This window comes from Massilia sp. TS11 (assembly GCF_022012445.1).
GTDB lineage: Bacteria > Pseudomonadota > Gammaproteobacteria > Burkholderiales > Burkholderiaceae_D > Telluria.
The window spans coordinates 111,925-336,211 of sequence record NZ_JAKLTS010000004.1 but is presented as its reverse complement, the minus strand read 5'-3'; the positions used below and the strand labels follow the sequence as shown (position 1 = coordinate 336,211).

The following is a 224,287-nucleotide window of genomic DNA, read 5'->3' as shown; positions in this document are numbered from 1 at the left end:
GCAGGGCAGCCACAGCGTGGTGCTGCACGAATTCGCGCACCAGCTCGACAGCGAATCGGGCAGCAATAATGGCGCCCCCTACCTGGGTCACCCCGATTCCTACCGGCGCTGGGCCGAGGTGCTCTCGCGCGCCTATGCGCACCTGCGCATCGAAGCCATGCATGGCGCCCAGGGGGTGCTCGACCATTATGGCGCGAGCAGCCCGGCCGAATTCTTTGCCGTCGTGACCGAGGCTTTCTTCCAGCATCCGTGGGCGCTGGCCGAGGACTATCCCGACCTGTTCGCCGAATTCCAGCAGTACTACCGCGTCGATCCGCGCGCCTGGAGCGAGGCGCCGCAGCCGGAGCCGGGACCGGTCCTGCATTTCTCGCCGGTCTGGTACGGCCCGCGCTGAGGTCCTTGTGTGCGTGCGCGCACAGAGCCGGCCGCGTCTCCTGGGCCAAGCTGACCTTTTTGCGCGGGAGGCAGCATGGCCAAAATCATCGCCGGGCATTTTGAACTCGCCCAGGAAATCGAAGCCGCCAGGCGCGCGCTGATGGAGGAGGCCGACATTCCGTCGGAGCACATCTGCGGGTTCTATCTGAACCAGCCGGGCCAGCATAATCTGTCGCCGATCGGCGGCGACCACATCGTTTCGCCGGGCGCCAAGCAAACGCCAACTGGCGTGGCCGAAGGCATGACGGCCGGCGGCATGGCCGGCGCCGTGATCGGGGCGGCGACCGCGGCCGTCAGCGGGCCGCTCGGTCCCTTGCTCGGCGCACTGCTCGGCGCCCATGTGGGCTCGCTGTACAGCTTCAGCCGGCTGAAGGACAAGGGCGAGCCGGAACCCGAACCCGGCAATGAGGCCGAGCCGCGCAAGGCCGGCATGATGGTGGCCGTGGCCATCCGCGACGACGAGGACGAAGCCCCGCTGGTCGCGCTGCTGCAGCAGCTCGGTGCCAGCCAGATCGAGCGCGCCCAGGGCCGCATCGAGCACGGCGATTGGAAAGATTTCAACCCGAACATCCCCCCTGATTATGTGGTGTAGACGCAGCACATGAAAATTGCGTGTCATCCGCAAATTTTTGGTTATGATAGGCTGCACTTAGCCAAGACAAAGTCGGTCCAGAACATCTTTTGTGTGGGGGACGCGTCGATGACACAAGCGTGGTTGGTGTTAACTAATCCGGCTGGGCGCGATATTGCCGCGCCCACCGAGAAACAGATGGCCGCCGTCCTCGATGAGATCTATTCCGGCAAGGCCCAGGGGGCCGATGGGGAACCGGCATCCGCGGCCCTGCGTTTTGGCTATGACGATGGCCTCATGTATGTGGCCGAAATCAGCGCGGGCGGCCACGTCCGCTTTGAAGAATGGTCGGACCGCGATTGCGAAATTGCGCTGGCCGATCCGCGCACCATGCAGGCCGGGCGCACCGACGCGATGAAGATCTGGCGCCTGCTGGCCCAGCGCCAGGTGGCCAAGATCCGCGATCTGGCCTGGCAAAATGCCTGAGGTGCCGCCCTAGCGGCGCTGCTCGGCCAGGGTCTGGCAGCGGATGCACAGGCGCGCATCGGGACGCGCCGCCAGGCGCGAAAAGCCGATCGCCTGCCCACATTGTTCACAATCACCGTACTCGCCTTCATCGATGCGCTGCAGGGCCTGACGCAGGCTGCGGATCTGGGCCGTGTGCAGGCCGGCGGCCTCGATGGCGAGGTCGTTCAGCAGGCGCACCGTGGCCTTGTCGGCCGGGGCGGTCTCGACTTCCTCGACCGCCAACTGATGGCCCTGCTGCGACACCTGCAGGCTGCTCTGCCCCTCGAGCGTGGCAAGCTGGGCAAGCAAAGCGGCGCGCAGCTGCGCCAACTGCACGGTGGTCAGGCCGTCCATGGTCCTATCCTTGCACGGAAAACCTGAGCGTAGTCGAGGCAGCGGGCGCCGTCTGTGCGCCAGCGCGCTTTCTATCCGGATTTTTCGACCGCCTGGGTCGCGTGGTAGACGCCTTCGAGGGCCTTGATGATGGTCTGCGGCTTGCCGCTCAGGGCCGCGCCGGCCAGGCCGAGCACGCTGCTGGCGAGGCCGGCGACGGCAGCAATCCGATCGACGGTGCGGATCTTTTCTTCGGCGGCGCGGGTCAAATCCATCAGATGCTGCTGGCTCGTGGCCAGCTGGCTGACGGCCAGCTTGGCGGCCTCGGCGTACAGGGCGTTGGCGCGCTGGCGCAGCAGCACTTCGTCGTCAAACAGGGTCCGGGCCGGGTCCAGGCCCAGCTTGCCTGCATGGATGTCCTGCACGATGCGGTCGTGCAGGGCGTTCGCGCATTGCGAGAGCTGGTCGGCCAGTTGTTCCACTTCTGCGGCGCTGGACAGGCCGGGGGCGGGAGCGGGTGCTTGCATGGTCAGATGGTGTCGCGTTCCAGGCTGTTGTAAATGCGGCGCAGGTCGGCGCCGATCTGGCGCAGTTGCGCGCGCAGTTCCTCGCCATGCACATCATGCAGGTGCTCGCGCAGGCGCTGATGCCCGAGGGCCACCTTGCTCAGGCCCTGGGCCGCCAGGTCGAAGCGCTTTTCCACGAGCTGGTATTCGGTGACCTTGTTCAGGTAATGGACGCGCGCCAGCGTGGCCAGCAGACGGTCTTGCGGCTTGGTAAATGGCAGCTCCACCTCGAACAGGCCGAGCACCGTGCGCTTTTCGTTCGCATGGGTCTTGGCGTAGTAGCGCGTCAGATTGATCATCGCCTCCAGCAGCAGCTGGACGTCGGTGTCGCCGTCGCGCACCATGGTCTCGACCGAGCGGCTCTGGTAGCCCGAGGCGATCACGTGGGTCAGCAGGCGGGTCAGGGAGGAATAGGCGTCCACATGACGCTGGTCGAGGCCGACCTCGGCATTGGCATGCAGGCTGGCGCCCAGGTCGTCGACCTGGGCCGATAGGTCGAAGCGGGCGTCGCCGGCCAGCACGCCCAGGGTCTGCATGTACAGCACCAGGGTCTTTTGCACGCTGATGAATTCGCCATACAGCGCGCGCCGCTTGCTGTCGTTTTCCCTGGCCTGTTTGTCGGCCGTCGGCGGCAGATACGGGTGCTCGCGCTGGTAGGTGTCGCGAAAGCGGGTCGACAGCTCGGCATAGCCGGTCAGCTTGACGGACTGGACGGAAAAGTCGCGCACCTCCTGCAGACTGAGGGGCTGGCTGGCGCAGGCGACCAGCAGCAGACTGCACAGCAGCAGGCACAGGCGGCGGACAAGCATGGACACCCCTTTCTTGCCGCGGGTCAATCGCGGCTGGGGCTATCTTGCCGTGTGGGCGCGCTCGGCTATTGCGTTAGATCAAAGCGCCAACGCAGACCGGACACAGTATCGGCGCGTGGCCGGTATTCACAGCCGATCCAGCCCGTGTAGCCGAGCGCGTCGATGTGCTGGAACAGGAAGCGGTAGGCGATCTCGCCCGTGCCCGGCTCATGCCGCCCGGGCGTGTCGGCCAGCTGCATGTGGCCGATGTGGGGCAGCAGGGCGGCGATCGTATTGGCCAGTTCGCCTTCGCTGCGCTGGGCGTGGTAGATGTCGTACTGCAGGCGCAGATTGGGGGCGCCGACGGCGGCCAGGATGGCCATGGCCTGGGCGCTCGACTGCAGGAAATAGCCGGGCATGTTGAAGCGGTTGATCGGTTCGATCAGCAGGCTGATGCCGTGGGCCGCGCAGGCGCGCGCGGCAAAGCCGAGGTTGTCGATGTAGCAGGCCGCGGCCGCGTCCGGGTGCAGGCCGGGCGGCACGATGCCGGCCATGCAGTGCAGGCGGGTGGCGCCGAGCGCACGCGCATAGTCGAGCGCCAGGCCGACGCTGTCCTGGAAGGCGCCGCGCCGGGCGGGGTCGACCGCCAGGCCGCGGTCGCCGGCCGCCCAGTCGCCGCAGGGCAGATTGAATAGCACCAGCTCGAGCTGCTGCGCGGCCAGACGCGCGCCGATCTCGGCCGCCGGGTAGGCGTAGGGGAACAGGAATTCGACACCGTCGAAGCCCTGGGCGCGCGCCGCGCCGAAGCGCTCGAGAAAGGGCTGCTCATTGAACAGCATGGTCAGATTGGCGGCAAAGCGTGGCATGGCTCAGGGCATCTCGGGATCGGCCAACTGGCGGATCGGGGTGAAAGCGAAGGCCATCAGTGCCAGCCCGAACAGCAGGCCGCCGGCCACCAGGAACAGGAAGGACAGCGAGCTGGCCTGCAGCAGGGCGCCGGTCAGCACCGAGGCCAGCGGCGCCAGGCCCATGAAGATGAACATGAAAATGCTCATCATCCGGCCCAGCATCTCGGGCGGCACGCGGCGCTGGATCCAGGTGAACACGGCCACCTGCATGAAGCCGCCCATCGTGCCCATGATCAGCAGGATCAGCACGCCCTGCCAGGTTTGCTGCACCAGGCCCATGGGCAGAATGAACAGGCCGCCGACCATGTCGATCACCAGCAGGGTGGTGCCGAGATTGCCGATACGAAGGCGGCCCAGCATGCCCGACAGGGCCATGCCGACCAGGGTGCCGATGCCATGCGAGGCCATCAGGATGCCGAAGGCCGAGGCGCCATGCAGGCGGGTATCGGCCAGCACCGGCAGCGCGACCTGGAAGGTGCCGCCGACGGTGCAGGCCATCAGGCCCCAGTACAGGCAGCAGGCGCGCAGCGGGCGGTCGTTCCAGACCATCATCAGACCGGCGCCGACGCTGCGCAGAATGCCCTGCGCCTCTGGGCTCTGGGGCAAGTCGCGCGGCTTGACCTGGGCCAGGGTCCAGGCCGATATGGCGAAGCTGAACGCATCGAAGGCGAAGGCCAGGGCCAGACCGCGCGCGTCGCTGACGGCGCCCGTGTGCGCGCTGTCGCCGGCCAGCGCGATCAGCAGGCCGGCCAGCAGCGGACCGGCCAGCGTGGTCATCTGGCGCATCGCCATCATCAGGCCATTCGCGGCCTGCAGCTGTTCGGGCGGCACGGTGCGCGGCAGCATCGAACTGCCCGAGGGAATGCTGAAGGCCGAGGCCAGGCCGATCGCCAGGGCCAGCGTGTAGAGCATGGGCATGCTCAGCAGATTGGTGTAGACCATCACCGCCAGCAGACCGAGCAGCACCGTGTTCACATGCTTGGTCAGCATCAGCACGGTCTTGGGCGAGTAGCGGTCGACCACGGCGCCGCCGATCAGGATGAACACGGCGCGCGGCAGACTCATCAGGGCAATCACGGAGGCCATGGTCAGCGCATTGCCCGTCAGTTTGAGCACGAGCCAGGGCAGGGCCACCATGCTGAACTGGTCGCCCAGCATGGAAATCAGACCGCCGCTCATGAGCCAGCGGAAATTCGGGGACGCCAGAACGGCGGCTTTATGATCAGTCGACATGGGACCTCAGGACATGACAAGGTGGGTGCCGGCCATCTGTCCGAGGAGGCCGGCCAGCAAACGCAGGTCCTCGGGCCCAAGCGATTTGAGCAAGTCATTGGCCAGCTGGCTGGCCGTGCTTTCGGCGTCGCGCAGCAGGGTCTGGCCGGCCGCGGTCAGGGCCGCGTAGCCGACGCGCGCATCGCGCGGGTCGCTCTGGCGTTCGACCAGGCCGATTTTTTCCAGGCTCAGCAGCGAGCGCGTGACGCCCGAGGCAGTCAGGGCGAGGCGCTCGGCCAGGTCGATGCGGCGCAGGCGCAGGCCGGGCGCGCGTCCCAGATGCTGGAGCAGATGGTAGTCGCCAAAGCTGATGCCGTGCACGCTGCCGAGCGTGGCATCGAAGCGGCGCACGAGGATGGCCTCGGTGCGCGCGAGCTGAAGACAGACATCCAGGGCTTGCATACTCATTGTTATCTCATTGAATGATGTTTGATGATGCAAGTATCTGTCAAAAAAAATCGCCTGTCAAGCGACAGGCGACGAAAGCGGCCGAAGCCGCCTCAGCTAATTAGTCGCGATCGCGGTCGGCGCTGCGGCTGCGGCGCGGGCCACCCGTGCGGGCCCCGCTGCCCAGATGGCCGCTGAAGCCGCCCGGCTTACCGCCGCCTTGTGCCCGGCCGCCACCGCCGCCGCCATGGCCGCCGGCGCCGCCGCCATGCCCGCTCGGGCGCTGGCCCGGACGCGGGTTGCGGTGGCCGCGCTCGCCGCTGCGCAGCTGGATCGGCTGCGGGCGCGCGTTCGGATCGGGCTCGAAGCCATCGATCACTTCGCGCGGAAGCGTCTGTTTGATCAGACGTTCGATGTCGCGCAGCATGATGTGTTCATCGACGCAGACCAGGGACACGGCCTCGCCGGCGGCACCAGCGCGGCCGGTGCGGCCGATCCGGTGCACATAGTCTTCCGGCACATTCGGCAGGTCGTAATTGACCACGTGCGGCAGCTGGTCGATGTCGATCCCGCGTGCGGCGATGTCGGTCGCCACCAGCACCTGCAGTTCGCCGTCCTTGAATTCGTTGAGGGCGCGCGTGCGCGCCGCCTGGCTCTTGTTGCCGTGGATGGCGAGGGCGCCGATGCCTTCCTTGCCGAGCTGCTCGACCAGGCGGTTGGCGCCGTGCTTGGTGCGCGTGAACACCAGCACCTGGCGCCAGTTGCGCGATTTGATCAGGTGCGCCAGCAGCGGATGCTTGCGGTCGCGGTCGACCGGGTGAATCTTCTGCTGAATCACTTCCACCGTGGAATTGCGGCGCGCCACTTCGATCGAGGCCGGATTATTCAGCAGGCTGTCGGCCAGGGCCTTGATTTCGTCCGAGAAGGTGGCCGAGAACAGCAGGTTCTGGCGCTTGGGCGGCAGGGCGTCGAGGACTTTGCGGATGTCGCGGATGAAGCCCATGTCGAGCATGCGGTCGGCTTCGTCGAGCACCAGAATTTCGATATGGCGCAGGTCGACCGTGCCCTGGCCCATGTGGTCGAGCAGGCGGCCCGGCGTGGCCACCAGGATGTCGACACCGTGTTCGAGCTGCTTGATCTGGGGATTGATGCCGACCCCGCCGAAGATCACGGCCGAGTTGAGCTTGGTGTACTTGCCATAGGTGCGCACGCTGTCTTCGACCTGGGCCGCCAGTTCGCGCGTGGGCGTCAGCACCAGGGCGCGGATGCGGCGTTTGGTCTGCTTGTTGCTCAAAGCCAAGCCGGTGGCGTCGGTCGACAGGCGGTGCAGCATGGGGAGGGTGAAACCGGCGGTCTTGCCGGTGCCGGTCTGGGCGCCGGCCAGCAGATCGCCCCCTTGCAGGATGGCGGGAATGGCCTGGGCCTGGATCGGCGTGGGCTGCGAATAGCCCGCTTCAGCAACGGCGCGGACGATGGGTTCGGCCAGGCCGAGTTCGGAAAACTGCATTGTGAGATTCTTCGGGTTGGTGGTGCGGCGGGATGAATTTCGCATCCCAAATGCCGCAATTGTACCCGGTTTGAATCTTGAGGTAAAGCAATAGCGTTGTCGTCGTGGCACTATTTGTTGCCACGACGAATCATTTCGATGAGTATTTACGCGAACGGGCTCAGCAGGGGGATCAGCTGGGCATAGACCTTCGGGCTGGCGGCGATGACCTGGCCCTTGTCCATGAATTCCGACTCGCCCGTGAAGTTGCCGACGATGCCGCCGGCTTCGGCGACGAGCAGGGCGCCTGCGGCCACGTCCCAGACCTTCAGGCCCTTCTCGTAGAAGGCGTCGAGGCGGCCGGCGGCGACATTCGCCAGGTCCAGCGCGGCCGAGCCGTCATTGCGCACGGCGCGGCACTTGGGCGCGACCACGCCATACATCTTGAGGAAAAGCTCGAGGCCGGCAGCGCTCGTGCCCGAGGCCAGCAGGGCATTGGCGAGACGGTCGGTGCGCGTCACGCGGATGCGTTTTTCGTTGAGGAAGGCGCCGCCGCCCTTGGTGGCCGTGAACAGGTCATTGCGCACCGGATCGTAGACGACGGCCTGGGTGACCACGCCTTTTTGTTTGAGCGCGATCGAGACGCAGTAGTTCGGGTAGCCGTGCACGAAGTTGGTGGTGCCGTCGATCGGGTCGATGATCCACACGTTTTCGCTCTCGTCATGCAGGTTCTGCGAGGCGCCCGATTCTTCGCCGAGGATGGCGTGGTCGGGGTAGGCCTTGAGCAGGACTTCGATGATGGCCTGCTCGGCCGCCTGGTCGACGTCGGTCACGAAATCGTTGGGTTGTTTCTCAGAGACATTAACGCGGTCCAGGTCGAAGGACGCACGGTTGATCACGGCGGCGCCGCGGCGAGCGGCTTTCACAGCCGTATTGAGCATCGGATGCATGTTGGCTACCTAAAAAGAAAACGCGACCGCCGGCCGCGCAGCGTGGCGCAGGACCGGGACGGCACAGAACAAGAATGACAAAGAGCGGGGCAGGGGCCGTACAATGCGGTTTTTCCACTGCGCGATCCCGCTATTGTAAATGAAGCCGACCGTTTCCGACACTTCCCTGTTTGCGCGCCTGCGTTTTGTGCTGGTCGAAACCAGCCGGGCCGGAAATATCGGCAGCGTGGCGCGCGCCATGAAAACCATGGGCTTCAGCGATCTTGTGCTGGTGCGGCCGCGCCACGCCGACGCCCTGCGCGATGAGGAAGCGCTGGCCTTTGCCAGCGGCGCGCTCGACGTGCTCGAAGGCGCGCGCGTGGTCGACAGCATGGAAGCGGCCCTGGCCGGCTGCAATTTTGCCGCCGCCGTCTCGGCGCGCCTGCGCGAGTTCTCGCCGCCGGTGCTCAGTCCGCGCCAGCTGGCCACCCAACTGCACAGCCAGCCGGCCCTGCATGCGGCCCTGATCTTCGGCAACGAGCGCTTCGGCCTGCCGAACGAGGTCGTGGCCCAGGCCAATGTGCTGGTCAATATTCCGGCCAATCCCGCCTATTCGTCCTTGAATCTGGCCCAGGCGGCCCAGGTCTGCGCCTACGAATGCCGGATGGCCGCCACCGACGGCGCGGTCGGCGACCCGCTCATCGGTTTTAGCGGCGAGGCGGCCAGCGTGGCCCAGATCGAGGGCATGTACCAGCACCTGGAACAGGCCCTGGTCGAGATCGGCTTTCTCGATGCCAATAACCCGAAGAAGCTGATGCCGCGCCTGCGCCGCCTGTTCGCCCGTACCCAGCTCGAGGTCGAGGAAGTCAATATCCTGCGTGGGGTGGCGGCCCAGATGCAGAAACGCTGCCGCTGAAATAGGCGTCCATCAGCGCGCGCTCGCGCTGCACCACGGTCTGGACGAAGTCGGCCGGGCGGCGCATGGCCCGAAAGCTGCTGAAGCCGCGCTCGAGAAACTGCTGGAGCTGGCCCAAGCCGGCCAGTTCGGCCGGTTTGCGCATCAGTTTCAAGGTGCCGGACAGCAGGGGGATCCGCACCAGCTGGCACAGGGCCTCGCCCAGGGCGGCCACCAGGGCGAGCTGGCGCGCGCGCTCGGCCGGCGTGCACACCTTGCGGTAGGCGGCGATGTAGTCGGCCTCGACGAAGCGCGGCCCGAGCGCGCGCGCCATCGCCGTGTCGAGCTTCTCGGACAGGGCGTCGAGCACGATGGCGTCGGTGATGGCGGCCAGGGCTTCGGTCGGCAGCAGGCGCTGCATGGTCGGAATCACGCGTTCGAGGTCGGCGTCGCGCTGGCACAGGTCGTGCGAGCCATACAGTTCTTCGAGAAAGAACAGGGCGGCGCCCTGGGTGTCGGGATCGGCCAGCAGGTCGGCATGGGTGCGCGCCAGGCGCGCCGCCTGGTAATCCTTGAGGGCGGTGCGCGCAGCCAGCAGGGCCGGGGCCTGGCGCGCGGCCAGGCGTTCGGCCTTGACGGCCTGCAGCTCGCGGGCGAGGGTGGCCAGCAGTTCTTGCTTCTTCATGCAGCAGCTTGTATCAGAAAGCAGTAGACGATTCCCTCTATTTTAGTTTGACGGCGCCCCGGGTGGAGCGCGTAGACTGTGCCCCAAAACATTCCAGAATCCGGAGACATGGGCACTTCTCGCAGATCCTTCCTCAAGCTGGGCCTGGCAGGCGCGGCCGTGCTGGCCATCGGCGGCGGCGTCTATCGCCTGAGCCGCCCGGCCACCCCGGCCGCTCCCTTCGTGCTCGATGCCGAGGCCGTGAGCATTCTCGACGCCATCATTCCAGCCGTACTGGCCGGCGCCTTGCCGACCGATGCCGGCCGTGCCGCGGCCCTGGCCAGCACGCGCGCTGGAGTCCAGCGCGCCATCCTCGGCCTGACCCGCGACGCCCAGCAGGAAGTGCGCGACCTGTTCGGCCTGCTGGCGCTGGGCCCCGTGCGGCGCTTCCTGGCCGGGGTGCCGGCCAGCTGGCCCGAGGCCACGCCGGCCCAGGTCAGCGCCTTTCTGCAAAGCTGGCGCACGCACCGCATCGCGGCCCTGCGCCCGGCCTACGCGGCCCTGCACGACCTGATCATCGGCGCCTGGTACGGCAATCCGGCCAGCTGGGCCGCCATCGGCTATCCGGGCCCGATCAAGGAACTGAGCTGAACCATGAGCGACAACATCTCCATCCGCATGAGCGAGGCGGTGGCGCCGACGCCGACCGTCATTCCCGATCCGATCCAGGCTGGCCTGCAGCGCGGCTGGCAAGTGGTCGACGCCAGCCGGCTCGAGCACGACGCCAGCTATGAGGCCGATGTCGCCATCGTCGGCAGCGGCGCCGGCGGCGGCGTCACCGCCGAGATCCTGGCCCAGGCCGGACTCAAGGTTCTGATCATCGAGGAGGGCATGCTGAAATCCTCGCGCGACTTCAAGATGCGCGAGGCCGAGGCCTATCCGAGCCTGTACCAGGAGTCGGCCGCGCGCAAGACCAAGGACAAGGGCATCAATATCCTCCAGGGCCGCACGGTCGGCGGCTCGACCACGGTCAACTGGACCTCGAGCTTTCGCACGCCCGAGACCACGCTCGCCTTCTGGCAGAAGCAGTATGGGCTGAAGGACTACAGCTCGGCCGCGCTGGCGCCCTGGTTCGAGCTGATGGAGCAGCGCCTGAACGTCTCGACCTGGATGGCGGCGCCGAACGAAAACAATGCCCTGCTCAAGACCGGGGCCGACAAGCTCGGCATCCCGGTCGCGGCGATCCGGCGCAATGTGCGCGGCTGCTGGAACCTCGGCTACTGCGGCATGGGCTGCCCGACCAATGCCAAGCAGTCGATGCTGGTGACCACGATTCCCGCCGCCCTCGATCTCGGCGCCACGCTGTTGACGCGCGCCCGCGCCGAGCAGCTGGTGTTCCGCGGCGACGCCGTCGACCATCTGCAAGTCACGGCCCTGGATGCGGCTGGCCAGGCGCCGAGCGGACGCCGTCTGAGCGTGCGCGCGCGCCACTATGTGCTCGCCGGCGGGGCGATCAACACCCCGGCGCTGCTGCTGCGCTCGAACGCGCCGAATCCGCACGGCCTGCTGGGCACGCGCACCTTCCTGCATCCGACCGTGATTTCGGCCGGCCTGTACGAGCAGGAAGTCAAAGGCTACCAGGGCGCGCCGCAGACCCTGTACTCCGACCACTTCCTCGGCACCCAGGCCATCGACGGCCCGGTCGGCTACAAGCTCGAGGCGCCGCCCTTGCACCCGGTGCTGCTGTCGACCACGATGCAGGGCTTCGGCCAGGGCCACGCCGAGGTCATGCGCCAGTTCCCGCACGCGCACGCGCTGCTGGCCCTGCTGCGCGACGGCTTCCATCCGGATTCCCCGGGCGGCAGCGTCAGTCTGCGCGCCGACGGCTCGCCCGTGCTCGACTATCCGATCACGCCCGCCATCTGGGACGGCGTCAAGCGCGCGCTGCTGACCATGGCCGAAATCCAGTTCGCCTCGGGCGCCCGCACGGTCCAGCCGACCCATGAGACGGCGCCAGCCTACACGAGCTGGGCCCAGGCCAAGGCCGGCATCGCCGCCTTGCCCTATGAAACCGGGCTGTGCCGTGTGGTGTCGGCCCACGTCATGGGCGGCTGCGCGCTGTCCGACGACGAGCGCCTCGGCGTGGTGGCCGCCAACGGCCGCTACCATGGCGTGCGCAATCTGTCGGTGCACGACGGGTCGCTGTTCCCGACATCGATCGGCGCCAACCCGCAGTTGTCGATCTACGGCATCACGGCGCGCCTGGCGACCCAGCTGGCCGCCAGTCTCGGCGCCAAAGCGGCGCCGCTCCCGGCCTGACGATGATTGCACGCCTTCTGCGCTGGCTGCTGCTGGTGCAGCTGGCCGCCGTCGCGCTGGTGGCGGCCGGACTGGTGCTCAGCGGCGTGGTGGCCTCGGTCTGGCTGGCGCTGCTGGCCGCGCTGGCGTTTGCGCTGCTGGTGCGCCTGGCGATCACGACGAATAATTTCGTGCTCAGCCGCTGGTTGGGCAGTCCGACGCCGGATTCGCATCGAATTGGTGTGTGGGAGGCTATTTGCATGGTGGCGCGTGAGTTTTGCGCCACGATGTTCCATTCGTCCTGGACGATGCCCCAGGCGCGCCAGCGCCACCGCCCGCATCCGGGCGCGCATCTGCCGGTGCTGCTCGTGCACGGTTACGCCTGCAATAGCGGCTACTGGCAGGCGCTGACGCGCGCTCTCGATGCGCGCGCGATTGCCCATGCGACCATCGACCTGGAGCCGCCCGGCGCCAGCATCGACGATTATGCCCCCGCCATCGCCGCGGCCCTGGCCGCGCTCGGTCCCGGCCCGGCCATCGTGGTGGCCCACAGCATGGGCGGCCTGGCCATGCGCGCCTACCTGCGCCGCTATGGCCGCGCCCGGGTGGCGCGCCTGATCACGCTGGGCACCCCGCACGGTGGCACCGCGCTGGCCCGCTTCGGCATCGGCATCAACGCCCGCCAGATGCAGGTCGGCAGCGCCTGGCTGCGCGAACTGGCGGCCAGCGAGGACGCTGCCACGCGCGCGCTGATCCTCTCGATGTATTCCTTCCACGACAACATAATTGCTCCCCAGACTTCAAGTGTGCTGGCCGGCGCCGACCACCAGGCCTTTGCCGGCATCGGCCATGTGGCCCTGGGCAGCGATCCCGCGGTGCTCGCGGCCGTGCTCGCCGAAATCAATCGGGTGGGCAAACTTGTCTGATCTGTCCTAGACTAAGGAAATAACAATTCTCCAATGCAAGTGGAAAAGCGTGAGCCTTTCCCTGCTCAATTGCGGTAAGGTGATCCCGGGAAGCTCGGAGGTTAACGCGTGTCTGCAAGGATTTTGATCATTGAAGACAACTCCACCAATATGGAGTTGATGGAATACCTGCTGACCGCCTTTGGCCATACAGCAATTCCGGCCGCCGATGGCGAGGCTGGCCTGGCCGCCGCGCGCGCCTACCAGCCGCAGCTGATCATCTGCGATGTGCACCTGCCCAAGCTCGACGGCTTTGGCGTGGCGCGCGCCTGCAAGGACGATCCGGCCCTGCGCGAGATTCCGATTCTGGCCGTGACCGCGCTGGCCATGGTCGGCGACCGCGAGCGCCTGCTCGACGCCGGCTTCGACGGCTATATCAGCAAGCCGATCGAGCCCGACAGTTTCATCAGCCAGCTGGCCGCCTACTTGCCCGAACTGGTGGCCGCACCGCCGGTCGCGGCCGCCGATCCGGCCGCGGCGCCGGCCGCACCGCCCAGCGAGCACCACAGCGCCACCATCCTGATCGTGGACGACCATGTGCTCAACCGCGACTTCCTGCGCACCCTGCTCAGTTACAGCGGCCACCGCATCCTCGAAGCCGTCGACGGCGAAGCAGCCCTGGCCCTGCTGCAGGACGAGCTGCCCGACCTGATCATCTCCGACATTCTGATGCCGAAGATGGACGGCTACGAATTCGTCATGCACCTGCGCCTCGATGCGCGCCTGGCGAACGTGCCGATCATCTTCTACACGGCCACCTACCGCGAGCGCGAGGCCAAGCTGCTGGCCGATGCCTGCGGCGTGCGCTGGGTGCTGCCCAAGCCGTCCGAGCCGGAACTGCTGCTGCATACGGTGCACGAGGCGCTCGGCATGCGCGATCCGGACCTCAGCCCGGCCGTGGAGGAGGCGCCGGGCGACACCGACAGCGCCGTGCGCAAGGCCATCGACAGCACCGTGGCTGGCTATCTGGGTGCGGCGCGCAGCACGCGCGAGCTGCTCAGCCAGGCCGTGCACGAGGCGCCGCTGCCCGAGGCCGACATGATGACCGAGCAGCTGGCTGAATCCCTGTCCAGCCTGCAGGCCGTCAGCCTGCGCCTGACCGCCCTGATCGAACTGGGCATTCAGCTGGGCAGCGCGCGCGAAGTCGCCGGGCTGCTCGACATCGGCTGCAAGGTGGCGCAGGACGTGTGCGTGGCGCGGCTGGCCGTGGTCGGCGTGTTTTCGGCCGATGGCAGCACGATCGAGCATCTGTCCTCGCGCGGCGAGCGCGGCCGCGTGCAAGGCGTGCGCGACGCGCCCCACGCGGGCGTGCTGCAAAATATCCTGCGCGACGGCCAGCCCGTGCGCGCCAGCGGCCTGGACGGCGACCCACGCGGCCTCGGCTTCGACGCCGAACACCCGCCGATCCATTCCTTCCTGGGTGTGCCGGTCGGCTCGCACGACAAGCGCCATGGCTGGCTCTACCTGGTGGACAAGGTCGGCGCGGCCGAGTTCTCGGAAGTCGATGAGCGCATCGCCGTCACCGTCGCCGCCCAGCTCGCCGTGGCTTACGAAAACCTGCTGCTGCTCGATGAAATCCGCCAGAACCACGAACAGCTGACGGCCGACATGGCGGCCCGCATCCGCCTCGACGAAGACCTGCTGCGCTTTCGCACGGCCATGGACGCGACCGCCGACGCGATCTTCCTGATCGACTTCGGCCAGCAGCGCTTCATCGACGTCAACCAGGCCGCCAGCGCCATGCTCGGCTTTGAGCGTGCCGCCTTCCACAGTGTGCCGCTGGCCGCGCCGCTGGACGACCTGATGCGCAAGCTGCTGACCGGCGACCCGAACGGCGCCGTCACCGAACTCATGCTCACGCGCGCCGATGGCGGCAGCCTCGCCGTCGAGGTGCAGCGGCGCTCGCTGCGCTCGGGCCAGGGCTGGATACTGGTGGCCGTGGCGCGCGACATCACCGAGCGCAAGGAAGCCGAGCAGCGCCTGCTGAAGCTGGCCCATTTCGATACGCTGACCGGCCTGCCCAACCGCAGCCAGTTCTACGAGGCCCTGAACCGCGCGATCGAGCAGGCGCGCGAACACGGCTGGGCGCTGGCCGTGCTGTTCCTCGACATGGACCGCTTCAAGACCGTCAACGATACGCTCGGCCATGCTGTCGGCGACGAGCTGCTGCGCGAGTTCTCCAACCGCCTGGTCGACTGCCTGCGTCTGCGCGACACCATCGGCCGCTTCGGCGGCGACGAGTTCGCCGCCATCCTGATGCTGCCCGACGGCGCCCAGAACGCCATCGCCGTGATCGACAAGATCCGCGAGACGATGCGCGCGCCCTTCGTGCTCAAGGGGCATGAGCTGAACGTCACGGTCAGCATCGGCGTCACCGTCTTCCCCGACGATGCGCACGACGCCGACACCCTGATCCAGTACGCCGACACGGCCATGTACCGCGCCAAGGAAGCCGGGCGCGACGCCTTCCGCTTCTTCACGGCCGAGATGAACGCCCAGTCGCTGGCCCGGCTCGACATGGAAAACGCGCTGCGCCGCGCCATCGAGCACGAGGAATTCGTGCTGTATTACCAGCCCAAGGTCCACATCGGCACGGGCCGCATCAGCGGCGCCGAGGTGCTGCTGCGTTGGCAGCGGCCCGGGCATGGCATGGTCTCGCCGGCCCTGTTCATCCCGATCCTCGAAGAAACGGGCCTGATCGTGAAAGTCGGCACCTGGGTGCTGCACCAGGCCTGCCGCAAGATCGCCGAATGGGGCCAGGGCCCGGTCGGGGACGTCAATCTGTCGGTGAATGTGTCGGGCGTGCAGTTCTTCGTCGGCGGCCTCGAGCAGGAAGTGCGGCGCGCGCTGCAGACCCACGCGATTGCGCCCGAACTGCTCGAGCTCGAACTGACCGAATCCTCGCTGATGTCAAATGCCGAGGAGACGATCTCGGTGCTGAATAATCTGAAGGCCCTCGGCGTCGGCATCTCGGTCGATGATTTCGGCACCGGTTATTCGAGCCTGGCCTATCTGAAGCGCTTCCCGATCGACAAGCTGAAGATCGACATTGCCTTCGTGCGCGAGGTGACCAGCAATCCCGAGGATGCCGCCATCGTGCTGGCCATCATCAATATGGCGCACAGCCTGAAACTCAATGTCGTGGCCGAAGGGGTGGAGAAAGATGCCCAGCTTGCCTATCTGCGGCGCCACCAGTGTGACGAGATGCAGGGCTTCTATTTCAGCCGCCCGGTGCCGGCCGAAGTGTTCGAGCAGATGCTGTGCGAGGGCCGCCGCCTGGAAGCGCCGCAGGACGAGGCTGAACTGGCGCCCCAGCAGACCCTGCTGATCGTCGACGACGACCCCTTCATGCTGCAGAGCCTGTCGGATTTCCTGGCCCAGGACGGCTATCGGATCCTGACGGCCGAGACGGCGGCCGAGGGCTTCGACCTGCTCGCGCGTAACCGCGTCCAGGTGATCCTGTGCGACCAGGTGATGCCGATGATGAGCGGCACCGAGTTCATGGAGCGGGTCAAGAATCTGGCGCCCGACACCTTCCGCATCATGCTGAGCGCCTACGCCGACCTGACCCCGATCATGGCCGCCATCAACCACGGCGCCGTCGACCGCTTCTACACGAAGCCCTGGAAAGGGGCGGTGCTGCGCGAGAACATCCGCGAGGGCTTCCGCTTGCATGAGCAGCTCTACGGCAGACGCGGCGGCTGAGGCGCAGCGGGTCGCATGACCCGCCCGTCAGAAACCGAGAGGCACCGCATGTGGCTCGCCGCTTTCTGCCGGGCGGGTCATGCGACCCGCCGCGTATGTGCGCTGTTTAGAATCCCGTCAGGACCGATTTGCCGATTGTGGTGCCCTGGGCCAGCTTGTCGAGGGCTTGCTCCAGTGTGGCCGCGCTGATCGGTGAGCTCACTTCGGTCGTCACCGGCAGCAGGGTGCCGTCGTCCAGCAGGCGCGCGACCTCGTTCAGAATCCGTCCCTGTTCGGCCAGGTCGGCCGTGGCGCAGGCGCTGCGCGTGAACACCATGGTCCAGGCCAGGCTCACGCTCTTGTCCCAGAAGCGCGCCCAGTCCACGGGCCGGGTCGCCTCGACGAGGGTGCCGATTGTACCTTGCGGCGCGATCACCTGGGCCATCGTCTCCAAATAATCATCGGTCGGCGCGGCCAGCAGCACGTAGTCGACCTCGGGCATGCCAAGTGCCGCCAGCTGGGCCGGGATATCGGCGCGGTGGTCGATCACATGGCGCGCGCCGAGCTGGCGCACCCAGGCGGCCGAGGCCGGGCGCGAGGCGGTGGCGATCACCTCCAGCTGCGCCACTTTGGCCGCCAGCTGCACGGCCATCGAACCGACCCCGCCGGCGGCGCCGACGATCAGGATGCGCCGCCCCGGTCCGGGCCGCACGCGCATGCGCTCGAACAGGGCTTCCCAGGCCGTCAGGCTGGCCAGGGGCAGGGCGGCGGCCTGCTCGAAGCTGGCGCGCGCGCCCATGTGGCCGGCCAGGCGGGCGTCGACCAGCTGGTATTCGGCGAAGGAACCGGGACGCGTGATGTCGCCAGCATAAAACACCCGTTCGCCCGGACGAAAGCCGCGCACGGCCGCGCCGACGGCCGTGACGACGCCGGCCGCATCCCAGCCGAGCACGCGCGGCGTGGCCGGCGGATTGGGACGGGGCCGGCGTGCGCGGTTGTCGACCGGGTTGACGGACACGGCCTTGACGGCGACCAGCAGGTCGTACGGCCCCGGCGTGGGCACGGGCAGGTCAAGGTCGCGCAGATGGGCGGGCTGAAGATAGTCGTGGGTGATGGCGTGCATGGCGGGCTCCTGGATGAAAAGTGGGCCCATTCTGCGCGTCTTGATGCTGTTGAAAAACAGGAGAATAATGCAAAGACTTTCAAAAAATATTTGATAATGTTTGCGACCGCCGATCTCCGCCTGTTCGTTCACACGGCCCACACCGGGAATCTCTCGCGCGCCGCGCGTACGCTCGATCTGCAACCGGCCGCGGCCAGCGCGGCGCTCAAACGCCTGGAGGCCCAGCTCGGTTGCCGCCTGTTTGAACGCTCGACGCGGGCCATGCGCCTGACCGGGGAGGGCGAACAGTTTCTCGATAGCTGCCGGCGCGCGCTGGCCCTGCTCGATGAGGGCGTGGAATTGTTGGCCGCCGGGCGCGGCCAGATCGCGGGCAGCCTGCGTGTGACCACCCCGGCCGATTGCGGCCGCCAGCTGCTGGTGCCGATTTTTCACGACTTCCAGGCCGCCCATCCGCAGCTGCGCCTGCTCGTGCAGTGCCAGGACCGCATGAGCGATCTGTATCACGAGGGCTTCGATCTGGCTTTCCGCAACGGCAAGCTGAGCGCCTCAAGCCTGGTGGCCCAGCTGATCGCGCCGAGCCGCCGCCTGCTGGTGGCGGCGCCGTCCTACCTGCGCGCGCATGGCAGCCCGCGCAGCCTGGACGAACTGGCGGCCCACAACTGCGTGCTCTACAACACGGGCAAGGGCTGGCGCAATATCTGGCGCCTGCGCCAGGGACGCAAGGCCGTGGAGATCGAAGTCAGCGGGGACAGGATGACCGACGACGGCGGTCTGATGCGGGAGTGGGCGGTAGCCGGGGCCGGCATCGCCTACAAATCCGCGCTCGACGTGCGCGCCGATCTGCAGGCGGGACGGCTGGTGCAGCTCTTGCCTGAGCTGACGGGCGAGGATGCCAGCCTGCATGTCGTCTATCCGCACAGGCTGGGCGTGAGCCCGGCGATGCGCGCGCTCGTCGACTACGTGCGCGCGCGCCTGCGCCAGGCTTAGAAGTGCACGCCGCGCAGCAGCTGCTGCATGGCGATCTGCTCGGATGACATCTGCGGGATCTTCTTGCCGTCCGCGCCCTTGGCCGCATCCGAATCGGGGAACATGCGGAAGGTGGTGTTCAGCACGATCTGGGCAACGCGCGGCAGCAGCGCATGCAGCACCTGGCCGAACACGCCGACGCGGGTGGCAATGCGCACCGGTTTGTAGACGATGGCCGTGGCCACCATGTCGGCCGCTTCCTCGGGCGTGAGGGTCGGCACGTTCTGGTAGAGCTTGGTCGGGGCGATCATCGGCGTGCGCACCAGCGGCATATTGATGGTGGTGAACTTGATGCCGACGTCCTGCAGCTCGGAAGCGGCGCAGCGCGTCCAGGCGTCGAGCGCCGCCTTGGAGGACACATAGGCCGAGAAGCGCGGTGCATTGGTCAGCACGCCGATCGAGGAGATGTTGATCACCTGGCCGCGGTGGCGTTCGATCATTTTCGGCAGCAGGCCCATGGTCACGCGCAGGCAGCCGAAATAATTGAGCTGCATGGTGCGCTCGAAATCGTGGAAGCGGTCGAAGCTCGATTCGATCGCGCGCCGGATCGAGCGGCCCGCATTGTTGACCAGGATGTCGACGCCGTCGTGGTTGTCGATCAGGACTTTGACGAAGCGGTCGACGTCGGCCATGTCGGACAGGTCGACCGGATAGGTGATCAGCTCGTAGCCGCGCGCGCGCACGGCGTCGCGCGCTTCGGCCAGCTTGTCGGCGTCGCGCCCGCAGATGATCGTCGTGGCGCCGGCCTCGGCCAGCTTGTGGGCCGTGGCCAGGCCGATGCCCGAAGAGCCGCCCGTCACCAGCACCACCTTGCCGCGCACCTGGCCGGCCAGGGTGCGGTCGATGAACAGGTCGGGGTCGAGATTGCGCTCCCAGTAGTCCCAGATCGGCGCCGCATAGCTGTCCAGCGGCGGGCAGGCGATGCCGCTGCCCTTGAGGGCGGCCAGGGTGTCGCGGCAGTCGAAGCGCGTCGGGTAATTAATGAACTGCATCATGTCGGGCGGCAGGCCCAGGTCCTTCATCACCGCGTCGCGCACGCGCCGCACGGGCGACAGGGCCATGATGCCTTTCTTGACCGACTTCGGAATGAAGCCGAGCAGGGCGGCGTTGATGCGGATGCTCATGGTCGGCGCATGGGCGGCGCGGCAGAACACATTGAGCACCTCGCCCACGCGCATCGGCTCGGGGTCGGTCAGGTGGAAGGCCTTGTTGTCGAGATTGGGCTTGTGGGCGATGTGGTCCATCGCATTGACCACGAAGTCGACCGGGACGATGTTGATGCGCCCGCCTTCGAGGCCGATGGTCGGCATCCACGGCGGCAGCAGCTGGCGGATGCGCTGGATGAGCTTGAAGAAATAGTAGGGGCCGTCGATCTTGTCCATTTCGCCCGTGCGCGAGTCGCCCACGACCAGGCCGGGGCGGTAGACGCGCCAGGGCATCTTGCAGTGTTCGCGCACGATTTTTTCCGAATCGTGCTTGGTGGCGAAGTAGGGGTGGTCGAGGTTTTCCGCTTCCTCGAACATGTCTTCGCGCCAGATGCCTTCGAACAGGCCGGCGGCCGCAATCGAGCTCACGTGCTGGAAGCAGCCGGCCTGAATGGCGTTGGCAAAATCCACGGTATTGCGCGTGCCTTCGGTGTTGACCGCAATCTGGCTCTCGGCATCGGCGCTCAGGTCATACACGGCCGCCAGGTGGAAGAAGTGATCGATCTGCTTGCTGAGCGCCTTGGTGTCTTCCTTGCTGACACCCAGCTTGGCCTGGCGCAGGTCGCCAAACACAGGAATCGCGCGCGTCTTGGTCGTGCCCCAGTACTCGAGCAGGCCCGGCACCTTGTCCTTGCTGCCTTCGCGGATCAGGAAGTAGACCACGCTGCCTTTGCGCGCGAGTAGCTTCTTGACCAGCCGTTTGCCAATGAAGCCCGTGGCCCCCGTGACGAAATAGCGCATAGTGTCTCCTTATTGTGTTGGCTGTTGTCGGACCAGTTCATCATACTGATCGAAGCGATTATGGCAAGACATTCGGGCCGGAATTGTTGTAGATTTTAGATGCGGCGCTCTACCCCATTAGAGGCCGGTTTCTAGTTTTGCTACCTACAATGGCTTCATTAACAAAATCCGAACAGGAGTCCCACGATGGTCAAGAAACTGAAAACCCTGGCGAAAGCCACCGATGACAACCAACTGGCCGCTGCCGTGCGTACCTCGGCCCAGCAGATCTGGCAAGCTGGCCTCGGCGCTTTCGCCAAGGCTCAGGAAGAAGGCGGCCGCGTGTTCGCCAAGCTGGTGAAAGAAGGCACCGACCTGCAGAAGCGCACCCAGAAGCTGGCCGAAGACAAAGTCTCGGAAGTGACGGGCACCGTGAGCAAGGTGGCCGATGGCGTGTCCAAGCAGGCCGCCGGTTCCTGGGACAAGCTCGAGCACGTGTTCGAAGAGCGCGTCGCGCGCGCCCTGTCGACCATCGGCGTGCCGACCCAGAAGGACATCCAGACCCTGACCAAGCGCGTGGACGCCCTGACCAAGGCCGTCGCCGAGCTGACCGGCAAGAAAGTGCCGGCCGCCGCCAAGAAGCCCGCTGCCGCCAAGGCCGCCGTGGCCAAGAAGCCGGCCGCCAAACCGGCCGTGAAGAAAGCTGCGGCCAAACCGGCTGCGAAACCGGCCGCGAAACCGGCTGCCAAAGCCGCCGCCAAGCCCGCTGCCAAGCCGGCCGCCGTGAAAGCCGCCAAACCGGCCGCCGCCAAGAAGCCGGCCGCCAAGAAAGCCGCCCCGGCCGCTGACAGCGCCGCCGTCACCACCGCCTAAGCCCTTTCCCCCAGTCTTCAGCCCGGCGCCTGCGGGCGCCGGGTCTGGGGGAAATCCGCACGGGCCTGTGCCTGCACGGGCCCGCTAAGCACACGGAGCATCCACACCGATGAGCGACCGCCAGCCGTCCGCCACCCCACGCAAGAAACGCCCCAAGATTGGTTTGGCGCTGGCCGGGGGCGGGCCACTGGCGGCGGTCTACGAGATCGGTGCGCTGGCCGCGATTCAGGAAGCCATTCCCGGCCTCGACCTGAACGGGGCCGACATCTACATCGGCATCAGTGCCGGCGGCCTGGTGGCCTCGGGCCTGGCCAATGGCATCACGCCGCACCAGATGTGCCGCCTGTTCATCGAAAGCGATGCGGGCGCCGAAAGCGATCCCGACCTGTTCCGCCCCGAACTGATGATGCGCCCGGCCACGGGCGAAATCTGCGCGCGCATGGCCAGCGTGCCGATGCTGCTGGCCACCGGCCTGTTCGAGTATGCGCGCCAGCGCGGCAGCGTGATGGCGGCCTTCGAGCGCCTCAAGCAGGCGCTGCCGGCCGGGGTCGTGTCCGGCGAAGGCATCCACAAATACCTGTCGGCCGCGTTCTCCCAGCCCGGCCGGACCAATGATTTCCGCGCCTTGCGGAAAAAGCTCGTGATCGTCGCGACCGACCTCGATACCGGCGAGGCCGTGTGCTTCGGCGCCAAGGGTCGCGACGACACGCCCATCTCACGCGCGGTGCAGGCCAGCGCCGCCGTGCCGGGCCTGTTCCCGCCGGTCGAGATCGGCGGGCATTACTACGTCGATGGTGCGCTGCGCAAGACGCTGCATGCCTCGATCGCGCTCGAAGCGGGCGCCGATTTGGTGCTGTGCGTCAATCCGATCGTGCCGTATAACGCGCTCAAGCACCATGCGCCCGGGGCGCTCGCGCGTGCCGGCCTGCTCGGCGTGCTGTCCCAGACCCTGCGCTCGATCCTGCATTCGCGCGTCGAGATCGGCATGCACAATTACCGCAAGACCTATCCCGAGCGCGATATCATCCTGCTGCAGCCGAGCATGGACGACGCCGAGCTGTTCTTCACCAATATTTTCAGCTATGCCACGCGGCGCCGCATGTGCGAGCAGGCCTACCAGAACACCCGCATGATGCTGCTGCAGCGCCGGGCCGAGATCGGCGCCAAGCTGGCGCGCCACGGCCTCGCGCTGAAGGAGTCGGTGCTGCGCGACACCAGCCTGACCTTGGTGAAGCATCCGTCGGCCGGCGGTCCGCTCGACCGTCTGGTGGCCACGCTCGACGACCTCGACCGCTACCTCAAAGTTGCCCATTCCTGAACGCGCGATGTTATGCTTGGCGGAGAACTTATAAGAACGGTCTGCCATGCAACAAAAAGCCCCGCGCCGCACGCGCGAACGCATCCTGGAACTGTCTCTGCGCCTGTTCAACGAATTCGGCGAACCGAATATCACGACCACCGTCATCGCCGAGGAGATGAACATCTCCCCCGGCAATCTGTACTACCACTTCCGCAACAAGGACGACATCGTCAATTCGATCTTTGCCCAGTTCGAGCAGGAGATCGAGCGCATCCTGACGGTGCCGAAAGGGCGGCGCTCGAATATCGAGGACGTCTGGCTGTATCTGCACCTGATGTTCGAGCTGATCTGGCGTTACCGGTTTTTTTACCGCGACCTCAATGATCTGCTGTCGCGCAACCGCAAGCTCGAACTGCACTTCAAGCAGATCCTCGCGCACAAGATCAAGGTGGCGCGCCAGCTGTGCCAGGACATGCGCAGCGAAGAGTCGCTGGCGGCCAATGACGCCGAGATCGACGCGATGGCCACCAACATGGTCGTGGTCGCCACCTACTGGCTGTCCTACGAATACGTGCGCAATCCGCGCAAGTACACCGAGCAGCAGGCCATGAGCGAGGCGCTGGCGCGCGGCTGCTACCAGGTGCTGTCCCAGCTGGGGCCGTATCTGCGCGGTGACACCCGCCTGTTGTTCGAAAAACTGTCGGAAGAGTATTTGAAAACACTGAAACAATAAGGAGACGCACATGGCCTGGACCAAATTCCCGCATCCGAATGCCGCCTTCGTCCACACCGCCGCCAGCCTGAAGAAGGCCTGGGCGCGCCTGCATGCGGGCGATGCCGAAGCCTTCCCCAAGGACGCCGCCCTGGTTGAGGCCTGGATCGCCTTCCATGCGGGCGAGTTCGAAAAGGCGGCCAAGCTCGGTCTCGACATCGGCGTGGACGGCTACAGCGTCGCGCACAAGGCCACCTGCATCTACGCCACCTATCTCGAGAAAAGCGAGAAGAAGAAAATCGCCATGTTCGAGGAAGTGGCCGAGCGCTGCGAGCGCCAGCAAGCCGAGCAGCCGAAGAACGCAGCCGGCTACTACTGGCACGCATATGCGCTGGGCCGCTATTCGCAGGGGATTTCGGTGGTCAAGGCCCTGGCCCAGGGCATGGCGCCCAAGGTGCGCGCGAGCCTGGACACGACGATCAAGCTCGCGCCCAAGCATGCCGACGCCCACATCGCGCTCGGCGCCTTCCACAGCGAGATCATCGACAAAGTCGGCGCCATGATCGGCGGCCTGACCTATGGCGTGAAGAAGGACGAAGGCTACAAGGCCTTCAAGAAGGCGCTCGAACTCAATCCCGACTCGGCGATTGCGCGCATCGAGTATGCGAACGCGCTGGTGATGCTCGACGGCGAAAAGAAAATGAAGGAAGCCGTCGCCCTGTATGAAGAGGCGGCGGCGCTGGAACCGGCCGACGCCATGGAATGTCTGGACGTGGCCCTGGCCAAGGAAGAACTCGAGGACGAATGAAAGCAGTCGCAGTGTACTGCGGCGCCAATGCCGGCGCCGCCCCCGTGTATGCGGAACAAGCGCGCCAGCTCGGGCAGGCGCTGGTGAAGAACGATCTGGCCCTCGTCTACGGCGGCGGCAATGTGGGTCTGATGGGCGTGATCGCCGACGAAGTCCTGCGCCTGGGCGGCGAAGTGACCGGCGTGATTCCGACCACCCTGGTCGAGCGCGAGGTCGGGCATACGGGGCTGACGCGCCAGTTCATCGTCAAGGACATGCACGAGCGCAAAGCCATGATGGCCGCCCATGCCGACGCCTTCATCGCCATGCCGGGGGGGATGGGCACGCTGGAAGAATTGTTCGAGATGCTGACCTGGTCGCAGCTGGGCATCCATAGCAAGCCGATCGGCCTGTTGAATGTGGCCGGCTACTACAACAGCCTGCTGAACTTTCTCGAGCATGGCGAGCGCGAAGGCTTCATCAAGCCCGCCCACCGCGCACTGCTGAAGGTCGACACCGACCCGCAGCGCCTGCTCGCCCAATTCAGAAACTGAACGGTGTCAGGTCCGGCAATCGGACATGGGGGAACTTTTGGCAAGGCCAAAAGTTCCCCCATGTCCGATTGCCGGACCTGACACCGTTCAGTTTTCTTTGCTCAGGCGTTGGCTCAGGCGTTTGCGGGCCTGGGCGACGTAGCTCTTGCAGGCGGTGGGGTCGATGAAGGCATTGGCCTTGCCGGCCTCGCGCTCGGCCAGGTGCTCGAATACGTTCGAAAAATCGGGATGGGTCGAGACGAGGATGTCGCAGGGCTGCTTGTCGAGCGCGGCGAAACTGCGCTCGAAGCCTTTGATCATCTCGGGGTGGGCGCTGAACTTGTAGCTGTCATGCGAGACGGCCGTCAGGCTCTCGGCATACACAATGTGCTTGCAGTCGCCGTCGTGGCAGCTGTTCCAGGTCCAGCTGGCGCCGCCCGGCGTGTGGCCGATGGTCTCGTGCATCGTGACCGATAAGGGCCCCACATGCAGGGTCTCGCCGTCTTTGACCACGCGCACCTGGCGCACGGCCGGGTAGGCCATGTTGTCGCCATACTGGGGGTCGTCGCTGGCCACGTCGCCCTGCTGCATGGCGCGCGCGCCCCAGGCCGGGGCCGCCACCTGGGCGCCGCTCAGGCGCTGCAGTTCGGCGATGCCGCCCGCATGGTCGAAGTGGGCATGGGAATTGACGATCAGTTTGACGTCCTCGATGCGAAAGCCGAGCGTCTTGATGTTGGCGGCGATTACGGCCGCACTCTGGGGCAGGGCGCCATCGACCAGGATATGGCCCTGGTTCGAGGTGATCAAGAGGCTGCTCAGGCCCTTGGGGCCAACATACCAGGTGTTGCCATACACGCGGAAGGGCTTTTGCGGCGCATTCCAGCCCTCGCACATACTGCATTGAATGGCACTGCTGGCGAGGGTGGCGGCAAGGAGGAGGGCGATCATGGCGGGCTCGGTGGATGGAATCGGCCGATTGTAGCCGAGCCCGCCATGTGGCTCAATCGCTTGCCGCGCGCTGCCATCGGATGAGCCCGGCGGGCCCGCCCGATCGACGCGCTCAGCTGTCCTCGTCCTGGCTGTGTTGCTTGCTGCCCTTGCTGCGGCTGCTGCTCGATTCGCCCTGACGGTTGGCGGCCTGGCGGCTTTCGCCCCCTTTGCGGCCGATTTCGGCCATGTGTTCGCGGTCGCGGCTCACGGCCTCGCCGCCTTTCTGGCCGGCGCGGCGCGCTTCTTCGGAATCGAACTCATGGGCCGTGCCTTTCTGGTGGGCGGCCTGGCCGCCCTTGCTGGCGATTTCGCGCTGCAGGTTCTGGTCCATGGCGGCGAAACCGCGTTTGCTGGTGCCGCCGCTTTTGCTGGACTTGTCGTCCTTCTGGCTACTGCCGTGGTCCTTGGTGCTTGCCATGATGGTCTCCTTAGCGTGCATCGGGTTGCCTAGGGATGCCGGCCGCCGCGCGTGTCCTCGCGGGTGACACTGGGGGGCGGGGCCGGAAAATCGTCTTCGAGCTCGGCGCGGCGCTGGGCCATGCGGGCGCCGAGTTCGTTCAGGTCGAGCCGCGCCTGGCGCGCTGCCGGGAAGATGTTCAGTTCCTCGGTCTCGATATGGCGTTCAACTTCCTCGCTCAGCACGGCGACCGTGGCCTCGTAGTGGTCGTCGCCCGGGTACATGACCTCGAGCTGGCTGATCAGGTCTTTTGCGCCCGCATGTTCGACTTCGGCTTCGTCGAGCAGTTCGTCCTGCTCGCTGGCCGCGCGCACGGCGGGGTAAAACAGTTCTTCCTCGAGCTGGGTGTGCAGCTGCAGGACGTAGCAGATTTCGTCGGCGAGTTCGGCCCGGCGCGGGTCGGCGTCGTCGCTGGTTTTCAGGCTGGTGAATTCGCGGAACAGGGCCAGCACGCGCTCGTGGTCGGCGTGCAGCATCTCCAGCGCGTCGGATGGGGTAGGCATAGCGTCCTCCGTAAGACAGGGCCGGGCGCGCCAGGCTGGCGGCGCCCGGCCGGACTCAAGTCAGCTGGGCGCGCGGCCGCTGGCCGTGCTGCTGCTGCTGCGGGTACTGCTGGCGGCGGCGCCGCCGGCGCCCGGTGCGTGGTGGCCGTTGGCCTGGGCCTGGCCCGGCTGGCCGGCGCTGTCGGCATGCTGGGCCGAAGCGCCGGCCGGGTTGGCCGTCGCCTGGCTTTGCATGCGTTCCATTGCCGAGCGCTGACGCTGGGCCGCACGTTCGGTTTCCTCGTTGGCGCGCTTGACCATTTCATCGGCCATGGCGGCCGCGGTGCGGCTGGCCTCGGGGATATGGGATTCGGCCGTGCGCGTGAGCTCGGCCTGGGTGCCCGCCATCACGTTCAGCATTTGCTGGTGGTAGCTGCGCATGCGCTCGGCCAGCGGCTGCATCTGCGACAGCGCGATCGAGGTGATTTCCACCGGATCGTTGGCGTTGAGCATATGGCGCCCGGCATTGAGCGATTCCTCGAACATCTGCTGGCCGAGGTGGACATTCATTTCGCTCAGGCGACAGGCCGAATCGCAGAGCTTATTGGACATTTCTGTCATGAAGTTGAACTGGGTTTCCATGTGCGACTTCATGGCAGGGGTTGCGGCAAGTGACAGCATAGGTTTCCTCATGTCTTGGGTTGATGGACGCCGCCGAAGCAGCGAATGATCAAAAAAGCATGAGGTAGACGGCTGCGCGCGCCCGCGAGTTCCGCGACAGCGGCAAAAAAAGGGAGGGGCGGGCCGGACGGCCCGCCGGAAGGGGGGTCAGAGCGGGGCCACTTGCAGGCAGAGCTTGCCGAAGTTCTTACCCTCGAACAGCATGTTCAGGGCCGCCGGGAAGTTGTCGAGCCCGTCGACGATGTCTTCCTTGCTGCGCATCTGGCCGGCCTGCAGCCAGGCGCCCATGGTGGCGATGGCCTCGTGGTAGCGCTCCGCGTAGTCGAACACGACCATGCCTTCCATGCGCGCGCGCTTGACCAGCAGGGCCAGGTAATTGGCCGGTCCCTTCACGCCAGTGGTCGTGTTGTACTGCGAGATGGCGCCGCAGATCACGATGCGCGCCTTCATGTTGATGCGCGTGAGGACGGTGTCGAGGATGTCGCCGCCGACATTGTCGAAGTAGACGTCGACCCCGTTCGGACAATGCTGCTTGAGGCCCTCGCGCAGCTGGCCGGCCTTGTAGTCGATGCAGGCGTCAAAGCCCAGTTCGCGCACGACGAAATCGCATTTCTCCGGGCCGCCGGCGATGCCGACCACGCGACAGCCGCGCTGGCGCGCCACCTGGCCGACCGTCATCCCGACCGCCCCGGCCGCGCCCGACACCAGCACCGTCTCGCCGGCCTTGGGCTGGCCGACCTCGGTCAGGCCGAAGTAGGCCGTCATGCCCGGCATGCCGAGCACATTCAGCCAGGCCGACAGCGGCGCCAGGCGCAGGTCGATCTTCTGCCAGCCGCCGTACTTGTCGCCGGCCGGGCCGACCCAGTAGCGCTGCACGCCGGGCGCGCCGCTGACGATGTCGCCGACGGCAAAGCGCGGCGAACGCGAGGCGATCACCTTGCCGACCCCGCCTGCGCGCATCACTTCGCCCAGGCCGACCGGCTTGATGTAGGAGGGCGCGTCGTTCATCCAGCCGCGCATGGCCGGATCGAGCGACAGCATCAGGGTCTGGACCACGATCTCGCCGTCCTCGGGCGCGCGCAGCGGCTCTTCGGTGCGCTGCCAGTCACTGTCCTTGGGCAGGCCGACCGGACGGGCGGCCAGGCGGAATTGTTCGTTCATCAGCTCCATGCGGGTCTCCTTGTGTGGAATGCAGGCACTCTAGCAGAAAAATGAAACGAGCGTGCTATTTTAGGAAAGGGGCGCGCCGTGCGAGAATAGACGGCTATGACTCCCGTCCATCCCGAATACATTCTGACCCTGTCCTGTCCGGACCAGCGCGGCATCGTGCAGCGCGTGTCCGGCTTCCTGGCCGAGCATGGCTGCAATATCCTCGACTCGGCCCAGTTCGGCGACAGCGCGGCCCGGCGCTTTTTCATGCGCGTGCACTTCGCGCTCGAAGACGCCGGCCTCAGCGATAGCGCCCTGCGCGCCGATTTTGCCGCCCTGTGCCAGCAGGCCCAATGGGACGCCCAGCTGCACGACGCCGGCCGCAAGCCGCGCGTGCTGCTGATGGTCTCGAAGATCGGCCACTGCCTGAACGACCTGCTGTTCCGCTACAAGAGCGGCCTGCTGCCGGTCGAGATTCCGGCCATCGTCTCGAACCACATGGACTTTTACCAGCTGGCCGCCAGCTACAATATTCCGTTCCACCACCTGCCCTTGGCGGCCGGCGCCAGCGAGGAGGCCAAGGCCGCCCAGGAGGCGCGCCTGCTCGAGCTGATCGACGCCAATGCGGTCGACCTGGTGGTGCTGGCGCGCTACATGCAGATTCTGTCGCCGCGCCTGTGCGCCGCGCTCAAGGGGCGGGCGATCAATATCCACCATTCCTTCCTGCCCAGTTTCAAGGGCGCCAAGCCGTATGCCCAGGCGCACCAGCGCGGCGTCAAGCTGATCGGCGCGACCGCCCATTTCGTCACCGGCGATCTGGACGAAGGCCCGATCATCGAACAGGACGTCGAACGGGTCGACCACGCGATGGACGTGGATGCGCTGAGCGCGATCGGGCGCGATGTCGAATGCGTGGTGCTGGCGCGGGCCGTGAAATGGTTCGTCGAGCACCGCATCCTGCAAAACGGTGACAAGACTGTGGTGTTCAAATAATGGCGCTGAAATCGACGATCTACAAGGCGGAGCTGCAGATCGCAGACATGGACCGCCACTACTACCAGACCCACCAGCTGACCATGGCGCGCCATCCGTCCGAAACCGACGAGCGCCTGATGATCCGCCTGCTGGCCTTTGCCATCCACGCCGACGAGGCCCTGCAGTTCGCCAAGGGCCTGTCCGACGTGGACGAGCCCGACCTGTGGCAGAAGGACCTGACCGGCGCCATCGCGCTCTGGATCGAGGCCGGCCAGCCGGACGACAAGCGCCTGCTCAAGGCCTGCGGCCGGGCCGAGCGCGTGGTCGTCTACAGCTACAGCGCGGCCAGCCACATCTGGTTCAAGCAGCTCGGCAGCCGGCTCGAGCGCGCACGCGGCCTGGAGATCTACAACATCCCGGCCGAGACCAGCCTGGCCCTGTCCAAGATGGCGGCGCGCACCATGCAGCTGCAGTGCACGATCCAGGACGGCCAGATCTGGCTGACCGACGGCAGCGAAACCGTGCAGGTCGAACGCGAGACCTGGCTGGGCTGAGCGATGCGGCGCGCCCTGCTGCTGATGCTGCTGGGCCTGCCTGTCTGGGCCGCCACCCCGGCCCAGGTGGCCGACGGCGCCGCGCGGCTGTACGGCGCCCGCCTGGCCAGCCTGCGCGCGGCCGGCGACCTCGATCGGGATACGGCGCTGCTGGCCCGGGTGCGCGCCATCGTCGCGCGGCTGGCCGCGGTGGCGCCGCGCGCGCTCGACTGGGAAGTGCATGTCGGCGGGCCCGCGCGCGAGGCCGCCTTCGCCATGGCCGGCGGACGGCTGTTGCTCAGCGCCGAGCACGTCCAGACGCTCGATCTGCAGGACGCCGAACTGGCGCTGCTGCTGGCCCACGAAATGGCGCATGCCTATCTGCTCCACCACTGGCAGGAGGCCGAGCAGGCCACGCGCCTCGATCCGCGCTGGACCACGCGCCCGTATGCCGAGCTCGAATGGGCGATCGACCACGACAGCGCGCTGATGGCCGCGCTGGCCCCGAGCAACCGCGCGCAGGAGGACGAGGCCGACGCTGCCGGACTGCAGTTGGTGGCGGCGGCCGGCTACGATGCGCGTGCCGCGCTCGGCTATTTCCGCAAGCTGGCCGAGGCCAGCGGGGCGCTGCAGCACGGCGATGCCGAGCATCGTTCGCCCCAGCAGCGCCTGCAGCGGCTGCGAAAACTTGCCGCCACGATGCGCTAAAATAGCGGCATGAACATTCGAAACTACCTGATCAGTCTGGCATTCCTGGCCGCGCCCGCGCTGGCCGAGGTCAGTGTCAGCGACGCCTGGGTGCGCGCGACCGTACCCGTTCAAAAAGCCACGGGCGCCTTCATGGTGCTGAAAGCCGACAAGGACCTGCGCCTGGTCGGCGTCGAGACCCCGCTGGCCGGCGTGGCCGAAGTCCACGAAATGAAAATGGACGGCAATGTCATGCAGATGCGTGCGATGGCCGGCCTCGACCTCCCGGCCGGCAAGGACGTCAAGCTGGCGCCGGGCGGCTACCACATCATGCTGATGCAGCTGAAGCAGCAGGTGAAGGAAGGCGACAGCGTGCCGCTGACCCTGATCCTCGAAGACAAGGCCAAGAAGCGCGAGAAGCAGACGATCAGCGTGCCCGCCAAGGCCCTGACCCACCACTAATCTTTCCGCAAAAACAAATCGGGGTCAGACCCCATTTCTCCACCGGGCAAGCATGCTTGCCGCGCGGAGAAATGGGGTCTGACCCCGATTTTTCTGGTGATTAACGCGGGGCGGGGCCGAGGCGCTTGGCGCCGCCGGAACCGAGCACGCTCTTGCTCACGCGCGGGTCGCCGTAGTAGTTGACGTCGCCGGAGCCGGCCACCGTCAGGTTCAGGCTGTCGCTGGCCCACACGGTCGCCTGGCCGGACCCGCCGATATTGATGCTGACGTCGCGTGCCTTGAGGTTGCCGGCATTCAGATCGCCGGAGCCGCCGATCGTCACCGACAGCTTGCTGGCCGTGCCGCCGTCAATTTTCACATTGCCGCTGCCGCCGATCACGACGGCCAGGTCCTCGGCCTCGGCCGCGCGCAGATGAATCGCGCCCGAGCCGCCCAGGTCGACCTTGACGCGCGTGCCGCGCACGGCATCGGCGTCCAGATTGCCGGCGCCGCCCAGCGACAGGCGCTCGACTTCCTTGGCATTGACGACGATCTTCATCGAGCGCGTCTCCAGATTCAGGTTCTTCTTGGTCGGGCGGATCTTGAGCACGCCGTTCTCGACCACGGTTTCGATCAGGGGCAGCAGGTTCTCGTCGGTTTCGATCTGGATGCTTTCGCTGGCGCCGATGCGCACATCGACATTGCCGCTCAGGGCGCTGGCCACGCCGGTGAAGTGGGGCGTGTCGCGCTTCTGGGTTTTGATATTGCCATTGCCCTGAACGCGCTCGCCGCCCCAGGACCAGCTGCTGCCGCTGGCCAGCGCGGGGCTGGCGGGCACGAGCAGGGCGAGGGCGGCGGCGCTGAAGGCGAGGGCGCTGAGATGAATACGGATATGCATGCTGGTCTCCTGTGAGCGAATCCTGGAAAGCATGCTAGCGCCGCCCGCGCCGCCGCTGGCCGCGTTTGCGACAAACTGCAGCCGCAGCGGCCTGGAATGCAGTCTCGCCGGATCAGGCGTGGCGCGCGCCGTGCTGGCTGAACCAGGCCAAGGCCTGTTCCCACAGCGGCTGGCAGGCCGCGCGGAAGTAGCCCATGTGGCCGATCGGCCCGCGTCCAAAGGCCTTGGGATCGATGTCGAGCGTCTGTACCGGGCTGTTGCGGTAGCCGGCCATGAAGGCGTCGCGCGAGTTCGGGCGCGCCCACAGGTCGTCCAGGGCATTGCAGGCGAGGATGGGGCGGCGCACCTCGGCAAAGCGTGCCGTTTCGGTCTGCATGGCGGGGTCCTCAAAGAAATAGCGCGGATAGCTGCACCAGTGCTTCCACTGGCGGTAGACGTCGAGCGGCAGGTCTTCGCCCATGCCGAGCCAGCTCCAGGCCAGGTAGCCTTTGAGGCGCACCAGCAGCGGCGCCACCACGGTCCACATGAAGCGTACGCGCCAGCGCTCGGGCGCCGGCATCCAGCCGTGCCAGCCGGCGCCGGTGGCGAACACGCAGGCGGCTGTCACCTTGGCGTGGTTGGGCAGCAGACCGAACGCGTGGCCGCCGTACGAATGGCCGATCAGGTAGAGCGGCAGCGTCGGAGTATGCATGGCGTCGACGGCGGCGGCCAGGTCGAGCCGTGCCCAGTCGAGATAATTCATGCGAAAGCCGCGCAGGCGCGCCGGGCGCGAGCGGCCAATGCCGCGGTAGTCGAGGCTCATCACCTCGTAGCCCTGGCTGGCGGCAAATTCGGCAAAGCGCCGATAGAAGCCTTGCGGCACACCGGTGGCGCCGGCAATCACGATCTTGCCGCGCACGGCGCCGTGGGCCGGGTAGCGGGTGGCGCTCAGGCGGTAGCCGTCGGCGGCGTGCAGGTGCAGGTGTTGGGGGGCGTGCGGCATGCGGGTCCTTGTGTCAGCGCGTCGGGGGCAGGAGGGTGCTGAGGCTGGCGCTGATCAGCCGCATCGGTTCCGGATTCTGGGCCACGCGCGCCTGCAGCAGGCCGCCTTCGTAGGCGGCAATCAGCAGGGCGGCCAGACCATCGGCCTGGGCGGGCGCCACGCCGGCGCGCGTCAGGCCGGCGGCAATGCGTGTGCGCAGCGTGGCAAAGGCGGCGCTCAGGGCGGCGCGCAGGGCGCTGTCGGCCGGCGTCGATTCCAGCGCCACCGTGGCCAGCGGGCAGCCGCTTGCATAGTCGCTGGCGGCCAGGCGCTGCTCGGCCTGGTCCAGCCAGGCGCGCAGCACCGCGGCCGGATCGCCGCCGGCCAGCTGCTGTTCGAGCTGTTCGGCCATGCCCGCGGCGGCCATTTCGATGGCGGCCACGGCCAGCGCCGTCTTGCCGCCGGGAAAGTGGTGGTAGAGCACGCCCTTGGGCGCCCCGGCCTCGGCCAGCAGTTCGTTCAGCCCGGCCCCATGCAGACCCTTGCGTTGGAGCAGGCTCAGCATGGCGCGGATCAGGCGGGTTTTGGTATCGACAGGGTCCATGTGGGGAAGTCTATAGACTGGTCGGTCTAGTGGCAAGAAATTTAGAGGGGAGCCTCTAGCCTGACTTGTATAATCGACGCGTCGATTCGTTTGGACCGTGTATGAGACGCCTGCTTGCCCTCGTCCTGCTGTGTCTGCCATTGCTGAGCGCTCGCGCGGCCGAGCTGGTGATGCTGGTCGACACCGGCACCGACATGCCGCTGGCGCGTATCGAGGGCGGCCGCGTGACGGGCGGCATCCACGCCGATCTGGCGCAGGCGCTGGCGCGCCACCTGGGGCGTCCGCTGCGTTTGCAGGCCCTGCCGCGCAAGCGCATGGCGCTGGCGCTGGAGGAGGGCAGCGGCGACCTGCTGTGTCTGTATCTGCCCGAATGGATGCCGGGTGACTTCCACTGGAGCCAGGCCTTCTTCCCCCAGGCCGAAGTGCTGTTGACGGTCAAGCGCGCAGCGCGTCCGCGTTCGATTTCCGATGTGGCCGGCAAATTCGTCGGCACCGTGCACGGCTACCACTACCCGGAAATGGAATTGGCGCTCGGCGTCGGCTTCAAGCGCTCGGACGGACCGAGCACCGAGATCAACATCAGCAAGCTGGCCGCCGGCCGCATCGACTACGCCCTGACCAGCGAGCTGTGGTTCCGCTGGCGCCAGCGCCAGGGCGGCGGCCTCGGCATCGACTTCCACCCGCCGCTGGTCGTGGCCAATACCGTCACCGCCTGTGCGCTGTCGAAGAAGAGCGCGCTCGGCCTGGCCGAACTCAATGGCGCCTTGCAGGCCATGCAGCGCGATGGCAGCGTGGCCGCGCTACTTCGCCGCTACTGACACGCTTGCGTATAATCGGTCCGTCCCGCAACCGGAGTGTGCCGATGGAACCGCAAGAGTCGTCCCTGATCCCGACCCTGACTTTCGAAGAGAATGAAGACCATCCGGTGTTTGGCACCCTGGTCGAACAGATTCTGCACCTGCTCAATTCGCGCCTGGTGTTCAGCGACATCCTGATCCACCAGAACAGCCCGCTGATGCTGCGCCAGCCGCGCGGCCTGGTGGCCGTGACCGATTCGCCGATCACGCGCGAGGAACTCGAGGAATTTTTCGAAGTCATCGAGCCGAACTGGCAGGAGCGCATTGCCGAGCGCGCCTTCGACCGGGCGATCGACCTGCACACGGCGCGCATCCGCGCCAACTGCTTTTCCTTCCAGGGCAAGAAGCGCCTCGGTTGCGTGATCCGCCGCTTTCCCAAGGAGCCGCTGGCGCTGGACACGCTCGGCCTGCACAAGGACGAGCTGGCCTTTGCCGAGCTGACCAGCGGCCTGGTCCTGATCATCGGCGACACCTGCCAGGGCAAGTCGACCACGATGGCGGCGATTCTCGACGCCATCAACCGCCAGCGCTCGGGCCACATCATCACGATCGAAGACCCGGTCGAGACCCTGATTCCTCAGCGCCGCTGCATCATCACCCAGCGCGAAGTGGGCGAGGATGCCGACGTCGAAAGCTATTACCTGGGCGCGCTCGACGCCCTGCGCGAGCGGCCGGACGTGATCATGATCGGTGAGATCCGCGACAGCCAGACGGCGATGGAGGCCCTGGCCCTGGCCGAGTCCGGCCCGCTGGTGCTGGCCACCCTGCATGCGCGCTCGACCGAACTGGGCCTGCAGAAGATGATGCGCCTGCTTGGCAACAGCGAGCCGCAGATGCAGGCCCTGGCGCATGCGCTGCGCGGCCTGCTGTGCCAGGCCCTGATTCCGGCCGCCGAGGGCAACCGCTATTTCCTGGCCACCGAATGCCTGACGCCGAGCCCGGCGGCCCAGCGCATGATCGAGTCGGCCAATTTCGCGGCCCTGCGTGGCCACCTGAATCTGCAGCGCGACCATGGCTGCCACACGATGAACAGCACGCTCGAGCATCTGCTGGCCGAACACAAGATCACGCTGGAGGCGGCGCGCGCCGCCACCACCGACCGGCTCGGTTTTGACGCGATGGTGTGAGCGGCTTCAGCTGCGCGTGGCCTGCCAGTGGCGGTACACGCGCAGGGCGACGTGGGCGTCGTCGGCGGCGTACAGGATCTGCTTGTCGCTCAGCACCGGCAGCGCCCAGTTGGTGGTGGTGATCTTCTTCGACTTCTGCATGTGCTGGCCGAAAAAGCGCGCCACGGCAACCTTGGCGCCGAGCAGGCTGCGCTTGTCGGGGCGCAGCTTGACGGCCAGGTCGGTCACGTTCTGGCATTCGATGCCGAGCTTGCTGCGCAGGCGTTTGATGTCGTCGTCCAGGCCAAAGCCGACTTTCACGATGTCGGGCGACTCGAGCAGCTGGCGCAGCCAGTCGGGGCTGGGGCCGCTGCCGACCTGGAACAGGTAGCAGGCTTCGTCCGTGGCCAGCTGCACCAGATGCGGGCCGGTCGAGGCCTCGCCCTTGGTGAAGGTCGGTTTCGACTCGGTGTCAAAGCCGATCGCGTCGCGCGCGCCGAGCTCGGCCAGGGCGGCGGCGGCCTGGGCCGGCGTCTTGATCAGGTGGCAGTGCGCCAGGTCCAGGCCCTGGTAGTCGGGCAGGCTATCGAAATCGATATCGATCATGCTCAGCGCTTGCGCGAGAACTTGGTCGCCAGCTGCTCCAGTTTTTCCTGGCGCTTCTGCGCCGCTTCCGCTTCGGCGGCGGCCGCCTTCTCGGCCTTGCGGCGCTCGGCGTCGGCCTTGAAGCGCTCCTTCAGCTGCTCGGCCGCGTGCTGGCGGTGCTCGGCCGGCACTTCGGCCGCCTGGCTGCCATCCAGATTGAAGCGGTGGGTGGCTTTCTCCATCGCGCGCAGATAACGCATCGAGCTGGTGTGGATACCCAGGGCGGCGCGCATCAGCTTGCGGTTCAGGTCCGGCAGCTTGTCGAGTAATTGTTTGTCAATGCCGATGGCCAGCGGCAGGCAGTCTTGAAATGCGGGGAATTGTTCTTGGAGTTGCTTGAGCAGGGCGCGCGCCGACAGGGCGGGCGTGGCGTGCTGCGGGGCCGGGCTGGTGTTGGTCATTGCAAACATGGGTCAAACGGGGAGCCGGAAGCATAGCATGCCGGCCGTGCAGATACCTACCCCCATGTGGCGGGAGCGGCGCTTTTCGTGTATCATCTTGGGCTTTGCTTGCAAAATCTCTGAGCGACATAGTCGCGAATGATATCGGTTATCAAGGATATTGATTATCGCGATATCTCGCGTTATGGCAGTATACCGGCCTGTCTCTCAAGCCCGTCCCAGTCAACGGGCTTTTTTTCGTTCTGACCAAAAAAATAAAGATGCCCTGACTGGGCACGCCCTTTTATTTGCCTTCGATGAAGAACACTCCCAAGACCCTGACCCTCTCCGCCAAGAAACCGCGCAAAAGCGCGTCCCTGGTTGTGCCGACCACGGCCACCACTGTGAAATTGGACGAGTCGGCCGTGCCCGTGACCAAGTCGCGCGCCCGTCTGACGGCCGCCAAGGCGGTCGAGGTGCAGCCGGTTGCCGTGGCCGTGGCCGTCGGCGGTACCGAGGGCGAGGCCGTGACGGTCAGCGCCACCGTGGTGCGCAAGCGTTCGCGCCTGGTGGTGGCCGCGCCGGCCGCGGAAGAAGCGGCCCCGGCCAAGCCGGCCCGTACGCGCAGCGTCAAGGCCAAGGCCGACGAGCCCACGGCCGCCCCGGTCGGCGCCCCGGCCCCGGTCAGCGCCACCACCGACGCCGCCGTGCTGGCCGCGATCGACACCTCGGGCTATGTGCTGCCGGGCGTGAAGGTGCCGGGCCGGCGCGGCCGCAAGCCGAGCGAATTCGTGCCCGAGAATGATGAAGTGGCGGCCCTGAACGCCGTCGAACGGGCCGAACTGAAGGCCGCCTCCAAGGCGCGCGAGCGCAAGGCCAAGGGCCTCGATGGCATGCTGGGCGACACCAATGTGTCCGAAGCCGACCTTGAGCGCCGCCGCCAGCAGATCAAGAACCTGATCAATCTGGGCAAGGAGCGCGGCTACCTGACCTACACCCAGATCAACGACCATCTGCCGGAAAACATCATCGATCCGGAAGCCATCGAAGGCATCATCGCGACCTTCAATGACATGGGCATCGCCGTCTACGAGCGCGCCCCGGACGCCGAAATCCTGCTGCTGTCGGACAATGTGCCGACCGCCACCAGCGACGATGAAGTCGAGGCTGCCGCCGCGACCGCGCTCTCGACCGTCGATTCCGACTTCGGCCGCACCACCGACCCGGTGCGCATGTATATGCGCGAGATGGGCGCCGTGGCCCTGCTGACGCGCGAAGGCGAGATTGAAATCGCCAAGCGCATCGAAGACGGCCTGAAAGACATGGTCCAGGCGATTTCGGCCTGCCCGACCACGATCAATGAAATCCTGATCCTGGCGCGCAAGATCGAAAAAGACGAAATGAAGATCGACGACGTCGTCGACGGCCTGGTCGATGAGGACGAGGTCGTGGCGCAGGCCGTGGTCCACGCCGACGACGACGAGGACGACGAGGACGACGAGGAAGAGGGCGATGCCGCCGGCGGCGCCGCCGGCTTCACGGCCGAACAGCTGGCCGCGCTGAAAGACGGCGCGATGGCCAAGTTCCATCTGATCGAAAAGGAATTCGACAAGATGCGCCGCGCCTTCGAGAAGGACGGCTACGGCTCCAAGGCCTATGTCAAGGCCCAGGAAGTGATTTCGAACGAGCTGCTCGGCATCCGCTTCACGGCCAAGGTCGTCGAAAAGCTGTGCGACACCCTGCGCGGCCAGATGGACGAAGTGCGCCAGATCGAAAAGGCCGTGCTGGCCCTGTGCGTGGACCGCTGCGGCATGCCGCGCGCCCACTTCATCAAGGTCTTCCCGGGCAATGAAACCAATCTGGACTGGGTCGAAGGCGAAGTCGCCGCCCATCTGCCCTACAGTGCCGTGCTGGGCCGCAACGTGCCCGCCATCCACGAGCTGCAGCGCAAGCTGATCGACCTGCAGGCGCGCGTGGCGATGCCCCTGGCCGACCTGCGCAAGATTAACAAGCAGATGGCGGCCGGCGAAAAGCGCGCGCGCGAAGCCAAGCGCGAAATGACCGTGGCCAACCTGCGCCTGGTGATTTCGATCGCCAAGAAATACATCAACCGCGGCCTGCAATTCCTCGACCTGATCCAGGAAGGCAATATCGGTCTGCTCAAGGCCGTCGACAAGTTCGAGTACCGGCGCGGCTATAAGTTCTCGACCTATGCGACCTGGTGGATCCGCCAGGCCATCACGCGGTCGATCGCCGACATGGCGCGCACGATCCGCGTGCCGGTGCACATGATCGAAACCATCAACAAGATGAACCGCATTTCGCGCCAGATCATGCAGGAAACCGGCGCCGAGCCCGACATGGCGACCCTGGCCGTGAAGATGGAAATGCCGGAATCGAAGGTGCGCGAGATCATGAAGATCGCCAAAGAGCCGATCTCGATGGAAACCCCGATGGGCGAGGACGGCGATTCGATGCTGGGCGACTTCATCGAAGACAATGCCACCCTGGCCCCGCTCGACGCGGCCCTGCATGCCTCGATGCGCAATGTGATCAAGGAAGTGCTGGACTCGCTGACCCCGCGCGAAGCCAAGGTGCTGCGCATGCGCTACGGCGTCGAGATGTCGAACGACCACACGCTGGAAGAGGTCGGCAAGCAGTTCGACGTCACCCGCGAACGCATCCGCCAGATCGAGGCCAAGGCCATGAGCAAGCTGCGCCAGCCCTCGCGCGCCGACAAGCTCAAAACCTTCCTGCACAACAACTAATTGCAGATAAGACGGCCCCGACGGGGCCGTTTTTATTTACAAATTGTTGCATATGCATACATATTGATAAAACAGCCATATTGCATTAGAATATGCGGCCCGGTCGAAGCCAAGGGTTTCCGCCTTCATCTGTTTTAATCAAAGGAAAAATAATGTTCAAGAAAATCGCCGTGGCCGCCGCGCTGGCCGTGATCGCATCGAGCACCTATGCCGCCGAGACCACCGGCTTCTACGTCGGCGCCCAAGTCGGCACCAGCAAGCTGGACGGCATCTCCGGCCACAAGTCCGCGTTCGGCGGCCTGGTCGGCTATGACTTCAACGACAACGTGGCGGTGGAACTCGGCTACGGCCGTCTGGCCTCGTTCAAGGTGTCGGGCGTGGACATCGACGCCGACCAGACCATCGTCTCGGTGCTGGGCAAGGCCCCGCTGGGCAATGGCCTGAGCGCCTACGGCCGTCTCGGCTACAACCGCCTGCACGTCGATGGCCGCTACATGGGCTTCTCGGCGGGCGACAGCGAGAACAAAGCCGTGTTCGGTGTCGGCATGGCCTACCAGTTCGCCCCGAATGTCGACGGCCGCATCGAGCTGCAGCGTCCGTCGAGCGACGTCAAGCTGCTGGCCATCGGCCTGAACTTCAAGTTCTAAGCCATTCCTTGCCGCGCAGATAAATCGGGGTCAGACCCCGATTTATCCGGGGCGCAAGTTTGAGGAGAACCGGGGGCAGACCCCGGTTTTTCTTTTTGGACCGTTCGTGTTGACGAACGCGACCGTCGCTTCCTAGACTGGGCGCATGGACCTTCTCGACGACATGCTGCGCATTCAGGCCGCCTATCCGCGCATCTACCACTGGTGCCACCGCGGCCAGCACCATTCCCAAGCCCCGGCCCAGACGCTGACCCAGCGCGACGCTGCCATCCTGGCCCATCTGGACACGGCCCGGCCCGTGGCCCAGGCCGATCTGGCGCGCCATCTGGGCATCGCCAAATCCACCATGTCGGAGGCGCTGCGCCACCTGGTCGCGGCCGGCTTTGTCGCGCAGCAGGAGCAGGCGCGCGCGCATCTGCTCGTGCTGACGGCGCAGGGGCGGGCGGCGATGGGCGCACATTCGGTGCTGGAGGCAGCGCCGCTCGCCCAACTGCTGGGCGCGCTGTCGGCGGAAGAACGGGCGCTGGCCGTGCGCGGACTGGAACTGCTGGCCGACGCCGGCTGGCGCCTGACGCAACAAACCAAGGAGACGCCATGATGCTGCTGTGGATAGCCGGCGGCCTCGCGCTGCTGCTGGCGGGGCTGGTGATCGTGGTCGGCGCGCTCCTGCCGTGCGCGCACACGACGACCCAGGAACGCCTGCTGGCCGCGCCGCCCGAGCGCGTGTGGGCGCTGATCCGTGCGGTCGACGCCTATCCGCGCTGGCGCAGCGGGGTGAAGGCGGTCACGGTCGATGGCCTGCGCTTTGTCGAGGATTCGAGACACGGCCAGATCGCTTATCGCCTGCAGGAGCGGGTCCCGGGCCGGCAGCTGTGCGCCACCATCGACGATCCGAGCCTGCCGTTCTCGGGCAGCTGGACCTATGTGCTGGACAGCGTCGGCGCCCAGACGCGCCTGCGCATCACCGAGCAGGGCGCCGTGCCGAATCCGGTGTTCCGATTTCTGTCGCGCTTCGTGTTCTCGCACGAGAAGACCCTGCGCACCTACCTCGACGACCTGCAACGTGCGCTGGAGAAAAATGGGGTCTGACCCCATTTTTTCTTTGGGCCAAAAAAAACGCATCCAGCGAACTGGATGCGCGAAGTAGGGTTGGGTTGCACCTGACAGGGGGCTGCAATTCCCTGCCCGATGTTCAGACCGGTCGCACCCGGTATAACTTGGGGCGATAGGTTCATTCTAGTGAGAAATTTGGGCGATTTTCTCTCCAAATCTCTCTTTCCCCTACTTATTTAGCCGGTATTGCGCAGGCCGGCGGCCACGCCGTTGATCGACAGGTGGATGCCGCGGTGCACGCGCTCGTCCTGGGCCTCCTGATTGGCCGCCGCCGCCCGGTGCCGGTGAATCAGCTCGACCTGCAGGTGGTTCAGCGGGTCGAGGTAGGCGAAGCGGTTCTGGATCGAACGCGCCAGCAGCGGGTTGGCGGCCAGGCGCTCGGTGTTGCCGGTCACCTGTTCGAGGCAGGCGATGGTCGTGCCATGCTCGGCCGCGATGCGCGCGAAGATGCGCTCGCGCAGGGCGGCGTCGGCCACCAGTTCGGCATAGCGCGAGGCGATCGCCAGGTCGGTCTTGGCCAGCACCATGTCCATGTTCGACAGCAGGGTGGCGAAGAACGGCCATTCGCGCGCCATGGCCTGCAGCGTGGCCAGCGCGCCGCCATCGGCGAGCCAGGACGACACGGCCGAGCCGAAACCGTACCAGCCCGGCAGCAGCAGGCGGCACTGGCCCCACGAGAAGCCCCAGGGAATCGCGCGCAGGTCTTCGATGCGGCGCGTCGACTTGCGCGAGGCCGGGCGCGAACCGAGGTTCAGCTCGGCGATCTCGGCGATCGGGGTGGCGGCAAAGAAGTAGTCGGTGAAGCCCGGGGTCTCGTAGACCAGGTCGCGGTAGGCGCGGTAGGCGCGCTGCGACAGCTCGGCCATCACGCTTTCGAACTGGGCCAGGCGGGCCGCGGCATCGCCTTCGCGCGCATGCGGCATCAGGCTCGCTTCGAGCGTGGCGGCCACCAGCAGCTCGAGATTGCGGCGCCCGATCTCGGGATTGGAGAACTTGGAGGCGATGATTTCACCCTGCTCGGTCAGGCGGATCTGGCCATTGACCGTGCCCTTGGGCTGGGCCAGGATGGCGTCGAACGAGGGGCCGCCGCCACGGCCGACGGTGCCGCCGCGGCCATGGAACAGGCGCAGCTTGATGCCGGTGCGCTCGAACAGCTGCACCAGGTTGATCTCGGCCTTGTACAGCTCCCAGTTCGAGGTCAGGAAGCCGCCGTCCTTGTTCGAGTCCGAATAGCCGAGCATGACTTCCTGCAGCAGCCCCTGCTGGGCGAGCAGGCGCTGCACGAGCGGCAGGGCCATGAAGGCTTCCATGATGGCGGCCGCGCGCTGCAGGTCGGGGATGGTCTCGAACAGGGGGATCACCATCAGGTCGAGCTGTTCGCCGCGCAGCAGACCGGTCTCGCGCTGCAGCAGCAGCACTTCGAGCAGGTCGGACACTTCTTCGGTGTGCGAGATGATGTAGTTGCGGATCGCGCGCGCGCCGTAGCGCTGGCGCACTTCGCGCGCCATGCGCAGGATGCTCAGTTCGCTTTCGGTTTCGGCCGAATAGGCGACATACGGCGACACCAGCAGGCGCGGCTGATTGAGCTCGCGCACCAGCAGGGCGGTCTTGGCCTCCTCGCTCAATTGCTCATAATCGGCTTCGACCCCGGCCTTGGCCAGCAGTTCCCCCAGCACGCGCGCATGCACGTCCGAGGTCTGGCGCATGTCGAGCGAGGCCAGGTGGAAGCCGAAGATGCCGACCGCGCGCCGCAGCGTGGCCAGGCGCGGCGCCACCAGCACGGCGCCATGGTGGCTGGCCAGCGAGGCGATCACAGTGTCGAGATCGGCGCCGAAGCCGGCCGGGTCGGCGTAGGGCTCGGCATGGCCGACTTCCTTGCGCAGAATATTGGTCGCGCCCAGGCTGCGCGCGGTGGCGGCCAGACGCGCGTAGATGCCGATCAGGGCGCGCCGGTAGGGCTCGTCGGCGCGGTGCGGCGACTGGTCGGGCGACTGCTCGGCCAGGGCCTGCAGGGCCGGGCTGCAGGCGACCATCAGGGTCGAGACCGATAGCTCGGCGCCGAGCGCGTGCACTTCGTCGAGGTAGAAATCGAAGATCGTGCTCGACTGGCGCACCAACGCGTGCTGCATGGTGCCGGCGTTGACGTTCGGGTTGCCGTCACGGTCGCCGCCGATCCAGCTGCCCATCTGCATGTAGGCATTGCCGGCGGGGCGCGCCACGCTGTCGCCGTAGTGTTCGCTCAGCTCTTCTTCGATGTCCTGGTACAGGGCCGGCAGCTCGCGCAGGAAGGTGATGCGGTAGTAGGACAGGGCGTTTTCGATCTCGTCGGCCACGGTCAGCTTGGAGTAGCGCAGCATGCGCGTCTGCCACAGCGTGGTGATGCGGGCCAGCAGCAGTTCGGTATTGCGGCGCAGTTCCTTGGGCGTCAGCGGCAGGTCGCGTTCGGCCAGCAGGCGCGCGATATCGTGCTCGGCGTCGAGAATCGACTTGCGCTGCACCTCGGTCGGGTGGGCCGTCAGCACCGGCGAAATCAGGGCTTCCTCGAAGAAGCGGCCGACCGTGGCGCCATCGACGCCGGCCTGTTTCAGGTGGTCGAGCGCATACGCGACCGAGCCGCGCTGCACGCCGGACCCGGCCAGCAGGTGGGCGCGGCGGCGCCGCACATGGTGCTGGTCTTCGGCGATATTGGCCAGATGCGAGAAGTAGGAGAAGGCGCGCACCACGCTGATGGTCTGCTGGCGCGTCAGCGTCGCCAGCATGGCATTGAGTTCTTCGCCCGCCTTGGCGTCGCCGCCGCGGCGAAAGCGCACGGCGGTCTGGCGGATCGTTTCGACGAGTTGGAAGACCAGTTCCCCTTCCTGGGCGCGCAGCACGTCGCCGAGCAGGCGGCCGAGCAGGCGGATGTCTTCTTTGAGCGGCGCGTCCTTATCGGCGCCGGGCGGCACAGCAGCGAGATTTACCATGTTGAACCAAATGTTTTAAGGATTGGTGCAATGGCTTGTGGCCACGGTCTGCAAAGAGGGTCGCGTGATAAAATGGATGGTCTTATCCACGGCCCGGTTAACTGACATTCGCCGGTTAGGGCTTGCGACAGTGAAAGAACTCGTTTTGAAACAGCCAACTCGATTAGTGATTGCTTCGCGGGAGAGCCGCTTGGCCATGTGGCAGGCCGAGCATGTTCGCGCGAAATTGGTGCAATTATATCCGCAGTGCAGCATTGAGATACTTGGAATGACCACGCGCGGCGATCAGATCCTCGACCGCGCCCTTTCCAAGGTCGGTGGTAAGGGCCTGTTTGTCAAGGAACTGGAAGTGGCGATGGCCGAAGGGCGCGCCGACCTGGCCGTGCATTCGCTCAAGGATGTGCCGATGGAATTGCCCGAAGGCTTCACGCTGGCCGCCGTGCTGGAGCGCGAAGATCCGCGCGATGCCTTTGTTTCTAATGACTTTTCCAGCCTCGACGACCTGCCGCCGGGGGCCGTGGTCGGCACCTCGAGCCTGCGCCGTCAGGCATTGATCAGCGCACGCTATCCGCACCTGGTCATTCAGCCGCTGCGCGGCAATCTGGACACCCGCCTGGGCAAGCTCGACCGTGGCGATTACGCGGCCATCATCCTGGCCGCGGCCGGCCTCAAACGGCTCGGTTTGCCGCACCGCATCAAATCGGTTTTAGCGCCCGAACGGAGCCTGCCGGCCGCCGGCCAGGGGGCGATGGCGATCGAGGTGCCGAGCGGGCGTCCCGAACTGCTCGACTGGCTGGCGCCGCTCAATGACGGCCCCACCGCGGCGGCCGTCACGGCCGAGCGCACCGTGTCGCGCGTGTTCGGCGGCAGCTGCCAGATTCCGCTGGCCGCCTTCGCCACCGTCGAGGCCGGCCAGATGCGCCTGCGCGCCATGGTCGCCACGCCCGATGGCCAGCGCGTCGCCAGTGCCGAGATCAGCGGTTCGGCGGACGCCCCCGAGGCCCTCGGCCAGCAGGTGTCGGCCCAGCTGCGCGCCCAGGATGCCGAGGCGATTCTGGCGGTCTGCCACAGCCAGACCGCCGCCGAGCATGGCTGATAGCGGCCTGCGCGCGGTGGTGGTGACCCGCCCGCGCGCCCAGGCCGGGGCACTGGTTGAGCTGCTGACCCAGGCCGGCCGCACGGCGCTTGTCTTCCCGCTGCTCGAGATCACGCCCCTGCCCGACGACAGCGCCCTGCGCGCGGCCCTGGCGCGCCTGGACGACTACGCGCTCGTGGCCTTCGTGTCGCCGAACGCGATCGAGGCCGCTTTTGCCGTCCAGCCCGACTGGCCGGCCAGCCTGCTGCTGGCCGTGGTGGGCGAGGGCAGCCGGCGCGCCCTGGCCGCGCACGGCAAGACGGACGCGAACGCGCGCATCGTCAGCCCGGCCGATCCGGCCCATTCCGATTCCGAACACCTGCTCCAGGCGCTCGACCTGGCGGCCCTGCGTGGCCAGCGCGCGCTGATCGTGCGCGGCGACGGCGGGCGCGAACTGCTGGCCGACAGCCTGCGCGCGGCCGGTCTGCAGGTCGACACCGTGGCCGCCTACCGGCGCGCCGTGCCCGCCATGAGCGCGGCCCTCGGACAGCAATTGCAAGCCCTGCTCGCGGGCGAACACGACTGGGTATTGACGAGCAGCGAGGCCGTGCGCGGTCTGGCTGGCCTGGCCGCCGCCCTCGGCGCGGAAGATGTGGCAAATCTGCAACGCCAGCACTTCATCGTGCCGCATGCCAGAATCGCAGAAACCGCGCAGGCATTGGGTTTGCGCCAAGTTCAGCTGTGCGGCTCAGGCGACGAACGCATACTTGCCGCGTTACAATCACGACCATGAACGAATTGCCCTCCCAAACGACCGAACCCACGCCGCCGCCGGCGGCTGCCGTGCCCCCCACCGAGGCTGCGCCGCCCGCGCCCGCCACCCCTGCGCTGCCGGACGAGGCCGACAAGGACTGGCTGCAGCGGCCGATGACGATCGCCGTCGGGGTGCTGTTCGTGCTGCTGGCCCTGCAGGCCTGGAACAGCCACAGCCGCATCAGCGGCCTGCGCGAAGACATGGCCAAGAGCCTCAAGCAGAATGAAGCCACGTCCGGCAGTACGCGCACACTGGCCAACCAGGTCAGCGAGCAGCTGAAGGAAGTGCAGGCCAAGGTGAATGTGCTCGACAGCCGCCAGACCGAAGCCCAGAGCCAGCAGCTGGCGCTCGAGCAGCTGTATCAGGATCTGTCGAAGAACCGTGACGAATGGGCGCTGGCCGAAATCGAGCAGGTGCTCTCGACCGCCAGCCAGCAGCTGCAACTGGCCGGCAATGTGCAGGGCGCGCTGATCGCGCTGCAGAACGCCGACCGTTCGCTGTCGCGCTCGGACCGGCCGCAGTTCATCACGATCCGGCGCGCCATCGCCAAGGACATGGACCGTCTGAAGGCCCTGCCGGCGGTCGACCTCAATGGTCTGGCCGTGCGCATCGACAATGTGATCGGCCAGATCGACAGCCTGCCCATGCTGGCCGACGACAAGCTGCCGGTGCCGGCCCCGCAGAATCTGGCGGCAGCGCCGCTCAAGCCCGCCGCCAAGGGCAAGCCGGGCACGCCGCCGCCGGCCCCGCCCGAGCCGAGCTGGAGCGACAAGGCCCGCACGATGTGGACCCAGTGGTCGAGCGAGACCTGGGCCGATGTGCGCGAGCTGATCCGCGTGCGTTCGGTGAACACGCCGGACGCGCTGCTGGTGGCGCCCGCGCAGGCCTATTTCGTGCGTGAAAACCTCAAGCTGCGCCTGTTGAACGCGCGCCTGGGCCTGCTGTCGCGCAACGAGGAAGCCTTCCGCGCCGACCTGGCCGCCGCCCAGGACACGCTCAACAAGTTCTTCGACACCAAGGCCAAGGCCACGCAGACGGCGCAAGCCATGCTCAAGCAGCTGCAGGGCAATAATCTGTCGATCGAGATGCCGACCCTGGCCGAGAGCCTGAACGCCGTGCGCAACTACAAAGCGAAGCCCTGAACCATGCGCCTCTTCCTTTGGTGTGTTCTGCTGATGGGCCTCGCCGTGGGCGTGGCCGTGACCATGTACTCGAACCCGGGCAATGTCATCTTTGTCTACCAGGGCAACCGGGTCGACATGTCGCTCAATCTGTTCGTGATGCTGGAGGCGGCCGGCTTCCTGGCCCTGTACATCCTGATCCGCGCGATCCGCAATACGATGAAGATGCCGGCGCGCGTGGCCGCCTACCGCCAGGCCAAGCGCGAGCGTGACAGCAACAAGGGCCTGCGCGACGCCCTCAAGGCCCTGTTCGAAGGCCGCTTCGGACATGCCGAAAAGGCCGCCGCCCGCGCCGCCGAGCTGCCCGAAAACGCCGGCGTGGCCGCCCTGATCGGCGCCCGTGCCGCGCACCGCATGCGCCAGCACGCGCGCCGCGATGGCTGGCTGGCCTCGGTCGCGCACGACAAGGCCCTGAGCACGGCGCGCCTGATGACCACGACCGAGCTGCTGATCGACGAGCACCAGCCCGAGCAGGCGCTGGCCGCCGTGGCCGAACTGAACGCCTCCGGCACGCGCCACATCCACGCGCTGCAGCTGTCGATGAAGGCCCACCAGCAGACCAAGAACTGGCCCGAAGTGCTGCGCCTGGTGCGCATGCTCGACAAGCACAAGGCCCTGCATCCGGCCCTGTCGGCGCGTCTGCGCGAGCTGTCCTACCAGTCGCTGCTGGACGACGCCAGCCACGACGCCCAGGCCATCGCCCGGGTCTGGTCGACGATTCCGACGGCCGACCGCGTCAAGCCCTATGTGGCGGCGCGCGCCGTGCAGGCCCTGGCCGCGCGCGGCCTGTTCGATGAAGCCCGTCTGGCCGCCGAGGAAGCCCTGGCCGCCGAGTGGGACGAGCGCGTCGTCAGCGCCTACCGCGAATGCGCGGCCCCGGCCGGTTCGCCGAGCCTGCTGGCCCAGATCGAGAAATGCGAGCAGTGGATCAAGGAGCGCCCGACCGACGCCGAACTGGCGCTGACCATCGGCGCGCTCTGTCTGCGCCAGAAACTCTGGGGCAAGGCCCAGCAGTATCTGGAGCAGGCCCTGTCGGACGCGAGTTCGGCCGACATGGTGCGCGACACCCATCTCAAGCTGGCCCAGCTGCATGAGGCCCTCAACCACCCGGACGAAGCGGCCCAGCATTACCGCCAGAGCGCGCTCGCCCAGCTGATCTGATCTGTTGCAACGCACAAAAGACGGGCGCTTCCGGCTATAATAGTCGGCATTGAAAAACCGTCAGCTACATTCAAGGAAATCATGAGCCTCAATAAAGTTTCTTCCGGCCGCGACGTGCCGAACGATTTCAACGTGATCATCGAAATCCCGATGAACGCCGACCCGATCAAGTACGAAGTGGACAAGGAATCGGGCGCCATCTTCGTCGACCGCTTCATGGGCACCGCCATGCACTATCCGTGCAACTACGGCTATGTGCCGAACACCATCGCCGATGATGGTGACCCGGTCGACGTGCTGGTGATCACCCCGTTCCCGCTGATCCCGGGTGTGGTGGTGCGCTGCCGCGCCATCGGCGTGCTGAAGATGACGGACGAAGCCGGCGGCGACGCCAAGGTGCTGGCCGTGCCGGTCGATAAGATCCTGCCGATCTACAGCCACTGGCAGAAGCCGGAAGACATGAACGAACTGCGCCTCAAGCAGATCCAGCACTTCTTCGAGCACTACAAGGACCTGGAAAAAGGCAAGTGGGTCAAGGTGGAAGGCTGGGGCGGCCCGGACGACGCCAAGGCCGAGATCCTGGCCGGTGTGGCCAACTTCAACAAGGCCGAGCAAGCCTGAGCGCTGCTGTCGTGCACCTAAAAAAACGGGCTGCCTGGGCAGCCCGTTTTGTTTTTCCGGCCTACCAGCCGATGTCCTTCAACAGCTCCTTGGTCAGGTCATACGGGCGCTTGACCGCGTGCCGCAGGTCGTCGTTGATGAAGGGCTCCATCAGCAGATTGCGGCGCGCCGCGTCCGTGTAGTGCGACACCGACGAGCCCTGGGCGAAGTAGGGCGGGGTGTACATCTGCACGCGTCCGGCGCGGTCGGCCCCGGCCAGGCGCTGCGGGTTGACGTTCAGATTGCCGGTCACCAGGGTGAAGAAGCGCGGACGCTTGGCCAGCAGGGCTTCGAGGCGCAGGCCGTCGTCGCGCGCCATGCGCACCGAGGGGATGGTGATGGCCGGGTCGCTGCCCGACATGCCGACCGCCGGCCCCGGCTGGTTGTCGACGACGATCATGCCGAGCGCCCCGGCCGCCTGCACATTCAGGGCCTTGGTGGTGAACGGACAGGTGCCGCGGTCGACCACGGCGATGCCGCCGCGCACGGCGATCGCGTTCACGTAGTCGAGCCGGGTGCAGGCCAGGCCGCGCCCGTCGGTCTGGTCGATCACGCGCTTGAGCTGGCCCTTGACCCCCTTGGCCGACAGGGGCGGGCCGAAGCTGGCGTCGCCGACTTCGTAGTCGCCGGCCAGATCGCGGTCGACCAGGCCGGAGATCGTCAGCCGCGGACTGGGCAGCAGCACTTCGGGCGCCGCCTGGTAGACCTGCTGGCCGGTCCAGACCAGACGCCCATTGCTGACGGCCGAGGCGACGCGCTCCTGCGCCGTCATGTTCACCCACAGCTTGCCGCAGTTGTTATCCATCAGGAAGTGATCCCAGACCGAGGGCATGCCGGCCAGGAAACTGCCGTCCTCGCCGTCCGTGAAATCCTGAAAGCCGAGGCCGTGGCCGAGTTCGTGCAGCAGCACGCTCACCAGATCGACCTGATTGCCGTGCTGGTTGTCCAGCCCCAGGTAGAAGCCATTGCCCGGCATGCAGTCGGGCCGCAGGCCGAGGTTGGCATTGAACACTGCCTCGATATGCGGGGTGTCGCTGTCGTTCAGGTCCTGGCCGGCCAGCTTGTCGGCCAGGGCCACCGGGTACCAGGTATCGGCTTTCGGCGCGTGGGCGAAATTGGCGTAGACCATGGTCGCCCCGGCCGCGCCCAGCACGGCGCTATTGGCCGTGCAGGCAAGCGGCTCGAAACTGGCGGCCACGCGGATCGGCACCTCGCTCTGCAGCTCGGCGCCCCAGACATTGGCCGCATGCTGGAAGGCGATCAGGCGCTGCTGGCCGAGCGTGGTGCCGGCGTTGCCGCCGACCGGGGCCGCCGGGGTCGGGTCGTTGAAGCCGATGCCGGGCGCATTGGTATTGATCACCTGGATGGTGGCGGCGCTGGCGCTGGCAAAGCTCAGGGCGGCGCCCAGAGCGAGCAGGACTTTAGCGGTCTTCATGGCGGGCCTCCGGCTGCTGGTGCACGGACTGGGTGGCGGCACCCTCGCCCTGCACACAGTGCTCGTGCAGCTGGCCGGCGCCATCGCGCTGGACCACCGAATACGAGAAGCGGCTGCGCCCGAGCGGGACGCGCTGGCTGCCGTCGCGGCGCAGCTCGGCGCGCGGCGGCTGGGGTTTGCTGGCCAGCATGGAGGCCTTGGACGTGGACTGGGCTTGCAGTTCGGCCATTTCAGCCGCGGTGGCAGCGCGCGTCTGGCCCGTGTCGGGGTCGCGCACCATGATCACTTGCTGGGCCGACGCCTGGGCGGCGAGCAAGGCGAGCAGGACGGGAGAGAGGAATTTCATAGCGCAAACTTTCGTCAATGCCAGTGGGATGGGGAACCCGTGCGCTGGCCGCGCGACGGCCATTCTCGCCTTTACGTTATGGCGAGAATGACAACGTCCGTTTGCGAATTGTCAGGGGTGCGGGAGGCTAGCGCGCACGCAGGCGGCCGACGATTCCGGCCGGGAAGAAGTAGACGGCGACGATGAACAGCAGACCCAGCCAGAGCAGCCAGCGGTCCGGCTGCAGGGCATTGGCCAGCAGCGGCAGGCTCGAGGCGGCTTCGGCCGCATGGCCCATCAGTTCCTTCAGATAGTTCTGGGCCAGGATGAACAGGGCGGCGCCGATCACGGCCCCGTACATCGTGCCCATGCCGCCGATGACGACGATCAGCAGGATGTCGGTCATGATCTCGAAGCCGAGCGTGGTCTTCGGCCCCACATAGCGCAGCCACAGGGCCATCAGGGCGCCGGCCAGGCAGGCCGCCAGGGCGCCGATGATATTCGCCCAGACGCGGTAGACCACGGTGCGGTAGCCGAGCGCCTCGGCGCGGAATTCGTTTTCGCGGATCGCCTGCAGCACCCGGCCGAACGGCGAATTGACCAGGCGCAGCAGGGCCAGGAAGATCAGCAAGGCGGCGCCGAACACCAGGTAGTAGGTGAGCAGCTTGCTGTCGCCGAGCGGGGCCGGCACGCTGAAGGTCTTGCCATCCTCGCCGCCGGTCAGGTCCGACAGCTGCGAGGCCAGCACCGCGAAGGTGGAGGCCACGGCCAGCGTGATCATGGCGTAGAAGATGGCGCGCACGCGCAGCGCGAACAGGCCGATGACCAGGGCCAGCAGCAGGCTCAGGACCAGGGCCGCGACCAGGCCGAGCGCCGCCTCGGTCCAGCCGGCGCCCTCGTCGGACAGGGCCAGGCCGACCCCGTAGGCGCCGATCCCGAAGAACATCGTGTGGGCGAAGGAGACGATGCCCGTATAGCCGAGCAGCAGATCGTAGGAGGCCACCAGCACGATGTAGATGCAGATGGTGGCGGCCGTATTCAGCGGGCGCGCGCCGCTGACCAGCCAGGGCGTGGCGGCCAGGCCGAACAGCACGATCAGCAGCAGGGCGCTCAGGGTACGGCTTTTCGGCAGGTCGCCGGAGAGCAGGGTGGTCAGCATCTTATTTCCTCATCAGGCCAGCCGGGCGCCAGAGCAGCACGGCGATCATCAGGATCACGTTCGACAGCAGGGCCAGTTTCGGCGCCAGGAAGCCGGCGTAGTTGGCGGTCAGGGCCATCAGCAGGGCGCCGATGAAGCAGCCGCCGATCGAACCGAGGCCGCCGATGATCACGGCAATGAACACCATCACCATCACTTCGCCGCCCATGCCGGCCGACAGGGTCTCCTTGTACAGGCCCCACATCACGCCACCGAGGCCGGCCAGGGCCGAACCGGCCGCGAACACGGCCACGAACAGGCGGCGGATGCGGTAGCCGAGGGCTTCGACCATCTCGCCGTTTTCGACACCGGCGCGTATCAAGAGGCCAAGGCGGGTGCGGTTCAGGGTCAGGGTCATGCCGAGGAAGACCAGCACGCCGACCACGATCGCCAGCAGCCGGTATTTTTCGATCGCCGCTTCGCCCACGATGAAGGCGCCGCGCAGGGTCGGCGGCAGCGGCAGCGGCAGCTGCTCGGGGCCGAACACGACCAGGATCAGCTGCTCGGCGACGATCATGCCACCCATGGTAATCAGGATCTGGCGCAGGTGCTGGCCATACACGGGGCGCACCAGCACCCGTTCGAAGGCCCAGCCGAGCAGGGCGGTGGCGGCCATGGCGCCGCCCACGGCCAGGCCCAGGGCGGCCAGATTGGCGCCCAGGGATTCGGCCTCCATCCAGCCATGCAGCGGCGCCAGCACCAGGGTGGCGGTGAAGGCGCCGACCGCGACGAAGGCGCCGTGGCCGAAATTGAGCACGTCCATCAGGCCGAACACCAGGGTCAGGCCGCTGGCCATAATGAAGATCATCATCCCCATCGCCAGACCGGCGACGGTGAGCGTGATCCAGGTCGGCAGGCTGCCGACCAGGGGCAGCATGGCCAGCATCAGCGCGGGCGCCAGCAGCAGCGGGGCCAGATCGCGCGGGGCGGCGGGCAGGGCTTGGTCCGTCATGTTTGCATCCTATTGGTGGGCGTCCAGGGCCAGGCCGAGCAGCTGCTCCTGCAGCGCGCGGTCGGCCGCCAGTGCGGCCATCGTGCCGCGGTGGACGATGCGGCCATCGTCCATCACGGCGACGGTGTCGCCGAGCTGGCGCACGAAATTGAAGTTCTGTTCGACCAGCAGGATCGTGGTCTGCTCCTTCAGCTGGCGGAAGGCCTCGAGCAGCTTGAGCACGATGGCCGGGGACAGGCCCTTGGTCGGTTCGTCCACCAGCAGCAGGGCGCGCGGCTCGATGATGGCGCGCGCGATCGCGACCATCTGCTTCTGGCCGCCCGACAGATTGCCGGCCTGCGCATGCCAGAAGGTCTTCAGGGCCGGGAAGAAGCTGAAGATCCAGTCCAGGCGCGCGCTGTCGATGGCGCCGGCACGCGCGGCCAGCACCAGGTTCTCGCGCACGGTCAGCTGGCCGAATACGGCCATCGACTCGGGCACGTAGGCGATGCCCGCCTGGGCGATGGCCGGCGTGTCCAGGCCGCGCAGCGAACGGCCGTCGAAGCGCAGTTCGCCGGCGCTGGCGCGCCACAGGCCCATGATGGTGCGCAGGGTGGTGGTCTTGCCGGCGCCGTTACGGCCCAGCAGCACGGTGATGCCGCCGCGCGGCACCTCCAGGTCCACCCCTTGCAGGATGTGGTAATCGCCGATGTGGGTGTGCACACCGGTCAGCGAAAGCAGGGCGTCAGACATCGGCGGCGACTCCAAGATAGGCTTCCTGCACGATCGGCATGGCCATCACGTCGGCCGGGGCGCCGTCGGCCACCAGGCTGCCGTGGTGCAGGACGATGATGCGGTCGGCCAGGGCGCGCACCACATCCATCTTGTGCTCGACCAGGAGCACGGTTTTCGAGCTGTCGGCCTTGACCTGGTGGATCAGGTCGAGCACGACCGGCACTTCATCGACGCTCATGCCGGCGGTCGGCTCGTCGAACATCAGCACCGCCGGTTCGAGCGCGAGCAGGATCGCCACTTCGAGCTTGCGCTTGTCGCCATGGGGCAGGGCGGCCACGGCCTGGTCGCGCCGGCCGATCAGGGCCACGCGCTCCAGATAGTATTCGGCCTTCTCGATCAGTTCGCGGTGCTGGAACCAGATCGACCACATGTTCAGACCGAGACCGGCGCGCGCCTGCACGGCCAGGCGCACGTTCTCCATTACCGACAGATGCGGGAACAGATTGGTGAGCTGGAAGGCGCGCCCGATGCCGCGCCGGGCGCGTCCGGCCGCCGACAGCGCCGTGATGTCTTCGCCGAACAGCTGGACCTGGCCGGCGCTGGCCGGCAGCTGGCCCGAGATCAGGTTGAAGAAGGTGGTCTTGCCGGCCCCGTTCGGGCCGACGATCACGGTCAGTTCGCCGGGCCGGAACGCGGCGCTCACGCCGTTGACGGCCACATGGCCGCCAAAGCGGATCGTCAGGTCGTGGGTGGCGAGCGAGGGATGGCTCATCGTTTGTTCTTGATCGGCAGCGGCAGTTCGGCGGCGGGAATCTCACGCACCAGTTCCAGCAGGTCCCATTCGTTCTTCTGGTCCTTCTTGATGCGGAAGTGGTACATCGGCTGCAGCGATTGGTGGTCTTCCTTGCGGAACTTGGCCTTGCCCTTGGGCGTGTCGTACTCCATGCCTTCCAGCGTGGCGATCAGCTTTTCGGTGTCGGCGCTGCCGGCCTTGCTCAGGGCCGTGACGACGGCACTGGCGGCGGCGAAGCCACCGGCCGTGAACATGTCGGGCGGGGCCTTGAAGCGCTTGGTGTGCTCGGCCACGAACCAGTCGTTCATCGGGTTCTTGGGGAAGCCGTAGTAGTAAGTGATCGTGCCTTCGGTGCCGGCATAGGCCTTCCAGGTTTTCAGCACCGGCAGGATATTGCCGCCCGGGGCGAGCGTGATGCCATAGCGCTCGGGGCGCATATCGGCGATCTTGTTCATCGGGTTCGGGCCGGCCCAGGCGATCGCCAGCACGCGCGGCTGCGGCTTGTCCTTGAGGGCGTCGAACAGGCGCTGGGCCGAGGCGGTGAAGTCGGTGGCGGCCGGCGCGGCGTACTCTTCGTGCACGACCTTGGCCTTGCTGCCGGTGGCGGCCAGGGCCTCCTTGGCGGCCTTCACGCCGTCTTTGCCGAAGGCGTTATCCTGGGTCAGAAAGCCCACGCTGCCGCTCTTGAAGGTGGAGGCGGCGGCCAGGCCGTCCTGCATCGAGCTGCGCGCCGTGCGGAAGATATAGCGGTTCCATTTTTCGGCCGTGATGGCGTCGGCCACGGCCGGCTCCACGATCAGCACTTTCTTGTGTTCGGCGGCCACCGGCAGCATCGCCAGCGCCGAGCCGGACGAGGAGGTGCCGACTGCGATGTCGACCTTGTCGTCGCCATAGGCTTCGGCCAGCAGGGTGCGGCCCAGGTCGGGCTTGGACTGGTCGTCCTTGACGATGACTTTCAGCTTGTGGCCATTGACTGTCATGGTCCCCTTGGTCAGGTATTCCAGACCGAGCATGAAGCCGGTTTCGGTCTCGCGCGCATACGGTTCCAGCGCGCCGGTCTTGCCGGTGATGAGGGCGATCTTGTAGTCCTGGGCGCTGGCCAGCACAGGGCCGAGCGCGAGCAGCAGGGGCAGCAGTTTTTTCATGAGTGTCTCCGTTAGATCGACAGGCCGCCCGTGACTTCGAGCGTGGCGCCATTAATGTAGCTGGCTTCGGAAGAAAGCAGGAAGACCACGGCCGCGGCGATTTCGCGCGGTTGGCCGAGGCGTTTTTGCGGCACCTGGGCCAGCATCGCATCGATCACCTTGGGCGGCATCGAGGCGAGGATCGGGGTTTCGACAAAGCCCGGGCAGATCGCATTGCTGCGCACGCCCTTGCGGCCCAGTTCACGCGCCCAGGTCTTGTTCATGCCGAGCACACCGGCCTTGGCGGCGGCGTAATTGGTCTGGCCGAAATTGCCGGACAGGCCGACGATCGACGAGATATTGACGATCGCGCCGTGGCTGTCGATCAGTGCGTCGACGCAGGCGCGCGTGCAGTTGAACACGCCCTTGAGGTTGATGTCGATGACGCGGTCCCACTGGGCCTCGCTCATCTTGGTCAGCTGGGCATCGGCCACCACGCCGGCGTTATTGACCAGGCCATCGATGCTGCCGAAGCGCTCCAGCGTGGCCTTGGCCGCGGCCTGCACGGCCGCCAGGTCCGACACGTCGACCACGAAGGACGAGGTTTCGGCGCGCGGCGCGACGGCGGCCAGGCGTTCGATGGCATTGGCCAGGCCGTCGGCCTGATAGTCCCAGAGCGCGACCTTGGCCCCGTTCTCGGCGCAGCGGCTGGCGATGGCCAGACCGATGCCCTGGGCGGCGCCGGTGACGACGATGGTTTTCCCTGCGAGGTTCATGCTTGTCCTTACACTTAATCGACTTTGGCGAGGAAGGCGGCCAGCGCGGCCTGCACTTCCGGTTCATTCAGCATCGGCGCGTGGCCCACCTCGGGCACGTCCACCACTTCCAGCGTGGGCGCCAACTTGCGCATCATGGCGACTTGCGGCGCTTCGATCAAGTCCGACAGCAGACCGCGCACCAGCATGGTCGGGCGTTTATTGGCCAGGCGCTTGAAGGCGTAGCGCGCGATGAAGGAGGTCGGCTTGAGCTTCCCGGTGCGCACCGGCAGGGCGATGTTCGGGTCGTAGCGCATGGCCAGCTCGCCGTTTTCCTTCTGGACGAAGGCGCGCCGGGTCCAGCGCATCCATTCGTCCATGCTGTTGTTGGGGAAGGCGTAGCTGTTGATATTGGCCGTGTACTGGGCCGCTTCCTCCCAGCTGGTGAAGGCCTCGCCGCGCCCGGCGTAACCGGCGATGCGGGTCAGGCCGCGCACCGAGATGGCCGGGCCGACGTCGTTCAGCACGGCCGCGGCGATCAGCTTCGAGTGCTTGAGCGCGACCGTCATCGTGATCAGGCCGCCCATCGAGGTGCCGATAAAGACGGCGCGTTCGATGCCCAGGTCGTGGGCCAGCTTGGCCACGTCGTCGGCGTACACGGGCGGCACGTAGTGGGCCGGATCGGGATCGTAGTCGGAGAAGCCGCGCCCGCGCACGTCGACCGCGATCACGCGCCGGCCCTGGGCCGCAATCCACGGCGCCACGTCTTCGAAGTCGGCCGAATTGCGGGTCAGGCCGTGGATGCAGATCACGGGCAGTTTCGCCTCGCCGCCGTGGCCCGGATAGTCGCGGGCATACAGGCGCAGGCCATCACGGCTGGTATAGCGCAGTTCGTAGAAGTCGGTCACGATCATCGGCCCTTACAGGTGTGTGTTGGCGCGCAGTGTGCGCGATTTGGACAGGGCCCGGAAGACCAGGCCATGCCCGCCCAATGTGCACGGATGCACAGATTCAGATGGCGCGCCCATGGCCCGCCCAAAATGCTTCGCGCAGTTCGCGCTTGAGGATCTTGCCGGCCGCGCTGCGCGGCAGCTGCGCATGGATGGCCAGCCGCGCCAGGCGCTGGTAGCGTGCGCCGACGCGCGCATTGACCCAGGCGCGCAGTTCTTCGGCGTCGGCGCTGGCGCCCGGCTTGAGCTGGACGGCGGCCATCGGCGTCTCGCCCCATTTCTCATCGGGGATGCCGAAGACCACGGCCTCCAGCACGGCCGGATGGTGCGCGATCACTTCCTCGATGTCGCGCGGGTAGACCTTTACGCCGCCCGAGTCGATCATGTCCTTCTTGCGGTCGACCAGATACAGGAAGCCGTCCTGGTCGACATAGCCAAGGTCGCCCGTCATCAGCCAGCCGTCGCGCAGGGTCTGGGCGGTCAGCTCCGGCTTGCCGTAGTAGCCGGCCATCAGAAACGGGCCGCGTCCGGCGATCTCGCCGACCGTGCCGGCCGCCACCGGCTGGCCCGCCTCGTCGACGATGCGCAGTTCGAAGAAGGGCGGCGGCAGGCCGACCGAGCCGCGCTTGCGCACGGCGTCGACCTTGTCGAGGATGGTGACGAAGCCCTCGGTCAGTCCATACAGTTCGTGCAGGCGATCGGGCAGCACCTGCTGCAGCTTCTCCTTGTGCGCCAGCGGCAGCGGCGCGCCGAGCGAGACCAGCACGCGCAGCGAGGCCAGACGGGTCGGATCGAAGCCCGGCTGTTCGAGAATCGCCGCGATCTGCGAGGGCACCAGCATCGTGTGGGTCACGCCTTCGCGTTCGACCGTGTCGATAAAGGCGGCCGGATCAAAGGCCGAATGCAGGATGAAGGCGGCGCCGCACATCAGGGCCGGCAGCAGGGTGACGAAGGCGCCGTTGAATACCAGCGCGCCCGTGTGCAGGGCGACCGACTGGGCGTCCATGCGCCAGGCATTGGCCAGCAGCGTGCAGTAGTGGGCGCGGATGCGGTGGGTCAAGACGATGCCCTTGGGCAGACCGGTGGTGCCGCTGGTGTACATGATGTTGAAGACATCGTCGGGCGCCAGCGCGGCCGGGACCTGCTGGTCTGCGCAGCCGGCCACGAAGGCGGCGTAGTCGTCTTCCACACCGACCAGCACGGCCGCGCTGCCGGCGCAGGCTTCCTGCACGGCGGCCTGGCTGGCCGCGTTGTAGAACACCACGCGCGGGGCGGCGTCCGCCAGCAGGGTGCGCAGGCCGCTGGCCGTTAGCAGCGGCGACAGCGGCACCGCCACCGCGCCCAGGCGCGCGCAGGCCCAGTAGACGTCGACCAGTTCGACGCAGTTGGTCAATACGGTGACCACGCGCGCGCCATGACCGACACCGGCGCGTTCCAGCGCCAGGGCCAGGCGCGCCGTGCGCGCATTGAGGCCGGCCCAGTCGTGCCAGGCGCCGCTGGCCCACAGGGCGCGCGCGCCCGGCCGGTAGCGCGCGTGGTGCGCCACCAGGGCGCCGATGTGCAGACTATCCAAGCCGCCTCTCCCTCAAAACATTGCCAGTGGTGTGTGCGCTGATGCACAATGTTCCGGATGAAGACCCTGCCCGAATGGACCGATCTCCGCTATTTTCTTGAGCTGGCGCGCGCCGGCACCTTGTCCGGCGCCTCGCGCCGGCTGGAGGTGGAGCACACGACCGTGGCGCGCCGTATCGACCGCCTCGAAGCCCAGCTGGGCGCCACCCTGTTCGACCGCTCGCGCGAAGGCTACGAGCTGACCGAGATGGGCCAGGCCCTGCTGCCCCATGCCGAAGCGATGGAGGGCGCCGCCCTGGCCGCCCAGGACGAAGTCTCGAGCAACCAGGTCAGCGTGAAAGGCGTGGTGCGCCTCGGTACGCCCGAAGTGCTGGGCGTGATGGTGATTGCGCCGATGCTGGCGCGCTTTCTCGAATCCCACCCCGATCTGTCGATCGACCTGCTGGTGCAGCCGCGCTTCGTCAACCTGGCCAGCCGCGAGGCCGACCTGTCGATCACGCTGGACGCGCCCAACACCGGCCGCTACATGGTCACGCGGCTGGCGCCGTTCCGTCTTTACCTGTACGGTGCGCCGTCCTACCTGGCGCGCCACCCGCCGATCCGCAGCCGCGCCGATCTGGTCGGCCATGACTTCGTCGACTACGTGCAGGACCGCCTGGCAAGTAACGAACTGCATTTTCTCGATGAACTGGGTTTTACCCCGCGCCGTCGCTTCTGCTGTACCGGGATGTCAGGGCAAGCCGAAGCCGCAGCCGCCGGGATGGGGCTGATGATGGCGCCGCCCTACGTGATTCCGAAGGACGGACGCCTGGTGCCTTTGCTGCAGGATGAACTGTTCGCCGAACGGGCCTATTACATGGTGGCCCCGGTGGACCTGTACCGCCTGCCGCGCGTGCGCGCCGTGTGGAACTTGCTGCGTGCCCTGCCGGACACGCAGCCTGAGCTGTTCCGCCTGCCTTAGAACTTGAAGTCCAGGGTGGCTTTCACGGTGCGCGGGTCGCCGTAGAAGGTGGTGACGGTGTTGAAGAAGCCACCGAAGGCATAGCCGGCCACCTTGTAGCGCTTGTCGAGGATGTTACGGGCGTGCAGGCCGGCCGTGATCTTGCGGTCGCGGCTGGTCCAGACCAGGCTCGCATCCCACAGGCCGTAGCCGTCCTGGGCCAGCATCTGGTTCTGGGCGACCAGGGCATCCTGGGCGGCCACACCGCTGGTGCGCACGATCTCAGCCATATAGGTCTTCGACTTGTACGAGTAGCTGTTGTTCAGCGACAGAGTACCGTTGCGGCCCATCAGGTCTTGCGCCCAGGTGTAGCTGGCCGAGATATTGCCCGAATCCTTGGGCGTATTCTGGAACTCGGCCGAGCTGGCGATGTTGGTCAGGCTGCTGCCATTGGCGACCATCCATTCCTTGTACTTGGCCTCGATGTGGCTGTACATGCCGCTGACGGTGAAGGCGTCGGTCAGGTGGGCGATACCTTCCAGTTCCAGGCCGCTGATCTTGGCCTTGCCGGCATTGGTCAGGGTGCCGGCGAAACCGGTGACGGCGCCAGCCGCGTTATAGGTCGGAATCGAGCCCGGGATCTGCACGTTCTTGTAGTCGGTGTAGAAGATCGCGGCATTGGTCTGGACACGGCCCTTGTCGAACGAGGACTTGACGCCCAGTTCCAGGGTCTTGGCCACTTCCGGCTCGACGCCCTGGCGCTTGGCCAGCGAGGCCGGGGTGGTCGGACCGCCGGTGGCGGCCAGGTCCATGCGCGGATCGAACATGCCGCCCTTGAAGCCTTCCGAGTAGGTCGTGTACAGATTGTGCTCCGGCGCGAACTTCCAGCCAAAGCCGATCTTCGGCGTGAACTTGGTGTCGGTGCGGTGCAGATCGTTCTTGCCCATGTCGGTGTTGGCAGCCAGGCCGACGGCGGCCGGATTGCCCAGCGTCGGCGAACCGCTCAGACCGAGATAGGTGCGCTTGTAGATGCGCGCGCGCCGGTCGTCATTGGTGTAGCGGCCACCGAGGGTGACATTGAAGGTGTCCGATACGCTGTAGTTGGCGTCGGCGAAGGCGGCCCAGGCTTTGGAGTCGATGTCGTCCAGCGTGTACAGCGACAGACCGCCCGAAGCGTTGTACAGCACGTCGAATTCGTTGAAGGCATTGCCCTTCATGTAGAACAGGCCTGCCACACCCTGCCATTTGGCGCCGGTGAAGGTCAGCTGGAATTCCTGGCTGTTCTGCTTGTCGGTGTAGATGGCCGGGGCTTCGAACAGCGGGGTGTTGAGCGAGTCGAAGTCGATCGGCGCATACGAGAAGGACTTGCGGTGGGCCGTGACCGACTTGAACTGCAGGCCCTTGTCGATTTCATACTCGACCACCAGCGACTGGCCTTCGGTCGTGACCTTCTGGTCGTGGCCGAGCACCGTGTACAGATTGGCGCGGGTGTCGTAGTCGCCGGCCAGCGGCGGCAGGTTGGCCGGGGCCGGGCCGGCGGTCAGGCGGTAGCCGGCGCGCGGCAGCGAGTCGTCGACGGTCTTGTCGGCCGAGAAGCGCACGAACAGGTCGGCGTTCGGCGTCCATTCGGCCGTGATGCGGCCGGCCACGACATCCTTGTTGTAGTTGTCCTTGCCGTTGATGACATTGTGGCCGAAACCATTGCGGTTGAAGCTGGCCACGGTGCCGCCGATGCGGAAGGTGTCGCTGATCGGGACGCTGCCCTTGACCAGCAGGTCTTTCTCGCCGTAGTTACCGGCGGTCAGTTTGACTTCGCCCATCGGCTTGTTGGACAGGCGGCGGGTCACGTATTTGACGGCGCCACCGATGGTGTTGCGGCCGTACAGGGTGCCCTGCGGACCACGCAGCACTTCGATGCGCTCGAGGTCATAGATGTCGGTCAGCGCGCCTTGCGGGCGGGCCAGGTAGACGTCGTCGATATAGATGCCGACGCCCTGTTCATAGCCGGCCACCGGATCCTGCTGGCCGATGCCGCGGATGAAGGCGGTCAGCGTGGTGTTGGTGCCGCGCGAGGTTTTCAGGGTGGTGCTCGGGGTGACGTCGGCCACGCCGGTCAGGTCGGGCACGGCCATCTTTTCCAGTTCGCTGGCCGACAGCGCGGTCACGGCGCCGGGCACGTCCTGGATCAGTTCTTCACGGCGGCGCGCCGTCACGATCACCTTGTTTTCGACCGCTTGCGGACCGTCGGCCGGCGCAGGGGTCTGGGCGTAGGCGGCCTGGATGGCCGAAACGAGGGGCAGGGCCATGAAAATGGCCTTCGAGCGGTTCGACAAGCGCATCTGTGTCTCCTTGTGGTTGTTATGTAGTTGCGTGTTCTACGCAATCGCGATGGAGTGTGCGCCGATTGAATTCGGAGCGAAAGCCAAGCGCACGCAAGGCCTGTGTGCAAAATTGCACAAATTCAGGCAAGGCTAGGGGTATGCACGCACAAAGGGCAGGCGTTCGCCCAATTCATCGAGATAGCTCTCGACGCCGGCCCGTTCGCGCTGCAGGAAGCGCTCGACGGCGTCGGCAAAGGCCGGGTGGGCCAGCCAGTGGGCCGAACAGGTCCGTGTTGGTAAAAAACCACGAGCCATCTTGTGTTCACCCTGGGCGCCGCCTTCGAAGCGGGAGATGCCCTGTTCGATGCAGAACTCGAGCGGCTGATAATAGGCGGCCTCGAAATGCAGGCAGGGCACATGCTCGACCTCGCCCCAGTAGCGGCCGAACAGGGTGTCGGCCGTGTAGACGAGCAGGGAAGCGGCGATCGGCCGGCCGGCGCGCTCGGCGATGACGAGCAGCAGATTGTCGGGCAGGGTGGCGCCGATGCGCAGGAAGAAGTCCAGGTTCAGATAGGGCGTCGAGTAGTGGGCCGCATAGGTGTTTTGATAACAGCGGTTGAAGAAGGCCCAGTCGTCCGGCCCCGCCTCGCTGCCGCGCAGGCGGCGCAGACTGACCCCGGCCGCGGCCACCTTGCGCCGCTCGGCGCGGATGTTCTTGCGTTTTTTGTGCTCGAGCGCGGCCAGAAAGGCCTCGAAGTCGGCGTAGCCGGCGTTCTCCCAATGAAATTGCACGCCATGGCGCAGCATGAAGCCCGCCGCCTCCAGCTGGGCCGCCTGGGCCTCGGGCGGAAACAGCACATGGGTCGAGGACACGCCCAGCTTTTGCTGCTCGGCCAGCAGGGCCTGCAGCAGGGCGCTGCGGGCGGCCGCGTCGCGCGCCAGCAGGCGCGGTCCGCTCACCGGGGTGAAGGGCACGGCGCACAGCAGCTTGGGGTAGTAGGGCAGGCCGTGACGCTGATAGGCCTCGGCCCAGGCCCAGTCGAACACATACTCGCCATAGCTGTGCATTTTCAGATAGGCGGGCAGGGCGGCGGCCAGGGTGTCGCCGTCCCACAGGGTCAGGTAGTGCGGGGTCCAGCCGGTGTCGGCGCAGGCGCTGCCCGAGGCATGCAGGGCGTGCAGGAAGGCATAGGACAGAAACGGGTTGGACTCGGCCTGGCAGGCCAGCAGCGCGTCCCAGGCCGCCTGGCCCACCTCGGCCAGAGAGGAAACGGCGCGCATGCGATAATGCGAGACTTCCAAGTTCGTAGACGCTTCCAATGACAGTTAAAGTTGCAATCGTTCAGATGAACAGCACGGTCGGCGACATCGCCGGCAACCGCGCCCGGATCTTCGCGGCCGCCAGCCGCGCCGCCGCCGCCGGCGCCGACATCGTGCTGACGCCCGAACTGGCCCTGGTCGGCTACCCGCCCGAAGACCTGCTGCTGCGTAACGCATTCTACGCAAAAACGCGCGAAGCCCTCGGCGGCCTCGCGCAGGACCTGGCCGCCTTTCCCGGCCTGCACGTGATCGTCGGCCATCCGCTGCAGGACGGCGGGCTGCGCTACAACGCCGCCAGCCTGCTGCGCGACGGCCAGGTGGTTGGCGTCTACCGCAAGCACGACCTGCCGAACGACACCGTGTTCGACGAAAAGCGCTATTTCGTGTCGGCCAGCGACACCCTGGTGTTCGACGTCAAGGGCACGCGCTTCGGCGTCAATATCTGCGAGGACACCTGGTTCCCGAGCGCGCCGCGGCGTGCGCGCCAGGCCGGGGCCGAGGTGCTGCTGGTGCCGAATGGCTCGCCCTACCACATGAACAAGCAGGCCCTGCGCGCGGACGTCATGCGCGAGAACGTGGCGGCCCAGGGCTTGTCGCTCGTGTATGCCAATCTGGTCGGCGGGCAGGACGAGCTGATCTTCGACGGCCACAGCTTCGTGATGGACCAGGCCGGCCAGATCACCACCCAGCTCAAGCATTTTGAAGAAGACTTCGGCATCGTCGAATTCGAAGGCGCGACCCCGGTGGCCCAGCCGCTGCCGGCGCCGCTGTCGCTCGAGGCCCAGGTCTACCAGGCCCTGGTGCTGGGCGTGCGCGACTACATCGGCAAGAACGGCTTCCCGGGCGCCTTGCTCGGCCTGTCGGGTGGTGTCGATTCGGCCCTGGTGCTGGCCGTGGCCGTGGATGCGCTCGGCGCCGACAAAGTACGCGCCGTGATGATGCCGTCCAAATACACGGCCGATATTTCCTGGCTGGACTCGCGCGAGATGGTCAAACGTCTGGGCGTGCGCTACGACGAAATCCCGATCACCCCCTGTTTCGATGCCTTCAAGGCCACGCTGGCGAGTGAGTTCCAGGGCCTGAAGGAGGACACGACCGAGGAAAACATCCAGGCGCGCATCCGCGGCACCCTGCTGATGGCCCTGTCCAACAAATACGGCAGCATCGTGCTCACGACGGGCAACAAGAGCGAGATGGCGGTCGGCTACTGCACCCTGTACGGCGACATGGCCGGCGGTTTCGCCGTCATCAAGGATATCGCCAAGACCCTGGTCTACCGCCTGTGCCACTACCGCAACAGCCTGAGCGAGGTCATCCCCGAGCGCATACTGACGCGCGGCCCCTCGGCCGAATTGCGCGAGAACCAGCTGGATCAAGATTCTCTGCCGCCCTACGAGGTACTGGACGGTATCATGCGCATGTACATGGAAGAAAACCACGCGATTGCCGACATCATCCAGGCCGGTTACAGTCCGGCCGACGTGACGCGCGTGACCAAGCTGATTAAGATTAACGAGTACAAGCGCCGCCAGGCCCCGGTTGGCATCCGCGTGACCCACCGCGGTTTCGGGCGTGACTGGCGCTACCCGATCACCTCGCGATTCTACGACTAAGGAGTTCCCATGAAAGAAATTACCTGCATCATCAAGCCGTTTAAATTGGACGAGGTTCGCGAGGCCCTGGCCGAGTTGAATGTCACGGGTTTGACCGTCACCGAAGTCAAAGGTTTCGGCCGTCAGAAAGGCCATACCGAGCTGTACCGCGGCGCCGAATACGTGGTCGACTTCCTGCCCAAGGTAAAGGTCGAAGTCGTGGTGTCGGACGACATGGCGGACAGCGTGGTGGACGCGATCATCAAGGCCGCGCGCACGGGCAAGATCGGCGACGGCAAGATCTTCGTGCGCAATGTCGAGCAAGTCATCCGCATCCGCACGGGCGAGACCGGCCCCGACGCCGTCTAATCCCCCCCAAAAACTTGCGCCCAAAACAAATCGGGGTCAGACCCCATTTGTTTTGGGCGCAATTTTTTTTCGGCCAGAAAAAATGGGGTCTGACCCCGATTTGTTTGGGGCGCAACTTCTTTCCGGCTGGGGAAATTGGGGTCTGACCCCGATTTTTCTTTAGCGCATGATGCGCAGGTCGAGGGCCCAGGAGGCCAGGCGCATCACGGTGATCGCCATCGCGCTCGACCACAAGGCGAAGTCGGGTGAGGCGCCGTATTTTTTGAGCAGCAGGAACATCCAGCTGCCAATGAAGGCGCATATCGCATACGGTTTGCCGTCGCGGAAAACCATCGGCACTTCATTGCAGACGATGTCGCGCAGCACGCCGCCGAAGATCCCGGTGATCACCCCCATCATCGAGGCGATGAAGATCGGCATGTGGGCGTCCAGGGCCGAGGCCACGCCGGCAATCGAGAACAGGCCGAGGCCAATGGCGTCGGCAATCACGATCATGCGTTCGGATACCACCTGGCGCAGCGTGCGGATCAGCGGCGCTGCCATCAGCGCGAGGAAGAAAATCAGGATCGCGTATTCCTGATGCGTGACCCAGAACAGGGGCCGCTTGTCGAGCAGCAGGTCGCGCATGGTGCCGCCGCCGAAAGCCGTGATGAAGGCCACCGTGAACACGCCCACCAGATCCATGCGCTTGCGGCGCGCCTCGATGAAGCCCGAGAAGGCGCCCACCAGAATTGCCATGATCTCGATAATCTTGATCAGTGACATGGGCGCTCAGTCGCGGAAGGCAGCTTTGAGCAGAACAATCAGGGCGCCGTGGCCGCCCGCTTCGCGCCCCGGCACGCAGAAGGCGACCACGTCGTCTTTCTGGACGAGCCAGGAGTGGACCATCGAGCGCAGCACCGGCTCGCCGCCGGCCGAGCCGTAGCCTTTGCCGTAGATGATGCGCACGCAGCGCAGATTGCGGCGCGTGCTGCGGCCGACGAAATCGGACACCGCCTCGCGCGCGGCGTCGCGCCGCATGCCGTGCAGATCGAGCTCGTCCTGCACCGGCCAGTAGCCCTGGCGCAGGCGCTTCATGGTGCTCTTGGCCACGCCCTCGCGCGAGAAATTCAGGGTCGGATCGTCGTCCAGCAGGCCTTCGACATCGAACTGGTCGGACAGCGAGGCGCGCAGCACGGCCGCGTCATCCTCGGCCTGCTCTTCCTGGCTCAGCGGCCGGGCCGGCAGCGGCTGGGCGCGCTGGACCAGATGCGGATCGAGCTTGCCGCTGTCGGGCAGCTTCTTGACGCCGCCGATCGCGCTGCGGAACAGGTTGGCCTCCTGGCGTTCCTGTTCCTCGCGGCGCTTGCGCTCGGCCTCCTGCTGGAGGCGCACGCGTTCCTGTTCCTTGAGCTGTTCACGCAAGGATTTGAGGTCGGCGAAGTCCTTCAGTCCCGCCATGGGCTCAGCCTTCCAGACTCTCCAGATAGCGCTGGGCGTCGAGCGCGGCCATGCAGCCGGTGCCGGCGCTGGTGATGGCCTGGCGGTAGACGTGGTCCTGCACGTCGCCGGCGGCGAACACGCCCGGAATATTGGTGGCGGTGGCGAAGCCCTCGGTGCCGGAACGGGTCTTGATATAGCCGTTGTGCATGTCGAGCTGGCCTTCGAAGATGCCGGTGTTCGGCTTGTGGCCGATCGCGATGAACAGGCCGTGCACGTCGATCCGGGTCAGGGCGCCGCTCTCCGTGGCCTTGGCCTGGAGGTGGGTGACGCCGGAATCGTCGCCGCAGACTTCGTCGAGCACGTGGTTCCACAGGATCTCGACCTTGCCTTCGGCCTGCTTGGCCAGCAGACGGTCGATCAGGATCGGCTCGGCGCGGAACTTGTCGCGGCGGTGGATCACGGTGACCTTGGAGGCGATGTTCGACAGGTAGAGCGCTTCTTCGACGGCCGTGTTGCCGCCGCCGACCACGGCGACCGGCTTGTTACGGTAGAAGAAACCGTCGCAGGTGGCGCAGGCCGACACGCCGCGCCCCATGAAGGCTTCTTCCGAGGGCAGGCCGAGGTATTGGGCCGAAGCGCCGGTGGCGATGATCAGGGCGTCGCACGTGTACTCGCCGCTGTCGCCGATCAGGCGGATCGGTTTTTCGCTGAGCTTGGTGGTGTGGATGTGGTCGAACACCATCTCGGTATTGAAGCGCTCGGCGTGCTGGAGGAAACGCTGCATCAGCTCCGGACCCTGGACGCCCATCGGATCGGCCGGCCAGTTTTCGACGTCGGTGGTGGTCATCAGCTGACCGCCTTGTTCGACGCCGGTGATCAGGACCGGGTTCAGATTGGCGCGCGCCGCGTAGATGGCGGCGCTGTAACCGGCCGGGCCGGAACCAAGAATGAGGACGCGGGCGTGTTTCGGAGTAGTCATGATCGGGTTCGGATGAGTTTTCGCGTGGCAGAATTATAGACGATCGGGGTTTATGCCGTAGAATGGCCGGATTGTAGTAAGTACCATTTTGCCGCCCAATGGCCAAATCGAGTCCCGCCCAGAATACTGCCAATTCCCGCAACCAGAGCGAACGTCAGCCTCTGCCCAATCGTCTGGTCCGCCTGCTGTCGGAAACCAAGTGGCTGGCGCTGGCTGTGCTGTTCCTGTATTTCGTGATGGTCCTGGCCAGCTACAGCCGTGGCGATCCGGGCTGGTCGCACGATGTCAGCGTCACCAAATTCGCCAACCTCGGCGGCAAATACGGCGCCAAAACGGCCGACTTCATGCTGTATGTGTTCGGCTTCTCGGCCTGGTGGTGGTGCGTCTGCTTCCTGCGCCTGATCTGGCGCGGCTATAAAACCCTGTCCCACAAATACCTGTACGAGTCCGAGCTCGAACCCGAGCACATGGGCGAAGTGATCGCCCGCTGGGTTGGCTTTGCGCTGCTGATGGTGGGCAGCATGGGGATCGAATTTCTGCGCATGTACACGCTGCGCGCCGAATTGCCGCGCGCGCCGGGCGGCGTGCTCGGCCAGCTGATCGGCGAGTCGGCCCATGTGGCTTTCGGTTTTACCGGCGGCACCATGCTGCTGCTGATGCTGTTTGCCCTCGGCTTCTCCCTGTTCTTCCATGTGTCGTGGATGAATGTGGCCGAGCGCATCGGCGGCTGGATCGAGCAGACGATCGAATGGTTCCAGCTGCGCTACCAGACCCACGAAGACCGCCGCCAGGGCGAAGCGGCCTCGGTCAAGCGCGAGGAAGTGGTCGTCCATGAGCGCGCCAAGCAGGTCGAGAAACACGTGGCCGCGCCGACCATCAAGATCGAACCGCAGGTCGTGGCCGTGCCCAAGTCCGAGCGCGTCGAGAAGGAAAAGCAGGCGCCGCTGTTCCAGGACCTGCCGGGCGACTCCAAGCTGCCGCCGATCTCCCTGCTCGATGAGCCGCCGCCCGAGCAGGAAGTGGTGTCGGTCGAGACCATGGAATTCACCAGCCGCCTGATCGAGAAGAAGCTGTCCGACTTCGGCGTCGAAGCCAAGGTCGTGGCCGCCTATCCGGGCCCGGTCGTCACCCGCTACGAGATCGAACCGGCGACCGGCGTGAAGGGCAGCCAGATCGTGAACCTGGCGCGCGACCTGGCGCGCTCGCTGTCGCTGACCTCGATCCGCGTGGTCGAGACCATCCCCGGCAAGAACTACATGGCGCTCGAGCTGCCCAATCCCAAGCGCCAGATCGTGCGCCTGACCGAGATCCTCGGCTCCAAGGTGTACAACGATTCGAACTCGAGCCTGACAATTGCGCTCGGCAAGGACATCGCCGGCAAGCCGGTCACGGCCGATCTGGCCAAGATGCCCCACCTGCTGGTAGCCGGCACCACCGGTTCCGGTAAGTCGGTCGGCATCAATGCGACGATTCTGTCGCTGTTGTACAAGGCCGATCCGGCCGATGTGCGCCTGATCCTGATCGATCCGAAGATGCTCGAGATGTCGGTCTACGAGGGCATTCCGCATCTGCTGGCGCCGGTGGTGACCGATATGCGCCAGGCCGGCCACGCGCTTAACTGGGCCGTCAACGAAATGGAGCGCCGCTACAAGCTGATGTCCAAGCTGGGCGTGCGTAACCTGGCCGGCTACAACGCCAAGATCGCCGAGGCGGCCAAGCGCGAAGAGCATATTCCGAACCCGTTCTCGCTGACCCCGGACGCGCCCGAACCGCTCGAAAAACTGCCGACCATCGTCATCATCATCGACGAACTGGCCGACCTGATGATGGTCGTCGGTAAGAAGATCGAAGAGCTGATCGCCCGGATCGCCCAGAAGGCGCGCGCGGCCGGCATCCACCTGATTCTGGCCACCCAGCGCCCCTCGGTCGACGTGATTACCGGCCTGATCAAGGCGAATATCCCGACCCGCATCGCCTTCCAGGTGTCGTCGAAAATCGACTCGCGCACGATTCTGGACCAGATGGGCGCCGAGACCCTGCTCGGCATGGGCGATATGCTCTACATGCCGCCCGGTACCGGCCTGCCGATGCGCGTGCACGGCGCCTTTGTGTCCGACGATGAAGTCCACCGCGTGGTCAAACACCTGCAGGCGCAGGGCGAGCCGAATTACATCGAGGGCATCCTCGAAGGCGGCGTGGCGGAAGAGGGCGGCGCCGGCGGTGAGCTGGGCGGCGCTGGCGGCGGCGAAGGCACCGAAGCCGACCCGATGTACGATCAGGCCGTGGCCGTGGTGCTCAAGCACCGGCGCGCCTCGATCTCGCTGGTGCAGCGCCACCTGCGCATCGGCTACAACCGCGCGGCCCGCCTGCTCGAACAGATGGAACATAGCGGCGTGGTCTCGGCCATGCAGTCGAACGGCAATCGCGATATTCTGGTGCCGGCGGCTAACGCTGAATAAAGGATGCAGATGATGGTTTCCCGTATCAAGGCCCTGGCCGGCGCAAGCCTGCTCTTGCTGACGCAGCTCGCGGCGGCCTCGGCCCTCGACCAATTCAAGAGCTTTGTCACCTCGACCAAGGCGGCCAAGGGCGAGTTCACGCAAAAGATCGTGAAAAAGGACCCGAACGCCAAGCCCGGCCAGGTGTCGCAGGGCAGTTTTCTGTTTGCCCGTCCGGGCAAGTTCATCTGGACTTACCAGAAGCCGTATGAACAGCTGCTGCAGGCCGATGGCGAGCAGCTCTACATCTACGACAAGGACCTGAACCAGGTCACGGTGAAGAAGCTCGGCAATGCGCTCGGCTCCTCGCCGGCCGCGATCCTGTTCGGCAGTAACGACCTCGACAAGAACTTCACCCTGTCCGACGCGGGCGCCAAGGATGGCCTGGAATGGCTGCTGGCCGTGCCCAAGGCCAAGGACACGAGCTTCGACAGCATCCGCATCGGTCTGAAGGACGGCATGCCGGCCGCGATGGAGCTCAAGGACGCGTTCGGCCAGACCTCGGTGCTGGCCTTCCGCAATGTCGAAAAGAATCCGAACCTGGGCGGCGTGCAGTTCAAGTTCAGCCCGCCGAAAGGGGCCGACGTCATCGCCCAGTAAGCGGAACCTTCGCTGCCGGGCTGTGATCTGAACCACCATGGACGACCTGTTCAAAACCGAACCCACGCCGCCGCTGGCCGAGGCCCTGCGGCCGGCCACCATCGCCGAGGTGATCGGCCAGAGCCATCTGCTGGGCGAGGGCAAGCCGCTGAATCTGGTGTTCCGCTCGGGCCGTCCGCATTCGATGATTCTGTGGGGTCCGCCGGGCGTGGGCAAAACCACGCTGGCGCGGCTGACGGCGCGTGCCTTCGATTGCGAGTTCATTGCCGTCTCGGCCGTGCTGTCGGGCGTGAAGGAGATCCGCGCCGCCATCGAGCAGGCCGAGCATTTCCTCGCGGCCGGCAAGAGCACAATCCTGTTCATCGATGAAATCCACCGCTTCAACAAGTCGCAGCAGGACGCCTTGCTGCCGTTTGTCGAGTCTGGCCTGGTCACGCTGATCGGCGCCACCACCGAGAACCCTTCGTTCGAGGTCAATTCGGCCTTGCTCTCGCGCGCCCAGGTATATGTGCTCAAGGCCCTGACCGACGAGGAAATGCGCCAGCTGCTGGCGCGCGCGCGCGAACGCGTGCTGCGCGGGCTGGAATTCGACGAAGCCGCCGTCGATACCCTGATTGGCTATGCGGACGGCGATGCGCGCCGCTTCCTCAATCTGCTGGAGCAGACCCACACGAGCGCGCAGGCCGCGGGCACGCAGCACATCACCGGCAGCTTTGTCGAAAACGCGCTGACCCTGAACGCGCGGCGGTTCGACAAGGGCGGCGATAATTTCTACGACCAGATTTCAGCCCTGCACAAGTCGGTGCGCGGCTCGCATCCGGACGCGGCCCTGTACTGGCTGTGCCGCATGCTCGACGGCGGCGCCGATCCGCAGTATCTGCTGCGCCGGATCGTGCGCATGGCCTGGGAAGACATCGGCCTGGCCGATCCGCGCGCCGTGCAAATCGCGAATGAGGCCGCGGCCACCTTCGAGCGCCTGGGTTCGCCCGAAGGCGAGCTGGCGCTGGCCCAGGCCGTCATTTATCTGGCCTGCGCGGCCAAGAGCAATGCCGGCTATATGGCCTATAACAATGCCATGGCCTTCGTGAAGAAGGATAAGTCGCGCGAGGTGCCCGTGCATCTGCGTAATGCGCCGACCAAGCTCATGAAAGAGCTCGGCTACGGCCACGCCTACCGCTATGCCCATGATGAGCCGAACGCCTACGCGGCCGGCGAAACCTATCTGCCCGAAGGCATGGCCGAACCGCACTGGTATCAGCCGGTGCCGCGTGGCCTGGAGGGCAAAATCGCCGAAAAGCTGGCCTGGCTGCGCAGCCTGGACGACGAGGCCAAGCGCTAACTCCGGCGAAAAAGCGTTCTACGCCGCGTTTTTTGCAGTTCATCGCAATCCGAGGGCAAAGTGCGGGCCGCTTGGGTAAAGTTTCATCATCGAATGACACTTCACCAAGGAGCCCAACATGAACATCCGTAAAAATGCCGAATCGATCTTCGTCGCCGCCGCCCTGATCGCCATGGTCACCACCTTCGCCACCGCCAAAACGCCGAGCTTCAACGCCGCCAAGCGCGTCGCTGTCGTGGCCGATACCAAACTGCCGACCGTGGTCGTCAGCCACAAACGCCTGACCGCCGCCGAGAAAGCCGCCCTGAACTAAGAGCAGGCGCGTAGAATCGCCGTCCATGAGGCGACTTCTACTCCTGCTGGCAGTGCTGGCCGCACCGGCCGCTTATGCCGACTGCACTTTATTGACGGACGCGCGCACTGGCCGCGTCCTGCTGGAAGAAGGGCAGTGCGATCTGCGCACGCCGCCCATGTCCACCTTCAAGATCGCCATCAGCCTCATGGGCTACGACGCTGGCGTTCTGCAAACGGAACACACCCCACGCTGGCCCTTCCAGGCCGGGTACGTCGCCTGGCGGCCCGAATGGAAGCAGGACACCGACCCGGCCGCGTGGATGAAGCTGTCCGTGGTCTGGTATTCGCAGCAGACCACGGCCCGACTCGGTCTGGCGCGCTTTCGCCAGTACATTAAAGACTTCGACTACGGCAATCAGGACGCTTCGCGCGCCGATGCGCTGGAAAAGAGCTGGCTGTCGACCACGCTGCAGATTTCGGCGCGCGAGCAGAGCGCCTTCCTGATGCGCCTGCTGGCACGGGATCTGCCCGTCAGCGCCCACGCCTACGCCATGACCGCGGCCATCACCCTGGCCGAGGCGCGGCCCAATGGATGGGAGCTGCATGGCAAGACTGGCAGCGGCGACTTTGCCCAGGGCAGTGTCGGCTGGTATGTCGGCTGGGCGCACAAGGACGGCCGCAGCATCGTCTTCGTGCGCCAGGTGATCGAGACGGCCGATATTCCCGGGCCGGCCGGCCTGCGCGCGCGCGATCTGTTCCTCAAACGCCTGCCCGAACTGCTGCCCTAAAATGGTCCCAGAGCGGGGCCGGCTTGGTACAATGCTGGTTTTGACACACTCCAGCTGGCATTGGCCATGATTGACATTCAACTTCTCCGCAAAGACATCGATACCGTCGCCGCCCGTCTGGCGACCCGCAAGTTTCAGCTCGACGTAGCCGGCTTCAACACTCTGGAAGCTGAGCGCAAGGCCATTCAGACCCGTACTGAAGAGCTGCAGAGCAAGCGCAATTCGCTGTCCAAGCAGATCGGCATGTTGAAGGGCAAGGGCGAAGACACCTCGGCCGTGATGGCGGAAGTGGCCGGCATCGGCGACGCGCTCAAGGAAAACGAGCAGGCCCTGTCGGCTGTGCAAGCCAAGCTGGCCGATTTCATGGCCACCATCCCCAATCTGCCGCACGAATCGGTGCCCGTGGGGGCCGACGAAACCGGCAATGTGGAAGTGCGCAAATTCGGCACGCCGCCGCGCTTTGATTTTGAAGTGAAAGACCATGTCGATGTCGGCGCTGCGCTGGGCCTGGACTTCGACACCGCCGCCAAGCTGACCGGTTCGCGCTTTGCCGTGATGAAGGGCGGCATCGCCCGCTTGCACCGCGCCATCGCCCAGTTCATGCTCGACACCCACACGGGCCAGCATGGCTATACCGAGTGCTACACCCCCTACATCGTGAACGCCGATTCGCTCAAGGGCACGGGCCAGCTGCCCAAGTTCGAAGCCGATCTGTTCGCCGCCAAGAAGGGCGGCCAGGAAGGCGAGGGCGAGGCCCTGTATCTGATCCCGACGTCGGAAGTATCGCTGACCAATTTCGTGCGCGATGAAATCGTGCCGGCCGACGCCCTGCCGCTGAAACTGACGGCCCACACGCCGTGCTTCCGTTCGGAGGCCGGCAGCTATGGCCGCGACACGCGCGGCATGATTCGCCAGCACCAGTTCGACAAGGTCGAGATGGTGCAGATCGTGCAGCCCGAGACCTCGTACGCGGCGCTGGAAGAGATGGTCGGCCACGCTGAGACCATTCTGCAGAAGCTCGGCCTGCCGTACCGCGTGATGGCACTGTGCACGGGCGACATGGGCTTTGGCGCTGCCAAGACCTATGACCTGGAAGTCTGGCTGCCGGCGCAGAACACCTACCGCGAGATTTCCTCGCTGTCGAACTGCGAGGCTTTCCAGGCACGCCGCATGCAGGCGCGCTTCCGCAACGCCGCCGGCAAGCCCGAGCTGCTGCACACCCTGAACGGTTCCGGCCTGGCCGTGGGCCGTACGCTGGTGGCCGTGCTCGAGAACTACCAGCAGGCCGACGGCAGCGTGATCATCCCCGAGGCACTGCGCCCCTACATGGGCGGCTTGGAGCGCCTGAGCCCGGCGACATAAAAAAATTCAAGATTCGCAGATTTGCCCCTTCCATTTTCGGACAAGCCTGCTATAATCTTGGTCTTCCGACGGTGACCACCGTTGCTGCAGTACCTGGAGAGGTGGCAGAGTGGTCGAATGTACCTGACTCGAAATCAGGCGTAGGGTGTCCCCCTACCGTGGGTTCGAATCCCACCCTCTCCGCCAGGAAACATTTAAACCCAGCAAGTTCGCAAGAGCTTGCTGGGTTTTTCCTTTGTGGTTCAATGACTTAGCTTGCCTTGCAAGCTCGACTGTCGAGCTCCGATTCGAATCCCGAAACCGTCTTTTCCACTGATGCGCTCACTCTGCGGAGTATCCAAGCGACGCATTTTGGGGGCCTTCTTGGGGGCCTCATATCGGCATTGGTGGCCCGAAGCCCCGAAATAGGAATCCCGGCCATGATTCATGACCACGAAATGTGTACTTTACAATTGCGCCTTGTCTAGACTCCAAGGTGAATTGATGCTCACTAACAGCTTTGTCCGTTTTTTTGAGTCTGAACGCGCTGGCGGCGTGGTACTGATCTTTTGCACGGCCTTGTCGCTTGTCCTCGCCAATTCGGCCGTCGCGCCCACGTACTTGGGTCTTTGGCATGCTCGGATCGCCGGTATGGCGCTTGAGCAATGGATTAATGACGGCTTGATGGCCGTGTTCTTTCTGCTGGTTGGCTTGGAACTCGAGCGTGAACTGTACGTGGGTGAGCTCTCCAAAGTTCGGCAAGCGATGCTGCCCATCGTTGCGGCCCTTGGCGGCATGCTGGTGCCCGCTGCTTTCCATTTCGCCTTAAACCATGGTAGTCCGACGCAAGGTGGTGCTGGCATTCCGATGGCCACTGATATTGCTTTCGCCATGGGTGCGTTGGCCATGCTGGGTTCCCGGATTCCACCTGCACTCAAAGTGTTTCTTGCGGCGCTCGCTGTAATGGACGATCTTGGCGCCATCATCGTTATTGCCGTGTTCTACGCGCACGGGGTGCAAGCCATCTGGCTGTCTTTCGCCTTGGCTTTGTTCATGGTGCTGATTAGCTTGAACCGGCTGGGGCGTGTAATAGCCTTGTGGCCTTATCTCCTCGGCGGCGTGGCGATGTGGTATTGCATGTTGCAGTCCGGCGTGCACGCGACCATAGCCGGCGTGTTGTTGGCGTTTGCCATACCGTTCTCATCGCGCGCCGAAGACGAAGCCTCGCCCTCGCACCGCCTTGAGCATATTTTGCATAAGCCTGTGGCATTTTTTGTCTTGCCTATTTTCGCATTGGCCAATACAGGCATAACGCTGGCGGATGATTGGCAATCTGGCTTGTTGACGCCTAACAGCCTGGGCATTCTCGCCGGACTGGTTTTGGGCAAACCGATCGGAATCGCGCTGGCCAGCTTTCTGGCTGTTGCGGCTGGCTTTTGCGCTTTGCCGTCCGGCGTGAGCTGGCGCCATGTTCTTGGCGCCGGCATGCTCGGCGGGATTGGATTCACCATGTCGATCTTCATCGCCAATCTTGCGTTTGCCGCTGCGCCGGATGTGATCAATGCCTCGAAGTTGATGATTCTTGCGGCGTCATTGGCCGCAGGGATAATTGGCTGGCTCTGGTTGAACCGCATTCGCCCCCTTGTGGCCGATTCCTAGTCGATCATCAAACGGTATCCGACTGCGATTTCCGTTAGCAAATGGCGTGGTTGGGCGGGATCGTCCTCCAGTTTGTGGCGCAGATGAGCCATGTAAATGCGTAAGTAATGGCTGTGGTCCGACTGACCTGGTCCCCAGACGGCGCGTAGCAATTGGCTTGTCGTCATGACGCGACCCGCGTTTCCTACCAAGACCGACAGAAGGCGGTATTCGGTCGGCGTCAAATGCACGCGCTCGCTACTGCGGGTGACCAGGCGTGCGCGCGTGTCTATGCAGACTTTTCCGAAGCGCACGATCCCGCCGGCATCGGCAGCTGGCTGACGCTGTCGGCGCTGGCTTGCGCGTACCCGCGCCAACAATTCCGCGACCCCGAAGGGCTTGGTGAGGTAGTCGTCGGCTCCGGCGTCGAGCGCTCTCACTTTGTCCGTTTCTCCGGCGCGGGCCGATAACACGATGATGGGCACAGGCGACCAATTGCGCACCTCTTGGATCAAGTCCACGCCATCCATGTCCGGCAGGCCCAGATCGACAATCATGAGGTCGGGCTGGCGTGTGCCGGCGTCGATCAGGCCGCGTTTGCCGCCCTCGGATTCGTGCACCTGCCAGCCTTCCGCTTCAAGTGCAATGCGCACAAAGCGGCGGATCTGCGGTTCGTCTTCCACCAGCAAGGCGGTGGGCGCGCTATCAATCATGTTCTATTTCCTGAGTAGGGAGATCGGGCGCCGTGCCGGCCGGTAAGCAGATGACGAAGAGGGCGCCGCCCTCGGGGCGCGCTTGGGCATGGATCTGTCCATCATGGGCCTCAATGATGGCGCGGCAAATCGACAAGCCCAGTCCAACGCCCGGTTTGGCCGATTCGCGTTCGCCGCGCGTGAATTTTTCAAAGATGGCTTGTTCCTGTCCAGCTGGCAGGCCGGGGCCGTTATCCCATACGCGCAGTTCGATCCATTTGCCTCGGACGCCAGCGCCGATGCCGACCGTGGCGCCCGCTGGCGTGTATTTGGCGGCGTTCTCCAGCAAATTGCATAACACCCGCTCGATCAGGACGGCGTCGGCGTGCACCAGCGGCAGATCCGGTGGCATGTCGGTCACCACGTGGTGCTTGGCCAGCAGTGCCGCTTCTTGATGCAGGGCGCAGCCCACCAGTTCTTCCAGGGCCTGCCACTGCAGATTCAGTTTGATCTCGCCGCTTTGCAAACGCGCCATGTCGAGCAAATTGGCGACCATGGCCGCGAGCCGTTGCGCTTCCTGATGGACGGCGACAGCCGAGCGCTGCTGTTCTGCGTTGAGACTGTTTGGCGTGCGCGCCAGTGATTCAGCCAGACCGACGAGCGCCGTCAGCGGCGTGCGCAGGTCATGTGACAGGGCGGCCAGCAGTGAATTGCGGAGACGCTCGGATTCCATACTCACCAGGGCGCCTTGCGCGACCTCGACGTAGTGGACTCGTTCCAGCGCGATCGCGGCCAGGGTGGCGAAGGTGTCCAGCTGTTGCCGTTGTTCCGGGATCAGCAGCCAGCGCTGGGCGCCGGGCGCCACCGCTAGCACGCCACGGGTGCGCATCGGGGCGACCAGAGGCAGGTAGAACAAGGGGCTGGCAGGCAGAGTGTCAGTGCCGAAGCCTGCTGCTTCGGCGCGATCAAAGGCCCATTGTGCGATGCCTGCGTCTGGTGCGGGCAGTGTGCCGGGCGGCGGCGGCTGCAAGCGCCCCGCGTCGTCGGGTAGCAGCAAGACGGCTTGGGCGCCGAAAGCCTGACCGATGAAGCGCTGGGTGATTTCGAACACCTGCTCGGATTGCAGTACACCGGACAATTCGCGCGCAAATTCGTATAGGGCACGCCAGCGGGCTTCGCGGCTGGCGGCAACCTGGGCCTGAAAGCGCAGGCCCGCCGTCAGATGTCCGGTGATAAGGCCGACGATCAGCATGACGCCGAAGGTCACCAGGTATTGCAGGTCGGAGATCGCGAACGTAAAGCGCGGCGGCACGAAGAAAAAGTCGAAGCAGGCGACACTGACGCAGGTGGCGAGCACGGACGGTCCCCGCCCCAAACGTACAGCGACCAGCACCACGACCAGCAGGAACAGCATGGCGATATTGGCCAGGTCCAGCACCGCCAGCATGGGCGTCGCGACCAAAGCCGTGCCCAAGGCAGCCAAGGCGGCGATCAGATAGGCGCTCCAGCGCGCTGGCGGTGCGCCTTCATCCTCGGCCGGCTCGGGCGGCACCGGCCTGGCCAGGCTGGCGCCGACTTCGATCAGGTCCAGTTCTGGCGCGATGCGTGCCAGGCGCCGGTTCAATCCCTCGCTGCGCCAGCGCTGACGGCTCCGTCCCAATGTGATCTTTGACAGGTTGTGGCCACGCGCATAGCGGACGGCAGCGGCGGCGACATCGGCGCCGCTCAAGACGGCCGTCTTTGCGCCCAAGGATTCGGCCAGCTTCAGCTGCTGCAGGAGGGCCTCTCGGCGGCCGCGCGGAAGTTGAGCCAAACGCGGCGTCTCCACGTAAATGGCATGCCAGTCCATGCCCAGTTGCCCGGCCAAGCGGGCAGCACTGCGTACGACGTGCTCGCCTTCGGGTCCGGGGCCGATGCAGGCGAGCAAGGCGGCGCCAGTTTTCCAGATCGTGTCGATCGACTGCTCGACGCGGTAGGCGCGCACGTCGTCTTCGATGCGGTCGGCCGTGCGGCGCAAAGCCAGTTCGCGCAGCGCGATCAAATTGCCCTTGCGGAAGAAATTCTGCGCGGCCCTTTCGGCCTGTGGCGCCTGGTAGACGCGCCCGCTCTTCAAGCGTGCCAGCAGCTCGTCGGCGGGAAGGTCGACGACGATGACTTCTTCGGCCGCGTCGAAAATGCTGTCGGGTACGGTTTCGGCGACGCGAACACCGGTGATGCCGCCGACGACATCGTTCAGGCTCTCCAGGTGCTGAACGTTGACCGTCGTGAATACGTCAATGCCGGCGTTGAGTAACTCTTCGACGTCTTGCCAGCGTTTAGGATGGCGCGAACCCGCCACGTTACTGTGCGCGAGCTCATCGACCAAGACCAGGCGCGGACGGCGTTCCAGAACAGCATCGAGATCGAATTCCTTCAAGACCTTGTCGCGGTAAGGAATCTCGCGTAAGGGCAGAATCGGCAGGCCATCGAGCAAGGCGGCGGTCTCGGTGCGGCCATGGGTTTCGATGACGCCGACCAGCACATCCGTGCCATCTGCCTTGAGCTTGCGGGCGGCGCTGAGCATTGCATAAGTCTTGCCCACCCCGGCCGATGCGCCGAAATAGATGCGCAAGGCGCCGCGTGCAGCACGCTGTTCGGCGGCCTGGACTTGCGCGAGCAAGGCATCCGGATCGGGGCGGGTCGGGTCAGCCATGGCTTAGGGCTTGAGGGCGTCGAGGGCGAGGTTCAATTCGAGCACATTCACGTGCGGCTCGCCAAAGACCCCGGCCACGCGTGTGCTGCGCTGCTGCTCGATCAGGGCCAGCACATCCGCTTCACGCAGGCCGCGCGCGCGTGCGACCCGGCCCGCCTGGTAGCGGGCGCCGGCGACACTGATGTCGGGATCGAGACCGCTGGCCGAGGCTGTCACAAGGTCGACCGGCACTGTTGCGCGATTGTCCGAATCGGCTTCGTGCAGCGCAGCCAAGCGGGCGCGGACAGCGTCCAATTGGGCCGGATTGAGGGGCCCGAGGTTGGAACCGCCCGAGCCCGCCCCATTGTTCGGCATTGGTGTGGTCGCCGACGGGCGGCCCCAGATATAGCGCGGCGAGGTGAAAGCCTGGCCGATCAGGCGCGATCCAATGGGCTGGCCATTGCGTTGGATCAGGCTGCCACCGGCTTGGTCCGGGAAGGCCGCATGCGCGATGCCGGTCACGGCCAGCGGATAGGCGAGGCCAACCAGCATGCTCAAGGTTGCGAACAGCGTCAGGGCGGGACGGAGGAGGGTGGGCATGGTGTTTCCTTTCAGACGAGCCCCAGGGTGGACAGGGCCAGGTCGATCAATTTGATGCCAGCGAAAGGCAGCAGCAGACCGCCGACGCCATAGATCCAGATATTCCGGCGCAGCAGGGCGGCGGCGCCGATCGCGCGATAGCGCACGCCTTTCAGGGCCAGCGGAATCAAGACCACGATGATCAAGGCATTGAAGATCACCGCCGACAGGATTGCCGAGGACGGGCTAGCCAGGTGCATGACATCCAGCGCGCGCAGGCTGGGGTAGGTGGCGACAAAGGCGGCGGGGATGATGGCGAAATATTTGGCGACATCGTTGGCGATGGAGAAGGTCGTCAATGCGCCGCGCGTCATCAGCATTTGCTTGCCGATTTCGACCACTTCAAGCAGCTTCGTCGGATTCGAGTCGAGGTCGACCATGTTCCCCGCTTCTTTCGCCGCCTGGGTGCCGGAATTCATGGCGACGGCCACATCCGCTTGAGCCAGCGCCGGCGCGTCGTTGGTGCCGTCGCCCGTCATCGCCACCAAGCGTCCCTCGGCCTGATAGCCGCGGATCAGCTTCAGCTTGTCTTCTGGCGTGGCTTCGGCGAGGAAGTCATCGACGCCCGCTTCGGCCGCAATGGCCGCTGCCGTCAGCTTGTTGTCACCGGTGATCATGACGGTCTTGATGCCCATGCGGCGCAATTCGGCGAAACGCTCCTTGATGCCGCCTTTGACGATATCCTTGAGCTCCACCACGCCGAGGATGCGGCCATTGTCCGACACGATGAGTGGCGTCGAACCGCGCCGGGCCACGTCGTCCGCCGCCCGGCCCACTTCATCCGGCCAGGCTTGGCCCATTTGTTCGGCGTGGCGGCGCATCGCGTCGATGGCGCCTTTGCGTACGCGCCGCTGGCCCAGATCGATGCCGCTCATGCGGGTATGGGCAGAGAACGGAACGAACACATGGTCGATGCCGGCCAGCTCGCGTTCCCGGATATTGAAGCGCTGCTTGGCCAGCACGGCGATTGAACGGCCTTCGGGCGTGTCGTCCGCCAGCGAAGCCAGCTGCGCCGCGTCAGCCAATTCTTGTTCGCTGACGCCGGGGGCCGGCAGGAAGGCGGCCGCCTGGCGATTGCCAAGCGTGATCGTGCCCGTCTTGTCGAGCAAGAGCACATCAACGTCACCTGCCGCTTCCACCGCGCGGCCGGACGTCGCGATGACATTCGCTTGCATCATGCGGCTCATGCCGGCGACGCCAATGGCTGACAACAGGCCGCCGATGGTGGTCGGAATCAGGCAGACCAGCAGGGCAATCAAGGCCGTGACCGTGATCGGCTTGCCCGCCTGGCTCACTTCCACCGCATATTGCGAGAAGGGCAGCAGCGTCAGGGTGACGATCAGGAAGACGATGCTCAGCGCAACGAGCAAGATGCTCAATGCAATTTCGTTGGGCGTTTTTTGGCGTTTGGCGCCTTCCACCATGGCGATCATGCGGTCGAGGAAGGTCTCGCCCGGGTTGACGGTCACGCGGACAACCAGCCAGTCCGACAGCACGCGCGTGCCGCCGGTGACGGAGGAAAAGTCGCCGCCGGATTCGCGGATCACGGGCGCCGATTCGCCGGTAATCGCGCTCTCGTCGACAGAGGCGACGCCTTCGACCACTTCACCGTCGATGGGGATGATGTCGCCGGCCACGACCAGGAAATGCATGCCGACACGCAGCTCGTTGCCGGTCGTGGGCAGCCAGGTGGTGCCGTGTTTCGGCTCGTGCAGTTTCTTGACCAGTGCTGCCTTCTTCAAGCCGCGCAGCGATGCGGCCTGGGCTTTGCTGCGGCCCTCCGCCAGGGCTTCGGCAAAGTTGGCGAACAGGACCGTGAACCAGAGCCAGAGCGCGACCGTCAAGATGAAGCCGAAGGGCGCTTCGCCATGGCCGTTGGCCGCCTGAATGGCGAGCAGGGTACTGATGATGCTGCCGACATAGACGACAAACATCACTGGGCTGCGCAGCTGGACTGCTGGGTGCAGTTTGTTGAAAGATTCGCCGATTGCCGGACCGATCAGGGCCGGATCGAACAGGCGCAAACCTTGGGAAGATGAGGACATGACAGGCTCCATTAGCGGGCGAACAGCTGCAGGTGCTCGACGATCGGGCCGAGCGCGAGCGCAGGAACGTAGTTGAGGACGCCGACCAGCACGACCACGCCGACCAGCAGGCCAATGAAGATGCCGCCGTGGGTCGGCATGGTGCCGCTGGTGGTGACAAGACGCGGTTTGGCGGCCAGCGATCCGGCCACGGCCAGGATGGGCACGATCATCGCGAAGCGGCCGAACCACATCGCCAGGGCCAGCAGGACGTTGTAGAACGGGGTGTTGACCGACAAGCCGGCGAAGGCGCTCCCGTTGTTGTTGGCGGCCGAACTCAAGGCGTACAGGATTTCGCTGAATCCGTGTGCGCCCGGATTGGCCACGCCCGCCTTGCCCGCATCGCAGAGGACGGCGATTGCCGTTCCGGTCAGGACCAGGATGGGCGTGACGAGGATGGCGATCGAGCTCATCTTCATTTCGTAAGCCTGGATCTTCTTGCCGAGGTATTCAGGCGTGCGGCCGATCATCAGGCCGGCGATGAATACGGCGAGGATGGCGAAAATCAGCATGCCGTACAGGCCCGAGCCCACCCCGCCAAAGATCACTTCGCCAAATTGAATCAGGACCAGAGGAACAGCGCCGCCGAGGGGCAGGAAGCTATCGTGCATGGCGTTGACGGCGCCGCAAGATGCTGCCGTCGTGATGGCGGCGAACAGGGCCGAGGCATGGATGCCGAATCGGGCTTCCTTGCCTTCCATATTGCCGCCCGATTGCCATGCCCCGGGTGCTTGATCGATGCCCAGCGCGCTCAGGGCGGGATGGGCCTGCTGTTCGGCGATCATCACGACGCTGGTCATGAGGACGAAGATCAGGGTCATCGCGCCCAGCACGGCCCAGCCTTGGCGCTGGTCGCCGACCAGGCGGCCGAAGCAAAAACACAGTGCCGCCGGGATCGAAAAGATGGCCAGCATCTGGACGAAATTGCTTAGCGCCGTCGGATTCTCAAACGGGTGGGCCGAGTTGGCATTGAAGAAGCCACCGCCATTGGTGCCGATCATTTTGATCGCTTCTTGCGAGGCGACCGGCCCCATGGCCAAAGCCTGGGTGCGTGCGGTTAGCGTTTCCGTGACGGGCTGTCCTTGCGCATCCTTGAGCGGCTTGCCATCGGAGCCAAGCTTGGGCTGGGTGTACGTGACCGGGTCGATCAGCTGGACGTCTTTGTAGGGCGAGAAATTCTGGATCACGCCTTGGCTCACAAAGAACACGGCCAATACCAAGGACAAAGGCGTCAACACATACAGCGTGATGCGCGTGAGATCGGTCCAGAAGTTGCCGATGTGTTGGGCCGAGCGCGATGCCAGGCCGCGAATCAGCGCGAAGGCCACGGCAATGCCGGTCGCTGCTGAGAAGAAGTTCTGGCCGGTCAATGCGAGCATTTGGCTCAAGTAGCTCATGGCTTGTTCGCCGGCGTAGCCTTGCCAGTTCGTATTGCTGACGAAGGAAATCGCCGTGTTAAAGGCCGAGTCGGGGCTGATGGCGGGCATGCCCTGCGGATTCAAAGGCAGCAGGTGCTGCAGGCGTTGAATGGCGTAGACGAAAACGGCGCCAATCGCGTTGAAGACCAGCAGGGCGAGCGCATACGTCTTCCAGCCCATGCCTTGCTCGGCCTGTACACCGGCGAGGCGGTAGAGCAGGCGTTCGACGGGTGCCAGCCAGCGCAGACCCGGGATGGCGCCGCCTTCGGCCACCCGCGTCAGAAGGATGCTGAGCGGCCAGGCCAGAAGCAGCAGCACAGCCAGGAAAGCGGTCAGCAGTGAAAGTGCCTCGGTCGACATCACAGCTCCTCCGCGTAGATCAGGGCATACAAGAGGTAGAGCAGTAAGCCGCTTGCCGCGATGCCGCTGGCGAGATAGATGAGGTTCATTGTTTGCCTCCTAATTTGGCGCAGGCCGCTGCCATGGCCCAGGTCAGCGCGAGGCAGGCGCCGATGGCGGCGAGGTAGATCAGATCCATGTGGTTCTCCGATGGGGCGATACCTTCAGGCTAATGAGTCCCGGTGATAAAAGCCGTAAACAGTGATGCCTTGCGTGTAAACGCGGCGTAAACGCGGGCTCAGAAAGTCTTGGTTAGATTCAGGACGAGACGGCCGTCGCCCAGGAATTTGCCTCCAGCCACCGAGGTATAGGCGGCCCGGGACGCGTTGGTGTCTATCCAGGCGAGGCTTAGCGTGGGGCCGCTGAGATCCTTGGTGACGCCCACTTTCCAGTCGGCGTAGCTGGCGGCGCCGTTATGCGCGACACGTTGATGGCCCGCGTGCAGGTTGAGGCTCCAGCCCGATCCGAGTTCGGGATTGGCGGATAGGTCAAGATAAGAGCTGCCGCGGCTGTCGGCGAAACCGAACAGGTTGGTGACGGCTTGCGAATACTTGAGGGCGACCGTGCCATAGCCGAGCTGGCCGTAGACTTCGGTCGTATTTGCATTTGCCGAACCTGCTACCTTGGCCAAGCCATTTCCAGCATAAACATAGCTGAGCGCACCGACGTCGTAGGTGAGACCCGCGCTCAGGTTGCCGCGCTTGCCGCCGTATAGGTCGAGTTCTGAATTGCCGCCGCCGCCGGCATCTTTGGTCCAGCGAATGGTCGATGACCACGCTCCGGCGTAAAGACCATTCGCTTTGTTCGTGAAGTCAGCGCCGCCTTGAATTGCCGGTTTCAGACGCGATTGGGAAATGCCGCGATAGCGGTATTCACTCACCAGGCTGAGGTTGAGACTCAATTCGGTTTCGTTTGCGTTGGGTTCGGGCTCGGCGACAAAGGCTGCGAGCAGGGCGGCTGAGAGCAGGAATGACATACTGGATTTCCATTGCAGTGTGAGGACAATGGCGCCAGCTTAGGGAAACACGCATAAAGAAGGCGTAAAGATCGCGGTCAGGCGTGTAAACGGGCTGCAAGTACCTGCGACCGTCGGGTAATGGTAGGATTGGGGAGCAGGTCGAAAACGCGGAAGTTGGCGGAATTTCTTGTTGTGAATGTCTGGGAAGAAGCAGATCAAGCCTATGATGTTGGGGGCCTTTTTGGGGGCCTCCTAACGACGGAAAGGCTGATTTACTAGGGGATGGGACTCCCACCCTCTCCGCCAAAATACAAAACCCAGCAAGATCGAAAGAGCTTGCTGGGTTTTTCGTTTCTGGAACGCGCGCGTTGTTCGAAGGAGTTGCGATCTGACCGTGCCCGCTTTGTCTACCTTCACTGTCAGATCGAATTCGAGTTCAGGCGTTCCCCAAGGTTCTTACCCTTGAAGCATTCGCTTAATTTTTGTGGCCTTTTCAAAATGGTCCAGTTTGTGTTCGCGGATCCACCATTCAGCGGCTTCCATCAGTAATTCGGGGTTGTCATTCTTGTTGCTGAAAAACGCGTAAAAAGATAGGCCGACATCAGCTCCCTTCTTCGCGATTTTTTGGTCACAAACCGCAATGAATTTTTTTCTTAATTCATCTCTCATTTCATACTGTCCGCGTTGAATAAATATACAAGCTTGCCAATAAAGTAATTTCATTTCAGTCTTCGACCTGCGTCGCGGAGGGCCGTCCCTAAACTGGCGTCCCACGGTCATCATTGCTAATGAACTTACTTTCTACATGCTAAAGCACGCTAGCTTAATTGCACTCCTTTCATTCGTTCTTCCCGTCTGGGCGGACCCAATTCCGACAACGAAGCAGGAATGCACCCGTCGCTGCTTGAGTGTCGATCCTGCCAATCCGAAAAAGGCAAAGTCGGACGAACGCTTGAAGAATATCCGCGATCGCCTGAGCAAAGAGTCTGACCCGGACAAACTGAAGCTCATTCAAAAAGAAGAGCAGGATGAGCTTGAAATGCACAAAGAGGAACATGAAAAGATGTGCAAATTCATGTGCCGCAATAATCCCAACGAATAGCGCGGGCGGCTTTGGCGATCAGGCCGCTGCCGGTAGCGGGGCGGCGCCAAGCAACTCGGCATTGGCCGCGCCAATTGCAAAGCCTTGCACTGCCACACTCGTCTCCGCCCCTTCTGCGGCCAGCGCCAATTGATCGAGCGTGGCCAGCGATTCCACCCGTTTTACAATCAATCTGGCCGCATTGCTGCGGCAAGCCAAGATCAGATCCCGCAGCGCCAGCGGGTCGCTCACGATACTGGCGTCCAGCTTGATGGCGGCGGGCCGGATGCGCTCCACCGCGTCGGCGGCACCGGCGATCGACGCTGCCTGCACGGCCAGACGGAAGCCATTTCGCCGATAGTTATCCGCCACGTAATTGAGCAGCCAGGCCTGCGTGGGGCTGGTGGCCGGCAATGCCAGGACGATGCGATGTATCGGCAATTCCAGCGCCTGCAAAATGCGCAGGAATGCGTAACCGTGATTGCTGTCCACGGCCGCCAGCAAGCGGTCATGCACGCGCAGATAGAGCTCGCCCGATTGCTCATCGGCCTGGCGGAAGAAATTGATGGCATGGAGGGTCCGGCACAGGCGGTCGAGGTGAATCGATTCCTCTTCGCTGGCGGCGCCGTCCAATAATTTGAACGGCGACAGACCGGCCGCGCCGTCTGGCCCGCTGCGCACGAGGGCGTCAAATCCCAGCAGCTTACCGCCATCGAAACTGCGGATCGGCTGAAATGCGCTCGTGAGTGTCGCCTTGAAAAAGCGGCCCTGCGTGACGCCATCAGGTGCGCGCCAGAGGCTGGAGTTCGTGCCTGCCGCATTAGCCAGTCTTTCCAGATAGGCCTGCAAAATGGGGTGCTTCATAACCTCGCCCAATGAATAAATCCCCCGCAGATTAAGCCGCCGCTGGCCGGCGATAGAACGAATTTTCTGGCATAAGCAAGCGCAAAAAGATTCGTTTCGTGCCCGCGCTTTGGCTGGCACGATAAGCCCCGGTAGCAAATCCGAGGGGCATATGTGTCAATTGCTGGGAATGAATAGCCTGAAACCGGCGGCGCTGAACTTCAGCTTCAGCGGCTTTTGTGAGCGCGGCGGGCGCACCGGCCATCACGCCGATGGCTGGGGTATCGCGTTTCATACGGCCGAAGGCTGCCGCTTATTTGTCGAGGAGCGGGCCGCGGCCGCATCACCGATCGCCGCGGCCTTGCGCGAGGCGCCGATCCGCGCGCGGAACATCGTGGCACATGTCCGCAAAGCGACGCAGGGTGCAGTCGCCCGCGAAAACTGTCATCCCTTCGTGCGTCGTCTTTGGGGCCGGTCCTGGTCGTTTGCGCACAATGGCGATCTGAAGGGATTTGTGCCGGTGATGCGCGGCCCATTTGCGCCATTCGGCAATACCGATAGCGAGCGCGCCTTCTGCTATCTGTTGAACCACTTGCACGCGCGCTGGGGAGTGCAGCCGCCCGATGTGCAAGCCTTGCATGCCGCTCTGTCGGAACAGGTGGCGGTAATCGCGCGCCACGGCTCTTTCAATTTCCTGCTGTCCGATGGCCTGGTCATGTTCGCCCATGCGACTACGCGACTGTATTGCGTGGAGCGCGCCTATCCATTTCAAAGTGCATGTTCGCGCGATACGGGCTCGGTCGTCATGCTCGGCCATGTCAATCACCTGGACGACCGCATGTCGGTGATCGCCACCGAGGCCCTGACCGACGACGAATCCTGGCTGCCATTGCCATCCGCCGAGCTGCTGCTGTTTCATGGCGGGCGCCTGCGCGATCCCTCGACCTTCAGGCAGCCCGCCTCACTTCTTATCAGCTCATAAAATTTCCATGAAAACGACAACCATCAATGTACGCAATCAGTTCCGTGGCCGGGTCAAAGAGATCATTCTCGGTCCGGTCGTCTCCGAAGTCGATATCGAAACGCCCAGCGGCATCGTCACATCGGTGATCACTACCCGGTCGGTGGAGGATCTGGGGCTGCAAGTCGGCAATGAAGTCATTGCCCTGATTAAGTCGACCGACGTGGCCATCGCCAAGCTCGACGACTAAACACGCTTCGACATAGGGAATGACCGATGTATCGCTTTCTACCGCTAATTCTGATCGGCCTGTTTCTGCATTTGCCTGCACAGGCTGCTGATAAGGTCCTGCTCAACGCCTCGTATGACGTCACGCGCGAGCTTTTCAAAGACATCAATCCCGCCTTTTCCGCGAGCTGGAAGGCCAGTACCGGTGACACTGTCACGGTCAATCAGTCCCATGGCGGATCGAGCAAACAGGCGCGCTCGGTGGCCGATGGGTTGGATGCCTCGGTCGTGACCATGAATCAGGCGCCCGATATCGATATTCTGGTCGAGCGCGGGCTCGTCACGCAGGATTGGCGCCAGCGCTTTCCGCACCATGCCTCGCCGTTTTATTCGACCATGGTTTTCCTCGTCCGCAAGGGCAATCCGAAGCAGCTGGCAAATTGGAGTGATCTGGCGCGGCCCGGTATCAAGGTGATCGTCCCGCACCCCAAGACTTCGGGCAACGGCCGCTATACCTTCCTGGCGGCCTGGGGCGCAACGATCAGAGCCGGCGGCGGTGATGCGCAGGCCCGCGAGACGGTCACGAAGATATTCAAGAACGTGCCCGTGCTCGATGCCGGCGGGCGCGGCGCCACGACCACTTTTACGCAGCGCGGCATAGGCGATGTGCTGGTCACCTTCGAAAACGAAGTGCAGCTGGTGCGACGTGAATTCGGCGATAACTTTGACGTCGTTTATCCGCCGATCTCCATCCTGGCTGAATCGCCGGTCGCTGTTGTCGACAAAGTGGTGGACCGGCTGGACCTGCGCAAACCCGCAGTCGGCTATTTGAATTTCCTGTATTCGGAGGCGGGGCAGGAGATCATCGCGAAGCATTTCTTACGGCCGCGCAGTGAATCAGTCGCGCGAAAGTACGCCGCCAATTTTCCTGCAATTCGGCTGTTCACCGTCGAGGAAGTATTTGGATCATGGAAGCTGGCGCAAAGCCGCTTCTTCGATGACGGCGGCGAGTTCGACCGCATCTACCAATCGAAATAGCGCCTGCGCCTTAAAGCAGGGCGCTGGTCGCCGCTGCCTCGGCCAGAATCCAGTTGCGCACTTCAGCCAGGGCGGGATTGTCCGCGCCGCTGCGCTGGATCAGCCAGTAGCCGTGGTCGGTGGCGGCGGGCGGGCGCCGGGTGGCGACCACCAGCTGGCCGTCGGCCAGCAACGGGGCGACCAGGGCCAGGCGGCCCAGGGCCACGCCTTGGCCGGCGAGAGCGGCTTGCACCACCTGGTCGTACTGGTTGAACAGCAGGCGGCCGCCGTGCGCCGCGCTTGGCTTGTAGCCGGTGCCGCGCAGCCAGGATTGCCATTGCATCCAGGGGCGCGAGGTGTCGTCGTAGTCGATCAGCACCTGGCGCCGCCATTGTTCAGGCTCCTCGATGGCCTCGATGCCCAGCGAGGGATGGGCCACGGGAATTAGCAGCTCGCTGAACATGCGGATCGCGCCTTCCGGTGCGCTGGCGTCGGGGCTGTAGCGCAGCGCCAAATCCATGCCGTCGCGTTCCAGATTGATGACGCGGTTGGTGGCGGCCACGCGCACGTCGATATCGGGCGCGCGCCGTTGGAAGGCGCCGAGCTTCGGCAACAGCCACAGGGATGTGATGCCGATGCTGGCTGTGATCGTGATGCAGGGCCGGGTGGCGGCCGGGCGCAGTGAGGCGATCACGCTGCCCAGCTGCTCGAACATCGGGTCGATCGAGCGGAACAGATTGCGCCCCTCGGGCGTGAATTCCAGGCTACGGTAGGCGCGCACGAACAGGCGGCATTCAAGGACCGATTCCAGCGCCTGAATCTGACGGCTGACGGCCGATTGCACGATGCACAGGTCCTGTGCGCCCAGCGTGATGCTCATGCGCCGGCCCACTGCCACGAAGGTGCGCAGCAGGTCCAGCGGTGGCAAGTCAACAAGCCTGTTCGTCATCTGAGTTTTCCTCTCGCAGAAGGAGGGTAGTGCGGTTCGCATGCCAAATGGGCATGTCAAGCCGGCATTCTAATCGTTTGAGGCGAATCCCGGGCGCGCGTTAAATACGGTCAGATGAACGACGCCGACGAGACTCTCATGCCCTTGAATCCGCCTGAACCTGTGATCAGCACGCTGGAATACCTGTGCAGCGGCAACCCCAAGCCCGTCACGTATATGCTCGCGCCGCCGGGCGGCCATACCTGGCCGACGGCTGACTACGCGGCCATGCCGGTCGCCATTCTGGATGGGCGCGCCCGCGCGCCTTCGCTGTCCGTCGATACGGAGGGTTTCGAACTGCGCAGCTGGCCCAGCAAAATGCGCGACTTCAATGATCGTGAGGCCATCGAGCGCCTCTACTATCCGGAAATGGAAGCGCTGGCGCTCGCCGTCAGCGGCGCCAGGCGTGCGATCGTGTTCGACCATCTGGTGCGGCGGCGCGCGCCCGGCCATCTGTCACCGTTTGGTGCGCGCCCCGGCGAGCGGCCCAGCGCGGCGACACGCGTCCATTGCGACTTTACGCCCGCCTCGGCGCTGCGCCGTCTGCGGCTGGAGACGGAGGCGCACGGCCTGGGCGAAGTGGGCCGCTATGCCATCCTCAACCTGTGGCGCTCGACCGGGCGGCCCGTGCGCGATGCGCCGCTGGCCGTGTGCGACGCGCGCTCGGTGCGGCCCGATGAGCTGGTCGCGGCCGATATCGTGTATCCCACCCGCACCGGCGAAATCTTCGAGCTGCTGCACAATCCAAACCACGTCTGGACTTATTTCAGCGAGATGCAGTTCGAGGAAGTGCTGGTGTTTAAACAATTCGATTCCGATGCCACGCGGGCCAGTTTTACGCCGCATGCCGCCTTTGCACATCCGGCCACGCCGCCCGGCACGCCGCCGCGCGAGAGCATCGAAATCCGCTGTCTGCTGATTTTTGATTGAGACGAGGTGATGATGACGATTCAATTCTGGTTCGACTTTGGCAGCAACTACAGCTACCTGAGCATGCTGCGCATCGCGCCGCTGGCCGCTGCCGCTGGCGTGCAGGTTCAGCTCAAGCCGTTCATGCTCGGCCCCATCTTCAAATCCTTTGGCTGGGACAGTTCGCCCTTTGTGCTGCAGCCCCTGAAGGGGCGCTATGTGTGGAACGACATGCGGCGCCAGTGCGCCAAGTTCGGCCTGCGCTGGCAGCAGCCGTCGCAGTTTCCGCGCAATGGGCTGCTGGCCGCGCGCATTGCCTTGCAGGCTGAGGCGGCGCCGTGGCTGCCGGCCTTCTATGAGCGGGTCATGCTGGCCAATTTTGCCGACGACCTCGACATCAGCGACGAAGCGGTGATCGGTGCGATTCTGGCAGACCTGGGCGTCGACAGCGCACGCACGATTGCTGAGGCCAAGTCGGACAGCGCCAAGGCCAGCCTGCGCGCGCGCACCGAGGAGGCGGCGGCGCTCGGCATCTTCGGCGCGCCGATGTTCCTGGTGGGTGAGGAAATGTTCTGGGGGAACGACCGGCTCGAGGACGCGCTCGCGTATGCGCAGCAGGTATCCGCGCCAGCCGCGCTTGGATGATAATGGCTGGCGACGTGTGAGGATTCCATGAAAACAGGCTTTATCGGACTGGGCCATATGGGGTGGCCGATGGCGCGCAATCTGGCGCGCGCGGGCACGGACTTGATTGTGTGGAACCGCAGCCGGGATAGCATCGACGCTTTGCTGGCGGACGCGCCAGGCGTCGCCGTGGCTGACTCGGTGGCCGAGGTGTTCGCGCAGGCGCCGGTGGTGATCCTGATGCTCGCCAACAGCGCCGCCATCGACGCCGTGCTGGAGCGGGGCAGCGCGCGCTTCGCGTCCCTGGTCCGTGGGCGTACGCTCATCCATATGGGTACGACCTCGCCGGAATTTTCGCTCGGTCTGCAGCGCGATCTCGTGGCCGCGGGCGCGCGGTATGTCGAGGCGCCGGTGTCGGGCTCGCGCGTGCCGGCCGAGCTGGGCCAGCTGGTCGGCATGCTGGCCGGCGACCCGGCCGACGTGGAAGCGGCCTCGGCCTTGCTGGCGCCGATGTGCAGCCAGGTGTTTCGCTGTGGCGCTGTGCCGCAGGCGCTGCGGACCAAGCTGGCCGTCAATCTGTATCTGGTCACGCTGGTCGCCAGCCTGGCCGAGGCGGCCCACCTGGCCGAGCGCAGCGGTGTGGACCTGCAGGTGTTCCGCGCCATTCTCGATGCGGGCCCGATGGCCAGCCGGGTTTCTTCCGGCAAGCTGGAAAAGATGATCACGCAGGACTTCTCGGTGCAGGCGGCGCTGGCCGATGTGTTGATGAATGTGCGCCTGATTCACGACGCGGCCCGCGCGGCCGCTTCCGCTTCGCCGCTACTCGACCAGTGTCTGGCCCTGTATAGTCGTGCCGATCAGATGGGCCTGGGTGGGCAGGATATGGCGGCGGTCATCCGCGCGCTCGACCCGGCGCCTCCCGGGCAAGACCAAGTATGAAGGAGCCAGCCATGCCACCCCACGTTTTCATCACCGGCGCCAGCAAGGGCATCGGTGCATCCATCGCGCGCCTGGCCGCGCAGCGCGGCTATGCGGTCGCCATCGGCTACCACCACGATCATGCGGGGTCGCTGGAAGTCCTGCGCAGCATCGAAGCCGAAGGTGGCACAGCCTGCGTCGTGCAGGGTGATGTGGGCGACATGGCGCAGGCCGAGCGCATGCTGGCCGAGGCGCAGGCGGCGCTCGGTCCGCTGCAGGTGCTGGTCAATAATGCCGCGATCACCGGGCCGATTGGCAAGTTCGTGCAGGCCGATCCGAATGTCATCGAGCAGGTGTTCCGCACCAATGTCCTTGGCACCATGCACTGTTGCCGGGCGGCGGTGCGGGCCTTTCAGAGCGCGGGGCGCGGCGGTGTGATCGTCAATGTGTCGTCGACTGCGGCCACCACCGGCAGTCCCGGTGAATACGTGCATTATGCGGCCAGCAAGGCCGCGGTCGACAGCTTCACGCTGGGCCTGGCGCGCGAGCTGGCGGCGGAGGGGATTCGCGTCTGCGCCGTTGCGCCGGGCTCAACGCTGACCGGCATCCACGCGCGGGCGGGCGAGCCGGACCGTCCGCTGCGCATCGCGCCGCTGGTGCCGATGAAGCGTCTGGCCGAGCCGGATGAAATCGCCGAGGCGGTGCTGTGGATGATGTCCGACGCGGCCTCCTATGTCACCGGAGCGGTGCTGCGTTGCAGTGGCGGTCTCTGAGGTCTTAGCGGTCAAGCGCTGGCCTCTAATGCGCTGAACGACAGGCTCACCGCCAGCCGTTCACGGTCGGCCGTGTTGTCGGCGCGGCGCGCGTAGGCACGCCGCTGGGTCGGCAGCAGGATGCCGCCAACGGCCTCAAGTGCCGAGGTGTACTGGGCAACGGGCTGTGCGCCGATCAGCTCGGCCTCGTAGTCGTGACGGCGCAGCAGGCCATCGGGGCCAAAGTAGAAGGTCTGTTCGCGGCTGTGCGTCGCCAACTCCGCCGGGTAGAGCACGCGCAGGCGGCGCCATTCTTCGCCGTCTTCCACCCAGGGGGCGACTTCTTCGCTGCGCACGCCGGGCAGGGTCAGCGAAAACGGCAGGCTCAGATAATTCCACAGGGCGTAGCCGGCGAAGTAGGCGAGATGCAGGGCGTCCCAGGGCGTGTCGAACCGGTGCCCGTCGAAATGGCGGCGGGGCGCTGCGCGGCTGCTGAGCATGCTGCCGTCGGCCGCGCTGATCCAGACCAGGTCGGGCCGGAAGTGCACCACCTGCCCCTGCGGGCCAGCGGGGGCGTAGCGGGTGGCCTGGGCGCGGGTGTCCACCCAGACGCGCACATTGTCCAGCGCGCCGCTGTGTCCCTTCAGCGCCCAAAGCCCGCCGCCAATCGCGGCATGGGCATGGATGTGGCCGAGCCTGGTCCAGGCAGCCAGACCGCCGTGCGCGTCGAGGGCGGTCGCGAGCAGGTCATTCATGCCGTGTTCCTTTCAACTGTGGCAGACCACGCACAGCTTGTTGCCGTCCGGGTCGCGGAAGTAGGCGCCCCAGTAATTGGCGTGGTATTCGGGCCGCAGGCCGGGCGCGCCTTCGTCCGTGCCGCCATGGGCGAGGGCGATCTGGTAGCAGCGGTTGACCGTCTCGCGGTCGGGGGCGAGCAGGGCGGTCATCGGCCCGTTGCCCGGGTGCGCGGCCTGGCCGTCCCAGGGCGTGCGGATGATGAAGAAGGGGCGCTGGCCGTCGCGCCCGGACCAGGCCGCCCAGGGCACGCTGGCGTCCGTGATCCGCAGCTTGTGCTGCAGCGCGGCCATCAAAGGGGTGTAGAAGTGCAGCGCGCGCTCGAAATCGCGAATACCGAGAACAATGTGGGAAATCATCATGCGTAGGGTGTTCCGTCTTTGTGGAAGAACTGCCAGGCGCCATCGACGAGGACGGCCTTGAGGTCGTCGTCCGGGTAGCTGGCTTCGTCACCGGCGCTGCGGTCGCCGACCTCGAGATAGACGACCTCGGCCTCCGTATCATTGACCAGCCGGTGCGCATTGCCAGTGCCGGCCTTGAAACCGGCGCACATCCCGGGTGCCAGTCTGTGCCTGCCGCCATCGGTTTCCAGCGCCGGCTGCCCCTGCAGGATATAGACGAATTCATCCTGGCGCGAGTGGGCATGGCGCATGGCCGAGCAGGCGCCCGGGGCCAGCACGGTCAGGTTGACGCCAAAGTTACTCAGCCCGAAGACATTGCCAAGGCGGCGTTTGGCCCGCCCGCGCATGCGCGCGGCAAAAGGCTCCGGGTACACCGAGCCCAGCACGGGTTCGATATCGAGCGCGGCAATGGGGCGCGTGTCTGTCATGCGTGGCTCCTTCAAGGGCTGAGATTCGGCTTGCCGCCGGCCGCATTGGACGTGATGTTCAGGCCCACGATCAGGAATTCCGCCATCGGCTGCGCGAGCGGGCAATGCTGGGTTCCGCGTGGCACCACAAAAATATCGCCGGGCCTCAGGTCGACGGACGGCCGGTCCGCCAGCTGGATCAGCAGGCGGCCGCCGTAGAGGATGAACAGCTCGTCCTGATCGTCGTGCTGGTGCCAGCGGGTCGAGCCTTCTCCCTTGGCGACCTTGAACAGCTGCCCGTTGGCCTCGGCGACGGTCTGCTGGGACCAGAATTCCGTCAGCGCAGCCAGCGCCGAGGGGATATGAACTTTGTCATGCATGGAGACTCCTTGTGCGGCGGTCTGTTATTGGGGCGCCGTGTGCAGCAATGAACGGCGGCGCGCATAGCCGAAGTAGACGATCAGGCCGAGCGCCAGCCAGACCAGAAACGCGATCCAGGTCAGCGGCTTCAGAAAGGCCATCAGCGTGCCGCAGAAGGCGATCGACAGCAGCGGCACCCAGGGCACGGCTGGACAGCGGAAGGCGCGCGGCAGATCGGGTCGGGTGCGGCGCAGTACGATCACGGCCACGGAGACCAGGCAGAACGCGGCCAGGGTGCCGATGTTCACCAGCTCGCCCAGAACCTCGAGCGGCACCAGCGCGCCCAGCAGGGCAAAGGTGATGCCGACCAGCCAGGTGGTCAGAAACGGGGTGCGAAAGCGCGGATGCAAGCGCGACAGCCGCTGCGGCAGCAAGCCATCGCGCGACATGGCGAAGATGATGCGCGTCTGGCCAAAGGTCATCACCAGCATCACCGTGGTCATGCCGATGATGGCGCCCAGGTCGATGAAACTGGCGAACCAGTCCTCATGCGCGTACTGCAGGGCCAGCGAGACGGGATGGGCAACGCCCTTGAACTCGGCGTAGGGCACGATGCCGGTCATGATGGCCGTGACCAGCATGTACAGCACGGTGCAGATGCCCAGCGCGCCGATCAGGCCGAGCGGCAGGTTGCGCTCCGGGCTGCGCACTTCCTCGGCGGCCGAGGTCATCGAGTCGAAGCCGATAAAGGCAAAGAACATCAGGGCGGCGGCGCTGATGGTGCCGCCCAGTCCGTGTGGCATGTAGGGATGCCAGTTGCCGGGCTCGACGTGGCGCGCGCCGACCACGATGAACAGCAGCACCACGGCCACCTTGATCGCCACCAGAAAATTATTGGCACGCGCCGACTCGCGCACGCCAAGGGCCAGCATGGCCGTCAGGCTCAGCACGATGAGCAGGGCCGGCAGGTCGATCAGGGTGGGCACGCCGGGACGTGCGCCCGGCGCGGCCGAGAGCGCGACGGGAATGTGCAGATCGAAGCTGCCGATGAGCGACTGGAAATAGCCCGACCATCCGGCCGACACGGCCGAGACGGCCAGGCCGTATTCGAGCATCAGATCCCAGCCGATCATCCAGGCGACCACTTCGCCCAGCGTCAGGTAGCTGTAGGTGTAGATCGATCCGGCGACCGGCACCGTGCTGGAGAACTCGGCATAGCACATGGCCGCGAAGCCGCAGCAGATGGCGGCCAGCACGAAGGACAGGGTCAGCGCGGGCCCGGCCGTCACGGCACCCTGGCCGGTCAGCACGAAGATGCCGGTGCCGATCACGGCGCCAATGCCGAGCAGGATCAGGTCGACGGGGCCGAGCACCTTTTTCAGGCCGCCCGGGCCGCGGCTGAGCGCGAGCGTGCGCTCCAGATCCTTCTTGCGAAACAAGCTCATGCGTTTCTCCATGTGGACGAGGGCAGCCAGCCCCTGTCTGGGTGGTCAAGTTGGAACTATTACACTTGGGTCGCGGTCCGCGCGCAAATGATCAAAATCGCGTGCTGACATGCTCCACCAGCATGCGAAGCGGCTGGGCAAGGCGGCGTCCGAGCCGGCAAAGCAGCAGCGCGTAGGCCAGGATGGAGAGGGCGGCCAGGGCCAGGATCAGGAAGCTCAGGGTCTGCGGCTGACCGCCGAGCGGAACCTGGGCCGTGTGGGCCACCCAGGCAACCAGCAGCATCATGAAGGGGAAATGGCAGGCCAGAATCACGCTGCTGGCGGCCGGGAAGGACAGGCTGAGGCGGCGCGGCCAGCGGCGCCATGCGGCGCGCGGCTGCGGCTTTCGGTCCAGGCTGAGAAAGAAGGCGGCCAGCGCCAGACCCAGTTGCAGATCGAGCAGGCTGCGGCCGATCAGCATCCAGTGGGGCGGCCAGTGGCTGACCGGACCGGCGCCCAGGCGCGACAGGCCTAGTCCGAGCAGCAGCGCGGCGGTCCCGCCCCAGGCAGGCCAGCGTGCGCGCGGATTGTCCGCCTGTTGGCGCACCCAGGCACCGATCATCCACAGCAGCAGATAGCTGAGGAATTCCGGCGCCAGTGCGCTCGCGCTCAGGCCGATGCACGCCGCCAGCACGCCGCCGCGCCGGGCGCCGCGTGCCGACATGCAGGCAAGGTAGGCGAGATAGGCCCAGCATTCGTAGGCCAGCAGGTAGAGCATGGCATTGCTGCCAAAGCCGGGGACGACAAAGCGCTGGATCGGCAGCAGGTTTTCCAGCAAGGCGGTCAGGCTGAGGTCGGGCGAGTACTGGCTGAAAAAAGCGTAAGCCGACTGCAGCGTGGCGGAGCGGCTGCCCGCCACATCGAAGCCCGCGCCAAGTAGCAAGGCCGGCAGCAGCAGGGCGTAGGACCAGATCGCCTTCTGGCGCAAACGCTGGGCCGGTTCAGCGCGGCTGGGCCGATGCAAGCGCGCCAGTGTGAGGCCGCTGGCCAGCATGTAGAGCACGAATCCCTCGTGCCCGAGCCCCGTCAGCAGGTAGAAGGCCTTGAGCAGCCAGCCTTTGTGCTGCACCTGTTCGTACGAGGCGAACAGCAGGAAACGCAGATGGTAAAGCATGACCAGCAGGGCCGCCGTCCAGCGCGACCAGCCGAGGGTGGTGTCGAAGGTGGAGTACATGCGCCAGTCTCTTGTGCAGGGAGCTGGCGCTCACGGTAACAGGGCGTTCCAGAGCGTATTTGATGTGAACGATCTGGAACGCGCCCGGCGCGGTGTGCACGCTCAGAGATTGCGCGCGGCGCGCACCGGATAGCCGGCTCCCTGGACCAATTCGGCAATATTCTCCAGCGCCAGGCTGGACTCGATGTGCAGCGTTTGTCCGGCCAGGTCGATCTCGATATGGGCAGCCGGATCGGCGGCTTTGATGGCGCTGCTGACCTGGCCGGCGCAGCCGCCGCAACGCATGCGTTCAACCTGCAATTCGTACATGGAAGACTCCTGTGAATGATCGGAGTCTTCAATGTGGACCTTCCTACCGTGGCAAAGTCAAGCGGGCCACGCCGCAACGCGGCCCGCGTTCGGCGCGCACTTTATTTGACAAATTCCCGGTGGCGCAAATGCTCAGGCGCAGGTCCCGGTGCGCGAACCGCAAGTGCCTTTGCCGGCAGCCTGCAGGTCAGCGTCCTTGACGCAACAGGCGCTGGCCGGTTCCGGGGCTGGCCCGCCACAGCAGCTGGCAGGGGCGGGACTGGGGCTGCCGCAGCAGCCGCCCGCGGCGGGCGCATCCTCGGTCAGGGGGCGCGTCACGCAGACGCCGGTCTCGGGCAGTTCGAGCTGGACGTCGTCGGCCGCGGCCATGTCGCCCGCCAGGGCGGCGACGACCGAGCGCACTTGCTCGTAGCCAGTTGCCATCAGAAAGTTCGGGGCACGCCCGTAGCTCTTGGCGCCAACCGCGTAATAGCCCGGTTCGGGGTGGGCGAGCTCGCGATGGCCGTGCGGGCGCACGCTGCCGCAGCTGTGCAGATTCGGGTCGATCAGCGGGGCCAGCGCATCGGTGCTTTCCAGCCAGGGATCGAGGCGCAGGCGCAGTTCCTGGGCCATGATCAGATCGGGGCGGGCGCCGGTGGCGACGACGATTTCGTCGATCTCCGTGATCGGATCGACACCGGCCTCGGCTTGCACCTGCAGCTTGCCCGCCAGCGGGCGCACGGCCTGAATGCGGAAATTGCGGTGCACCTCGAGCTTGCCGCTGGCCTGCAAGGCTTGCAGGCGGGTGCCGAGCAGTCCGCGCGCGGGCAGCTGGTCGGCCTCGCCACCGCCGAAGGTGCGCGCCAGGCTGGCGCCGCGCACGGCCCAGACGATGGACGTGCCGGGCGCCTCGTCGGCAAGGGTGGCCAGGGCGATCAGATTGCCGGCCGCCGAGTGGCCGGCGCCGACCACCAGCACCCGCTTGCCGGCATAGCGGGCCCGTGCCGTGCCCTGGATATCGGGCATGCCGTAGGTGATCTGCGCCTGGCAGTCGTCCTCGCCCAGGGCGGGCAGGCCGTTCGCGCCCATGGGATTGGGCTGGGACCAGGTGCCGGTCGCGTCGATCACGGCGGCGGCCTGGAACTCGCGCACGCCCTCGGGCGTGTCCGTGCGGATCACAAACGGCGCCAGTTCGCGGCCGCTGGTCTTGACCTTGTCGATACCGGCGCGCGCAATCGCCAGCACGCGATGGCGCAGACGCAGCTGCGGCGCCAGCGCCGGCAAGGCGGCCAGCGGCGCCAGATAGTCATCGATGAGATCGCCGGCCGTCGGCAGCAGGTCCTCGGCCGGGGCTTCCCAGCCGTGAGCGTCGAGCAGGGCGCGCGCGGCGCGGTCGATGTTGTACTGCCACGGCGAGAACAGGCGCACCTGGCGGTAGCTGGCGAGATTGGCGCCCACACTGGCGCCGGCTTCGAACACCAGCGGGGTCAGCCCGCGCTGAAGCAGATGGGCCGCGGCGGCCAGACCGACCGGGCCGGCGCCGAGGACGGCGATGGGAAGTTGCGCTTGCATAGTTCCTCCTTCGTCATTCGTAAAAATACGAATAATGAGACAAAAAAATTCACAGCTTGCCGATCAGGCTCTGCAGCTGCGCCAGGCGTTCGGGGACGATGCAGTAGCACACGCGTTTGTCGTCGCTCGAACCTTCGATCAGGCCAGCTTCTTTCAGGATGCTCACGTGCTGCGAGGTGGTCGAGGGCGCCAGGCCGACAACCTCGGCCAGGCTGCCGAAAAAGCAGCCGCCGAAATCGGCCAGATGCTTGACCAGCTTCACGCGCGCCGGATGGCCGAGCGCCTTGCACAGGCGCGCCAGTTCCTCCGCATCGAGCGGCTGGCCGGGCGAATGTGACGGGGCAGGGCAGCAGTCCATAGTGAATTCGTTGATCGACGAATGAAGAATAGTTGCGGCCCGTTGACCTGTCAAGCGGTTTATTCGATAATTCAATAAATATTGAAATAAGGCCTGTGTATGGCAATCGAACTCAAAGAAGCGGCCCAGGTGCTGGCCGCCCTGGCGCAGGAGTCGCGCCTGGCCGTGTACCGCCTGCTGGTGCAGGCCGGACCGGCTGGCATGGCCGCCAGTAAAATCGCCGAGGCCTGTGCGATCAGCCCCTCGTCCCTGTCCTTCCATCTGAAGGAGCTCAGCCATGCTGGCCTGCTGCAATCGCGCCAGGCCGGGCGCTTCGTCATCTATTCGGCCGACTTTGCGCGCATGAACGGCCTGATGGCCTTCCTCACTGAAAACTGCTGCGGCGGCAATCCCTGCTCGCCCATTGCCACGCCCGCCTGCGGGCTCACGACGACGCCAACATGAACGTACTTTTCCTTTGCACTGGCAACTCCTGCCGCTCCATCCTCGGCGAGGCGACTTTCAACCATCTGGCGCCCGCCGGCTGGCAGGCCATGAGCGCGGGCAGCAAGCCGACCGGCTATGTCCATCCGCGTTCGCTGGCCCTGCTGGCGCGCGAGGGCATTGCCACCGAGGGCTATCACAGCAAATCCTGGGAGGCGCTGCCGGCCACGCCCGATATCGTGATCACCGTCTGCGGCAGCGCCGCCGGCGAGACCTGCCCGGCCTATCTGGGCCCGGTGCTGCGCACCCATTGGGGGGTGGACGATCCGGCCCACGCGAGCGGCAGCGACGCCGAGATCGACGCCGCCTTCATGCAGGCCTACCGTACGCTGCGCGCGCGCATCGAGGCCTTCCTGGCGCTGCCGCTGGCCGAGCTCCAGCAGGACAAGGCGGCGCTCAAAGCCGCGATGGACAAGATTGCGCTGATTGGCGCGTGAAAGGAGTATGAGCATGCCGACGATACAGATCTATGACCCCGCCATGTGCTGCAGCACCGGCGTGTGCGGCGCCGAGGTCGACCAGGCCCTGGTAACGGTGGCGGCCGATGTGCAGGCGATTCAGGCCCTGGGCGGCCGCATCGAGCGTTTCAATCTGGCGCAGCAGCCGCTCGCCTTTGTGGCCAACCCGGTGGTCAAGCAGTTCCTTGAGCGCTCGGGTGCGGAGGCGCTGCCGCTGGTGCTGGTCGATGGCGATGTGGCGCTGGCCGGCCGCTATCCGCGCCGCGCCGAACTGGCGCGCTGGGCCGGCGTGAGCCTGCTGCCGGTGGCGGCTGCGGCCTCGTGCTGCTCCGGCCCGGGGTGCTGCTGACATGGGCCTGCAATTTCTGGAAGGGGCGCCGGTTCACCTTTTCTTCACCGGCAAAGGCGGCGTGGGCAAAACCTCGGTGGCCTGCGCCAGTGCGGTGCAGCTGGCCGATGCGGGCAAGCGCGTGCTCTTGGTCAGTACCGATCCGGCCTCGAATCTGGGCCAGGTGTTCGGTCAGGCCATCGGCAACCGCGTGACGCCGATTGCCGATGTGGCGCGGCTCGATGCGATCGAGCTCGATCCGCAGCAGGCGGCGCAGCAGTACCGCGACCGCATCGTCGGCCCGGTGCGCGGCGTGCTGCCGGACGATGTGGTGCGCTCGGTCGAGGAGCAGCTGTCGGGCGCCTGCACGACTGAGATTGCGGCCTTCGACGAGTTCACGCGCTTGCTGACCGATGCGGCGCTGATGCGCCAGTACGACCACATCCTGTTCGACACCGCGCCGACCGGCCACACGATCCGCTTGCTGCAGCTGCCCTCGGCCTGGAGTGATTTTCTCGAAACCGGCAAAGGCGACGCCTCCTGCCTTGGCCCGCTGGCAGGGCTGGACCAGCACCGCTCGCAGTACGCGGCCGCCGTGCAGGCCTTGACCGACACCGCGCGCACGCGCCTGGTGCTGGTGGCGCGCGCCCAGAAAAGCAGTCTGCAGGAGCTGGTGCACACCTGCGCCGAACTGCAGGCCGTGGGCATGGGCCACCAGTACCTGGTGCTCAACGGGGTCTTCCCGCAGGAGGCGGCCGCGCAGGACCCGCTGGCGCTGGCCATCGTCGCACGCGAGCAGCAGGCCCTGGCGGCCATGCCCGAGGTGCTGCGGCCGCTGCGCTGCGACCGCTTGGCTCTGCGGCCATTCAATCTGCTTGGGCTGGCGGCGCTGCGCGCCTTTTTCGATGACGCGGCGCCGGCGCCGGTATCGCACGCCGCGCATGATCTGGCGGCCCTGCACGGACCGGATCTGGACAGCCTGGTCGAGCAGATCGCCGCCGACGGCCACGGTCTGATCATGGTGATGGGGAAGGGCGGGGTCGGCAAAACGACGGTGGCGGCGGCGATTGCGCTGGCCCTCGCCGAGCGCGGACATGCCGTCCACCTGACCACTTCCGATCCAGCGGCCCACGTGGCGGCCACCCTGAATGCCGAGGTGGCGAATGTGCAGGTCAGCCGGATCGACCCGCAGGCGGCCACCGAGCGCTATCGCGAAGCCGTCATGAACAGCAAGGGCCGCGATCTGGATGAGTCCGGGCGCGCCATGCTGGCCGAAGACCTGCGTTCGCCCTGTACCGAAGAAATCGCCGTGTTCCAGGCCTTCTCGCGCGTGATCCGCGAAGCCGGCCAGCGCTTCGTGGTGATGGACACCGCGCCGACCGGCCACACGCTGCTGCTGCTCGATGCGACCGGCGCCTACCATCGCGACGTGGTGCGCCAGATGGGCGAGCGCGGTCTGCACTTCCGCACGCCGCTGATGCAGCTGCAGGACCCGCAGCAGACCAAGGTGCTGATCACGACGCTGCCGGAATCGACACCGGTGCTGGAAGCGGCGCAGCTGCAGGCCGATCTGGGCCGCGCCGGCATCCATCCGTGGGCCTGGGTGGTGAATAACAGCGTGGCCTTCGCCAATCCGCAGGCGCCGCTGCTGGCGCAGCGCGCCGCCAACGAGCTGCCGCTGATCCGGCGCGTGGCCGAGGAACTGGCGCCGCGCTGGGCCGCGATTCCGCTGCTGGCGGAGGAACCGGTCGGCCCGGCCGCACTGCGTCTGGTGTGCCGGCACGGCAAAGGGCCGCAGCGTGGATAAGGCGCGCGCCTACAGCGCCGAAGCGCTCGGCAGCGCCTTCCTGCTGGCCATCGTGATCGGTTCCGGCATCATGGGCGAGCGCCTCGCCGGCGGCAATGTGGCGCTGGCGCTGCTGGCCAATGCAATCGCCACCGGCTGCGGCCTGGCCGTCATCATCCCGATGTTTGGCCCGCTCTCGGGCGCGCATTTCAATCCGGTGGTCAGCCTGTCCGAGGCCTGGCAGGGCAATCTGCCCAAGGCCGCACTGCTGCCCTTTGTGCTGCTGCAGTGCGCGGGCGCGCTGGCCGGAGTAGTGGCGGCGCATGCGATGTTTGGCGAGCCGCTGCTGTCGCTGTCGACCCATGTGCGCAGCGGCTGGCCGCAATGGTGGAGTGAGTTTGTCGCCACCTTTGGCCTGATCGGCACGATCATCAGCTGCAGCCGCAGCCGCCCGGCGATCACGCCGTTTGCGGTGGCGCTGTACATCACGGCGGCCTACTGGTTCACCGCGTCGACTTCGTTTGCCAATCCGGCCGTGACCCTGGCGCGCGCCTTCAGCAATACCTTTGCCGGTATCGCGCCGGGCGACGTGCCGGGTTTCGTGCTGGCGCAGCTGGCCGGGGCCATGTGCGCCACGCGCCTGTTTGGCTGGCTGTATCCGCGCGCCGCGGCTTAACGCGGCTGGCTGATCTCGCCCGGGTGTTTGCCCAGGTAGAGCGGGGTGCTCAGGAAGGCCACGCCGGCCACGCAGAACAGGGTGGCGCTGACCACGCCGACAAACTGGGCGACAAAGCTGTGCAGGGTGCGTTTCATGTCTGGCTCCTTGATTGGCTTGAACATGCTGCCATCCTGCGCCGCGATGCTGAAGGTTTTCTTAGCAGGCTAAAGGCGAGGTAAGAATTCCTTAAGGACGGACACGCAGCATGTGTCCATGTCCACTGCAATCAAGGAGTTCACCATGACTACCCCGACCCGTCCCATCCTGGTGTGGGACCTGCCTGTGCGCGTGTTCCACTGGCTGATGGTGCTGTGCTTCGCCGGCGCCTATCTGACGGCCGAAAGCGATGGTCTGCGCCTGGTCCACGTCACGCTTGGCTACACGATGGCGGGTCTGGTTGGCTTTCGCCTCGTGTGGGGCCTGATCGGCACGCGCTACGCCCGCTTCAGCGAGTTTGTGCGCGGTCCGCGCGCCGTCGCCGGCTACCTGCGCGATCTTTTCAGCGGCAAGGCGCGCCACTTCACCGGGCATAATCCGGCCGGTGCGCTGGCGATTCTGGCCCTGCTTGGCCTGACGCTGGCCGTGACCCTGAGCGGCCACGCCACCCTCAATGCACTTGGCGGCGAATGGCTCGAAGATGCGCACGAGGCGGTGGCCAATCTGATGCTCGGGGTGGTGATCGTGCACATCGGCGGTGTGCTGGCCAGCAGCCTGCTGCATCGCGAGAAGCTGGTGCCGGCCATGGTCCACGGCCGCAAGGCCGGCGCCGAGGGCGAGGGTATCCGCAGCGGCTGGAATGTGGTCGGTATCCTGCTGCTGGCCGCCGTGCTGGGCTTCTGGTGGTTACAATGGCAGTCGCCGCCGGCTGCGCTGGCTGACGGTGTGCGCGCCGAGTCGCATGACCGCGGGCACAAACATCACGACGATTGAGGATGGAGCATGAGGATTCTGCTGGCCGAAGATGATCCGCTGCTGGGCGAGGGCCTGCGGGCCGGTCTGCGCCAGCTCGGCTTCCAGGTCGACTGGGTACGCCAGGGCGAGCTGGCCGAGCGCGAGCTGCGCAGCGGCGCCTACGCGGCGGCGGTCCTCGACATCGGCCTGCCGCGCATGGACGGCTTTCAGGTGCTCGCAAGCGTGCGCGCTGCCGGCATCGCCACCCCGATCCTGGTGCTGACGGCGCGCGACCAGGTGCCCGACCGCATCCGCGGCCTGGATCACGGCGCCGACGACTATGTGGTCAAGCCGATTGACCTGAACGAGCTGGCGGCGCGCCTGCGCGCCCTGATCCGGCGCGCGCATGGCCAGACGCGCGAGCAGCTGCGCGTGCAGGACATCGTGCTCGATCCGTCGGCACGCTCAGTGCACAAGGGCGAAGCGGCGGTCAGCCTGTCCGGGCGCGAGTTCGATCTGCTGCACATGCTGATGCTGAATGCCGGTCACGTGATGACGCGCGCCCAGCTCGAACAGAACCTCTACAGCTGGGGGCAGGAGGTCGACAGCAATGCGATCGAAGTCCACATCCATAATCTGCGCCGCAAGCTCGGGTCGGACCTGATCCGCACCGTGCGCGGCGTCGGCTATATCCTGATGCGCGAAGCGGGGCCGGCATGAACGCGCGGCCGGCATCGCTGCGCCGCCGCCTGCTGCTGATCGTGCTGGGGGCGGTGGCCGTTACCGCGCTGGTGGCGGCCATGGCGGCCTGGCGCGATACCCGTCACGAACTCGATGAACTGCTCGATGGCCACCTGGCCCAGACGGCGGCGCTGTTGCTGTCGCAATCCTACGCCGAGACCCAGGAGGACGAGGCCGGACGCGACGCGCCAGTGCTGCATCGCTACGCGCCGCGGGTCGCCTTCCAGGTCTACCACGGCGCTAGCCTGATCCTGCGCTCGGCGAATGCGCCGCGCACGCCGATGCCGGTTGCCGAGGGCTTTGCCACGGTGCGCCTGGGCGACGCCGACTGGCGCGTGTTCAGCGCCAGCGATGCGCGCCGCGGCTTGCGTGTGTACGTGGCCGAGGCCCAGGGCTCGCGCACCGAAATTCTGTGGGGCGTGCTGCACAATATGCTGTGGCCCGTCATGCTGGCCTTGCCGCTGCTGGCACTGGCCCTGTGGTTCGCGATCGGCTGGGGCCTGCGTCCACTGGAACGCCTGCGCGCCAGTCTGGCCGCGCGTCAGCCGGATCTGCTGCAGCCGCTTGATACCAGCGGCCTGCCGGTCGAAATGCTGCCGATGGTGACAGCGCTGAATGCGCTGTTCGCGCGCACCGCCAGCCTGATGGCATCGGAGCGGCGCTTCACGGCCGATGCCGCGCACGAGCTGCGCACCCCGATCGCTGCTATCCGCACCCATGCCCAGGTGGCCCTGCAGGAGCAGGATGCGCCCGAGCGCACGCGCGCCCTGCAGAACACCTTGGCCGGCTGCGACCGCGCCAGCCGTGTGGTCGAACAGCTGCTGACGCTGTCGCGCCTGGAGGCCGACAGCGCGCCGGCGATGAGCGATTGCGATCTGGCCGAGGTGGTGCGCACCGTGCTGGCCGATCTGGCCCTGGTGGCGCTGCACAAAGACCAGCAGCTCGACTACGAAGCGCCCGAACACTGTCCCGTGCATGCGAATGAAACCCTGCTGGCCATCCTGGTGCGTAACCTGGTCGATAACGCCATCCGCTATAGCCCGCAAGGCGCGCGCGTGCAGATCGACGTTGAAGCGCGGCCCGCCCAGGGCTTTGTGCTGCGCGTGCAGGACAGTGGCCCCGGCCTGCCGGAGGAGGCGCGCGCGCGTCTGGGCGAGCGCTTTTTCCGGGTGCTCGGCAACAGCGCCTCGGGCAGTGGCCTTGGCTGGTCGATCGTGCGCCGCATCGCCGCGGTCCATCACTGGCAGGTGGCGCTGGCGCCGTCGGCCGCGCTGGGCGGGCTGGCCGTCGACATCCGCCGCGAAGGCTCACGCCCAGCCGAATGAACCCACTCACCGAAATCTACCGCGACCCCTGGCTGCTGGTGGTGCACAAGCCGGCCGGCTTGCTGGTGCACCGCAGCCCCATCGACCCGCACGAGACTGAGTTTGCGCTCCAGTATGCGCGCGCGATGAACGGGGGCGAGCATGTCTATCCGATGCACCGGCTCGACCGGCCCACGTCGGGCCTGCTGGTATTCGCGCGTGATCCGCAGACGGCCAGCACGCTTGGCCAGGCCCTGATGGCGGGGGAGGTGAGCAAGACCTATCTGGCCATGGTGCGTGGCTGGGCGCCGGAGCAGGGCCTGATCGACCACCCGCTGCGCGAGGAACCGGAAAACCGCCAGCGCAGCGTGGGCGAGCATCCGCTGCGCGAGGCGCGCACGCGCTTTCGTCGTCTGGCGACGACCGAGATTCCGGTAGCGATCGAGGGCCATCCGACCAGCCGCTATAGCCTGGTGGCGCTGTATCCGGAGACGGGCCGCAAGCACCAGCTGCGCCGGCATATGAAGCACATCAGCCATCCGATCATCGGCGACGCCAACCACGGGCGCGGACGCCACAACCGCTATTTCGCCGAGCGCTTTGGTCAGGGGCGGCTGATGCTGGCGGCGATCGGCATCCGCTTCCGCCACCCGGCCAGCGCGCAGATGCTGACGCTGCAGGCGGCCCCGGATGCGAGCTTTCTGCAGGTGCTGTCGATCTTTGCGGAAGGGGGCGAAGCCCTGGCTGCGCTTGGTCTGAAAAATATCGCATAATCCGGCTTTCGATCCCCCTTTTCCTGAGGACGTATGCCGCTCGACTTCGTGCCCGATACCTTGCCCTGGCTGGACCGCGCCAACCCGGACGTCGCCGCCTACGCGCGCGCCCAGGGCGACCCCGCACTGGAAGCCTTGCTTGCGCATTGGGTGAAATTTGGCTTCATCCGCATGCCCGGTCTGATCGACCACGCCCTGATCGACGCCTACCTGGAGGATATGGAGAGCGTGCTGTCTCAGCCGGAGCGCACGCGCGTGCGCATGCTGGTGGAGGGCTATGGTGTGCGCCAGGCCTGCGATCTGCCGCCCGAGGCCTTCGCCCAGCACCACCTGCGCATCATGGACCTGCACAATCTGTCGCAGGCGGGGAAGCAGTTGTCGCTGCATCCGCGCATCGTCGGCTTCCTGCAGCACGTGTTTCAGGATACGGTGGTGGCCATGCAGTCGCTCAGTTTCAAACACAGCACGGAGCAGGGTACACATCAGGATTTCCCCTATGTGCAGTCGCGCATCCCCAGCCATCTGGCCGCCACCTGGATCGCGCTGGAAGACGTGCATCCCGATGCGGGGCCGCTGTTTTATTACCCGGGCTCGCACCGGCTGGAGAAGTTCGATTGGGGCGAGGGCATTCTGATGACGCCCGGCTGCCCGCGTAATGAGCAGGAGTTCGCCCGCTTCCTGGAAGAGAAATGCGCAGCCGCGGGCCTGCAGCGCGAGGTGTTCTATCCGAAGAAGGGCGATGTCTTCTTCTGGCATGCGGCGCTCGTGCATGGCGGCTCGGTGGTCAACAACCCGGCCCTGACGCGCAAAAGCTATGTGACCCATTATTCGAGCCAGACGGCCTATCCGTCCGACCGCCGTGCGCCGCGCCGCGCGCCGTTCGGGTATGCGATCAATGGCGGCCTCGTGTATCAGGATCCGATCTGTCCCGAAGAGGAAGACCGCCTGCCTTATCCGCGTGCGGCCTCGGCGGCGCCGCTGGTGCTCGATAAGATCGACAATGCCATTGTCAAAAAAGTGAAGCGTTTGTTCCGTTAGGAGGAAGCATGCGTAAGACTGTGATCGCCTTTGTCGGCGCCTGTTGGCTGGCGGCCAGCGCTTTGGCGGCTGACTTGCCGCTCAATCAGATTCAGCTGCCGCCGGGTTTCAAGATTGAACTGCTGGCGCGCGTGCCGAATGCACGGGCTATGGCGCTGGGCAAGAATAACGTGCTCTACATCGGATCGATGGGCGAGGGCAAGGTGTATGGGCTGGAGCTCGACGCCCAGTACCGCGCGGGCACCCTGCATGTGCTGGCCAGCGGCTTGAACATGCCGGTCGGCGTGGCCTACCGCGACGGCAATTTGTACGTGTCGGCGGTGGAGCGTCTGCTGCGCCTGGACGTCATCGACACGCAATTGAAGAACCCGCCCAAGCCGACCGTGATCCGCGCCGATCTGCCCAAGGAGAAGCACCACGGCTGGCGCTTCATCCGCTTCGGGCCGGATGGCCTGCTGTATGTGCCGGTCGGCGCGCCCTGCAATATCTGCGAACCCGATCCGGACAAGTACGCCAATATTCTGCGCATGCGGGCCGATGGCTCGAACACGGAAGTGGTGGCGCGCGGCGTGCGCAATACCGTCGGCTTCGACTGGGACCCGGCAAACAATGAGCTGTGGTTCACCGACAACGGGCGCGACATGCTGGGCGACGATCTGCCGCCCGACGAGCTGAACCGCCTGAGCAAGCCGGGCCAGCATTTCGGCTATCCCTACTGCCATGCGGGCACGATTGCCGACCCGGACTTCGGCGCCAAGCGCAGCTGCAAGGAATTTGTGCCGCCGGTGCAGACCCTGGGGGCACATGTGGCCGCGCTCGGGATGCGCTTTTACACGGGCAACCAGTTCCCGGCCGAGTACAAGGGCCAGGTCTTTATCGCCGAGCATGGTTCCTGGAACCGTTCGAAGAAAGTCGGCTACCGGATCAGCCTGGTGAAACTGAACGATGGCAAGGCGGTGTCCTACACCCCGTTTGCCACCGGCTGGCTGCAGGGCGAAGCGCCGTGGGGCCGTCCGGCCGATGTCCAGATGCTGCCCGATGGCTCGCTGCTGGTGGCCGATGACTTCGCCGGCGCCATCTACCGCATCAGCTATTCGGGCGCGGCGCGTTGAGTGAAGGGCGGGACAGCGATTGACACTCCTGCGTAGGAGAAACATACTGCTCCGATTCCTTCACCCGACCGGAGTTCTCATGCGCCTGCCTGTCCTGCTGCTCTCCCTCTTAGTCAGTTTTTCCGCCCAGGCGCAGAGCGCCGCTTATCCGGGCGAAGCGGAATTTCGCAGTCTTTACAAAGAGCTGGTCGAGACGAATACCACCTTGTCGGCCGGCAGCTGCACCCTGGCCGCCGAGCGCATGGCGGCGCGCCTGAAGGCGGCCGGCCTGCCGGAAGCGGACCTGCATCTGTTTGCCGATCCGGCCCATCCGAAAGAGGGTGGACTCGTCGCCGTGCTGCAAGGCAGTGATCCGAAGATCCGGCCGATGCTGCTGCTGGCCCATATCGACGTGGTCGAGGCCAAGCGCGAAGACTGGACGCGCGACCCCTTCGTGCTGGTGGAAGAGAACGGCAACTTCTACGCGCGCGGCGCTAGCGACGACAAGGCCCAGGCCGCCGTATGGGTCGACAGTCTGATCCGCATGAAGCGCGAAGGCATCGTGCCGCGTCGCACGGTGAAGGTGGCGCTGACCTGTGGCGAAGAAACGAATGGCGCCTTCAACGGTGCCAAATGGCTGACCGAAAACCGGCGCGCGCTGATCGACGCGGAGTTCGCCATCAACGAAGGCGCCTGGGGTGAACTCGATGCCAGCGGCAAGCGCGTGTCGATGACGGTGCAGGCCGGCGAAAAGACGACGCAGAACTACCGTCTGGAAGTGACCAATCGCGGCGGCCACAGCTCGCGGCCCCTGCCGGACAATGCAATCTACCATCTGGCGGGCGCGCTGAAGAAGATCGAAGCCTATCGCTTCCCGGTGCAGCTGGCCGACGGCAGCCGCGGCTATCTGGCAGGCATGGCCAAGCTGCAGCGTGCCGCCGGGCATGCGGATGTGGCGAATGCGATGGAAGCGCTGCTGAAGAATCCGGCCGATGCAAAGGCGGCGGAGCTGATCTCGGCGCGCGACCCGAGCTGGGCCGCGATGCTGCGCACCACCTGCGTGGCCACGACGCTGGAGGCCGGCCACGCCACCAATGCGCTGCCGCAGCGCGCCCGTGCCAACATCAATTGCCGCATCTTCCCCGGGGTGGAGCAGGAGGCCGTACGCCAGACTCTGGTGAAGCTGATCGGCGACCCGCAGGTGAAGGTGGAAACCCTGGAAATCCGCGGCAAGAGCTCGCCGCCGCCTGTCCTCAGCAGCAAGATTCTGGGACCGGTGCAGGCACTGATGGCCAAGACCTGGCCCGGCGTGCCGGTGCTGCCCGTGCTGCAATCGGGCGCGACCGACGGCCAGTTCCTGAATGCGGCCGGGATTCCGACCTATGGCATCAGCGGCTTCTTCATTGGGCCCGACCTGGCCAATGCACACGGCCTGAACGAATACATCGGCGTGCAGTCGCTGCTGCAGGGGCGCGAGTTCCTGTATCAGCTGGTGAACACCTACGCCGCGGCGCCCTGAGCATCGGAGCAACTTGGGACGGTCCAGCCTGCTGGCTTGGCCGTTCGTGAGCGGGGTGGCCGAGCACGATTTGAAATTGGTCGCCGAGTTCTCGAATAACCAATAGTGTTCAAGTACGTGTGACGTTCGGCCTATAATTGAGTCTGGAAAATCTTTCTTGTAAGGACATCGCCATGACTCGTCAATCGCTCCTGATGTTGCTGCTGGTGGGCAGCCAAGCTTTCGCCGCCACGACCCCGGTTGCTCCGCAATCGAGCAAGGAAGCTGCGGCGCGCTACGAATCCGACAAGAAGCTGTGCGCCGAGGAAAAGACCTCGAGCACGCGCATGCAATGTCTGCGTGATGCCAAGGCGGAATACGAGTCCGCACTGGCCGCGCTGAAGGCCGCCCCGGCCACGGCCGGCGCCGTCTGCGCCGATTGCGGCAAGGTGCTGTCGGTCCACGTCGAAGAGAAGAAGGGCGAGGCCGGCGCCCTCGGCACGATTGGCGGCGGTGTCGCCGGTGCGCTGCTCGGCAATCAGGTTGGCGGCGGCAACGGCAAGACCCTGGCCACCATCGCCGGTGCCGCTGGCGGCGCCTATGCTGGCCGCAAGGTCGAAGAAAACATGAAAGCCACCAAGATCTGGGTGGTGAAGGTGAAGATGGATGCGGGCGAAGAGCGCAATTTCAGCTTCGACCACGATCCGGGCTTTGCTGCTGGCAACGGCGTCAAACTGTCGGGTAACAGCATCGTCCGTCGCTAAGCGCGGCGACGGCCAGGCATGCGGCTGCGTCGTCCCTCGCTGAAAGCGCTCGCCCTCACGCTGCTGGGCGTGAGCGGTGCGCTGCTGCTCCTGGCCTGGCAGGCCTTGCCAGGATTCATACAATCCCAAGCCGAAAAATATATCGCTGAAAAGTCGGGCCACCATCTGCGGATGGCCCGGCCGCAGATTGACTGGGGCGCGCTGCGCCTGGATCTGCGCGATGTTGTGCTGAGCGAACCGGATGGCAAGCGCCTGCTGTCGGTGCCGCTGCTTAGCATCGATCTGTCTGCTTCCAGCCTGCACCAGCGCGCGCTCGTCTGCGACGCCGTGCGCATCGAAGGCCTGCAGGCGGAACTGGCGCTCGACCGCGCTGGCAAATTCAACTGGGCGCCGCTGATCGCGGCCCTGAGCTCTCCCCCGTCGGCGCCCGATACGCCCCTGCCGCGCCTGGAGATCCAGAGCCTGGTGCTCGCCGGCGGCCGGCTGGCGTTTGCGGATGCGGCCAGCCAGTATGCGCTGAAGATCATGCCGCTCGACCTGGCGCTGTATCAGGTGTCGACCCTGAGCAGCGGCCCCGGGCGCTACCAACTGGCAGCCAGCACGGGCGATGGCGCGCGCCTGCAATGGCGCGGCCAGTTCGGCCTGCAACCGCTGAGCCTGAATGGCCATCTGCAACTCGATCATCTGAACCTTGCGGGACTGCGGCCCTATCTCGATCCGCTGCTGCCGGTCACGCTGGCCAAGGGGCAGCTGAATCTGGCGGGCGATCTGCACCTCGCCCAGCGGGCCAAGGGATTCGCGCTGCGCACCGAGGCTGTGCAGCTGGGCGTACGCGGCCTGCGCATCGAACCGGACCGGCCCGGCATGCCGGTATTCGATATCGCCGAACTGGCGCTCAAGGGCGGACAGTACGACCTGGCCAGCCAGCAGCTCAAGCTCGGGCAGCTGGTGTTGAGCGGCAATCTGGTCGATCTGCCGCAGGCCGGCGGCGCGCCGATGAATTTGCTCGAGCTGGCCGAGGCGCGGCTCGAGGATGCCCAGCTGGCCTTGGGCAAGCAGCGCGTCGACATGGGGCGGCTGCTGCTGCGCGGTGGCAAGCTGCACGGGGTGCGCGATGCGCGCGGCCGTGTCGACGTGGTCGAGGCCCTGCGCAGCACGGCCGGGCCCAAGGGCGGCAAGGCCAGTGCCGGTCCGGCCTGGCAAGTGGCGCTCGACAAGCTGGAACTGGCCGACTTCGTGGCCGACTTCCGTGACGAGACGGTGAGCCCGGCCGCCGCTTTCCAGCTCGACGATATCGATTTCTCGCTGGCGAAACTCAGCACCGATTTAACGCGCGCACTGCCGCTGCAACTGGCCGTGCATGTGCGCTCGGGCGGGACGTTGCAGGCCAAGGGCTCGGTGGCGCCGGCCAGCGGCCTGGCCGACCTCGACCTGAAACTCAGCGATCTGGCCCTGGCCCCGGCCCAGCCTTACCTGAGCAAGGTGGCGCGCCTGCGCTTTGCCGGCGGCGCCATGTCGGGTGAGGGACGCGCGCAGCTGGGGCAGGGCGGGGCCAGCTTCCGCGGCGGCTTTGCGCTGCGCGACCTGAATCTGCAGGATGCCGACAGCGGCGATACGGTGGTGTCCTTCCGCAAGCTGGGTACGCGCAGCCTGGACGCTTCGACCCGGGCGCTGGCCATTCGCGAACTGAGCGTGGAGGGCCTCGATACCTCGCTCGTGATCGCAAAGGACCGCTCGGTCAATGTGAGCCGCATTTTCCGCCACGCGGGGACGGCGGCCCCGGCCCCGGCCGCAGCCACGGCGGCACCGGTGTTTCCGGTGTCGATAGACCGGTTGCGTCTGATCGATGGCGAAATGGATTTCGCCGATCTGTCGCTGGCCTTGCCCTTCGGTACGCGCATTCACAAGCTCAATGGCAGCATCAACGGCCTGTCGACGCGGCGCGGTGTGCCGGGCCAGGTCGAGCTCGATGGCCAGGTCGATGAGTTTGGTCTGGCGCGCGCGGTCGGCCAGCTCGATCTGATGAATCCGGCAGCCTTCATGGATCTGAAGGTGGTGTTCCGCAATGTGGAGATGACGCGCCTGACGCCGTACTCGGCCACTTTTGCCGGCCGCAAGATCGACTCCGGCAAGCTCTCGCTCGACCTCGAATACCGCATCAAGCAGCGTCAGCTCGAAGGCGACAACAAGATCGTGATGGACCGGCTGGTGCTCGGCAGCCGGGTCGACAGTGCCAGCGCCAAGGACCTGCCGCTCGATCTGGCGATCGCTTTGCTGGAAGATGCGGACGGGCGGATCGACCTTGGGCTGCCGGTTTCAGGCAGCCTCGACGATCCGGAATTCAGCTATGGCAGCCTGGTCTGGAAGGCGATCCGGAATGTGGTCGGCAAGCTGGTGACGGCCCCATTCCGCGCCCTGGGCGCCCTGTTCGGCGCGCATGAGACGTTCGAAAAGATCGCCTTCGAGCCGGGCGCAGCCGCGTTGACGCCGCCCGAGCGCGAGAAGCTGCTGCGTCTCGTGGGCATGCTCGACAAGCGGCCGGGACTGGTGCTGACCATGCACGGCGTGTATGCCGAGGCCGACCGCGCGGCCCTGCGCGACAGCCGCCTGCGCCGCGCCATCGCGCTCAAGGCGGGCCTGAGTCTGGCTGGCGACGAAGACCCGGGGCCGCTGTCGACGCAGACGCCGGCGATCCAGGTGGCGATTGAAGCCCTGTATGCCGAGCGGTTCGGCGCGGCCGAGCTGGCCACGCTGAAGGCGGCCTACCGCCAGGCCAATCCGGGCAAGACGGATGAGGGCGTGGCGGGCAAGATGATGTCGCGCCTGGCCGGCCTGTTCACCAAGACGCCGCAGTTCAGCGCGGCGGAACTGGCCTCCTGGCAGGGCGCCGACTTCCATGCGCGCCTGGCCGAGCGCCTGCTGGCGCGCGAGGATGTGGACGACGCGGCCCTGCGCGCCCTGGCCGAGGAAAGGGCGCGCCAGTTGCGCGCTGCCCTCGAGGCGGCGGGCGCGGCTGCGGCGCGCGTGCTGGTCGGCGCGCCCGAACTGAGCACCACCGAGGGACGCGATATTCCGCTCAAACTCGTGCTGGGCGCGGCGCCGCGCCAGTAAGTCTCAGCGCACGACCGACAGCTTGGTCAGCTTCCCTTTGCGGTAGGTGTAGAGCGTCATGGCGCCATCGTTGAGGTCGCCATAAGCATCGAAGCTGATCTGCCCGGTAACGCCCGTGTATTTGATGCGCGCCAGTTCCTTCAGGTAGACGGCCGGGTCGGTCGAGCCGGCCTTCTGCATGGCGTTGGCCAGCAACATCACGCCATCGTAGGAATAGGGCGCATAGGTCTGCAGCGGAATGCCATAGCGCTTTTCGTAGCGCGCCACGAAGCGGTTCATGCCATCTTCCTGGGCGCCGGTGACGCCGCCGGCCACGGCGCAGATGACCTGATCGTCGGCCAGGCCATCAGCCGCCAGGTGCGGCAGTTTTTCGGAACACAGACCGTCGCCGCCCATGAAGGGCAGGCGCAGGCCGAGCGCACGCATCTGCTTGATCATCGGGCCGCCGACGGCGTCCATGCCGCCGAAGAAAATCAGATCGGGCTGCTTGGCGCGGATCTGCGTCAGGATCGCTGAAAAGTCGCTCGCCTTGTCATTGGTGAACTGGCGGCTGACGATCTCGCCGCCGCCGGCCGCCTTCCAGCCTTTGGCAAATTCGTCAGCGAGGCCCTGGCCGAAGGCAGTGCGGTCGTCGATGATGGCGACGCACTTGGCCTTCATGGTCTGGGCTGCGTAACGGCCGAGGATGCTGCCGACCTTGTTGTCGTTCACCACCAGCCGGAAGCTCGTGTTGAAACCCTGGCGCGTGTAAGTCGGGGCCGTGGCCGAGGGCGTGATCTGGGGAATCCCGGCCGCATGGTAGATCTTGGAGGCGGGCAGGGTGGTGCCGGAATTGAGGTGGCCGATGACGCCGGCCACCTTGGCGTCCACCAGCTTCTGCGCGGCGGCCGTGCCTTGCTTGGGCTCGCCGCCATCGTCCTCGGCCAAGAGCACCCATTTGATCTTCTGGCCGCGCACGCTGAAGCCGCTGGCGTTCAAGTCTTCGATGGCGAGCCGGGCGCCGTTTTCCGTATCCTTGCCGAGGTGGGCGCTGGGACCGGAGACGGGGAATACGCTGCCGATCCGCACCTCCTGCTGGGCGAAGGCGGGCAGACTGAGGGCGAGCAGGGCGAGGGCGATGGAGGGACGCATGGACTTCCTTTATTTCTTTTGCAGTTTTTCGTGCAGGCCATTGACCAGCATGAGCGCGGCCGAGCCATAGTATTTGTGGAATTCGGGCAGCATTTCGCCCTTGATCACGACCGGGTCGGTGCTGACCAGGGCCTTGGCTTCATCGATGCTGTTCACCGCGAAGATGAACATGCCGCGCCAGCCATCGACGCCGTCGTAGGGCCCGGCCAGGACCAGCTTGCCTTCCTTGGCGAGGCGATTGATGTTGGCGAAATGGCCTTTGAACATCTCGTCGCGCTCGGGACCGGCCGGCACTTTGTTGGGCCCGGTTTTCAGCACCACGAACACATAGCCGCGCATGCCGCGCTCGTCGGCCCCGGTCTGGCGCGCCAGGACTTCGTCATAGGTGGGCAGGTCCTGCGCCAGCGTGGGCGCGGCGGACAGCAGCAGACTGGCGGTGAGCAAGGCGGACAGCAGGCGCATAGCAGTCTCCGAAAAAGGGGAATGAGGCAGTGTGAACGATGCTCGAATAATGTCAAGTTCACCAGAACTGTGGTGATCTTGCCTAAAAGACGCATTGCGCACGCGGGTTTTCTTGACCCCCAGCATTATATTGCGCAGAATCAACATTAGAGCAAAACTCGGCATCAAAAGCCTTTCGCCCCGATCCTAGGCGGAAGGGCAGGTGGCTTACTCGGCCGGAATGGTGCGATGGATTTTTATCGTTCCCGCTAGACTCGGCGTGGGTGGTCCCAAATACGCTGCTGTCCGTTTGCGGGCGGCCTGAACCGGAGTAGCGACCGGTGATAAGGAGATGGCATGAGCCACTTCGGAGACAGCATGGCGCGCGTGATGCGCCCGGCTTCGCTTTTGATGCATCGCCTACGCCTGCCAGGCAAACTTGCCTTGCTTGCCCTGTTGACCCTTGCGCCGCTCGGCTTCTTCACGCTGCAAACTCTGTGGCAGGAAAAACGCGTGGTCGATGCGGCCCACGCGGAGTTGCGCGGCAGCCGCGCTTTGCCCCCCTTATTTGCCCTGGCCGCCAGCCTGCAGACCCACCGCGGCCAGACCAATGCACTGCTGCATGGCGATAAATCGGCCGAGGCCAAACTGCAGGGGACGCGCGCCGAACTGACGCAAGCGCTCGAAGCAGCCGAGGCCGTGCTGGAGGGCGGCAAGCCCTGGGACCTGAGCACCCGCTGGGACGAGGTGCGCGGCGCCGCGCGCCAGCTGGCGGCCGGACAGGTCGTCAGCGAGGCGGGCGCCGCCTTTGCCCAGCACACGCGGCTGATCGAAGCCGTACAAAGCATGAGTCTGCACATCGGCGAACGCTCGGGCATCCTGCTGGAACCGGAACCGATGCCCCATTTTCTGGCGGTGCTCGCCGTTGAGCGCCTGCTGCCCTGGCAGGAACAGGTCGCGCAGATGCGTGGCGTGGGCAGCGGCGTGCTGGCGGCCGGCGAAGCGACGCTGCAGCAGCGCGCCAGCCTGCGCACCGCCCTCGATGCGGCCGCGGCCGCCGCCCGGGCCAGCGAAACCACGCTCGCCTCGCTGTTGCGCGAAGGCGGAGTGCAGCCTGCCAGTTGGCCGGCCGCGCTCGCCGCAGCCCAGCAGTTTGGGGCGCTCACGCGCAGCCAGGCCCTGGCCGATATGGTCGCCGGTGATGCGGGCGCTTATTTCGCCCAGGGCAGCGATGTCTTGAAGAAGCTGCAAACGCTGCAGAGCGAGACCCTGCAGGCGATGGAGCAGGTGCTGGAGGCGCGCAGCGACGCGGCTGATCGCCATTTCCGCCTGTATGTGCTGCTGGTGCTGGTCTTGATGGTGCTGAGCCTGTATCTGATGGCCGGCTTCTATTTCGACTTCATGCGCGCCCTCGGTCTCGTGCGCCACGAGCTGGGCCGCTTCGCCGCCGGCGACCTGACGCCGGGCGAGGGCGGGGCGCGCAAAACCCAGGATGAGATGGATGAGATTCTCGGCGTGCTCGACAAAATGGGCGGCAGCATCTCGGCCCTGGTCGCCGATATCCGCAATAGCGCGAGCATGGTGTCGCAGGCCGGGCAGAACCTGACGGCCGACACCGGCGACCTGGCGCGCCGCACCGAACAACAGGCCGCCGCCGTCCAGCAGACCACGGCCAGCCTGGCCGACCTGTCGGAAACGGTGGACGCCAACGCGGCCACGGCGCGCCGCGTCGACGGTTTGGCGGGCGAGGCCAAGGCCGTGGTGGCGCGCAGCGCCGAGGTCATGCAGGGTGCCGTGGATGTCATGCATGGCATCGAATCCGATTCGCGCAAGGTGAAAGACATCATCAGCCTGATCGACGGCATCGCGTTCCAGACCAATCTGCTGTCGCTGAATGCTGCGGTCGAGGCCGCACGCGCGGGCGAACAGGGACGTGGCTTTGCCGTGGTGGCGGGCGAGGTGCGCCAGCTGGCCCAGCGCAGCGCCGGGGCGGCGCAGGATATCAAACGCCTCATCGACCAGTCGGCCAGCCAGATCGGCCAGGGCGTGGCCCACATCGGCCAGCTCAAGCATCTGATGGACGATGTGGTGAACAGCATCGGCTCGGTGGCCGAGCACATGGGCGCCATGTCGGAGGCGACCGCATCGCAGAGCACGGCCTTGGCCCAGGTGGCCGCAGCGATGGCCCAGATCGATGAACTGACCCAGCAGAACGGCGCCATGGTCGAACGCGCGCATGCCTCGGCCAGCGGACTTGAGAATCGGGCCGACAAGCTCAGTGAAGCGGTCGAACACTTCCAGCTGCGCCAGGGCGTGGCCGAAGAGGCGCGCCAGCTTGTGCAGCAGGCCGCGGCCCTGGTGCGCGAGCAGGGCCAGGGCGCCTTGCGCGCCATTACCGATGACCCCGGCAAGCGCTTTGCCGACCGCGACATGTATGTGTTCGCGTTCAACCGCCAGGGCGCCTACACGGCCTTTGCCGGCAAGCCGGAGCGGGTCGGCCGCTCGCTGTTCGACGTGCCGGGCCTGAACGCGGCCAAGCTCGTGGACGAGGCGTTTGCCATCGGCGAAGGTCATTCGGGCTGGGTTGACTACGACATCCCGAACCCGGTCACCGGCAAGATCGAGCACAAAACCTCCTTCATCGTGCGCATCCACGCGAGCACGGTGATTGGCTGTGGCGTGTATCGCTCCAGCTAAGCGGCGGGCGGGTGGCGGCAATTATCGCAATGGCCGCAACGCCAGCCCGGCGCCGGCAGTTCCTCATAGTGTTCGAGCAGCACTGACCAGCGGCAGCGCGCGCTGTGGGCGTAGGCGACCATTGCCTCCAGATTGGCGCGGTCGCGCTCCTGCTTGTCGGCATAGGCTTGGGCCAGCTGGACGAAATGCGCCGGCGGCGCGCGCGCGGCGGCCGGCAGATAGGCCAGGTGGCGGTTCTGGCGCAGCAGGCCGGCTTCTTTCAGCAGGCGCAGACTGACGCGCAGATTGGTCTGGCCCAGATCCAGCATGCCGCGCAGGCGATGCGCACTGACGGGACCATCGGGCGCTAGCTGCTGCAATGCCTCGTACACGGCGCGCAGTTCCTGGGCGGCCGGGTAGTGGTGGGCCAGCAGGAACTGCTGGATGCGCTTGTCCGCATGCAGGTAGAGCAGCGTGGCACAGGCCGCTTCGCCATCGCGCCCGGCGCGCCCCGATTCCTGATAGTAGGCGTCGAGACTGGCGGGCACCTGCAGATGCAGCACGAAGCGGATATCGGGCTTATCCACACCCATGCCGAACGCATTGGTGGCGATCATCAGGCGGCGCTGGCCGGCCATGAAGGCGTCCTGGCTCGCATGGCGCTCGGCCGCGCGCAGCTTGCCATGGTAGAGACCGCAATCATGTCCTTCGGCCAGCAATTGCGCGTGCAGCGTAGCGGCGGCCTTGATCGTGGCCGTGTAGATGATGCCGGCGCCCTGATGCTGAGCGAGCAGCGCGCGCACGGCTGCCTGCTTGTCGTCCTCGCTGGTGACCTGGCGCACGCCGTAGTCGAGCCGGGCGCGGTAGACGCCGCTGTGGATCAGCTGCAGGTCCGGACGTTCGAGCTGGTGGCGGATGTCGGCCACCACGGCCTCGGTGGCGGTGGCGGTCAGGGCCAACACGGGCGGGCGGTGCAGGGCGTCGATGGCGGCCGCCAGTTCCAGATAGGCGGGACGGAAGTCATGGCCCCATTGGGCAATGCAATGCGCTTCGTCGATGACGACCAGGGCCACGCGCGCCTGGCGCAAGTGGGCGACGAAGCCGGGCGAGGCCAGGCGCTCGGGCGTGCAGAACAAAATAGCGCGCGCCAGCTGGCCGACGGCGGCCAGGGCCGACTGCGCTTCCTCGGCCGTGAGCTGGCTATGCAGCTGCAGCACGGCCAAGCCGCGCGCCTGCAGATGGTCGACCTGGTCTTTCATCAGCGCGATGAGGGGCGAGACCACGACCGTGAGTCCGGGCAGCAGCAGCGACGGCAGCTGGTAGCACAGGGATTTGCCGGCCCCGGTGGGCATGATGGCCAGCGTGTCCTGGCCGGCCAGCACGGCGTCGATCACCTGCTGCTGGCCGGGCCGCAGATGGGTAATGCCGAACACCTCGCGCAGCAGGCGGCGTTGCTGAAGATGGCGGCGATCGATCGGCATAGCGGTCCAGTGCGGGGCGGCGTTACTCACACTGTAGGCCGCGTCCCGGGCCTTGTCCTTCCAGGTTTGTCGGTCCGGATGTAGGAGCTGTTTGTGTCTTGGTGTGGGTCTGCGCCTACGTTCTAAACAGGCGGAAAACAGCAGGCGTGCGCTTCTCTCTGAGACGGCTGGGCGTGCGCGATGCCGCCGATTTCAGCAGGAAAAATTGCGATGCATAATTGGCAAAATTAGTCAAATCACCATGCTAGGATCGGTTCCCGGTCACGCCGCCGCGTGGCGCTTTACCCGAGGATCGCCCTATGCACAGCCTGGAAATGACCAAGCCCGATGGTCGGCGCCTGACGCTGTATAGCCGCGCGCCGATCACGGCGGCGGGCCCCGCGCCCAGCCCGTTTGCCCAGCCGCTGCAGGCCAATCCGCACCTGCGCTGGCATCCGCTGCGCGCCGAGTGGGTCATCTATTCGCCGGCGCGCCAGGACCGCACCTTTCTGCCGCCGCCGGAATTCAATCCGCTGGCCGTCACGCGCGACCCGGCCTGGCCGACCGAGCTGCCCCAGGGCGACTACGACATCGCCGTGTTCGACAACCGCTTTCCGGCGCTCTCGCTGGCCGCGCATGACCCGCCGCCCTGCGTGGTGCCGAGCGCGCCGGCCCAGGGCCAATGCGAGGTCGTGGTGTTCACCCAGGACCCGGCGTCGGCCCTGTGCCAGCTGCCGCTGTCGCACATCGAGCTGCTGCTGGCCGTCTGGGCCGAGCGCACACGCCGCCTGGCCGAGGGCGGGCAGATCCGCTACGTGCTGCCGTTTGAAAACCGCGGCGCCGAAGTCGGCGTCACGCTCCACCATCCGCATGGGCAGCTGTACGGCTATCCGTTCGTGCCGCCGGTGCCGGCGCGCATGCTCGAGACCGAACGCCAGTTCTATGCCGAGCGTGGCGGCAACCTGTTGCATGAGCTCGCCCTGCGCGAGCGCGCCGAGGGCACGCGCGTGCTGTATGCGGGGCCGCATGCGCTGGCCTTCGTCCCGGCCTGGGCGCGCTATCCGTATGAAGTCTGGATAACGCCGCTGAGCCCGGTGCCTTCGCTCGACGCCCTGCGCGCCGACCAGCGCGCCGATCTGGCGCGCGCCCTCAAAACCGTGCTGCTCAAGTATGAGCGCTTGTGGCAGCGTCCCTTCCCCTATCTGATGGTCTGGTACCAGGCGCCGTGCGACGGCGCGCCCCATCCGGAATCCCAGCTGCATGCCGAGTTCTATCCGCCTTACCGCAGCCGCGAGCGCCTGAAATACCTGGCCGGCACCGAACTGGGCGCCGGCGCCTTCGCGATGGACACCCTGCCCGAAACCACGGCCGCCGAACTGCAGGCCGTGGATGTCACGCTGGAGCTGGCATGATGCGCCCCGAAGCCTTTCTCGGCGGCGCCCCCGCGGTCTGGGCCTCGGCGCCCGGGCGCGTCAATCTGCTGGGCGAGCATACCGACTACAACGAGGGCTTCATGCTGCCGCTGGCCACGCCCCAGCGCACCGAGGTGGCGCTGGCGCCCAGCGAGGACGGGCGCCACCATGCGTATTCCAGCAACCTCGACCACAGCCTGGTGTTCGGTCCGCAGACGGCGCCCGGGCCCGGCTTCGGCCGCTATCTCGATGGCTGCATGCGCGTGCTGGCCGAGGCGGGCGCCAGCGTGCCGCCGCTGCGGATCTATGTGCGCTCGCGCGTGCCGCTCGGGGCCGGCCTGTCGAGCAGCGCGGCGCTGGAAGTGGCCACCCTGCGCGCCCTGTGCAACTGGTGCCAGTTTCCGCTCGATCCGCTGCGCCTGGCCCAGCTGGCGCAGCAGGCCGAGATCCGCTTTGCCGGCGTGCAGTGCGGCATCCTCGACCAGATGGCCGCCAGCCTCGGCGACGACCAGCATCCGCTGCTGATCGATGCGCGCAGCCTGGCCTGGCGCCCGATTCCCCTGCCGCCGGCCAGCAGCGTGATCGTCATCGATTCCGGCGTCGCGCGCAGTCTGGCCGCCAGCCATTACAACCAGCGCCGCGGCGAATGCCAGCAGGCCGCCCGCCTGCTCGGCGTGGACAGCCTGCGCGATGTGGCCGATGCCAGCCTGGTCGACCAGCTGCCCGAACCCTATCGCAGCCGCGCGCGCCATGTCCTCAGCGAAAACGCGCGCGTGCTTGCGGCCGCCGACGGGGTCGATGCGGCCCGCTTCGGCGCCCTGATGAACGCCTCCCATGCCAGTCTGCGCGATGACTTCGCGGTGTCGCACCCGGCCCTCGACGCGCTGACCAGTCTGCTGCGCGCCGAGCCCGGCGTGTACGGCGCGCGCCTGACCGGGGCCGGTTTTGGCGGGGCCTGCGTGGCCCTGTGCGCGGCCGGTCAGGCGGCCCGGACCGGCGCGCAGGTGGTGGCGGCCTTCAATGCCAATGGCGGCGCCGCGCGCGTCCTGATTCCTGAACCACAGCGAGGTGACGATGAGCCAATTTGAGTACCCACGCCCGCAACTGGTGCGCGATCACTGGCAATGCCTGAACGGGCCCTGGCAGTTCGCCTTCGACGAGGCCCTGGCCTACCACCTGCCGACCGATCCGATCGCCTGGACGCACACGATCGAGGTGCCGTTCTGCCCGGAGTCGGCGGCCAGCGGCATCGGCGACCAGGGCTTTCACCGCAGTTGCTGGTACCGGCGCGAATTCGATTGCGTCAAGGAAGAGCAGGGCAGGGTGCTGCTGCATTTTGGCGCGGTCGACTATGCGGCCCGGGTCTGGGTCAATGGCTGGCTGGTGGCCGAGCACGAGGGTGGTCATACGCCGTTCAGCGCCGATATCACGAATGCGCTCGGACCGCGCCCGCAGCAGGTGGTGGTGGTGCAGGTGCTCGACGACCCGCAGGACCTGGGCAAGCCGCGCGGCAAGCAGGACTGGCTGCCCGAGCCGCATGCGATCTGGTATCCGCGCACGACCGGCATCTGGCAGACGGTCTGGATCGAGCGGGTCGCTTCGACCTATATCGCCAGCCTGCGCTGGACCCCGATCTTCGAAGGTTTTGAGATCGGCTGCGAAATCCATGCGGTCGGCGATATCGATACCGAGCTCTCGGTCGAGGTGCGCATCTGGCATGGCGACACCCAGATGGCGGACGACTTGTACATGCTGATGGGCCAGGAGGCCAACCGCAAGATCGCGCTGGCCGACCCGGGCATCGACGACTCGCGCAATGAATTGCTGTGGAGCCCGGAGCGGCCGACGCTGCTGGAGGCCGAGCTGACCCTGCGCCACCGCGAGCGCGTGCTCGATACGGTGCGCTCCTACACGGCGCTGCGCTCGACGGCCATCAACCGCGACCGCTTCATGCTCAATGGCCGGCCTTACCCGATGCGGCTGGTGCTCGACCAGGGTTACTGGCCGGACAGTCTGATGACGGCCCCGTCCGACGCGGCCCTGCGCCGCGATGTCGAGCTGGCCAAGGCGATGGGCTTCAATGGCGTGCGCAAGCACCAGAAGATCGAAGACCCGCGCTACCTGTACTGGGCCGACCGCCTCGGCCTGCTGGTGTGGGAAGAAATGCCCTCGGCCTACCGCTTCAGCGCGCGCGCCATCACGCGCATGGTGCGCGAGTGGACCGAAGCCATCGAGCGCGATTACAGCCATCCCTGCGTCATCGTCTGGGTGCCGTTCAATGAGTCCTGGGGCGTGCCGAATCTGACGGCGATGCAGGCGCACCGCAATGCCGTCGAGGCGCTGTATCACCTGACCAAGACGCTCGACTCGACCCGGCCCGTGATCGGCAACGATGGCTGGGAGGCCTCGGCCACCGACATCCTCGGCATCCACGACTACGACAACGACCCCGAACGCCTGGGCGCGCGCTACGAGGTGACCGACCCGGTGCGCACGCTGTTCGAGCAACGCCGCCCGGGCGGACGCATCCTGACGCTCGACGGTTTCCCGCACCGCGGCCAGCCGGTCGTGCTGACCGAATTCGGCGGCATCGCCTTCGATCCCGAGGCGGCCGACGACGGCGCCACCTGGGGCTATGCGCGCGCGCGTTCGAGCGAGGAATTGCTCGCCCATTACCGCGAGCTGCTGGCCGTCGTCAGCCGCACCCAGATGTTCAGCGGCTTTTGCTACACCCAGTTCGCCGACACCTTCCAGGAATCGAATGGCCTGTTGACGGCCACGCGCGAACCCAAGGTGCCACTCGATTTATTGAATGCGGCCACGCGCAATGCGGTGCTGTTGCCACAGCCACCGGCCGCGTGTCCGGAAAGAGGAGGGGACAGCAGCTAAGCCCGATGCTCGATCACCCCTGCCGTGGCAGCGGCGCCGCCGACTGCCGATCTGTCTGCGCCCGTCTGGGCAAAAGGAGACCCCATGCAAACTCTCGTTGTGTTCTGCCATCTGCGCTGGGACTTTGTCTACCAGCGTCCGCAACATCTGATGACGGCCCTGGCCCGCACCTATCGCGTGCTGTTCGTCGAGGAGCCGGTCTACAGTCCGGGCACCCCCTTTCTCCAGATCGCCACGCCGATCCCCAACCTGACCGTGTGCCAGCCGCATACGCCGGTGCAGGCTGCCGGTTTCCATGATGACCAGATCCCGGTGCTGCAGCAGCTGCTGACCGATTTGGTGCCGCGCGGCGAACATCCGCTGGTCTGTCTGTACACGCCGATGGCCCTGCCGCTGCTGGCGGGCCTCGATCCGGGCCTGGTCGTCTACGATTGCATGGACGAGCTGTCGGCCTTTAAGAACGCGCCCAAGCAGCTGCTGCAGCGCGAGACGGCGCTGCTGAAGGTGGCCGATCTGGTGTTCGCCGGCGGCCCCAGCCTGTACGAGGCCAAGCGCGCGCGCCACCCGCAGGCGCATTGCTTCCCCAGCAGCGTCGACGCGGCCCATTTCGGCCGTGCGCTCAGCCTGCGCGAGCATCCGGACCAGGCTGGCCTGCCGCATCCGCGCCTGGGCTTCTTCGGCGTCATCGACGAGCGCTGCGACCTCGCTCTGCTGGCGGCCCTGGCCGATGCCGACACCAATTGGGAGGTGGTGCTGGTCGGTCCGGTCGTCAAGATCGACCCCGCCAGTCTGCCGCGCCGCCCGAATCTGCACTACCTGGGCCAGCGCGACTACGCCGATCTGCCCGCCTTCCTGGCCGGCTGGGATGTCTGTCTGCTGCCGTTCGCGCTGAACGAGGCGACGCGCTTCATCAGTCCGACCAAGGTGCTCGAGTACATGGCGGCCGAGCGGCCCATCGTCAGTACGGCCATTCGTGATGTGGCCGAACCGTATGGCGAACTGGTGGCGGTGGCGCCGCATCACGCCGCCTTTATCGACGCCTGCCGTGCGGCCCTGGCCTTGCCGGCCGAGGCGCGCGCCGCACTGGTGACGCGCATGCGCGCGCGCGTGGCCGCCACGTCCTGGGAAGCGACGGCCGCGCGCATGGTCCAGCTGATGGCGCATACGACGCCGGGGCGGCGCATCCAGGCCCTGGGCGCTGTCCCCGATGCGGCCGCCAGCGCGCCGGCCGTGCGGCCGGCCCATGCCAAGGGCAGCGAGGTGGCCTGCGCCATCATCGGCGCCGGTCCGACCGGACTGTCGGCCGCCTATCATCTGGGGCCGGACACGCTGTTGCTCGAACGCGAGGCCGAGGTCGGCGGCTGGTGCCGTTCGGTCCAGCAGGCGGGCTTCACCTTCGACCATGCCGGCCACATCATGTTCTCGAACGACCCCTATGTGCTCGAGCTCTACCAGATCCTGCTCGGTGACAACCAGCATTGGCAGGACCGCGAAGCCTGGGTCTACAGCAAGCAGGTGTACACGCGCTACCCCTTCCAGGCCGCCCTGTACGGGCTGCCGCCGGGCGTCATCAAGGAGTGCATCGTCGGCGCCATCGAGGCGCGCTACGGGCGCCGCGGCACCGCGCCGGCCTGTGCGCCGGGCCAGGTCGATGACTGCTGCGCCGATGGGACGGCCGACACCGCCAATGCGGGCAGCAGCGCCCAGCTGCGCACGACCAGCAATTTCGAGCAATTCATCTACGAGGTCTGGGGCGCCGGCATTGCGCGCCATTTCGCCGTGCCCTACAACCAGAAACTGTGGACCGTGCCCCTGGCCGAGATGGAAACCTCGTGGCTCGGCGGGCGTGTGCCCCTGCCCGATCTGGACGCCATCATCGAGGGCGCGCTGTCGCCGGTGCCGCGGCCGATGGGGCCAAATGCGCGCTTCGGCTACCCGCGCCGCGGCGGCTTCCAGGCGCTGGTGTCGGGCTTCCTGCCGCATATCCGCGGCAAGCTCATGACCAAGGCCGAAGTGGCGCGCGTGCTGCCGCGCGAACACTGCCTGGTGCTGGCCGACGGGCGCCGCATCCATTACCGCCAGCTGCTCAGTACGATGCCCTTGCCTGAACTGGTCCGCCGCATCGGCAGCGCCGCGCCGCCGGCCGTGCGCGCCGCCGCCGAGGGCCTGCGCCATATCTCGGTGCGCTGCGTCCACCTCGGCATCGGACGGCCGCACTTGAGCGACAAGCACTGGATTTACTACCCCGAAGACACGATCTTCCATCGCATCTTTTTGCAGGGCAATGCCAGCCCCGACTGCAATGCCCCGGGTGGCTTCGGCCTGACCTGCGAGATTTCGTATTCGCCGACCAAGCCCTTGCCTTGCGAAGGGGCGGAGCTGATCCAGCGGTGCATCGACGATTGCATTCGCGTCGGCATGTTCGGGCGTGATGATCCGGTCTGGGCCAGTGTCGAGCTCGATATGCCGTATGCCTATGTGCTCTACGACCACCAGCGCGCGGCCAATGTGGCCACCATCCGCAGCTGGCTGGCCGACTTCGATATCACGCTGGCCGGGCGCTACAGCGAATGGGAGTATTACAACTCCGACCACGCCTTCCTGGCCGGGCGCCGCGCGGCCCAGCAGGTGCGCAGCGCCTTGCATGCCGCGCCCACGCCGGCCAAGGTGGAGCTATGAGTGCAGACAAGCGCGTGCTGGTGGTCGGTGGCGCCGGCTATATCGGCTCGCACATGGTCAAGTGCCTGCTGCAGGCCGGCTACCAGGTGGTGGTGCTCGATGATCTGGGCGCCGGCCACCGCGACGCCGTGCCGGCCGGCGTGCTGGTGGCCGGGCCGGCCGGCTCGCGCGCCGTGCTCGACACCCTGTTCCAGGCCTGCCCGGTCGCGGCCATCATGCATTTTGCCGGCGATATCCAGGTCGGCGAATCGGTGCAGCGGCCGCTCAAATACTATGCGAACAACCTGGGCGCGACCATCACCCTGCTCGAAGCGGCGCTCGCCCATGGCGTGCAGTCTTTCATCTTTTCCTCGACCGCGGCGATCTTCGGCGCGCCCCAGTACACGCCGATCGACGAGGCGCATCCGGCCGCGCCGATCAATCCCTACGGGCGCAGCAAGTGGATGGTCGAGCAGGTGCTGGCCGATGCCAGCAGCGCGCACGGGCTGCGCAGCGTCTGCCTGCGCTATTTCAATGCGGCCGGGGCCGATCCGGAAGGCCAGCTGGGCGAGCGCCACAGCCCGGAAACCCATCTGATTCCGCTGCTGCTGCAAGTGGCCAGCGGCCGGCGCGCGAGCCTGAGTCTGTTCGGTGACGACTATCCGACGCCGGACGGCACCTGCGTGCGCGACTACATCCATGTGAGCGACCTGTGCGAGGCCCATCTGCTGGCCTTGCGCTATCTGGAAGGCGGCGGCGCCAGTGCCCGTTTCAATCTGGGCAATGGCGCCGGCTATTCGAACCGCGAAGTGCTGGCCGCCGTGCGCCGCGTGACCGGGCGGCCGGTGCCCGTCACGATCGGTCCGCGCCGGCCCGGCGATCCGCCGATCCTGGTGGCCGAGTCGCGTCTGGCGCGCGCCACGCTCGGCTGGGCGCCGCGCTGGCCGGATATCGACGCCATCATTGCCCACGCCTGGGCCTGGGAGCAGAAGCAAGGAGGTCAACCGGGACACTGATCGGCGCATTTGCGCCAGCGCAAACGTAGCAGGGCGGGCGCGCCCTAAGCTTGCCGGGTTGCCGGCCGTGCAATCTCCCCCCATTTTCCTGACGAGGTGACTATGGCCAGACTGTTCGTTGTTGCTGTTTCCGCGCTGTTCCTGCTCACTGCCTGCAGTATGCGCCTGCCCATGGGCGCCGGGCAGCAGACCATGGAGGAACCCGTCCCCATCAATACCAGCCTGGTGGCGCGCCAGCGTGCCGCCTACCAGCATCCGGGCGCCTTGCCCCCCAATCTGACGGCGGCGGCCCAGGCGCCGTATACATTAGGGCCCGGTGATATTCTCGCCATCGCCGTCTGGGACCATCCGGAGCTGCTGCCCCCGAATTCGCAGGACCTGCCCGTGACAGCCCAGGCGGCCGGCATCTCGACCCCGGCGCCGGGCTTTGCCATCGATGGCGAGGGGCGGCTGCAGTTTCCGTATGCAGGCAGCGTGCCCGCGGCTGGCCTGACGGTCGAGCAACTGCGCCAGGAACTCGGCCAGCGCCTGTCGCGCGTGCTGCGCGAGCCGCGCATCACCGTGCGGGTCCAGGCCTACCGCAGCAAGCGCGTGTATGTGGACGGCCAGGTGCGCCAGCCCGGTCTGCAAACCCTCGACGATGTGCCGATGACGGTCCAGGAGGCCGTCCAGCGCGCCGGCGGCCTGCTGCCCGAGGCCGACGCCAGCCGCGTCAGTCTGGAACGCGGCACGCAGCGCTATCCGCTCGATCTGGTGCGCCAGACGGCGGCCGGGCGTCTGCTGCTGTTGCCGAACGACGTCTTGCATGTGCCGCCGCGCGAGGACAACCGGGTGTTCGTGGCCGGCGAGGTGCTGGCGCCGCGTGCACTCAATATGCGCGCCGGCCGCCTGACCCTGAACGAGGCGCTCGGCGAGGTCGGCGGCATCAATCCCCAGACCGGTGACGCCAGCCAGGTGTATGTGGTGCGCCAGGAGGGGGGCAAGGCGCGCGTCTACCGCCTCGATGCGCGCGCGGCCGAGGCCCTGGCCCTGGCCGAGCAGTTCGAACTCGAAGCCCGCGATGTCGTGTATGTGGCCGCCTCGCCGCTGGCCAACTGGCACCGTGCCATCAGCCTGGTGTTCCCGGGCGCCTTGTCCGCGGCCGTCAGCGCCGCCAAACCCTGAGCGAGGCCAGCATGCAATTTCATCCCGCCCCCTATGCCTTGCCCAATGCCGCAGGCGCTGCGCCGGTGGCGCCGCCGCTGCCGCCATCCCCGCATGCCGAGGCCGGCTGGCAGCAGTATGTCGACTGGATCTGGCGCGCGCGCCGCCTCGTGCTCGGTGCCGCCCTGGTCTGCGCGCTCGGCGCTGGTCTCTACTGTCTGGCCGCGCGTCCCGTGTATGAGTCGAACCTGCTGATCCATGTGGAAGAAGAGCGGCCGAATGCGGCGCGCAATATCGTCACCGATGTCTCCTCGCTGTTCGACACCAAGAAGGCCGCAATCGCCGAGATGGAAGTGCTGCGTTCGCGCCTCGTGCTCGGCCCGGCAGTCGACCGTTTGCGTCTCCACATCGCCGCCGAGCCGCGCAGCTTCCCGCTCGGGCGCTTCCTGCTCGGCGAGCGCAGCGCGCGCGATACGCTGGCCGCGCCGCCCCTCGGTCTGCTGGGCCAGTACGCCTGGGGCGGCGAGCAGATCAAGGTGGCCGAATTCGAGGTGCCGGCCGCGCTGCAGGATCAGGTATTTGAGCTGCACGTCGGCGAGCAGGGCCGTTGGGTCCTGAGCATGCCGGGCGCGCCGCGCCTGCTCAGCGGCCGGGTGGGCGAGGAGGCGCGCGCCCAGCTCGACAGCGGTGGCCTGCAATTGCGCGTGGCCAGTCTGCGCGCGCGCCCGGGCACGAGTTTCTACTTGCGCAAGCAGAGCCGTGCGCGTGCCATCGCCGCCTTGCAGCAGGGCCTGGCCATCAGCGAGCAGGGCAAGCAATCGGGCGTGATCGAGGTGAAGCTGCAGGGCTATGATCCGGAACGCGTGACCGCCACGCTCGACCACGTGGCGCGCGAATACCTGCGGCAGCATCTGGCCCGCAAGACCGAGGACGCGGGCAATACGCTGGCCTTTCTCGATCAGCAATTGCCGGCGCTGAAAAGCCAGCTCGAGCGGGCCGAGGCCAGCTATAACCAGTTCCGCAGCAGCCACGGCACCGTCAATGTCGGCGAGGAAGTGCGCCTGAGTCTGGAGCGGGCCAATCAGGCCAAGGCGCGCCGCAGTGAGCTTCAGCTCAAGCGCCTCGAGTTGCTCGGGCGCTTCACCGATGCCCACCCGCAGCTGGCCGCCGTGAATGCGCAATTGCGCGAAGCCCAGAACGAGCTCACCCAGCAGGAGGCCCAGATCCGCGCCCTGCCGATGCTTGAACAGGAAGAGGCCCGGCTGGCGCGCGAGGTCAAGGTCAGCCAGGAGTTGTATACAGCGCTGCTCAACACGGCCCAGCAGCTGCGCCTGCTGTCGGCCGGGCAGGTCAGCAATGTGCGCCTGGTCGACGCCCCGGTCGAGGCGGAAAAACCGGTGCGCCCGAACCGCCCGCTGGTGCTGGCCCTGGCCACCCTGAGCGGGCTCTTCCTGGGCGCCATCCTGGCCCTGTTGCGGCGCGCCGTGCAGGTCCGCATCGACGATCCCGAACAGCTCGACGCCGTGCTCGGCGCCGGCCTCGTGTACGCGAGCATTCCGCACAGCCAGGTTGAACAGCGGCGCACGCGCCAGGGCCGGCCGCGCCTGCCGCTGCTGTCGCAGGCCGCGCCCGACGATCCGGCCGTGGAAAGCCTGCGCGCCCTGCGCACGGCCTTGCGCCACGCCATGCCCCACTGCCGCAACCATGTGGTCTGCATCAGCGGCCTGCATGCGGGCGCCGGCCTGCATTTTGTGCTGGCCAATCTGGCCAGTCTGGCGGCGGCCAGTGGCCAGCGCGTGTTGCTGATCGACGCCGATGTGCGCGGCGGCCGCCTGCATCAGGTGTTCGGCATGGACCCGGTGCCCGGCCTGACCGAAGTCCTCGGCGGCAATCTGCCGCCGGGCCAGGCAGTCTGCCGCCAGGTGCGCGAAGGTCTCGACTTGCTGCCCAGCGGTGCAGCGCTGCCGAGCCTGGCCGACGGACCGCTCGACGCCCGCTTTGGCGAGCTCGTGCGTGAGCTCGACGCCCACTATGATCTGGTGCTCGTGCTGGCCCCGCCGGTGATGACGCGCGCCGATGCCCTGGTGCTGGCGCGCCATGCGGCGGCCGTGTTCCTGCTGGCGCGGGCCGGCCACAGCGCGCCGGGCCAGGTGCGCGCTGCCGTGCAGCGCCTGAACCAGGCGGGCGTGCTGCCGCATGGGATTATTCTGAACGACACGCCGGCGCCGCCGCCGCCGGCCGGTCCGCTGCGCCTGGCCTGGCAAGCGGCCTGAATCCTGAACGTTCCCGGCTGTTAAACAATTCCTGCAGGACTTAAATCCTGCAGGAATTTTTTTTCCAAAAGCATTGAACTTTGGAAGTTTCCTCGAGTCAAACCTTGCTCTGAATCACCAAAGAGCAAGGTACTCTGATGAAACTCCGCAACACTTCGACCCTGTCCCTCTTGATCACCGCCGCCCTGGGCTCCCTGCTCAGTGCATGTGGCGGCGGCGCCGATGGCGCAGCTGGCAGCAGCGCGCAGGCGCCGACCCAATTCGCCAGCATCGGCACCAGCGCCACGCTGACCGACATTTATGTGAGCACGAGCGGCGCCGACACCAATGCCGGTACGTCCAGCGCACCGCTCAAAACCATCAGCCGCGCCGCCCAGCTGGCCGGCCCGGGCAGCACCATCCACGTGGCGGCAGGCACCTATGCGGGTGGCTTCCAGACCACGGTCAGCGGCACCGCCACGGCCCGCATCCGCTTCGTGTCGGACAAGAAGTGGGGCGCGCGCATTGTGCCGCCGGCCAATTCGAGCACGGCCGCCGCCTGGGACAACCGCGGCAGCTATGTGGACATCGACGGCTTCGAGGTCGATGGCAGCGCCGTCCAGAGCGGCACGCCCTGGTCGACCGGCATCTACACGGGAGGCGGCAACGACGTCATCAAGAATAACCACGTGCACCACATCGGCGCCAGCGGCAGCTGTCTGTCGGGCGGCGGCATCGGCGCCGACAGCTATTACAAAGGCACCAATAACGACGTGTATGCGAACCTCGTGCACGATATTGGCGTCGCTGGCTGCCAGACGATGTTCGGCATGTATGTCAGCACCCCGGACAGCGATGTGAAGAACAACCTGATCTATGCAGTCTCTGACGCCGCCGTGCAGCTCTGGCACGACGCCACGCGCGCCAAGGTCGTCAACAATACGATCTTCAATGCCAATATCGGCGTGCTGGTCGGCAGCGGAGATTATTACAGCACCAGCGGACCCAACGACTACTCCACGGTGTCTAACAATATCATCGTCGATAACCGCTATGGTGTCGTCGAGCGTGGGGCCACCGGCACCCACAATGTCTACCGCAACAACCTGATGAACCAGAATGCGATGCTTGATTTCCAGCTCCAAAACGGTCTGACGGCCAGCGCCACGGTCAGCGCGGCGCCCGGCTTCATCAATTATGTGCGCACCGGCGGCGGCGACTATCATCTGGCCACGGGCTCGGCCGCGATCGGCCGCGCCTACAGCGCCGATGCGCCCAGCACCGACCTGGACGGCGTGACCCGTTCCAGCACCACCGTCGATATCGGCGCCTACCAGTATGTGGCCTCGGCCCAGCCGCCGGAACCGGCCTTCAGCGCCGTCACCGCCTATCACCTGTACGTGGCCACCACGGGTTCGGACAGCAACCCCGGCACCGCCAGCGCGCCGCTGAAGACCATTGCCCGCGCCGCCGCCCTGGCCAAGCCGGATACCACGGTCCATGTCGCGCCCGGCACCTATTACGGTGGTTTCAAGACGACCACGAGCGGCACCGCCACGGCCCGCATCTACTATGTGTCGAGCACCAAGTGGGGCGCGCGCATCGTACCGCCGGCCAGCTCGAGCAATGACACGGCCTGGGACAACCGCGGCAACTATGTCGAAATCAATGGCTTTGACATCGACGGCTCCAGCCCGCAGGGCGGCACGCCCTGGCTGCACGGCATCTACACGGGTGGTTCCTACGGCAAGATCAAGGGCAACCACGTGCACCATATCGCCACCAATGTGGCCTGCACGAGCGCCGGCGGTTCGGCCATCGGCATCGACAGCTACTACCATGGGGTCGCCACGGACGTGATCAACAACACCGTGCACGATATCGGCACCGCCGGTTGCGCCTACATTCAGGGTATCTACATGAGCACCACGGGCAGCATCCAGAACAACGTGGTCTACCGTGTCGGCCAGGCGGCCATTCACCTGTGGCACGACGCCTCGGATGTGCTGATCGCGAATAACACCGTGACCAGCTCGACCTTCGGCATCATCGTCGGCGGCGGTGATTTCTACTACGACACCAGCGGCGCCGACAACGTGCGTGTGACCAACAATATCGTTTTCGACAACAAGTACGGTATCTCGGAGCAGGGCACGACGGGCATCCACAATGTCTACACGAATAACCTCGTGTACCAGAACGCCAGCTACAACCTGAGCCTGAGGAACGGTCTGAGCGCGAAGAGCACGGTCAGTGCCGATCCCCAGTTCAGCACCTACAGCCGCACCGGCAGCGCCGACTACCACCTGAAGTCGACCTCGCCCGCGATCGGCACGGGCAGCACCACGCTGGCACCGACGACCGACATCGACGGCTACCAGCGCACCCCGATCGGGCTCGGCGCCTACCAGTACCGCTAAGCCTCGGGCAGCAGACGCCGCTTGAGCCAGGCGCGCACGGCTCCCGTGTGCGCCTCGAAGGCGGCGTAGCAGAGCGATGATCCGAACACGATGGCGGCCAGCCACTGCAGATAATGCAGCAGGCTGGTCGTCGCGTACGGATCGAGTGGCGCCGGCTGCAAGGCCCACAACAGCGGCATGTGCATCACATACAGCGTGAACGAGAAGGCGGCCAGACCGGCCGCACTCTCGGCCAGCCGCGGCGTCAGGCCGCGCCGCGCGCCCCCCGGCAGCAACGCCAGGCACAGACCAAACATAGCGCCATACAGCAGATCCTGCCCAATCGAGCGCAGGTCGAGATCGTCATTCCAGCCGCGCAGGCGCAGATAGGCGGCCAGGGCGGCAAAACCGAGCCAGGCCGGCACGGCCAGACCCGCCGCGGCGGGCAAGCGCAGACGCGAGGCGGCCGCTCCGATCAGCCACACCAGAAAATACAGACTCAGGGCGGCCGGCGCCAGGCCCAGCCACAGCGAGACGAGACCCGCCGCCAGCCAGCGGCGCGCGCTGCTCGTAGCCGTCGCGGCCGCCAGCAGCAGCGGGAACATCGCGTAGTAGGCCGTTTCGTTCACGAGCGACCAGAGCGGGAAATTGCCGCCGAATGCGGGCACGACCAGGGTCTGCCATCCGAACAGATTGCCGAGCAAGACAGGCCAATCGGGCAGCTGTCCGGCCAGCACCGCGCTCAGCAGCAAACATGGCAGCAGCACTGTCCACAGCCGGCTGATGCGGTCGATTGCATAGTGCTCGTAAGCCAGCGGCCGGCGGAACTTCTCCAGCAGACTGCCGCCCACCAGCCAGCCGGACAGCACAAAAAACAGCACAACGGCCTGATGCGCAAAGCCGGTCAGAAAGGCCAGCGCCTGCAGCCACAGTGGCGGATCGCTAATCGAGCGCATGCCCGGAAACACCGCCGCGCGCAGATGGGCAGCCGCCACTTCCAGTGCCGCCAGGCCACGCAGCAGGGCGATGACGCTGGTGCGCCAATCTGCCTGCGCGGGCAGGGCCGGCACCTCGCGCCACAGCAGGGCGCCCACGGTGGCCAGCAGAATCCGCACGTCCTGGCCGAAGCTGCGCGTCCGCACATAGTCGAGGTAATAGCCGAGTTTGACCGGCAGAATCTGGTCGCGGTACACGCGCTCGGGGTCATGCGCGCCATCGAGCAGGCGGCTTTCGTCGCGGTAGCGGATCGCGGCCCAGTCCGTAATGCCGGGCGTGACCGACAGCACAGTCTGGCGCACGGCCTCCGGATACCAGGCCACATAGCGCGCCACCTCGGGCCGCGGACCGACCAGGCTCATCTCGCCGCGCAGCACATTGATCAGCTGCGGCAGCTCGTCCAGCTTGGTCCGGCGCAACAGGGCGCCCGCCCGTGTGATGCGCGGATCGGCACGCACCGACAGCTGACAGGCCTGGGCCGCGTCGGCCCGCATCGTCCGAAATTTCAGTATCGTGAAAGGCACGCCGTGGCGGCCGATACGCGTCTGGCGAAACAGCACCGGCCCCGGGGAATCGAGCCGGATCGACAAGCCAATCAGACCCAGCAGCGGGCTCAACAGAAGCAAACCGAGCATGGCCGCCGCCACGTCGAAGCAGCGCTTGGCTAACATAGCAGCTCCCGCACGGCCTGAATCACCCGGTCCTGGTCGCTATCGCTCATGCGCGTGTACAGTGGCAGACTCAGCATGCGGTGATAGGCCGCCTCCGCGTGCGGAAATTGCTCGGGCCGCAACTGATAGTGGTCGCGCCAGTACGGATGGCGATGCAGGGGAATGAAATGCACGCTGGTGCCGATGCCGCGTTCGGCCAGCTTCTCGATCAGACCATCGCGCGTGATCGCCGCCTCGCGCGTCAGGCGCACCGGGTACAGATGCCAGGCATGCTGGCTGTCGGCCGCCGCATCGAGCGGCAGCTGCAGCGGCAGGCATTGCAGCCCCTCGGCGTAACGGCGCGCCAGGGCTTGGCGGCGGACGAGAAAGCGATCGATCTTGCGCAGCTGCTGCAGGCCGACCGCCGCCGCCAGATCGGGCAGATTGTATTTGTAGCCGGGCGCCACCACCAGATAATGCCAGGACGGCCGCTGCGCGGTATAGCGTTCGAATGCATCCTGGCTGATGCCGTGCAGGCGCATCACCCGTACGCGCTCGGCGATGGCCGGATCGCGCGTGACCACCATGCCGCCTTCACCCGTGGTGATGGTCTTGTTGGCATAGAAGCTAAACACCGTCACGTCGCTGTCCAGCGTGCCCACCAGGCGTCCGCGGTAGCGCGTCGGGAAGGCATGCGCCGCGTCCTCCACCACGCGCAGCCCATGCGCCTCGGCCAGTTCGAACAGCGCGTCCATGGCGCAGGGCAGGCCCGCGTAATGCACGGGGATGATGGCGCGCGTGCGAGGTGTCACGGCGCGTGCCACCGTCAGCGGATCGAGGTTCAGCGTGACCGGGTCGACGTCCACGATGACCGGATCGGCTCCCAGATAGCGCACCACTTCGGCCGTGGCGGTGAAGGTCATGGTCGGCACAATCACCTCGTCGCCCGCGCCGATGCCGAGCGCCTCCAGCGCCAGATGCAGACCCGCCGTGGCGGAATTGACGGCCAGCGCATGCACGCCGCCGCCCAGGTAATCGGCAAAGGCCTGTTCGAAGCGGCGCGCGCGCGGGCCGGTGGTGATCCAGCCCGAGCGCAGGCAGGCAATCACTTCATCGACTTCTTCTTCGCCCAGCTCGGGCAGGGCGAATGGCAGAAAGCTTGGATTCATGGCGATTCCTCCACACAGGCACTGAGAAAGCGGGACGCCAGTACGGCGTAGTCGAGGTGGCGCAGCGCGTGTTCGCGTCCGCGCCGGCCCAGCGCGCGGCGCGCGTCGGGCGCCATCGCAGCCAGCGAGCGCAGGGCGCGCGCCAGGGCGGCCGGGTCTTCGGGCGGCACCGACAGGCCGCAGCCGGCCTCGCGCACCGGGTCGTTGCCGGCATCGACCGCATGCACGATCGGGCATCCAGCCATCATGTAGTCGCCCAGTTTGTTGGGCGCGATGCCGAAGCGGTACAGCGACTGGCGCCGCCAGCCCAGATAGGCGATATCGAATTGGGCCAGCAGGGCCGGCATCTGCGGCTTGGGCAGCGGCGCCAGAAAGTGCACCTGGCGCAGCTGCAGTTCCGAGGCCAGCGCGCGCAGCTGCGCCTTCTCCGGTCCCTGGCCGGCCAGTACGAACACCAGCGGCAGTTCGCGCAGCAGATCGGCCGCCTGCAGCAGGATGTGCAGGGCATTGGCCAGACCGTGGCTGCCCGCATAGCCGACCACCAGCCGGCCCTGGGCGCGCCACTGGGCGAACAGGCTGGCGAGAGCGGGACTGAGACTGGCGCCGCCGGCGCGCCACTCGGCCACCGCCACGCCATTGGGCACGATATGCAGCTTGCTCAGGTCCAGCCCGTGCGCCGCCATATGCGGCCCCACCTTGGGCAGGATCGACACCACCCGGTCCGCATGGCGGTAGGCGTAGTCCTCGGCCGCCTGCATCAGCACGATGAAGGGGTGCCAGCGTGACATCGGCCCCAGTTCCATGGGACTGAGCGGCCACAGGTCATGGACCTCGAACACCAGGCGCGCACCGGCCAGGCGCGCGATGCGGCGCGCCGGCCAGATATCGGCCGGGTAGGTGCTGGAGGCGATCACCACCTCCGGCCGCCACTGGCGCGCCAATGCGGGCGCCAGCCGCCACAGGCTCTGGACGAAGGCCGCCAGATTGCGCGCCCGGCTCAGCCCATTGCCTTGATAGCGCGGCGTCGCCAGCCAGCGGTAGTGGATGCCGTCGATGTCTTCATCGAGCCAGTCGCGCCCGCCGAGGCAGGGCCCGCGCTGGCGCAGGTGCGACTGATCGGCGGCGACGATATGCACCTCGTGCCCGGCCGCGACCCATTCGCGCGCCAGGTAGTAGGGCCGGAACTCCATGCCGTGGCGCGGCGAACCGGCGTAATGATTGATGAGCAGGATACGCATGGTGCCTGGCCTACCACTGCAGGCCTTCCATCACGCGCCCGACGTCCAGGCGCAGGTTTTCCGCCCAGTTCACGCGCCACTGCACCGGATGGGTGAGCAGGCAGATGCGCGCATGGCGGCCCATGGCGGCAAAGGGCGACAGCGGATGGAAGTAGACCGGCGCCGGCTTATCGCTGATATAGCAATCGAAGCGCGCCAGGAAGCTGGCGTCATAGGCCTCGCAGGCAATGCCGCAGCGCTGGCGCAGCGCGGCGTCGGCCAACAGCACCGTGTTGCTGATGCCGAGCTTGCGATTGGCGAAGTCGCCGTGGCTGGCCACCGTATGCACCTTGCAGCCGGCCAGATGCTCGACCTGGCCCAGATGCTGCTCGAACGCCGCGCCCATGCGTTCCAGATTGGCCTGCACCTGCTCCGGCCGGCGCAGCCGTTCGCGCTTGGCGAAGCTGGCCACCTCCTCGTAGTGATAGCCGACTTCGCTGCCATAGTCGGCCAGATCGCGCATCAGCCCGCGGTCGAGCGTCGACAGACGAAAATAATAGGTCGCGCGCACGTCCTGACGCTGCTCTTCGCGGAACCAGGCGCGCGCCGTGTCCAGGTCGGAATCGATGTCGTGCCGCAGCACCATCATCCGCTCGGGCAGGGCATCGGGCTGCAGCGCAGCCGCCGCCTTTACCGTCAGCAGTTGATAGCCGTGTTTGCGGGCCTGGGTCAGCAGCTCGGCATAGAGCGGCAGACGCGAGGGCATCAGGTAATGGCTGTAGAGCCGGTGCACGAGGCTTTTCATGATAGGGAGTAACGCACACGGTAAGGAGTGAAACCGAACATGCTCTTGAAGCGCTGCATGCCGGGCAGGGCGCCAAAATAGGTGTCGTACATCAGGTAGTCGACGCGGCCTTCCTCCAGCAACTGGCAGATCACGTCGATGATGAGCAGATGCATGGCGCCATCGTTATTGCGGTAGCCCATCACCTGCGAGAAGGCGGCGAAATTGCCGTAGAAGCCCATATTGCAGTAGGCAGATAGGCGCCCCCCGCTATCGAGCACGCCCAGATAGCGGAAGTTCGGCTCCACCTCGAAGTGCTGGGTTTTGCGCTGATAGTGTTCGGCCATGGGCCGCCCCTGGCGCTCGTTGAGCGAAGTGTTGATCGCAAAGATGTCCTCGACATAGGCATTGCGGTCGATCGGCTGGGTGACATAGCCCAGCCCCCGCGCCTTGCGCGCGGCCGCCACGCTGTTGTAGCGTTTCTTCAGCCACGACAGATAGCGCGCCGGGTCGCCATGGTCGCGCAGGTCGAGCAGGGCCACGCCGATGGTCTTGTGTGGAATGATCTTGTAGCGCGGATGCGGCGCCATGAAGCGCTGATAGGTCATCGGCACCTCGCGCGGATTGAGCCGGCTGTCGAAATGCAGCTGCGCGACCGGCAAGCGCATGACGGTCTGGGCGGTGTGATACCAATGGGTCAGGCGTGCCAGCATGGCGCCTCCTCGAGCAGGGTGGAATAAAAATCGAGCAATTTGCGCGCCTCGCCGTCCCAGGCATAGTGCTGGCACACGGCGGCGCGGCCGTTCTCGCCCATGCGCCGCGCCACGGCCGGATGCTCGACCAGGTAGTCGATGGCGGCCGCAATCGCGCGCGGGTCGCGCGGGTCGACCAGCAATCCGCACTGGTGGCCCTCGACCAGGCTGCGCCAGCGCGGAAAGTCCGAAGCGATGACAGGAATGCCGGCCGCCATGTACTCGAACAGCTTGATCGGCTGGGCTTCCTGAAAATGCTGATACGGGTGCAGGGTGACCAGGCCCGCGCGCGATTGGCCGAGCAGCCGCGCCACGCCCGCCTGATCGAGCACGCCCAGGGTGCGCAGGCGCGGCGACACCAGCTGCGCCGCCAGCGGCGCTTCCGACAGCGGGCCGGCCAAGACCAGCGTGGCGGCCGAACGCAGGTAGTCGCAGGCGCGCAGCATCTCGCGCGCGCCGCGGATGCTGCTGATGCTGCCCGCGTAGCAGACCTGGGGCGGCTTGTCCGGCCACGGCGTATCGCGCGTGAATTCCTCGGGATCGGGGAAATTATTGACGTCGATCGTGCGCGGCTGCACGGTCAGAAATTTGTCGCGGATAATCGGCGTGGCCGCCACCACGCCCGACAGCCGGCGCGCGATATAACGTTCGGCCACGGCGGCGGCGCGTGCGCCCACGCGCCGCGTCACCGGGCCCAGATACGGTTTGCCCAGCAACTGCAGCGGCAGGTCCTCGTGGGCATCGAAAATCACGGTCCGCCCGGCGCGGCGCAGTTGCAGCGCCACCGGCAGCAGCTCCGGATCGTGCAGGTGATACAGCGCGCCGTCGAGCGCCAGCGCGCGCCGCGCCACCTCCTGTGTGGCGCGCCGCATCCGGTCCCAGCGGCCGCCGGCGGCGCCCGCATCGCGGATCCACACGCCCTCGTGCTCGGCGTCGCCGCGGCCATCGGCCACCACCAGGCTGACCTCATGGCCGGCGCGCGCGAGCGTGCGGCATTGCTTGCCAAAGATCCGACTGTCGAAGCGCGGATGGGCCGAACTCAGGTGCACGATCCTAGCCATGGGTATCCTCCATCAGCGCGCGCGCATAGGCGCCCAGACTGACGCCGATCAGCATGTCGGCGAAGTAGTGACTGGTAAACAGCAGGAGCAGGGTCGAGGCCAGGAAGGCCCAGGCCTGCAGCAGGAAGGGTGACCGCCGCCGTCCGAGATGCAGGGCGGCGCCCGCATGTAGGGCGGGCAGGGCGATCAGCAGCAGCAGGAAGACAAAGCCGAACAGGCCGAGATCGACCCAGGCCGAATAGATGTTGTGGGCGTAATAGCCGACCTGGTAGCTGCCATAGTCGCCCAGCCACGGATGGGCGCGGATGGTCTGCCACGCCTGTTCGGCCAGCTGGTGGCGCAGATTGGCCGAGGTCGACTGGGACAGATCGAGCAGCTCCAGCATGCGGTTCTGCGGCAGCAGGGCCAGCAGATCCTCGCGTTGCGACCACAGCAGCAGCGCGGCTGCGCTCATGCAGGCCAGCAGGGCCAGCTTATGGCGCGCCAGCGCCAGTTCCACCAGCGGCAGCAGCACGATCAGGGCGACGAACTCGCTGCGCGCCGCGTTCAGATACAGACTGGGCAGACCGATCGCATACAGCAGCCAGCGCTCGGGCAGGGAGCGCGCCGCCGCAATCGCCACCGTGATGGCCGCCAGATAGGAGCGCGAAAAGCCCTGATAGGTGGCGACGGCCTCCGGGTCTTTGGCGGCGCCGAGCGCGCCCAGGTAGAACACGCCATCGACAGCAAACGCAAATACCGTGGCCGACATCGCCATCACGGCCAGCAGGTTCCAGCGGCGCAGACTGTCGCTGCGCAGGTCCAGGCACTTGAAGATGATGAAGGTGTCGAGCAGGTAGACGAGGGCAAAGCTGTGGTTGGCCAGCACGCCCGGATTGGCGTCAGCCAGGGTCTGCACGCACACCACCAGGCTGAAGAACAGCTGGAAGGCCCAGAAGCCGGCATCGGCCGTGGTGAAGCGCTCGTCGCCGCGGCGCAGACGGTGCAGGTAGATGGCCAGCAGGCCGGGCGCGAACACAAACGCGATGGGCGCGAAATAGCCGCCCAGGAAGGCGCGGATCTGGCCCAGGCCCAGCAGGCTGTGATAGGCGAAAAAGCCCGGGAACAGCAGGAAGTAGGCCAGCACCGCCCAGCCGGTGCCAGCACCCGTGCGCGCCACGGGCAGGGACAGGGGCAGGCTGTTCATGGCGTCACCGCCTTGCCGCTGCCAAGCGAAAAGCGGTAGGACAAACTCATGTAGATCAGATACATGCAGCAGTAGCCGACGCAATAGGCGAGCACGTTCTGATGCAGGCTGAGCGGGGCGCTGTAGGCGGCGATCGTCATCGTGACCAGACTCATCTGCCAGAACAATTCGATGCGCTGCTTGCCGGCGACGAAGAACACATAGCTGAGCGGCCCGGCGACAAAATTCAGGAAGCACAGCGGCGCCAGGATGCTGGCCAGCGTGCCGGACTCGCGCCAGCGCGCCCCGAACACCCAGGCAAACAGCTCAGGCGCGGCGACGAACAGCACCAGGGCGGGCAGGGCGCCGAGCAGCACCAGCGAACGGAAGGTATGCAGATAGGCGCTGCTGCAATGGCCGAGGCGCTGAAATTCCTGCACCGACTGGCGCTTGAAGACTTCCAGCACCGAGGCCGCCACCAGCGACACCGGCGCCGACACGACGCGCTGGGTGAGCGCATACAGGCCCACGGCCTGGGCGCCGTGCTGCACCCCGATCAGCATCAGCGGCAGCGGCCCGACCGAGGCATTGAGCAGGCCGGCCGGTAGCGAATAGCGCCAGAAATTGCGGTGCCGCGCCAGATAGCGGCGCTGCTCGGGGCCGAACAACAGGCGCGGATGGGGCAGCGGCGGGTGCAGCAGCACGGCCGCCGCCACCAGCCCGACCGCCAGGCCAGCCAGCTGGCCCAGCACCAGGCCCAGGCCGTCGGCGCCCAGCACCAGCAGCACGATCTGGCTGACCGTGACGGCGCCGGCCGTCCAGATCTTGACGCGCGCCGCGCGCGCATAGGCGCCGTGCGAGGTGGCGAAAGCCATCATGCCCTGGGTGCAGGCGATCATCCAGGCCGCCAGGCCGATGCTGGCCGCCGCCGGCCAGCTCAGATGGCCGAACACGGGCCACAACAGCGCCCGTCCGGCCAGGGCCACGGCGGTCACGGCCAGCGCGACTGCGGTGGCGCTGGTCAGAATGACGGACAGGCCGATGCGCTGCTGTTCGCGCTCATGGTCGAGGATCAGGGCCGCTTCCAGCCGCAGCGTGGCGCCGATGGCGCACACGCTGGCCAGGCCGAACCACAGGCCGAACGCGCCCAGCGCCTGCGGCGAGCACAGACGCGTGATCAGCGGTGCGGCCAGCAGGGGCAGCGCCTGCGCGGCCAGCGAACCGCCGAGCACAGTCAGAACCTGGCGCCAGAAGTGCGGCATCGGCACCTCACACCGTCTGGGCGGCGCGCGCCGGACGCGCGGCCACCGCCTGCAGCACCGCATTGGCTACACGGTTGACGTCGGCGCGCGACAGATAGGGGCTCATCGGCAGGCTCAGCACCTGCTCGGCCAGGCGCGCCGCCACCGGACAGTCGTGCCGGTCGAAGTGGGCGTAAGCCGGCTGCTGGTTGATCGGCAGCGGGTAGTGGATGGCGGTCGGGATGCCGGCCGCCGTCAGCGTCGCCTGCACCCGGTCGCGCTCCTCCAGCAGCACCGTGTACTGCGCATAGGTGCTGCTCGCATGGGGCGCCACGCGCGCGGTCCGCACGTGGTTGGCAAACAGGCGGTCGTAGCATTGGGCCAGCTGGCGCCGCTGCGCCAGCTCCCAGTCGAAGGCTTCGAGCTTGGCCAGCACGATCGCGCACTGCAGCGTGTCCATGCGCCCGCCCACGCCCACGCGCGTGTGCACGTAGCGGCGCGCCTGGCCATGGATGCGCAGTTCCTGCATCGCCGTGGCCAGGGCCGTGTCGTCGGTGAAGATGGCGCCGCCGTCGCCGTAACAGCCCAGAGGTTTGCTGGGGAAGAAGCTGGTGCAGCCGATCGTCGACAGATGGCAGCTCTTCTGCCGATGCCATTCGGCGCCGAAGCTCTGTGCGCCGTCCTCGATCACGGCCAGACCGTGGCGCGCCGCGATCGCATTGATGCGGTCCATATCGGCCACCTGGCCATACAGCGACACCGGCAGAATGGCGCGCGTGCGCGGCGTGATGCGCGCCTCGATCTGCTCCGGGTCGATCAGGCCACTATCGGGCAGCACGTCGGCGAACACCGGGCGCCCGCCCAGCAGCACCAGCGCTTCGGCCGTGGCGATGAAGGTGAAGGGCGTGGTGATCACCTCGTCGCCCGGCTGCAGGCCCAGGGCCAGCAGGCTGATGATCAGGGCCTCGGTGCCGGAAGCGACCGTGATGCAGTGGCGCGCGCCCGTGTAGGCCGCCAGCGCGGCCTCGAGTTCGGCCACTTCCGGGCCCAGGATGTACTTGCCATGCTCGAGCACCGTGTCGATGCGGCTGTGGATACGGGTGCGCAGCGCGCGGTACTGGGTTTTCAGATCAATGAATTCCATGCGTTTCTCCGGCAGTGAGTAGGCGCACCAGGCCAGCCTGGATGCGATAGCGTTCGCCCGTGTGGCGGCAGCGCGCCACGCCTTCGCGGTCGAAGCTCAGACGTTCGCCATAGCGGCTGATCCAGCCGATGCGGCGCGCGGGCACGCCCGCCATCAGGGCGAAATCGGGGACGTCGCGCGTGACCACGGCGCCCGCGCCGATGAAGGCGTAGCGGCCGATCGTCACGCCGCACACGATGGTGGCGTTGGCGCCGATACTGGCGCCCTGGCGCACCAGGGTCGGGCGGTACTGGTCCTTGCGCTCCCAGCCCGCGCGCGGGTTGTGCACATTGGTGAACACCATGCTCGGCCCGCAGAACACCTCGTCTTCAAGCGTCACGGCGTCGTACAGCGAGACATTGTTCTGCACCTTGACGCGGTTGCCGATCACGACGGCCTGGCCGACATACACGTTCTGGCCGAGCGAACAGGCCTCGCCGATGCGCGCGCCCGCGCACACATGGCTGAAGTGCCAGATGCGCGTGCCGGTGCCGATCTCGGCGCCGTCGTCGACGATGGCGCTGGGGTGGATGAGGTCGCGCATATCAGTGTTCCAGCGGCAGGGCCACGCGCCGGCCGTCGCGCGCCGACAGGTAGGTGGCAATCAGGATTTCGAGCGACTTCAGGCCTTCGCGCCCGTCGGTCTCGGGTTCGGCCTCGCCGCGCAGCACGCGGATCACGTTGTCGTAATAGAGCGGATGGCCGAAGCCGTACACGGACGTGGTGGCATAGCTGGCCTGGGCCACCTGCGCGTCCTCGGGCTCGGGCTCGGCGAACTCCCAGCGTTCGATGGTGTTGACAGCCACGCCGCCGATGCGCGCCGTGCCTTTCTCGCCCAGCACGGTGATCGAGCCTTCCAGGTTGTGCGGATAGGCGAGCATCGTCACATTCATCGTGCCGAGCGCGCCGTTACGCCAGCGCAGGCTGATCACGCCGGTGTCCTCGACCTCGATATCGCGCGCCAGCGTGGCCGTGTAGGCATGCAGGCTTTCGACCGGGCCGATGATCCAGTCGAGCAGGTCGACGTAGTGGCTGGCCTGGTTCATCAGGGCGCCGCCGTCGAACTCCCAGGTGCCGCGCCAGGGCGCGCTGTCGTAATAGCTTTGCGGCCGGCTCCAGAACACGTTCAGGTTGACCATGTAGATGCGCCCGAAACGCTTGCGCGCCACGGCCTGCTTGAGCAGCTGGAGCGTGGCATTGCGCCGGTTCTGCTTGACCACGAACAGGCGCACCCCGGCCGCGTCGCAGGCCGCCACCATGCGCTTGCCGTCCTCCCAGCGCGTGGCCATCGGCTTTTCGGTGATCACGTGGCGGCCCGCCTGGGCCACTTCGATCACCTGGGACGGGTGCAGGCCGGAGGGCGTGGCGATGATCACGGCGTCGGCCTCGGCGCGCGCCAGCATCGTGCTCAGGTCGCGGTAGGCGCTGGCGCCGCTGGCGGCGGCCGCCCGTTCGCGCGCAGCGGCATCGATGTCGCACACGGCCACCAGCTGGCAGCGGGCGGCGTGCTCGCGCAGGGCGGCGATGTGGTTCTGGGCGATGCGCCCGCAGCCCACCAGGGCAAAGCGCAGCGGACGGTCGCTTATGGGCGCAGGATAGGTACGCATGCGGACACCTCCTCGGAACGGGTTGCGAAAGCGGGGAAATCGCCGACCAGGCCGCGCATCAGCTGGGCGATGCGCCAGGCCTCATTGCTGTCGCAGGCCGCCAGCAGGCGCGCGATGGCCGCCTCCAGCGCGGGTACGGCCGGCTGCGGTTCACGCGCGCGCAGGATGCGCGGGTGCGAACTGGGCACCGCCTCGTTCGCGGTGAGCAGCTCCTCATACAGTTTTTCGCCCGGGGCCAGGCCGATGAAGCGGATCGCGATGTCGCCATCGGGCTGCTCGGGCGTGCGTTCGCGCAGCCCGCACAGGGCGATCATGCGGCGCGCCAGATCGACGATGCGCACCGGCTCGCCCATGTCGAGCACGAACACCTCGCCGCCCTCGGCCATGGCGCCGGCCTGGATCACCAGCTGGGCCGCTTCGGGAATCAGCATGAAGTAGCGCGTGACCTCGGGATCGGTGACGGTCAGGGGGCCGCCGCGCGCCAGCTGCTGGCGAAACAGCGGCACCACCGAGCCCGAGGATTCGAGCACGTTCCCGAAGCGCACGATGCTGAAGGTGGTCTGGCTCTGGTGGGCGGCAGCGAGGAAGATCAGCTCCGAGATGCGCTTGCTGGCGCCCATGACGGAACTGGGTCGCACCGCCTTGTCGCTCGATACCAGCACACAGGTGCGCACGCCGTGGCGGGCGGCCGCGCTGGCCACCACCTGGGCGCCCAGCACATTGTTGCGCAGGCCCTCGGCCGGATTCGACTCGACCAGGGCCACGTGCTTGTAGGCGGCCGCGTGGTAGACCGTGTCGATGCCGGCCTCGGCAAAGATGCGCGCCACCAGCGGGCCTTGGCAGACCGAGCCCAGATGCGCGTGCAGCGTCAGATCGGGAAAGGCGCTGGCCAGCTGCTGGCGCACCGTGTACAGGGCCAGTTCGCTGTGGTCGAGCAGGTGCAGGGCGCGCGGATTGAGCGCCGCGATCTGGCGGCACAATTCGCTGCCGATCGAGCCGCCGGCCCCGGTGACGAGCACCTGGCGCGCACTGACGCAGCGCGCGAACAGGCGCGGATCGGGCGGCACCGGCGCACGGCCCAGCAGGGCCTCGGGCGGAATGCTGTAGGGGTCACGCCGGCGCGTACGCCGGGCCGGCGCACGGGCGGACAGATTCAGCCGGTGCAGCAGTGTAGGGAAGGGGAGAGACGGCATGGCGGTCACGGCGGCGGTAATCGATGAGCCGATTGTCGGCGTCGCCAGCGCCCGCGCGCTTGAGGACCCTCAAGCTGCCCCCCCTCTTTAATGACGGAAACGCTTGACAAACTGGAAGAAATTCCAACGCGAAAAATTGAACGGAGGCAGGCACCAGCGTGGTGCGGGCCGTCCAAAATTGCAGAAAGCCTGTAACGGCGGCAATTTTTCGATTACACTTCGCGCTTGAGTGTGCTAATCTTTGCGCGCTTTACTCAAACACCAAGGAGATTACGGTATGAAAAAAGGGGAACTGGTCGCTGAATTTGCCAAGCGTACTGAGATGTCGGCAACGGCTGCCAACAATGCAGTGAACACCTTCATCGCCATCGTGACCGAGCGTCTGAAGAAGGGTGACACCGTGGGTATCACCGGTTTCGGCACCTTCTCGGTGGCCAAGCGCGCTGCACGTAAAGGCCGTAACCCGGCCACCGGCGCCGCGATCAAGATCGCTGCATCGAAAACGCCGAAATTCACGGCTGGTGCGACGCTGAAAGCAGCTGTCAATCCGAAGAAGAAGTAATGGTCGCGCGGATCTCGCGTCCGCAGCACCGCGCAAAAAGCCCGTCTCCGCACGGGCTTTTTGTCGTTTGAGACGAAAGAAAATGCGCATCGCACTGGCTGAATATGGCTGGGAATTCGTGGCCGCACCGGGCCAGAGCCTGCTCGAAGCGGCCGAGGCGGCCGGCATCGTCCTGCCCAGTTCCTGCCGCAACGGCACCTGCCGCACCTGTCTGGCCCAGGTGCTCAGCGGCAGCGCGCGCCACCGCATCGATTGGCCCGGCCTGTCGCTCGAAGAAAAACGCGCTGGCTGGGTGCTGCCCTGCGTGGCCGACGCCTGTTCCGACCTGGAGTTGGCCGTCAGCCACGCGCGCCGCGCCGCCGCGCCTTAGCGTCCGAGCGCGCGCAGAATCAGGGGCAGGGTGATCGCCCAGGCGGGCGAACGCGCCGCCACCTCGTCATAGTGGCTGGCCTGCGGCAGCAGGTGGACCTCGGCCACGTCGCCGGCCGCGCGCGCCCGCTCGGCATAGGCCGTCGCCAGGCGCGGCGGCGAAATCGTATCGAGTTCCCCGGTCACCAGCAGGGTGCGCGCGCCGTTCGGATGCAGGGCGGCGGCATTCGTATCGGCGAACACATTCGGCCGCGCCGCGCTGGGCGTGCCGGCCAGGTCCGCCGTGCTGCGCCCGCAGCTGCGCGCGATGGTTTCGGCTTCATGTTCGAGGTCGGCCAGGCCGCCCAGGCTGATGACGGTCGGCACGCTCAGCGGCGCCGCCACCTGCAGCGGGCTGCCGGCCGGAATCCGGGCGCGCCCGGCCGCCCATTGCACCAGCTGACCGCCGGCCGAATGGCCCATCGCCACCACCCGTTGCGGGTCCAGGCCCAGGCCCGGTCCCGCCTGGCGCAGCAGGTCGAAGGCGGCGCCGACATCCTGATAGGTGCCCGGGTAGCCGCCGCCGGCCTCATCGATGCGGCGGTATTCGACATTCCACACGGCCACGCCGGCGCGCAGCAGGTCCGGCACCAGATTGCGCATCTGGACGATGCCGCCGAATTTTTCGGTCCAGCAGCCGCCGTGCACGAGCAGCAGCACGGGGAAGGGGCCGGCGCCCTCGGGCTTGAAGACTTCCACGAATTGGGAGGGCGCGCTGCCGTAGCGCAGCGTGGTCTGGGGGGCGGGGCCGCTCAGGGCCAGGTAGTCGGCCAGGCGCAGCGGCGCGGCGCCGGCGGGCAGGCTGAGAGCGAGGGCAAGAAGCAGGGCAGGGCGCATGGTCATCCTCGGAACTGAAAGGCGCCACGATACGCCAATTGGTGCGTTTGCGCACAGCCAGCGCCGGATTTGATATGCCTTAATGGCGGCATCCGCGCGCTCGCTACGATGCTTTTTCCGAGAGGCAAACCATGCAAACAGGAATTTTTGTGCGGGCCCACCAGACGCCCGATCCCGAGATCCCACCGACGCCGGCGCCGACCCCGCCGCGCGAGCCGCTGCCCGGCGATGTGCCGCCGCCCAGCCACGCACCGGTGGAAGAACCGGTTCCGCCGGTGCCGCCCATCCGGGCGCGCCGGTCCACCCCGGCGCTGCGGCGCCATGACTGAGGAGAGCTGCAATGAAGGTGTCGAGCCTGGTGTTGACTTCCCTGCTGGCCATTACGGCCAATGCCTATGCGGTGCCGCCGGCCGCGCCCGACCCGGGCCCGGCCGTCGCCAAGGGCGAACCGGCGCCCAAGGCGCGCCACAAGGCCAAGGCCAAGAAAACGCGGCGCGCGCGCCAGGCCGCCAGCGCCGCTCAGTAAGCTTCGGGCGGGACCGGATCGAGCGCGTCGAGCTGGTCGTCCGGGTCGTCGCGCGCGAGCGAGTCTTCCTGCTCGTGGCGGTGGGTGGCGGCCGCGATGTCTTCGTCGAGTTCGCTGGGCGGAGCAGCGTCTTCGCCCTCGGCCGCGCCGTCGGCCTCGGGCAGGGGCGGGATGCTGCGGATCATGGCGTCGGTGTCGCGCTCGGCCGGGGTTTTTTCGCCGCTGCCGATGTCGGCCTCATGCAGCAGATCGGGCGCATTCTGCGGGTCGGGAAAGGGATTCATCGTGCACTCCCGTGCGGGATCGGAACCGGACCATGCTAGCGCCGCACGCCGCCGCCCGGCGTTCGATTCACCGCGCCAACGCTGTTGCGGCGAGGCCACATCAGCCGGCCTTTGTGTTGGCCGTCACACGTCGCGCCGCGCCGCCTTCCTATAATGAAAGTGCAGTCCGCAAGAGTAGATTCAAGGAGACAATCATGGGCACTTCCCTGCACAATAAAATCCGCCTCGGCCGCCACTCGGTCCTGAGTGACAAGCGCGTGCAGGCACTGCTAGCCCTGGGCGCCCTCGCCGGTGCCGGTCTGGTCTGGATGGCCTTGCGCCTGCTCCACTGAGCGGCGCCGCGCCAGGCGCGCCACCACGGCGCGCGCCAGCCAGCGATTCAGACAGCCGATCCCCAGCCCCTGGCGCCAGCCGAACCAGCGCGTCAGGCGCGCGGCGCGCGTGAGCGCCTGTTTCGGGTCCTGCTTGGGCGCGAACAGAATCACGTTATTGCCGGCCACCTGGCGGAACCAGCACACCCGTCCGAGAAACTGCAGCTGCAGGCGCGCCAGCACCAGCGGGTAGGCGCGGTCGTAGCTGAACACGTTCTTGACCAGCAGGCCGCCATGGCGCAGGGCGCGCGCGCAGTTGGCGTAAAAGCGCGGATGGCACAGCGGCAGCGCCAGCCCATGCTCGTCGAAGCCATCGATCACCAGCACATCCACCTCGTCGACGAACTGGGCCATGAGCGCGGTCGCATCGCCTTCCAGCACCCGCAGGCGGGCGTCGTCGGGCGGGATGCGAAAGCGCGCGCGCAGGGCGATCACGTCGGCGCGCTTTTCCAGCACCGTGATGCGCGCCGCCGGAAAATGGCGGTAGCAGAATTTGACCAGGGAGCCGCCGCCGAGGCCGACGAACAGCAGATGGCGCGGGCGCGGCACGAACAGGGCAAACAGCATGATGGCGCGCGTGTAGGCCAGCACCAGGCGGGTCGGATCGCGCAGGTCCATCGCGCTTTGCACGCCGCCGCGCACGAATTCGAGCACGCGCACGCCGTCGCGGTCGATCACCTGGGGCGCGCTGCCGGAAGCTGGCTTGTTGCTAAGCATAAATATCTGATAAGCTCAGTTCCGAAATGACAAAGGAGGTTTCCATGATCGGCTACGTAACCGTCGGCACCAACGACATCCAGCGCGCTGCGGCATTCTACGATGCCCTGCTTGGCTCCATCAACGCCAAGCGTTTCCTCGAAAGCGAGCGCTTCGTCGCCTGGACGGTCAGCCCGACCCAGCCCTCGTTCGGCGTCATCATTCCCTTCGACGGCCAACCGGCCACCATCGGCAATGGCGACATGACGGCCTTCGTGATGGATTCGCCGGCCAAGGTCGACGCCTTCTATGCCAAGGCGATCGCGCTCGGCGCCACGGACGAGGGCGCACCGGGCCCGCGCGGCGGCGGTTTCTACGCGGCCTATTTCCGCGACCTCGATGGCAACAAACTCAATGCCTTCTGCATGGGATAAGCACGCAAGACATTGCCGGCCACCTGAAATGGCGTTACATTGTCACCAAGCTGGTTTGCATTCCTGCAAGCCAATGGAGAGGCCATGTTTTTAGACCACCCGACCATCACTGCAACCAATAGTCTGACCGAACCGGACCGCATCGAACGTCTGCTGCGCGTCTACGGCTACGTGGCGGCCCTGGCCGATCTGGCGGGCGACATCATGCTGATCGAAAAGGTCACGCAGTTGCACGACCACAAAGGCACGCTGATCGTGTTCTGGCACGAGCCGCCGACCGACGAGGAGAAGCAGTATTTTGTGCGCGCCTGGGCCAGCAAGATCGGCGACGGCACCACCAACGTCGAACACGAGGTCTGAGCCCGCGCGGCCCCGATGGATATCAAAACCCTGTTGTTTGCGCTCGCGCTGGGCAATCTGGCCCTGTGCGCGCTGCTGTTTTTCGGCCCCGCCCCGACCCGTCAGGCTGGACTGCGCGCCGCCTGGCTGCTGGCCAAGCCGCTGCAGGCCGTGGCCTGGCTGCTGCTGGCCCTGCGCGCCGGCGGCCTGCTTGGCGACAGTCTGGCCTTCGTGTTTGGCTATCCGCTGCTGTTCGCCGGCCTGGCCTGCGAGGCCGGCGCCCACTGGGAAGCCGCGGGCCGCACGCGCTGGCGGCGCCCGCTGGCGCTCGCCACCGGCGCCGCGACCGCGCTGTATTACGCCAGCTTCTGGGCCGACGACAGCGCCGTGCGCGCCCTCAGCAGCGCCCTGATCCTCAGCGCCGCGTATGGCCTGTGCGCGGCCGCGCTGGCGCGCCGCTGGCGCGAAGCCAGCCTGCTGCGCCAGTTTCTGGCCGTGGCCATCGGCCTGTGCTGCCTGCTGCTGCTGGCGCGCGGCGCCCAGGCGCTGCTGGCGCCGGAAGGCTTCGGCTGGCTGAGCGCCCCGGCCATGCTCGGCATCTATTTCTGCGCGCTGTATCTGTTGCTGCTGCTGTCAGGCGGGGGCGCCATGCTGCTCGCGCAGGAGCAGCTGCAGGCCGAACTGGCCCGCCTGGCCGTGCTCGATCCGCAGACCGAGGTGCCGAACCGGCGCGGCTTCTTCCAGGCCCTGGGCCCCTGGCTGGCCCTCGCGCGCCGGCCCGGCCTGCCGACCGCCCTGATCGTGCTCGACCTCGACCAGTTCAAACGCATCAATGACGGCTACGGCCTGGCCGCTGGCGACGTCGTGCTGCGCGCCATGGCCGATGTGCTGCGCCGCCAGCTGCGCGACTCCGACCAGCTGGGCCGCCTGACCGGCGTCGAATTCGCGATTCTGCTGCCGCGCACCGGCCTGGCCGAGGCGGTGCTGGTGGCCGAGCGCGTGCGCGCCGCCATCGCCGCCCAGCCGGTCAAGACCGAGCGCGCCCTGATCCAGGTGACGGCTTCGCTCGGCGTGACCACGATCCGCCCCGACGATTCCACCGTCAGCCTGTTCAAGCGCGCCGACGAAGCCCTGCGCACGGCCAAGGCCGCGGGCCGCAATGCCGTGGTGGCGGCCAGCGAACCGGCCCCGATCGGCGCGGCCTGAGTCATCAGCGCGTCACATCGGCGCGCCATCATCGCAGTCCCGGAGATTGAGATGAGATCAGATGTTCGCCGCCATCGACCTGGGCGCCAATAGCCTGCGCCTGCACATTGCCGAATTCGACGGCGCCACCCTGCGCATCGCCCACACCCAGCGCGCGCCGCTGCGCCTGGCCGCCGGCCTCGATGGCCAGGGCCTGCTCGACCCGCACACGCGCGCCGCCGCCCTCGCCATCCTGGGCGGCTTTCGCACCACCCTGGCCGCCTGGCCGCTGCAGGGCGCGCGCGCCGTCGGCGGCGCCAGCCTGCGCGCCCTGCATCCGCGTGAAAGCTTCCTCGACGAGGCCGGCGCCGCGCTCGGCCAGCGCATCGAGGTCCTGCCGGTGCAGGAGGAGGGCCGTCTGATCTATATGGGCGTGGCCCAGATTCTGGCGCGCCCGGGCGAGCGCCGCATGGTGCTCGACATCGGCGGCGGCGCCACCGAGCTGATCGTCGGCCACGGCAGCGCCGTCGAGCGCGCCGAGGCCTACCCGGTCGGCACGGTGCGCCATGCGCTGAGCTTCTTCGGCGATGGCCGCTTCGACCGCGCCGGTTTCGATGCCGCCATCGCCTCCGCCGCCAACCAGTTCGCCGGCGCCGCCGGCGCGCCCGGCGTGGCCGCCTATGGCGCCTCCGGCACCTTGCGTGCGCTGGCGCGCCTGGTGGCGGCCAATGGCATCGGCGACGGCCGCCTCAGCCGCGCCAATCTGTGGGCGCTGAAGGAACGCATCCTGGCGCTGGGCAGCCTGGGCGCCGTGCGCAGCGGCGGCCTGGAACTGGCCGGCATCCGCAGCGACCGGCTGCTGACCTTGGTCGGCGGCCTGGCCATCGCGCTGGCCCTGATGCAGGAGCTGCAGCTCGAACAGATGACCCAGACCGAAGCCGGCCTGCGCATGGGCGTGCTGTGGGATCTGCACCAGCGCCTGGCGGGCCGCCCGCACAATGCCATCCTGCTGCGCAAGCTGGCCGGGCGCTTCTGTCCGGACGCCGCGGAGCACCCGGCCGTGGCCTACTGGCTGCAGGCCGAGCAGGAGTGGTGGGACGAGGCTTAAACCGGTTGTTGCGCCCGCGCCAAGAAAAAACTAGGGTTTTGTTGGCAATTTCCTTACACTAGAGCCTGTTTTTGTGAGGGAGTCGCGGACATGCGGAGAGGCACGGGCTTGGCCCTGGCTTGCATCCTCCTTGCCAGCCCCGTAGCGGCCAAGGAAAGCATCACACTGTGTTATGAACGGGCCGACGTCCTGCCATGGCGCACCGCCAATGGCAGCGGCCTCAATTTCGAGCTGCTCAAGCTCGTCGGCAACAAGCTCGACATCCAGTTCGAGTTCCTGTCGATGCCGTGGAAGCGCTGCCTCGAACAGCTCAAATCGAATGAAGTCGGCGGCGCCTTCGCCGTCAGCTATACGGTCGAACGTTCGGCCATCGGCGTCTATCCGGGCGGCGCCACGCCGGACCCGAACCGGCGCATGCATACGGATAAATACGTCCTGATCCGCAAGAAGGGCAGCCCGGTCCAGTGGGACGGCCACAATTTCAGCCAGTTGCAGGGCGCCGTCGGCGTCCAGCTCGGCTATTCGGTCGGCGCCTTTTTGCGCGGGATGCGCGTGCCCGTCGACGAGGGCAGTCAGCGCGCCACCGAGCTGGCGCAAAAGCTGATCGCCGGCCGCATCGGCGCGGCCGCCGTCGGCGGCAGCGATGCCGTGCTGCTGCTGAACGGACCGATGGCGCCCGAGCTCGAAGCCCTGCCGATGCCCCTGGTCGAAAAGCCTTACTACCTGGTGCTGTCCAAGTCCCTGGCCGCGGCCCAGCCGCAGCTGGCCCAGCGCATCTGGAAGCAGATTGAAGACGTGCGCAACAGCGCCGAATACAAGAAGATGCTGAAGGAAGCGACGGAAGGAGGCACGCATTGAGGGGACTGCTCCGCCAGCTGGCGCAGCACTGGCGCCGTAACATCCTGTTCCGCCTCGCCGCGGGGATCGTGATGGCGGTCGGGCTGACCACCGGCGTCTACACGAGCTATGTCATGTATTCGCTGCGCCAGGAGGCCGGCCAGACCCTGCAGGAACGGGTCGAGCGCCAGGCCCAGGTGCTGTCGCATGCGCTCGCGCGGCCCCTGTTTGACATCAATAGCGCGGCCGTCTCCTCGGTCGTCGACGCGCTCGGCGCCACCCCCGAGGTGCTGATGCTGCGCGTGCTCTCGCCCAACGGCACCGTGATCGCCAGCCTCGGCTCGATCGAGCGCGACCCCGGCAATGCCATCCTCGTCAACCGCCCGATCAGCTATACCGACGGGGCCCGCACCTATCCGGTCGGCTCGCTCGAGCTGGCGTTTTCGCGCCACCAGATCGACCTCGATCTGCAGCGCCAGATCCTGCATACGGCGGCCGCCAATCTGATGCTGACGCTGGCCATCGTGGCCTGTATTTTCCTGGTCGCGCGGCGCGCCACCAAGCCCTTCGCCGATATCCAGAGCGCGCTCGAAAAGCTGGCCCATGGCGAAACCGATATCGAGCTGTCCGGCCTGAATCGCAAGGACCAGATCGGGCGCCTGTCGCTGGCCGTGCGCAGCTTCCGCGACACCCTGACCCGGCTGCGCCAGGCGGAGCAGGTGACCAAGGGCCTGCTGGACGAGAAGAGCCGCATGGTCGACCGCCTCAACGCCATCTTCGAAGGCACCAATGACGCGCTGATGCTGCTGACCGAAGAAGGCTTCTTCGACTGTAACCACCACACGCTCGAGATGTTCGGCCTGCCGAACAAGGAAGCCTTCGTCAAATGCCACCCGTCGACGTTGTCGCCGCCGCTGCAGGCCGACGGGCGCGATTCCTTTGTGGCCTCGAATGAGCGCATCCACCAGGCCATGCAGCTGGGCCAGGCCCGCTTCGAATGGATCCACCGGCGGGCCGACGGCAGCGATTTCCCGGCCGAGGTGCTGCTGTCCGCGTTCGACTACGGCGGCCGCCAGGTGCTGCAGGCCACAGTGCGCGACATCACCCAGCGCAAACAGATCGAACAGCAGCTGCGCGAACTGAACGAAGACCTCGAGCAGCGCATCTCCGAGCGCACCCAGGAGCTGGTCTCCTCGATCAAGATCGCCCAGGACAGCCAGAAAAAGCTGCAGACCATCGTCGACACCGCGCTCGACGCCGTGGTGCGGATGGACCTGAAGGGCCGCATCGTCGGCTGGAATACCCAGGCCGAGCAGATTTTCGGCTGGACGCGCGAGGAGGTGCTTGGCCAATCGCTGGGCGAAACCATCGTGCCGCCGCGCTTTCGCGAGGCCCATGCGGCCGGCATGAAGCGTTATATGGAAAGCGGCAGCGGCGCGGTGCTCAACAAGCGGATCGAGATCTACGCGCTGCGCCGCGACGGCACCGAATTCCCGATCGAGCTGGCGATCACGCGCGTGCGCATGGATAACGAGGCCGAGTACGAGTTCTGCTCCTTCATCCGCGACATCAGCGAGCGGCGCGAGCGCGAGCAGTCGCTGGTGGCGGCCAATGTGCGCGCCGAGGCGGCGAACGTGGCCAAGAGCGAGTTCCTGGCGAATATGAGCCACGAGATCCGCACCCCGATGAGCGCCATCATCGGCATGGCCTATCTGGCCCTGCGCACCGAGCTCACGCCCAAGCAGCAGGACTATGTCGGCAAGATCCACCGCGCCGCCTTGTCGCTGCTGGGGATCATCAACGATATCCTCGACTTCTCGAAGATCGAGGCCGGCAAGCTGGAAGTCGAGAGCATTCCCTTCTTCCTCGATGATGTGCTGTCGAATGTGGCCAGCGTCACCAGCCAGAAGGCGGCCGACAAGCAGCTCGAATACCTGTTCCATGTGCCGCACACGATCCCGCGCCACCTGGTCGGCGACCCGCTGCGTCTGGGCCAGGTGCTGATCAACCTGGTCAACAACGCCGTCAAGTTCACCGAGAAGGGCGAGCTCGAACTGAGCATCGCACGCCTGCCCGACCACAGCGCCGGCAAGGTGGTGCTGCGCTTCCTCGTGCGCGACACCGGCATCGGCATGACCGAAGAGCAGATGGGCAAACTGTTCCGCGCCTTCAGCCAGGCCAATGCCACCACCACGCGCGAATACGGCGGCACCGGCCTCGGGCTGTCGATCTCGCAGCAGCTGGTGCAGCTCATGGGCGGCAAGATCGAGGTCGCCTCGCGTCCCGGCGAAGGCTCGAGCTTCCACTTCGATCTGGAGTTCCCGCTATCCGGCCTGCCCGAGCGCGTGACCGTCATGCCGGCCGCCCTCAACGAGGCGCGCGTGCTGCTGGTCGACGACAGCACGATCGCCCTCGATATCCTGGTCGAAGCCCTGCAGGCGCTGCCGCTGCGGGTCGACACGGCCATCAGCGGCCCCGATGCCTTGGCCATGATCCGCGCGGCCGACATCAAGCGCGACCCCTACAAACTGGTGCTGACCGACTGGCAGATGCCGGGCATGGACGGCATCGAGCTGGCGCGCGCTGTCTGCGCCGACGACGGTCTCGGGGCGCGCCCGGCGATGGTGCTGGTGACGGCCTTCGGGCGCGAGGAAGTCCAGCGCGAGGCCGAAGCGGCCGGCATCACCGGCTTCCTGTTCAAGCCGATCGGCCAGTCGGTGCTGACCGATACCCTGGTGTCGCTGTTTGCGCCGGCGCGCCGCGCCAGCAGCGGCCCGGACGAAGCGGCGCCGCGCCAGTTCGCGGTGAAGGTGCTGCTGGTCGAGGACAATGAAGTGAACCAGCAGATCGCCACCGAGCTGATGGCCGTGCAGGGCATCAGTGTGGACGTGGCCAACAACGGCCGCCAGGCGCTCGACAAGCTGCGCGCGGCCGGCCCCGACGGCTATGGCCTGGTGCTGATGGACCTGGAGATGCCGCAGATGGACGGGCACGAGGCCACGCTGGCGCTGCGGCGCGACCCGCAGTTCAACCACGTGCCGATCATCGCGATGACCGCGCACGCGCTGGCCGAAATCCGCGAGCGCTGCCTGCGCGAGGGCATGCAGGACTACATCACCAAGCCGATCGACCCCGAAAAGCTGTACACCACGCTGGCGCGCTGGCTCGGCCACGCGATGCCGGCGCGGGTGCCGCTGCCGGCGCGCGAGACGGTGGCGCTGCCCAGCATCGCCGGCATCGACACCAGCATGGGCCTGCGCCATGTGGCCGGCAACACGGTGCTGTACATCCAGCTGCTGGACCGCTTCCGCGATTCCCAGCGCACGATGGGTGGCGAGATTCTTGACCTGATGAGCAAGGGCCTGCGCCTGGAAGCCGGCAAGCGCGCCCACACGCTGCGCGGCTTGGCCGGGAACATCGGCGCCAAGGCCCTGCAGCAGAGCGCCCAGCTGCTGGACGAGCAGGTGCGCGCCACCAGTCCCGATCACGAGGCGCTGCTGCAGCAGGCGCGCGCGCTGGAACGCGAGCTGGTGGCCGTGGTGGCGGGCCTGGACCGCTATTTCGACACCACCACCGCCGGCGCCATCACCGCCGCCGCCGCCGAGGACAGCACGGCCGACGTGGGCGAGGCCCTGGCGCGCCTGAACGCGCTGCTGGAGGAGTTCAGCGGCGAAGCCACCGATTATTTCGACAGCGTGCGCAAGCTGCTGGCCGGGCAGATGTCGACCAGTGCGCTCGACCGCCTGTCCGGCCACCTGTCGCGTTACGAATTCGAAGAGGCGCGCCGCCTGCTGGCGACCGAAGTGCGCGCCCCCGCAGCCTAGAAGGACACCATGAGTAAGAAGCAGACCATCCTGATCGTCGATGACACGCCCGACAACATCATGCTGTTGTCGCGCCTGTTGAAGGAGAAGTACAACACCAAGGTCGCCACCAGCGGCACCACGGCCGTGCAGATCGCCCTGAATTCGCCCGACCTCGACCTGATCCTGCTGGACGTGATGATGCCCGGCGTGGACGGCTACGAGACCTGCCGCCAGCTCAAGGCCGATCCGAAGACGGCCCACATCCCGGTGATCTTCCTGACCGCGAAGAGCCAGGTCGAGGACGAAGCCATGGGCCTGACCCTGGGCGCCGTCGACTACCTGACCAAGCCGATTTCGCCGCCGATCCTGTTCGCCCGCGTGGCCACCCAGCTGACCCTGAAGACGGCGCGCGAGCAGCTCGAACGGCAGAACGAGATCCTCGAGCAGAAGGTAGCCGAACGCACGGCCCAGCTGCAGAAAATGCAGGATGCGACCATCCTGGCGATGGCCTCGATGGCCGAGACGCGCGACAACGAGACCGGCAACCATATCCGCCGCACCCAGAACTACGTGCGCACGCTGGCGCGCCATCTGCAGCCCCACCCGCGCTTTGCCGCCGTGCTGACCGACGAGAACATCGAGCTGCTGTACAAATCGGCGCCGCTGCACGACATCGGCAAGGTCGGCATCCCCGACCGCATCCTGCTCAAGCCCGGCCATCTGGACCGCGACGAATTCGAGATCATGAAGCTGCATACCGTGTACGGGCGCGACACCATCAACGTGGTCGAGCGCCACCTCGGCGCCAGCAACAACTTCCTGACCTTCGCGCGCGAGATCGCCTATGCGCACCAGGAGAAGTGGGACGGTTCCGGCTATCCCGAGAACCTGAGCGGCGACGCGATACCCGTGTCCGCGCGCCTGATGGCCGTGGCCGACGTCTACGATGCACTGATCAGCAAGCGCGTGTACAAGGACGCCTTCAGCCACGAGGACGCGGTAGCCATCATGAAGAAGGGCCGCGCCACCCATTTCGACCCCGACGTGCTCGATGCCTTCCTCGAGCTGGAGGGCGAATTCGCCCGCATCGCCAGCCAGTACCAGGATTCGGACGCCGACATCGCCGCCATTCATATCCGCTGAAGATCAGCGCCCCGCTGGCGGGCCGCCAGCCAAGTCATCGAGGACCACCATGAAACGAACACTGATCGCCGCCGCCCTGGCGGCCGCACTGGCGCTGCCCTGCGCCGCCGCCGACAGCGATGCCGCCGCGCCCGCGCGCGCCGCCGCCAGCGCCTTTCTGAGCCTGCTCGACAGCGCCAAATTCGGCGAAGCCTGGGAGAGCAGCGCCAAGCCCGTGCACAGCGCTGTCTCGCGCGACGGCTTCATCGCCGGCCTGCAGCAGCTGAAAGCCCAGATGCCGCCGCTGAAGGCGCGCGTGCCCGAATCGGCCACCCCGGCCAAGAACCTGCCGGGCGCGCCCGAAGGCGACTACCTGGTGCTGGTCAACCGGCTCGACTTCGAAGGCGGCGCCAGCGCGCGCGAACAACTGACCATCATGAAGGAAGCCGATGGCGCCTGGCGCGTGGTCGGCTACTTCGTGCGCTGAGCGATGTACGCCGCCGCCCCCGAGCTGCGCCCCTACCTGGCGGCCAGCCACTACATCGACTACGACGACCCCGACGTGGCCGCCTGCGCCGCCCGCCTGGCCGCAGGGGCCAGCTCGGTGGAAGAGGTGGCCGCGCGCTGCTTCAACTTCGTGCGCGACGAAATCCGCCACAGCTGGGACTATCGTCAGAACCCGGTGACCGTGCGCGCCTCCGACGTGCTGCGCCACGCGACCGGCTACTGCTACGCCAAGAGCCATCTGCTGGCGGCCCTGCTGCGCGCGAACGGCATCCCGGCCGGCCTGTGCTACCAGCGCCTGTCGCAGGGGACCAGCGGCCCGCCGTACTGCCTGCACGGCCTGAACGCCATCTACCTGCCGCAGTACGGCTGGTACCGCGTCGACGCGCGCGGCAACAAGCCCGGCGTCGATGCCCGCTTCACGCCGCCGCAGGAAGCGCTGGCCTTCCCGGTGCTCAGTCCCGACGAGCGCGATCTGCCCGAGATCTGGGCCGAGCCGCTGTCCCAGGTCACGTCCGTGCTCGAACGCGAGCCCGACGTGGCGGCCGTGTGCGCCAATCTGCCCGACGTGATGCTGCTGCCATGATCCACACGCTCGACACCGCGCGCCTGCTGCTGCGTCCCTGGGACGAGGCCTACGCCGCCCCGTTCGCGGCGCTGAATGCCGATCCCGAGGTGATGCGCCACTTCCCGGCCTGCCTGACGCGCGCCGAATCGGACGCCGTGATCGCCCGCTTTCGCGCCCATTTCGCCGAACATGGCTGGGGCAACTGGGCCGTGCTGCGGCGCGAGGATCAGGCCTTTCTCGGTTTCGTCGGCCTCAGCATCCCGCGCTTCACGCTACCGTTTTCGCCCTGCGTGGAAGTCGGCTGGCGCCTGATCCGCGCCGCCTGGGGCCAGGGCTACGCGAGCGAAGCTGCGCGCGCCAGCCTGGCCTTCGGTTTCGATACCCTCGGGCTGCAGGAGATCGTCTCCTTCACCGCCCTGGAAAACCAGCGCTCGCGCGCCGTGATGGAACGCATCGGCATGCGCAACAGCGGGCGCGATTTCGACCACCCCGCGCTGTCCCCGGGCCACCGCCTGCAGCGCCATTGCCTGTACACGATCACCCGACCGGAGCCGACATGAGCGACACCGCCCCCATCCGCCTGTGGAACCCGAACGCCGCCGCCTGCTGGAGCCTGTTTCTGACACCGGCCTTCGGCGCCTACCTACATATGCGCAACTGGGAAGCCATGAACGACCCGAAGGCGGCGATGCTGGCGCGCCGCTGGTTCCAGGCCAGCCTGGCGGTGCTGGCCATGAACCTCCTGCTCGGCATGGTCTTCGAGGAGAGCCGTGCGATCGACGCCTTCCTGCGCCTGTTCGGCCTCGCCTATCTGCTGACCTGGTACTTCAGCCATGGGCGCGTCCAGGTGCGCCACGTGCAGGACGTGTATGGCGACGACTATGTGCGCCAGCCCTGGGGCCGTGTGTTCGGCTATGCGCTGCTGGGCGTGCTCGCGTATTTCGGCGTCGCCTTCATCGTCGGCATGTTGTCCGCCCTCTACGACAGCTTCCGCCAATAAAAATCGGGGTCAGACCCCATTTATCCAGCGAGAAAAATGGGGTCTGACCCCATTTATCCGGCGGGCAAGCGGCGGTTCCGTTTTTCGGGCTAATCGTTTATACTGTTTAGCCTTTTTTGTCTCTGGAACCCGATTTGAAATCTGCCGCGAAAGCCAAGCCGGCCGCCAAGAAGAAGGCGGCGCCTGCCGTCAGGAAGCCGGTGCGTAAGCCGCGTGCCGCTGCCGAGCCGCTGGCGCCGGTGCGTCAGGCCCTGGTGCGCGACAGCTTCACCATGCCGGCCGACGAATATGCGGTGCTCGCGCGCGTCAAGGCGGCTTGCCTGAAGTCGGGCATCGATATCAAGAAGGCGGAGCTGCTGCGCGTGGCCTTCGCCTTGCTGGATAACGCCAGCCAGACCCAGATCCGGCGCTGCTTCGCGGCCCTGCCGCAGCTGAAGACGGGACGCCCGCCCAAGGCCTGACTGTCATCGGACTGCCATCGCGGCGTCACATTCCTGAAAAAATCGGTCCGTAGTCTGCTCCCAATAACACAGGGAGCTTGGACCATGGAACATCTGATCACCAGCGGCGGCCTGCGCGCCGCTTCTCCGAAACTGACGATTTCGCTGGCCAGCACGGAAGACGAAGTGCGCGAGGTCCAGCGTCTGCGCTATCAGGTCTTTATTGAGGACATGGGCCTGTCGGCCCTGGCCAACCCGGAGCGCCTGGACCGCGACGAATTCGACGCCGTCTGCGACCACCTGCTGGTGCGCGAATCCGAATCGCTGCGCGTGGTCGGCACCTACCGCCTGCTCAACCCGGCCGCCGCGCGCCGCCTCGGCCGCCTGTACTCGGAAAATGAATTCGATCTGGGCCGCCTCAATCACATCCGCGCGCGCCTGGTCGAAGCGGGCCGCGCTTGCATCCATCCGGATTTTCGCGGCGGCAGCGTGATCATGCTGCTGTGGTCGGGCCTGGCCGACTACATGCGCCGCCAGCAGTGCGATTTCCTGGTCGGCTGTGCCTCAATCAGCCTGGCCGATGGCGGCCACAATGCGATCGCCGTCTACCAGCAGCTGTGCGGCAGCCATCTGGCGCCGCATGAGTATCGGGTGACGCCGCATCTGCCGTTCCCGGTGGAACAGCTGGCGCCGGCGCCGCGTGCGCAGGTGCCGAGCTTGCTCAAGGGCTATATGCGTTCGGGGGCCTGGGTGGGCGGGGCGCCGGCTTGGGATCCCGATTTTGAAAGCGCCGATCTGTTTGTGATGATGCCAATGGCAAATCTCGACACGCGGGTGTCGCGGCATTACGGAATCTGAGGGGAAGAAGTACGGGGCAGGGTCTGGGCCCCGACGCCTTGCGCCTTAGTAAGGGCGAGGGGCCGGTGTCGGCGGGGTGGCAGCTGCCGCCGCCGTGAGCTCTTTCAGCTCTTTGATGCTGATGTCGGACTTTTCATGCATACGCAACAGGATCGTTGCGCCAACTGCCAACTTGCGATGGCGGATTTTGCTGATGATCGGCGGCTGCACCTCGAGCAGGCGGCAGAGCTCCGCGTCATTTTTCAGCTGCATTTTCTTGATGATGGTGTCCAGAAGGACATTCGGAATAAAGCTAGGGGGCTCGAGGGCGCGCGCTCGATTCATCGCCTCGATCAACTCCTGCTTTTTTTGTCGTGCACTCATACCTTTCTCCATACTAAGGCAGACACAGGGGCGGGTTTCGTCGATCTGTTTTCCCGTGATTATGTGTGAATATTTGTGGCTTCAGATCAACTTGGCTTGATGATACACTGGAAAATGTGTGTTTGGAGCATCATTGTTGATTAAAGCTCCAATCCTGCACTCAAAAAGCCGATTTTTCTGCAATCTGGAGGCCCAAACCGGTCAGAACGAGGGTTTTGTCGGCCATTTCGGCCGCCGCGGGGCTGTGCGTGACCATGATGACGGCGGCGTTTCGACGTTTTGTCTCCGCGCGCAATAGTTGGAGGATGTGGGAGGCGGTGTCGGGATCGAGGTTGCCGGTGGGCTCGTCGGCCAGCACCAGACCGGGCTCATGGACGAGGGCGCGGGCGATCGCCACGCGCTGCAGTTCGCCGCCGGACAGCTGGCGCGGGAAGTCCTGGCCGCGCGTGCCGAGGCCGACGGCCTCCAGCATCTGGGTTTCGCGCCCGAGCGGCAGACCATTGAGCAGCAGCGGCAGGGCCACGTTCTGCGCCAGCGTCAGATGGGGCAGCACATGGAAGGCCTGGAAGATGAAGCCGAGCCGGCGCCGGCGCAGCCGGGTCGAGCTGGCGTCATCCAGGCTGCCGACGGCCTGGCCATCGAGCAGCACCTGGCCGGCGTCGGGCGCATCGAGCCCGGCGATCAGATTCAGCAGCGTCGATTTGCCGACCCCGGAGTCGCCCATGATGGCGACGAATTCGCCCGGCGCGAAGCGGTGCGACAGGCCGCGCAGCACGCTGCGGCCCTGATAGGCTTTGTGCAGATCGACCAGTTCCAGCATCGGTAGTCCTTAACGCGTGAGCCAGCGGCGCAGCAGCACGCTGAGGCCGTCGACGGCCGCCACCAGCACCAGCATGGCCAGAATCACACTGGCCGCCGCCGGCATCTGAAACAGCGACAGGTGATATTTGAGCATCTGCCCGAGACCGCCGGCGCCCACCACGCCCAGCACGGCGGCGGCGCGGATATTGTTCTCCCAGCGGTACAGGGTGTAGGACAGCATCTGCGGCAGCGCCTGCGGCAGCGGCGCGTAGCAGAAGGCGGCGAGGCGGCCGGCGCCATGGATGCGCAGCGCCTGCTCCGGGGCCGGATCGAGATTTTCGAAGGCGTCGGCGAACAGGCGGCCCAGCACCCCGCTCGTGTGGCAGGCCAGGGCCAGGGTGCCGGCCATCGGACCGAGGCCGGCGGCCACCAGCAGCAGGGCGGCCCAGACCAGTTCCGGAATCGAGCGCAGCACGTTCAGCAGCAGGCGCGCCAGTGGCCGCAGGACGGCGCCGAAGCGGCCGGCCGCCGGCAGCGCCAGGAACAGGCCGGCCACGGCGGCCAGGCCGGTGCCCAGGGCCGACATGGCCAGGGTCTCGAGCGCGCCCACGGCCAGCTGGCCGAGGAAGGCGGGACTGTGGTCGGGCGGCGCGAAGCCGGCCAAAAATTCGCTCAGGCTGCGCAGCGCGTCGGGCTGAAACAGGGCGGCCAGCTGCAGATCGAGGCTGGCGAAGCTGGCCACGGCCAGCAGCAGCAGGCCGGCCGTCAGCAGCCAGGCGCCGAGGTCGCGCGGCGGCGCGGGCGGGCGCGTCATCCGAGTCTCCGGCGCAGGGCCTTGGACACCAGATCGGCCCCGGCCACCAGCAGAATAAACACCAGCAGCATGCTGGCCACTTCGCCGCCGGCCATCATGCGCGTCGATTCGTCCATGCGCTGACCAAGACCGCCGGCGCCGACGAAGCCCATCACGGCCGAACCGCGGATCGCGCATTCCCAGCGATACACGGTGTAGGACACCAGCTCGCCGGCCGCTTCGGGCAGGGCGCCGTAGAACAGGGCGCCCAGGCGCGAGGCGCCGTTCTGCAGCAGCGACTGGCAGGCGTGGGCGTTGGCCGCTTCGAAGATTTCGGCATACACCTTGCCCAGCATGCCGCAGTAGGTGAGGGCGATCGCCAGCACCCCGGCCGTCGGCCCGAGCCCGAGCAGGCGCACGAACAGCAGCGCCCAAACCAGCTCCGGCACGGAGCGCAGCAGCACCAGCAGCCAGCGCACGCTCTGGCGCGCCAGCGCGGGCAGGCGGTCCATGCGCGCGCGGCCCAGGCGCGAGACCGACAGCAGTTCGGTCGCCAGCAGCGTGGCCGGAATCGCGCCCAGCAGGGCCAGGGCCAGACCGGCGCTGGCGATCGCCACCGTGATCCAGGTCTCGCGCACCAGCATGGCGAGGAACTCGGCGTCATGGGCCGGGTGCAGGAAGTCGGCCAGGAAGTGGCCGGCCGCACGCAGGCTCTGGACGTCGAACAGCAGCCAGGGCTTGAACTCGCTGAACACCAGCATCGGCCACAGCAGGGCCAGGCCGAACACGGTCGCGCCCAGGCGCGGCCACAGGGCCGGATCGTGACGGGGAAACTCAGTAGCAGCCATCGATGCGGAAGGACGGGGTGGCGGCGCTGGCCGTGGCGGCAGCGTCGGCGGCGGCATTCTGATAGAGGGCGTCGATCATGGCGTCGCTGACGGCGGCGCTGGGGGCATCGAACACGATGCGGCCGGCGCGCAGGCCGACCAGGCGCGGGAAGGCGCGCCGCGCCAGATCGACCTGGTGCAGCGAGCAGACCAGGGCGGCGCCGCGCGCGGCCGCTTCCTGTTGCAGGGTATTCAGGGTCAGGCCGGCCAGGGTCGGGTCGAGCGCCGACAGGGGCTCGTCCACCAGCATCGCCTCGGCCTGCGACAGCAGCAGGCGCGCCAGGCCGCAGCGCTGGCGTTCGCCGCCGGACAGGCGGTCGACACGCGCATACAGTTTGTCGCCCAGGCCAAAGCGCTGCAGCGCCTCCCAGGCGGCCTGCGGATCTTCGGGGACCACCAGGCTTTTCAGCGCGCGCCCCAGCGACCAGTAGGGCAGACGCGCGGCCAGCACCGCCGTCACCACGCGCTGGCGCGGCGGCAGCGGCGGCGTTTGCGGCGCCAGGAACAAGCGCCGGCGCAGGGCCTGGCGCGCGGCCGGGGCCAGCGTCCACGGGTCCCGGCCGAACAGGCGCAGGCTGCCGCCGCTTGGCTCGTGGGCCGCGGCCAGCACGTGCAGCAGCGTGGTCTTGCCGGCGCCCGAGGGGCCGATCAGGGCCAGCTGCTCGCCTGGCGCGATCTCCAGGTCGAGGCCATCGAGCACCAGCGCGCCCTGGCCACGCTGGTGGTGGACGGCGAGCTGGCGCAACGCAAACAAGGACATCGGCTTACTTCAGCAGACCGGCGTTGTGGGCAGCGTCCTCGATGGCCTTGTAGTTCTCGGCCTTGGTGGGGATGAACTTGCTGGCCTTTTGCAGATCGAGGATGGCCTTGCCTTCGGCCGTGTTCGGGTCGAGGGCGAGGAAGGCATCGCTGATCTTCTTCTTCAGGGCCGCATCCATGTCGCTGCGCACGGTCCAGTTGTAGTCGTAGAAGCCGGGCGTGGTGAAGAACACGCGCACGACGGCCGGATCGACCTTCTTGGCTTCGACCAGCTTGTTCCAGACCGAGATATTCAGGGCGCCGGCATCGACCTTGCCGCCTGCAACCGCGGCCACGGTGGCGTCATGCGCGCCCGAGAAGGCGATGCGCTTCAGGTCTTTTTCCGGATTCAGCTTCGCCTGCAGCATGAAGTAGCGCGGCATCAGGTGGCCCGAGGTCGAGGACTCGGAACCGAAGGACAGGGTGCGGCCCTTCAGGTCGTCCAGCTTGTTGATGGTCTTGTCGGTGGTGATGAAGACCGATTTGAAGCTCTCGTCTTCGGCGCGCTGGACCAGGGGCTGTACCTGGCCGTGGCTGCGCAGCTTGGCCTGCACGAAGGTGAAGCCGCCGAACCAGACCATGTCGAGCTTCTTGTTGACCAGGCCTTCGACCGAGGCCGCGTAATCGGTCACGGGCACGAATTCGACCTTCAGGCCGGTGGCCTTGGCCAGGTATTCGCCCAGGGGCTTGAACTTGCGCTGCAGTTCGGTCGGCGCTTCGTCGGGGATGGCGGAGACTTTCAGGACGCCCGGGGTCACTTGGGCGAGGGCGGAACTGGCGGCCAGTGCAAGGCCGGCGGCCAGCACGAGGCGGCGCAGGATGGAAGTGCTCATGGAGTGTCAGGAATGATGGTGTGAAGTCGACAAACGGCGAGCAGCAAACGGGCGCTGCCCCGCCGGGCAAACCCATATCATAGCAAAAATTGTATCGCCAGTCCGGCCGGCGGGCCGCCTTTTTCCTCGTTTCTGGAGAGCGGAAGACCATGCCATTGCCCCACTCTGCGCAGCGCGAACTCGCGGCCGGCCTGCTGGCCGCGGCGCCTGCCATCTCCCCCAAGTATCTGTACGACGCGCTCGGCTCGCGCCTGTTCGAGGCCATCTGCGAACTGCCCGAGTACTACCTGACCCGGACCGAGGCCGCCATCGTGGCGCGCCATGGTCCGGCGCTGGCGGCCGCCATCGACCCCGGCTGCACCCTGATCGACCTGGGCGCCGGCAACTGCGCCAAGGCGGCCAGCCTGTTCCCGTTGCTGCATCCGGCCCAGTATGTGCCGGTCGATATCGCGGCCGATTTCCTCGCTGAGGCCGTGAACGGCCTGCGTCGCCGCTACCCGCATATCGAAATGACGCCGCTGGCACAGGACTTCTCGGCCACGCTGACGCTGCCGCCCACGGTGCGGGCGGCGCGCCGCGTGGTGTTCTATCCGGGTTCCTCGATCGGCAATTTCGATCCCGAGGCGGCGCTGACCCTGCTGCGCCAGGCGCGCGCCGCCCTCGGCGACGACGGCAGCCTGCTGCTCGGCGTCGATCTGGTCAAGCCGGCGCCGCTGCTGCAGGCGGCCTATGACGATGCGCTCGGCATCACGGCAGCCTTCAATCTCAATGTGCTGCGCCACGTGAACACGCTGCTCGGCAGCGACTTCGACCCGCGCCAGTGGCGCCATGTGGCCGCTTTCGATGGCGCCAGCGGCCGCGTCGAAATGCACCTCGAGGCGCGCGCGCCGCTCGACGTGCACTGGCCGGGCGGGGCGCGCCATTTCGAACCGGGCCAGCGCATCCACACCGAAAACAGCTACAAGTACACGCGCGAGCGCGCCGCCGGGCTGCTCGAACAGGCTGGCTTCGCCGTGCAAAGCGTGTGGCAGGATGGGGAGGGCTGGTTTGCCCTGATCCATGCGGCCGCCTTGCCGCAGGTGGGCGCATGGCACTGAGCGCGGCCTATGCCGCCGTGCGCCAGCATTCGCTGGCCCTGGCTGCGCCCTTGTCGGCCGAGGACTGCGCGGCCCAGTCGATGCCCGACGCCAGCCCGGTGAAATGGCATCTGGCCCACACCACCTGGTTTTACGAGACCTTTGTGCTGGGCGGGCGCGCGGCCTTCCATCCGGCCTTCCGCATGCTGTTCAACTCCTACTACCACGGGGTCGGTGCGCGCCACCCGCGCCCGCAGCGCGGCCTGCTCACGCGGCCCGACCTGCCCACCGTGCTGGCCTACCGCGCCGACGTCGACCGGCGCATGCAGGAGCTGATCGCAAGTGGCGCGGCCGACGCCGATCTGCTGACGCTCGGCCTGCAGCACGAGCAGCAGCACCAGGAGCTGATACTGACCGACGTGCTGCACCTGTTCAGCCAAAACCCGCTGGCGCCGGCCTATGGCGCACCACTGGCGCCCGCGGCCGCGCCGCCGGACGGCTGGCTGCAACTGGACGGCGGCCTGCATGCGATCGGCCACGCGGGCGCCGGCTTCTGTTTCGATAACGAGCTGCCGCGCCACCACGTGCATCTGGCGCCGTATGCGCTGGCGCGCCGTCTGGTCACGCAGGGCGAGTTTCTGGCCTTTGTGGAGGCGGGTGGCTACCGCGATCCCGCGCTCTGGCTGTCCGAGGGCTGGGACCGCGTACAGGCCGAGGACTGGCAGCATCCGCTGTACTGGCGGCGTGCCGAGAGCGGCGGCTGGCAGGTGTTTGGGCTGGGCGGCCTGCAGGCGCTCGACCCGGCGGCGCCGCTGCTGCATGTCTCGCTGTACGAGGCCGACGCCTATGCGCGCTGGGCCGGCGCGCGTCTGCCCACCGAGGCCGAATGGGAAGCCGCCAGCGGCCATCCCGGCCTGGCCCAGCTGGCCGACCAGGGCTGGCAATGGACGTCGAGCAGCTACGCGCCGTATCCCGGCTTTGCGCCGGCGCCTGGCGCCGTGGGCGAGTACAACGGCAAATTCATGGTCAACCAGTATGTGCTGCGCGGCGGCTCGCGCTACACGCCGCCGGGCCACGCGCGCCCCAGCTACCGCAACTTCTTTCCGGCCGGGGCGCGCTGGCAGTGCAGCGCCATCCGTCTGGCGCGCTAGGGCCGCTGCGGCGGCCGCACGATGCCCATGGCCAGATCGGGCGCCACGTCGGCCACGCCCGGCACCTGGCGCAACTGCGGCACCGCGCCCTCATCGGCCTCGCCGATGATCACGCCCACCTGTTCCATCACATCGATCACCACCAGGCCGGCGCTGCGCAGGGCCGCCGCCACCTGGGCAGCCGGCAGACGGCCATCGAGGGTAATAATCCAGCGCGCCATCGTCGTCCTCCTTACGGTGCCTGCACCAGGCCCTTGCCCACGCGGGCCGGGGCGAAGGGCAGGGTTTTGGCCGTGGCCATCAGCTTGTTCCACAGGGCCTGGCCGCGCAGGCTGGCATTGGTCTCGGCCCACAGCGCCGCCACCCCGGCCACATGCGGGGCCGCCATGCTGGTGCCGCTGTAGATCGCGTAGCGGCGCGGCAGCGGCACCGAGGAGAACACATCGCGCCCCGGCGCCGCCAGTTCGATCTTGCCGAAATTGGAGAAGGACGAAGGCGACAGGTTGGGGTCGAGCGCGGCGATCGACATGATGGTCGGCGAGTTGGCCGGGGCCCCGGTCTGGGCGCTGGCATTGCCGGCCGCGGCGATCATCAGACAGCCGGCCGCCAGCGCTGCCTGGCCGGCCGCCGTGAAGGCCGCCTGCACCGGCGACTGCGCCCCGAGCGACATCGAAATCACCGCGCAGCGCTGGGCGATGGCCCAGTTCATCCCGGCCAGCACCGTGGCCGTGCTGCCGGAACCGGCATTGGTCAGCACCTTGCCCGCGAAGATCTGCGAGCGGAAGGCGATGCCGTAGCGCGGTGTGGAGCCCGGCGGCGTCTTGGTGCCGGTGGCGGTGCCGGTGGTGTGGGTGCCGTGCGAATTGCCATCCTGGACCGGCTGGCCGACGAAGCTCTTGCCGGTGATACTGCGGCCGGCGAAGTCCGGGTGGTTCAGATCTAGGCCGGTATCGAGGATGGCGACGCGGATGCCGACCCCGCTGCGGCAGCTGTCCGGCACCTTGCAGGCGGCCAGGCCCCAGGTCACGCCCAGCACCTCGGGCTGCAGCTCCTGCTCCTGGCGCTGGCCGCCCAGGTCGCGCGTGATGGTCTCGACGGCGCGCATGAAGCCGCGCAGATAGTCGTTCGCGGTGTCGCCGGCAAAGACGAAGTATTCGGGTTCGATCGCTTCGAACGGGCTCTCGGGCGGGATCTCGTGGTGCGGGGTCAGGCCGTGCTCCAGGCACTTGGCGCCGCAGCCGAGCAGGGCGCCGATCTCCGGGAACACCACGGCATCGGCATCGCCCAGCGCCTCGGTCACGATGGCCTGATGCTCGAAGTCGCGCGCGTCGGCGATGCGAAAGCCCTTCTCGCGCAGGGTCTTCACGCCGTCATCGAGGGCGGCGCCCTTGCAGGTGAGGATCGTGCGGCCGGTCTCGAAACTCTGGTCGGCGCGCTCCTGCGCGGCCTGCAGCAGTTCGTCGACCGAGGCGCTGACGCGCGTCAGGTGGTGGGCAGAATCGGTGGTGGGTTTGCTCGGTTTGGCCATGGCCTTCTCCTTGAGATCGATGGGCGGGGGCGCAGCCGCCTTGGCGCGCCGCCTGCCATTAAAGGCTGCGCGGCCAGGGCGCGCCATCGAAAACGGCAGCGCGCTTGCGCCGTCTCAAGGGACTTATCAACTTGGTATGCGCTGGCTTAGGAAGCCGCGCCCGCGCTTCACGCGCTGCGCGGCGGGTGCAGGATGGCGCTTTCGAGTTCGTCGAAGGCGTCCAGCACATACTGGCCGAGCGACTTCAGATTCGGCAGCACGTCGGTGGCGATCAGGCCGAAATACAGCTCGCCCGCATAGCTGAACAGGGTGATGTTCAGCAGGTTCGATGGCGGCAGCGTCGACATCGGGTGCATCTCCACCATCTTGGCGCCCTTGATGTAGCGGTGCTCCTTCGGTCCCGGCACATTCGACACCAGCGTATTCCCGGTCGGCGGCGCCTGGTCGGACAGCTTGAGCATCTCCGCGATCTGGCCGAACAGGCCCATGACGATGGTGTAGGTCTCGATCGCCGCCGGCACCACGGCGTCGACCATCACGCGCACATTCCGCAGCGAGAAGCCGATATTCCGCAGGCGCACGTAAGGGTCCTCGGTCGGCGGCGACAGCTCGACGAGGATGATGCCGATCTTGTTCCCCTGCGTCTTCTCGCCTTCGCGCCGCAGGTTCACCGGCATCTGGATCACGATCGGCTGGTTCAGGGCGGCGCCCTGTTCCTGCAGATAGCGGTGCAGGGCGCCATCGAGGCAGGTCAGGGCCACATGATTGAGGGTCGAGCGCGTCATCGCCTGGATGCGCTTGACCCGCTCCATGCGCACCCCGACGGCGGTGAACTGGCGGCCCGCCGTCACCTGGCCCGTGAGCGGCGTGTGCGGACTGGCGACAAAGGGCAGGGCGATGGCGTTCTTGGTTAGCTTGACCGTCTCCAGCAGCAGCATGGCCGTCAGGCGCGCCACCCCGAACAGCTGAAAGCCCCAGCCTTTGAGCTTGCCGAGCGCCGCGCCGACGGCTTCGTCCTGCACCTTGCGCAGGCGCGCCTTGCCCGTCCCGTGCTGGCGGATGCTCCAGATCGGGCGCAGCTCGGGGTCATCGGGCGAGTCGGACAGGCTGGTCGAGGTCCAGCGCGACATCGTCATGCCGTCCGCGTAGGCGTGGTGGATGCGCTGGTAGATGGCGAAGTGGCCGTCCCACAGATTGTCGATCACATGCAGCTCCCACAGCGGACGCTCGCGCTCGAGCACCGGCTCGTGCAGGCGGGCGGCAAAGGCATACAGCTCGTCGCGCCCGTTCACGCCTTTTTCAAGCCGGTGGTAGAAGATGTGCTGGTTCAGATCGACCTCCACTTCGCGCCAGCGCGGCATCCCGCTGCTGACGTTAAAGTCGATCACGCGGTTGAAGGGCGCATGCACCTCGGTGTGGGTCAGGTACTCCTCATACAGCTTGCGCGCGAAACTGCTGCGCGCGCGCGGCGGACGCTTGAGAATCAGCAGGCCGGCCACGTGCTTCGGGCTGGCGTGCGATTCGGCGATGAAGAAAGCCAGGTCCAGCAGGGACAGTTTGCTCATGGCGCGCGCACTCACGGAATAGCGGAAGCCCAGTATCGGGGCCGCGCGCGGCGCAGGTCAAGCCGCAGTGCACAAGGGCTGGCGCGTCTGCTCCAGCAGCCAGCGCGTGAACAGCTTGATCTTCTCCTCGTGCAGGCGGCTGCGCGCGCACACGATCCAGAAGGCATACGGGTTCTCGAGTTCCAGCGCCAGCGGTTTCACCAGGCGCCCCTCGGCCAGATCGCGCTCGACCAGCGGGGCCGGCGCCAGCGCCACGCCATGCCCGGCCAGCGCCGCCTCCAGCGCCATGTAGATGGCCGAAAAGTGCGGACCGCGGTCGGCGTCGATGCCGCGCAGGCGCGCCGCCGCCACCCATTCCGCCCAGTGCGGCGGACGCGGATTGCTCAAGGCGCTGTTGTAGTGGATCAGGGTGTGCTGGCGCAGATCGGCCGGTTTTTTCAGCGGCAGGCGGCGCAGCAGCTGCGGGCTGCAGACCGGATGAATCGGCGCCGCCATCCAGAAGCGTGCGTGCTGGCCCTTGTACTTGCCCATCCCGTAGCGCAGCGCGATATCGACCTCGCCGCGGTTCAGATCGACCAGCGCGTCTTCCGACTCCATGCGGATGCGCCACTGCGGATAGCGCGCCTCGAAGTCCGGCAGGCGCGGCGCCAGCCACTTGGCCGCCAGCGAAGGCATGGCGCTGAGGGTGAGGGTGCCGGCATCGCGCTGTCGCTTCGGATCGAGCGCATCCTCCAGCTGCTGGAACAGCGGCTGCAGCGTGGCGGCCAGGCGCGTGCCCGCCTCGGTCAGCGCCACGGCGCGGTTCAGACGCACGAACAGCGGCGTGTCGAGGTATTCCTCGAGGCGCTTGACCTGGTGGCTGATGGCCGTCGGCGTCACGTGCAGCTCCTGCGCGGCCTTCAGGAAGCTCAGATGGCGCGCGGCCGCTTCGAAAGCGCGGGCGGCCACCAGCGGCGGATTGCGGCGTTCACTCATGCGCCCATCTTACATCAGATGACAGAAATTCATCTGAAGCGCAAAAGCTTTCGTTTGTCGCGTCCGCCAGCGCTTTCTAAGATGGCCCCATCACTTCCCGAAGGAGCACACCATGAACACCTGCTGCAATCCCAAGGCCGGCGCCATCCCCACCCAGCGCGGTTTCGACTGGGCCGCCTTCTGGCGCGCCCTCGGCCGCATCGCCTGCCAGATGCTGCAGCGCGGCCGTTAAGCCGCCGCGCGCTGCGGCTGGCGGGCCAGCTCGCGGTTCACGGCCGACAGCACCGCTTTGAACGAGGCCGTCACGATATTGGCATCGATGGCGGCGCCGAAGCGGGTCGGCCCGTCGCCCAGACGCAGCTCCACGTAGCAGGCCGCGCGCGCATTGGCGCCGCTGCCGATCGCATGCTCGTGGTAGTCCATCAGACGGATGTCCAGACCGAGCGCGTTGACGAAGGCATCGATCGGGCCATTGCCGCCACCCTGCAGATGTTCGACCTGCTTGTCGCGCAGGATGCTGATCTCGGCCTGCACCGGCTCATCGCTGTCCGAGTCCTCCACCAGCTTGTGGCTGACGTAGGCATAGGGCGCGCTGGCCTCAAAGTATTCGCGGCTGAAGATGGCGTGGATATCGGCCGCCGAGATTTCGCGGCCGCTCGCATCGGCCACCTGCTGCACGGCGCGGGAGAACTCGATCTGCAGGCGGCGCGGCAGCTGCAGGCCGTATTCCTGTTCGAGCAGGTAGGCCATGCCGCCCTTGCCCGACTGGCTGTTCACGCGGATCACCGCATCGTAGCTGCGGCCCAGGTCCTGCGGATCGATCGGCAGATACGGGATCTCCCACAGCGCGCCCGGCTGCTGCTTGGCGAAGCCCTTCTTGATCGCGTCCTGGTGCGAGCCCGAGAAGGCCGTGAACACCAGGTCGCCCACATACGGATGGCGCGGATGCACGGGCAGCTGGTTGCAGTCCTCGACCACCTGGCGCACCGCGTCGATATCCGAGAAGTCCAGGCCCGGGTGCACACCCTGGGTGTAGAGGTTCAGGGCCAGGGTCACCAGATCGACATTCCCGGTGCGCTCGCCATTCCCGAACAGGCAGCCCTCGACCCGCTCCGCGCCCGCCATCACGGCCAGTTCGGCGGCGGCGACGGCCGTCCCACGGTCATTATGCGGATGGACGCTGATGATGATGCTGTCGCGCCGATCGAGTTTGCGGCTCATCCACTCGATCTGATCGGCGTAGACATTCGGCGTGGCCGCTTCCACCGTCGCCGGCAGATTGATGATCATCTTCTTGTGCGGGGTCGGTTGCCAGATGGCCGAGACGGCGTCGCAGATATGCTTGGCGAAGTCCAGCTCCGTGGTCGAGAAGGACTCCGGCGTGTACTCGAAGCCCCATTCCGTCTGCGGGTGCTGGGCGACCAGGGACTTGACCAGGCGCGTGCCGCTGGTGGCGATATCGACGATGTCCTCGCGCGAGGCGCCGAACACCACCTTGCGGAAGACCGGGGCCGTCGAGTTATACAAGTGGACGATGGCGCGGCGCGCGCCGACGCAGGCGTCGACGGTGCGGCGGATCAGTTCCTCGCGCGACTGGGTCAGCACGATGATGGTCACGTCCTCCGGGATGCGGTTTTCCTCGATCAGCTTGCGCACGAAGTCGAAGTCCGTTTGCGAGGCCGAGGGGAAGCCGACTTCGATCTCCTTCAGGCCGATCTGCAGCAGCATTTCGAACATGCGCAGCTTCTTCTCCACGCTCATCGGTTCGATCAGGGCCTGGTTACCGTCGCGCAGGTCGGTGCTCATCCAGACCGGCGCGGCCGAGATGGTTTGCGAGGGCCAGCGGCGATCCACAAGGTCGACGGCGGGGAAGGGGTGGTATTTGGCGGCAGGGTTCTTCAACATCATTTGGCAACTCCAAAGCAAGGGCGACAGACAGAGGGGGGCTGTGGCGGACGGGCTGCCAGGCGGCCACGGGAACGCAAGGCCTGGCAACCGCGGCTTAGGTGTAGCAGGGACGACGTGAAGGAGCTGAAGAGAGACATTGTGAAGCCACATTCCGTATTCGCAGGGGCCGGACGCTGGTCCGAATCAGGATTGCAAAGTTGCGAGCAATCAGGCGCGTAGCAGGGCTGCTAGCGCTAGCGATAGGAATAGAGAGGCTTTCACAAACGAGAACATAAGCCCAGCTTATCCCGACCCAGCCCCCACTGTCAAGCCGGGGTCAGGTCCGGCAATCGGACACGCGGGGATACCGAACGGTGTCAGGTCCGGCAATCGGACATACGCGAACTTTTTCGCGGGCGAGATGTCACGCGGTGGAGTGGACCACGGCGGGCGAGAAAAGTTCTTAAATGTCCGATTGCCGGACCTGACCCCGTTCCGTTAGCAGCTTTCGTATTTCCAGTTGCGGCGCTTGCCTTCGGCGATCCATTCGATCGCTTGCGTCAGGCGGCGTGTGCGCGTGGCCTCGGTCTTGGCTTCGCTGATCCACTCGGCGTAGTCGCGCTGGGCGCTCGGCGGGAAGGCGGCGAATTGGGCGGCCGCGGCGGGCGTCGCGGCCAGGGCTTGCTGCAGCACGGGGGGCAGCTCGACCGGGCGCGGGCTGGCCGGGCGCGCGCGCGCTGGTACGCTCACGCCTTGCTCGTTGAGCTGCATGGCTTTCTTTAGGTAGGCCTGCAGGAGCTGCTGCGGCGGCAGATCGGCCAGGCTGGTCAGGCGGCCGAATTGGCCCATCGCTGCCTGGCCTTTATCGTCCTCGGGCGCGACCAGCAGCTTGCCCTTCCAGAAGCCGAAACTGCAATGCGCCTTGAACGCGGCCATGCTGCACAGGATGCCGTGGTACTCGAAGCAGGGCATGCTCCATTTGATGGTCTCCTCGACCTCGGGACAGCTGGCGTGCACCAGCGCGCGCAGATGCGTGAGGATCGGCTGCGCGAACGGGGCCGCCTTGGCGATGTAGGCGTCTATCCTGGGGTCGTGGCTGGGCATGCGCGTCTCCTGTTATTGCACCTCGACGGTGGCCGGGCCGGTCTGCATCTGGCCAATCACGCTGGCGTGGCCGAAGCCTTCTTTGGCAAACGTGGTCAGCACGGCGTCGACGCTGGCCGGATCGCAGGCCACCAGCAGGCCGCCTGAGGTCTGGGGATCGGTCAGCAGCGCCTGTTGCGCCGGGCTGATCTGGGCGCCCAGGCGCACCTGCGCGCCGTAGGACTGCCAGTTGCGGCCGGAGGCGCCGGTGAAATAGCCATCCTGGGCCAGCTGTTCGACCCCGGGCAGCAGCGGCACGCGGTGCATGTCGATGTGCGCGCTCAGGCCGGCGCCGCGCGCCAGCTCGAGCGTGTGGCCGAGCAGGCCGAAACCGGTCACGTCGGTCAGCGCGTGCACGCCGCTCAGTTCGGACAGGGCCTTGCCCGGCTTGTTGAGCTTGGTGGTATTGGCGATCATCGCCGCATACCCGGCCTCGCTCAGCGCGCCTTTCTTCAGCGCCGCCGAGAGCACGCCCACGCCCAGCGGTTTACCGAGGATGAGCACGTCGCCAGGGCGGGCATCGGCATTGCGCTTGACCTTGTCCGGATGCACGAGACCGAGCACGACCAGGCCGTAGATGGGCTCGACGGAATCGATGGTGTGGCCGCCGGCAATCGGGATCCCAGCCTCGGCGCAGATGCTTTCGCCGCCTTTCAGAATCTGGCCGATCACCTCGAGCGGCAGCTTATTGATCGGCATGCCGACCAGGGCCAGGGCCATGATCGGGGTGCCGCCCATGGCATACACGTCGGAAATGGCATTGGTGGCGGCGATGCGCCCGAAGTCATACGGATCGTCGACGATCGGCATGAAGAAGTCGGTCGTGGCGATCAGGGCCTGCTCGTCGTTGAGGCGGTAGACGGCGGCGTCGTCGGACGTCTCGATGCCGACCATCAGCTCCTTCGGCATGGGGAAGCCCTGGGTATGCTTCAGAATATCGGACAGCACGCCGGGCGCGATTTTGCAGCCGCAGCCGCCGCCGTGCGAGAAGGAAGTCAGTTTGATGTCGGTGCTCATGGTCACAGGAGTTGGGGCGATCCTGCGATTATAGCCGCGCGGGTGGGGCGATGGCGGGCGCCGGCAGTGCGGCCGGGCGCGCCGGCCCAGTGGGGCGCTGCTGGCGGCGCCGGGCCGCCAGCAGGCAGGGGCTTACTCGCCGAATGCGCGGCGGGTGCCGTCGGCCGAGCGGATGCTGGCGCCGCCCTTGTACGGATGGGGGCTGCGGCTGCGTTCGCCCGGCTTGGCGAAGCTGCGCTGGGCCGGCTTGTTCGGGTTGTTGCCGAACTTGCGGCCGTCGCCCGGCTTCCAGCCCGGACGCTTGTCGCTGCGCGCGGCCGGCGCGGCCTTCTTCGGCTCCAGACCCGGCACCACTTCGACCGGAATCGTCTGCTTGGTCAGGCGTTCGATACGGCGCACGTTCATCGACTCGGCGTGGTTGACCAGGGACACGGCCAGACCATTGCGGCCGGCGCGGCCGGTGCGGCCAATGCGGTGCACATAGTCTTCGGCGAACTTGGGCAGGTCGTAATTGACCACGTGGGTGATGTTCGGCACGTCAATGCCGCGGGCGGCCACGTCGGTGGCGACCAGGATCTTGACGAAGCCCTTGCGCAGGCCGTTGAGGGTGCGGTTGCGCGCGCCCTGGTGCATGTCGCCATGCAGGGCGGCGGCGGCGAAACCGGCGATGTTCAGGCGGTCGGCGATCATGTCGGCATCGCGCTTGGTGGCGGTGAAGACCACGGCCTGTTCCACGGCCACGTCGCGCAGCAGGTGGTCGAGCAGGCGGTTCTTGTGCGACAGGTCGTCGACGAAGTGGACCTTCTGGGTGATGTTCTCGTGGCGCGTACTGGCGCTGGCGATCTGGATCACCTGCGGGTCGCGCGTGATGCGGCGGGCCATATTGCCGACCACGCCGTCGAGCGTGGCCGAGAACAGCATGGTCTGGCGCGTGGCCGGGGTGGCGGCGACGATTTTCTCGATGTCCTCGATAAAGCCCATGTCGAGCATGCGGTCGGCTTCGTCGAGCACCAGCACTTCGAGCTGGGAGAAGTCGATCTTGCCCGACTCCATGTGGTCGATCAGGCGGCCCGGGGTCGCGACCAGGATTTCCGGATTACGCGACAGCAGCTGCAGCTGCTTCGGATAGGGCATGCCGCCCAGGATGGACACCGAGCGGATGCGGCGCATATGGGTGCTGTACTTGTCGGTGGCGGTGGTCACCTGCATGGCCAGTTCGCGGGTCGGGGCCAGCACCAGCATTTTCGGCTGGGCCGGGCGGAAGCGCGGACGCTCGCCGCGCGAGCGGGCCGACTGGGCTTCCTGGTTCGGGGTGCGGTAGGCGGCCGGCGCGGCTTCGGCGCTGGCGAAACGGTGCAGGGCCGGCAGCATGAAGGCCGCCGTCTTGCCCGAGCCGGTCTGGGACGAGACCAGCAGGTCGCGGCCGGCGATCGCAGCGGGCACAGCCTGGGCCTGGACCGGGGTAGGGGCACTGTAGCCGGCTTCGGCCACGGCTTTCACGATCGCGGGGTGCAGGCCAAGGGATTCAAAACTCATCAGTAGAAACTTTCAAAAAAGAGTGGCGGCCCGTACGCCAGCGGCGACGGACACGAATTCGCGTCAACAAAACGGATTGTTTTCGGCACAAGAAAAGCTTTGCGCCGGGACGGTGTCTCAGATGGACACACAGGGCGGGAGGGCTTTTGGCAGGCGCATATTGCAGCGCACAAAGGTCTATGCTACAGCAGTCGGCGCCAAAACACAAGCGCCAAAAACGGCAAGGGGATCAGCCCCTGTTTCTCCGCGCGGAAAAAACAGGGTCTGACCCCGATTTGTTTGGGCGGAAAGCTTACTCGTAGTCGGAGGCGTTCAGGCCCATCACGTGCGAGAAGCCGCCGTCGACGTAGATGATGTCGCCGGTGATGCCCGAGGACAGGTCGGACAGCAGGAAGGCGGCCGTGTTGCCGACTTCTTCGATCGTCACATTGCGGCGCAGCGGCGCGTGCGAGGAGGCGAAGCCGAGCAGCTTGGAGAAGTCCTTGATGCCGGAGGCGGCCAGGGTCTTGATCGGGCCGGCGGAAATGCCGGTCACGCGGATGCCCTTCTGGCCCAGGTTCTCGGCCAGGTAGCGCACCGAGGCTTCGAGCGAGGCCTTGGCCAGGCCCATCGTGTTGTAGTAGGGGATGGCGCGCACGGCGCCCAGGTAGGACAGGGTCAGCAGCGAGGAGCCTTCGCGCAGCATCGGCAGCGCGGCCTTGGCCAGGGCCGGGAAGCTGTAGGCCGAAATATCGTGGGCGATGCGGAAGTTCTCACGCGTCAGGCCGTCGAGGAATTCACCGGCAATCGCTTCGCGCGGGGCAAAACCGATCGCGTGCACGAGGCCGTCCAGATGCTGCCAGTGCTGGCCGAGGTCGGTGAACAACTGGCTGATCTGCTCGTCGCTGCTGACATCGCATTCAAACACCAGCTTGCTGCCGAACTCGGCGGCAAACTCGGTGATGCGGTCCTTGAAGCGCTCGCCGACATAGGTGAAAGCGAGCTCGGCGCCTTCGCGCTGGCAGGCCTTGGCAATGCCGTAGGCGATCGAACGGTTCGACAGCAGACCGGTGATGAGGATTTTTTTCCCTTGCAAGAAGGCCATGGTGACTCCTGAGGCACGCCGGTGGCGCGCCGTGCTTTTGTTGGTTAGTTAAGAACGAGATTGTAGGGTGCTTCGGCGCCGGCCCGCAAGCGCGGGCGCGGTGCCTCAGTTCGCGCGTTTGCGCTTGCCCACCGGTTTGGCCTCGGCCGTCAGCGATTTGACGGCCGTGCGCGCCACCTGGGCCTTGATGTCATCCACCGTGGCGCGGAACTTCTGCGCGCCGCTGAGTTTCTGCTCCTTGCCGGCAGCGCGTTTGGCACCGCCGATGTCGAGCGACATGACGGCGTTCTCGACGATGTCCTGGGCGCTGTCGGCGCTCAGCTGGGCGGCCGTTTTCGGCACCAGAATGGTCGAGCCGGCACGCACATTGGCGCGCGCGGGGATGTTGTTGGCCTGGCGGATCACTTCGGGCGTGGTGCCGAATTTCGAGGCCAGGGCGGTGATGGTTTCCTTGGCGTTCGTGATCTTGTGCGTGGTCCAGGTGGACAGGGCGCGGCCCCAGGAAGCCAGATTGATCTGGAACTTCTCGGCGTTTTCCTTGGGCAGCAGGATCTTGGTTTCGCCGGTGATCACGGGGCGGTTGAACTGCGGGTTCAGGGCCTTGAATTCGTCGACCGACAGTTCGGCCAGCTGGGCGGCGATGGTGACGTCGATGTCGCTGCTCTTGTCGACCGCCGTGAAATAGGGCTGGTTCTCAATGGCCGACAGCGACACGTGGTAGCGCTCCGGATTGGCGACGATATTTTTCACCGCCTGCAGCTTGGGCACGTAGTTGCGCGTCTCGGCCGGCATGTGCTCGGACAGGGACTCGAAATCGATGGGCTTGCCGGCGGCCTGGTTCTTTTGCACGGCCTTCTGGACATTGCCTTCGCCCCAGTTGTAGGCGGCCAGGGCCAGCTGCCAGTCGCCGAACATGTTGTACAGTTTTTGCAGGTAGGCGAGGGCGGCGTCGGTCGAGGTCAGCACGCCGCGCCGTTCATCCTTGAACAGGTTCTGCTGCAGGCCGAAATCCTTGCCGGTGCCGGGCACGAACTGCCACATGCCGCCCGCGTTGGCCGAGGACAGGGCATTCGGATTGAAGGCCGATTCGATCACCGGCAGCAGGGCCAGCTCGGTCGGCATGCCGCGTTTTTCCAGCTCCTGCACCACGTGGTAGAGGTAACGCGAGGCGCGCGCCGTGGTGCGCGCGATGTAGTCGGGCCGGGCCGCATACCAGTCGATGTGCTTGCGCACCAAGGCATTGTCGACATCGGGAATGGCATAACCGGAACGGATGCGGGCCCACAGGTCCGCTTCCTTGAAATCGTCGTGGGCCGCGCTGGCGGCGCTGAGGGCGCTGGGCGCCGTGGCGGTGTCGACGGCCTGGCTCAGGGCCGGCGCCAGCAGCAGGGCGGCGCAAAGCGTGAGGGCGGGTCGGAATCGCTTTTCTTGCATCGGACTTCCATTGTTGCGTCCAAGTAATAGCCGGACGGATGAAGAAGGAAGGGAGCAGTGTACGGAGCTTTCCCTTTAGGCGTCAAGAAATAAAGCCGCTTGCGGGCAATATTGCTCAAATGAATATACCATGTTGAACATGAAAAACATGAATGTTCTGGCCCTGGCTGGCAGTCTGCGCGCGCTATCTTACAACCGCCTTGCGCTGGAGGGCGCCGCCTTGCTCGCGCCGCCTGGCATGCGGGTCGAGGTCTACCCCGGCATCGGCGCGCTGCCCCTGTTTAATCCCGATCTGGACCCGGCCACGCAGGCCCCGGTCCAGCGCCTGCTGGCGGCCGTGGAGGCGGCCGATGCGCTGCTGATCGCCTCGCCCGAATACGCGCACGGTATTTCCGGCGTGATGAAGAACGCGCTCGACTGGCTTGTTGCAATGGAAACTTTTCCCGGCAAGCCCGTGCTCCTGATCAATACCTCGCCGCGCGCCAGCCATGCCCAGGCGGCCCTGCGCGAGGTGCTGCAGACCATGTCGGCGCGCCTGCTGCCCGAGTGCGACATCACGTTGCCGCTGCAGGGCAGCCGCGCCGACCTGGCCGCGCTGCTGGCCACGCCGGCCCTGCGCGCACCGCTCGAACATGGCTTGCAGGCGCTCTTGGTACAATGGCGTTCGTTTCTCGAACAAGGATTGCAGGATGAGTAAGCCCAGCGACGCACAAATCATTGATGCCACCCGCAACTGGCTGGAAAAGGCCGTGATCGGCCTGAATTTGTGCCCCTTCGCCAAGGGCGTGCACGTCAAGGGCCAGATCCGCTATGTGGTGTCGGACGCGCAGACGCCGGAGGAACTGCTGGCCACCCTCATGGACGAGCTGCAGCACCTGGCCGACAGCGACCCCGAGCAGGTCGACACGACCCTGCTGATCCACCCGCAGGTGCTGACCGACTTCCTCGACTTTAACGAATTCCTCGACGTGGCCGATGCCGCCCTCGAGGACATGGGCCTGGTCGGCGAACTGCAGGTGGCCAGCTTCCATCCGGACTTCCAGTTTGCCGACACTGAGCCGGACGAGATCGGCAATTACACCAACCGCTCGCCCTATCCGACCCTGCACCTCCTGCGCGAGGACAGCATCGCGCGCGCGGTCGAGGCCTTCCCGCAGGCGGAAGCGATCTTCGAGAAGAATATCGAGACCCTGGAAGCCCTGGGCCATGCCGGCTGGGACAAGCTCGATGTCGGACCCGTGCGCTGAGGACGCGGCCGAGCTGCCGCTGCGCCCCGACACGCCCTGTGTCGCCGTCTGTTCCACCACCTTCGATGAAATCTGCCGTGGCTGCGGGCGCACCTATATTGAAGTGGCGCATTGGGTGTCGATGAGCGCACATGAGAAGGAAAAAGTCTGGGTGCGCATTCTGGCCCAGGGCTACCCGCGCCGCAATGGCTGAGCCTGGTGCGTATCGGGAAGGGTACACTTGCCGCACGGTCCGTGACTTTCGATAGCGTTGTCGTGCATAATTCCTCTCAGTTAATATTTCTTTCCATAATTCGAAAAGCCACGGATGGCGAGTTCCTCCCTTCATAGTCTGCGCATGCGCCTGCGCCGCCTGTATGGCCTGTCGATCTACGGCGCGCTGCTACTGGTGGTATTTGGCGGCCTGGTGATTCCGGCCGGGATTGGCTCGTATCTGCTGATCGGCGTGCACGAGCAGCGCTCGGCCGCGACGGCGCTCAACGAGTCCTTGCAGCGCAATGCCGATATCCTGGCCCTGGGGATGCAGGAATCGCTGTGGAATATGAATGCCGAGTCGGCCCATTCGCTGGTCGAGTCGGTCATGCGCGACCCCTCGGTGCTGCAGATTCAGGTGATCGGCCAGTCCGACACCCAGTTCATGAATGTGCATTCGCCGAATCGGCCGATCGGCAATGTCTACAAGGCCGAGCGCGACATCCTCGTGCGCGGCGAGCGCATCGGCCGGATTCTGGTCGAGATGGACGACGCGCGCAGCCAGTCGGAACTGCGGCGCAAGCAGCTCAACTATGTGTTCGTGCTGGTGGCGCAGATCTCGATCTCGCTGCTGCTGATCGTGCTGTTCCTGAACAAGCGCCTGATCTCGCCGCTGCGCAAGCTCATGGGCTTTTCCGACCGCCTCTCGCACGGCGACTTCGAAACCAAACTCGACCTGGCCGGTAACGACGAGCTGGGCCGCCTCGGCCTGCAGATGGAGCAGATGCGGGTCGCCATCAAACACCTGTTCGAGGACATCGGCCAGCGCGAGGAGCGCTTCCGCACGATCGTGGAGCAAGTGCCGGGTGCGGTGTTCCGCTTCCGCCCGGATGGTCCCATTGAATTCGTCTCGGACGCCATCGAGGAAATTTCGGGCTATCCGGCGGCCAGCTTCATGCGCTCCTCGATCCAGTCCTGGGAAGCCATCATCTGCGACGAAGACCGGCGCCGCCACCGCCGCACGGTGCTGCAGGCGATCGTCTCGGGCCGTCCGTACGACATCGAATACCGGATCAAGGACGCCGCCGGCGTCGAGCGCTGGGTCAATGAGAACGGCCAGCCGCAGGGTGGCGGGGCCGGCGTCGCGCCCTGGGTCGACGGCATCATCTCCGACATCTCCGAGCGCAAGCACAATGAGATGCGCATCGCGGCCCTGCTGGCCGAACAAAGCGCGATTCTCGATAACGTGATGTTCGGCGTGATGTTCGTGCGCGACCGCATGGTCATCTCCTGCAACCGCCGCGCCGAGGAATTGTTCGGCTATGGTCCGGGTGAGATGACGGGCGCCTCGACCGCGATCGTGTTCCCCTCGGCCCAGGAGTTCGAACAGGCCGGCGCGCGCCAGTACCCCGAGCTGTCGCAGGGGCGCGACTTCAGCGAGGAGCGCCAGTACCGGCGCCGCGACGGCAGCCTGTTCTGGTGTCTGGTGTCGGGCTGCGCGCTCGATCCGCAGCACCCGCACGCGGGCTCGATCTGGGTGTATGCCGACGTCACCGAACGCAAACAGGCCGAGGAAAAACTGCGCCTGGCCGCCACCGTGCTCGAGCACATCGCGGATGGCGTGATGGTGATCGACACGCGCGGCAGCATCGTCACCGTCAACCCGGCCTTCACCCAGATCACCGGCTACACCGAGCACGAGGCGGTTGGCCAGGACAATACACTGACGCGCTCGGGCCGCCACGACGACGCCTTCTACAAGGCGATGTGGGAAGAACTGGTGGCCAGCGGCTTCTGGCGCGGCGAGATCTGGAATCTGCGCAAGAGCGGCGAGCTGTATCTGGAATACCTGACCCTGTCGGCCGTGCGCGACAACGCCGGCACCGTCACCCACTATGTCGGCGTGTTCAGCGACATCACCAAGGTCAAGGAATCGCAGGAAAAGCTCGACCACCTGGCCCACCACGATCCGCTCACGGCCCTGCCGAACCGCCTGCTGTTCCACGACCGTCTGCACCACGCGCTGCATCGCGCTGCGCGCGACAGCGAGCAGCTGGCCGTGCTGTTCATCGACCTCGATCGCTTCAAGAACGTCAACGACACGCTCGGCCACCACATCGGCGACGAGCTGCTGAAAAAAGTGGCCGCGGCCCTGTCCTCGCGCCTGCGCGAGGGCGACACCCTGGCCCGCCTGGGCGGCGACGAGTTCATCGTCCTGCTCGAAAAGATCGACGGCCAGTACGGCGCCGGCCTGGTGGCCGAAAAGCTGATGGCCATGTTCGAGGCGCCCTTCATCGTCAACGACTACGAGCTGTTCGTCACGGCCTCGGTCGGCATCAGCCTGTACCCGGCCGACGCCAGCGATCTGAATATGCTGATCCGGAATGCCGACGTGGCCATGTACCAGGCCAAGGCGCGCGGGCGCAATGGCTACCAGTTCTATGCGCCGTCGATGACGGGCGAGGGCGTCGAGCGCCTGCGTCTGGAGGCGATGCTGCGCCGTTCGATCGACAAGGGCGAGATCTTCCTGCACTACCAGCCGCAGATCGAAATCGATACCGGCAAGCTGATCGGGGTGGAAGCCCTGGTGCGCTGGAATAATCCGGAGCTGGGCATCGTGCCGCCCAACCGCTTCATCCCGCTGGCCGAGGATACCGGCTACATCAACCAGATCGGCCGCTGGGTGCTGACCGAAGCCTGCCGCCAGATGGTGGCCTGGCAGACGGCCGGCCTGTATGTGCCGAAGATGGCGGTCAACCTCTCGGTCAAGCAGTTCGAGCGCGGCAGCATCGCCGGCATGGTGGCCGACACCCTGCGCGAAACCGGGCTCGAAGCGCACCGCCTGCAGCTCGAAGTGACCGAATCGGTGATCATGAATACCGGCGACGCGCTGGTCTTCATCAACGACCTGCATTCGATCGGCGTCGGTCTGGCGATCGACGATTTCGGCACCGGCTATTCCTCGCTCGCCTACCTGAAGCAGCTGCCGGTGCAGACCCTGAAGATCGACCGCTCCTTCATCAAGGACATCTCGACCGACGTCAACGACGAAGCCATCGCGATTGCGATTATCCAGCTCGGCAAGAGCCTGAACCTGTCCGTCATCGCCGAAGGGGTGGAGACGGCCGACCAGGCCGGCTTCCTGCTGCGCCACGGCTGCAACCGCGCCCAGGGCTTCCTGTATTCCAAACCCGTGGGGCCGGACCAGGTGCTGGCCCAGTGGAAGTAAGGAGAACGCATGTCTTCGCCCTCCCGTAGCCGGCGCCGCTTTGTGCTCGGCGGCCTGGGTCTGACTGGCGCCCTGGTGCTCGGCTGGGGCATGCTGCCCGAACGCCAGCGCCTGCAGCCGGGACGCGATCTGCCCATGCGCGACGGCGCCGTCGCCCTCAATGGCTGGATCACGATCGAAGCCGATGGCCATATCGGCCTGGTCATGCCACGCACCGAGATGGGGCAGGGCATCCACACCACGCTGGCCATGCTGGTGGCGGAGGAGCTCGACGTCGCGCCCGACAAGGTGACGCTGCTGCCGCTGGTGATGGACAAGATCTACGCGAACGTGGCCGCCATGCGCGACAACGTGCCCCTGCATCCGGACGACGAGGGCGACATCGCCAATGGCGTGCGCTGGGTGATGGGCAAGGTGGGGCGCGAGCTGGGTGTGATTCTGACCGGCGGTTCGTCTAGCGTGAAGGATGCCTGGACGCCGCTGCGCCATGCGGCCGCGCTGGCGCGCGCGCTGCTGGTGGACGCTGCCGCGCGCCGCTGGCAGGTCGATCCGGCCAGCTGCCGCACCGAAGGCGGCCAGGTGCTGCACGCGCAGGGCCAGAGCGCCAGCTATGGCAGTCTGGCCAAGGAGGCGCTGGCGCTGGCCGCCAGTATCGATCCGGCCCGCGTGCAGCCGAAGGCGCCGGCCCAGTTCCGTCTGATCGGCCAGCCGACCGCGCGTCTGGATGCCGCCGCCAAGGTGCGCGGCGCCGCGCGCTACACGGGCGATGTGGTGCTGACCGGCCAGTTGTACGCGGTGCCGCGCATGGCGCCAGTGTTCGGGGCCCGCCTGCGCCAGTTCGATGACAAGGCCGCGCGCGCCATGCACGGCGTGGTCGGCGTGTTCGATGTGTCGTCCGCGATGCACGAACAATACCCGGTCAGCGCGGTGCTGGTGGCCGTGGCCGACCGCCATTGGACGGCGCGCCGCGCCGCCGAGTCGATCGAGGTGCAGTGGGACGAGGGCAAGCATGCCGAGCTCAATTCGGCCGCCATCCTGCGCGACCTGGGCGCGCGCCTGAGCGATAACCGCGGCAGCGGCTACCATTCGGTCGGCGATATCGACAAGGCCAATCCGGAGCGCGTGATCGACGCCGAATACCACGCCCCCTTCCTGGCCCACGCGACCATGGAGCCGCCCAGCTGCAAGGCTCTGGTCAAGGATGGCCAGGTGTGGCTGTGGAGCGGCACCCAGGCGCCCAGTTTCGCGGTGCGCGCGGCGGCGCGCGTGGCTGGCGTCAGCGAGGACAAGGTCCATCTCGAACTGCAGTACGCGGGCGGCGGCTTCGGGCGCCGTCTGGACGTCGACGAAATCGCGATGGCGGTGGCGACCGCGATGCAGTGTCCGGGCCGGCCGGTGCAGCTGACCTGGTCGCGCGAGGACGATCTGGCGCACGACGTCTACCGCCCGGCCACGCTGGCGCGCCTGCGCGCGGGGCTGGACAAGAGCGGCCTGCCGATCACCTGGGACTGCCGCGCCGCCGGCGCCGCCATCGCCCACCACTACAATCCGCGCAACCTCGGCCTGCCCGGCGTGGGGCCGGACCGTGCGGCGGCCGAGGGTCTGTACGACATGCAGTACGAGATCGCGCATCAGGTGATCAGCCATCTGGCCGTCGACAGCGCCGTGCCGATCGGTTACTGGCGCGGGGTCGGTCACTCGCACAATGCCTTCTTCAAAGAGAGCTTCCTCGACGAGCTGGCCCATGCCGGCGGCCAGGACCCGGTCGAGCTGCGCCGCCGTCTGCTGGCCAAGCACCCGCGCCATCTGGCCGTGCTGGACGCGGCCGTGCAGCGCGCCGGTGTGCCGCCCGAGGGGCGCGCGCATGGCGTGGCCCTGCACCAGTCCTTCGGCAGCATCGTGGCCGAAGTGGCCGAGGTCTCGATCGAGCAGGGCGCGATCCGCGTGCACCGCGTGGTGTGCGCCGTCGATTGCGGGATGGTCATCAATCCGGCCGGGGCCACCCAGCAGGTCGAATCGGCCGTGGTGTTTGGCCTGACGGCCGCATTGAAGGGCGAAGTCACGATCGCCAAGGGGCGCGTCGAACAGACCAATTTCCACGACTATCCGCTGCTGCGCATGAACGAAGTGCCGGAAGTGGAGGTGGTGTTCATGCCGAGCACGCGCGCGCCCGAAGGTCTGGGCGAGCCGCCGCTGGCGCCGGTGGCGCCGGCCGTGGCCAATGCCGTCTTCAAGCTGACCGGCAAACGCCTGCGCAGCCTGCCGCTGAAACTCTGAGTTTTATACGCGCGCGGCGCGGATCAAGTCGCCCAGGCGGGCCTGTTCCTGCCAGGCGCGCTGCTCGGGCGTGCCGGCGGCGATGCGCGCCAGTTCGGCGGCGCTCAGGGCCGTGTGCGAGCGGATCAGGCGTTCGGCCACCTGCGGGTCGGGCAGTACGGTGCCGAGGAAGCTGACGGTGGCGCCCTGCTGTAGCAGCAGGGTGGGGAAGTTCTCGATATCGAGATCGCCCACGACGTCGGCCTGGTCCTCGATATCGATCCACACGAAAGTCAGGTCCGGATGCTTGTCGGCCAGGGCGTCGAAACTGGCGCGGTAGGACGTGCAGGTGCCGCACCAGCCGGCGCACAGGCAGGCGACAGTCCAGGGTGTGGCGGCCATGGCGGCCAGGATGGCCGGGTGGTTATCGTGTTCCAGAATCAGGGCAGGCATGATGCGCGGTATTGTACCTCGGTCCGCCTGCCGGGCGTGCGCGGGGCAGGGTACAATGCCGCCATGCTGACCATTCTTGCCATTGAAACTTCGTCCGAACTGGCCTCCTGCGCGCTGCTGCACGGCGAGCGCGTGCTGGTGCGCGAATCGGCCGGGGTGCGTACCCACAGCCAGGCGGTGCTGCCGCTGGTGCAGGAGCTGCTGGCCGAAGCCGGCATCGGCCTGCATGCCGTGGCGGCCATCGCGTTCGGGGCCGGTCCCGGCTCCTTCACCGGCGTGCGTACCGCCTGCGGCGTGACCCAGGGCCTGGCCTATGGCGCCGGCCTGCCGGTGCTGCCGATGATGACCCTGGAAGCGATGGCCGAAGCCTGCCGCGCGCGCAGCGGCGCGACCGAGGTGCTGACCGTGCTCGATGCGCGCATGGGCGAGGTGTACTGGGCCCAGTACCGCTGGGACGGCGCCTGGCAGACCGTGTGTGCGCCGGCCCTGGCCGCACCGGCGGCCGTGGCCCCGCAGCCGGTGGCCGGCCTGGCCGCCTGCGGCAATGGCCTGAGTGCCTATCCCGAAGCCTTCGCCGGCCAGCCGTTTGCGGCGGGCGCGCTGACCGACATCCTGCCGCATGCGCGCGAGCTGGCCGTGCTGGCCGCGCCGCGCCTGGCCGCCGGCCAGGCCGTGGCAGCCATGGACGCGCAGCCGCTCTACCTGCGCAACAAAGTCGCCTACACGGCCGCCGAACGCGCGGCCATCAATGCCGCCGCATGATGCTCCACCCCGACCAGCTGCAGCTGGCCCCGATGACCGAGGCCGACATCGACGCCGTGCTGGCGGTCGAGCAGGCCGTCTATCCGTTTCCCTGGACGCGCGGGCACTTCGCCGATTCGCTGGCCAGCGGCTACGACGGCTGGACCCTGAGCACGCCTGCGGGTGAACTGGTCGGCTATTTTCTGCTGATGCACGCGGTCGATGAAACCCACCTGCTGAACGTGGCCGTGGCCGCGCCTTTCCAGGGCCAGGGTCTGGGCCGCCATCTGCTGGACGTGATCGCGGCGCGCGCGCGCGGCCACATGATGGAGTCGGTGCTGCTCGAAGTGCGGCCCTCGAACACGCGCGCGCTCCAGGTCTACCAGCAGTACGGCTATCAGGAGATCGGCCGGCGCAAGCAGTACTATCCGGCCGGGCCGGGCCAGCGCGAAGACGCCATCATCATGAGGTACACGCTATGAGCGACCCACGCGCCGCTGCCTTTTTGCGCGAGATGGGCATCGAGACCCTGTGGCTGCTGCGCAGCCCTGCGGCCGCGCCCGCTCTGCCGCCCGAGCTTGTGCCGGTTGCCGAGACGCCCGCGCCGGCCGCGCCGGATCCGGTCGACGACATGGACTGGCCGGCCCTGCGCGCGGCCATCGCCGGCTGCCAGCGCTGCGGCTTGTGCAAAAGCGGGCGGCCGCTGGCCGGCGAGGGCGCCGAGCGCGCGCGCTGGCTGGTGGTGGCCGGTCCCGTCAACAGCGAGATGGAAAGCGCGGCCAGCGTGCTGGCGGGCGACGCCGGCCAGCTGCTGGTGAATATGCTGCATGCGGCCGGACATGGCCTCGAGCGCGACACCTATGTGACACCGCTGGTCAAATGCCGCCCGAGCAGCGGCAAGGGCGCCGACCGCGCGCCCACGCCCGAAGAAATCGCGGCCTGCCGTCCCTACCTGCTGCGCGAGCTGGCCCTGAGCGGGGCCGACACCGTGCTGACCCTGGGCCAGGCCGCCGCCAATGGCGTGCTCGAACGCCCGCTCGATACGCCGCTGGCCAGTGCGCGCGGCCAGACCCACCGCGTCGGCGCCGCCCAACTGGTGGCCACGCTGCGCCCGCAGGACCTGCTGCGCCAGCCGGCCGACAAGGCCGAAGCCTGGGCCGATCTGTGCCGCGCCCGTGGCCGCGATGGCAGCGCCTGAAACCAGCCAGCAGACTTACTTTGCGCGCTGGGGCGCGCTCCAGCATCCGCACGTGCGCGCGCTGGCCTGGCTGCTCGATGCCCCCGATCTGCTCGATCCGCTTTACCCCGCCTGGCAGGGCCGCGTCGCGCCGCTGGCCCCCTTGGACGATGGCGCTGCGGCCTGGCTGCAGGCGCTCGACCAAAACCCCGCCGCACTCGACGCCTTCCTCGGCGCGCGCCAGTTCACCCGCATTGGCCTGTATGCCGAGCAGCTGCTGGCCTTTTATCTGGGCCAGCGCGGCCGTCTGGTCGCGCATGGGCTGCAGGTGCGCGATGCGCGCCAGATCACACTGGGCGAATTCGATTTTCTGCTGGAGGACGGCGCCGGGCTCGAACACTGGGAACTGGCCACCAAGTTCTACCTGTTGAGCGAGACCGGGCCCGGTGCGGGGCTCGACGGCCTGCTCGGGCCGAATCTGGCCGACACCCTGGGCGCCAAGCTGCGCAAAATCTTTAGCCACCAGCTGCATCTGGGCGAACAGGCGGCCGCGCTGGGCGTGCTGGCACGGCCGATGACACGCGCGCGCGCCGTGCTCAAGGGCTGGTTGTTCTATCCGGGGGCTGTCGTGACGCCGCCCGGCATCGCGGCCGATCACTGCCGTGGCTTCTGGTGCGCGCTAGCCGAATGTGCCGCCTTGCCAGACACGGCCTACCAGATCCTGCCGCGCCTGTCCTGGCTGGCGCCGTGGCAGGGCAGCAGCGCGCCGCTCAGCCGCAGCGCATTGCAGGCCGCGCTGGCCGAACGCTTTGCCAGCCACGGCATGCCGGCCCTGATCGCCGAAGTGGCTGAACACGGCGGGCAGTGGCGCGAACAGCGGCGCGGCTTCATCGTGCCGGACGACTGGCGGGCGCGGGCGGCCGGGCGGGCTGCCCCATCGGTAGGCGGGGGCGGGTAGAATACGGACTTTGTTTCGCTCAGCTTTTTGATCATGCCCAGGCCAATCCGCGCGACCATCCATCTCGATGCCATGCAACACAATCTGGAGCGCGCGCGCGCCTGCGTGCCGGGGGCCAAAGCCTGGGCCGTGGTCAAGGCCAATGCCTATGGCCATGGGCTGGAACGGGCCACGCGCGCCTTCGCCAGCGCCGACGGCCTGGCCCTGATCGAGCCCGACTACGCCGTGCACCTGCGCGCGCTCGGCTGGACCAAGCCGATCCTGCTGCTCGAAGGTGTGTTCGATCCGGCCGATGCGCGCCTGCTGGCCAGCCACGGTCTGAACAGCGCCGTGCATTGCGACGAACAGCTGCGCCTGCTGGAGTTGGCCCAGCTCGACCGGCCGGTCGACGTCCACCTGAAACTGAACACCGGGATGAACCGGCTCGGCTTCAGCCCGGCCCGGTTTGCCGCCGCGTATGCACGCCTGCGCGCCATTCCGGCCGTGCGCAAAATTACCCTGATGACCCACTTTGCAAATGCCGATGTGCCCGCGCATCCGCGCCTCGCCATCGGCGAGCAGATCCGCCGCTTCCGCGCCGCTGCCGAGGGCCTGGACGGCGACTGGAGCCTGTCCAATTCGGCCGCCGTGCTGCAGCAGGCCGCCGTCGGCGCCAGCCTGCGCAGCGACTGGATTCGTCCCGGCATCATGCTGTACGGCGGCTCGCCCGGCCACGAAAGCGCGGCCAGCCATGGCCTGCTGCCGGCCATGAGCCTGGAGTCGGAACTGATCGCCGTGCAGCAGGTCGAAGCAGGGGAGTACATTGGCTATGGCAGCCGCTTCCAGGTCGAGCGCCCGATGCGCGTCGGCGTGGTGGCCTGCGGCTATGCGGACGGCTACCCGCGCCACGCCGGTACCGACACGCCGATCCTCGTCGACGGCGTGCGCACGCGCACCGTCGGGCGGGTGTCGATGGACATGCTGGCCGTCGACCTGGGTCCGGTGCCGCAAGCCCAGGTGGGCAGCCGCGTCACGCTGTGGGGCAAGGGTCTGCCGATCGACGAAGTCGCCCATGCGGCCGGCACCATCGGCTATGAGCTGATGTGCGCGCTGGCCGCGCGGGTGCGTGTGGAGGAAGCACCGCATGGCTAAGGCCAGGACCCAGTACAGCTGTACCGAATGCGGCCATGTGGCCAGCCGCTGGACCGGCCAGTGCGGCGGCTGCCAGCAATGGAATACCCTGGTCGAGACCGTGGTCGAGGCGCCCAGCGCCAACCGCTATTCGCAGACGCCGCATCAGGCCCTGGCGCAGACGGCGCCGGTGCTGTCGCTGGCCGAGATCGAAGCGGTCGATGTGCCGCGCTTCGGCACCGGCATCGATGAATTCGACCGCGTGCTCGGCGGCGGTCTGGTGGCCGGCGGCGTGGTGCTGATCGGCGGCGACCCCGGCATCGGCAAATCGACGCTGCTGCTGCAGGCCCTGGCCAATCTCTCGCGCATCAAGCGCGTGCTGTATGTGAGCGGCGAGGAGTCCGGCGCCCAGGTGGCGCTGCGCGCGCGCCGCCTGGCCGTCGACGCGCCCGAGCTCAAGCTGCAGGCCGAAATCCAGCTCGAAAAAATCCTCGGCACGGTGGCCGAGCTGAAACCCGAAGTGGTGGTGGTCGATTCTATTCAGACCGTGTACTCGGACGCGCTGACTTCGGCGCCCGGTTCGGTTGCCCAGGTGCGCGAATGCGCGGCCCAGCTGACCCGCATGGGCAAGCAGAATGGCGTGACCGTCATCCTGGTCGGCCACGTGACGAAGGAGGGCGCGCTGGCCGGGCCGCGCGTGCTCGAGCACATCGTCGACACGGTGCTGTATTTCGAAGGCGACACCCAGTCGAGCTTCCGCCTGGTGCGCGCCTTCAAGAACCGCTTCGGCGCCGTCAATGAGCTGGGCGTGTTCGCGATGACCGACAAGGGCCTCAAGGGTGTGTCCAATCCCTCGGCCCTGTTCCTGTCCCAGCATGGCAATCAGGTGGCCGGTTCCTGCGTGATGGTGACGCAGGAGGGCACGCGCCCGCTGCTGGTCGAGGTCCAGGCCCTGGTCGACAACAGCCCCTTGCCGAATGCGCGCCGGCTGTCGGTCGGCCTCGAGCAGAACCGCCTGGCCATGCTGCTGGCCGTCGCGCACCGGCATGCCGGCATCGCCTGTTTCGATCAGGATGTCTTTATCAATGCCGTCGGCGGCGTCAAGATCACCGAGCCGGCGGCCGACCTGGCCGTGCTGCTGGCCATCCATTCCTCGATGCGCAATAAGCCGCTGCCGCGCGGCCTGGTGGTGTTCGGCGAAGTCGGTCTGGCTGGTGAAATCCGTCCGGCCCCGCGCGGGCAGGAGCGCCTGCGCGAGGCGGCCAAACTCGGCTTTTCGCTGGCCATGATCCCCAAGGCCAATGCGCCCAAGCAGGCCATCGAAGGCATGCGCGTGGTGCCGGTGGAGCGGATCGAACAGGCCTTTGCGGCCTTGCGTGAAATCAACGACTGAAGCCCGCGTTGCGGGTAGGGTGACAAAGCGATATAATTGCCACCGAGGAACTATGTTGTTGAAGTTTTAAATATGCAAGCTGAGCAAAGACTGTCCGACCGCCGTGTGCTGAAAACCCGCTGTGTATTTGCGCCCAATGGAGCGCAGGCCGGCGCGCCGGGGCGCACCTGCGATATCAATGCGGCCGGGATTTCGATCCTGCTCGGCGGCCCCTTGAAACCGGGTCTCGAAGGCCGGCTCAGCTTCGAGATGTTCCACGACGGCAAAAGCAACATCATCCACGCCAACTGCAAAGTCATCCACTGTATTCTCAGTGGCAGCGAATTCCGCATCGGCCTGAATTTCCAGCAACTGGACCTGGCCACCTCCGCGCTGATCAGCAAGTACCTGCGCTAAGCACGACAATTTGAGACAGTTTCCGGCGCCGGAGACTGCTACACTGCGTCCCTTTTTTTTACAGCGAAAGGGGCCAGCATGCACGCATTCGAAGGAAAAACCGCACTCGTCACCGGGGCCAGCCGTGGCATTGGCCGCGGCGTGGCGCTGGTGTTGGCCCAGGCCGGCGTCAAGGTGTTTGCCACCGGCCGCAGCGCGCCTGCCGCCCTGGGCGGCCTGCATCCGAACCTGCACCCGATGGCCTGCGACCACCGCGATGACGCCGCCGTGCGCGCCGTGCTGGCCGACTGCGGCCCGCTCGATCTGCTGGTCAACAACGTCTGGGGCGGTTCCGAGGCCATGATGGACAATGGGGAATTCACCTGGGGCCTGCCGTTCTGGCAGCAAAAGCCAAATCGTTGGGACGCCATGTTCGACGTCGGTCCGCGCGCCCATTTCGTGGCCAGTGGCCTGGCCGCGGGGCCGATGGTCGCGCGCGGCAGCGGTCTGATCGTCAATCTGTCCTACTGGGCTGCCCAGAAATACAAGGGCGATGTGGCGTATGGCGTGGCCAAGGCGGCGACCGATAAGCTCAGCGCCGACATGGCCTGCGAGCTGGGTCCGCATGGCGTGACCTCGCTGACGCTCTACCCGGGCCTGGTGCGCACCGAGCAGGTGCTGGCCCTGGCCGCCCACGTTGACCTGTCGAATTCGGAGTCGCCCGAGTTCATCGGCCGCGCCGTGCTGGCCCTGCTGGGCGACCCCGGCGTGGCGCGCCACAATGGCCGCGTGCTGGTGGCGGCGGCGCTGGCGCGTGAATACGGCTTTACCGACCTGGACGGCAAACTGCCCACGCCCTTGAACCTGGAAACGGCCTGATTGACGGGGAAAGCCGCGTCTGTTCGTGCGTTCGTGAACAAAAAACAGGCGCATAATAGGCAATATGGCCAGTACGATTAACACTGCGAGCGCCCTGTTGGGCAACCTGGGGACCGGTGGCTTGTCCGGCACCGATCCCTATGCGCGCGTCAACAAGGCGCTGCTGGCGCAGAACGCCAGCCTGCAAAAGCTCAGCGCCAATATCGGCAGCGACCAGGCCAAGCTCTCGGCCCTGGGCAAGCTCAGCTCGTCTCTGTTCGATTTCCAGCAGGTCGCCCAGTCGCTCAGCGGCGGCGGCCTGACCACGGGCGCCAGCAGCTCGAACACCAATGTGCTCAGCGCGCTGACCAATGCCAATGCCAAGGCCGGCACCGCCAATATCGAGGTCAAACAGCTGGCCAGCGCCCAGGTGCAGACCAGCAAAGCCCTGGCCTCGGCCGACACCGCCATTGGGCTCGGCACTCTGAATGTCAGCGTCAATGGCAAGACCACCAGTCTGCGCATCGACGAAAGCAATAACACCCTCAATGGCATCGCCAAGGCCCTGCAGGCCATCGGCGTGGACGCGGCCGTCAGCAAGTCCGGCAAGGGCTATGCGCTCGAGGTCACGGCCAAGCCTGGCCTGTCGAATACGGTGGCGCTTGGCGCCGCGGGCGACACGGCCTTCGGCGCCATCCTCAATTTCAGCCAGACCAAGGCCGCGCAAAATGCCCAGCTGACCGTCGACGGCAAGGCCGTGCAGAGCGACAGCAATGTGGTCACCGGCGTGATTCCGGGCGTGGCCCTGGCGCTCAAGGCCACCGGCAAGTCGACCGTCACCGTGGCCCAGGACGACAAGCAAATCGGCAGCAACATCGCCAATTTCGTCGAGGCCTTCAACAGCCTGAACAGCAAGCTGCGCGGCTTTGCCAGCGCCGACCTGAAAACCGATCCGGCGCTGCAGCAGGTCAGCACGCGCCTGCAGCAGCTGGCCGGCTCGCCCGGTCTGGCGCGTATCGGCCTGACGGTCGGGGCCAATGGCAATCTCAGCGTCGATAACACCAAGTTGCAGGCCGCCCTCACGGCCGATCCGGCTGGCGTCGGCCGCCTGTTTGTCGACAATGGCAATGGCGTGGCCGACCGCTTCAGCGACGCAATCGGCCAGTTCCTCGGCAGCAGCGGGGTGGTGGCGCGCGAGCAGGCCAGCGTCAGCCGCGAGATCACCAGTCTCAGCAACAAGAAAGACCAGCTGAACAAGGCCCTCAGCGTGCAGTCGCAGCTGCTTGCCCAGCAATACGGCAGCGGCGCCAACCCAACTGGCACCAGTTCCCTGTTCGATTTTCTCGCCTGATAGAGCCAGTTCCCTCAGGAAAAAATGGGGTCAGACCCCATTTTTCTGCGCGGATAAATGGGGTCTGACCCCGATTTGTTTGTGGGGAAAGGGCGCCGACGCGCCCCTTGCACTACTCGTGGTAGTGATCGTGCAGGCTTTCGCCACTGCCCACCGCTTCCTGGATCAGCTCGTACAGGACCAGGCCCACCATGCTGCCCAGCATGGCAATCATCAGCATCACAAACATGTCAGCCTCCCTCAGCGTTGACACTTTTTCATTCTAGGGCGGCGCAAGCTGAATACAAGGCCTTATTTGAGGACGAGGTCGGGCGCCATCACGGCGCGCAAATGCAGACCCTCGGGATCCTGTGGCTCGCGCTGGGATATCCACCAGGCATTTGCTTTTTTGATATTCCAGTACTGCGGCTGGCCCGACAGCAGCAGCGCGGCCACCATCCCCAGGGTCGGCTGGTGGCCGACGATCAGGACCGGTTCCTTGCCCTGGGGCCAATTGGCCACGCGCAGGATCTCGAAGGGCGAGGCGCCCGGCGCCAGCTCCGGCACCACCTTGTAGCGGCGCTGCAGGGCCTCGGCCGTCTGGATCGTGCGGGTGGCCGGGCTGACCAGGATTTTGCAGCTCTCGGGCAGCTGGGCCGTCAGCCATTCGGCCATGCGGCGCGCCTGCTTCTGGCCCTTGGCGGTGAGGGCGCGTGCCATGTCGGGTTCGCCGTCTTCGGCTTCAGCGTGTCGCCACAGAATCAGGTCCATCGCGGTTTCCTTTCCGGGAGCGGGCTCGATGTCATTGTAATCATGGCGACGGTACTGGCGAAATATTTCATGTTTGTGACAGGGCAGGGCGGCCAAGTGTGACAGGAATGCCGCACATTCCTGTTTTTCAGAGGGAAAAACAAATATTTCAGAGCGCGTCGCGAATGTCATAAAGCGGTCATATTGGACTTTTAGACTGCGCAGCATTCCACCCACCCTTTATCAAAAGGACTAAGAATGAAGCGTGTTTTGATTTCCCTGATCGCCGGCGCCGTGGCCATGTCCTCGGCTCTGGCCGCCGATATCACCGGCGCTGGCGCCACCTTCCCCTACCCGATTTATTCGAAGTGGGCTGAAACCTACAAAAAGACCTCGAACGTCGGTCTGAACTACCAGTCCGTCGGTTCCGGCGCTGGCATCAAGCAGATCAAGGCCAAGACGGTCGACTTCGGCGCCTCCGACATGCCGCTCAAAGGCGAGGAACTGGACGCGGAAGGCCTGATGCAGTTCCCGGCCATCATGGGCGGCGTGGTCGCCGTGGTGAACCTGGACGGCGTGACCCCGGGCCAGCTGAAGCTGACCGGCCCGGTCCTGGCTGACATCTACCTGGGCAAGATCACCAAGTGGAACGACAAGGCCATCGCCGACCTGAACGCTGGCGTCAAGCTGCCGGCCGAGGACATCACCGTCGTGCACCGCGCTGACGGCTCGGGCACCTCCTTCCTGTTCACCGACTACCTGTCGAAAGTCTCGGGTGACTTCAAGACCAAGATCGGCGCCGGTACGGCCGTGAAATGGGTGGTCGGCGTGGGCGGCAAGGGCAACGAAGGCGTCGCCGCCAACGTCCAGCGCATCAAGGGCTCGATCGGCTACGTCGAGTGGGCCTATGCCAAGAAAAACAAGATGCAGCACACCCAGCTGAAGAACAAGGACGGCGTGTTCCTGCAACCGGACGACGACAACTTCAAGGCCGCCGCTGCTGGCGCCGAATGGAGCAAAGTGCCGGGCATGGGCGTGGTGCTGACCGACCAGGCTGGCAAAGCCGCCTGGCCGATCACCGGCGCCTCCTTCATCCTGATGCACAAGTCGCAAGCCGACGGCGCCAAGGGCAAGGAAGTCCTGAAATTCTTTGACTGGGCCTACAAGAACGGTGGCGCCGCCGCTGCTGAACTCGACTACGTGCCGCTGCCGGCCGCCGTCGTCAAGCAGATCGAAGACGCCTGGAAGGCCAATCTGAAAGACGCTTCCGGCAAGGCCATCTGGTAAGTTGCAGCACCGCGCGGGTCCGTTGAGCTCCACGGCGGCCCGCGCGTTAAAAAACACCACATAATATGAGCACCAACCCGACTGTATCCCTGTCCGACAGCGCCAGCCTGCAAGAGGCGGCCGCCAGCGCGCGCATGCACCGTGTCATGCGCGCGCAGCGCATTCAGGACTTCATCTTCCATAAACTGACCATGGGCTTCGCGACCGTGGTCATGCTCGCTTTGTGCGGCATCATCGTGTCCCTGGTCATGGGCGCGCTGCCGGCCTTCCGCGAGTTCGGTCCCGGCTTCATCACGACGGTCGAATGGGACCCCGTCAACGACCAGTACGGCGCGATGATCGCCATCGTCGGCACCCTCAGCACCTCGGCCATCGCCCTGCTGATCGCGTTTCCGGTCAGCTTCGGCATCGCCCTGTTCCTGACCGAGATCTGCCCGGTCTGGCTGCGCCGCCCGCTCGGCACCGCCGTGGAACTGCTGGCCGGCGTGCCCTCGATCATCTACGGCATGTGGGGCCTGTTCGTGTTCGCCCCCCTGTTCGGCGACCACGTCCAGCCCTTCCTCAAGCAGACCCTCGGTCAGATTCCTTACATCGGCCAGCTGTTCCAGGGCCCGACCATGGGCATCGGCATCCTCACCGCCGGCCTGATCCTGGCCGTGATGATCATTCCCTTCATCGCCTCGGTCATGCGCGACGTGTTTGAAATCGTCCCGGCCGTGCTCAAGGAATCGGCCTATGGCCTCGGCTGCACGCGCTGGGAAGTGGTGCGCAAGATCGTACTGCCTTACACCAAGGCGGGCGTGGTCGGCGGCGTCATGCTCGGCCTCGGCCGCGCGCTCGGCGAAACCATGGCCGTCACCTTTGTGATCGGTAACGCCAACAAGCTGTCGCTGTCGCTGTTCGGCGCCGGTAACTCGATCTCCTCGACCCTGGCCAATGAATTCGCCGAGGCCGAGTCCAAGCTGCATGTGTCCTCGCTGTTCGCGCTGGCCCTGATCCTGTTCGCGATCACCCTGATCGTGCTCTCGGCCGCCAAGCTGATGCTGCTGAATATGTCGCGCAAGGAGGGCAGCAAATGAACAAGGTCTACCGCGCGCGCCTGCGCACCCACCGCATCGGCATCGCCCTGTCGGTGCTGGCCATGAGCTTCGGCCTGCTGGCCCTGCTGTGGATTCTGGCCACGCTGGCCGTCAAGGGCTTCTCGGCCATCAGCGTGGCGATGTTCACCGAAACCACGCCTTCGCCTGGCAGCGATGCCGGCGGCCTGTGGAACGCCATCTTCGGCAGCCTGATGATGGTCGGCCTGTCGACCCTGATCTCGACGCCGATCGGCATCCTGGCCGGCATCTACCTGGCCGAATACGGCAGCGAGAACCGCTTCGCCAAGTTCACCCGCTTCGTCACCGACATCATGCTGTCGGCGCCGTCGATCGTGATCGGCCTGTTCGTCTACGCGCTGTACGTGGCCAACGTCAAGCACTTCTCCGGTTACGCCGGCTCGATCGCACTGGCCCTGCTGGCCATTCCGGTCGTGGTGCGCACCACCGACAATATGCTGCATCTGGTGCCGAACAGCCTGCTGGAAGCGGCCTTCGCCCTCGGCGCCCCGCGCTGGAAGGTGGCCCTGCTGGTGCGCCTGCGCGCCGTCAAGGCGGGCGTGATCACCGGCGTGCTGCTGGCGGTCGCGCGCATCTCGGGCGAGACGGCGCCGCTGCTGTTCACGGCCCTGAACAACCAGTTCTTCAGCGCCGACATGAATGCCCCGATGGCCAATCTGCCTGTCGTGATCTACCAGTTCGCGATGAGCCCCTACGATAACTGGCGCGCCCTGGCATGGGGCGGCGCCTTGCTGGTGACCTTCAGCGTGCTTGGATTGAACATCCTCTCGCGCACCGTCTTCAGCCAGAAAAATGCCCATTGAGACCCAAGCCATGACGCATAAAATCATCGATATCCAGGGCCTGAACTTCTTCTACGGGAAGACCCAGAGCCTGCACAACATCCATCTGCCGATCTACGAGAAGAAGGTCACGGCCTTCATCGGCCCCTCGGGCTGCGGCAAGTCGACCCTGCTGCGCACGCTGAACCGCATGTACGACCTCTACCCGGGCCAGCGCGCCGAGGGCCAGATCCTCTACCGCGGCGGGAATATCCTCGAAGCCGGCCTCGACGTGAACATGCTGCGTGCCAAGGTCGGCATGGTGTTCCAGAAGCCGACGCCTTTCCCCATGTCGATCTACGACAACATCTCCTTCGGCGTGCGCCTCTACGAAGACCTGTCCAAGGGCGAGATGGACGAGCGCGTCGAGTGGGCGCTGAAGAAGGCCGCGCTGTGGACCGAAGTCAAGGACAAGCTCGGCAAGAGCGGCCTGTCGCTGTCGGGCGGCCAGCAGCAGCGCCTGTGCATCGCGCGCGGCGTGGCGGTCAAACCGGACGTGCTGCTGCTCGACGAGCCGACCTCGGCGCTGGACCCGATCTCGACCGCCAAGATCGAAGAACTGATCTCGGAACTGAAGACCGATTACACGATCGCCATCGTGACCCACAATATGCAGCAGGCTGCGCGCTGCTCCGATTACACCGCCTATATGTACCTGGGGGAGCTGGTCGAGTTCGGTGAAACCGACCAGATCTTCATGAACCCCGCGCGCAAGGAAACCCAGGACTACATTACCGGCCGCTTCGGCTGATTCGGAGACCACCATGAACGACCATTCGTCCAAACAATACGACACCGAACTGGAAACCATCCGCTCCAAAGTGCTGCTGATGGGCGGCATCGTCGAAACCCAGTTCAATGAAGCGATGGCGGTGTTCCGCACCGGGAATATGGACCGCGCCGAGCGCGTCATCGCCGAAGACGGCAATGTCAACCAGCTCGAAGTCCAGCTCGACGACGCCTGCAGCCACCTGATCGTGCGCCGCCAGCCGACCGCCAACGACCTGCGCACCGTGATGGCCACGATTAAGGTCATCACCGACCTCGAGCGCATCGGCGACGAAGCCGCCAAGATCGCCCGCGTGGGCCGCGACATGCACGCGCGCGGCTCGCTGATCATGAACAACTACGACATGCTGCGTTCGATCAGCACCGCCGCCGGCGACATGCTGCACGACGCCCTGGACGCCTTCGCGCGCCTGGACGGCGCCCAGGCCCTGCGCCTGATCGACCAGGACGATGTGGTCGATCTGGAGTTCAATACCATCACGCGCAACCTGATTACGTTTATGATGGAGGACCCGCGTACGATCTCGACCGCACTGGACACCCTGTGGGTGGCCAAGGCCATCGAGCGCATCGGCGACCATGCGAAGAACATCGCCGAGTACGTGATCTACGTGGTGGAAGGCAAGGATATCCGCCATACCCGTCAATACACGCCCCAGGAAGCCCCGTAAAGCATGGCCGCAGACAAGACCTCCGTCCTGATCGTTGAAGATGAACCGGCCATTGTCGAACTTGTCAGTTTCTCGCTGCGCGAGGCCGGCTGGCATGTACGCGCCGTGGCGAACGTGGCCGAAGCTTGGGAAGCCCTGCAGTCGCGCAAGCCGCACCTGATGTTCCTCGACTGGATGCTGCCCGACCAGAGCGGGCTGCGCCTGCTCTCGCGCATGCGCTCGGACCGCGACTTTCAGGACGTCCCGGTGATCATGCTGACCGCCAAGAGCATGGAAGAAGACAAGATCGCCGGCCTGAACACCGGGGCCGACGATTATGTGACCAAGCCTTTCTCGCCGCGCGAGCTGCTGGCGCGCGCGCGCGCCCTGTTGCGCCGCAAGAGCCCCGAGCAGGCCCTGCAGACGATGACGGCCGGCCCGGTCACGCTCGATCCGGTCAGCTGCTCGGTGATGCTGCATGGCCAGCGCATCGAGATCGGCCATGCCGAGTACAAGCTGCTGAAATTCTTCATGGCCCACCCGGAACGCGTGTTCTCGCGCTCCCAGCTGCTGGACAAAGTGTGGGGCGACCATGTGGTGATCGAGGAGCGCACGGTCGACGTCCACGTGCTGCGCCTGCGCAAGGCCCTGAAAGAGGCCGAGCACCTGATCCGCACGGTGCGCAGCGTCGGTTACATGCTCTCGGAAAAATGAATCAGCGTCTCCTGTTCTGGGTTCCGGCCGTGCTGCGCATGGCCGTGCTGCTGGTCGCGGCCGGCGTGTTCTGGTCGATGTTCGGCTTCGAGGCCGGTCTGGTGCTGCTTTCGCTGGCTTTGGTGGTGATGCTGTTTATCCAGCTGCGCTACCTCGACCAGCTCTCGACCTGGCTCGACGATCCCCAGAGTGCGCGCCTGCCCGATGGCTGGGGCGCCTGGACCAATATCTTCGCGCGCCTGTACCGCATGCGGCGCGACGACGAACGCAATCAGGCCGAACTGACCGAATGGCTGGCGCGCTTTCGCCAGGCCATGCACCTGCTGCCCGATGGCGTGGTGATCATGGACGATGTGCTGTTCCTCGAGTGGTGCAATCCGGCCGCCGAGCAGCACCTGGGCCTGCAGCACCAGCGCGACAAGGGCATGCGCGTGACCAATCTGGTGCGCAGCCCGGACTTCATCGACTACATCATTCTCGGCCGCTACGATACGCCGCTGACCCTGAGCCTGCGCGAGCGGAAGCTGATCGTGCAGATCATTCCGTTTGAGAACCGGCGCCAGATTCTGGTGACCCATGACGTCACCGAGAGCGAGCGCATCGAGGAAATGCGGCGCGACTTCATTGCCAATGCCTCGCACGAGCTGCGCACGCCGCTGACGGTGATCGTCGGCTTCCTCGAGATCGCGCTCGGCACGCCCGACCTCGACCCGGCCACGCGCGCCGCCCACCTGAAGCTGATGGCCGAGCAGGGCCACCGCATGCAGAACCTGATCGAGGACATGCTGACCCTGTCGCGCCTCGAGTCGCTCGATTACCCGCTCAAGGTCGAGCGCGTGCCGATGCCGGCGATGATCGAACAGATCCTGGCCGAGGCGCGCGCCCTGTCGAACGGCAAGCACACCATCACGGCCGAAATCGATGGGCCCGATGTGCAGGGTTCGGGCGACGAGCTGCGTTCGGCCTTGGGCAACCTGGCCTCGAACGCGGTGCGCTACACGCCCGAGGGCGGCAGCATCGTGCTGCGCTGGACGATGGGGCAGGGCGGTCCGCAGTTCTCGGTGCAGGACAGCGGCATCGGCATCGACGCCAAGCACATCGCCCGTCTGACCGAGCGCTTCTACCGGGTCGACAAGAGCCGCTCGCGCGAGACCCAGGGCACGGGCCTGGGCCTGGCCATCGTCAAGCACGTGCTGCTGCGCCACGGCGGCAGCCTGCAGATCCAGTCCGAAGTGGGCAAGGGCTCGACCTTCATCGTCAAGCTGCCGGCCAGTATGGTCGTGTAGGCGGCCCCCGCCGGGAGCGTCCGACGCCCCCTCGGCGGCGCCGCCACGGGCCGCCCCTGGCTCCGGTACAATCACGGTTTTTCGCTCACACCGGACCCGTCCTGCCATGTTTTCGCGCCGCTCCTTCGCCTGTGCCCTTGCCGTCCTGAGCCTGGCCGCCTGCCAGAGCGCACCGCCGCCCGCGCCCACGCCGGTGGTGGCGCCGCCGGCCGCCGCTCCGAAGAAGCTGAAGATCGCCCTGGCCCTGGGCGGCGGCGCCGCGCGCGGCTTTGCCCATATCGGCGTGATCAAGGCGCTCGAAGCCCAGGGCATCGTGCCCGATATCGTGGTCGGCACCTCGGCCGGCTCGGTGGTCGGCGCGCTCTACGCGGCCGGCAATAATGGCTTCGCCCTGCAGAAGATGGCGCTCGAGATGGACGAGGCCACGATCTCGGACTGGGCGCTGCCCCTGTTTAACAAGTCGACCGGCGTGCTCAAGGGCGAGGCCTTGCAAAGCTTCATCAATAAATCGGTCGGCAATCTGCCGATGGAAAAGCTGAAGATTCCCTTCGGCGCCGTGGCCACCGATCTGAAGACGGGCGAGCCGATCCTGTTCCAGCGCGGGAATACGGGCCAGGCCGTGCGCGCTTCCTCGGCCGTGCCGAGCGTGTTCCAGCCTGTCAAAATCGGGAATAAAACCTATGTCGACGGCGGCCTGGTGGCGCCCGTGCCGGTCAAGTTCGCCAAGCAGATGGGGGCCGATTTCATCATCGCCGTCAACATCTCGACCCAGACCGACGCCCAGGCCATCGCCAGCTCGGTCGATGTGCTGATGCAGACCTTTACCATCATGGGTCAGCGCCTCAACCACTATGAACTGAAGGAAGCCGACGTCGTCATCACGCCCAGCCTGGGCGCCATGGGCGGCACCGATTTCAATGGCCGCAACCTCGCCATCCTGGCGGGCGAGCAGGCCGCCGCGGCGGTCATGCCGCAACTGAAGGCCAAACTCAAGGCCAAACAACAATAGACGGAGACAGCATGCAAGCCAAACCCTACCTGAGCCTGGCGGACGCCAAGACCATCGGCGCCGCCGCCGAAGCCGAAGCCAGCGCCAATGGCTGGCACGTCAGCATCGCCATCTGCGACGATGGCGGCCATCTGCTGTGGCAGCTGCGCATGGACGGGGCCGCACCGATGACGGCCCAGATCGCGCCGGCCAAGGCCCAGGCCGCCGCCATCGGCCGCCGCGAAACCAAGCTGTTCGAGGATGTGATCAATAACGGCCGCATCGCTTTCCTGTCGGCGCCGCTGCAGGGCATGCTCGAAGGCGGGGTGAATATCGTGGTCGACGGCCACACGGTGGGGGCGGTCGGGGTGTCGGGCGTGAAGTCGGCCCAGGATGCGCAGATCGCCCAGGCCGGGATCCGCGCGCTGCTCGGCTGAGTCAGCCGCGCAGGTGGGGCGCCGTCATCACGATGTGCTCGGACTCCGGCATGGCGTCGGGCACACGTGAGCTTTCCAGCCATTCGCGCAGGGCGGCCCAGTCCTTGACGAGGATTTCGGTGCCTTCGATGATGCCGACCTGGGTGAACTGGTCGGGCTCGGCCGACATCTTGTTGACCGTGGGCGCGCGCTTGACCATGCGCTCATAGGCCTTGAAGCACTTGTCTTCCCACTTGTGCAGGCTGGAGTCGTCGAACTTATTGGCCTCGAAATAGATCATCAGCGAGCCGTCGATATTGCCGAAGCCGACGCAGCCGGCGCCGTTTTTCAGCAGGGCCAGTTTTTCCTCGACCAGTGCGCCGTTGGGCACAAATACCCCGCCGCGGCCGCCGATGTCGGGGCGCTCGGTAGGGCAGTCACGTCCAAAAGTTGCCATGTTCTGTCATCACATCCGCAGCGAAGAACCACACTCTAGGCAAACTGGCCGCAACTGTCCAGCCCGCTTAGGCGGGTACCGTGCTGCATTGCGATAAGAGCGAAAATGCGCTATACTTTGCAGGTTTATCCATCTGAGCCTTCCACCGTAGCGCTGACCTCACACCCTCTCATCATTCGGCTTTGCTGAACCCCTGGATGTATCGAAGGTGAGGGGTGGACCAGCGGCCGGTCTGACGTGGCGACGCTACGGTAACTTTACAGGAGTTGCCCTTGCCGCCATTTTTTTCCGGCCCCGCCGTGCCAGCCATCCTGGCCCTTGCAGACGGCACCATTTTCAAAGGTATGTCGATCGGCGCCGCCGGTCACACGATCGGTGAAGTCGTGTTCAACACCGCCATCACCGGTTATCAGGAAATCCTGACCGATCCGTCCTACTCGCGCCAGATCGTCACCCTGACTTACCCGCATATCGGCAATGTCGGCGTCAATCCCGAGGACGTGGAAGCGTCCAAGGTGCATGCCGCCGGCCTGATCATCCGCGATCTGCCGCTGCTGGCCTCGAACTTCCGTTCGACCCAGAACCTGTCCGACTACCTGAAGGCCGAGAACGTCGTGGCCATCGCCGGCATCGATACCCGCAAGCTGACCCGCATCCTGCGCGAAAAGGGCGCCCAGAACGGCGCCATCGTGGTCGGCAAGGCCGGCGTCGAGCCGAACCCGAATGAGGCGATCGAGCTGGCCCGTTCCTTCCCCGGTCTGGCCGGCATGGACCTGGCCAAGGTGGTCTCGACCACCAAGCCCTATGTCTGGGACGAGACCGAATGGAAACTGGGCAGCGGCTACGGCAAGCAGAGCGCGCCGCAATACCATGTGGTGGCCTTTGACTACGGCATCAAGCGCAATATCCTGCGCATGCTGGCCGAGCGCGGCTGCAAGGTGACGGTGCTGCCGGCCCAGAGCACGGCGGCCGACGCCCTGGCCCTGAACCCGGACGGCATTTTCCTGTCGAATGGCCCGGGCGACCCGGAACCCTGCGACTACGCGATCGCCGCCACCCGCGAACTGATCGAGAAGGGCATTCCGACCTTCGGCATCTGCCTTGGCCACCAGATCATGGCCCTGGCCTCGGGCGCCAAGACGCTCAAGATGAAATTCGGCCACCACGGCGCCAACCACCCGGTCCAGGACCTGGACAGCGGCCACGTGATGATCACCTCGCAAAACCACGGCTTCGCGGTCGACGCCGCCACCTTGCCGGCCAACTGCCGCGTGACCCATGTCTCGCTGTTCGACGGCTCGCTGCAAGGCTTCATGCGCACCGACAAGCCGGCCTTCTGCTTCCAGGGCCACCCGGAAGCCTCGCCCGGCCCGCTCGACGTCGCCTACCTGTTTGATCGCTTCATCGGCCTGATGCAAGCCGCGGAGAAAAAATAAATGCCAAAACGTAGTGATATCAAAAGCATTCTGATCATTGGCGCCGGCCCGATCATCATCGGCCAGGCCTGTGAATTCGACTATTCGGGCGCCCAGGCCTGCAAGGCCCTGCGCGAAGAGGGCTACAAGGTCATCCTGGTCAACAGCAATCCGGCCACGATCATGACCGACCCCAACATGGCCGACGTCACCTATATCGAGCCGATCACCTGGAAGGTGGTCGAGCGCATCATCGCCAAGGAACGTCCGGACGCCATCCTGCCGACCATGGGCGGCCAGACCGCGCTCAACTGCGCGCTCGACCTGCACCGCCACGGCGTGCTCGAGCAATACAAGGTGGAGCTGATCGGCGCCTCGCCGGAAGCCATCGACAAGGCCGAGGACCGCCAGAAGTTCAAGGAAGCGATGACCAAGATCGGCCTCGGTTCGGCCCGTTCCGGCATCGCCCACTCGATGGAAGAAGCCTGGGCCGTGCAGAAGACGGTCGGCTTCCCGACCATCATCCGTCCCTCGTTCACGATGGGCGGCACCGGCGGCGGCATCGCCTACAACGAAGAAGAATTCGAAGTCATCTGCAAGCGCGGCCTGGAAGCCTCGCCGACCAATGAGCTGCTGATCGAAGAGTCTCTGCTCGGCTGGAAAGAGTACGAGATGGAAGTCGTGCGCGACAAGGCCGACAACTGCATCATCATCTGCTCGATCGAAAACCTCGACCCGATGGGCGTGCACACGGGCGACTCGATCACCGTGGCCCCGGCCCAGACCCTGACCGACAAGGAATACCAGATCATGCGCAACGCCTCGCTGGCGGTGCTGCGCGAGATCGGGGTCGACACCGGCGGCTCGAACGTGCAGTTCTCGATCAACCCGAAAGACGGGCGCATGATCGTCATCGAGATGAATCCGCGCGTGTCGCGTTCCTCGGCCCTGGCCTCGAAGGCGACCGGCTTCCCGATCGCCAAGGTGGCGGCCAAGCTGGCCGTCGGCTTCACCCTCGACGAACTGCGCAATGAGATCACGGGCGGCGCCACCCCGGCCTCGTTCGAACCTTCGATCGACTATGTGGTCACGAAGATCCCGCGCTTCGCCTTCGAGAAGTTCCCGGCCGCGAACGACCGCCTGACCACCCAGATGAAATCGGTGGGCGAGGTGATGGCCATCGGCCGCACCTTCCAGGAGTCCTTCCAGAAGGCCCTGCGCGGCCTCGAAGTCGGCGTCGACGGGTTGAACGAAAAGACCAAGGACCGCGAAAAGCTCGAAAAGGAACTCGGCGAGCCGGGCCCGGAGCGCATCTGGTACGTGGGCGACGCCTTTGCCCAGGGCTTCACGCTGGAGGAAGTGCACCAGCTGACCCGCATCGATCCGTGGTTCCTCGTGCAGATCAAGGAAATCGTCGACATCGAACTGTGGCTGGAAACCCAAAGCCTGGACGCGATCGGCAAGGACCTGCTGTACAAGCTCAAGCAGAAGGGCTATTCGGACCGCCGCCTGGCCAAGCTGCTGCAGACGAGCGACACGGCGGTGCGCGAGAAGCGCCATGCGCTCGGCATCCGCCCCGTGTACAAGCGGGTCGACACCTGCGCGGCCGAGTTCGCGACGAACACGGCCTACATGTACTCGACCTATGACGAGGAATGTGAGTCGAACCCGACCGACAAGAAGAAGATCATGGTGCTCGGCGGCGGTCCCAACCGCATCGGCCAGGGCATCGAGTTCGACTACTGCTGCGTGCACGCGGCCCTCGCCATGCGCGAAGACGGCTATGAAACCATCATGGTCAACTGCAACCCCGAGACCGTGTCGACCGACTATGACACCTCGGACCGCCTGTATTTCGAATCGCTGACCCTGGAAGACGTGCTCGAAATCGTGGCGCTGGAAAAGCCGGTCGGCGTGATCGTCCAGTACGGCGGCCAGACCCCGCTCAAGCTGGCGCTCGACCTCGAAGCCAATGGCGTGCCGATCATCGGCACCAGCCCGGACATGATCGACGCCGCCGAAGACCGCGAGCGCTTCCAGAAGCTGCTGCACGAGCTCGGCCTGCGCCAGCCGCCCAACCGCACCGCCCGGACCGAGGCCGAAGCGCTCGAACTGGCCCAGGAAATCGGCTACCCGCTGGTGGTGCGCCCGTCCTATGTGCTGGGCGGCCGCGCGATGGAAATCGTGCACGAGCAGCGCGACCTCGAGCGCTATATGCGCGAAGCGGTCAAGGTGTCGAACGATTCGCCGGTGCTGCTCGACCGCTTCCTGAATGACGCCATCGAATGCGACGTCGACTGCATCTCGGACGGCCAGGCCACCTTCATCGGCGGCGTGATGGAACACATCGAACAGGCCGGCGTGCACTCGGGCGACTCGGCCTGCTCGCTGCCGCCGTATTCGCTGAGCGCCGACACCATCGCCGAACTCAAGCGCCAGACCGCCCTGATGGCCAAGGGCCTGAACGTGGTCGGTCTGATGAACGTGCAGTTCGCCATCCAGAAGCAGGACGGCAAGGACGTCGTGTATGTGCTCGAAGTGAACCCGCGCGCCTCGCGCACCGTGCCCTATGTGTCGAAGGCGACCGGCCTGCCGCTGGCCAAGATCGCCGCGCGCTGCATGGCCGGCACCAGCCTGGCCGCCCAGGGCGTGACCACCGAAGTGGTGCCGCCTTACTACTCGGTCAAGGAAGCCGTGTTCCCCTTCGTGAAGTTCCCGGGCGTGGACACGATTCTCGGCCCCGAGATGAAGTCGACCGGCGAAGTCATGGGCGTGGGCAAGACCTTCGGCGAAGCCTATGTGAAGTCGCAGCTGGGCGCGGGCGTGAAGCTGCCGCGCGCAGGCAAGGTCTTCCTGTCGGTGAAAACCTCGGACAAACCGCGCACGGTGGAAGTGGCGCGCGACCTGGTGGCGCTCGGCTTCCAGCTGGTGGCCACGCGCGGCACCGCCGCCGTGATCGCCGCGGCCGGTCTGCCGGTGACGCCGGTGAACAAGGTGATCGAGGGCCGTCCGCACGTGGTCGACATGATCAAGAACCACGAGATCCAGCTGGTGATCAATACGGTGGAGGAGAAACGCTCGGCCATCGTCGATTCGCGCGCGATCCGCACCTCGGCCCTGGCGGCCGGCGTGACCACGATTACCACGATCGCCGGCGCCGAGGCGGCCGTGGCCGGGATGCGGCATATGGACGAACTGAATGTCTACGATTTACAAGGCCTGCATTCTTCCTTAAACTAACGCCCGGTAACACCTGACCACAGAGGCCGTGCCGCTTCATGCAGCGCGGCCTTTGTGGTTTTCATTTTCCAAAATACCGAAGAGACATGAACACTACCGTCCCACTGACCAAATTCGGCGCTGAGCAGCTGCGCAAGGAACTGCACCAGCTGAAAACCCAGGAGCGCCGCAACGTGATCGACGCCATCGCCGAGGCCCGTTCGCACGGCGACCTGTCCGAAAACGCTGAGTACGATGCGGCCAAGGAACGCCAGGCGTTCATCGAAGGCCGTATCGCCGAGCTCGAAGCCAAGCTGTCCTCGGCCCAGATCATCGACCCGTCCACCCTCGACGCCGAAGGGCGCGTGGTGTTCGCCTCGACGGTCGACCTGGAAGACCTGGAATCGGGCCAGAAGGTGTCCTACCAGATCGTCGGCGTCGATGAGGCCGACCTGAAAGAGAACAAGGTCTCGATCACCAGCCCAATCGCGCGCGCCCTGATCGGCAAGTACGCCGGCGACGTGGTCGAAGTGCAGGCCCCGTCCGGCCCGCGCGAGTACGAAATCCTCGAAGTGCGCTACATCTGATGGTCTGGCTCAACCGTGCCCGCCTGCTGCTGACGGCCCTGTGGGCTGGCAGCCTGTGCACGGTGGGCTATCTGGTCGCGCCCACGGCGTTCGCCTATTTCTTCGATTCGGTCCTGGCCGGGAATATCGCCGGCCTGATGTTCCGCGTCGAAGGCTGGGTGTCGCTCGCCATGGGCGTGCTGATGCTGCTGTTGGCCACCCCGGTGGCGCCGGCCCGGCGCAAGTGGCTGTGGGGGCTGACGGGCGGCATTTTGCTGTGTACGGCCGTGATTCTGTTCGTGCTGACGCCGCAGATCCAGGCCCTGCGCGAGCAGGCTGGCATTCTGGGCGTGATGGCGTCTGGCGCGCGTGAGCAGTTCCGCATGCTGCACGGTATGTCGAGCGCGTTGTGGATGGTGGAGAGCCTGCTGGCCCTGGTGCTGGTGGTGAAGAACGCCGAAGCTTGAGCCGGCGCGCGGGTCCCTAGACCCGCGCCGCCCCGGCCCCGCGGCGCTTATTTGGTGCCGAGGGCCGACTTCTTGGCGCTCTTCTGGCGCACCTTGGCGCGCTTGATCGAACCGCCCTGGGTCACGCGCTCATTCCCCTTGACGAGGACTTTCTGCACGGTCGGCTTCTTGGTGCCGTCGGCCGAGGGCTTGACGATGGTGACCTGGCGCAGACCGGCGCCTTTGCGCTTGGCGGTCTTGTCTTTCTCGGCCTCTTTCTTCGGACGGTAGAGCACCAGCAGCTTGCCGATGTGCTGGACCGGGGCGGCGCCCAGTTCCTCGCAGATCGTTTCATAAATGGCAATGCGGTCTTCGCGTTCGTCGCCGAACACGCGCACCTTGATCAGGCCGTGGGCGTCGAGGCTGGCCGCAATTTCCTTCATCACGGCCGGGGTCAGGCCGGACTCGCCAACCATGACGACGGGGTTCAGGCCATGGGCCTGGGCGCGCAGTTCGGAGCGCTCGGCGGGGGTGAGTTTGATAGTCATAATATTTTTTATTCCGCTAAAACCGGTATTCTACGCGAATGGCAAAGAACAAAATCAATAAAAGCTGGCTGCACGATCACCTCAACGATCCCTATGTGAAGCTGGCGCAGAAAGAGGGCTACCGCGCGCGCGCGGCCTACAAGCTCAAGGAAATCGACGAGGAGGCCAAGCTGATCAAGCCGGGCCAGGTCATCGTCGAACTCGGCTCGACCCCGGGTTCCTGGAGCCAGTATGTGCGGCGCAAGCTGGCCGGGGCCGATGGCGGCGGCATCCACGGGCGCCTGATCGGCCTCGACATCCTGCCGATGGAGCCGATCGCCGACATGCATTTCATTCAGGGCGACTTCCGCGAGGAGAGCGTGCTGGCCGAGCTCGAGCAGGCGCTCGAGGGCGCCAAGGCCGACCTGGTGCTGTCCGACATGGCGCCCAACCTGTCCGGGATCGCCGACGCCGATGCGGCGCGGATGGAGCACCTGATCGACCTGGCCATCGAATTCGCCCAGCAGCACATGAAGCCGGGCGGGGCCCTGCTGGCCAAATGCTTCAAGGATTCCGGGTTTAATCCGATTCTCGATAAATTCAAAGCCGAATTCAAAACGGTCCAGCAGAAAAAGCCCAAGGCCAGCCGCGACAAAAGCTCCGAAATCTTCCTGCTCGGGCGCGGTTTGAAGCATCCGGCCGCCTGATTCGATACATATCCCCCTTGTATTTGTCGCGATCATCCACATTTGCACCACAAAAGCCCTTGATTTGAGGCGCACGGCAGGATTGCCGCATGGCGTGGCCAGCCGATTCGGGTAAAATCGACCCTTAGGGATCATATGGGTGCCGGCGTGCACCGAAGGAGTTTGCGTGAATAACATGTTTTCCAAATCGGCCATCTGGGTCGTGGTGTTCCTGCTGCTGTTCTTGCTGTTCAAGCAGTTCGACACCCAACACAGCCTCGGCGGCGCCAAGCCGATCGCTTACTCCGAACTGCTGGACGATATCAAGGCCAAGCGCATCAAGGACGTGGTGATCGAGGGCGCCAATATCACCGCCACGCGCCTGGACGACACCAAGGTGCGCACCACGGCCACCCTGCTGGACCGCGGCCTGGTCGGCGACCTGCGCGACAATAACGTGCGCTTCGACGTCAAGCCGCCCGAAGAGCCGGGCTTCCTCCAGCAGGTCTTCATCTCCTGGTTCCCGATGCTGCTGCTGATCGGCGTGTGGATTTTCTTCATGCGCCAGATGCAGGGCGGCGGCAAGGGCGGCGCCTTCTCCTTCGGTAAGTCGAAGGCGCGCATGATGGACGAGTCGAACAACACCGTCACCCTGGCCGACGTGGCCGGCTGCGACGAAGCCAAGGAAGAAGTCGGCGAAATCGTCGACTTCCTGAAAGACCCGAGCAAATTCCAGAAACTGGGCGGCCGCATTCCGCGCGGCGTGCTGATGGTCGGCCCCCCGGGCACCGGTAAAACCCTGCTGGCGCGCGCCATCGCGGGCGAGGCCAAGGTGCCGTTCTTCTCGATCTCCGGTTCCGATTTCGTCGAGATGTTCGTCGGCGTCGGCGCCTCGCGCGTGCGCGACATGTTCGAGACGGCCAAAAAACACTCGCCCTGCATCATCTTCATCGACGAGATCGACGCCGTCGGCCGCCACCGCGGCGCCGGCATGGGCGGCGGTAACGACGAGCGCGAACAGACACTGAACCAGCTGCTGGTCGAGATGGACGGCTTCGAGGCCACCTCGGGCGTGATCGTGGTGGCCGCCACCAACCGCGCCGACGTGCTCGACAAGGCGCTGCTGCGTCCGGGCCGTTTCGACCGTCAGGTGATGGTCGGCCTGCCCGACATCCGCGGCCGCGAACAGATTCTCAATGTGCACATGCGTAAAGTGCCGATCGCCCAGGACGTCAAGGCCGACATCCTGGCGCGTGGCACGCCGGGCTTCTCGGGCGCCGATCTGGCCAACCTCGTCAACGAGGCGGCCCTGTTCGCGGCGCGCCGCGGCAAGCGCCTGGTCGACATGCAGGACTTCGAAGACGCCAAGGACAAGATCTACATGGGGCCGGAGCGCAAGTCGATGGTCATGCGCGAGGAAGAGCGCCGCAACACGGCCTATCACGAGTCCGGCCACGCCGTCGTGGCCAAGCTGCTGCCCAAGGCCGACCCGGTGCACAAGGTCACGATCATGCCGCGCGGCGGCGCCCTGGGCCTGACCTGGCAGCTGCCCGAGCACGACAATCTGTCGGGCTACAAGGACAAGATGCTCGAGCAGATTTCGATCCTGTTCGGCGGCCGTCTGGCCGAGGAAATCTTCGTCGGCCAGATGTCGACCGGCGCCGCCAACGACTTCTCGCGTGCCACCAAGCTGGCCCGTTCGATGGTCACGCGCTTCGGCATGAGCGATACGCTGGGCGTGATGGTCTACGAGGATTCTGAGAACGAAGGCTTCTTCGGCGGCAGCACCAAGACCATTTCGGAAGCCACCCAGCAAAAGGTGGACGGCGAAATCCGCCGCATCCTCGACGAGCAGTACAATCTGGCGCGCAAGCTGCTGGAGGACAACCGCGACAAGGTCGAGATGATGACCAAGGCGCTGCTCGAGTGGGAAACCATCGATGCCGACCAGATCAACGACATCATGGCCGGCCACGAGCCGCGTCCGCCCAAGCACATCGTGACGCCGAAAGCGCCGCCGAGCGAAACGGGCGGCGGCGTGTCGCCCAACGCGACCGCCCCGGCGTAAAGCGGGCAGGGCGGGTCGACAGACCCGCGCCACCGACCACTGCGGGCCCTCGGGCCCGCTTTCCATTTTCAGCATGAGCAAACGTCTTCAATGCGGCCGTTTCGGCCTGGATCTCAGCCAGCGTGCCCAGGTGATGGGCATTCTGAACACCACCCCCGATTCCTTTTCCGACGGCGGCCGCCACGCCAGCCTGGAAGCGGCCATCGACCATGCCGAGCGCATGCTGGCCGACGGCGTCGACCTGATCGACATCGGCGGCGAATCGACCCGCCCCGGCGCCCCGCCTGTGCCGCTCGACGAAGAACTGCGGCGCGTGCTGCCTGTCGTGTATGCGCTGCGTGACCACGGCGTGCCGCTGAGCGTGGACACGACCAAGCCCGAGGTGATGCGCGAAGCCATCATCGCCGGCGCCGACCTGATCAACGACATCCATGCCTTCCGCACGCCCGGCGCGATCGAGGCCGTGCGCGAGGCCGACTGCGCGCTGTGCGTGATGCACATGCAAAAGACCCCGGCCGATATGCAGCAGGCCCCGCATTACGAGGATGTGCTGGCCGAGGTGATCGCCTTCCTGCAGGAACGCGTGGCGGCGCTGGAGGCGGCCGGCGTGGCGCGCGCGCGCCTGTGCGTCGACCCCGGCTTTGGCTTTGGCAAGACGCTCGAACACAATCTGGTCCTGCTGCGCGGCATTGGCCGCATCGAAGCCGAGACCGGTCTGCCCGTGCTGGCCGGTCTGTCGCGCAAGAGCATGATCGGCGCCATCACCGGCAAACCGGTCGAGCAGCGCCTGGCCGGCAGCCTGGGTGGCGCTTTGGCTGCGGTAGCGCATGGCAGTAAAATAGTGCGGGTCCATGATGTGGCCGAGACCGTTGACGCGCTGCGCGTCTGGCAAGCCGCATGGAGGACGCAACATGAAAAGGGACAAGATGGGACGTAAGTATTTCGGCACCGATGGGGTGCGTGGCCTGGTCGGCAAGGCGCCGATCACGCCGGAGTTCGTGATGCGCCTCGGCTATGCCGCAGGCAAAGTGTTGGCCAAGTCGCGCGGCACCGTCAGCGGCCGCCCCACGGTCCTGATCGGCAAGGACACGCGCATCTCCGGCTATATGCTGGAAGCGGCGCTCGAGTCCGGCCTGGCCTCGGCCGGCGTGGACGTGATGCTGGCCGGCCCGATGCCGACCCCGGCCATCGCCTACCTGACGCGCGCGCTGCGCCTGTCGGCCGGCGTGGTGATTTCGGCCTCGCACAACCCCTATCCCGACAATGGCATCAAGTTCTTCTCGGCCCAGGGCACCAAGCTGCCGGACGAGGTGGAGCTGGCGATTGAAGCGGCCATCGACGAGCCGCTGGAATGCGTCACGGCCGACAAGCTCGGGCGCGCCAAGCGTCTCGACGACGCTGCCGGCCGCTACATCGAATTTTGCAAGAGCTCCTTCCCGAACGACCTTGACCTGCATGGCCTGAAGATCGTGGTCGACTGCGCCCACGGGGCCGCCTACCACATCGCCCCGCACGTGTTCCACGAGCTGGGCGCTGAAGTGGTCGCCATCGGCGCCAAGCCCGACGGCTTCAATATCAATGCCGGCTTCGGCGCCACCGCGCCGGCCGCCTTGTCGGCCGCCGTGGTCGAGAACCAGGCCGACCTCGGCATCGCCCTCGATGGCGACGCCGACCGCCTGATCATGGTCGATGCCGACGGCCGTACCTACAACGGCGACGAGCTGCTGTATGTGATCGTGGCCGACCGCATGCAGCTGGGCCCGGTGGCCGGCGCCGTCGGCACCCTGATGACGAATATGGCGCTCGAAGTCGCCTTCAAGAAAATGGGCGTGGGTTTCGCGCGCGCCAAGGTTGGCGACCGCTACGTGCTCGAAGTGATGCAGGAGAAGGGCTGGCTGTACGGCGGCGAAGGTTCGGGTCATCTGCTGTGCCTGGACAAGCACTCGACCGGCGACGGCATCATTTCCGCTCTGCAGGTGCTGACCGCACTCAAGCGCAGCGGCCAGAGCCTGAAGCAAGCCGCGTCCGGCCTGATCCTGTTCCCGCAGACCCTGATCAATCTGAAGGTCGCGCCCGGTTTCAAATGGGACAGCAATGCCGCCGCAGTGGCCGAAAAAGAAGCCGTCGAGCGCGAATTGGGCGAAGATGGCCGCGTGCTGATCCGCGCATCGGGGACGGAACCGCTGGTGCGTGTGATGGTCGAAGCCAAGGAGGCCGCCGTGGCCGAACAGATGGCGCGCCGCATCGCCGATAAGCTCGCCGCCTAGGCCCTTACATTGACGGCAACAGTGTCAGCGGCTAACATGCCAATGACGGAGTGTGGCGCAGCCCGGTAGCGCACCTGGTTTGGGACCAGGGGGTCCAAGGTTCGAATCCTTGTACTCCGACCACTCACCCCAAGCGGGTTGTTCACGAACAGCCCGCTTTTCTTTTGTCCTCGACAACCTGCCCATAGCTCAGTTGGATAGAGCATCAGCCTTCTAAGCTGAGGGTCGCTGGTTCGAACCCAGCTGGGCAGGCCATCCCCACCTTCAAGTTGTGAAATGCTTGCGAATCAGCGATTCGAGCAGGGTGCGGGCATTCTGTTCGGAAGGATCGCTGAGCTTGTCCTGGATCTCGGGCGCGATCTTCCTGAACACGTCGATGACATTCGGATCGAAGTGGCTGTCGCAGTCGGCCTGCAGCTTGTGCATGACCTCGTCAAACGGCAGCGCTTCCTTGTAGGGGCGCTTGGAGGACAGGGCGTCGAACACATCGGCCACGGCGAAGATCCGGGCCGACAGCGGAATGGCGGCGCCGGCCTGGTGGCGCGGATAGCCGCTGCCATCCCATTTCTCGTGGTGGCCGGCCACCACTTCGCTGGCGCCATCGAGCCAGCCCATGCCCTGCACGATGTCTTCGCCCAACTGCACGTGGGTGCGCATGGTCGCCATTTCGCCATCGTCGAGGCGGGCAGGTTTGAGCAGGATGGCGTCCGGAATCCCGATCTTGCCGACGTCGTGCAGGAAGCTGCCGGCGATCAGGGACTGCATGGCGCTGCCTGCCAGACCCATTTCTTCGCCGATGCGCGCGGCGATCCAGGCGACGCGGTAATTGTGCGCGCCGGTATCGGAATCGCGCTTGGCGATCGCCCGGCCCAGGGCTTCCATCATCGCGATGTGCGAATCGAGCACTTCAAGGGTCTTGCGGTTGTTATCCGCAGATAGATGGATGATCACCGGATAGATCGCCGCGCCGCAGAGCAGGGCGGCCAGGCAGGTGATCATCGCCACTTCGATGGCCGAGGTCTGGATGTCCTTGCGCTGGTGTTCGGGAATGACGCGCACCCCCTCGAAATAGGCGCTGATCTGCTGGCTGCCAGGCGGGCGCAGCGGCACGAACACGCGCAGCACCCAGGCGTCGGTCAGTTGCAGACTTTCGTAGTTGGCCTCGGCGTACTGGGGCTTGCCGTGCTTGGGCAATTGGTCCTCGATCCGTTCGCCGAAGTCGGTCAGCGATTCGGCCAGCTTCTGGCCATCGGCCGTGTAGAGCTCGGCGATGTCGAAAAGGCCGCCGGACAGCAGCTCGGCCGCCGCGCGCGCCCGCTCGGGCGAGCTGAAGTCGGCTGCGCTTACGTGGCGCAAAAAGCGGTTCGATTCTTCGATCGCCAATGAAACGACTTCATGTTCGGCGCTGCGCTTGCTCAGATGCCAGATCAATGGCCCCACGAGCAGGGCCAGCAGAACGCTGACGAGGGCGATGCGCTTGGCGGCGAGGCGATTAAAATGATTCATGGTCACCGGCCAGAATACGCGAACGGCGCCCAGCTGTGGGAATGCCCGCGTGAATCAGTCGGGATCGATCTGTGCCTAAAATGCTTGTATTGACGCGCTTTTGGCGCGATCGTCGCGCTTATTCGCTGCCTGGCGGCACCGGCGTATCGCGCATGCCTTTGACTTCCTGTAACACGAAGGAGGTGTAGACTTCCTGCACGTTGGGTAGGCCATTGATGTGGGCCTCGGCGAAGCTGCCGTAGCTCTCCAGGTCTTCGGCGACGACGGTCAACTGATGGTCGTAGCGGCCGGAAATGCGGTAGCAGGCCAGCACTTGCGGAATGGCCTGGACGGCCCGCTCGAAAGCCTGGACGTGCTCGGTGTCCTTGCTTTTGAGTGAGATGTTGACCAGGGCCATGACCTGATAGCCGAGCTTGCGGGTGTCGAGGCGCGCGGCGTAGCCGGTGATCACGCCTTCTTCCTCGAGGCGCTTGACGCGGCGCCAGCACGGCGAGGTGGTCAGGGAAACCCGCTCGGCCAGGTCGGCACTCGAGAGCCTGGCGTCGCTCTGCAGCTCTTCCAGAATGCGGCGGTCGACCTTGTCGAGACGTACTTTAGGCAAAATTTTCCAAGCCTTTCCGTAAAATGCAGGTTTTATTGCGCAAATAGGTGCGCGGGCGCCGGCATTTTAGCAAACTCTTTGCCCTGTACCTGATTAGAATTTCTGTTTGGCAAACCTTCTTTTCCTGCACATGATGAAAACCACTGTTCTGGCCTCACTGCTTCTGTCCGCCTTCGCCGCCCAGGCCGCTGCGCCCGATACCGCGCGCACCCAGCCCGCGGTCGAAAAGATCCTGTCCGACATTTCGCCGGCGCGGATCGAGGCCTATGTCCGCAAGCTCGTCAGTTTCGAGACGCGCCACACCCTGTCCGACACCAGCTCGGAGACCACCGGCATCGGTGCGGCCCGGCGCTGGATCAAGGGCGAACTCGAGCGTTGTGGAGCAGGGCGCCTGCAGGTGGCCTTCGACAGCCATACGGTGCCGGCCTCGGCCCGTGTGCCGGTCCCGGCCGAGGTGGTCAATGTGGTCGCGACCTTGCCCGGCAGCCAGGCCGAGTCCAAGGACCGCCTGTATGTGGTTAGCGGGCATTACGACTCGCGCAATTCGGACGTGATGGATGCCAAGGGTTTCGCCCCGGGCGCGAATGACGATGCCTCGGGCACGGCGGCTGTGATGGAACTGGCCTGCGTGATGAGCAAGCACCAGTTTGATGCCACCCTGGTCTTCATGACTGTGGCGGGCGAGGAACAGGGCCTGCTCGGGGCGGCCGGTTTTGCCGAAAACGCCAAGCGCAAGAACCTGAACATTGCCGGCATGTTCACCAATGACATCATCGGCAGCTCGCGCGCCGACGATGGCCGGATCGACGACAAGCAGGTGCGGGTGTTCGCCCAGGGCGTGCCGCCGGTGAAGGAACCGATGAGCGACGCCATGCGCTCCTGGCTGGAAACGGGCGGCGAGAACGACGGCATCACGCGCCAGCTGGGGCGCCATGTGAAGGAAATGGGCGAGCGTTATGTGAAGGGCTTCAAGGTCAACCTGATCTACCGCCGCGACCGCTATCTGCGTGGCGGTGACCACAGCCCCTTCCTCGACCGTGGTTTCGCGGCCCTGCGCTTTACCGAGCCGAACGAGGATTACAACCACCAGCACCAGAATGTGCGGACCGAAAACGGTGTGAAGATCGGCGACCTGCCGGAATTCAATGACTACAACTACATCGCCCAGGTGGCGCGCGTGAATGCCGCTGCGCTGGCCACGTTGGCCCTGGCCCCGGCCGCCCCGCGTCAGGTGCAGGTGCGTACCAAGCAGCTGGAAAATGATACGGTGCTGCAGTGGGCGCCGAATACCGAGCCCGACCTGGCCGGCTACCGCATCGTCTGGCGCGAAACCAATGCGCCGTTCTGGCAAGGGAGCGAGTGGGTTGGCAATGTGACCGAGGGCCGTGTCAAGAAGTCCAAGGACAACTATTTGTTCGGTGTGCAGGCGGTCGACAAGGATGGCAACGTCAGCGTCGCCACCTATCCGACGCCGCTGCGTTAAAGCGCCACCACCTGGTTGCGCCCGCCTTGCTTGGCGTGATACAGGGCCTGGTCGGCGCGCGCAATCAGGGCTGGGCCGGTGTTGGCCTCCGCGCCGCTGACGGCCAGACCGATGCTGACGGTGACCTGGCCGGCACCCTCAAAGGCGGTCTCTTCGACCATGCCGCGAATCTTTTCGGCCACGATCAAGCCTTCGCTGATGCTCTGGGTTTCGGGCAGCAGGACCACGAATTCCTCACCGCCATAACGGGCGACGAAGTCGGTGGCGCGCGTGCCCGCGTCGAGCAGGGCCGCCAGTTGCTTGAGCACCTCGTCACCGATCTGGTGGCCATGCACATCGTTAATCTGCTTGAAGTGGTCGGCGTCGACGATCAAGAGGGCAAAGCTGCGCCCGCTGCGCTGGGCGGCCAGCACCATTTCATGCAGTTTTTCATCGAAGCGGCGGCGATTGAACACGCCCGTCAGGCCATCATGCGTGGCCAGACGCTCGAGCTCGCGGTTGGCCGCGCTCAGCGCTTCCGTCCGCTCCGCCACCTGGGCTTCGAGCGAGGCGTTCATCGTTTCCAGTTCCTGCTGGTGGCCGAGCAGGGCGCGCGACATGTCGCGGATGGCGTCGCGCAAACGCAGGACTTCGCGTGTCATGCGGCCCTGGGGGAAGCTGGGCTGGGTCTCGCCGCGGCCGATGTCGCGCACGGCCTTGGCCAGGGCCTCGACCGGGCGCGCCAGATTGGCCGCCAGCAGATAGCCGACCAGGGAAAACAGCAGGGCCGCAGCGATGCCGGCCGCGATCAGGCTGTTGCGCAGGGCATGGGCAGGCGCAAGGGCGTCGAACAGGCGTTGGCGCACGACGACCTGCCAGCCGAGGTTGCCGGGCATGCCCGTATCCACAGTCACGGCGCTGCTCAGATAGCGTTGGCCGTCGGCGCCGATGACGCTACTGGCATGGGCGCCGAGCTGCTGGCGCGCGTAATGTTCGCCGACGCGGCGCTGCGGGTAGAGCACGTTGCCCTGGCGATTCAGAATCAGGACTTCCATGCCCTGAGCGGCCGCGTCGGGCGGCAGGGCGTTCTGGACAGTATTTGTGGCCCAGGTCCATTGCAGATGGGCACCGAGGACGCCGCGCAGCCGATGTTCGGTATCGTAGACGGGGATGGCGAAGTCGAGCAGGCGCAAGGGTTGGCCATCGGGCGGGCGCGGCAGGTGTTTGGCCAGCAGGACGGCCTCATGCACGTCGCCCGAGTAGGGGCCTTGTTGACCCTGGATGAACCATGGCCGCTCGTGCACATCGTTGCCAATCAGGACGCCATCGGTCGACTGCATGACCTTGCCTTCGGCGTCGGCAATGCCGATCCAGGCGTATTCGCTGCTCAACTGCTTGCGCAGGTCCAGGGCCTGGCGCACATCGTTGCTGTCGAGGTCGCCGCGGACGAAGTGCGGCGCGCGGCTCAGCACGCGGATCTCGCGCTCGCGCTCGCGCAGGCCAACGGCCAGCAGGTCGGCCCCGGCCTTGGCGCTGCGATACAGGTCGTCGCCGGCGGCCTGTTCCATGCCGGTGGTGGCAATCCCGCCGACAACGATGCCTGCGCTCAGCAGGGTGACGAGGCTGAGCCCGCCAAACCAGACGGCAAGTTGGATGCGCAGACTGCGCGGGCGGGGAGGCATGGGCCGCAACATATGATGTCGAATTAGAAATCCGTTTTCAGCAGTCTACGGAGCTTTGCATGGGGCCACAAGGGTGCGTATTGCGTTATGGCAAACGTTGCGACATCAAAAACTGTGAAAATTTGAGTTGAATCAATTATTTTCTATGTTCATTCCCGTAGATTGAGTGTGGGCGTGTTGCCCAACCACAATAAGGAAAAACCACATGTCGTTCAATCATCTCGTCGTCTGGCTCGATCACGAAGAAGCCCACCTGATTGGTTTTAACCGCGACGAATCGGAAAGTTCTGTCATCAAGTCCGATGCGGCTCACAAACACGTGCGCGGCAAAACGGTCGACAGCGCCGCGTATTTCGATGATCTGGCCAAGGCCCTGAAGACGGCGGTCGAAGTGCTCGTGGTCGGCCCCGGCCAGGAAAAGCTGAAGCTGGTCAAGCATCTGGTCAAGCATCACCACGATCAGGCTGACAAGATCGTCGGCGTGGAAACCATCGATCACCCGAGCGACGGCCAACTGCTGGCTTACGCCCGCAAGTA

General features: G+C 66.2%; 219 protein-coding genes and 3 tRNA genes (2 of these 222 running past the window's edge). 124 read left to right on the top strand and 98 right to left on the bottom strand.

Going from position 1 to position 224,287, the window contains the following annotated elements; genetic code table 11:
* From LZ005_RS08795 to LZ005_RS08785, 3 genes are all read left to right on the top strand, one after another.
* On the top strand, positions 1-394 hold the 3' end of the coding sequence (locus tag LZ005_RS08795) for a zinc-dependent peptidase (RefSeq protein ID WP_237806752.1). The gene continues 506 nt to the left of window position 1, outside the view; 394 of the gene's 900 nt are visible here — the last part of the coding sequence; the start codon falls outside the window, past its left edge; its stop codon occupies positions 392-394.
* A 75-nt stretch (positions 395-469) separates the two neighbouring features.
* A complete protein-coding gene (locus LZ005_RS08790) occupies positions 470-1,027 on the top strand; it encodes a hypothetical protein (protein WP_237806750.1) in 558 nt (185 codons plus the stop codon).
* Positions 1,028-1,204: 177 nt separating this feature from the next.
* A complete protein-coding gene (locus LZ005_RS08785) occupies positions 1,205-1,492 on the top strand; it encodes a hypothetical protein (RefSeq protein WP_307727787.1) in 288 nt (95 codons plus the stop codon).
* A gap of 9 nt (positions 1,493-1,501) precedes the next feature.
* Here the strand turns inward: LZ005_RS08785 and LZ005_RS08780 are convergent, their stop codons facing one another.
* The 8 genes from LZ005_RS08780 to LZ005_RS08745 all read right to left on the bottom strand — a co-directional run bounded on the left by LZ005_RS08780 (position 1,502) and on the right by LZ005_RS08745 (position 8,194).
* Positions 1,502-1,867 (bottom strand): TraR/DksA family transcriptional regulator, encoded by a 366-nt coding sequence (locus LZ005_RS08780; RefSeq protein ID WP_237806748.1) that lies wholly within the window; start codon positions 1,865-1,867, stop codon positions 1,502-1,504.
* 71 nt (positions 1,868-1,938) lie between these two features.
* A complete protein-coding gene (locus tag LZ005_RS08775; RefSeq protein ID WP_237806745.1) occupies positions 1,939-2,373 on the bottom strand; it encodes a hypothetical protein in 435 nt (144 codons plus the stop codon).
* Between the two features lie 2 nt (positions 2,374-2,375).
* Positions 2,376-3,221: a hypothetical protein gene (locus LZ005_RS08770; RefSeq protein WP_237806743.1), complete on the bottom strand. Its 846-nt coding sequence runs from the start codon at positions 3,219-3,221 to the stop codon at positions 2,376-2,378.
* Positions 3,222-3,286: 65 nt separating this feature from the next.
* The gene (gene otnI, locus LZ005_RS08765) at positions 3,287-4,066 is read right to left on the bottom strand and encodes a 2-oxo-tetronate isomerase (protein WP_237806741.1); all 780 of its coding nucleotides are present in this window, start codon (positions 4,064-4,066) and stop codon (positions 3,287-3,289) included.
* A 3-nt stretch (positions 4,067-4,069) separates the two neighbouring features.
* Positions 4,070-5,341: an MFS transporter gene (locus LZ005_RS08760; RefSeq protein ID WP_237806739.1), complete on the bottom strand. Its 1,272-nt coding sequence runs from the start codon at positions 5,339-5,341 to the stop codon at positions 4,070-4,072.
* 6 nt (positions 5,342-5,347) lie between these two features.
* Positions 5,348-5,788, bottom strand: a complete 441-nt coding sequence (locus tag LZ005_RS08755; RefSeq protein ID WP_237806737.1) for a MarR family winged helix-turn-helix transcriptional regulator — start codon at positions 5,786-5,788, stop codon at positions 5,348-5,350.
* A gap of 100 nt (positions 5,789-5,888) precedes the next feature.
* On the bottom strand, positions 5,889-7,274 hold the full coding sequence (locus LZ005_RS08750) for a DEAD/DEAH box helicase (protein ID WP_237806735.1): 1,386 nt from the start codon (positions 7,272-7,274) through the stop codon (positions 5,889-5,891).
* Positions 7,275-7,420: 146 nt separating this feature from the next.
* A complete protein-coding gene (locus tag LZ005_RS08745) occupies positions 7,421-8,194 on the bottom strand; it encodes an inositol monophosphatase family protein (protein ID WP_237806822.1) in 774 nt (257 codons plus the stop codon).
* A 148-nt stretch (positions 8,195-8,342) separates the two neighbouring features.
* Here LZ005_RS08745 and LZ005_RS08740 point away from each other — a divergent pair, with 148 nt between their 5' ends.
* Complete coding sequence (locus tag LZ005_RS08740; RefSeq protein ID WP_237806733.1) at positions 8,343-9,098, top strand: RNA methyltransferase; 756 nt, start codon at positions 8,343-8,345, stop codon at positions 9,096-9,098.
* Here the strand turns inward: LZ005_RS08740 and LZ005_RS08735 are convergent.
* Positions 9,049-9,762: a hypothetical protein gene (locus LZ005_RS08735; RefSeq protein WP_237806731.1), complete on the bottom strand. Its 714-nt coding sequence runs from the start codon at positions 9,760-9,762 to the stop codon at positions 9,049-9,051. The genes LZ005_RS08740 and LZ005_RS08735 overlap by 50 nt on opposite strands.
* 108 nt (positions 9,763-9,870) lie before the next feature.
* Here LZ005_RS08735 and LZ005_RS08730 point away from each other — a divergent pair, with 108 nt between their 5' ends.
* The 4 genes from LZ005_RS08730 (at position 9,871) to LZ005_RS08715 (ending at position 16,709) form a co-directional block, all read left to right on the top strand.
* The gene (locus tag LZ005_RS08730) at positions 9,871-10,392 is read left to right on the top strand and encodes a twin-arginine translocation signal domain-containing protein (protein ID WP_237806729.1); all 522 of its coding nucleotides are present in this window, start codon (positions 9,871-9,873) and stop codon (positions 10,390-10,392) included.
* Positions 10,393-10,395: 3 nt separating this feature from the next.
* On the top strand, positions 10,396-12,060 hold the full coding sequence (locus tag LZ005_RS08725) for a GMC family oxidoreductase (RefSeq protein WP_237806727.1): 1,665 nt from the start codon (positions 10,396-10,398) through the stop codon (positions 12,058-12,060).
* 2 nt (positions 12,061-12,062) lie between these two features.
* A complete protein-coding gene (locus LZ005_RS08720) occupies positions 12,063-12,965 on the top strand; it encodes an alpha/beta fold hydrolase (protein WP_237806725.1) in 903 nt (300 codons plus the stop codon).
* Positions 12,966-13,073: 108 nt separating this feature from the next.
* Complete coding sequence (locus LZ005_RS08715; protein WP_237806723.1) at positions 13,074-16,709, top strand: EAL domain-containing protein; 3,636 nt, start codon at positions 13,074-13,076, stop codon at positions 16,707-16,709.
* Between the two features lie 106 nt (positions 16,710-16,815).
* Here the strand turns inward: LZ005_RS08715 and LZ005_RS08710 are convergent, their stop codons facing one another.
* Positions 16,816-17,811, bottom strand: a complete 996-nt coding sequence (locus LZ005_RS08710; RefSeq protein WP_237806721.1) for a zinc-binding alcohol dehydrogenase family protein — start codon at positions 17,809-17,811, stop codon at positions 16,816-16,818.
* 96 nt (positions 17,812-17,907) lie between these two features.
* Between LZ005_RS08710 and LZ005_RS08705 the strand changes: the two genes are divergently transcribed.
* Positions 17,908-18,798, top strand: a complete 891-nt coding sequence (locus tag LZ005_RS08705; protein WP_237806719.1) for a LysR family transcriptional regulator — start codon at positions 17,908-17,910, stop codon at positions 18,796-18,798.
* Here LZ005_RS08705 and LZ005_RS08700 read toward each other — a convergent pair.
* On the bottom strand, positions 18,795-20,783 hold the full coding sequence (locus LZ005_RS08700; RefSeq protein WP_237806718.1) for an SDR family oxidoreductase: 1,989 nt from the start codon (positions 20,781-20,783) through the stop codon (positions 18,795-18,797). The genes LZ005_RS08705 and LZ005_RS08700 overlap by 4 nt on opposite strands.
* A 186-nt stretch (positions 20,784-20,969) precedes the next feature.
* On the opposite strand from LZ005_RS08700, the gene LZ005_RS08695 reads away from it, so the two are divergent.
* The 5 genes from LZ005_RS08695 to LZ005_RS08675 all read left to right on the top strand — a co-directional run bounded on the left by LZ005_RS08695 (position 20,970) and on the right by LZ005_RS08675 (position 24,988).
* Positions 20,970-21,635: a phasin family protein gene (locus LZ005_RS08695; protein WP_237806716.1), complete on the top strand. Its 666-nt coding sequence runs from the start codon at positions 20,970-20,972 to the stop codon at positions 21,633-21,635.
* Between the two features lie 109 nt (positions 21,636-21,744).
* Complete coding sequence (locus LZ005_RS08690; protein WP_237806714.1) at positions 21,745-22,953, top strand: patatin-like phospholipase family protein; 1,209 nt, start codon at positions 21,745-21,747, stop codon at positions 22,951-22,953.
* A 46-nt stretch (positions 22,954-22,999) separates the two neighbouring features.
* Positions 23,000-23,668 carry a TetR/AcrR family transcriptional regulator gene (locus LZ005_RS08685; RefSeq protein ID WP_237806712.1) on the top strand — a complete coding sequence of 223 codons (669 nt, stop codon included), beginning with the start codon at positions 23,000-23,002 and terminating at the stop codon, positions 23,666-23,668.
* 10 nt (positions 23,669-23,678) lie between these two features.
* Entirely contained in the window at positions 23,679-24,455 is a 777-nt protein-coding gene (locus tag LZ005_RS08680; RefSeq protein WP_237806710.1) for a hypothetical protein, read from the top strand.
* Entirely contained in the window at positions 24,452-24,988 is a 537-nt protein-coding gene (locus tag LZ005_RS08675) for a TIGR00730 family Rossman fold protein (RefSeq protein ID WP_237806708.1), read from the top strand. Before LZ005_RS08680 ends, LZ005_RS08675 begins: the two co-directional genes overlap by 4 nt.
* Positions 24,989-25,075: 87 nt before the next feature.
* Here the strand turns inward: LZ005_RS08675 and bla are convergent, their stop codons facing one another.
* The 5 genes from bla to LZ005_RS08650 form a co-directional block, all read right to left on the bottom strand.
* On the bottom strand, positions 25,076-25,915 hold the full coding sequence (bla, locus tag LZ005_RS08670) for a subclass B3 metallo-beta-lactamase (RefSeq protein WP_237806706.1): 840 nt from the start codon (positions 25,913-25,915) through the stop codon (positions 25,076-25,078).
* 112 nt (positions 25,916-26,027) lie between these two features.
* Positions 26,028-26,375, bottom strand: coding sequence for a KGG domain-containing protein (locus LZ005_RS08665; protein WP_237806704.1), 348 nt, complete (start codon positions 26,373-26,375; stop codon positions 26,028-26,030).
* A 29-nt stretch (positions 26,376-26,404) separates the two neighbouring features.
* The gene (locus tag LZ005_RS08660; RefSeq protein WP_237806702.1) at positions 26,405-26,917 is read right to left on the bottom strand and encodes a hemerythrin domain-containing protein; all 513 of its coding nucleotides are present in this window, start codon (positions 26,915-26,917) and stop codon (positions 26,405-26,407) included.
* 60 nt (positions 26,918-26,977) lie between these two features.
* Positions 26,978-27,538, bottom strand: coding sequence for a phasin family protein (locus LZ005_RS08655; RefSeq protein WP_269106617.1), 561 nt, complete (start codon positions 27,536-27,538; stop codon positions 26,978-26,980).
* Between the two features lie 186 nt (positions 27,539-27,724).
* Positions 27,725-28,747 (bottom strand): NADP-dependent oxidoreductase, encoded by a 1,023-nt coding sequence (locus LZ005_RS08650; RefSeq protein WP_237806698.1) that lies wholly within the window; start codon positions 28,745-28,747, stop codon positions 27,725-27,727.
* Between the two features lie 96 nt (positions 28,748-28,843).
* Between LZ005_RS08650 and purU the strand changes: the two genes are divergently transcribed.
* Genes purU through LZ005_RS08630 form a run of 4 tightly spaced genes read left to right on the top strand, consistent with a single transcriptional unit; the run spans position 28,844 to position 31,383 of the window.
* Positions 28,844-29,719: a formyltetrahydrofolate deformylase gene (gene purU / locus LZ005_RS08645; protein WP_237806696.1), complete on the top strand. Its 876-nt coding sequence runs from the start codon at positions 28,844-28,846 to the stop codon at positions 29,717-29,719.
* Positions 29,719-30,255, top strand: coding sequence for a YaeQ family protein (locus LZ005_RS08640; RefSeq protein ID WP_237806693.1), 537 nt, complete (start codon positions 29,719-29,721; stop codon positions 30,253-30,255). Before purU ends, LZ005_RS08640 begins: the two co-directional genes overlap by 1 nt.
* Positions 30,256-30,258: 3 nt before the next feature.
* On the top strand, positions 30,259-30,942 hold the full coding sequence (locus LZ005_RS08635) for a M48 family metalloprotease (protein ID WP_237806691.1): 684 nt from the start codon (positions 30,259-30,261) through the stop codon (positions 30,940-30,942).
* Between the two features lie 9 nt (positions 30,943-30,951).
* Positions 30,952-31,383 (top strand): copper chaperone PCu(A)C, encoded by a 432-nt coding sequence (locus tag LZ005_RS08630; RefSeq protein WP_237806690.1) that lies wholly within the window; start codon positions 30,952-30,954, stop codon positions 31,381-31,383.
* Positions 31,384-31,483: 100 nt separating this feature from the next.
* Here the strand turns inward: LZ005_RS08630 and LZ005_RS08625 are convergent, their stop codons facing one another.
* The 3 genes from LZ005_RS08625 to LZ005_RS08615 form a co-directional block, all read right to left on the bottom strand.
* A complete protein-coding gene (locus tag LZ005_RS08625) occupies positions 31,484-32,260 on the bottom strand; it encodes a head GIN domain-containing protein (RefSeq protein ID WP_237806688.1) in 777 nt (258 codons plus the stop codon).
* Between the two features lie 112 nt (positions 32,261-32,372).
* Entirely contained in the window at positions 32,373-33,242 is an 870-nt protein-coding gene (locus tag LZ005_RS08620) for an alpha/beta fold hydrolase (RefSeq protein ID WP_237806686.1), read from the bottom strand.
* A 13-nt stretch (positions 33,243-33,255) separates the two neighbouring features.
* The gene (locus LZ005_RS08615; protein WP_237806684.1) at positions 33,256-33,825 is read right to left on the bottom strand and encodes a TetR/AcrR family transcriptional regulator; all 570 of its coding nucleotides are present in this window, start codon (positions 33,823-33,825) and stop codon (positions 33,256-33,258) included.
* Between the two features lie 101 nt (positions 33,826-33,926).
* Between LZ005_RS08615 and LZ005_RS08610 the strand changes: the two genes are divergently transcribed.
* Both LZ005_RS08610 and LZ005_RS08605 read left to right on the top strand, forming a co-directional pair.
* Positions 33,927-34,643 (top strand): ABC transporter substrate-binding protein, encoded by a 717-nt coding sequence (locus LZ005_RS08610; RefSeq protein ID WP_237806682.1) that lies wholly within the window; start codon positions 33,927-33,929, stop codon positions 34,641-34,643.
* A 44-nt stretch (positions 34,644-34,687) separates the two neighbouring features.
* Entirely contained in the window at positions 34,688-35,809 is a 1,122-nt protein-coding gene (locus LZ005_RS08605; RefSeq protein ID WP_237806680.1) for a type IV pilus twitching motility protein PilT, read from the top strand.
* Between the two features lie 6 nt (positions 35,810-35,815).
* On the opposite strand, the gene LZ005_RS08600 is transcribed toward LZ005_RS08605, so the two are convergent.
* Both LZ005_RS08600 and LZ005_RS08595 read right to left on the bottom strand, forming a co-directional pair.
* Entirely contained in the window at positions 35,816-36,394 is a 579-nt protein-coding gene (locus tag LZ005_RS08600) for a 3'-5' exonuclease (protein ID WP_237806678.1), read from the bottom strand.
* Between the two features lie 2 nt (positions 36,395-36,396).
* Entirely contained in the window at positions 36,397-36,834 is a 438-nt protein-coding gene (locus tag LZ005_RS08595; RefSeq protein WP_373889314.1) for a ProQ/FINO family protein, read from the bottom strand.
* 296 nt (positions 36,835-37,130) lie between these two features.
* Between LZ005_RS08595 and rpoD the strand changes: the two genes are divergently transcribed.
* The 4 genes from rpoD to LZ005_RS08575 all read left to right on the top strand — a co-directional run bounded on the left by rpoD (position 37,131) and on the right by LZ005_RS08575 (position 41,317).
* Positions 37,131-39,581, top strand: coding sequence for an RNA polymerase sigma factor RpoD (gene rpoD / locus LZ005_RS08590; protein ID WP_237806675.1), 2,451 nt, complete (start codon positions 37,131-37,133; stop codon positions 39,579-39,581).
* A 152-nt stretch (positions 39,582-39,733) separates the two neighbouring features.
* Complete coding sequence (locus tag LZ005_RS08585) at positions 39,734-40,228, top strand: outer membrane beta-barrel protein (RefSeq protein ID WP_237806673.1); 495 nt, start codon at positions 39,734-39,736, stop codon at positions 40,226-40,228.
* 145 nt (positions 40,229-40,373) lie between these two features.
* The gene (locus LZ005_RS08580; protein WP_237806671.1) at positions 40,374-40,826 is read left to right on the top strand and encodes a MarR family winged helix-turn-helix transcriptional regulator; all 453 of its coding nucleotides are present in this window, start codon (positions 40,374-40,376) and stop codon (positions 40,824-40,826) included.
* Positions 40,826-41,317, top strand: coding sequence for an SRPBCC family protein (locus tag LZ005_RS08575; protein ID WP_237806669.1), 492 nt, complete (start codon positions 40,826-40,828; stop codon positions 41,315-41,317). The genes LZ005_RS08580 and LZ005_RS08575 overlap by 1 nt, the downstream gene beginning before the upstream one ends.
* A gap of 200 nt (positions 41,318-41,517) precedes the next feature.
* Here the strand turns inward: LZ005_RS08575 and ppc are convergent, their stop codons facing one another.
* Entirely contained in the window at positions 41,518-44,304 is a 2,787-nt protein-coding gene (ppc, locus tag LZ005_RS08570) for a phosphoenolpyruvate carboxylase (RefSeq protein WP_237806667.1), read from the bottom strand.
* A 76-nt stretch (positions 44,305-44,380) separates the two neighbouring features.
* Here ppc and hemC point away from each other — a divergent pair, with 76 nt between their 5' ends.
* The 5 genes from hemC to ppa all read left to right on the top strand — a co-directional run bounded on the left by hemC (position 44,381) and on the right by ppa (position 49,156).
* Positions 44,381-45,400, top strand: a complete 1,020-nt coding sequence (gene hemC / locus LZ005_RS08565) for a hydroxymethylbilane synthase (RefSeq protein WP_269106616.1) — start codon at positions 44,381-44,383, stop codon at positions 45,398-45,400.
* Entirely contained in the window at positions 45,393-46,172 is a 780-nt protein-coding gene (locus LZ005_RS08560; RefSeq protein ID WP_237806665.1) for a uroporphyrinogen-III synthase, read from the top strand. Before hemC ends, LZ005_RS08560 begins: the two co-directional genes overlap by 8 nt.
* Positions 46,169-47,335, top strand: coding sequence for a uroporphyrinogen-III C-methyltransferase (locus LZ005_RS08555; protein WP_237806663.1), 1,167 nt, complete (start codon positions 46,169-46,171; stop codon positions 47,333-47,335). Before LZ005_RS08560 ends, LZ005_RS08555 begins: the two co-directional genes overlap by 4 nt.
* Positions 47,336-47,338: 3 nt before the next feature.
* A complete protein-coding gene (locus tag LZ005_RS08550) occupies positions 47,339-48,535 on the top strand; it encodes a heme biosynthesis HemY N-terminal domain-containing protein (RefSeq protein ID WP_269106613.1) in 1,197 nt (398 codons plus the stop codon).
* An 81-nt stretch (positions 48,536-48,616) separates the two neighbouring features.
* The gene (ppa, locus tag LZ005_RS08545) at positions 48,617-49,156 is read left to right on the top strand and encodes an inorganic diphosphatase (protein ID WP_237806661.1); all 540 of its coding nucleotides are present in this window, start codon (positions 48,617-48,619) and stop codon (positions 49,154-49,156) included.
* A 61-nt stretch (positions 49,157-49,217) separates the two neighbouring features.
* On the opposite strand, the gene LZ005_RS08540 is transcribed toward ppa, so the two are convergent.
* From LZ005_RS08540 to LZ005_RS08495, 10 genes are all read right to left on the bottom strand, one after another.
* Complete coding sequence (locus tag LZ005_RS08540) at positions 49,218-50,630, bottom strand: PA domain-containing protein (protein WP_237806659.1); 1,413 nt, start codon at positions 50,628-50,630, stop codon at positions 49,218-49,220.
* A complete protein-coding gene (locus tag LZ005_RS08535) occupies positions 50,617-50,976 on the bottom strand; it encodes a post-PEP-CTERM-1 domain-containing protein (protein WP_237806657.1) in 360 nt (119 codons plus the stop codon). Before LZ005_RS08535 ends, LZ005_RS08540 begins: the two co-directional genes overlap by 14 nt.
* Before the next feature lie 127 nt (positions 50,977-51,103).
* Positions 51,104-52,114, bottom strand: a complete 1,011-nt coding sequence (locus tag LZ005_RS08530; protein ID WP_237806655.1) for a branched-chain amino acid ABC transporter permease — start codon at positions 52,112-52,114, stop codon at positions 51,104-51,106.
* A gap of 1 nt (position 52,115) precedes the next feature.
* Positions 52,116-53,105, bottom strand: coding sequence for a branched-chain amino acid ABC transporter permease (locus tag LZ005_RS08525; RefSeq protein ID WP_237806653.1), 990 nt, complete (start codon positions 53,103-53,105; stop codon positions 52,116-52,118).
* Positions 53,106-53,114: 9 nt separating this feature from the next.
* A complete protein-coding gene (locus LZ005_RS08520; RefSeq protein ID WP_237806651.1) occupies positions 53,115-53,837 on the bottom strand; it encodes an ABC transporter ATP-binding protein in 723 nt (240 codons plus the stop codon).
* On the bottom strand, positions 53,830-54,591 hold the full coding sequence (locus LZ005_RS08515; protein ID WP_237806649.1) for an ABC transporter ATP-binding protein: 762 nt from the start codon (positions 54,589-54,591) through the stop codon (positions 53,830-53,832). The genes LZ005_RS08520 and LZ005_RS08515 overlap by 8 nt, the downstream gene beginning before the upstream one ends.
* Positions 54,588-55,757: a substrate-binding domain-containing protein gene (locus LZ005_RS08510; RefSeq protein WP_237806647.1), complete on the bottom strand. Its 1,170-nt coding sequence runs from the start codon at positions 55,755-55,757 to the stop codon at positions 54,588-54,590. Before LZ005_RS08510 ends, LZ005_RS08515 begins: the two co-directional genes overlap by 4 nt.
* 11 nt (positions 55,758-55,768) lie before the next feature.
* Complete coding sequence (gene fabG, locus LZ005_RS08505; protein ID WP_237806645.1) at positions 55,769-56,512, bottom strand: 3-oxoacyl-ACP reductase FabG; 744 nt, start codon at positions 56,510-56,512, stop codon at positions 55,769-55,771.
* A 14-nt stretch (positions 56,513-56,526) separates the two neighbouring features.
* On the bottom strand, positions 56,527-57,405 hold the full coding sequence (locus tag LZ005_RS08500) for an alpha/beta fold hydrolase (protein WP_237806643.1): 879 nt from the start codon (positions 57,403-57,405) through the stop codon (positions 56,527-56,529).
* Between the two features lie 97 nt (positions 57,406-57,502).
* Positions 57,503-59,014 carry a class I adenylate-forming enzyme family protein gene (locus LZ005_RS08495; RefSeq protein WP_237806641.1) on the bottom strand — a complete coding sequence of 504 codons (1,512 nt, stop codon included), beginning with the start codon at positions 59,012-59,014 and terminating at the stop codon, positions 57,503-57,505.
* 57 nt (positions 59,015-59,071) lie between these two features.
* Here LZ005_RS08495 and LZ005_RS08490 point away from each other — a divergent pair, with 57 nt between their 5' ends.
* On the top strand, positions 59,072-59,974 hold the full coding sequence (locus LZ005_RS08490) for a LysR family transcriptional regulator (protein WP_237806639.1): 903 nt from the start codon (positions 59,072-59,074) through the stop codon (positions 59,972-59,974).
* On the opposite strand, the gene LZ005_RS08485 is transcribed toward LZ005_RS08490, so the two are convergent.
* Positions 59,971-62,292, bottom strand: coding sequence for a TonB-dependent receptor (locus tag LZ005_RS08485; RefSeq protein ID WP_237806637.1), 2,322 nt, complete (start codon positions 62,290-62,292; stop codon positions 59,971-59,973). The two genes, LZ005_RS08490 and LZ005_RS08485, sit on opposite strands and share 4 nt — an antisense overlap.
* Positions 62,293-62,424: 132 nt before the next feature.
* Complete coding sequence (locus tag LZ005_RS08480; RefSeq protein ID WP_237806635.1) at positions 62,425-63,555, bottom strand: GNAT family N-acetyltransferase; 1,131 nt, start codon at positions 63,553-63,555, stop codon at positions 62,425-62,427.
* A 38-nt stretch (positions 63,556-63,593) separates the two neighbouring features.
* Between LZ005_RS08480 and LZ005_RS08475 the strand changes: the two genes are divergently transcribed.
* Positions 63,594-65,207, top strand: coding sequence for an NAD+ synthase (locus tag LZ005_RS08475; RefSeq protein ID WP_237806633.1), 1,614 nt, complete (start codon positions 63,594-63,596; stop codon positions 65,205-65,207).
* Positions 65,208-65,216: 9 nt separating this feature from the next.
* Positions 65,217-65,555, top strand: a complete 339-nt coding sequence (locus LZ005_RS08470) for a P-II family nitrogen regulator (protein ID WP_237806631.1) — start codon at positions 65,217-65,219, stop codon at positions 65,553-65,555.
* 159 nt (positions 65,556-65,714) lie between these two features.
* Here LZ005_RS08470 and LZ005_RS08465 read toward each other — a convergent pair whose 3' ends face one another.
* From LZ005_RS08465 to trxB, 3 genes are read right to left on the bottom strand one after another with little or no spacing between them, the layout of a single operon-like run.
* Positions 65,715-66,320 carry a trimeric intracellular cation channel family protein gene (locus LZ005_RS08465; RefSeq protein ID WP_237806629.1) on the bottom strand — a complete coding sequence of 202 codons (606 nt, stop codon included), beginning with the start codon at positions 66,318-66,320 and terminating at the stop codon, positions 65,715-65,717.
* Between the two features lie 6 nt (positions 66,321-66,326).
* Positions 66,327-66,995, bottom strand: a complete 669-nt coding sequence (locus tag LZ005_RS08460; RefSeq protein ID WP_237806627.1) for a Smr/MutS family protein — start codon at positions 66,993-66,995, stop codon at positions 66,327-66,329.
* A 4-nt stretch (positions 66,996-66,999) separates the two neighbouring features.
* The gene (gene trxB / locus LZ005_RS08455; RefSeq protein WP_237806625.1) at positions 67,000-67,956 is read right to left on the bottom strand and encodes a thioredoxin-disulfide reductase; all 957 of its coding nucleotides are present in this window, start codon (positions 67,954-67,956) and stop codon (positions 67,000-67,002) included.
* Between the two features lie 98 nt (positions 67,957-68,054).
* On the opposite strand from trxB, the gene LZ005_RS08450 reads away from it, so the two are divergent.
* The 8 genes from LZ005_RS08450 (at position 68,055) to nhaA (ending at position 76,475) form a co-directional block, all read left to right on the top strand.
* Positions 68,055-70,415 (top strand): DNA translocase FtsK, encoded by a 2,361-nt coding sequence (locus LZ005_RS08450; RefSeq protein WP_237806623.1) that lies wholly within the window; start codon positions 68,055-68,057, stop codon positions 70,413-70,415.
* Positions 70,416-70,424: 9 nt separating this feature from the next.
* Positions 70,425-71,054, top strand: a complete 630-nt coding sequence (gene lolA, locus LZ005_RS08445; protein WP_237806621.1) for an outer membrane lipoprotein chaperone LolA — start codon at positions 70,425-70,427, stop codon at positions 71,052-71,054.
* Positions 71,055-71,091: 37 nt separating this feature from the next.
* Complete coding sequence (locus LZ005_RS08440; RefSeq protein ID WP_237806619.1) at positions 71,092-72,393, top strand: replication-associated recombination protein A; 1,302 nt, start codon at positions 71,092-71,094, stop codon at positions 72,391-72,393.
* Between the two features lie 118 nt (positions 72,394-72,511).
* Complete coding sequence (locus tag LZ005_RS08435) at positions 72,512-72,706, top strand: hypothetical protein (RefSeq protein WP_237806617.1); 195 nt, start codon at positions 72,512-72,514, stop codon at positions 72,704-72,706.
* Positions 72,707-72,731: 25 nt separating this feature from the next.
* Entirely contained in the window at positions 72,732-73,475 is a 744-nt protein-coding gene (locus tag LZ005_RS08430) for a penicillin-binding transpeptidase domain-containing protein (RefSeq protein WP_237806615.1), read from the top strand.
* 66 nt (positions 73,476-73,541) lie between these two features.
* Complete coding sequence (serS, locus tag LZ005_RS08425; protein ID WP_237806614.1) at positions 73,542-74,837, top strand: serine--tRNA ligase; 1,296 nt, start codon at positions 73,542-73,544, stop codon at positions 74,835-74,837.
* Positions 74,838-74,932: 95 nt separating this feature from the next.
* Positions 74,933-75,023 (top strand) — tRNA-Ser (locus LZ005_RS08420).
* A gap of 297 nt (positions 75,024-75,320) precedes the next feature.
* Complete coding sequence (gene nhaA / locus LZ005_RS08415) at positions 75,321-76,475, top strand: Na+/H+ antiporter NhaA (protein ID WP_237806612.1); 1,155 nt, start codon at positions 75,321-75,323, stop codon at positions 76,473-76,475.
* Here nhaA and kdpE read toward each other — a convergent pair.
* From kdpE to LZ005_RS08375, 8 genes are all read right to left on the bottom strand, one after another.
* Positions 76,472-77,167, bottom strand: coding sequence for a two-component system response regulator KdpE (gene kdpE, locus LZ005_RS08410; protein ID WP_237806610.1), 696 nt, complete (start codon positions 77,165-77,167; stop codon positions 76,472-76,474). The two genes, nhaA and kdpE, sit on opposite strands and share 4 nt — an antisense overlap.
* A complete protein-coding gene (gene kdpD, locus LZ005_RS08405; RefSeq protein ID WP_237806608.1) occupies positions 77,160-79,838 on the bottom strand; it encodes a two-component system sensor histidine kinase KdpD in 2,679 nt (892 codons plus the stop codon). The genes kdpE and kdpD overlap by 8 nt, the downstream gene beginning before the upstream one ends.
* Positions 79,839-79,841: 3 nt before the next feature.
* A complete protein-coding gene (kdpC, locus tag LZ005_RS08400; RefSeq protein WP_237806606.1) occupies positions 79,842-80,417 on the bottom strand; it encodes a potassium-transporting ATPase subunit KdpC in 576 nt (191 codons plus the stop codon).
* Positions 80,418-80,428: 11 nt separating this feature from the next.
* Positions 80,429-82,501, bottom strand: coding sequence for a potassium-transporting ATPase subunit KdpB (gene kdpB / locus LZ005_RS08395; RefSeq protein ID WP_237806604.1), 2,073 nt, complete (start codon positions 82,499-82,501; stop codon positions 80,429-80,431).
* An 11-nt stretch (positions 82,502-82,512) separates the two neighbouring features.
* Positions 82,513-84,318, bottom strand: coding sequence for a potassium-transporting ATPase subunit KdpA (gene kdpA / locus LZ005_RS08390; protein ID WP_237806602.1), 1,806 nt, complete (start codon positions 84,316-84,318; stop codon positions 82,513-82,515).
* The gene (locus LZ005_RS08385; protein ID WP_237806600.1) at positions 84,318-84,407 is read right to left on the bottom strand and encodes a potassium-transporting ATPase subunit F; all 90 of its coding nucleotides are present in this window, start codon (positions 84,405-84,407) and stop codon (positions 84,318-84,320) included. Before LZ005_RS08385 ends, kdpA begins: the two co-directional genes overlap by 1 nt.
* Positions 84,408-84,595: 188 nt before the next feature.
* Entirely contained in the window at positions 84,596-85,333 is a 738-nt protein-coding gene (locus LZ005_RS08380) for a TorF family putative porin (RefSeq protein ID WP_237806599.1), read from the bottom strand.
* A 438-nt stretch (positions 85,334-85,771) separates the two neighbouring features.
* Positions 85,772-86,038 carry a DUF6500 family protein gene (locus tag LZ005_RS08375; protein WP_237806597.1) on the bottom strand — a complete coding sequence of 89 codons (267 nt, stop codon included), beginning with the start codon at positions 86,036-86,038 and terminating at the stop codon, positions 85,772-85,774.
* Positions 86,039-86,120: 82 nt separating this feature from the next.
* On the opposite strand from LZ005_RS08375, the gene LZ005_RS08370 reads away from it, so the two are divergent.
* Entirely contained in the window at positions 86,121-86,417 is a 297-nt protein-coding gene (locus tag LZ005_RS08370; protein ID WP_237806595.1) for a hypothetical protein, read from the top strand.
* 18 nt (positions 86,418-86,435) lie between these two features.
* Here the strand turns inward: LZ005_RS08370 and LZ005_RS08365 are convergent, their stop codons facing one another.
* Positions 86,436-87,260: an EAL domain-containing protein gene (locus tag LZ005_RS08365; protein ID WP_237806593.1), complete on the bottom strand. Its 825-nt coding sequence runs from the start codon at positions 87,258-87,260 to the stop codon at positions 86,436-86,438.
* Positions 87,261-87,411: 151 nt separating this feature from the next.
* On the opposite strand from LZ005_RS08365, the gene LZ005_RS08360 reads away from it, so the two are divergent.
* Genes LZ005_RS08360 through LZ005_RS08350 form a run of 3 tightly spaced genes read left to right on the top strand, consistent with a single transcriptional unit; the run spans position 87,412 to position 89,466 of the window.
* Positions 87,412-88,221: a class II glutamine amidotransferase gene (locus tag LZ005_RS08360; RefSeq protein ID WP_269106587.1), complete on the top strand. Its 810-nt coding sequence runs from the start codon at positions 87,412-87,414 to the stop codon at positions 88,219-88,221.
* Between the two features lie 7 nt (positions 88,222-88,228).
* On the top strand, positions 88,229-88,450 hold the full coding sequence (locus LZ005_RS08355) for a molybdopterin-binding protein (RefSeq protein ID WP_237806589.1): 222 nt from the start codon (positions 88,229-88,231) through the stop codon (positions 88,448-88,450).
* A 26-nt stretch (positions 88,451-88,476) separates the two neighbouring features.
* On the top strand, positions 88,477-89,466 hold the full coding sequence (locus LZ005_RS08350) for a sulfate ABC transporter substrate-binding protein (RefSeq protein ID WP_237806587.1): 990 nt from the start codon (positions 88,477-88,479) through the stop codon (positions 89,464-89,466).
* 10 nt (positions 89,467-89,476) lie between these two features.
* Here the strand turns inward: LZ005_RS08350 and LZ005_RS08345 are convergent, their stop codons facing one another.
* Positions 89,477-90,394, bottom strand: a complete 918-nt coding sequence (locus LZ005_RS08345) for a LysR substrate-binding domain-containing protein (RefSeq protein ID WP_237806585.1) — start codon at positions 90,392-90,394, stop codon at positions 89,477-89,479.
* Positions 90,395-90,532: 138 nt separating this feature from the next.
* Between LZ005_RS08345 and LZ005_RS08340 the strand changes: the two genes are divergently transcribed.
* The 4 genes from LZ005_RS08340 to LZ005_RS08325 are packed head-to-tail and all read left to right on the top strand — an operon-like array spanning position 90,533 to position 93,657.
* Positions 90,533-91,363, top strand: coding sequence for a CmcJ/NvfI family oxidoreductase (locus LZ005_RS08340; RefSeq protein ID WP_237806583.1), 831 nt, complete (start codon positions 90,533-90,535; stop codon positions 91,361-91,363).
* A gap of 9 nt (positions 91,364-91,372) precedes the next feature.
* Positions 91,373-91,987 (top strand): 2-hydroxychromene-2-carboxylate isomerase, encoded by a 615-nt coding sequence (locus LZ005_RS08335; protein ID WP_307727784.1) that lies wholly within the window; start codon positions 91,373-91,375, stop codon positions 91,985-91,987.
* A 27-nt stretch (positions 91,988-92,014) separates the two neighbouring features.
* On the top strand, positions 92,015-92,905 hold the full coding sequence (locus tag LZ005_RS08330) for an NAD(P)-dependent oxidoreductase (protein WP_237806581.1): 891 nt from the start codon (positions 92,015-92,017) through the stop codon (positions 92,903-92,905).
* 11 nt (positions 92,906-92,916) lie between these two features.
* Entirely contained in the window at positions 92,917-93,657 is a 741-nt protein-coding gene (locus LZ005_RS08325; protein ID WP_237806579.1) for an SDR family oxidoreductase, read from the top strand.
* Between the two features lie 11 nt (positions 93,658-93,668).
* Here the strand turns inward: LZ005_RS08325 and LZ005_RS08320 are convergent, their stop codons facing one another.
* The 9 genes from LZ005_RS08320 to LZ005_RS08280 all read right to left on the bottom strand — a co-directional run bounded on the left by LZ005_RS08320 (position 93,669) and on the right by LZ005_RS08280 (position 100,475).
* The gene (locus tag LZ005_RS08320; protein WP_237806577.1) at positions 93,669-94,391 is read right to left on the bottom strand and encodes a hypothetical protein; all 723 of its coding nucleotides are present in this window, start codon (positions 94,389-94,391) and stop codon (positions 93,669-93,671) included.
* A 12-nt stretch (positions 94,392-94,403) separates the two neighbouring features.
* Positions 94,404-94,793, bottom strand: a complete 390-nt coding sequence (locus LZ005_RS08315) for a VOC family protein (RefSeq protein WP_373889312.1) — start codon at positions 94,791-94,793, stop codon at positions 94,404-94,406.
* Positions 94,790-95,260, bottom strand: a complete 471-nt coding sequence (locus tag LZ005_RS08310; RefSeq protein ID WP_237806575.1) for a cupin domain-containing protein — start codon at positions 95,258-95,260, stop codon at positions 94,790-94,792. The genes LZ005_RS08315 and LZ005_RS08310 overlap by 4 nt, the downstream gene beginning before the upstream one ends.
* 11 nt (positions 95,261-95,271) lie before the next feature.
* Positions 95,272-95,619 carry a cupin domain-containing protein gene (locus LZ005_RS08305; protein ID WP_237806573.1) on the bottom strand — a complete coding sequence of 116 codons (348 nt, stop codon included), beginning with the start codon at positions 95,617-95,619 and terminating at the stop codon, positions 95,272-95,274.
* A gap of 24 nt (positions 95,620-95,643) precedes the next feature.
* Entirely contained in the window at positions 95,644-97,044 is a 1,401-nt protein-coding gene (locus LZ005_RS08300; protein WP_237806571.1) for an amino acid permease, read from the bottom strand.
* Between the two features lie 91 nt (positions 97,045-97,135).
* The gene (locus tag LZ005_RS08295; RefSeq protein WP_237806569.1) at positions 97,136-98,257 is read right to left on the bottom strand and encodes a hypothetical protein; all 1,122 of its coding nucleotides are present in this window, start codon (positions 98,255-98,257) and stop codon (positions 97,136-97,138) included.
* A gap of 102 nt (positions 98,258-98,359) precedes the next feature.
* The gene (locus LZ005_RS08290; RefSeq protein WP_237806567.1) at positions 98,360-98,566 is read right to left on the bottom strand and encodes a heavy-metal-associated domain-containing protein; all 207 of its coding nucleotides are present in this window, start codon (positions 98,564-98,566) and stop codon (positions 98,360-98,362) included.
* Positions 98,567-98,698: 132 nt separating this feature from the next.
* Positions 98,699-100,117 (bottom strand): FAD-dependent oxidoreductase, encoded by a 1,419-nt coding sequence (locus LZ005_RS08285; RefSeq protein ID WP_237806565.1) that lies wholly within the window; start codon positions 100,115-100,117, stop codon positions 98,699-98,701.
* Positions 100,118-100,166: 49 nt separating this feature from the next.
* Positions 100,167-100,475 (bottom strand): helix-turn-helix transcriptional regulator, encoded by a 309-nt coding sequence (locus LZ005_RS08280; protein ID WP_237806563.1) that lies wholly within the window; start codon positions 100,473-100,475, stop codon positions 100,167-100,169.
* A gap of 105 nt (positions 100,476-100,580) precedes the next feature.
* Between LZ005_RS08280 and LZ005_RS08275 the strand changes: the two genes are divergently transcribed.
* From LZ005_RS08275 to LZ005_RS08255, 5 genes are read left to right on the top strand one after another with little or no spacing between them, the layout of a single operon-like run.
* Positions 100,581-100,919 (top strand): ArsR/SmtB family transcription factor, encoded by a 339-nt coding sequence (locus LZ005_RS08275; protein WP_373889313.1) that lies wholly within the window; start codon positions 100,581-100,583, stop codon positions 100,917-100,919.
* The gene (locus LZ005_RS08270) at positions 100,916-101,395 is read left to right on the top strand and encodes an arsenate reductase ArsC (RefSeq protein ID WP_237806559.1); all 480 of its coding nucleotides are present in this window, start codon (positions 100,916-100,918) and stop codon (positions 101,393-101,395) included. The genes LZ005_RS08275 and LZ005_RS08270 overlap by 4 nt, the downstream gene beginning before the upstream one ends.
* Before the next feature lie 13 nt (positions 101,396-101,408).
* A complete protein-coding gene (gene arsD, locus LZ005_RS08265; RefSeq protein ID WP_237806557.1) occupies positions 101,409-101,765 on the top strand; it encodes an arsenite efflux transporter metallochaperone ArsD in 357 nt (118 codons plus the stop codon).
* A gap of 1 nt (position 101,766) precedes the next feature.
* Positions 101,767-103,551 carry an arsenical pump-driving ATPase gene (gene arsA / locus LZ005_RS08260; RefSeq protein WP_307727783.1) on the top strand — a complete coding sequence of 595 codons (1,785 nt, stop codon included), beginning with the start codon at positions 101,767-101,769 and terminating at the stop codon, positions 103,549-103,551.
* Complete coding sequence (locus LZ005_RS08255) at positions 103,544-104,206, top strand: MIP/aquaporin family protein (protein WP_237806555.1); 663 nt, start codon at positions 103,544-103,546, stop codon at positions 104,204-104,206. Before arsA ends, LZ005_RS08255 begins: the two co-directional genes overlap by 8 nt.
* Here the strand turns inward: LZ005_RS08255 and LZ005_RS08250 are convergent.
* The gene (locus tag LZ005_RS08250; protein WP_237806553.1) at positions 104,203-104,343 is read right to left on the bottom strand and encodes a hypothetical protein; all 141 of its coding nucleotides are present in this window, start codon (positions 104,341-104,343) and stop codon (positions 104,203-104,205) included. The genes LZ005_RS08255 and LZ005_RS08250 overlap by 4 nt on opposite strands.
* 145 nt (positions 104,344-104,488) lie before the next feature.
* Here LZ005_RS08250 and LZ005_RS08245 point away from each other — a divergent pair, with 145 nt between their 5' ends.
* From LZ005_RS08245 to LZ005_RS08205, 9 genes are all read left to right on the top strand, one after another.
* On the top strand, positions 104,489-105,178 hold the full coding sequence (locus LZ005_RS08245; protein ID WP_237806551.1) for a cytochrome b/b6 domain-containing protein: 690 nt from the start codon (positions 104,489-104,491) through the stop codon (positions 105,176-105,178).
* Positions 105,179-105,187: 9 nt separating this feature from the next.
* Positions 105,188-105,859, top strand: coding sequence for a response regulator transcription factor (locus tag LZ005_RS08240; RefSeq protein ID WP_237806549.1), 672 nt, complete (start codon positions 105,188-105,190; stop codon positions 105,857-105,859).
* Complete coding sequence (locus LZ005_RS08235; protein ID WP_237806547.1) at positions 105,856-107,205, top strand: ATP-binding protein; 1,350 nt, start codon at positions 105,856-105,858, stop codon at positions 107,203-107,205. The genes LZ005_RS08240 and LZ005_RS08235 overlap by 4 nt, the downstream gene beginning before the upstream one ends.
* Complete coding sequence (locus LZ005_RS08230; protein ID WP_237806545.1) at positions 107,202-107,957, top strand: pseudouridine synthase; 756 nt, start codon at positions 107,202-107,204, stop codon at positions 107,955-107,957. Before LZ005_RS08235 ends, LZ005_RS08230 begins: the two co-directional genes overlap by 4 nt.
* A 33-nt stretch (positions 107,958-107,990) precedes the next feature.
* Positions 107,991-108,995 (top strand): phytanoyl-CoA dioxygenase family protein, encoded by a 1,005-nt coding sequence (locus tag LZ005_RS08225; RefSeq protein WP_237806543.1) that lies wholly within the window; start codon positions 107,991-107,993, stop codon positions 108,993-108,995.
* An 8-nt stretch (positions 108,996-109,003) separates the two neighbouring features.
* Positions 109,004-110,107 carry a sorbosone dehydrogenase family protein gene (locus LZ005_RS08220; RefSeq protein WP_237806541.1) on the top strand — a complete coding sequence of 368 codons (1,104 nt, stop codon included), beginning with the start codon at positions 109,004-109,006 and terminating at the stop codon, positions 110,105-110,107.
* 79 nt (positions 110,108-110,186) lie between these two features.
* Positions 110,187-111,605 carry a M20/M25/M40 family metallo-hydrolase gene (locus LZ005_RS08215; protein WP_237806539.1) on the top strand — a complete coding sequence of 473 codons (1,419 nt, stop codon included), beginning with the start codon at positions 110,187-110,189 and terminating at the stop codon, positions 111,603-111,605.
* 173 nt (positions 111,606-111,778) lie between these two features.
* The gene (locus tag LZ005_RS08210; protein ID WP_237806537.1) at positions 111,779-112,348 is read left to right on the top strand and encodes a glycine zipper 2TM domain-containing protein; all 570 of its coding nucleotides are present in this window, start codon (positions 111,779-111,781) and stop codon (positions 112,346-112,348) included.
* 18 nt (positions 112,349-112,366) lie between these two features.
* Positions 112,367-115,459, top strand: coding sequence for a DUF748 domain-containing protein (locus LZ005_RS08205; protein ID WP_237806535.1), 3,093 nt, complete (start codon positions 112,367-112,369; stop codon positions 115,457-115,459).
* Between the two features lie 3 nt (positions 115,460-115,462).
* Here LZ005_RS08205 and LZ005_RS08200 read toward each other — a convergent pair whose 3' ends face one another.
* Together LZ005_RS08200 and LZ005_RS08195 are read right to left on the bottom strand one after the other, a co-directional pair.
* Positions 115,463-116,590 carry a branched-chain amino acid ABC transporter substrate-binding protein gene (locus tag LZ005_RS08200; protein ID WP_237806533.1) on the bottom strand — a complete coding sequence of 376 codons (1,128 nt, stop codon included), beginning with the start codon at positions 116,588-116,590 and terminating at the stop codon, positions 115,463-115,465.
* Positions 116,591-116,599: 9 nt separating this feature from the next.
* The gene (locus tag LZ005_RS08195; protein ID WP_237806531.1) at positions 116,600-117,052 is read right to left on the bottom strand and encodes a YciI family protein; all 453 of its coding nucleotides are present in this window, start codon (positions 117,050-117,052) and stop codon (positions 116,600-116,602) included.
* A gap of 336 nt (positions 117,053-117,388) precedes the next feature.
* On the opposite strand from LZ005_RS08195, the gene LZ005_RS08190 reads away from it, so the two are divergent.
* The gene (locus LZ005_RS08190) at positions 117,389-119,728 is read left to right on the top strand and encodes a methyl-accepting chemotaxis protein (RefSeq protein ID WP_237806529.1); all 2,340 of its coding nucleotides are present in this window, start codon (positions 117,389-117,391) and stop codon (positions 119,726-119,728) included.
* Here LZ005_RS08190 and LZ005_RS08185 read toward each other — a convergent pair.
* A complete protein-coding gene (locus tag LZ005_RS08185; RefSeq protein ID WP_237806527.1) occupies positions 119,725-121,188 on the bottom strand; it encodes an ATP-dependent DNA helicase RecQ in 1,464 nt (487 codons plus the stop codon). The two genes, LZ005_RS08190 and LZ005_RS08185, sit on opposite strands and share 4 nt — an antisense overlap.
* Before the next feature lie 299 nt (positions 121,189-121,487).
* Here LZ005_RS08185 and galT point away from each other — a divergent pair, with 299 nt between their 5' ends.
* From galT to LZ005_RS08145, 8 genes are all read left to right on the top strand, one after another.
* Positions 121,488-122,579, top strand: coding sequence for a galactose-1-phosphate uridylyltransferase (gene galT / locus LZ005_RS08180; protein WP_237806525.1), 1,092 nt, complete (start codon positions 121,488-121,490; stop codon positions 122,577-122,579).
* On the top strand, positions 122,576-123,667 hold the full coding sequence (gene galK / locus LZ005_RS08175) for a galactokinase (protein WP_237806523.1): 1,092 nt from the start codon (positions 122,576-122,578) through the stop codon (positions 123,665-123,667). The genes galT and galK overlap by 4 nt, the downstream gene beginning before the upstream one ends.
* Complete coding sequence (locus tag LZ005_RS08170; protein WP_237806521.1) at positions 123,654-125,468, top strand: glycoside hydrolase family 2 protein; 1,815 nt, start codon at positions 123,654-123,656, stop codon at positions 125,466-125,468. The genes galK and LZ005_RS08170 overlap by 14 nt, the downstream gene beginning before the upstream one ends.
* An 84-nt stretch (positions 125,469-125,552) precedes the next feature.
* Positions 125,553-128,147, top strand: coding sequence for an FAD-dependent oxidoreductase (locus LZ005_RS08165; protein WP_237806520.1), 2,595 nt, complete (start codon positions 125,553-125,555; stop codon positions 128,145-128,147).
* Positions 128,144-129,142 (top strand): UDP-glucose 4-epimerase GalE, encoded by a 999-nt coding sequence (galE, locus tag LZ005_RS08160; RefSeq protein WP_237806518.1) that lies wholly within the window; start codon positions 128,144-128,146, stop codon positions 129,140-129,142. The genes LZ005_RS08165 and galE overlap by 4 nt, the downstream gene beginning before the upstream one ends.
* 102 nt (positions 129,143-129,244) lie before the next feature.
* Positions 129,245-130,306 carry a polysaccharide biosynthesis/export family protein gene (locus LZ005_RS08155; RefSeq protein WP_237806516.1) on the top strand — a complete coding sequence of 354 codons (1,062 nt, stop codon included), beginning with the start codon at positions 129,245-129,247 and terminating at the stop codon, positions 130,304-130,306.
* Between the two features lie 11 nt (positions 130,307-130,317).
* Entirely contained in the window at positions 130,318-132,558 is a 2,241-nt protein-coding gene (locus LZ005_RS08150) for a GNVR domain-containing protein (protein ID WP_237806514.1), read from the top strand.
* A 137-nt stretch (positions 132,559-132,695) separates the two neighbouring features.
* Positions 132,696-134,957 carry a DUF1565 domain-containing protein gene (locus tag LZ005_RS08145; RefSeq protein ID WP_237806512.1) on the top strand — a complete coding sequence of 754 codons (2,262 nt, stop codon included), beginning with the start codon at positions 132,696-132,698 and terminating at the stop codon, positions 134,955-134,957.
* Here the strand turns inward: LZ005_RS08145 and LZ005_RS21770 are convergent.
* Genes LZ005_RS21770 through LZ005_RS08080 form a run of 12 tightly spaced genes read right to left on the bottom strand, consistent with a single transcriptional unit; the run spans position 134,954 to position 147,954 of the window.
* Positions 134,954-136,603, bottom strand: coding sequence for a sugar transferase (locus LZ005_RS21770; protein WP_307727782.1), 1,650 nt, complete (start codon positions 136,601-136,603; stop codon positions 134,954-134,956). The two genes, LZ005_RS08145 and LZ005_RS21770, sit on opposite strands and share 4 nt — an antisense overlap.
* Positions 136,597-137,751 (bottom strand): DegT/DnrJ/EryC1/StrS aminotransferase family protein, encoded by a 1,155-nt coding sequence (locus LZ005_RS08130; RefSeq protein ID WP_237806510.1) that lies wholly within the window; start codon positions 137,749-137,751, stop codon positions 136,597-136,599. Before LZ005_RS08130 ends, LZ005_RS21770 begins: the two co-directional genes overlap by 7 nt.
* Positions 137,748-138,989, bottom strand: a complete 1,242-nt coding sequence (locus LZ005_RS08125; RefSeq protein ID WP_237806508.1) for a glycosyltransferase family 4 protein — start codon at positions 138,987-138,989, stop codon at positions 137,748-137,750. Before LZ005_RS08125 ends, LZ005_RS08130 begins: the two co-directional genes overlap by 4 nt.
* A gap of 10 nt (positions 138,990-138,999) precedes the next feature.
* Complete coding sequence (locus LZ005_RS08120) at positions 139,000-139,773, bottom strand: hypothetical protein (protein WP_237806506.1); 774 nt, start codon at positions 139,771-139,773, stop codon at positions 139,000-139,002.
* Entirely contained in the window at positions 139,770-140,465 is a 696-nt protein-coding gene (locus tag LZ005_RS08115; protein WP_237806505.1) for a hypothetical protein, read from the bottom strand. The genes LZ005_RS08120 and LZ005_RS08115 overlap by 4 nt, the downstream gene beginning before the upstream one ends.
* Entirely contained in the window at positions 140,450-141,565 is a 1,116-nt protein-coding gene (locus LZ005_RS08110; RefSeq protein WP_237806503.1) for a glycosyltransferase family 4 protein, read from the bottom strand. Before LZ005_RS08110 ends, LZ005_RS08115 begins: the two co-directional genes overlap by 16 nt.
* The gene (locus LZ005_RS08105) at positions 141,558-142,751 is read right to left on the bottom strand and encodes a hypothetical protein (RefSeq protein ID WP_237806501.1); all 1,194 of its coding nucleotides are present in this window, start codon (positions 142,749-142,751) and stop codon (positions 141,558-141,560) included. Before LZ005_RS08105 ends, LZ005_RS08110 begins: the two co-directional genes overlap by 8 nt.
* Complete coding sequence (locus tag LZ005_RS08100) at positions 142,748-143,992, bottom strand: oligosaccharide flippase family protein (RefSeq protein ID WP_237806499.1); 1,245 nt, start codon at positions 143,990-143,992, stop codon at positions 142,748-142,750. Before LZ005_RS08100 ends, LZ005_RS08105 begins: the two co-directional genes overlap by 4 nt.
* Positions 143,993-143,999: 7 nt before the next feature.
* Positions 144,000-145,115, bottom strand: a complete 1,116-nt coding sequence (locus tag LZ005_RS08095) for a DegT/DnrJ/EryC1/StrS aminotransferase family protein (protein WP_237806497.1) — start codon at positions 145,113-145,115, stop codon at positions 144,000-144,002.
* A complete protein-coding gene (locus LZ005_RS08090) occupies positions 145,102-145,698 on the bottom strand; it encodes an acyltransferase (protein WP_237806495.1) in 597 nt (198 codons plus the stop codon). The genes LZ005_RS08095 and LZ005_RS08090 overlap by 14 nt, the downstream gene beginning before the upstream one ends.
* A 1-nt stretch (position 145,699) precedes the next feature.
* Positions 145,700-146,761: a Gfo/Idh/MocA family protein gene (locus tag LZ005_RS08085; RefSeq protein WP_237806493.1), complete on the bottom strand. Its 1,062-nt coding sequence runs from the start codon at positions 146,759-146,761 to the stop codon at positions 145,700-145,702.
* Positions 146,737-147,954, bottom strand: a complete 1,218-nt coding sequence (locus LZ005_RS08080) for a UDP-N-acetylglucosamine 4,6-dehydratase family protein (RefSeq protein ID WP_373889311.1) — start codon at positions 147,952-147,954, stop codon at positions 146,737-146,739. Before LZ005_RS08080 ends, LZ005_RS08085 begins: the two co-directional genes overlap by 25 nt.
* Positions 147,955-148,231: 277 nt before the next feature.
* Between LZ005_RS08080 and LZ005_RS08075 the strand changes: the two genes are divergently transcribed.
* Together LZ005_RS08075 and LZ005_RS08070 are read left to right on the top strand one after the other, a co-directional pair.
* Positions 148,232-148,516 carry an HU family DNA-binding protein gene (locus LZ005_RS08075; protein WP_237806491.1) on the top strand — a complete coding sequence of 95 codons (285 nt, stop codon included), beginning with the start codon at positions 148,232-148,234 and terminating at the stop codon, positions 148,514-148,516.
* A gap of 82 nt (positions 148,517-148,598) precedes the next feature.
* Positions 148,599-148,886 (top strand): 2Fe-2S iron-sulfur cluster-binding protein, encoded by a 288-nt coding sequence (locus LZ005_RS08070; protein WP_237806489.1) that lies wholly within the window; start codon positions 148,599-148,601, stop codon positions 148,884-148,886.
* Here LZ005_RS08070 and LZ005_RS08065 read toward each other — a convergent pair.
* Complete coding sequence (locus tag LZ005_RS08065; RefSeq protein ID WP_237806487.1) at positions 148,883-149,761, bottom strand: alpha/beta hydrolase; 879 nt, start codon at positions 149,759-149,761, stop codon at positions 148,883-148,885. The two genes, LZ005_RS08070 and LZ005_RS08065, sit on opposite strands and share 4 nt — an antisense overlap.
* 340 nt (positions 149,762-150,101) lie before the next feature.
* On the opposite strand from LZ005_RS08065, the gene LZ005_RS08060 reads away from it, so the two are divergent.
* Entirely contained in the window at positions 150,102-150,287 is a 186-nt protein-coding gene (locus LZ005_RS08060) for a hypothetical protein (protein ID WP_237806485.1), read from the top strand.
* On the opposite strand, the gene LZ005_RS08055 is transcribed toward LZ005_RS08060, so the two are convergent.
* Positions 150,281-150,571 carry a hypothetical protein gene (locus tag LZ005_RS08055; protein WP_237806483.1) on the bottom strand — a complete coding sequence of 97 codons (291 nt, stop codon included), beginning with the start codon at positions 150,569-150,571 and terminating at the stop codon, positions 150,281-150,283. The two genes, LZ005_RS08060 and LZ005_RS08055, sit on opposite strands and share 7 nt — an antisense overlap.
* A 269-nt stretch (positions 150,572-150,840) precedes the next feature.
* Entirely contained in the window at positions 150,841-151,659 is an 819-nt protein-coding gene (locus tag LZ005_RS08050) for a transferase spermidine synthase (protein ID WP_237806481.1), read from the bottom strand.
* A gap of 44 nt (positions 151,660-151,703) precedes the next feature.
* Here LZ005_RS08050 and LZ005_RS08045 point away from each other — a divergent pair, with 44 nt between their 5' ends.
* The 13 genes from LZ005_RS08045 (at position 151,704) to LZ005_RS07985 (ending at position 163,839) form a co-directional block, all read left to right on the top strand.
* On the top strand, positions 151,704-152,072 hold the full coding sequence (locus tag LZ005_RS08045; RefSeq protein WP_237806478.1) for a VOC family protein: 369 nt from the start codon (positions 151,704-151,706) through the stop codon (positions 152,070-152,072).
* A gap of 84 nt (positions 152,073-152,156) precedes the next feature.
* Positions 152,157-152,432, top strand: a complete 276-nt coding sequence (locus tag LZ005_RS08040; RefSeq protein WP_237806476.1) for a hypothetical protein — start codon at positions 152,157-152,159, stop codon at positions 152,430-152,432.
* Positions 152,433-152,447: 15 nt separating this feature from the next.
* Positions 152,448-153,617: a GGDEF domain-containing protein gene (locus LZ005_RS08035; protein ID WP_237806474.1), complete on the top strand. Its 1,170-nt coding sequence runs from the start codon at positions 152,448-152,450 to the stop codon at positions 153,615-153,617.
* 61 nt (positions 153,618-153,678) lie between these two features.
* Positions 153,679-154,704 carry a hypothetical protein gene (locus LZ005_RS08030; protein WP_237806472.1) on the top strand — a complete coding sequence of 342 codons (1,026 nt, stop codon included), beginning with the start codon at positions 153,679-153,681 and terminating at the stop codon, positions 154,702-154,704.
* Between the two features lie 108 nt (positions 154,705-154,812).
* Positions 154,813-155,562, top strand: a complete 750-nt coding sequence (locus LZ005_RS08025) for an ABC transporter substrate-binding protein (RefSeq protein ID WP_237806471.1) — start codon at positions 154,813-154,815, stop codon at positions 155,560-155,562.
* On the top strand, positions 155,559-159,365 hold the full coding sequence (locus tag LZ005_RS08020; RefSeq protein ID WP_237806469.1) for a response regulator: 3,807 nt from the start codon (positions 155,559-155,561) through the stop codon (positions 159,363-159,365). Before LZ005_RS08025 ends, LZ005_RS08020 begins: the two co-directional genes overlap by 4 nt.
* Before the next feature lie 9 nt (positions 159,366-159,374).
* Entirely contained in the window at positions 159,375-160,490 is a 1,116-nt protein-coding gene (locus tag LZ005_RS08015) for a two-component system response regulator (protein WP_237806467.1), read from the top strand.
* Between the two features lie 49 nt (positions 160,491-160,539).
* Complete coding sequence (locus tag LZ005_RS08010; protein ID WP_237806465.1) at positions 160,540-160,956, top strand: DUF4019 domain-containing protein; 417 nt, start codon at positions 160,540-160,542, stop codon at positions 160,954-160,956.
* A gap of 3 nt (positions 160,957-160,959) precedes the next feature.
* Positions 160,960-161,559, top strand: coding sequence for a transglutaminase family protein (locus tag LZ005_RS08005; RefSeq protein ID WP_237806463.1), 600 nt, complete (start codon positions 160,960-160,962; stop codon positions 161,557-161,559).
* Positions 161,556-162,101 (top strand): GNAT family N-acetyltransferase, encoded by a 546-nt coding sequence (locus LZ005_RS08000; RefSeq protein ID WP_237806461.1) that lies wholly within the window; start codon positions 161,556-161,558, stop codon positions 162,099-162,101. Before LZ005_RS08005 ends, LZ005_RS08000 begins: the two co-directional genes overlap by 4 nt.
* A complete protein-coding gene (locus tag LZ005_RS07995; RefSeq protein ID WP_237806459.1) occupies positions 162,098-162,541 on the top strand; it encodes a hypothetical protein in 444 nt (147 codons plus the stop codon). Before LZ005_RS08000 ends, LZ005_RS07995 begins: the two co-directional genes overlap by 4 nt.
* 134 nt (positions 162,542-162,675) lie before the next feature.
* On the top strand, positions 162,676-163,002 hold the full coding sequence (locus tag LZ005_RS07990; protein WP_237806457.1) for a hypothetical protein: 327 nt from the start codon (positions 162,676-162,678) through the stop codon (positions 163,000-163,002).
* 84 nt (positions 163,003-163,086) lie between these two features.
* Entirely contained in the window at positions 163,087-163,839 is a 753-nt protein-coding gene (locus tag LZ005_RS07985; protein WP_237806456.1) for a GNAT family N-acetyltransferase, read from the top strand.
* A gap of 45 nt (positions 163,840-163,884) precedes the next feature.
* Here LZ005_RS07985 and LZ005_RS07980 read toward each other — a convergent pair whose 3' ends face one another.
* The 6 genes from LZ005_RS07980 to LZ005_RS07955 all read right to left on the bottom strand — a co-directional run bounded on the left by LZ005_RS07980 (position 163,885) and on the right by LZ005_RS07955 (position 168,314).
* Positions 163,885-164,202, bottom strand: a complete 318-nt coding sequence (locus LZ005_RS07980; protein WP_237806454.1) for a hypothetical protein — start codon at positions 164,200-164,202, stop codon at positions 163,885-163,887.
* Between the two features lie 160 nt (positions 164,203-164,362).
* Entirely contained in the window at positions 164,363-165,022 is a 660-nt protein-coding gene (locus LZ005_RS07975) for an ABC transporter ATP-binding protein (protein ID WP_237806452.1), read from the bottom strand.
* 9 nt (positions 165,023-165,031) lie between these two features.
* Entirely contained in the window at positions 165,032-165,817 is a 786-nt protein-coding gene (gene phnE, locus LZ005_RS07970) for a phosphonate ABC transporter, permease protein PhnE (protein WP_237806449.1), read from the bottom strand.
* Positions 165,814-166,644, bottom strand: a complete 831-nt coding sequence (locus LZ005_RS07965) for an ABC transporter permease (protein WP_237806447.1) — start codon at positions 166,642-166,644, stop codon at positions 165,814-165,816. Before LZ005_RS07965 ends, phnE begins: the two co-directional genes overlap by 4 nt.
* Entirely contained in the window at positions 166,631-167,443 is an 813-nt protein-coding gene (locus LZ005_RS07960) for a phosphonate ABC transporter ATP-binding protein (RefSeq protein ID WP_237806445.1), read from the bottom strand. The genes LZ005_RS07965 and LZ005_RS07960 overlap by 14 nt, the downstream gene beginning before the upstream one ends.
* A 4-nt stretch (positions 167,444-167,447) precedes the next feature.
* A complete protein-coding gene (locus LZ005_RS07955) occupies positions 167,448-168,314 on the bottom strand; it encodes a putative selenate ABC transporter substrate-binding protein (protein ID WP_237806443.1) in 867 nt (288 codons plus the stop codon).
* A gap of 149 nt (positions 168,315-168,463) precedes the next feature.
* Here LZ005_RS07955 and egtD point away from each other — a divergent pair, with 149 nt between their 5' ends.
* Entirely contained in the window at positions 168,464-169,411 is a 948-nt protein-coding gene (gene egtD, locus LZ005_RS07950; protein ID WP_237806441.1) for an L-histidine N(alpha)-methyltransferase, read from the top strand.
* Positions 169,402-170,541, top strand: coding sequence for an ergothioneine biosynthesis protein EgtB (gene egtB, locus LZ005_RS07945; protein ID WP_237806439.1), 1,140 nt, complete (start codon positions 169,402-169,404; stop codon positions 170,539-170,541). Before egtD ends, egtB begins: the two co-directional genes overlap by 10 nt.
* Here egtB and LZ005_RS07940 read toward each other — a convergent pair.
* From LZ005_RS07940 to LZ005_RS07895, 10 genes are all read right to left on the bottom strand, one after another.
* Entirely contained in the window at positions 170,538-170,762 is a 225-nt protein-coding gene (locus LZ005_RS07940; protein WP_237806437.1) for a hypothetical protein, read from the bottom strand. The two genes, egtB and LZ005_RS07940, sit on opposite strands and share 4 nt — an antisense overlap.
* A gap of 11 nt (positions 170,763-170,773) precedes the next feature.
* Positions 170,774-172,069, bottom strand: coding sequence for a S8 family serine peptidase (locus LZ005_RS07935; protein ID WP_237806435.1), 1,296 nt, complete (start codon positions 172,067-172,069; stop codon positions 170,774-170,776).
* A gap of 167 nt (positions 172,070-172,236) precedes the next feature.
* A complete protein-coding gene (locus LZ005_RS07930; protein ID WP_237806433.1) occupies positions 172,237-173,634 on the bottom strand; it encodes a wax ester/triacylglycerol synthase family O-acyltransferase in 1,398 nt (465 codons plus the stop codon).
* Positions 173,635-173,691: 57 nt separating this feature from the next.
* Positions 173,692-174,609, bottom strand: a complete 918-nt coding sequence (gcvA, locus tag LZ005_RS07925; protein ID WP_237806431.1) for a transcriptional regulator GcvA — start codon at positions 174,607-174,609, stop codon at positions 173,692-173,694.
* Between the two features lie 228 nt (positions 174,610-174,837).
* On the bottom strand, positions 174,838-176,517 hold the full coding sequence (gene leuA / locus LZ005_RS07920) for a 2-isopropylmalate synthase (protein ID WP_237806429.1): 1,680 nt from the start codon (positions 176,515-176,517) through the stop codon (positions 174,838-174,840).
* Between the two features lie 477 nt (positions 176,518-176,994).
* Complete coding sequence (locus LZ005_RS07915; protein WP_237806427.1) at positions 176,995-177,600, bottom strand: YdeI/OmpD-associated family protein; 606 nt, start codon at positions 177,598-177,600, stop codon at positions 176,995-176,997.
* A 12-nt stretch (positions 177,601-177,612) separates the two neighbouring features.
* On the bottom strand, positions 177,613-178,656 hold the full coding sequence (gene selD / locus LZ005_RS07910; protein WP_237806425.1) for a selenide, water dikinase SelD: 1,044 nt from the start codon (positions 178,654-178,656) through the stop codon (positions 177,613-177,615).
* Between the two features lie 132 nt (positions 178,657-178,788).
* Positions 178,789-180,192, bottom strand: a complete 1,404-nt coding sequence (locus tag LZ005_RS07905; protein ID WP_237806423.1) for a DEAD/DEAH box helicase — start codon at positions 180,190-180,192, stop codon at positions 178,789-178,791.
* A gap of 292 nt (positions 180,193-180,484) precedes the next feature.
* Positions 180,485-181,276 (bottom strand): enoyl-ACP reductase FabI, encoded by a 792-nt coding sequence (fabI, locus tag LZ005_RS07900; protein WP_237806421.1) that lies wholly within the window; start codon positions 181,274-181,276, stop codon positions 180,485-180,487.
* 105 nt (positions 181,277-181,381) lie between these two features.
* Complete coding sequence (locus LZ005_RS07895) at positions 181,382-182,710, bottom strand: transglycosylase SLT domain-containing protein (RefSeq protein ID WP_237806419.1); 1,329 nt, start codon at positions 182,708-182,710, stop codon at positions 181,382-181,384.
* Positions 182,711-182,858: 148 nt separating this feature from the next.
* Between LZ005_RS07895 and LZ005_RS07890 the strand changes: the two genes are divergently transcribed.
* The 5 genes from LZ005_RS07890 (at position 182,859) to LZ005_RS07870 (ending at position 189,655) form a co-directional block, all read left to right on the top strand.
* Complete coding sequence (locus LZ005_RS07890) at positions 182,859-183,407, top strand: NADPH-dependent FMN reductase (RefSeq protein ID WP_237806417.1); 549 nt, start codon at positions 182,859-182,861, stop codon at positions 183,405-183,407.
* Positions 183,400-183,957, top strand: coding sequence for a DUF1415 domain-containing protein (locus LZ005_RS07885; protein ID WP_237806416.1), 558 nt, complete (start codon positions 183,400-183,402; stop codon positions 183,955-183,957). The genes LZ005_RS07890 and LZ005_RS07885 overlap by 8 nt, the downstream gene beginning before the upstream one ends.
* The gene (locus LZ005_RS07880) at positions 183,938-184,150 is read left to right on the top strand and encodes a DUF1289 domain-containing protein (RefSeq protein WP_237806414.1); all 213 of its coding nucleotides are present in this window, start codon (positions 183,938-183,940) and stop codon (positions 184,148-184,150) included. The genes LZ005_RS07885 and LZ005_RS07880 overlap by 20 nt, the downstream gene beginning before the upstream one ends.
* Before the next feature lie 114 nt (positions 184,151-184,264).
* The gene (locus tag LZ005_RS07875) at positions 184,265-187,378 is read left to right on the top strand and encodes an EAL domain-containing protein (protein WP_237806412.1); all 3,114 of its coding nucleotides are present in this window, start codon (positions 184,265-184,267) and stop codon (positions 187,376-187,378) included.
* Positions 187,379-187,387: 9 nt separating this feature from the next.
* A complete protein-coding gene (locus LZ005_RS07870; RefSeq protein WP_237806410.1) occupies positions 187,388-189,655 on the top strand; it encodes a xanthine dehydrogenase family protein molybdopterin-binding subunit in 2,268 nt (755 codons plus the stop codon).
* A 3-nt stretch (positions 189,656-189,658) separates the two neighbouring features.
* Here LZ005_RS07870 and LZ005_RS07865 read toward each other — a convergent pair whose 3' ends face one another.
* A complete protein-coding gene (locus tag LZ005_RS07865; RefSeq protein WP_237806408.1) occupies positions 189,659-190,087 on the bottom strand; it encodes a thioredoxin family protein in 429 nt (142 codons plus the stop codon).
* A gap of 63 nt (positions 190,088-190,150) precedes the next feature.
* On the opposite strand from LZ005_RS07865, the gene tsaB reads away from it, so the two are divergent.
* The 9 genes from tsaB to fliD all read left to right on the top strand — a co-directional run bounded on the left by tsaB (position 190,151) and on the right by fliD (position 198,050).
* Positions 190,151-190,849 carry a tRNA (adenosine(37)-N6)-threonylcarbamoyltransferase complex dimerization subunit type 1 TsaB gene (gene tsaB, locus LZ005_RS07860; RefSeq protein ID WP_237806406.1) on the top strand — a complete coding sequence of 233 codons (699 nt, stop codon included), beginning with the start codon at positions 190,151-190,153 and terminating at the stop codon, positions 190,847-190,849.
* On the top strand, positions 190,846-191,310 hold the full coding sequence (gene rimI, locus LZ005_RS07855) for a ribosomal protein S18-alanine N-acetyltransferase (RefSeq protein ID WP_237806405.1): 465 nt from the start codon (positions 190,846-190,848) through the stop codon (positions 191,308-191,310). Before tsaB ends, rimI begins: the two co-directional genes overlap by 4 nt.
* Complete coding sequence (locus LZ005_RS07850; protein WP_237806403.1) at positions 191,307-192,026, top strand: uracil-DNA glycosylase; 720 nt, start codon at positions 191,307-191,309, stop codon at positions 192,024-192,026. The genes rimI and LZ005_RS07850 overlap by 4 nt, the downstream gene beginning before the upstream one ends.
* Positions 192,013-192,963 (top strand): DUF1853 family protein, encoded by a 951-nt coding sequence (locus LZ005_RS07845; protein ID WP_237806401.1) that lies wholly within the window; start codon positions 192,013-192,015, stop codon positions 192,961-192,963. Before LZ005_RS07850 ends, LZ005_RS07845 begins: the two co-directional genes overlap by 14 nt.
* Before the next feature lie 33 nt (positions 192,964-192,996).
* Positions 192,997-194,094 (top strand): alanine racemase, encoded by a 1,098-nt coding sequence (gene alr, locus LZ005_RS07840; protein WP_237806399.1) that lies wholly within the window; start codon positions 192,997-192,999, stop codon positions 194,092-194,094.
* A complete protein-coding gene (radA, locus tag LZ005_RS07835; protein ID WP_237806397.1) occupies positions 194,087-195,466 on the top strand; it encodes a DNA repair protein RadA in 1,380 nt (459 codons plus the stop codon). The genes alr and radA overlap by 8 nt, the downstream gene beginning before the upstream one ends.
* A gap of 72 nt (positions 195,467-195,538) precedes the next feature.
* On the top strand, positions 195,539-195,862 hold the full coding sequence (locus LZ005_RS07830; protein WP_237806394.1) for a PilZ domain-containing protein: 324 nt from the start codon (positions 195,539-195,541) through the stop codon (positions 195,860-195,862).
* Between the two features lie 78 nt (positions 195,863-195,940).
* Positions 195,941-196,720 carry an SDR family NAD(P)-dependent oxidoreductase gene (locus LZ005_RS07825; RefSeq protein WP_237806392.1) on the top strand — a complete coding sequence of 260 codons (780 nt, stop codon included), beginning with the start codon at positions 195,941-195,943 and terminating at the stop codon, positions 196,718-196,720.
* A gap of 64 nt (positions 196,721-196,784) precedes the next feature.
* On the top strand, positions 196,785-198,050 hold the full coding sequence (fliD, locus tag LZ005_RS07820) for a flagellar filament capping protein FliD (RefSeq protein WP_237806391.1): 1,266 nt from the start codon (positions 196,785-196,787) through the stop codon (positions 198,048-198,050).
* A 291-nt stretch (positions 198,051-198,341) separates the two neighbouring features.
* On the opposite strand, the gene sixA is transcribed toward fliD, so the two are convergent.
* A complete protein-coding gene (gene sixA, locus LZ005_RS07815; RefSeq protein ID WP_237806389.1) occupies positions 198,342-198,800 on the bottom strand; it encodes a phosphohistidine phosphatase SixA in 459 nt (152 codons plus the stop codon).
* 237 nt (positions 198,801-199,037) lie between these two features.
* On the opposite strand from sixA, the gene pstS reads away from it, so the two are divergent.
* The 9 genes from pstS (at position 199,038) to LZ005_RS07770 (ending at position 206,869) form a co-directional block, all read left to right on the top strand.
* Positions 199,038-200,066 (top strand): phosphate ABC transporter substrate-binding protein PstS, encoded by a 1,029-nt coding sequence (gene pstS / locus LZ005_RS07810; RefSeq protein ID WP_237806387.1) that lies wholly within the window; start codon positions 199,038-199,040, stop codon positions 200,064-200,066.
* Positions 200,067-200,200: 134 nt separating this feature from the next.
* The gene (pstC, locus tag LZ005_RS07805; protein WP_237806808.1) at positions 200,201-201,145 is read left to right on the top strand and encodes a phosphate ABC transporter permease subunit PstC; all 945 of its coding nucleotides are present in this window, start codon (positions 200,201-200,203) and stop codon (positions 201,143-201,145) included.
* Positions 201,142-201,987 carry a phosphate ABC transporter permease PstA gene (gene pstA, locus LZ005_RS07800; RefSeq protein ID WP_237806385.1) on the top strand — a complete coding sequence of 282 codons (846 nt, stop codon included), beginning with the start codon at positions 201,142-201,144 and terminating at the stop codon, positions 201,985-201,987. The genes pstC and pstA overlap by 4 nt, the downstream gene beginning before the upstream one ends.
* A 10-nt stretch (positions 201,988-201,997) precedes the next feature.
* A complete protein-coding gene (gene pstB / locus LZ005_RS07795) occupies positions 201,998-202,756 on the top strand; it encodes a phosphate ABC transporter ATP-binding protein PstB (RefSeq protein ID WP_237806383.1) in 759 nt (252 codons plus the stop codon).
* 13 nt (positions 202,757-202,769) lie between these two features.
* Complete coding sequence (gene phoU / locus LZ005_RS07790) at positions 202,770-203,465, top strand: phosphate signaling complex protein PhoU (protein WP_237806381.1); 696 nt, start codon at positions 202,770-202,772, stop codon at positions 203,463-203,465.
* A 3-nt stretch (positions 203,466-203,468) separates the two neighbouring features.
* Positions 203,469-204,158 carry a phosphate regulon transcriptional regulator PhoB gene (gene phoB, locus LZ005_RS07785; protein ID WP_237806379.1) on the top strand — a complete coding sequence of 230 codons (690 nt, stop codon included), beginning with the start codon at positions 203,469-203,471 and terminating at the stop codon, positions 204,156-204,158.
* Entirely contained in the window at positions 204,155-205,444 is a 1,290-nt protein-coding gene (gene phoR, locus LZ005_RS07780) for a phosphate regulon sensor histidine kinase PhoR (RefSeq protein ID WP_237806377.1), read from the top strand. The genes phoB and phoR overlap by 4 nt, the downstream gene beginning before the upstream one ends.
* A gap of 106 nt (positions 205,445-205,550) precedes the next feature.
* A complete protein-coding gene (locus tag LZ005_RS07775) occupies positions 205,551-206,453 on the top strand; it encodes a patatin-like phospholipase family protein (protein ID WP_237806375.1) in 903 nt (300 codons plus the stop codon).
* 11 nt (positions 206,454-206,464) lie between these two features.
* Positions 206,465-206,869 (top strand): heme-binding protein, encoded by a 405-nt coding sequence (locus tag LZ005_RS07770; protein ID WP_237806373.1) that lies wholly within the window; start codon positions 206,465-206,467, stop codon positions 206,867-206,869.
* A gap of 1 nt (position 206,870) precedes the next feature.
* On the opposite strand, the gene LZ005_RS07765 is transcribed toward LZ005_RS07770, so the two are convergent.
* Positions 206,871-207,305: a hypothetical protein gene (locus LZ005_RS07765; protein ID WP_237806371.1), complete on the bottom strand. Its 435-nt coding sequence runs from the start codon at positions 207,303-207,305 to the stop codon at positions 206,871-206,873.
* A 272-nt stretch (positions 207,306-207,577) separates the two neighbouring features.
* Between LZ005_RS07765 and carA the strand changes: the two genes are divergently transcribed.
* The 4 genes from carA to LZ005_RS07745 all read left to right on the top strand — a co-directional run bounded on the left by carA (position 207,578) and on the right by LZ005_RS07745 (position 212,972).
* On the top strand, positions 207,578-208,741 hold the full coding sequence (gene carA, locus LZ005_RS07760) for a glutamine-hydrolyzing carbamoyl-phosphate synthase small subunit (RefSeq protein ID WP_237806369.1): 1,164 nt from the start codon (positions 207,578-207,580) through the stop codon (positions 208,739-208,741).
* Positions 208,742-211,960, top strand: a complete 3,219-nt coding sequence (gene carB, locus LZ005_RS07755) for a carbamoyl-phosphate synthase large subunit (protein ID WP_237806367.1) — start codon at positions 208,742-208,744, stop codon at positions 211,958-211,960. It begins immediately after the preceding gene.
* 86 nt (positions 211,961-212,046) lie between these two features.
* Positions 212,047-212,526 carry a transcription elongation factor GreA gene (gene greA / locus LZ005_RS07750; protein ID WP_237806365.1) on the top strand — a complete coding sequence of 160 codons (480 nt, stop codon included), beginning with the start codon at positions 212,047-212,049 and terminating at the stop codon, positions 212,524-212,526.
* Entirely contained in the window at positions 212,526-212,972 is a 447-nt protein-coding gene (locus tag LZ005_RS07745) for a DUF4149 domain-containing protein (RefSeq protein WP_237806363.1), read from the top strand. Before greA ends, LZ005_RS07745 begins: the two co-directional genes overlap by 1 nt.
* A gap of 47 nt (positions 212,973-213,019) precedes the next feature.
* On the opposite strand, the gene yhbY is transcribed toward LZ005_RS07745, so the two are convergent.
* On the bottom strand, positions 213,020-213,499 hold the full coding sequence (gene yhbY / locus LZ005_RS07740; protein ID WP_237806361.1) for a ribosome assembly RNA-binding protein YhbY: 480 nt from the start codon (positions 213,497-213,499) through the stop codon (positions 213,020-213,022).
* Between the two features lie 38 nt (positions 213,500-213,537).
* On the opposite strand from yhbY, the gene LZ005_RS07735 reads away from it, so the two are divergent.
* The 6 genes from LZ005_RS07735 (at position 213,538) to LZ005_RS07710 (ending at position 218,754) form a co-directional block, all read left to right on the top strand.
* On the top strand, positions 213,538-214,185 hold the full coding sequence (locus tag LZ005_RS07735; RefSeq protein ID WP_237806360.1) for an RlmE family RNA methyltransferase: 648 nt from the start codon (positions 213,538-213,540) through the stop codon (positions 214,183-214,185).
* 166 nt (positions 214,186-214,351) lie between these two features.
* Entirely contained in the window at positions 214,352-216,232 is a 1,881-nt protein-coding gene (gene ftsH / locus LZ005_RS07730) for an ATP-dependent zinc metalloprotease FtsH (RefSeq protein WP_237806358.1), read from the top strand.
* Positions 216,233-216,305: 73 nt separating this feature from the next.
* Positions 216,306-217,169, top strand: a complete 864-nt coding sequence (gene folP, locus LZ005_RS07725; protein WP_237806356.1) for a dihydropteroate synthase — start codon at positions 216,306-216,308, stop codon at positions 217,167-217,169.
* Positions 217,159-218,499: a phosphoglucosamine mutase gene (gene glmM / locus LZ005_RS07720; protein WP_237806805.1), complete on the top strand. Its 1,341-nt coding sequence runs from the start codon at positions 217,159-217,161 to the stop codon at positions 218,497-218,499. Before folP ends, glmM begins: the two co-directional genes overlap by 11 nt.
* A 46-nt stretch (positions 218,500-218,545) precedes the next feature.
* Positions 218,546-218,622, top strand: a tRNA-Pro gene (locus tag LZ005_RS07715).
* Between the two features lie 55 nt (positions 218,623-218,677).
* Positions 218,678-218,754 (top strand) — tRNA-Arg (locus LZ005_RS07710).
* Positions 218,755-218,763: 9 nt separating this feature from the next.
* Here the strand turns inward: LZ005_RS07710 and LZ005_RS07705 are convergent.
* Positions 218,764-220,005 (bottom strand): HD-GYP domain-containing protein, encoded by a 1,242-nt coding sequence (locus tag LZ005_RS07705; RefSeq protein WP_237806354.1) that lies wholly within the window; start codon positions 220,003-220,005, stop codon positions 218,764-218,766.
* Positions 220,006-220,123: 118 nt separating this feature from the next.
* Entirely contained in the window at positions 220,124-220,606 is a 483-nt protein-coding gene (locus tag LZ005_RS07700; RefSeq protein WP_237806352.1) for an Lrp/AsnC family transcriptional regulator, read from the bottom strand.
* Positions 220,607-220,739: 133 nt separating this feature from the next.
* Here LZ005_RS07700 and LZ005_RS07695 point away from each other — a divergent pair, with 133 nt between their 5' ends.
* Entirely contained in the window at positions 220,740-222,089 is a 1,350-nt protein-coding gene (locus tag LZ005_RS07695; RefSeq protein WP_237806350.1) for a M28 family peptidase, read from the top strand.
* Here LZ005_RS07695 and LZ005_RS07690 read toward each other — a convergent pair.
* Complete coding sequence (locus tag LZ005_RS07690; protein ID WP_237806348.1) at positions 222,086-223,750, bottom strand: sensor domain-containing diguanylate cyclase; 1,665 nt, start codon at positions 223,748-223,750, stop codon at positions 222,086-222,088. The two genes, LZ005_RS07695 and LZ005_RS07690, sit on opposite strands and share 4 nt — an antisense overlap.
* A 205-nt stretch (positions 223,751-223,955) precedes the next feature.
* Between LZ005_RS07690 and LZ005_RS07685 the strand changes: the two genes are divergently transcribed.
* Positions 223,956-224,287: the 5' portion of a translational machinery protein gene (locus tag LZ005_RS07685; protein ID WP_237806346.1), read on the top strand. 28 nt of this gene lie beyond the right edge of the window; only the first 332 of its 360 coding nucleotides appear in the window; its start codon is at positions 223,956-223,958; the stop codon falls past the right edge of the window.

Coding starts and splice junctions, on each gene's coding strand:
- LZ005_RS08790 (WP_237806750.1), top strand. CDS start 470: ATGGCCAAAATCATCGCCGGGCATTTTGAACTCGCCCAGGAAATCGAA.
- LZ005_RS08785 (WP_307727787.1), top strand. CDS start 1,205: ATGGCCGCCGTCCTCGATGAGATCTATTCCGGCAAGGCCCAGGGGGCC.
- LZ005_RS08780 (WP_237806748.1), bottom strand. CDS start 1,867: ATGGACGGCCTGACCACCGTGCAGTTGGCGCAGCTGCGCGCCGCTTTG.
- LZ005_RS08775 (WP_237806745.1), bottom strand. CDS start 2,373: ATGCAAGCACCCGCTCCCGCCCCCGGCCTGTCCAGCGCCGCAGAAGTG.
- LZ005_RS08770 (WP_237806743.1), bottom strand. CDS start 3,221: ATGCTTGTCCGCCGCCTGTGCCTGCTGCTGTGCAGTCTGCTGCTGGTC.
- otnI (WP_237806741.1), bottom strand. CDS start 4,066: ATGCCACGCTTTGCCGCCAATCTGACCATGCTGTTCAATGAGCAGCCC.
- LZ005_RS08760 (WP_237806739.1), bottom strand. CDS start 5,341: ATGTCGACTGATCATAAAGCCGCCGTTCTGGCGTCCCCGAATTTCCGC.
- LZ005_RS08755 (WP_237806737.1), bottom strand. CDS start 5,788: ATGAGTATGCAAGCCCTGGATGTCTGTCTTCAGCTCGCGCGCACCGAG.
- LZ005_RS08750 (WP_237806735.1), bottom strand. CDS start 7,274: ATGCAGTTTTCCGAACTCGGCCTGGCCGAACCCATCGTCCGCGCCGTT.
- LZ005_RS08745 (WP_237806822.1), bottom strand. CDS start 8,194: ATGCTCAATACGGCTGTGAAAGCCGCTCGCCGCGGCGCCGCCGTGATC.
- LZ005_RS08740 (WP_237806733.1), top strand. CDS start 8,343: ATGAAGCCGACCGTTTCCGACACTTCCCTGTTTGCGCGCCTGCGTTTT.
- LZ005_RS08735 (WP_237806731.1), bottom strand. CDS start 9,762: ATGAAGAAGCAAGAACTGCTGGCCACCCTCGCCCGCGAGCTGCAGGCC.
- LZ005_RS08730 (WP_237806729.1), top strand. CDS start 9,871: ATGGGCACTTCTCGCAGATCCTTCCTCAAGCTGGGCCTGGCAGGCGCG.
- LZ005_RS08725 (WP_237806727.1), top strand. CDS start 10,396: ATGAGCGACAACATCTCCATCCGCATGAGCGAGGCGGTGGCGCCGACG.
- LZ005_RS08720 (WP_237806725.1), top strand. CDS start 12,063: ATGATTGCACGCCTTCTGCGCTGGCTGCTGCTGGTGCAGCTGGCCGCC.
- LZ005_RS08710 (WP_237806721.1), bottom strand. CDS start 17,811: ATGCACGCCATCACCCACGACTATCTTCAGCCCGCCCATCTGCGCGAC.
- LZ005_RS08705 (WP_237806719.1), top strand. CDS start 17,908: ATGTTTGCGACCGCCGATCTCCGCCTGTTCGTTCACACGGCCCACACC.
- LZ005_RS08700 (WP_237806718.1), bottom strand. CDS start 20,783: ATGCGCTATTTCGTCACGGGGGCCACGGGCTTCATTGGCAAACGGCTG.
- LZ005_RS08695 (WP_237806716.1), top strand. CDS start 20,970: ATGGTCAAGAAACTGAAAACCCTGGCGAAAGCCACCGATGACAACCAA.
- LZ005_RS08690 (WP_237806714.1), top strand. CDS start 21,745: ATGAGCGACCGCCAGCCGTCCGCCACCCCACGCAAGAAACGCCCCAAG.
- LZ005_RS08685 (WP_237806712.1), top strand. CDS start 23,000: ATGCAACAAAAAGCCCCGCGCCGCACGCGCGAACGCATCCTGGAACTG.
- LZ005_RS08680 (WP_237806710.1), top strand. CDS start 23,679: ATGGCCTGGACCAAATTCCCGCATCCGAATGCCGCCTTCGTCCACACC.
- LZ005_RS08675 (WP_237806708.1), top strand. CDS start 24,452: ATGAAAGCAGTCGCAGTGTACTGCGGCGCCAATGCCGGCGCCGCCCCC.
- bla (WP_237806706.1), bottom strand. CDS start 25,915: ATGATCGCCCTCCTCCTTGCCGCCACCCTCGCCAGCAGTGCCATTCAA.
- LZ005_RS08665 (WP_237806704.1), bottom strand. CDS start 26,375: ATGGCAAGCACCAAGGACCACGGCAGTAGCCAGAAGGACGACAAGTCC.
- LZ005_RS08660 (WP_237806702.1), bottom strand. CDS start 26,917: ATGCCTACCCCATCCGACGCGCTGGAGATGCTGCACGCCGACCACGAG.
- LZ005_RS08655 (WP_269106617.1), bottom strand. CDS start 27,538: ATGGAAACCCAGTTCAACTTCATGACAGAAATGTCCAATAAGCTCTGC.
- LZ005_RS08650 (WP_237806698.1), bottom strand. CDS start 28,747: ATGGAGCTGATGAACGAACAATTCCGCCTGGCCGCCCGTCCGGTCGGC.
- purU (WP_237806696.1), top strand. CDS start 28,844: ATGACTCCCGTCCATCCCGAATACATTCTGACCCTGTCCTGTCCGGAC.
- LZ005_RS08640 (WP_237806693.1), top strand. CDS start 29,719: ATGGCGCTGAAATCGACGATCTACAAGGCGGAGCTGCAGATCGCAGAC.
- LZ005_RS08635 (WP_237806691.1), top strand. CDS start 30,259: ATGCGGCGCGCCCTGCTGCTGATGCTGCTGGGCCTGCCTGTCTGGGCC.
- LZ005_RS08630 (WP_237806690.1), top strand. CDS start 30,952: ATGAACATTCGAAACTACCTGATCAGTCTGGCATTCCTGGCCGCGCCC.
- LZ005_RS08625 (WP_237806688.1), bottom strand. CDS start 32,260: ATGCATATCCGTATTCATCTCAGCGCCCTCGCCTTCAGCGCCGCCGCC.
- LZ005_RS08620 (WP_237806686.1), bottom strand. CDS start 33,242: ATGCCGCACGCCCCCCAACACCTGCACCTGCACGCCGCCGACGGCTAC.
- LZ005_RS08615 (WP_237806684.1), bottom strand. CDS start 33,825: ATGGACCCTGTCGATACCAAAACCCGCCTGATCCGCGCCATGCTGAGC.
- LZ005_RS08610 (WP_237806682.1), top strand. CDS start 33,927: ATGAGACGCCTGCTTGCCCTCGTCCTGCTGTGTCTGCCATTGCTGAGC.
- LZ005_RS08605 (WP_237806680.1), top strand. CDS start 34,688: ATGGAACCGCAAGAGTCGTCCCTGATCCCGACCCTGACTTTCGAAGAG.
- LZ005_RS08600 (WP_237806678.1), bottom strand. CDS start 36,394: ATGATCGATATCGATTTCGATAGCCTGCCCGACTACCAGGGCCTGGAC.
- LZ005_RS08595 (WP_373889314.1), bottom strand. CDS start 36,834: ATGACCAACACCAGCCCGGCCCCGCAGCACGCCACGCCCGCCCTGTCG.
- rpoD (WP_237806675.1), top strand. CDS start 37,131: ATGAAGAACACTCCCAAGACCCTGACCCTCTCCGCCAAGAAACCGCGC.
- LZ005_RS08585 (WP_237806673.1), top strand. CDS start 39,734: ATGTTCAAGAAAATCGCCGTGGCCGCCGCGCTGGCCGTGATCGCATCG.
- LZ005_RS08580 (WP_237806671.1), top strand. CDS start 40,374: ATGGACCTTCTCGACGACATGCTGCGCATTCAGGCCGCCTATCCGCGC.
- LZ005_RS08575 (WP_237806669.1), top strand. CDS start 40,826: ATGCTGCTGTGGATAGCCGGCGGCCTCGCGCTGCTGCTGGCGGGGCTG.
- ppc (WP_237806667.1), bottom strand. CDS start 44,304: ATGGTAAATCTCGCTGCTGTGCCGCCCGGCGCCGATAAGGACGCGCCG.
- hemC (WP_269106616.1), top strand. CDS start 44,381: ATGGTCTTATCCACGGCCCGGTTAACTGACATTCGCCGGTTAGGGCTT.
- LZ005_RS08560 (WP_237806665.1), top strand. CDS start 45,393: ATGGCTGATAGCGGCCTGCGCGCGGTGGTGGTGACCCGCCCGCGCGCC.
- LZ005_RS08555 (WP_237806663.1), top strand. CDS start 46,169: ATGAACGAATTGCCCTCCCAAACGACCGAACCCACGCCGCCGCCGGCG.
- LZ005_RS08550 (WP_269106613.1), top strand. CDS start 47,339: ATGCGCCTCTTCCTTTGGTGTGTTCTGCTGATGGGCCTCGCCGTGGGC.
- ppa (WP_237806661.1), top strand. CDS start 48,617: ATGAGCCTCAATAAAGTTTCTTCCGGCCGCGACGTGCCGAACGATTTC.
- LZ005_RS08540 (WP_237806659.1), bottom strand. CDS start 50,630: ATGAAGACCGCTAAAGTCCTGCTCGCTCTGGGCGCCGCCCTGAGCTTT.
- LZ005_RS08535 (WP_237806657.1), bottom strand. CDS start 50,976: ATGAAATTCCTCTCTCCCGTCCTGCTCGCCTTGCTCGCCGCCCAGGCG.
- LZ005_RS08530 (WP_237806655.1), bottom strand. CDS start 52,114: ATGCTGACCACCCTGCTCTCCGGCGACCTGCCGAAAAGCCGTACCCTG.
- LZ005_RS08525 (WP_237806653.1), bottom strand. CDS start 53,105: ATGACGGACCAAGCCCTGCCCGCCGCCCCGCGCGATCTGGCCCCGCTG.
- LZ005_RS08520 (WP_237806651.1), bottom strand. CDS start 53,837: ATGTCTGACGCCCTGCTTTCGCTGACCGGTGTGCACACCCACATCGGC.
- LZ005_RS08515 (WP_237806649.1), bottom strand. CDS start 54,591: ATGAGCCATCCCTCGCTCGCCACCCACGACCTGACGATCCGCTTTGGC.
- LZ005_RS08510 (WP_237806647.1), bottom strand. CDS start 55,757: ATGAAAAAACTGCTGCCCCTGCTGCTCGCGCTCGGCCCTGTGCTGGCC.
- fabG (WP_237806645.1), bottom strand. CDS start 56,512: ATGAACCTCGCAGGGAAAACCATCGTCGTCACCGGCGCCGCCCAGGGC.
- LZ005_RS08500 (WP_237806643.1), bottom strand. CDS start 57,405: ATGATCGTGACCGACTTCTACGAACTGCGCTATACCAGCCGTGATGGC.
- LZ005_RS08490 (WP_237806639.1), top strand. CDS start 59,072: ATGAAGACCCTGCCCGAATGGACCGATCTCCGCTATTTTCTTGAGCTG.
- LZ005_RS08485 (WP_237806637.1), bottom strand. CDS start 62,292: ATGCGCTTGTCGAACCGCTCGAAGGCCATTTTCATGGCCCTGCCCCTC.
- LZ005_RS08480 (WP_237806635.1), bottom strand. CDS start 63,555: ATGCGCGCCGTTTCCTCTCTGGCCGAGGTGGGCCAGGCGGCCTGGGAC.
- LZ005_RS08475 (WP_237806633.1), top strand. CDS start 63,594: ATGACAGTTAAAGTTGCAATCGTTCAGATGAACAGCACGGTCGGCGAC.
- LZ005_RS08470 (WP_237806631.1), top strand. CDS start 65,217: ATGAAAGAAATTACCTGCATCATCAAGCCGTTTAAATTGGACGAGGTT.
- LZ005_RS08465 (WP_237806629.1), bottom strand. CDS start 66,320: ATGTCACTGATCAAGATTATCGAGATCATGGCAATTCTGGTGGGCGCC.
- LZ005_RS08460 (WP_237806627.1), bottom strand. CDS start 66,995: ATGGCGGGACTGAAGGACTTCGCCGACCTCAAATCCTTGCGTGAACAG.
- trxB (WP_237806625.1), bottom strand. CDS start 67,956: ATGACTACTCCGAAACACGCCCGCGTCCTCATTCTTGGTTCCGGCCCG.
- LZ005_RS08450 (WP_237806623.1), top strand. CDS start 68,055: ATGGCCAAATCGAGTCCCGCCCAGAATACTGCCAATTCCCGCAACCAG.
- lolA (WP_237806621.1), top strand. CDS start 70,425: ATGATGGTTTCCCGTATCAAGGCCCTGGCCGGCGCAAGCCTGCTCTTG.
- LZ005_RS08440 (WP_237806619.1), top strand. CDS start 71,092: ATGGACGACCTGTTCAAAACCGAACCCACGCCGCCGCTGGCCGAGGCC.
- LZ005_RS08435 (WP_237806617.1), top strand. CDS start 72,512: ATGAACATCCGTAAAAATGCCGAATCGATCTTCGTCGCCGCCGCCCTG.
- LZ005_RS08430 (WP_237806615.1), top strand. CDS start 72,732: ATGAGGCGACTTCTACTCCTGCTGGCAGTGCTGGCCGCACCGGCCGCT.
- serS (WP_237806614.1), top strand. CDS start 73,542: ATGATTGACATTCAACTTCTCCGCAAAGACATCGATACCGTCGCCGCC.
- nhaA (WP_237806612.1), top strand. CDS start 75,321: ATGCTCACTAACAGCTTTGTCCGTTTTTTTGAGTCTGAACGCGCTGGC.
- kdpE (WP_237806610.1), bottom strand. CDS start 77,167: ATGATTGATAGCGCGCCCACCGCCTTGCTGGTGGAAGACGAACCGCAG.
- kdpD (WP_237806608.1), bottom strand. CDS start 79,838: ATGGCTGACCCGACCCGCCCCGATCCGGATGCCTTGCTCGCGCAAGTC.
- kdpC (WP_237806606.1), bottom strand. CDS start 80,417: ATGCCCACCCTCCTCCGTCCCGCCCTGACGCTGTTCGCAACCTTGAGC.
- kdpB (WP_237806604.1), bottom strand. CDS start 82,501: ATGTCCTCATCTTCCCAAGGTTTGCGCCTGTTCGATCCGGCCCTGATC.
- kdpA (WP_237806602.1), bottom strand. CDS start 84,318: ATGTCGACCGAGGCACTTTCACTGCTGACCGCTTTCCTGGCTGTGCTG.
- LZ005_RS08385 (WP_237806600.1), bottom strand. CDS start 84,407: ATGAACCTCATCTATCTCGCCAGCGGCATCGCGGCAAGCGGCTTACTG.
- LZ005_RS08380 (WP_237806599.1), bottom strand. CDS start 85,333: ATGTCATTCCTGCTCTCAGCCGCCCTGCTCGCAGCCTTTGTCGCCGAG.
- LZ005_RS08375 (WP_237806597.1), bottom strand. CDS start 86,038: ATGAAATTACTTTATTGGCAAGCTTGTATATTTATTCAACGCGGACAG.
- LZ005_RS08370 (WP_237806595.1), top strand. CDS start 86,121: ATGCTAAAGCACGCTAGCTTAATTGCACTCCTTTCATTCGTTCTTCCC.
- LZ005_RS08365 (WP_237806593.1), bottom strand. CDS start 87,260: ATGAAGCACCCCATTTTGCAGGCCTATCTGGAAAGACTGGCTAATGCG.
- LZ005_RS08360 (WP_269106587.1), top strand. CDS start 87,412: ATGTGTCAATTGCTGGGAATGAATAGCCTGAAACCGGCGGCGCTGAAC.
- LZ005_RS08355 (WP_237806589.1), top strand. CDS start 88,229: ATGAAAACGACAACCATCAATGTACGCAATCAGTTCCGTGGCCGGGTC.
- LZ005_RS08350 (WP_237806587.1), top strand. CDS start 88,477: ATGTATCGCTTTCTACCGCTAATTCTGATCGGCCTGTTTCTGCATTTG.
- LZ005_RS08345 (WP_237806585.1), bottom strand. CDS start 90,394: ATGACGAACAGGCTTGTTGACTTGCCACCGCTGGACCTGCTGCGCACC.
- LZ005_RS08340 (WP_237806583.1), top strand. CDS start 90,533: ATGCCCTTGAATCCGCCTGAACCTGTGATCAGCACGCTGGAATACCTG.
- LZ005_RS08335 (WP_307727784.1), top strand. CDS start 91,373: ATGATGACGATTCAATTCTGGTTCGACTTTGGCAGCAACTACAGCTAC.
- LZ005_RS08330 (WP_237806581.1), top strand. CDS start 92,015: ATGAAAACAGGCTTTATCGGACTGGGCCATATGGGGTGGCCGATGGCG.
- LZ005_RS08325 (WP_237806579.1), top strand. CDS start 92,917: ATGCCACCCCACGTTTTCATCACCGGCGCCAGCAAGGGCATCGGTGCA.
- LZ005_RS08320 (WP_237806577.1), bottom strand. CDS start 94,391: ATGAATGACCTGCTCGCGACCGCCCTCGACGCGCACGGCGGTCTGGCT.
- LZ005_RS08315 (WP_373889312.1), bottom strand. CDS start 94,793: ATGATGATTTCCCACATTGTTCTCGGTATTCGCGATTTCGAGCGCGCG.
- LZ005_RS08310 (WP_237806575.1), bottom strand. CDS start 95,260: ATGACAGACACGCGCCCCATTGCCGCGCTCGATATCGAACCCGTGCTG.
- LZ005_RS08305 (WP_237806573.1), bottom strand. CDS start 95,619: ATGCATGACAAAGTTCATATCCCCTCGGCGCTGGCTGCGCTGACGGAA.
- LZ005_RS08300 (WP_237806571.1), bottom strand. CDS start 97,044: ATGAGCTTGTTTCGCAAGAAGGATCTGGAGCGCACGCTCGCGCTCAGC.
- LZ005_RS08295 (WP_237806569.1), bottom strand. CDS start 98,257: ATGTACTCCACCTTCGACACCACCCTCGGCTGGTCGCGCTGGACGGCG.
- LZ005_RS08290 (WP_237806567.1), bottom strand. CDS start 98,566: ATGTACGAATTGCAGGTTGAACGCATGCGTTGCGGCGGCTGCGCCGGC.
- LZ005_RS08285 (WP_237806565.1), bottom strand. CDS start 100,117: ATGCAAGCGCAACTTCCCATCGCCGTCCTCGGCGCCGGCCCGGTCGGT.
- LZ005_RS08280 (WP_237806563.1), bottom strand. CDS start 100,475: ATGGACTGCTGCCCTGCCCCGTCACATTCGCCCGGCCAGCCGCTCGAT.
- LZ005_RS08270 (WP_237806559.1), top strand. CDS start 100,916: ATGAACGTACTTTTCCTTTGCACTGGCAACTCCTGCCGCTCCATCCTC.
- arsD (WP_237806557.1), top strand. CDS start 101,409: ATGCCGACGATACAGATCTATGACCCCGCCATGTGCTGCAGCACCGGC.
- arsA (WP_307727783.1), top strand. CDS start 101,767: ATGGGCCTGCAATTTCTGGAAGGGGCGCCGGTTCACCTTTTCTTCACC.
- LZ005_RS08250 (WP_237806553.1), bottom strand. CDS start 104,343: ATGAAACGCACCCTGCACAGCTTTGTCGCCCAGTTTGTCGGCGTGGTC.
- LZ005_RS08245 (WP_237806551.1), top strand. CDS start 104,489: ATGACTACCCCGACCCGTCCCATCCTGGTGTGGGACCTGCCTGTGCGC.
- LZ005_RS08240 (WP_237806549.1), top strand. CDS start 105,188: ATGAGGATTCTGCTGGCCGAAGATGATCCGCTGCTGGGCGAGGGCCTG.
- LZ005_RS08235 (WP_237806547.1), top strand. CDS start 105,856: ATGAACGCGCGGCCGGCATCGCTGCGCCGCCGCCTGCTGCTGATCGTG.
- LZ005_RS08230 (WP_237806545.1), top strand. CDS start 107,202: ATGAACCCACTCACCGAAATCTACCGCGACCCCTGGCTGCTGGTGGTG.
- LZ005_RS08225 (WP_237806543.1), top strand. CDS start 107,991: ATGCCGCTCGACTTCGTGCCCGATACCTTGCCCTGGCTGGACCGCGCC.
- LZ005_RS08220 (WP_237806541.1), top strand. CDS start 109,004: ATGCGTAAGACTGTGATCGCCTTTGTCGGCGCCTGTTGGCTGGCGGCC.
- LZ005_RS08215 (WP_237806539.1), top strand. CDS start 110,187: ATGCGCCTGCCTGTCCTGCTGCTCTCCCTCTTAGTCAGTTTTTCCGCC.
- LZ005_RS08210 (WP_237806537.1), top strand. CDS start 111,779: ATGACTCGTCAATCGCTCCTGATGTTGCTGCTGGTGGGCAGCCAAGCT.
- LZ005_RS08205 (WP_237806535.1), top strand. CDS start 112,367: ATGCGGCTGCGTCGTCCCTCGCTGAAAGCGCTCGCCCTCACGCTGCTG.
- LZ005_RS08200 (WP_237806533.1), bottom strand. CDS start 116,590: ATGCGTCCCTCCATCGCCCTCGCCCTGCTCGCCCTCAGTCTGCCCGCC.
- LZ005_RS08195 (WP_237806531.1), bottom strand. CDS start 117,052: ATGCGCCTGCTGTCCGCCTTGCTCACCGCCAGTCTGCTGCTGTCCGCC.
- LZ005_RS08190 (WP_237806529.1), top strand. CDS start 117,389: ATGAGCCACTTCGGAGACAGCATGGCGCGCGTGATGCGCCCGGCTTCG.
- LZ005_RS08185 (WP_237806527.1), bottom strand. CDS start 121,188: ATGCCGATCGATCGCCGCCATCTTCAGCAACGCCGCCTGCTGCGCGAG.
- galT (WP_237806525.1), top strand. CDS start 121,488: ATGCACAGCCTGGAAATGACCAAGCCCGATGGTCGGCGCCTGACGCTG.
- galK (WP_237806523.1), top strand. CDS start 122,576: ATGATGCGCCCCGAAGCCTTTCTCGGCGGCGCCCCCGCGGTCTGGGCC.
- LZ005_RS08170 (WP_237806521.1), top strand. CDS start 123,654: ATGAGCCAATTTGAGTACCCACGCCCGCAACTGGTGCGCGATCACTGG.
- LZ005_RS08165 (WP_237806520.1), top strand. CDS start 125,553: ATGCAAACTCTCGTTGTGTTCTGCCATCTGCGCTGGGACTTTGTCTAC.
- galE (WP_237806518.1), top strand. CDS start 128,144: ATGAGTGCAGACAAGCGCGTGCTGGTGGTCGGTGGCGCCGGCTATATC.
- LZ005_RS08155 (WP_237806516.1), top strand. CDS start 129,245: ATGGCCAGACTGTTCGTTGTTGCTGTTTCCGCGCTGTTCCTGCTCACT.
- LZ005_RS08150 (WP_237806514.1), top strand. CDS start 130,318: ATGCAATTTCATCCCGCCCCCTATGCCTTGCCCAATGCCGCAGGCGCT.
- LZ005_RS08145 (WP_237806512.1), top strand. CDS start 132,696: ATGAAACTCCGCAACACTTCGACCCTGTCCCTCTTGATCACCGCCGCC.
- LZ005_RS21770 (WP_307727782.1), bottom strand. CDS start 136,603: ATGTTAGCCAAGCGCTGCTTCGACGTGGCGGCGGCCATGCTCGGTTTG.
- LZ005_RS08130 (WP_237806510.1), bottom strand. CDS start 137,751: ATGAATCCAAGCTTTCTGCCATTCGCCCTGCCCGAGCTGGGCGAAGAA.
- LZ005_RS08125 (WP_237806508.1), bottom strand. CDS start 138,989: ATGCGTATCCTGCTCATCAATCATTACGCCGGTTCGCCGCGCCACGGC.
- LZ005_RS08120 (WP_237806506.1), bottom strand. CDS start 139,773: ATGAAAAGCCTCGTGCACCGGCTCTACAGCCATTACCTGATGCCCTCG.
- LZ005_RS08115 (WP_237806505.1), bottom strand. CDS start 140,465: ATGCTGGCACGCCTGACCCATTGGTATCACACCGCCCAGACCGTCATG.
- LZ005_RS08110 (WP_237806503.1), bottom strand. CDS start 141,565: ATGGCTAGGATCGTGCACCTGAGTTCGGCCCATCCGCGCTTCGACAGT.
- LZ005_RS08105 (WP_237806501.1), bottom strand. CDS start 142,751: ATGAACAGCCTGCCCCTGTCCCTGCCCGTGGCGCGCACGGGTGCTGGC.
- LZ005_RS08100 (WP_237806499.1), bottom strand. CDS start 143,992: ATGCCGCACTTCTGGCGCCAGGTTCTGACTGTGCTCGGCGGTTCGCTG.
- LZ005_RS08095 (WP_237806497.1), bottom strand. CDS start 145,115: ATGGAATTCATTGATCTGAAAACCCAGTACCGCGCGCTGCGCACCCGT.
- LZ005_RS08090 (WP_237806495.1), bottom strand. CDS start 145,698: ATGCGCGACCTCATCCACCCCAGCGCCATCGTCGACGACGGCGCCGAG.
- LZ005_RS08085 (WP_237806493.1), bottom strand. CDS start 146,761: ATGCGTACCTATCCTGCGCCCATAAGCGACCGTCCGCTGCGCTTTGCC.
- LZ005_RS08080 (WP_373889311.1), bottom strand. CDS start 147,954: ATGCCGTCTCTCCCCTTCCCTACACTGCTGCACCGGCTGAATCTGTCC.
- LZ005_RS08075 (WP_237806491.1), top strand. CDS start 148,232: ATGAAAAAAGGGGAACTGGTCGCTGAATTTGCCAAGCGTACTGAGATG.
- LZ005_RS08070 (WP_237806489.1), top strand. CDS start 148,599: ATGCGCATCGCACTGGCTGAATATGGCTGGGAATTCGTGGCCGCACCG.
- LZ005_RS08065 (WP_237806487.1), bottom strand. CDS start 149,761: ATGCGCCCTGCCCTGCTTCTTGCCCTCGCTCTCAGCCTGCCCGCCGGC.
- LZ005_RS08060 (WP_237806485.1), top strand. CDS start 150,102: ATGAAGGTGTCGAGCCTGGTGTTGACTTCCCTGCTGGCCATTACGGCC.
- LZ005_RS08055 (WP_237806483.1), bottom strand. CDS start 150,571: ATGAATCCCTTTCCCGACCCGCAGAATGCGCCCGATCTGCTGCATGAG.
- LZ005_RS08050 (WP_237806481.1), bottom strand. CDS start 151,659: ATGCTTAGCAACAAGCCAGCTTCCGGCAGCGCGCCCCAGGTGATCGAC.
- LZ005_RS08045 (WP_237806478.1), top strand. CDS start 151,704: ATGATCGGCTACGTAACCGTCGGCACCAACGACATCCAGCGCGCTGCG.
- LZ005_RS08040 (WP_237806476.1), top strand. CDS start 152,157: ATGTTTTTAGACCACCCGACCATCACTGCAACCAATAGTCTGACCGAA.
- LZ005_RS08035 (WP_237806474.1), top strand. CDS start 152,448: ATGGATATCAAAACCCTGTTGTTTGCGCTCGCGCTGGGCAATCTGGCC.
- LZ005_RS08030 (WP_237806472.1), top strand. CDS start 153,679: ATGTTCGCCGCCATCGACCTGGGCGCCAATAGCCTGCGCCTGCACATT.
- LZ005_RS08015 (WP_237806467.1), top strand. CDS start 159,375: ATGAGTAAGAAGCAGACCATCCTGATCGTCGATGACACGCCCGACAAC.
- LZ005_RS08010 (WP_237806465.1), top strand. CDS start 160,540: ATGAAACGAACACTGATCGCCGCCGCCCTGGCGGCCGCACTGGCGCTG.
- LZ005_RS08005 (WP_237806463.1), top strand. CDS start 160,960: ATGTACGCCGCCGCCCCCGAGCTGCGCCCCTACCTGGCGGCCAGCCAC.
- LZ005_RS08000 (WP_237806461.1), top strand. CDS start 161,556: ATGATCCACACGCTCGACACCGCGCGCCTGCTGCTGCGTCCCTGGGAC.
- LZ005_RS07995 (WP_237806459.1), top strand. CDS start 162,098: ATGAGCGACACCGCCCCCATCCGCCTGTGGAACCCGAACGCCGCCGCC.
- LZ005_RS07985 (WP_237806456.1), top strand. CDS start 163,087: ATGGAACATCTGATCACCAGCGGCGGCCTGCGCGCCGCTTCTCCGAAA.
- LZ005_RS07980 (WP_237806454.1), bottom strand. CDS start 164,202: ATGAGTGCACGACAAAAAAAGCAGGAGTTGATCGAGGCGATGAATCGA.
- LZ005_RS07975 (WP_237806452.1), bottom strand. CDS start 165,022: ATGCTGGAACTGGTCGATCTGCACAAAGCCTATCAGGGCCGCAGCGTG.
- phnE (WP_237806449.1), bottom strand. CDS start 165,817: ATGACGCGCCCGCCCGCGCCGCCGCGCGACCTCGGCGCCTGGCTGCTG.
- LZ005_RS07965 (WP_237806447.1), bottom strand. CDS start 166,644: ATGGCTGCTACTGAGTTTCCCCGTCACGATCCGGCCCTGTGGCCGCGC.
- LZ005_RS07960 (WP_237806445.1), bottom strand. CDS start 167,443: ATGTCCTTGTTTGCGTTGCGCCAGCTCGCCGTCCACCACCAGCGTGGC.
- LZ005_RS07955 (WP_237806443.1), bottom strand. CDS start 168,314: ATGAGCACTTCCATCCTGCGCCGCCTCGTGCTGGCCGCCGGCCTTGCA.
- egtD (WP_237806441.1), top strand. CDS start 168,464: ATGCCATTGCCCCACTCTGCGCAGCGCGAACTCGCGGCCGGCCTGCTG.
- egtB (WP_237806439.1), top strand. CDS start 169,402: ATGGCACTGAGCGCGGCCTATGCCGCCGTGCGCCAGCATTCGCTGGCC.
- LZ005_RS07940 (WP_237806437.1), bottom strand. CDS start 170,762: ATGGCGCGCTGGATTATTACCCTCGATGGCCGTCTGCCGGCTGCCCAG.
- LZ005_RS07935 (WP_237806435.1), bottom strand. CDS start 172,069: ATGGCCAAACCGAGCAAACCCACCACCGATTCTGCCCACCACCTGACG.
- LZ005_RS07930 (WP_237806433.1), bottom strand. CDS start 173,634: ATGAGCAAACTGTCCCTGCTGGACCTGGCTTTCTTCATCGCCGAATCG.
- gcvA (WP_237806431.1), bottom strand. CDS start 174,609: ATGAGTGAACGCCGCAATCCGCCGCTGGTGGCCGCCCGCGCTTTCGAA.
- leuA (WP_237806429.1), bottom strand. CDS start 176,517: ATGATGTTGAAGAACCCTGCCGCCAAATACCACCCCTTCCCCGCCGTC.
- LZ005_RS07915 (WP_237806427.1), bottom strand. CDS start 177,600: ATGCCCAGCCACGACCCCAGGATAGACGCCTACATCGCCAAGGCGGCC.
- selD (WP_237806425.1), bottom strand. CDS start 178,656: ATGAGCACCGACATCAAACTGACTTCCTTCTCGCACGGCGGCGGCTGC.
- LZ005_RS07905 (WP_237806423.1), bottom strand. CDS start 180,192: ATGAGTTTTGAATCCCTTGGCCTGCACCCCGCGATCGTGAAAGCCGTG.
- fabI (WP_237806421.1), bottom strand. CDS start 181,276: ATGGCCTTCTTGCAAGGGAAAAAAATCCTCATCACCGGTCTGCTGTCG.
- LZ005_RS07895 (WP_237806419.1), bottom strand. CDS start 182,710: ATGCAAGAAAAGCGATTCCGACCCGCCCTCACGCTTTGCGCCGCCCTG.
- LZ005_RS07890 (WP_237806417.1), top strand. CDS start 182,859: ATGAATGTTCTGGCCCTGGCTGGCAGTCTGCGCGCGCTATCTTACAAC.
- LZ005_RS07885 (WP_237806416.1), top strand. CDS start 183,400: ATGAGTAAGCCCAGCGACGCACAAATCATTGATGCCACCCGCAACTGG.
- LZ005_RS07880 (WP_237806414.1), top strand. CDS start 183,938: ATGTCGGACCCGTGCGCTGAGGACGCGGCCGAGCTGCCGCTGCGCCCC.
- LZ005_RS07875 (WP_237806412.1), top strand. CDS start 184,265: ATGGCGAGTTCCTCCCTTCATAGTCTGCGCATGCGCCTGCGCCGCCTG.
- LZ005_RS07870 (WP_237806410.1), top strand. CDS start 187,388: ATGTCTTCGCCCTCCCGTAGCCGGCGCCGCTTTGTGCTCGGCGGCCTG.
- LZ005_RS07865 (WP_237806408.1), bottom strand. CDS start 190,087: ATGCCTGCCCTGATTCTGGAACACGATAACCACCCGGCCATCCTGGCC.
- tsaB (WP_237806406.1), top strand. CDS start 190,151: ATGCTGACCATTCTTGCCATTGAAACTTCGTCCGAACTGGCCTCCTGC.
- rimI (WP_237806405.1), top strand. CDS start 190,846: ATGATGCTCCACCCCGACCAGCTGCAGCTGGCCCCGATGACCGAGGCC.
- LZ005_RS07850 (WP_237806403.1), top strand. CDS start 191,307: ATGAGCGACCCACGCGCCGCTGCCTTTTTGCGCGAGATGGGCATCGAG.
- LZ005_RS07845 (WP_237806401.1), top strand. CDS start 192,013: ATGGCAGCGCCTGAAACCAGCCAGCAGACTTACTTTGCGCGCTGGGGC.
- alr (WP_237806399.1), top strand. CDS start 192,997: ATGCCCAGGCCAATCCGCGCGACCATCCATCTCGATGCCATGCAACAC.
- radA (WP_237806397.1), top strand. CDS start 194,087: ATGGCTAAGGCCAGGACCCAGTACAGCTGTACCGAATGCGGCCATGTG.
- LZ005_RS07830 (WP_237806394.1), top strand. CDS start 195,539: ATGCAAGCTGAGCAAAGACTGTCCGACCGCCGTGTGCTGAAAACCCGC.
- LZ005_RS07825 (WP_237806392.1), top strand. CDS start 195,941: ATGCACGCATTCGAAGGAAAAACCGCACTCGTCACCGGGGCCAGCCGT.
- fliD (WP_237806391.1), top strand. CDS start 196,785: ATGGCCAGTACGATTAACACTGCGAGCGCCCTGTTGGGCAACCTGGGG.
- sixA (WP_237806389.1), bottom strand. CDS start 198,800: ATGGACCTGATTCTGTGGCGACACGCTGAAGCCGAAGACGGCGAACCC.
- pstS (WP_237806387.1), top strand. CDS start 199,038: ATGAAGCGTGTTTTGATTTCCCTGATCGCCGGCGCCGTGGCCATGTCC.
- pstC (WP_237806808.1), top strand. CDS start 200,201: ATGCACCGTGTCATGCGCGCGCAGCGCATTCAGGACTTCATCTTCCAT.
- pstA (WP_237806385.1), top strand. CDS start 201,142: ATGAACAAGGTCTACCGCGCGCGCCTGCGCACCCACCGCATCGGCATC.
- pstB (WP_237806383.1), top strand. CDS start 201,998: ATGACGCATAAAATCATCGATATCCAGGGCCTGAACTTCTTCTACGGG.
- phoU (WP_237806381.1), top strand. CDS start 202,770: ATGAACGACCATTCGTCCAAACAATACGACACCGAACTGGAAACCATC.
- phoB (WP_237806379.1), top strand. CDS start 203,469: ATGGCCGCAGACAAGACCTCCGTCCTGATCGTTGAAGATGAACCGGCC.
- phoR (WP_237806377.1), top strand. CDS start 204,155: ATGAATCAGCGTCTCCTGTTCTGGGTTCCGGCCGTGCTGCGCATGGCC.
- LZ005_RS07775 (WP_237806375.1), top strand. CDS start 205,551: ATGTTTTCGCGCCGCTCCTTCGCCTGTGCCCTTGCCGTCCTGAGCCTG.
- LZ005_RS07770 (WP_237806373.1), top strand. CDS start 206,465: ATGCAAGCCAAACCCTACCTGAGCCTGGCGGACGCCAAGACCATCGGC.
- LZ005_RS07765 (WP_237806371.1), bottom strand. CDS start 207,305: ATGGCAACTTTTGGACGTGACTGCCCTACCGAGCGCCCCGACATCGGC.
- carB (WP_237806367.1), top strand. CDS start 208,742: ATGCCAAAACGTAGTGATATCAAAAGCATTCTGATCATTGGCGCCGGC.
- greA (WP_237806365.1), top strand. CDS start 212,047: ATGAACACTACCGTCCCACTGACCAAATTCGGCGCTGAGCAGCTGCGC.
- LZ005_RS07745 (WP_237806363.1), top strand. CDS start 212,526: ATGGTCTGGCTCAACCGTGCCCGCCTGCTGCTGACGGCCCTGTGGGCT.
- yhbY (WP_237806361.1), bottom strand. CDS start 213,499: ATGACTATCAAACTCACCCCCGCCGAGCGCTCCGAACTGCGCGCCCAG.
- LZ005_RS07735 (WP_237806360.1), top strand. CDS start 213,538: ATGGCAAAGAACAAAATCAATAAAAGCTGGCTGCACGATCACCTCAAC.
- folP (WP_237806356.1), top strand. CDS start 216,306: ATGAGCAAACGTCTTCAATGCGGCCGTTTCGGCCTGGATCTCAGCCAG.
- glmM (WP_237806805.1), top strand. CDS start 217,159: ATGGGACGTAAGTATTTCGGCACCGATGGGGTGCGTGGCCTGGTCGGC.
- LZ005_RS07705 (WP_237806354.1), bottom strand. CDS start 220,005: ATGAATCATTTTAATCGCCTCGCCGCCAAGCGCATCGCCCTCGTCAGC.
- LZ005_RS07695 (WP_237806350.1), top strand. CDS start 220,740: ATGAAAACCACTGTTCTGGCCTCACTGCTTCTGTCCGCCTTCGCCGCC.
- LZ005_RS07690 (WP_237806348.1), bottom strand. CDS start 223,750: ATGCCTCCCCGCCCGCGCAGTCTGCGCATCCAACTTGCCGTCTGGTTT.